Below are 182,201 nucleotides of genomic sequence, written 5' to 3' on the forward strand. Positions count from 1 at the left end.
CGATCCCCCGGCTCCAGGTTGACGATCGGCACATCATCCGGCACCACAATCTTCTGCTCGCCGCCTTTGTATTTTACGGTCAGGGTGCGCCCATGGCTGACCACCAAGTCACCGACGGTGCCGTTGGTCATGCTGCTGCCTTCTTTCAAGTCAAACGCGCGGTGCCCGTCGCCCGTGCCGGCCATGGCCGGTGGAAACACGTGAACTTCCAGCGCAGTGAGGGTCCCGTCGGCGTTGGGCATGGCAGCGGAACCGATGTAGCTGCCGGGCTTGATCTCATCGATCTTGGCCAGGGTGACGGCGCGTACCTGGGTGGCCTTGGTCAGGTGCACGGTGACGTCCTCACCGCTGCTGACCTTGACGTGCATCGCGTCGCCGTCCATCGCGGTGATGGCGCCGCGCACACCGACACGTGGGGCCTCAGCGGCATTGGCCAAGCCAATCGCCATGGCCGCGGCGAGGGTTGAAGCCATGAGCATCTTGTTCAACGTGATCTTCATGAACGTGGATTTCCTGTTTCGGCAGTTGTGACTGAATGTATCATTGGCGTTCGACCCGAAAGTTAACGTTTCAGTCATTAATTTCCGGCATGAGTGATATCACTGCCAGCGCTCTACTCCGGCCGCGGCGATGTCTTTACTCTCGCACGCCTTCTTCCTTCGCTTTAACGAGAACGCCATGAACGCTACCCCACCCGCTGCGAGCACCATGACCCGAGGCATGGTGATGTTGTTTGCGTTCTGTTGCGGCGCCATTGTGGCCAACATCTACTATGCCCAACCGATCATCGAATTGATTGCGCCGGACATCGGCCTGACCCCGGCGATGGCCAGCCTGATTGTGTCGCTGACGCAAATCGGCTACGCGCTTGGCCTGTTCTTCCTGGTGCCGCTGGGCGACCTGCTGGAAAACCGCAAGCTGATGATTGCCACCACCGTGCTGGCCATCGCCAGCCTGTTGGGCGCAGCGTTTACCGAGCAACCGAATCTGTTCCTGCTGGTGTCACTGCTGATCGGTTTCAGTTCCGTCTCGGTGCAAATTCTGATCCCGCTGGCCGCGCACCTGGCGCCTGCCGAGTCCCGTGGCCGTGTGGTCGGCAGCATCATGGGCGGGCTGCTGCTCGGTATCCTGCTGGCACGGCCGGTGTCCAGCGTCGTGGCCGACCATTTCGGCTGGCGTGCGATGTTCATGGCTGCAGCCGCGTTGATGGCGTTTATCAGCGTGGTCCTGTTGCTGACCATCCCCAAACGTCAACCCGACCACAGTGCCAGCTACGGCCAACTGCTGCGCTCACTCGGCACCCTGCTGCGCCAGCAACCGGTATTGCGCCAACGGGCGTTTTACCAGGGCTGCATGTTCGCCACGTTCAGCCTGTTCTGGACGGCTGCCCCGTTGGAACTGGCGCGTAATCACGGCCTGAGCCAAAGCGAGATCGCGCTGTTTGCCCTGGTCGGCGCCCTGGGCGCTATTGCCGCCCCCATCGCCGGGCGCCTCGCCGACGCCGGCCACACGCACCGCGCCTCGCTGCTGGCCATGCTGTTTGCTGCGTTGAGCTTCCTGCCAGCCTTGGTGCACCCGCTGTACAGCGTGATTGGCCTGGCGGTGACCGGTGTGGTCCTGGACTTCTGCGTGCAGATGAACATGGTCCTCGGCCAGCGCGCCATCTACGCCCTCGACGCCAACAGCCGCAGCCGCCTGAACGCGCTGTACATGACCAGCATCTTCATCGGCGGCGCGTTTGGCTCGGCGATTGCCAGCAGCGTGTATGAACACGGCGGCTGGTTGGGCGTGATGCTGGTGGGCAGTGCGTTCCCACTGGTGGCGTTGTTGCGGTTTTTGAGTACCTCGCGGCAGACCGCAGTCGCGACCGCCTGAGTATTCCTAAGAGCGCACCAACTTCTCCAACGCCGCGTCCGCCAGAAATGACGAGCGGCTTTTGACCTTGTGCTCGCGCACATAGCGGTCGATGCGCTGAATGACATAACCGGGCAAGGTCACATTGACCTTCTCGGTCTTGCCCAGATAGGGCGAGATGTCCAACTCCAGCATGCCCCAGCCCATCCCCGCGTAGTCTTCGTGGGCATGATGATGGGCCACTGAGGTTGGCATCGGAATCACGCCCCCCTCTGCCGCGATCTCTTGCAGCATGATGTGCGCGACTTCCACAGCGGCGTTGTACGCCTCTTCAAAACTGTCCCCGGCGGTGACAGCGCCTGGAATATCGGGGATCTGAATACCGGTGGCGGTGAAGTCATCGCCCCATTCGATACAGATTGGGTATTGCATGAGTGCTCTCCTTAAAACTGAAACAGCCCGGCGCGCTTCCTGATACTTCTGACCGTGCCCAACGGCAGGTCCTTCTTGGGGTGCGGCACCGGGATCGTGTACGGGCTATAGCGGTGAGTGAAAATGTGATGACTGCCCGTGACCCTATCCAGCACCCAGCCCGCCTCTTGCAGCGCCTTGATCAATAACCTGCTTTGCACCCCAGCCTCCTTGGCTTGGCCTGAATAAAAGTAACCCTAGAGTTATCTTTACTCAAGCACAGATTGCGTAAGTCTGACTGGCGGTTGTTTTACGGGATATTGAACCCATGTGGTTTTACCCCTGTGTAGAAGGGTTACTGGCTTAGCGCCGCCGCGTGAAACCTGGGGATACGGCCGTTAAGTGACGGCCAGTAGCTGAACCGGCCAGCGCCGGCCAGCAAGCCAGGCTGACGATGCAACAAGGCCGATACGGCCTGCGAGGCAATGCTCAGCGCGAGGCGTTGGCCAGGGCACTGATGGCGCCCCGAACCAAAACTGAAGAGGCGCCGGTGCGCGCGCTCGAGCAGGAAGCTGTCGGGATTCGGGTTTGCCTCAACGTCCCGATTGGCACACGCCAACAGCACCAAAATGCTATCCCCCGCTGCAAGGACACGGTTGCCAATCATGCAGCCCTCGGCGACGAATCGTCGCGTGTTTTGCACCGGCGAGTCGTAGCGGGCGACCTCCTCCACCAGTGACAGTGCGAGGGCTGGCGCGTGCTGAATCCTAGCCACCAGATCAGGCCGCCGAGCGAGCATGACCAGCGAATTACCGATCAAGCCGGCGGTGGCTTCGCAGGTCTGCGACAGCAGCCCGATCAGGTTGGCAGTCAGCACATCAGCGTCCTGCCAGTCGCCGCTACGCAGGTGGGCCAGCAGCGCTGTTTCTTCCAGCAGGTCACTCAACATCTGCCGCAGCCGAGACGCGCCGGCATCCGCTTTAAGCAATTGGGGTTCACTGCTCAGCGGTGAAAGGCAGGCGACGAAGTCCCGCGTAAGCCCGGCGACAGACGCCAACTGCTGCGCCTGAAACCCCAACAGCGCCGCAACCACCGAGACAGGCAAGCCGAACATCAGCGTGTCGAGGTTACCCATGCTGTCGATGAGCTGCCCGACCACGTCTGCGATGGGTTGCGCGCCCATAGCCGCCAGCGCAGGTTCAACCGCCGCTCTCGGGCATTGATGGGCCTGCCCCTCGTTCATACGCATTAATCGCGCAAAAACCTGGCCTGCCGCACCTTGTGCAAGGCTCTTGGGCACCGGCTCGTTAAGCGGACGCACGCGACAGTCGGGGTGCGCCAGCACCGCCTCGACCGTGCTGGCGCGGCTGGCGATCCATAGGCCAAGATCGGCATCGAACATCAATTCAGGGTTACGCCGAAGGCCTGCGTAATACGGATAGGGATCAACATGGGTGGCAGCTTGCAGCGGTGTCATCCGGGACGTCCTGTACTCAAAGAAGCGTTACTATCAGCCCTCCCACACGGCAATGATTCGCTCAGGAACGAACTATGCACGCCCATGACGATGACGCGGCGCTCTCACACGTCGCAGGTGCGATTGCGGAACCTGCGCGGACAAAAATGCTCTGCGCGCTGATGGATGGCCATGCGCGCACCAGCACCGAGATGGCGGCGATTGCCGGGGTCAGCACCTCCACCGCCAGCGCCCACCTGGCCAGGCTCAAGCACGATGGTTTGCTCACGCTGCACAGCCAGGGACGCCATCGCTATTACAGCCTGGCCGGCCCCCATGTAGCCCAGGCTATCGAGGGCTTGATGGTGATCAGCCGCACGACCACCACGGCGTTCGTCTCGACCACGCCCAGTCGTTTGCAGTTCGCACGTACCTGTTACGACCACATGGCGGGCACACTGGCCGTGCAACTGCATGACCACTTCATCGCGTCCCGTTGGTTGGTGGGCGACGGCACCTACCAGCTCACTGCGCTCGGCGAAACAGCGATGATAGAACTCGGGGTTGATACCGCCGCACTGCGCGTACAGCGCCGGCGCTTTGCCTGTGCCTGCCTGGACTGGAGCATGCGCCGCCCACACCTGGCCGGTGCGTTGGGCGCAGCATTTTTGCAGTGCGTTATCCGCCGTGAATGGGTGACCCAGGACCTGGACAGTCGGGCGCTGGGGTTGACGGCCAAGGGGCGCAAGGCCTTCACCGCCCGATTTGGAATAAAGACCTGCGAACAATAAAGCGCCCACAGGCTATGCGGTGTTCAAATAATTCGGCCATCCCCTGCCACCGTCACACGCCACGGCAACTGGCGCCGATGCGCCGCCCTTCGCCTTCCAGCAGATAACCCAAGGTCAGCGTTGAATGTTGCAACGGCAACGCGGTGACGCTCAGTTCACCAAACCGCTGCCGAGCAGGTCAGGCGCATGCCGAGTGGCCGTGGTCGAGACAGCACAGCAGACGCTCGACCGTGTGCTCCAGCGGGCCGGAGTTATCCAGCACGAACAACCCCGCGCCATGACCGGCAATCAGCTCGGCGGTGAACCGCGCATTGCGCGCCAAACGGTCTTCGATGTCCGCCAGGGACTCACGCCCGCGCGCGACCAGGCGCTGGCGCAGTACGGCTTGATCAACCGTCAACAGCAATACCAGCACCGTCGGGTAGCGCTCGCGGGTTTGCGCCAGATGCGCGCGCGAGCCATTGACCAGCACGTCGTCCCCTGCCGCCAGCCACTCGTCGATGCCTTTGGGAATGCCATAGGACAACCCATTGGCATGCCAACTGAGGGCAAAGGCGCCCTCGGCCTGCATCGCGGCAAACTGCTCCGGGCTGACGCCCTGGGCCGCCTCGCCCACAGCTTCCGCCGAGCGTGTAATCACCCGGCGCACAATCCGACAACCGCGCTCGCCCAGCCGTGGGCGTGCGGCATCCAGCAGGCTGTCCTTGCCCGAACCCGATGGCCCGATGAGATAGATCAACCTGCCTGCCATCAACATCCTCTCTTTGCTTGTCGCCAGACTTGTTGCATGCGGGACTGAGCTCTATTTCGTTGACGGGGAATTAAGAATACAGATAACAAACTCTGGGGAGTTTCGCGACTTTTCCTACGATCTCTGTGGCGTGCAGTTGGTGGATCAAGCGCTGAATCGGGAGTGTCCCGTGGCTTGATGGCAAGCCAGCTCCCACAGTGAGTGGGTGTACATCAGGGAATATCTCGCACGAGGGTGGAGCAGGCCTAAATGTCAGATCAGAAGAAGATCAACACTGTGGGAGCGGGCTTGCTCGCGAAGGCGGTGGGTCAGTGATTGATAGGCTGGCTGACACTGCGCTTTCGCGAGCAAGCCCGCTCCCACATTTGATCTCCGGTGTTTGGATAAATACATTTCAAGGCCATGAAAAAGGCGACCCGAAGGTCGCCTTTTGTCATTGCGCGTATTGCTTGCTCAACCCCGGCGGCACGCCGTGCACGTCGGTCTCCTCCCATGGCCCGTTCGGGCTGATGGAGCGGCTCCAGCCGTTGCTCCAGCGGTAGTAGGTGCGCTGGCGGTAGAAGGTGTCGGGCTGTTCGTCCAGCACATACACCTGCATCGTGCCGTCCCAGTGGCTGGCGGCGCCCGGTGGCGGGGCGAAGGTCGGCGATTTGCTCGGCAGCGGCTTCGGCGGTGGCGTTACCGGGCCGGAAGGTTTGGTGCTTGGTTGAGTCGACGGGCCCGACGGTGGGATGGTCGGGCCGGTGGGCGCGGGAGGTGGCCGGTGGACCGCACAAGCGCTCAAGCCGAGTACGAGGCTGAGCAGGGTGATGCGTGCAAGAGCGGTCATAGGCGTTTCCTCGATTTACTTGTCCGGACTGTCGATGGTCAGCGTCTGCAAGGCAGTGGTGCTGCTGGCCAAGGGTTGGCTGCGGCCGATCCATTCGCCAGTGGTCGGTTGACCGGCCCGGGATATGCGCGCAACCAGTTGGACTTCGGGGAAGTTCGACAGTTTCAACTGCGGCATCATCGCGTCAGCATCGCCCAGTTCGACAGTGACCGGCAGTTCGGCAACGGTGACGCGCTTGGCGGCCAATGGCGCCGGCGGACCGTTTACGGCACGGGCGAAGATGAACACGCTATCGGTTGGCAAGGCTTTGGCCTTCACCTCGGCAGACAGGTCCACACGCAAATTCATCACGGTTTTTTGCGCAACGGTACCGCCGCTTTCCTTGAGCTTCTCCGCCGCGCGGTCGATGCCGCCTTGCAGGGCGACACGTGAATTATCTGCCGGTGGCAATTGCGCCAACAGGCGGTTCCAGTAGTCGATTGCCTCTTGGTAGCGCTGACCTTCAAACGCGGCAATGCCAAGCAAACCAAGGCTGGTAACTTCCTTCGGGTCCAGCTTCAAGGCTTCATCAGTCAACGCCTGTACCTTGGGCGACCATTGCTTGTTGTCGGCAAAGTACTGCGCCTGGGCCCATTGGCCGAGCAGTTCCGGCTGACGACCGGCCAACGCCACGGTGCGTTCGAAGACTTTCGCCGCATCGGCCGAGCGGTCCTGAGCCATATAGGCACGGCCGAGGAAGTACAGGCCTTCCGGCGAGTCCGGCTGGGCAGCGGCAGCACGCTCCAGACGCTGAGTCATGTCTTGCATGGACACCGGCGGCCGGGAGAATTCGCGGGTCAGTTCGACCTTGTCGCTTGCCCCGTAATGCAGGTACAGCGCAACGCCCAGCACCGGCACCAGGAAAGCTGCCAGAAACGGCAGCGGTTTGCCCAGGCGCGATTCGCGGGGCTTTTCTACGCCTTCGGTGTCGGCCAGCAGCTCGCGGGCCGCTTCGGCGCGGCCGGTGTCGAGTTGCGCGGCATTCAGCACGCCTTCGTCCTGCTGCACTTGCAGCTCGGCGACGCGTTCCTGGTAGAGCGCCACGTTCAGCGCGGTGCGATCCTCTTCACGCTGGGCGCGGCGGCCGCGCAATACAGGGATTAACAGGAAACTCAGGGCAATCAGGAGCAGCAACCCTGCTGCGAGCCAAAAATCAATCATCAGTCTTGGTGTCCAGCAATTGGTCTAGGCGCTTGCGCTCTTCGGGGGATAGTGCGTCGGACCCATCGGTGGGTGCGGCGCGACGACGGCGGACAATCACGGCCATGACCACCACGCCGGCCAGCAACAGCCCGGCGGGGCCGAACCAGAGCAGCGCGGTCTTGCCGTTGAGGGCCGGTTTGTAGCGCACGAAATCACCGTAGCGGTCGACCATGAAGTCGATGATCTGCTGGTTGTCCTTGCCCTCCCCCAGCATGCGGAAGATCTCTTTGCGCAAGTCGGCGGCGATGGGCGCGTTGGAGTCGGCGATGTCCTGGTTCTGGCACTTGGGGCAGCGCAGTTCCTTGGTCAGTTCGCGAAACCGCTCGCGGTCACCGTCCTTGGCGAATTCGTAGGTGTCGATGGCGGCGTGGGCCACGCCGGCCAATCCCAGCGCCAGCACCGCAGCAGCTAACAGACGCTTCATGGCTTGGCCTCATCGACCAGCGCCTGGTACTTGGCGGCCAATTGCTCGCGCCAGACCACTTCGTCGATCACGCCGACGTACTTGTCGCGGATCACGCCCTTGGCATCGATAAAGAAGGTTTCCGGCGCGCCGTATACGCCAAGGTTCAAACCGAGGTTGCCGTCTTCATCGCGAATGTCCAATTGATACGGGTTGTGGAACTCCGCCAGCCACTTCAGGGCCGCCGCATTGTCGTCCTTGTAGTTGATGCCGTAGATCACCACGCCCTTCTCGGCCAATTTGTTCAGTACCGGGTGTTCGACGCGGCACGAGATGCACCAGGTCGCCCACACGTTAACCAGCGCCGGCTTGCCCAGCAGGTCAGCCTGGGTCAGGGTCTTGTCACCCTGCACGGTCTTCAGGCTGAACGCCGGGAAGGGCTTGCCGATCATCGCCGAGGGCAACTCGGCCGGGTCCAGGTACAACCCGCGATACAGGAACACTGCCACCACCAGAAAGGCCGCCAGCGGTAACACCATCAACCAACGCTTCATGCCGGCGCTCCTTGCAGGCCGAGGGCTTCGCGCACCCGGCTCTTGACCTTGACCCGATAACGCCGGTCCAGCGCGGCCAGCAAACCACCAAAACCGGTGAGCAAACCGCCGAACCAGATCCAGCGCACGAACGGTTTGACGTGCACACGCACCGCCCAGGCGCCGTCGCCCAGCGGTTCACCCAGCGCCACATAGAGGTCGCGGGTGAAACCGGCGTCGATCCCGGCTTCGGTCATCATTGAGCTCTGCACGGTGTACAGACGTTTTTCCGGATGCAACACGGCCACTTCCTTGCCGTTGCGCACTACACGGATGGTGCCTTTGTCGGAGGTAAAGTTAGGGCCTTCGAAGTGCTTGGCGCCTTCGAAGATGAAGTGGTAGCCGGCCAGGTCCATGGACTCGCCGGGTGCCAGGCGCAGGTCGCGCTCGGCGCTGTTCTGGCTGGAGAGCACCACGCCCAGAGCGCACACGGCAATGCCGATGTGAGCGATTTGCATGCCCCAATAGCTGCGGGTCAAGGTTGGCAAGCCTTTGATCAGGCCTTTGTGACGGGTCTTGTCGACAATATCGCGCACGCCGGCCAGTAACACCCAGGCGGCGAGCAGGAAGGTGGCGAGCACCGCCCAGTTGAAATCGCCGTAAGCGATCCCGGCGATCACCGCCAGGGCCACGCTGCCCAACAGCACCGGCATCAGCATGCCGGCCAGCCATTTCACCGGGGTGTCTTTCCAGCGCACCAGCATGCCGACCGCCATTACCACCATCAACAGGCCCATCAACGGAATAAACAGCGCGTTGAAATACGGCGGGCCAACGGACAGCTTGGCGCCGCTCAAGGCATCCAGCACCAGCGGGTAAAGGGTGCCGAGCAGGATCATCGACGCGGCCACCACCAGCACCAGGTTATTGCCCAGCAGCAGGGTCTCCCGCGACCACAGGTTGAAACCGACCTGGCTCTTGACCACCGGTGCGCGCAGGGCGAACAGGGTAAGTGAGCCGCCGACTACAAACAGCAGGAAGATCAGGATGAATACGCCGCGCTCAGGGTCGGACGCAAACGCATGCACCGACGTCAGCACGCCCGAACGCACGAGGAAGGTGCCGAGCAGGCTGAGGGAAAACGCCGCGATGGCCAGCAACACGGTCCAGCTCTTGAACACGCCGCGCTTTTCGGTGACGGCCAGCGAGTGGATCAGCGCCGTACCGACCAGCCATGGCATGAACGAGGCGTTTTCCACCGGGTCCCAGAACCACCAGCCGCCCCAGCCGAGTTCGTAATAGGCCCACCATGACCCCAAAGTGATACCAATACCGAGGAAGGCCCAGGCAACGATGGTCCACGGCCGCGACCAGCGCGCCCAAGCGGCATCGAGGCGCCCGCCGAGCAAGGCGGCGATGGCGAAGGCGAAGGCCACCGAGAAACCGACGTAACCCATGTAGAGCATCGGCGGGTGCACGATCAGGCCAATGTCCTGCAGCAGCGGGTTGAGATCATGCCCGTCTACCGGGATCTGCGGCAGGATGCGGCTGAACGGGTTGGAGGTCATGATCAGAAACAGCAGGAAGCCGATGCTGATCATGCCCATCACCGCCAGCACCCGCGCCAGCATGACTTGCGGCAATTGGCGCGAGAACACCGACACCGCGAAGGTCCAGCCACCGAGGATCAACGCCCACAGCAGCAACGAGCCTTCGTGGGCGCCCCACACGGCGCTGAACTTGTAGTACCAAGGCAGCGCGCTGTTGGAGTTATTGGCCACATAGGCGACGGAAAAGTCGTCGGTCATAAAGGCGTAGGTCAGGCAACCGAACGCGAACACCAGGAAGGCAAACTGGCCCCAGGCGGCCGGCTGGGCCAGGCTCATCCACAGGCGGTCGCCGCGCCAGGCACCGAGCAACGGCACCACGGCCTGGACGACGGCAAAGCACAGGGCGAGGATCATCGCCAACTGACCCAGCTCCGGAATAAACAGTGCAGATGTCATGGCTTAACCCTCCTTGGCAGGCTGTGAAGTTGCGCCTGGGGCGGATTGGCCGCTGTCTTTGAGCGCCTTGGTAACTTCCGGCGGCATGTATTTCTCATCGTGCTTGGCCAGCACTTCATCGGCGACCACGACACCCTCAGCGTTGAGCTTGCCCAGGGCGACGATGCCCTGGCCCTCGCGGAACAGGTCCGGGAGGATGCCGCGATAGGTAATGGTGACGGCCTTGTTGAAGTCGGTGACCACGAAGGTCACGTCCAGAGAATCGCCGGAACGCTTCAGCGAGCCCTTCTCCACCATGCCGCCGGCGCGAATGCGCGTGTCCAGCGGGGCTTCGCCGTTGGCGATCTGGGTTGGGGTGTAGAACAGGTTGATGTTCTCCCGCAGGGCGCTCATCGCCAGGCCCACGGCAATACTCACGCCGGCCAGGATGGCAAGGATGATCAACAGACGCTTTCTACGCAGCGGATTCACTTTTCGGTCTCCCGGCGCAGACGACGCGCCTCTTGTTGCAGGTAACGCTTGCGGGCCAGGATCGGCGCGGCGACGTTGAGGGCCAGCACCGCCAGGCAGATGCCATAGGCCGTCCAGACATACAGGCCATGATGGCCCATGGCGAGAAAATCACTGAAAGAAGCAAAACTCATCCACGCGCTCCCAGGCAGGTTTGCACTTCGGCCTTGACCCAACTGGCGCGGGCTTCACGCTTGAGCACCTCGAGGCGCATGCGCATCAGCAGCACGGCGCCGAAGAAGCAGTAGAACCCCAGCACCATCAACAGCAGCGGCGCCCACATTTCCACGGGCATTGCCGGTTTTTCGGTGAGGGTGAAGGTGGCGCCCTGGTGCAGGGTGTTCCACCACTCCACCGAGTATTTGATGATCGGGATGTTGATCACGCCGACGATGGCCAGTACCGCGCAAGCCTTGGCGGCGCTGTCACGGTTACTGATGGCGTTGCCCAGGGCAATCAGGCCGAAGTACAGGAACAGCAGGATCAGCATCGACGTGAGACGCGCATCCCACACCCACCATGAACCCCAGGTCGGTTTGCCCCAGATCGCGCCGGTGACCAGCGCCACGGCAGTCATCCATGCGCCGATGGGGGCGGCGCATTGCAGGGCCACGTCGGCCAGCTTCATCTTCCACACCAGGCCGACGACGCCGCACACGGCCAGCATCACGTAACAGGACTGGGCCAGCATCGCGGCCGGCACGTGGATATAGATGATGCGAAAGCTGTTGCCTTGCTGGTAATCCGGCGGCGCGAAGGCCAGCCCCCAGACCAGGCCGATGCCGATCAGCAACAGGGCTGCGATGCTCAACCACGGCAGCAGCTTGCCGCTGATGCCGTAAAACCATTTGGGCGAGCCGAGCTTGTGAAACCAGGTCCAGTTCATTGCTGTTTCCATCACGGTTGTTTCTCGTCTTTGCGAGAAACTCAGGGTCTTTACTGGTTAATAACGCTTAACCAGACCTCATTATTCGCCGACGCTGATCTTCAGGCCAGCCGCTATAGCAAAGGGTGTCAGGGTTACCGCCAGGGCGGTCAGGCTGCCAAGCCACAAGAGGTAACCCGTCGCCGGCATGCCCATGAGCGCGGCTTGCAAAGCGCCGCTGCCCAGGATCAACACCGGGATATACAAAGGCAGAATCAGCAGGGCCAGCAACAGGCCGCCCCGCTTCAAACCGACGGTCAACGCTGCGCCCACCGCCCCCAACAGGCTGAGCACCGGCGTACCGAGCAGCAAGGAAAACAGCAACACCGGCAGGCATTCGACGGGCAAGCCCAGCATCATCGCCAGCAGCGGCGAGAGCAAGACTAGCGCCAAGCCGGAAAAAGCCCAGTGTGCCAGTACCTTTGCCAGTACCAGAAGTGGCAAAGGGTGCGACGAAAGGACCCACTGTTCCAGGGAACCGTCTTCGAAATCACTGCGAAACAGCCCGTCCAGCGAGAGCAGGACGGACAAAAGCGCTGCCACCCACACCAGCCCCGGGGACAAGGTTTGCAACAGTTTAGTATCGGGGCCGACCGCCAACGGGAACAACGCGATGACAATAGCGAAGAACACCAGCGGATTGGCCAATTCAGCCGGGCGACGGCACAGCAATCGTGCTTCACGGGCGACCAACAGGGCAAACACACTCATAGCGACCACCGGCCCAAGTCCATGTCACGGTAACCGGCAGGCACGTGCGTCAGACTGTGGTGAGTCGTGAGGACCACCAACCCACCCTGCTCGCAGTGCCGGGCCAAGTGTGCTTCGAGTTGAGCCACGCCTTGTTTGTCGAGGGCGGTGAACGGTTCGTCGAGAATCCACAGCGGCGGGCCGGGCAGATACAAACGGGCCAGGGCCACGCGGCGTTGCTGCCCGGCGGACAACGTATGACAGGGCACGTCTTCGAAACCCTTGAGGCCGACAGCCGCCAGGGCTTGCCAGATGGCGTCGCGGGAAGCCGGATGATGCAGGGCACTGAGCCAACTGAGGTTTTCTTCGGGCGTGAGCACATCCTTGATCCCGGCGGCGTGGCCGATCCAGATAAGGTTGCGGGCGAGTTCGGTGCGTTGTTCGTTGAGGGGTTTGCCGTTGAGCCGCACCTCACCTGCCGTCGGCTGCATCAACCCGGCCAGCAAGCGCAGCAAACTGGTTTTGCCACTGCCGTTCGGGCCGCTGATTTGCACCATATCGCCGCCCGCCAGACGCAGTTCGAGGTGTTCGAACAGCATCCGCAGGTCGCGTTCACAGGCAAGCGCTACGGCTTCAAGAAGAGGGCTGGTCAAGAGATCGCGGGCCTTTACGGTTCAAGTCGGCGGTGCAGCGGCCGTTATAGAGAGATGCACAATAACGGCTTTGGCGACCGATTTTAGAGAGCTGGATCAAATAGTTGTGAGGTTTTTACCGCTCTCTTTGCAGACGGGCGGCATTATACATGTGATGCCCTACTCTAAAGAGGGCAATTTCCCCAGAGACGACGCGCACGATGACCGGTGAGATCAACCTTCCTACGCTGCCTCCTGCCCCGGCCACCGGGCCAGCCCCGCTGCCCCCGACCGGTGAGTTGCTCAAACTGCTGGAGCCGCAGACCGGCTTGATCGACCCTGGGAAAACCGTAAACGCCGAGGTGATTGCGCTTAAACAAGGCGGCGACGCGTTTCAACTGTTGCTCAAGTTGACCCTCGAAGGCGGCCGCCAGACCCTGGTGCAAGCCAGCAGCGCGCAACCATTGCCGCTGGGCAGCAACGTGGCGGTGAGCCAGACGCCGACAGGCAACCTGACCATTACCTTGCAGCAAGCCTTGAGTGCCAATGTGGCCGCCCTCACCCGTATCGACACCACGCAAATGCCGGAGGGCACGCTGCTGCAGGCCAAGGTGCTGACCACCCAGATGCTGCCGCAGGGCGCGACGCAACCGGCGATCTATCGCTCGCTGGTGACGGTGCTCAATAACGCCCTCGCCGGGACGACGCTGACCCTGGAAAGCCCGCAGCCACTGCGGGTCGGCAGTTTACTCAGCGCCGTGGTGCAGAATGCGCAAACCTTGAATTTCGTGCCGTTAAGCGGGCTTAAGGATCAATTGGCCGTCGCGCAACAACTCTCGACCCAGCAAAGTCGCCAGGGTTCGCTGGACGTGGTCTTTACTGCCTTGCAAAACTTGCCCGCTGATGACAGCACCTCCACCGACCTGCGCGCCGCCGCCGCGCGTTTGCTGGCGGCCCTGCCAGACCTGGAACAAGTCAGCAATCCCAAGGTCCTGGCGCAATTGGTCCAGAACAGCGGCGCGTTTCTTGAAGCCAAGTTGTTGGTCGGGCAAAACCCGCAAATTCCCCCGCTGGACATGAAAGGCGCACTGCTGCGCCTGGTCGCCGAGCTGGTGCCGGCCCTGCCCACCGGCACCAACCTCAATGCCATCCTCGCCGCCAATACCCTGGCCCAGGTGCTGCCGAACTTCGTGCGCAACCCGCTGAGTACGCTCGGCCAGATCAGCGCCCGGCAAGCACCCGCTGGGTTTCCGCTGCCGGATCGGTTGATGCAGCGCCTGGAAGGCGAAAGCGACCTGGAAAACCTGCTGCGCCTGGCAGCCGGGGCGATTTCACGCTTGCAGAGCCACCAGCTGTCGAGCCTGGAGCAGACCGGCACCACGGCCGACGGCCGGCTGCAGACCACCTGGCAGTTGGAAATCCCCATGCGCACCTTGCAGGACATCGTGCCATTGCAGGTCAAGTTCCAGCGCGAAGAACCCACGCCGGACAAGGACCAGCCCGAGCGCAAAGACAAAAAAGACCCCAAGCAGATGCTCTGGCGCGTCGAGCTGGCGTTCGATATGGAGCCGCTCGGGCCGCTGCAGGTTCAGGCGCAACTGACACAGGGCAAACTGTCCAGCCAGTTGTGGGCGACTCGGCCCTTTACCGCCAGTTTGATCGAAAGCCACTTGGGCAACTTACGCGAGCGCCTGGTGACCTCGGGTCTCAATGTCGGCGACCTGGATTGCCACCTCGGCACCCCGCCACGCGGGCCACGCACCGGACTGGAGCAACGCTGGGTGGATGAAACCGCATGAAAAACTCAACCCCACCGCGCCAGGCGATTGCCCTCAAGTATGACGGCCAGCAAGCACCGACCCTGACAGCCAAGGGCGACGATGCCCTGGCCGAAGCCATTTTGAAGTTGGCGCGGGAAAATGAAGTGCCGATCTATGAGAACGCCGAGCTGGTGAAGCTGCTGGCGCGCATGGAATTGGGGGACAGTATCCCGGAGGAGTTGTACCGCACGGTGGCGGAGATCATTGCGTTTGCCTGGACACTCAAAGGCAAGTTCCCGGTGGGGTATGACCCGAATGCCGAGCCGGTGGAGCGGGATGTGACGGAGCGTGGCGACGATTACTGATTGTTATCAAATACACACAAGATCAAATGTGGGAGCGGGCTTGCTCGCGAATGCAGTGTGTCAGCCAATACAAGTGTGACTGATCCACCGCATTCGCGAGCAAGCCCGCTCCCACCTTTTTATCTGTGTTTAGTTCAGGACTTCACTCAGGGGGATGAAGTTGACTCGGTCCCCCAATGCCAACGTCGTTCCTTCCAACACCTCCACAAACCCCTCGGCCCACGCCGCGCTGCGCAGCACGCCGGAACTCTGGTTGCGGTAGATGATTGCTTTGCCCTGCTCGATACGCCCGCGCAGATACTCGCGGCGATTGCCCGGCTTGGGCCAGGTGAAGCCCACCGGCACTTCGAAACGCAGCGGCGCCACGTCCTGCACACCTTGGCGGCGCAGCAGATAAGGGCGGGCCAGCAGCGCGAAGGTCACCAGAGTCGAGGCCGGGTTGCCCGGCAGGCCGATCACCGGCACGCCACGAAAATGGCCGAAGGTCAGCGGTTTTCCCGGTTTGATCGCCAGCTTCCACAAGGCCAGCTCACCCTCTTCGCGCAGGGCGAGGCCGAGGAAGTCCGCCTCGCCCACCGACACGCCACCGGTCGACAGAATCAAGTCGACACTGCCCAAATCGGCCAGGCGTGTGCGGGTTTTTTCCAGATCATCCGGCAGAATCCCGGCATCGATCACTTCACAGCCCATCCGCGCAAGCCAGCTGCACAGCACACGGCGATTGCTGTTGTAGATTTGCCCCGGGCCCAGCGGCAAGCCCGGCTCGATCAGCTCGTCACCGGTGGACAGCACGGCCACGCGCACGCGGCGCACCACACTCAGGCGGTCATGGCCGAGGGACGCAGCCAGGCCCAGCTCGATCGGGCCGAGCCGGGTGCCGGCGGTTAATACACACTCGCCGACGGTGGTTTCCTGGCCTTGGGGGCGGATGTTCTGGTTGACCTGCAAGGGTTCGGAGAAGCCCACGCGTTCGTCGGCGTGGACTACGGCGTTTTCCTGCATCTCTACACAGTCCGCACCTTCGGGCACCGGGGCGCCGGTAAAGATGCGCGCGCAAGTGCCTTGCGCCAATGGCTGCGGCGCCTGGCCGGCGAAGATGCGCTGGCTGACGGGCAAGGGCTCGCCATTCCAGTCCGACAGCCGCAGGGCGTAGCCGTCCATGGCGCTGTTGGGCCAGGGCGGCAGATCGAGGGTGGAGATGAGGTCTTGCGCCAGCACACGGCCATCGCACCCGCCCAGAGGCAGCACGTCCTGCTCACGGATCGGCGCGGCTTCGGCCATGTCCAGCAGTTGGCGCAACGCGTCTTCCACCGGCAGCAAAGCGCCGGTTTTACCGGGCTTATCCACGGGATTCGCAGGGTTCGGCCTGCTTCAAGTGGGGAACGAAGTTGCACGGGCGGTGGCGGTTATCCAGTTGCTCGGCAAGGATGCCATCCCAGCCTGTGCGCACCGCATTGGTCGAACCCGGCAGGCAACATACCAGCGTGCCATTGGCCAGGCCGGCCAGGGCGCGCGATTGCACGGTGGAGGTGCCGATATCGGCCACCGAGATCTGGCGGAACAGTTCGCCAAACCCATCGACTTGCTTGTCCAGCAGGCAGCTCACCGCTTCGGGCGTGCTGTCACGGCCGGTGAAGCCGGTGCCACCGGTGATCAGCACCACTTGCACCACGTCTTCGGCGATCCAGTGGGCGACTTGGGCGCGAATTTTGTAGAGGTCGTCCTTGAGCAGCACGCGCTCGGCCAGGTTGTGGCCGGCGGCGGTCAGGCGGTCGACGAAGACCTGGCCCGAGGTGTCGGTGTCCAGGGTGCGGGTGTCGCTGACGGTCAGTACAGCGATATTCAGGGGTACGAAGGGCGCATCAGCCTTGGCTTTCATGGCTCGGTCCGGTTGTCGAAGGAACAGCCCGATGTTATATCACAGGGCCCTATTTACCTGCCGCAGCGGAACCGCCATGTCTCTCGATTCTTCGCCCCTGCCCTGTTCGATTCTGCTGCTGGCCGGTGGCCGTGGCCAACGTATGGGCGGCCAGGACAAAGGCCTGTTGCAATGGCAGGGTCAGCCGCTGATCGCGCACTTGCAGCGCCTGACCCGGCCACTGACGGACGACCTGATTATCTCGTGCAACCGCAACCACGAGCGGTACGCGCCCTATGCCGACCAGTTGGTGAACGACGACAACCCAGACTTCCCCGGCCCGCTGGCAGGCATCCGTGCAGGCTTGGCTGCCGCACATCATGAGCATGTGTTGATACTGCCGTGTGACGTGCCGAATATAGACGTGGGACTACTCTCCGACCTGCGTGAGACTGCTCGCCGCAATCCGCTGCTGCCGGTGATGGTGCGTCATGGTGAATTCTGGGAACCCTTGATCTGCATCATCCCGACTTGCCTCCAAGCCGAGGTAGAACGGGCATGGGACGCCGGTGAACGCAGCCCGCGCAAGATCCTCTTGCAACTGGGTGGCGTGGGCCTGGAATGCCAGGCGCAAGACCCGCGGCTGGCCAACCTGAACACACCGGAGCTGTTGCACCCAGGGTTCGGCGTGTCAGAATGAACCTCGCACAAGGAACTTTGTCGACGCCACGCGCGTCACAAGGTCAGCTGTTTAAAAGAATTCTTTTGGAGACACACTCATGACTCAACGGACCATCGCCGCTCTCATGCTTGCACTGGGCCTCGCCACTCTCGCCGGTTGCGCCTCGCCTACAGTGATCACCCTGAATGACGGTCGCGAAATCCAGGCCGTCGACACCCCTAAATATGACAAGGCTTCGGGCTTCTATGAGTTCGAACAACTTGACGGCAAGCAGACCCGCATCAACAAAGATCAGGTTCGCACCGTTAAAGACCTGTAAGTCTTAGGGTTTGCCAACAAGGCCCGCCTCGCGCGGGCCTTGTCGTTTCCGGGGGTTACCAGTCGAGACTGATCCGGCTGCGGAACTCGCGTTGTTCACCCGTGACCGGGTCGATAAACCGCACGCCCTGGGCCAGCAGCTTGAGTGGCTTGGCGTAGTCGTCCTCGGCGTCCTTGATCACGTCTGGGTAGAACGGGTCATTGCAGATACTCGCTCCCAGCGCGGTCATGTGCACGCGCAGCTGATGCTTCTTGCCGGTCACGGGGAACAGGCCGTAGCGCCACAGGTCGCCATTTTTTTCGCGCACTTCCACCACGGTTTCGGTGTTGCTGGCGCCCGGACCTTCCTGCATGCGGAAGAACGGCTCGCCATCCACCAGGCGGCTTTTGTGCACGATGGGGAACGTCAGGTTCGGCAAGGCTGGGGCGATAGCTTCGTAGAATTTTTCGATGCGCCGCGTGGGAAACAGCTGTTGATACGCCGAACGGCTTTGCGGGTTGGCCGAGAACAGCACCAGCCCGGCCGTATGGCGGTCGATGCGATGCAAGGGAACAAGCGCGGGGTTATCCAGGCGACGAATCAGGCGGCGCAACAGGGTCTGCTCGACGTATTCGCCGGCAGGCGTTACCGGCAGAAAATGCGGCTTGTCGGCCACGACCAAATGTTCGTCGGCGTACAGGATGGTTTCCTTTACCGGGATCACCTTCTCATTCGGTACTTCACGGAAGTAATAAATGCACAGGCCTTCCTTGTAGGCCAGGCCGAGGCTGATCGGGTTGCCGTTGATGTCGAGCACACGGCCTCGGGCGATGCGGTCCAGCCAGTGTTCACGACTGATCGCCGGAAAATGCTCGCACAGGCAATCCAGCACGGTTGCCCAAGGGCCAGGTGGCAAATACAACGTGCTGGCTTGGTGCTGGGACGCGGAGAAACCGGATGTGGACATGACAATGCTCGAAGCCTGGAAAATCAGGCAGGCATTATCCCGCATGGAGCGGGATTGAGCCTAGGGCGGATCTCAGGCCTTTGCCAATTCGGCCCGCAGGATCGGCGAGGCACTGGCGGCGTCGGTAAACTCCTTGAGCCAACGCAGCACGTCCACCGCTTCCCAACGGCCGGGATCGTAAAGCGCGTACAACAAGCCCTGGTAACCCACGACATCCAACTGCTTGTGGTAACCGGCGCGCTGGAACAAGGCTTCGATTTCTGCGAAGCAGGTATTGAAATGCACTTTGTTAAACGGCGTCTTGCCTTCCGTGACCAGGCCATCCAGGCGCAGCTCGTTCACCGCGTCGCGCACGACATCGGCGGACATGCGATTGACGCTGCTTTTCAGTTGTTCAACATTCACCACGGGCGTTCCCCCTACTCAATCACTGTACAAGCATACAGTAACGTAATAATTGGAAACTCGCCATCGGTGACGGACATCTGTTTCACCGAGACTCAACCGTTGTGCGTCGGACGCATCCCCGACTTGAAAGGCTTTTTCAGAGATTTCCCAAGCGAGCGCTTATCTGCTGGCAATTGCTTCGTAGAACATCAACAAATTGCTCCACGGTAGACGATTCGGGGCGGTGCAACGGCCGTACGACGCTCACACAGTAAGAAATTGAGTGGGAAAAGCGACGGATCTGCAAACCCCGGCCAACATAGTCGAGGGCTGTGAGCGGGTTCACAATGGCAACGCCGACCCCCAGGTTGACGGTCGCACACACGGCGCTCGCGTTATGCGTCTCTACCACCAGGCGCCTTTCAATGCCTGACTGCTGAAAGATAGCGTCGGTTTTGATTCTGTAGGGATCATCCGCTGCAAGGTAAACAAAGTTTTGCCCCTCGAAGTCTTGTGGTGTAAGGACGGTTTTCGCATTCAACTCGTGATCAGACGGCAAGACACACACCACGTCGAGGTTTAAGAGTGTTTCGACGTAGGTTCCCGGAGGTGTTTCCAGGGTTTCAGTCAACCCCAGGTGATAACGCTGAGCAGTCAGCGACTCCTCGAGCGCGGGCGACTCCTGCGGCGTGATGTTAATGCTCACGCCCGGAAATTTACTGCAGAAATCCTGGCAGACCTGCGGTAACAGAGCATTTGAGAAAGCCGGAATACACGTCAACGAAATTTGCCCTTGCCGAAAATGCCTGATGGCCTCGACGGCATTTTTCACACGGGCCAGCCCGACATAGCTGCGTTGAACTTCATCGAACAGCATCAGACCATGCTCTGTCGGGATCAACTTTGCACCCGCGCGCTTGAACAACGTCAACTGGGTCAGCGTTTCGAACCGGCTGAGCTCTCGGCTGATGGTGGGCTGCGAGGTATGCAGAAGTGCAGCGGCAGCTGTCGCACTGCCTGTGGTCATTACCGCCCAGAATACTTCTACATGGCGAAAACTGAAATTCATGGGCCAACCTCGCGATGAATTGAACAAGCTCGATCATATCAGAAATGAATAGCCAGCCACTAAATTGATATTTTTACTTTGTTTTTTTGCTGCGCATACTTTCCCAGTACTCAACACTTTAGCGATCAAGGTGATCGCTACTTGAGTGCGCTTATCGCGTCCTGAATAAAATAACTCTATAGCGAGCGGGCGATGAAATACCGGCGATTTGGACGACTGGAATGGAACGTTTCTGAAGTTGGATATGGAATGTGGGGCGTCGCTGGTGGTGAAGGGGGTTGGACAGGCTCATCCGATATCAGCGGCATGGCGGCGTTGGAACATTCGATTAATCTAGGCTGTAACTTTTTCGATACGGCATGGATTTATGGTCGTGGCCACAGCGAAAAAATGCTTGGAGAAGCATTGCGCAACCACCCCGGCAAAACCTTATATGTTGCCACTAAAGTTCCGCCTAAGAACCGAGAGTGGCCCTCTCATCGGGGTGACCGCCTAGACCAAATATTTCCGCCTGATCATATTAACGAATATGTCGAGAAAAGTTTGCAGTCATTAGGCATGGCCTCCCTGGATTTATTGCAGTTTCATGTATGGGAAGATGCCTGGGCCAAAGATGAGTCCTGGATGCGCGTTGTTGACGAACTCAAACGGCAAGGCCTGATTCGCGGCATCGGCATCAGTGTCAATCGCTGGGAGCCAACCAACGTAGTTGAAACACTCAAAACGGGAATGATCGACGCGGTACAAGTGATTTATAACGTCTTTGATCAAGCGCCTGAAGATGAATTACTTCCGTTATGCCGTGAACTGGACATTGCCGTCATCGCCAGGGTGCCCTTCGACGAAGGCTCTCTGACGGGGAATTTAACGGTCGATTCCACTTGGCCCGCGGGTGATTGGAGAAGCAGCTATTTCGTGCCAGAAAACCTGGCAGCGACAGTTGCGCGGGTCGAGTCTTTGAAACGGGCTCTTCGCACCGACACTCACCTATCGGAAGTTGCGCTGAGGTTCATCCTGTCCAACGATAACATCACAACTACTATTCCTGGCATGCGTTCTATCCCACACGTGGAAGCAAACGTAGCGTGTTCTGAAAAGGGAAAGATAGGGCAGACGCTGATGACGTTGTTAAGACAGCACAGGTGGGACCGTGAGCCAACCGCATGGTCACAATAATAGGCGTGAAGCGGAAACGTTAATAACAACAACTCTATAAAGGACTACAGCGTGAAATTCTCGGACTTGAAAGGCAAGAAAGTTGGAATCTGTGCATCCGGTGGCCTGGTTAGCTTATTCATTGCACAGCGTTTGAAAGAGGAACAGGTCGACGTCGAACAGTTCATTGTCGATATCGGCCAACCGGGTGATGAAGCGCACAAGTTTTGTGCAGACAACATTGAATTGATGCAGGCCGTAAATGTCATTGATTTGAAGGAAGACATTGCGCTTAGCTTTCTCCAGGCTGTACGTGCCCAGGCTCAGTACGACGGTGGCTACTGGAACACGACTGGCATTGCCAGAGCGGTAACCGTCAAGGGGCTGGTGAATGCATTGCGCACGCGGCAGTGCAGTGTATTGGCACATGGCGCAGTTCACGGCGGCAACGATGAATTCCGCTTCAATTACTACTTGAAAATGTTTGCGCCAGAGATCACGCCCTTTTCGCCTTGGGAAGACTCAAGCACGTCCGATCGGTTTCGAACCCGCGTTGATATGGGCGATTTTGTTGCCGACGCTGACGAAACCATGATGCGCAATAAAGCCAATCACTCCGTTGATGCCAACGTCGGCGGCGTGTCACATGAGAATCGCGAAGTTGAGGTGCTCTCAAATTCACCCGACATGATTAGCCCCATTATGGGCGTAAGGGTCATGGATGCGCCGGACGTGCCAGAGACTTGCAGCATTACCTTTAAGCAAGGTATCCCCGTTGAGATTAATGGTCAGCCCGTGAGTCACTACCAGGCGATCGCCGAAGCTAACAGGATCGCGGGTCGCAATGGGGTGGTCTTGAAGAACGTATTGGAAAACCGAATGAACGGCACTAAGGGTCGCGGCCTATACGAATCTCCGGGGCTTGATATGCTCGGTATTGCAGCAAAACATCTACTGCAAGCAACGGTTGACAAGGACTCATGGGAGGTCCTGCGGTTCTTGTCGCCCTTTATCGCACGTCAATCGTATGCAGGTCGTTTGTATGACCCCGCCACGCAAGCCGCATTGGCCAACGTGGCAGCATTGACTGAACAGGCGAATGGCACCGTCGATGTGATCGCGTATAAAGGCAACTACATGGTTGACCGCGTACGCGAGTACTCCAAGTCGCGATTCACCGCACAACAATTCCGTTTCGCTCATGGCGGGCAAAAGTGGATCACTGAATCCGTTTAAGTCATGAGGGGCTGACGGTCCTCGCAGCCTGCACGTATTGTTGAAATAAAGGTTAACTATGCAGCACAGACTAATTGTTATGTGGGCCCCTCCACGCTCGCTGTCCACCGCGTTTGTACGTGTGATCGCGGCGCGTGGCGACTTCACTATATTGCATGAGCCTCTGTGCGACCTGTCGGCGCGCGGTGTATACAACCACCCGCAGACGGATCATTCAACTCAGACGTTGAACAACTCAACGGAGATGTTCAACTACGTACAGGCATTGCGTGCGCAGCGTGCTGTGTTCATCAAAGACACCTGTGAGTTTGACTATCGCCACCGACTGACGGGAACGCATTATATGCGTGAGGCGCAACATGTATTTATGTTGCGCAACCCGGAGAAGGTGATTAACTCACACTATCATATTAACCCAGACCTGACATGTAATGAGGTCGGCTACCAACACTTGGCTGAACTCTATGATGCCGTGAGGGCTGAGTCGATACATTCGCCCTTGTTCGTTGATGCGGATGACATGATCCTGAGTCCTGAGTGTGCAATCTCGAGTTTTTGCAGCGATGCAAACTTGCAACACATACCCGCTGCTCTCCAGTGGCAGAGCGGACACTTGGATGTGTGGGAGCGAACCCAGCATTGGCACCTGGATGCAGCAAACAGCACACGCATCGCGCCGATCAAAAAGCAATACAGCACGCGTGTAGACAACCATCCAGCACTGCATGAATTTTATTTAGAAAACATGCCGTATTATGAGTATTTAAAGCGCGAACGTGAGGCTGTACTAAACAAAAACCTTGGTGATCTAAGGTGACGAAAGAAATGCATACAACTGATGGGTCCTGCGACCTGACGTGGCAATTATTTCCCGTGGAACAATCTATGCGCAGCGCTAGATTGAAACAAAAACCGTGTGTGCTTTGGTTTACTGGCTTAAGTGGGGCCGGCAAGAGCACCGTGGCCGGTCTTGTAGAGTCGCTGTTATTCCAGAAAGGTTACCTGACTTACGTATTGGACGGGGACAACGTACGTCATGGGCTATGCCGTGATCTGGGCTTCACCCACCAAGGGCGAAGTGAAAACATTCGGCGGGTGGGTGAAGTCAGCAAGCTGCTGGCTGACGCGGGTTTAATCGTATTAACCGCGTTTATTTCTCCTTTTCGACATGACCGTGCCCTGGCAAGAGCTCTGATTGGCGACAGTGATTACGTGGAAATCTTTATCAATGCCTCTTTTGATGTGTGCGAGGCGCGCGATCCAAAAGGGCTCTATAAAAAGGCCAGGGAGAAACAGGTCGCCGAGTTCACCGGCATTGATTCTCCGTACGAACCACCGGTACACCCAGAGCTCATCATCAATACTGACACTCAAACCGCGATTGATTGCGCGGAGAAGATTGTCAACTATTTATACAGCACGGGTCGGCTGTTATTGGAGTCAGCGGATAACTGCTTGCCCCGCGAGCGTGTCAGTGCACGCAGTTAACGTCATCAATTCGAGGAAGCAAGATGGACCATTTTAATTTTATCGACGGGCATTTACATGTGGAAGACCTCGATGTTCGTCAGATAGTCGAACAGCATGGAAGCCCGGTTTATATCTATTCAGCGCAGACGCTGAAAAATCACTACACCGTGCTCAAAGATGCTTTTTCCGCCCTCTCGCCATTGATTTGTTTTTCAGTTAAAAGCTGCAGTAACCTCAGCATCCTTAAGCTCTTAGTCGATCAAGGATCAGGGCTTGATGTGGTGAGTGGCGGCGAGCTCTACCGGGCACTGATGGCGGGCGTGACTGCGGATAAGATTGTGTTTGCCGGTGTCGGCAAGTCACATGAAGAAATTCGCTACGCGGTTGAAACTGGCGTTTTCCTTTTTAATGTGGAGTCTGAGGCCGAGTTGCTGCGGCTGGATGAGATCGCTTCGACGGCCGGTAAGCGCATAAAGGTGGCCATTCGTGTTAATCCGGATGTCGCCGATGCTGGCACCCATGAAAAAACATCAACAGGCGGTCGTCAGACAAAATTTGGCATTCCGATTGAACGCGCCTATGAACTCTTCGAACCAAAGCGTTACCCAAGCGTAGATGTCGTTGGTATCCATATTCACCTTGGATCGCCGATTCCATCGGCTCAGACTTATTTGTCTGCCATCGATAAGATTGAGGACATGACTAATCGGCTTGAGGCGGTTGATTGCAAAATCGAATTTGTCAACATTGGCGGAGGCTTTCCAGCGCAGTACGGAACAGAAAGCAATCCCGTTTGTTCATTAACTGAAACGGGAGCACTCATTGGTGAGCGTCTACAAGGACTGAAACAGCGGGGCATTCGTTTCATCATTGAACCTGGTCGTTCGATCAGCGCAAATGCCGGTATTTTGCTGACCACTGTCGAATATATTAAACAGGGCTGGGATCGCAAGATTGCGATTGTGGATGCGGGCATGAACGCACTGCTGCGCCCCACCCTGTATGGCGCTAACCATATTATTTGGCCGACCCAATTTAACAATTTTTCTGGCCATTGGACTGCGTTAACGGAGAGCACCCAGCATTCCGACATCCCCCCCTTGGAAGAAACCGATATTGTTGGACCTATTTGTGAGACCGGCGACCACTTTGCTTTAGGTCGACCATTACCGGCGTTCGGCAATGGCAGTTTATTGGCTATTTTTTCATGTGGTGCATATGGCATGAGCATGGCCAGCCAATACAACTCCCGTGGGCGCCCACCCGAAGTATTAGTTGAGGGCAGCCATGCCAAGTTAATACGGGCTCGTGAGACTTACGAAGATTTAGTGGCTCACGAATTATGTGGTTTAAACAACGCTTAACGCTGACTCACTGCGGCGGCTCTCTCAATAGACTGGAATGTGACAATGACTAACAAAATGGCAGTAATCGTCGATGCTTATTCCACTGGCGCGAAACTGGCCTCTAAGTTTCATTCAGAGGGTGTAGCCGTTTTGCACGTCCAAAGTGCCTCGCCCATCATTGATTTTTATATCAACGATTTCAAACCCGGCGATTTTATCGCTAACGTGGTTTTTAACGGCTTGGCCGAATGCTTGGTTGAAATAGATCGGTGGTTGAACGGCATCAAACCCATTTGTGTTTTAGCCGGTGCAGAGACGGGCATTGAATTAGCGGATCTGCTCGCCTCCGAACTGGGCGTAGAAGGAAACACCAAGGAGACGTCGCGTGTTCGGCGAGATAAATACGCAATGGCCTGCGCGCTTAAAGAAGCGGGTTTAGCCACGCCTGATTTTCTGCGCACGGACAGTTTACATGCGTTAACTGAATGGGCCTCAGGCCACTGTTGGCCACTTGTACTGAAGCCCTTAGCCAGTGCTGGCAATGACAGTGTATTTTTCTGCAACAACCCCACCGAACTGAAGAATGCTTTTCACTCCATCTACAACAAAGCCAATCGCTTTGGCGGGCACAATAACCATGTGTTAGCGCAGACCCTTTTGAAGGGCACGCAATACGTCATTAATAGTGTTTCGATCGACGCGCAGCATTATATTTCTGATATGTGGATAGATCGCCGCAAAGTGATTGCCGGTGCATCAAATATTTATGATTGCGAAGAACTCCTGGCCTATGAGGGTGAGGTACAGGAGGCTTTAGTCAGCTATATGAAAAAAGCGCTGGATGCGCTGGGTGTGCGTAACGGGCCCGCTCACTCCGAAATCATGATGACCGCTGAAGGCCCGGTGTTGATTGAAACAGGCGCCCGCCTGCAGGGTGCAATGCTTGAAGAGGCCGTCATTGAGGCGCTTGGCGAGAGCCAGGTCACTCTGACGATCGAACGTTATTGTCACCCTCACCTGTTCAAACGGCGTTTGGGCCAGCAGTATGTTTTATCAAAACATGTCCTATGCGTAGCAATGATTTCCGACCAGGAAGGTGTCATTGTCGAGACGACAGGCTTCGAGAACATTCGCTCGCTTTCCTCCTATGCATGCCATTTTCATCTGCCTGAAAAGGGTGATGATATATCACGCACCATCGATTTATTCTCGATCCCTGGCGTTGTTTATCTCAGCCATGAAGAACTCGCTGTTCTACAGCAGGACTACGAAACGATCCGTCGGCTTGAGCGAGCACACCAAGTGTTTTCTGTGCATGAGAAAGTGTTTGCATAACACCGGGACCACTCGGAACCACCTTAGTTGAGCGAGTAGCACAGCCTTCGCTCGCTTGCCGATTGACCATTTACAACATTCTCTGACGAAAGCACATAGCGCTTAAATTGTTTATACATTTCTATTTACAGGAGTATTAGATGATTATTGGTCAACGCGAGCACTCGCCCCTGAATGGCGGTCAGCCAGACAGGTTAAGTGTACTGGCGATGGTGTATGCGGCTGCACACATGCAGGGAAGCAAAACAGCAGTCACCTGCGGTGATCACTCCCTTACTTATAATGAACTAATCGCCGCTGCACGCGCCAACGCCAAGCGTTTGCACGCGTGCAGTGTGAGCAATAAAGACATTGTGCTCTGTGCATTGCCGACCGGTGTTGAGCTACCCATCGCTTGGTTGTCCGTGATGATGACCAACGCCATCATTATTCCGATAGATGCCAAATGGCCGGAAAATAGAATACACGCCGTCGTTGAGGCCAGTCAGGCAACATGGGTTATAACGAATGGAGAACAGCCGGCTTTAAGGAATGCCGGCTTGAATCTATTTGAGATAAGATTCGACGGGGCGACGGACTTAAGTCCTGAAGCGCACGCTCAGTGCGTCTCAGACGACCTGCTCTATGGTTTCTTCACATCGGGATCAACCGGCCGCCCGAAATGCGCCTTGAATTATCACGCTGGACTTGTGAATCGCTTTGCCTACATGACTAAACGCTTTGGTGGCGGGCATACTGTCTATCAGAACAGCGCGCCCTTATTCGACTCGTCGATTTGGCAAATGCTATGGCCGCTCACCAACGGTGGCATGGCAGTATTGCCTAAACAGCGCGATCACTGGAATGTAGAGTCGCTGGTTGACGAGATAGAGCGTCATCAAATCACGATGACTGATTTCGTACCCACCCTCTTCAAATTATTAATTCGTGCTTTAGAGAATGGAACCCTTGCTGCAAAACGCTTAGACAGCTTGCGGCATGTCTTGATCGGCGGAGAAGAGATTGACGCTGAATCCGTGCACACGTTTAGGCGCTTGTTCCCACGTTGTACGGTCATCAATACCTATGGTCACACCGAGGCATCAATCGGGATGGTATTTCATGAGGTGTGCGATCACGACGATGACAAGATTCCACTCGGCCTGCCTATCGATAATACGTATGTCAAAATAGTTGACGACCAGTTGAGGCCCGTCACCGATGGTGCCTTTGGTGAAATTGTTGTTGCCGGTATTTGCGTCGGGGGGGGCTACCTCAATGCTCCGGAACTGAGCGCACGATCATTTATACGTAATCCATTTTCAGACCTGCCTGGGGAGAAGGTCTACCTGACTGGTGACATTGGCCGTATACGGTCTGATGGTTGCCTGGAATATGGCGGCAGAGCTGACGATCAAGTAAAGGTGCGTGGCGTTCGCATCGAACTCAATGAAATAGTGTCGGCAATCAAGACGGGGTTCGAGGCCGTAAACGACGCACTGGCGTTTGTCTTGCCAACTCAGCAGGGCGACGCAAGTCTGGCGCTGGTCTACGTGTCGTCACACGCATTGGATTTGCAGCACGTACGGCGCGAACTGGCGCGGCATCTGCCGGCGACACACATGCCCCAGTTGGTGCATCACTTGAAGACGCTGCCTATTTCACCGAATGGGAAAGTAGACCGTAAACGCATAATCAATGACTTGAAAAACCATCACTCAGATACGCTACAACCTTGCAGCAGCAGTACCCTTCTGGAAAAAGTGGTTGCTTGTTATCGCATCGTACTGCTGAACAATCAGATGGATGGTGAAGACGACTTTTTCGAGTGCGGTGGAGATTCGTTAGCGGCGGCTAATCTGTCACTGACATTGGGCGAGCATATTTCAACCGATGTTCCGATGACCGCTATTTATCAGTACTCAACGCCGTCACGGCTGGCCGACTTTATCAGCGGCCGTGAGCGAACGGTCGACGCCACGCAGAGCGACCGCTTAGCAAGGGTCGCATTCACTAATCACCAGCCGACGGCGACAACGAGTGCGACGCTCTTATTGACCGGATCGAGTGGTTTTGTTGGCATTCATATTCTTGCGCACCTATTAGCCACCACCCACCTGAACGTGACCGTTCTGCTACGCGGCAGCAGCAGAGAACGTGCTTTATGCCGTTTGGAAAACGTGTTCCTGAACGCGTTCCCTGCACAAGAATTACAACGCCAACGTATTAATGTCGTGCTGGGTGATTTGGCCTTGGCGCGTTGGGGGCTGAATCAAGATGAATGGCAACATCAATGTGCTTCTGTTGATGAGGTGATTCATTGTGGCGCAGCGGTCAATTTCCTGTTCCATGCCTCTCAATTGTTCTCTGCGAATGTGGGTGGAACCCAGGAACTCATCCGATTCTGTAACGAAGGTAAGGCAAAGAGGTTGCACCACGTTTCATCGTTGGCAGCCAAGCTGCCTTCAGGTGCCGGCCGCGTTTCGGGAGACATCGTCTCGGAAGTCGAGGCAGCCGCATTAGGTGTGACCGGGTATGGATATACCAAATACCTGGCAGACAACCTCATCGTTGCCGCACAGCAGCAAGGGCTGCATGCCAGGATCTATCGGGTTGATGATGTGTTGCCTTCAATGAACACCGGCTACTCGAATGGTCAGTCGCTCTTTCATTTACTGCTAAAGCAATGCGTTCAGATGGGCGTTGCGCCTGCTGGCTGCGGCAGCCTGGGACTACTGTCTGCGGACGCGTTGGCCGAGTGGCTGTGCACGTTTGTGGGTAGCCAGGAACGGTTCGAGAGCGGGGCATCATTGATTGATGTTGTTGGCCAACAATACGTTGGATTTGACGACATTGTGCGCTATACCGCGCAGAAAATCGGTCGTGATACAGCCTCCGCATCCTACACAGAATTTTTGTCAATGCTCACGCACATGGGTCAAAGTAAAGCAACGTTGATACATCAAATATTACCGCCAGTTGATGCTGACAAAGTGGCATTCACCAAAGAGTCCAGTTGTTTGCCAGGGAATATTCCTCACGCCCATCTAATCACAGCGGACCTGAATAGTTTTGATGCTTTCATTCGCTTGTTCAAAGCCGAATTAGACGAGATGCCAAATAGCAAACATAGCGTGCTGAGCTAAAGCGCGAAGTGCGTGGCTTGAACGTTGACAAGCACTTTAACTGTTTACCTTTATTTTCCAGGAGAGACCTGTGATGCGTCGCTTAATTATGATCGGTGGCTGGACTGAGATTTATGTAAAGGCCAAGGAGTGTGGCTTCCATCTGACCGTCGTACAGCAAAAAGAAGATATTACGTTCGAAGACTTTCTCATCGCGGATCAAATCATTTCCTCTCCCATGGGAGAAAAAGTAGTCGTCGACCTGGTCGAGACGCTGCATCGAGGGAAGCCATTTCACGCGGTCGTTTCCTTTCAAGAGTTTGGTCTCTTGAATGCAGCGCTGATCCAGGATCGGCTGGGCATCCTGGGAAATCCACTTGGCCCGGTTTTATTGACACGCGACAAAGGCCATATGCGCGCGCACATGAAAGCGACCGGCATACCATCGATTCCATTCGCAACCGTTAACAGCCCTGAAGAGGTCATCGTTTTTGCACGCGAGTGCGGATGGCCCATCATCATCAAACCGGTGAACGGTGCGGGGAGCCTGCAGGTGCACAAACTGTTTTCGGAAGATGAAGTGGTGCCAGCCTATCACGCTATCAAGCAGGATTTCTTGACCACGGATTTAATTAAATATGACTTTCCTGACATCGGGATTATTGCTGAAAAGTTTATCGAGGGCCCCGAAGTCAGTGTCGAGGCCATTTCTTGGGACGGTCAGCACACGGTATTGGGCGTCACCGACAAAATCACAACTGGCTACCCTGGATTTGTAGAGACCGGGCACAGTATGCCTTCGGCACTTGCGCCTGAAAAAATTGATGCCATCCAACGCCTAACCGAATCTTTCCTCACCTCTATTGGTCATCTGTATGGCCCCTCCCATACCGAAGTCATCTTTTCGGAAACCGGGCCCGTTATTGTTGAATCCCATACACGCACGGGTGGCGACCGCATTTTTGAAATGACCGAGTTGGCGTGTGGCGTCGACATGTTTACCGTTACGCTTCAAGGTTTGTTTGGGGCATTCCCGGACATTCAAATGACTAAAACCAACGGTGCCGCAATTCGGTATCTGTCGTTGCCGACAGGCCGGGTGGCAAGCATTTCAGGGTTGGATACCGCGAATCAATCGCCAGGGGTCGTCCGGTGCGATATCACGGTTAAGGCTGGCGACACCTGCAAACGCCCTCAGAACTCAGATGAAAGGGCTGGCTACATTCTTGCGAACGGGGACAGCGGACCGCAGGCAATTGACAACGTGATGCGAGCCTTAGCCAAGGTCACGGTTGAAGTGGAGCGCATTGATGCTTAGCTTGCTCTCACTCATTGCCGGCCGGGAATTCAGAAAATACATTGCCGCGTCGATATTAACCGCCATTGGAAGCGGCATGTATTTCGTTGCCATTTCTTGGTACATCTACACAACCTCAGGCTCCGCAATGGCAGTCGGTTGGGTGCTGATCGTTTCTTCATTGCCGGGTTTGCTGTTTTCACCGTGGATTGGAGTGTTGGTTGACCGGTGGAATGTTCGATCCATTTGTATAGTCGCCGATTTTGCGCGGGCACTCATTTTGATGTTCGTTGCGGTTTCAATGTACTACGAGGTCTTGGGGCTCGCATCAATTTACCTGGCGACCTTTCTGATCGCGCTGTGTGAGAACTTCTTTCAACCTGCCGTCGGTGCGTTGATACGCGATATTGTCCCGAAGGAGCGTCTTCTTGAAGCCAATGTGTCGAGCAGTATGAGCATGCAAATCGGCTTGTTGATTGGCGCCAGCATTGGCGGCTTTTTGGTTGCACTGTTCGGCACGCAATATGTGGTCGTCATTAATGTCATCTCATTTTCCATCTCTGGTTTCCTTACCCTATGGATAAAACACACGCCCGCGATCAAATACAGTGTCAATAAGTTAGTTAAGCCAAGTGTTATCAGGGAGTTTTATGACGCGATTCACTATGCGATTGGCACACGCTTTGTCATTGGGCTGGCCATCCAGCAAATGTTTATTTATGTAACGCTTTCTGTGTGCAATACACTTCTGCCGATTTTCGTTGATAGAGAGCTTTCAGCGGGCGCCCAAGGCTTTGGGTTAATTGATGCGGTGTGGGGAGTGGGCGCGATCTGTGGAGGCTTTTCACTGACCTATATTGTTAAAAAAATGAGCGCTGAGTGGTTTGGCGTCGTCGGCTTAACTGCGATTTCCTTTTTGCTGTTTATTTTCTTGACGGCAAATAGTGTGCCTCAAGCGGCGATTGCTTATTTCTTGTTAGGCGCTTTTGTCGTCATGATTCGGGTCAATTCAGACACCCTTATTGCGATAGGCGTAGAGCCCTCCCATTTTGGAAAAGTCAAAGCTGCCATTTCGATGTTCATCTCCTATGTGAGCCTTATTGCCTACGCGGGTGTGGGTTACTTGGGAGATATAATGTCTGTTCGCTGGATTTATTTGGCATTGAGCGTGGTTATTCTATGCTCGGCGCTGGGGATGTTATGGAAAAACCTATCGAAAGACGCACGCGTGGTATTAGGTAACGTCGACAGCGCTAATTAAGGGGTGTCGAAAAACCAACGGTTGACGCACGCCAGCCCACCGATTTTTTGAGTTCCCACTGGCTGGGGTAGCAAAAAATCGGTGGGTCGTTCGGCCTCTTCCTAAAGCAGAAACGAGACCACTTGTTCCGTGTCGAACGGCCAGCCCAATTCAGCCCCTGTATCCACCCGCCGAAGCACCGGAATACGCAGGCCGTAGGTCTCGAACAGGGCTTCGGAGTCGGCAATATCGACCAGCTCGACCATCAAACCGTGTTCGACCAGCGGCATGACTTCTTCTTCGGCGAGCTCACACAGATGGCAGCCCAGTGTGGTGAACAACTGACATTCAGGAGTCATGACAAAGTGACCTGATAGGAAGTAGGTCACTATTCTATGCTCACCCCGATACGGCCAACAGCCCACAATCCCTGATCCAGATCACCATGACGTATAACTGATTCAGCGATCCTCGCGGCTTTTTGCCCGCTCACCCCGCAATGGAGATGCACGTGTTCGCCAACCTGCTGATTATTCTGGCTTCATCCCTGGTGGTGATTGCGCTGTTTCGCCGGCTACGACTGCCGCCCGTGCTCGGCTATCTGTGCGTGGGCCTGGCCGTGGGGCCCACCGCGCTGGACTGGGTGAATGACAGTGAAGACCTGCCTGACCTCGCCGAGTTGGGGGTGGTATTCCTGCTGTTTTCCCTTGGGTTGGAATTTTCCCTCACCAAGATGTTCGCGTTGCGCAGCGTGGTATTCGGGCTGGGCAGCTTGCAGGTACTGGGCTGCGGTGTGCTGCTGGGAGGCCTGCTGATGGGGTTTGGTCTGGCGCCCGGCGTCGCCCTGTTGCTGGGCGCCGGGCTGGCGTTGTCCTCCACGGCCATCGTCAGCAAGGAGCTGACCAGCCTTGGGGAAATTTTCAGCAGCCATGGCCAGAATGCGATTGGCGTGCTGCTGTTCCAAGATGTGGTGGCAGTGCTGCTGCTCACCTTGGTGCCGGTGTTTGCCGGTAACAGCGACCAGGCCTGGTACTGGGCGTTGCCGCTGACGTTGGGTAAAACCGTGCTGTTGTTCGTCGGCCTGCTGTTCGCCAGTCGCTGGTTATTGCCACGCCTGTTTCACGAAGTCGCGGCGTCCCATTCAGCGGAGCTGTTTGTGTTGTTGGCCCTGGTGATCGTATTGCTGACTGCCTGGCTCACTCACTTACTGGGGCTCTCCCCGGCCCTCGGCGCTTTCCTGGCGGGCATGCTGTTGGGCGAAAGCCATTACCGGCATCAGATCGAAGCCGACATCCGGCCGTTTCGCGACATCCTGCTGGGGCTGTTTTTTGTCAGCATCGGCATGCTCATCGACCTGCAGCTGTTCGTCAGCCATAGTCTGCTGATCCTCGGCTTGACCCTCGCACTGATGCTGATCAAGGCCTCGGTGGTCGCGGCCTTGGTCAAACTGCGCGGCAGCGACCGTGAAACGGCTTGGCGCAGCGGCCTGGCCCTGGCTCAGGGCGGCGAGTTCTGTTTTGCGCTGATGGCGCAAATGCAACACAGCCGGTTGATACCCGAAGCGTTCAACGGCCTGCTGCTCGCTGCCACCTTCTGCTCGATGCTGCTGACCCCGCTGTTACTGCGCGCTGCGCCGACGATTGCCCTGCGCCTGCACCGCAAGCCCAACCAGCAGGTGCAACTGGAAGCAATCACCGCGCTCAACGCCCAATTGAGCGGCCACGTGGTGATTTGCGGGTATGGCCGCGTCGGACAATCCATCGGGCGCTTTCTGCACCGCGAGCAACAGGCGTTCATCGCACTGGATGATGATCCGGCGCAGGTGCAGCAAGCCGCCACGGACGACAGCAGCGTGCACTACGGTGACTGTCGCCGTGGTGCCCTGCTGAGTGCGGTCGGCCTGGAACGCGCACGGTTAGTGGTGATCGCGGTGGATAACAGCGATGTCGCCCTATTGGTATTGACGGAGGCACGCCGGATCAATCCGGACGTGCCGATTCTGGTGCGCACCCGTGACGACAGCCAGTTGGCTGAACTGAAAGCCGCAGGCGCCAGCGAAGTGGTGCCCGAACTGCTGGAGTCGAGCCTGATGCTCGCCTCCCACGCCTTGATCCTGCTCGGGCTTTCGGACGAACAGGTGCAGGCGCGGGTCGATGAGGTGCGGCGTAACCGCTATCGCCTATTGCACGGTTTCTACCCGCGAACCGACGAGCCGATCAATCCTGACTGACCGCGCCGATCTTGTGGATCGACAGGTCCGCGCCGTAGTACTCCTGTTCCTGGCTCAAGCGCAGCCCGTGCACGCGCTTGATCACGCCGTACACCAACAGGCCACCGACCAGCGCCACCGCCACCCCCAGCGCGGTGCCGATCAACTGGCTGATCAGGCTCACGCCGCCCAAGCCGCCAAGAGCGGTCTGGCCGAACAGGCCGCACGCGATACCGCCCCACACGCCGCACAAGCCATGCAATGGCCACACGCCCAGCACGTCATCGATTTTCCAGCGATCCTGGGCGGCGATGAAGAACCACACGAACAAACCACCGGCGACGACACCGGTGACCAGTGCGCCCACAGGGTGCATCAAGTCGGAGCCGGCGCAGATCGCCACCAGCCCGGCCAGCGGACCGTTATGCAGGAAGCCAGGGTCATTGCGGCCGATCACCAGGGCAGCAACAGTGCCGCCAACCATGGCCATCAGCGAGTTGACGGCGACGAGGCCGCTGACGCCATTCAAGGTCTGCGCGCTCATCACGTTAAAGCCGAACCAGCCAACGATCAGGATCCACGAACCCAACGCCAGGAAGGGAATGCTCGACGGCGCGAATGCCACCAGACGCCCTTCTCGATAGCGCCCGTTACGCGGGCCCAAGAGCAGCACCGCCGCCAGCGCCAGCCAACCGCCCATGGCGTGCACCACCACGGAACCGGCGAAGTCATGGAAGCTGGCACCAAAGGTGGCGAGCAACCAGGCTTGCAGGCCGAAATTGCCGTTCCACACCATGCCCTCGAAAAACGGGTAGATAAACGCCACGATCAGCGCGGTGGCACACAGCTGAGGCGCGAACTTTGCGCGCTCGGCAATGCCTCCGGAAATAATCGCCGGGATCGCCGCCGCAAAGGTCAGCAGGAAGAAAAACTTCACCAGGCCGTAGCCGTGATCGGCACTGATCACCGCCGCCGGCTGCATAAAGCTCACACCGTAGGAGATCCAGTAGCCTATAAAGAAATAAGCCAAGGTCGAGATGGCGAAGTCGCTGAGGATCTTCGACAGGGCGTTGACCTGGTTTTTCTGGCGCACGGTGCCGACTTCCAGGAACGCAAAACCGGCGTGCATGGCCAGGACCATGACCGCGCCAATCAAAATAAACAGGGTGTTGGAGCTGTGGACTAACGTGTCCACTGCACTTTGCAAATTTTCCATGGAGGTTGGCAGGCCTGCGTTAAGGGCAAAAAGCACCAAAGCGGTTCAAGCCAGGGTTTCGCGCACTAAATTGGCACCGCCGGCCCCGCACCTCGTCAGAGGGCGTGAACCGCTTTAGCGCAGCGAACACCACAACAAGCCATTACCGACAGGGTTTTTCCGCGAGTTTGAGTTATTTAGGGTAAGGTTTTTCAAGGCATTAGCCTCAGGCCGCCCAGATTCAGCGCACGCCCCGGGGCATGCGCACCAAGGCAAAGCAAAAGCTGTACCAGACAATTGAAGTGAACCTTCACAGAAGCCTGTGACTCGAAACCACACGTACAGATCAGCCAATCACGGAGATAACCATGGCCAGAAGAACTGCAAAGACTGCTCAAGAGATACTGATGGCGGATTTTCAAACCCTGGTCAGTGACACTGAAAAGTTGCTCGACGACACCGCCGTGCTGGCCGGTGATCAGGCCGATGAGCTGCGTACCAAGATCCACGACAGCTTGCTCAAGGCCCGCGAAACCCTGCAACTGACCGAAGACTCCCTGCGCGAACGCGGCGCGGCGGCGGTCACTGCAACGGAAGATTACGTGCAGGCCAACCCTTGGCAGTCGGTGGGCATTGCCGCCGGCGTTGGTTTTCTGATCGGTCTGCTGGCTACAAGGCGCTAACATTATGTCTATCGGCGAATCCGGCTCGTCCACGAGCTCAAGCTCCACTTCCCGACGCCTGGGCGCGGCCGTTCTGGGCTTGCTGCACAGCCACGTCGAGTTATTTGGCATCGAGTTGCAAGAGCAGAAATCGCGCACGGTGAGCCTGTTGCTGTTCGCAGGCCTGGCGCTGGTGTTTGCCCTGCTGCTGTTGGTGGGGCTGTCGGCGCTGGTGATGATTCTGGTGTGGGACACTTACCGTCTCACCGGGATCATTAGCCTGTGCGTGTTCTATTCCCTGGCCGCAGTGTTCTGCGGAGTGCGCTTGAAGGCGGCGATATTCGATGAGTCCACGCCGTTCCATGCCACCCTTGAAGAACTGGCCAACGACCGGGAGCGCCTGCTGCCATGAGCATGACTGAAATCCCGCAAACCGCTTCCCGCCGCGAAATGCGCAAGGCGTTGATTCGCCTGCGCATGGAAATGCACCGCCAGGAAATCCGCCACGAGTCCCAGCAACTGATGGCCCCCCTGAACAAAATGCGCAACATGCGCCATAACTGGCAGGACAGCCTGGGCATCAAGCACGCGCCACTGTGGGGCGTGGCCGCGGTGACACTGATGGGCTTTTTTACCGGCAAGGGCGCCAAGGGCGGCAGCATCAGCAGCCTGACACGCTTGGTGCGGCTGGGCGCCGGTTTGATCCCGCTGATTAAATTGGCCATGCAAGGGGCTTCGCGTAAAGGCTGAACCGCGCTGGCTGCATTCTTGCAAACAGAATCGGCCCGGCCCTCGAACACGAGGGCCGGGCCTTTTTTTGTCAGCTCTCTTAAGGAGGCCCCGTGATCGACGGGCAACCGCTCGCCTGCTTCCAGCCGTTCATCGACACCGCCACCGGGCGCATTGCCGGTGTAGAGGCCCTCGGCCGCCTGCGCCAGGCTGATGGCCGCTTGCTGTCCGTGGGCCCTCTGTTTGCTGACCCGCGCACGCCCGGCGTCACCTTGCGCCGCCTTGACCGACAAATCCGTGACAATGCTTTAAGTCGCCTCCATGAAGCGCCCGAAGACTGGTTTCTCAGCCTGAACATCTCGCCACGCTGGATCAATCGCCTGCGCCCTGGCCAAGCCTTGCCCAGTTTGAAACAGGTGCACGCCTACGGTATCGATCCGCGGCGCATCGTGTTTGAAATCACCGAGTTGGGAGGCGACATCCAGCGCCTGGCCGACGTGGTGGTGCGTTATCGCAACGCCGGTGCGCGGATCGCCATTGATGACTTCGGCGCCGGCTATTCCCAGCTCGACCGCGTTCTGGCGCTGCAACCGGATATTCTCAAGCTGGACATGCGCCTGTTCCAGGAAGCCGCTAAAGGCGGGCCGAGCAGTGACGTGGTAAGGGCGTTGGCGCAGATGGCGGAAAAAACCGGGTGCTGGATTATCGCCGAAGGCGTGGAAACCGAGGCGCAATTGAGTTTCGCCCTGGAATGCGGGGCGCGGTATGTGCAAGGTTACCTGTTTGCCCAGGCGCAGCTGGAATGGTTTGCAGCGGATGCCTTCGTAACGCGATTTGCCCAACTGCGTACGGTTTACGTCCAGCACAAACTCGCAGAGCGGGGCCGCTTGATGCAGTTGCGCCAGCAATTGGTCGAGCTGATGCGAATCCTGCAAACCTGGGCACAGTGCCGGGCGCCTCTGAATCAATTACCCCAATTGCCGGACTTCCCCTGGCTGCTGCGCTTTTACCAGTGCGACCGCCATGGCACCCAACTCACACCCAACTTCGAATGGCGCCAGGATGCCTGGCAGGCGGACAGCCGCTACCTGGGCCACAACTGGTCGTGGCGCCCCTACTTCTATCATCTGCTCGCCGAAGGCTGGGAGGAGCGCCGCCTGACGCTCTCGTCGACCTACCGCGACGCCACCACCAACCAGTATTGCCTGACCGCCGGACAATTCTTCGATAACGGCCAGCGCTTGCTGTTAATCGATATCGATGCGGCCGGCCTGTAGATTTTCGCTTGCCGAGGCCCCGCTGAACCGGGAAGCTGGGAGGGTCATTCACCGTACGGAGAGTACCCGCCTTGGATTGGCCCACCCTGCTGACACGCGAACGTCTTGGAAAGCCCCTGCACAGCCCCGAAGAACTCGGCCGCAGCCCGTTTCACAAAGACCACGACCGTATTATTTTCTCCGGCGCATTCCGCCGACTTGGCCGCAAGACCCAAGTGCACCCGGTATCGAGCAATGACCATATCCATACCCGCCTGACCCACTCCCTGGAAGTCAGCTGCGTCGGCCGCTCCCTCGGTATGCGCGTGGGCGAAACCCTGCGCAGCGCCCTGCCCGACTGGTGTGAGCCGAGCGACCTGGGCATGGTGGTGCAATCGGCCTGCCTGGCCCATGACATCGGCAATCCGCCGTTCGGGCATTCCGGTGAAGACGCCATTCGCCACTGGTTCCAACAGGCGGCCGGGCGCGGCTGGCTGGACGACATGAGCACTGCCGAGCGCAATGACTTCCTCAATTTCGAAGGCAATGCCCAGGGTTTTCGGGTACTGACCCAGCTGGAATACCACCAGTTCGACGGCGGCACACGGCTGACCTATGCCACCCTCGGCACTTATTTGAAATACCCCTGGACCGCCCGCCACGCGGACTCATTGGGCTACAAGAAACATAAGTTCGGCTGTTATCAGAGCGAGCTGCCAATCCTTGAGCAGATCGCCCACAAACTCGGCCTGCCGCAGTTGGAAGAACAACGCTGGGCCCGTCATCCGTTGGTCTACCTGATGGAGGCGGCAGACGATATCTGCTACGCCTTGATCGACCTCGAAGACGGCCTGGAAATGGAATTGCTGGAATATGCCGAGGTGGAGTCGTTGTTGCTCGACCTGGTGGGTGACGATTTGCCCCAGACTTACCGGCAACTGGGCCCGGAGGACTCTCGTCGGCGAAAGCTGGCGATCCTGCGCGGCAAGGCGATCGAGCATCTGACCAATGCAGCCGCTCGGGCCTTTGTCGAACAACAGGACGCCTTGCTCGCCGGTACGCTGCTGGGTGACCTGGTGGAGCACATGCACGGCCCTGCCAAGCGCTGCGTACTGGATGCCAAGGACATGGCGCGTAAAAAAATCTTCCAGGACAAGCGCAAGACCCTGCACGAAATCGGCGCCTACACGACCTTGGAAATCCTCTTGAACGCCTTTTGCGGTGCCGCACTGGAGCAGCATGGGGGGCGCACGCCGTCGTTCAAGAACCGGCGCATCCTCGACTTGCTGGGCAACAGCGCGCCAAATCCAGCCTGGTCGCTGCACACTTCGTTTTTGCGCATGATCGACTTTATCGCGGGCATGACAGACAGCTATGCCACCGAGATGGCACGGGAGATGACCGGGCGTTCCAGCCCGCAGTGAAGATGATGGTCGCGCCGCCTGCTTCCCGTACAGATTTTACCTACGACGGGAACAGAGCGGCCTGATCGAATTCGCACACCCACTCGAGGAATAATCGCGCACGCTTCTGGCGGACTTGCTACGCCCGCGCCCCCTCTGAATGAGCCATGTGCCTTCTATGCCCCTACCCCGTCTTCGAATCCTGTTGGTGGAGGATCATCCCTTTCAGCTCCTGGCCACTCAGTGCCTGCTCAAAAGCTTCGGCTTCGAGCACGTGACCCTTGCAGAAAATGCCGAACAGGCCATCCGCACGATGTCCAGCGCCACGACTCCGTTTGACCTCATGCTGTGCGACCAATGCCTGCCTGATCTACCAGGGCTGGAACTGGTGGAAATTGCCAGCCGCCGCCACTTCATAAGTGGCGCCATTCTACTGAGCGGGCTGCCGGCGACGGAACTGTCCACCCTGACAACACAAGCCCTGCAACGCGGCCTGCCACTCCTTGGCTATTTATTAAAGCCTCTGAATAAAGACGAACTTGCAGCGTTGATCGCGCCAATAAGCCCACTATAAATACCGGACTTTAAACGCTCTTCAGCGACGGATGAGCGTCTGAAAACCAGCGCTGAATCTGTAGCTCCGTCCATCAGCACACTGATTCAAACATTGCTTACATCCGACGGCGCAAAGCCTTAATGGAGGGTAGGCAACTACCTTTTTTTATGTAGGAATTCTCCTGTTTTATATCTACTCCCCCAAAGGCTCATCCTACTCCGTCATCTTCTGAGCTAATGTGCCCGCTTTATTTGCACTTGCATGGAATATGATTATGAACACAGTTTTTATCATTGATGACCACCCGGTTATCAGGTTGGCGATTCGTATGTTGTTGGAGCACGAAGGTTATAAAGTCGTTGGCGAAACGGACAACGGTTGTGACGCGATACAAATGGTTCGCGAATGCCTGCCGGACCTGATCATTCTGGATATCAGCATCCCGAAACTGGACGGCCTCGAAGTGCTGTGCCGATTCAACGCCATGAACACCTCCATGAAAACCCTGATTCTGACCGCCCAGAGCCCGACGTTGTTTGCCACGCGTTGCATGCGCTCGGGCGCAGATGGCTATGTGTGCAAGGAGGGTGACCTGAGCGAACTGCTGAGTGCCATTCGCGCGGTGCTGTCCGGTTACAACTACTTTCCCAGCCAGGCATTGAATAGCAATGGCGCCGACGGCAAGGACGGCCTGGAACTTGAACTGTTCAAGGCGGTAAACGACCGGGAACTGATGGTGTTGCAACTTTTCGCACAGGGCCGCACCAACAAAGAAATCGCCAAAGGTATGTTTCTAAGTAACAAAACAGTAAGTACTTACAAAAAAAGGCTGATGCAAAAACTTAAAGCCAAATCCTTGGTAGAACTTATCGAGATGGCAAAACGAAACGCGCTAGTGTGAGAAAGCGGATGCCCAGGCGTATAAAGGACTATCTGATTGTATTAATTGCCAGTATGTGCTTGAGCACTACTGTGCCCGCGACCCCTCAACCCGGTCCGGAACACTTCACCTTATTGAGCCGCGCGGGTACCGTTCAACTGGATACTCAACTGGACAAGGCTCAGCGCCAGTGGTTGCAGAACAAACGCGAGCTGGTGCTGGGCACCTCGGCACCTGACTACCCACCCTTCGACCTGACCTCCAGCGGCCACGACTATGAGGGCCTGACCGCCGATTACGCCGGGCTATTGGCCAAAGCCATGGCCCTCCCCTTCAAGGTAGTGCGCTACCCAACGCGGGAAGCATCGATCCGCGCTCTGGAAACAGGTGAAATTGACCTGCTGGGTTCTTCCAACGGCTTTGAGGCCGCCAACCCGAATCTCATCCTGTCACAGCCGTACGCGGTGGATCAGCCGGTGCTGGTGACACGCGAAAGGGAAACGCGCAGTTTGAGCGATGGCCTGGCCGGGCTGCGCTTGAGCCTCGTCTACCATTACCTGCCGCTGAGCGAAGTGGAAAAGTTGTACCCGCAGGCGGATATCCGCGCCTTTCCCTCGTATCAAAACGCCTTGAATGCAGTGGCCTTTGATCAGGCCGATGTGTTTCTGGGCGACACCATCTCCACCCATTACATGATCAACAAGGGCTACCTGAAGAACGTTCGCATGGCCAATTTCGGCAAGCATGAAGCCTATGGTTTCAGCTTTGCGCTGCGTCAGGATCAGCCCATTTTGCTAAGCATTGTCGATTCGGTACTGGCGGCCGTTCCCATCAATGAGCGGGACAGCATCGCCAAGCGCTGGAGCGCCGGCAGCGATATCTTGCTGACCGACAAGAAACTGCAACTGACCCAACGCGAAGCGCGCTGGTTGAAAGAGCACCCGGTAGTCAAAGTCGTGGTCAATGAGACCTTCGCGCCGCTGACGTTCTTTGATGCCGACGGCAACTTTCGCGGCATCACCGCCGACCTGCTGGAACTGATTCGCCTGCGTACCGGCTTGCGTTTCGAAATCCAGAGCAGTCGCGAGGTCAACGCGATGATAGAGCGGGTCATCTCGGGTAAGGCCGACGTCATCGGCGCGATCATCCCCAGCGCCGAGCGGGAGGCTCAGCTCAGTTTCAGTCGTCCCTACCTGGAAAACTCCTATGTCCTGCTGACTCGCAAGGAGCCCAACGCACCCTCGAGCCTGGAGCAGATGGCGGGCAAACGCCTGGCAATCACTGTAGGCAACCCGTTGGAAAAAATCCTGCAAAAGGAATTCCCCAAGATTCGCCTGGCGGAAGTCAGTGACACCTTCAAGGCATCAGAAATGCTCGCCCAAGGGAATGTAGACGGTGCGGTGAATTCATTGGTAATCGCCAACTACTTTCTGTCCTCCCAGGTTTTCCAGGACAAATTACAGATCAGCGCCAGCATCGGCACCCTTCCAGCCACTTTCGCCCTGGCGACACCACGCCGCGCCGTCGAGCTGAGTTCAATCCTGGACAAGGCACTGCTGAGTATTTCCCCGGATGAAATGGGGGTGATCAACAGCCGCTGGCGGGGTTACACACCCGCCTCTGACAGCTACTGGCGCAATTACCACGAGTTGATTGCGCAAATCATCATCGGTACTGGGTTGCTGCTGCTGATTTCCCTGACCTGGAACGCCTACATGCGCCGCCAGATCAAACACCGGAAGATGGCCGAACGGGCACTCAACGACCAATTCGAGTTCATGCGCGCACTGGTCAATGAAACGCCGCACCCGATTTACGTACGCGACCGTAAGGGCCTGCTGCAAACCTGCAATGACAGTTACCTGCAAGTGTTCGGAGTCAAACGCGAAGAGGTGATTGGCAAGAGTGTGGTCCAAATGGACATGGCTCTGGAGTCGGAGGCGGCGCAGTACCACGCCGACTACCAACGGGTGGTAGCGGAAGGTAACCCGCTGATCCTCGATCGCTCCCTGCATATTCACGGAAAAAAACTGACGATCTACCATTGGATTCTTCCCTATCGCGACTCGGACGGCGAAGTTCAGGGCATTATCGGCGGTTGGATCGACATCAGTGACCGGCGCCAACTGTTCGACGAACTGCGCGCCGCCAAGGAACGCGCCGACGAGGCCAACCGGGCCAAAAGCACCTTTCTCGCCACCATGAGCCATGAAATTCGCACGCCGATGAATGCGGTGATCGGAATGTTGGAACTGACCCTCAAGCGCGCCGACCAAGGCCATCTTGATCGCCCGGCTATCGAAGTGGCCTACAACTCCGCCAAGGATCTGCTGGAGCTGATTGGCGATATCCTCGACATTGCTCGCATCGAGTCAGGCCGCCTGAGCCTTGCACCTGAGCGCGTAAATCTGCGGGAAGTGATCGAGTCGGTGGTACGCGTTTTCGATGGCCTGGCCCGTCAGAAAACCCTCAGCCTGTTGCTTGAATTCGACACGGATCTGGACGACACCGCCGTGCTGATCGACCCGCTGCGCTTCAAGCAGGTGCTGTCCAATCTGGTCAGCAACGCGATCAAATTCACCGAGCACGGACAGGTGAAGATCAAGGTGCAGGTGCAAGCCACCACACTGCCGAACGAGATCCAGATGAAACTGGTGGTCGAGGACACGGGCATCGGCATCAGCCGGGACGACCAATTGCGCCTGTTCGAACCCTTTGCCCAGGCCGACAACTCCGGACACCTGGCCAGGAGTGGAGCCGGCCTGGGGCTGGTGATCTGTCGCAGCCTGTGCGAAATGATGGGGGGGCAACTGAGCCTGAGCAGCGTGCCCATGGTGGGCACTCAAGTACAGGTCAGCCTGAAGATGACGTGCCTGCAGCCAAGCGAGGTACAGGACGAACTCAAGTCACAGCCGCCCGCTGCTGCGCCGGTACTCAATGTACTGGTGGTGGACGACCACCCGGCCAATCGCTTGCTGATGTGCCAGCAATTGGGTTATCTGGGGCATCAGTTCACGGCTGCCCAGCAGGGTGCCGCCGGGTTTCTGGCCTGGCGTCAGGAGCGCTTCGACCTGGTGATAGCCGACTGCAACATGCCCGTCATGAATGGCTATGAGTTGAGTCGCTCAATCCGTGAATATGAGCAGCGAGAGCAACAGGCACCCTGTGTGATACTCGGTTTCACCGCCAATGCCCAGCCCGAGGAGAAACATCGCTGCGCGCAAGCGGGCATGAACGACTGCCTGTTCAAACCCATCAGTCTTACGGCGCTGGAGCAGCAACTGGCGCGGATCAGACCTCAATCGGCGGTCCTGCGCCTGGACCTCGACTGCCTGGATGCACTGACCGGGGGCGACCCGCAATTGAGCCGACGCTTGCTGGAGGAACTGTTGGACAGCAGTCGTCATGACCGCCAGGACCTGCTGACCTTGATGGCCAGACAGGCGCCGCCCCACGAAATCATTGAGCAAGCTCACAAGATCAAGGGCGCCGCGCGCATCGTCCAGGCATGCTCACTGGCCGCGCAATGCGAAGCACTGGAGCAGGCGTGCGCCCATAGCGATGATCGCCCCCTGATCGAGGCCGAGGTGAAGTTCCTGGAAAAACTCATGCTGGAACTGGAGAGGACACTGCAAGTGCAGCTCCATAAGCTGGACAGCCAATAACCGAGGCCAGCCCTCTACGCCCAGGTCAGCAGTCGGTCAAGCGTAGAAAAATCGCCGCCAATTGTTCAATACCCGCCTGGTCCTGCTCGTTAAAACGGGCCAGCGACGGGCTGTCCAGATCAAGAACGCCAATCAGCACGCCATCCTTGATCAATGGCACCACCAGTTCGCTGTTGGAGGCGCTGTCACAGGCGATATGGCCGGGGAACGCATGTACATCGTCCACCCGCTGGGTTTGCCGTGATGCTGCCGCTGCGCCGCATACGCCACGACCGAACGGAATGCGTACGCAAGCGATCTGGCCCTGGAACGGGCCAAGCACCAGCTCTTCATGGCGATTGAGGTAGAAACCTGCCCAGTTCAAGTCGTCCAACTGGTTGAACAGGAATGCAGAGAACTGGGCGCTGTTAGCGATAAAGTCACGCTCATCGGCCAACAGCGATTCCAGTTGTGCACACAACATGGCATAGCCATCCAGGCCGGTGCCGGCCTGTTGCAAATCGATCATGGTTGACGCTCCAGCAATTTGAGTCCTACCCAGTAACGGGCGAATTGATACGCGCAACGGCCGTTGCGATTGCCACGCCCGGTGGCCCAGCGTACGGCAAGGATGTCGAGGGCTTCATCGCGCTGCCACTGCAAGCCGGCCTTGCTGGCCAACTCGCCGATCCAGTGTTCGACCACCTCCAGAAAGTGTTCCTGGCTGAACGGGTAGAACGACAGCCACAGGCCAAAACGGTCGGACAGGGCGATCTTGTCTTCCACCGCCTCACTGGGGTGCAACTCACCGTCCACCCGCTTCCAGTTGTCATTGTCGCTCTGGTTTTCCGGCACCAGGTGACGACGGTTGGAGGTGGCATACAGCAACACGTTTTCCGGCGCCTGCTCCAGGGAGCCGTCCAACACGCTTTTGAGCACGCGGTAATCGCCCTCGCCCGCCTCGAAAGACAGGTCGTCGCAGAACAGGATAAAACGCTGCGGCAGCTTGAGCAGTTGCTCGACGACACGGGGCAGGTCAGCCAGGTGATCACGCTCGATTTCAATCAGGCGCAACCCCGCCTTGGCGTGCCGGGCCAGCAAGGCGCGCACCATCGACGATTTACCGGTGCCGCGGGAGCCCCACAGCAGCGCATGGTTGGCAGGCAGCCCATCCAGAAATTGCTGGGTGTTACGTGCCAGTTGTTCACGCTGTTTGTCTATGCCGATGAGGTCAGACAAGCGCATATCCAGGCTCACTTCCAGCGGCAGCAAAAAGCCACTGCGGCCTTCGCGCTGCCAACGGGCAGCAAGGCACTGGTTCCAGTCGATGGCTTGGCGCGGCGCAGGTAACAGCGGCTCCAGACGAGCAAGTACCGCATCGGCGCGCTCAAGAAAGGCATTCAATCGAGAATCCACGATTATTCCTCTGGCAAGTTCTTGCAAAAGATGGCGTATTGGCAACCCTGTGGCAGACCGCACAAGGCTGCGTATAAAACGATTCATGCCGGCCAAGCCAGAGCCAGTGGATGTTCAGCTATGCTTGCCGGGCGAAGGGAAACGTGAAGTGGTTCAACACTCGATGGATATCAAGTTCGCCCACCGCTTGTCTTATAAACAAGCCAGATTGACTGTGCTGGTAGGTTTCGTCTTGGGAACCTTGCTCAGCCTGATCCAAATCGGCATTGATTATGCCAGCGAAGACGCATCGATCAACCGTGAAATACGCTCACTGATCGAAATCAGCCATAACCCCGCCTCGCGTATTGCCTACAACATTGATGCTGAACTCGCCCAGGAACTGACCCAGGGCCTGCTGCATTCCCCGGCGATTACCCGCGCGCAACTGATCGACAACAATGGCGTGGTCCTGGCCGACGTGAATCGACCGCGCAAGGAAAGTGCTTACCGGCCCATCAGCGATTTTCTGTTTGGTGCCAACCGTGAGTTCGAAGACCGGCTGTTCCTGAGCCACATGCCCAATGATTCTCTCGGCGTGCTACGTCTGGACGTGGACACCTACACCTTTGGCAGCCGTTTCCTGCACCGTGCCGAGATTACCCTGCTCAACGGGTTCGCCCGCAGCCTGCTCCTGACAGGAATCCTGCTGGGCCTGTTCTACGTGATGCTGACCCAGCCGCTGGTGCGCATTATTCGCGCACTGAGTACCAGCAAGCAGGCCCGCCTGGATTGCCCACCAGGTCACGAAAACGATGAAATCGGCGTACTGGTCAACGTCGCCAACCAGCAATTCGAAAACATGGAAACCGAAATCGAGCAACGGCGCCACGCCGAGGACCGCCTCACCGAATACTTGGGCCAACTGGAAGATATCGTTTCCGCACGCACCTTGGAGCTCAAGGCCAGCAACCAACGTTTGAGCCAATCCAACGATGAGCTGGAGGCGGCAAAATTGACCGCTTTGGGCATGGCCCAGGCCCGCGCCGCATTCCTGGCCAATATGAGTCACGAGATCCGCACGCCGCTGAATGGTTTGCTGGGCATGATCGCGTTGTCACTGGACAGCCCGTTGAACGCCGAACAGCGCCAGCAGCTGTCCATCGCCCACGACTCGGGCAAAGTGTTGGTGGAATTGCTGAACGATATTCTCGACCTGTCTAAGTTTGACGCCGGCCAATTGGAGTTGGAGCGCATCCCGTTTGATCTCGGCTCCCTGGTGGAAGACACCGCCAACTTGCTGTCGCAGAACGCGGCGCCGAGTGTCGAGTTAACCTGCCTGATCGACCCACTCTTTCCCGCCCAGGTGATAGGCGACCCGACACGTGTGCGGCAAATCGTCAGCAATCTGCTCTCCAATGCCTTGAAGTTCACCCGCTTCGGCCGCGTCGATGTGCGCCTCAGCGCTCAGGATGGCCGGGTAAAAATCGAGGTCTGTGACACGGGCATCGGTATCGCTCAGGAAGCGCAGGTGAAGATATTCCAGCCCTTCACCCAGGCCGGTGCAGGGATCACACGCCAATTTGGCGGAACGGGACTTGGGTTGGCGTTGACGCACAACCTGTGTGAAGCGATGAAGGGCCGGTTGAGTATCAGCTCGGAGGTTGGTTTTGGCAGCCAGTTCTGTGCTGATCTGCCGCTGCCCATGCATTTGCCCGCCGCCCGTTACGCGCCCCTGGCGGGTGAGGTAATCGTCATCACCAGCGGCAGCAATGGCCTGACAGAGTTGCTGACCACGCTGTTGCCCCATTGGGGCCTGGCACCGCGCTGCTATTCACAGGACGATGACCTGAGCGGGCAAACCCCCGACCTGCTGATCACTGACTGCCCAGAGTGCCTGTTCCGCCTGCGCCCGGCGATTAGCGCGCCCATTCTGCTGGTCACCGCCTATGGCAACTTCATGCCCAGCGAGGAAGTCGCCGCCCTTGCGCCGCTGCAGCAACAGGCACGCCCGCTGAGCCGCAACGCGCTGTACCAGATTCTGCAGCGCAACCTGCGCAGCGACGCGCAACTGATCCTCGACCCTATCCAAATGGAAAGCGCGCCCCTCGCGCAGCGGGCGCGCATCCTGTTGGTGGAAGACAACCCGGTCAATCAGTTGGTGGCCAAAGGCATGCTCAGCAAGCTGGGATGCGAAGTCATTGTGGCCGCCCACGGCGGCGAAGCACTCAGGCTCCTTGAAGAACAGCGCTTCGACATGGTGTTGATGGACTGCAATATGCCAGTGATGGACGGCTACGAAGCCAGCCGGCAGATTCGCCGCAGCGGGCGCTGGCCGGACCTGCCTATCGTCGCCTTGACCGCCAACGCCCTCTCGGAAGAACGCGAGCGTTGTCGGGCGGCGGGGATGGATGACTACCTGGCCAAGCCGTTCCGCCGCGAAGAACTCAAGGCCCTGCTGGACCTTTGGGTGCCTGACACGACAAGCCTTTGATCTGCGCCAGCAACTGGTCCAGGCCGTCGCGCAAGGCGTCGGCCTGGTTCAGGTCCACGCCGCTGTCGCACAGCAGCCGGGCTTTCAAGGCATGCGCCTGGTCGCGCAACTGCAAACCCGCTGTACTTAGACTCAGGTGCATCTCACGCTCATCCAGCGTGCTGCGCTGACGCTTCACCAGCGCGAGCAACTCCAGACGCTTGAGCAATGGCGTCAGCGTCCCGGAGTCGAGCATCAGGCGCTCGCCCAGGGCTTTGACCGTGGGTTGCGGCGGCGTTGCGTCCTGCCACTCCCACAGCACCAGCATCACCACGTACTGCGGGTAGGTCAGGCCCAACTGATCGAGCATCGGCTTGTAAGCGCGCGTCACCGCGCGGGACGCGGCATAGAGCTTGAAACACAACTGGTCGTCCAGCGCCAGGGACACGGCGGGCACGTCGGTCATTTGAGCAGGGCTTCGATCTCTTGGGTCAAGTCCTCCGGCTTGGTGGTCGGAGCAAAACGCTTGACCACCTGACCGTCGCGATCGATCAGGAACTTGGTGAAGTTCCACTTGATGCCCTTCGAGCCCAACAAGCCGGGCGCCTGTTTTTTTAACTGCACAAACAGCGGGTGGGCATCGCTGCCGTTAACGTCGATCTTTTTGAACAGTGGGAAGCTGACGCCGAAATTCAGCTCACAGAACTCGGAAATCGCGCCTTCGTTGCCCGGTTCCTGCTTGCCAAACTGGTTGCAGGGAAAGCCCAGTACCACCAGGCCTTGATCCTTGTACTGCTGCCAAAGTTGCTCCAGCCCCTTGTACTGCGGGGTGAAGCCACATTTGCTGGCGGTATTGACCACCAGGACAGCCTTGCCGGCGAAATCGGCCAAGGTCTTTTGCTCACCCTTGATGGTGGTGCACGGGATGCTCAGCAGGTTGTCACTCATGGCAGCGCCTCGAAATGAACGGGGGTAAGAGCCAGGAAGATAGTAGGCAATTCAATTGCGTGCAATTTAATTGACCAGACTAATACCTCGTCATGGACCGCCCCGCCACCTTTGGCCGGGGCGGTACAAGGCTTAGCGCGGCACCAGGTCCAGGCACACCGAATTGATACAATAGCGCAGGCCGGTCGGCGGCGGACCGTCGGGGAACACGTGCCCCAGGTGCGCATCGCACTTGGCGCAGGTGACTTCGGTTCGGATCATGCCGTGGCTGACATCACGGATCTCGATCATAGCGCTGTCGGCAATCGGCGCGTAGAAGCTCGGCCAGCCGCAGCCGGAATCGAATTTGGTGTTGGAGTCGAACAGTGGCTCATTGCAGCAAATGCAGTGGTATACGCCATCTGTCTTGGTGCCATTGTACTTACCGCTGAAAGGTCGCTCGGTGCCCTTGAGACGGCACACGTTGTACTGCTCTGGATCGAGCATCGCCTTCCATTCATCAACGGTTTTCTGCAACTTTTCCATCGGTACACCTCGGCAACTGAAAAAGCCTGATCTGTGTCTTTTCCATGGATCAGGCGGCACGTATGATTGCGCCTCGTCAAAACGCCAGTCTGGCACCCGCGCTATCGGCATTCAAACGTATTTATGGGTGCAGGCCTCGCAGGATTCGCAGTACGGTAGTGTCCACACCGTCTGGATCGTTCATTTTCAGGATCACATCGCCATGCAGGTCAGCAAATCGAACAAGCTCGCCAACGTCTGCTACGACATTCGCGGCCCAGTGCTCAAGCACGCCAAACGCCTGGAAGAGGAAGGCCATCGCATCCTCAAGCTGAACATTGGCAACCCGGCGCCCTTTGGTTTCGAAGCGCCGGACGAAATCCTCCAGGACGTGATCCGCAACCTGCCGACCGCCCAGGGCTACAGCGACTCCAAAGGCCTGTTCAGCGCACGTAAAGCGGTGATGCAGTATTACCAGCAAAAGCAGGTGGAAGGTGTCGGCATCGAAGACATCTACCTGGGCAATGGCGTGTCCGAGTTGATCGTGATGTCCATGCAGGCCCTGCTCAACAATGGCGATGAAGTGCTGGTGCCGGCGCCCGACTACCCGCTGTGGACCGCCGCCGTGACGCTGGCGGGTGGCCACCCGGTGCATTACCTGTGCGATGAAGGCGCCGACTGGTTCCCGGACCTCGCCGACATCAAGGCCAAGATCACCCCGAACACCAAAGCCCTGGTGATCATCAACCCGAACAACCCCACTGGCGCCGTGTATTCCAAGGAAGTGTTGCTGGGCATGCTCGAACTGGCACGCCAGCACAACCTGGTGGTGTTCTCGGACGAGATCTACGACAAGATCCTCTACGACGATGCTGTGCACATTTGCACGGGTTCCCTGGCACCGGACCTGCTGTGCCTGACCTTCAACGGCCTGTCCAAGTCCTATCGCGTGGCAGGTTTCCGCTCCGGCTGGATCGCTATCTCCGGTCCTAAGCACAACGCCCAGAGCTACATCGAAGGCATCGACATGCTGGCCAATATGCGCCTGTGTGCCAACGTGCCGAGCCAGCATGCGATCCAGACCGCCCTCGGCGGCTACCAGAGCATCAACGACCTGGTATTGCCCCAGGGTCGCCTGCTGGAACAACGCAACCGCACCTGGGAATTGCTCAACGCAATTCCGGGTGTCAGTTGCGTAAAACCGATGGGCGCGCTGTACGCGTTCCCGCGAATCGACCCGAAAGTGTGCCCGATCTTCAACGACGAGAAGTTCGTGCTCGACCTGCTGTTGTCGGAAAAGCTGCTGGTGGTCCAGGGAACGGCGTTCAACTGGCCGTGGCCGGATCACTTCCGAGTGGTGACCTTGCCACGTGTAGATGACCTGGACATGGCCATTGGTCGCATCGGCAACTTCCTGAAGTCGTATCGCCAGTAATGCAAATATCGCTGTACGATCACTATCAGGTCGTACAGCGAGTATCTGGCAACACTTCTCTGCACTGCCCCCCTCCTCTGCTGTCGCTGCACACCACGGACCGGTCAGCCCCCTATAATTACAGGGCGCCAAGGCAGGGGTGCGGTTATCCCGACCTACTTTTCAGGTGGGAAATGCCTTTCAAGACTCTACATTCATGCTGTAGGACACAGTTTGAAATAGTCGCTCGGTTGAATCACCCCAGGCCGCACCTTATATACCCCGCAGTACGCGACATATTAAGCATGAGGAGAACTCTACAACCATGATGCGCATCCTGCTGTTCTTGGCCACTAACCTGGCGGTCGTGCTGATTGCCAGCATCACCCTGAGCCTTTTTGGCTTCAACGGGTTCATGGCGGCCAACGGGGTTGATCTGAACCTCAATCAGCTGCTGGTTTTCTGTGCGGTCTTTGGTTTTGCCGGCTCACTGTTCTCGCTGTTCATCTCCAAGTGGATGGCAAAGATGAGCACCAGCACCCAGGTCATCACCCAGCCACGCACCCGGCATGAGCAATGGTTGCTGCAAACCGTTGAGCAATTGTCCCGCGAGGCCGGAATCAAGATGCCTGAGGTCGGGATCTTCCCGGCCTATGAAGCCAACGCCTTTGCCACCGGCTGGAACAAGAACGACGCGCTCGTTGCGGTGAGCCAGGGCATGCTGGAACGCTTCTCATACGATGAAGTGAAGGCAGTACTGGCCCACGAGATCGGTCACGTGGCCAACGGCGACATGGTTACCCTGGCGCTGGTACAAGGCGTGGTGAACACCTTCGTGATGTTCTTCGCACGGATCATCGGCAACTTCGTCGACAAGGTGATCTTCAAGAACGAAGAGGGCCGTGGCATTGCCTACTTCGTGGCGACCATCTTCGCGGAAGTGGTGCTGGGCTTCCTGGCCAGTGCCATCACCATGTGGTTCTCGCGCAAACGCGAATTCCGCGCAGACGAAGCCGGTGCCCGCCTGGCCGGTACCGGGGCAATGATCGCAGCGCTGCAACACCTGCGCTCCGAACAGGGCCTGCCGGTGCACATGCCCGACAGCCTGACAGCCTTTGGTATCAACGGTGGCATCAAGCAAGGCTTTGCACGCATGTTCATGAGCCACCCACCGCTGGAAGAGCGTATCGACGCGCTGCGTCGCCGGGGCTGATAACCGGTAGCTACGCAAAAAGGGGCGATTTGATCGCCCCTTTTTTATGCCCGCGATTTACACCTTGTCCAACCGATAGGCACGCTCTTCAAGACGCGTGACACCGTCCTGCATAGCCTTCCAGCTCTCGCTCAGGATGTCTCGCTCTTCCAACACCTCCTGGCCCCAACGGGAGCCGAGCAACACCCGGACTTCTTCGTCGGTTACCGCAAACGGTGGGCCGACCTTCTGCGTCTGGTCATAATCCAGCGTGATCAACAATCCTTTGCAGCCAGGCCGCAGCAGACTATTGAGATGCTCGGTATATTGCGCCCGCATCAGTGGCGGCAACGCGATCAACGCCGCACGGTCGTATAGCGCTGTGCAATCGTTCACCGCACCGGCGTCGAGAGCAAAGAAGTCGCCACACCACACCTCGATCAGCCCGGACTGATACACCTTGAACACACCTTGCTGGCGAATATGCGGTGTCAGCGACTGCTCACTGAAGAAGGCTTCAACTGCCTGCTCCGACAACTCCACGCCCATCACCGGATATTCGAGACTCGCCAGCCAGATTAAATCCAGGCTTTTGCCACACAGCGGTACCAGCACCTTGGCTCCATCAGCCAAGCCCAGCGTTGGCCAATGCCGCAGCAGGTAGGGATTGACCTCGGGCAGATGAAAACCGATCTGGTTGCGCGCCCAACGCTCTTGCCAAAACTTAGGCTCCATAAATCACCCTGAAAATTCGATCAAAAGGGGCTAAAACTTATATTAGATTTAGATCAATGATCTGATTGAAGATGAGCCCATCTTAACGCTCAGGACCCCACTTATGCTCCCCAGCCTGTTTATCTCCCACGGCTCACCCATGCTTGCGCTGCAACCTGGCGCCAGCGGCCCGGCGCTGCGGCGTTTGGCGGCTGAACTGCCACGGCCCAAGGCGATTGTAGTAGTGTCCGCGCACTGGGAAAGCCAAGAATTACTCGTCACCGGCAGCGCCGCTCCGGAAACCTGGCACGATTTCGGGGGTTTCCCCCGCGAACTGTTTGCCGTGCAATACCCGGCGCCGGGCGACCCACAGTTGGCGAGTGAAATTGTCGACCTGCTCAATACTGACGGCCTGGATGCGCGAATCGATGGTCGCCGCCCCTTCGACCACGGCACGTGGGTGCCGCTGTCGCTGATGTACCCGGCGGCAGATATTCCAGTGGTGCAAGTCTCGCTGCCCAGCCGCATGGGCCCGGCCCTGCAGACCCGAGTCGGGCACGCGCTCGCCGGTTTGCGCGAGCATGGCGTGCTGTTGATCGGCTCCGGCAGCATCACCCACAACCTCGGCGAGCTGAACTGGCACGCCGGCCCCGAGAGCATCGAGCCCTGGGCACGCGACTTCCGCGACTGGGTGGTGGATAAACTCGCCGCCAACGACGACGTGGCCTTGCACGACTATCGCCGCCAGGCGCCCCATGCCGTGCGCAGCCATCCCAGCGATGAACACCTGTTGCCGCTGTACTTTGCGCGTGGCGCCGGTGGCGACTTCAGTGTGGCGCATCAGGGGTTCACGATGGGCGCGCTTGGGATGGACATCTACCGTTTCGGCTAACAAAGATCTAAAGGTGGGAGCTGTATTGCCCATCCTGCCCAGAAGCACTGGCGCGCCTGCTGGGCTGAGCCTGAAATTCTCTCTAATCGACAACAGAGATCAACTGTGGGAGCGGGCTTGCTCGCGAATGCGGTGGCTCAGTCAGCATCCATGTGTCTGAAAGACTGCATTCGCGAGCAAGCCCGCTCCCACATGGGGTTTTGGGTGTCTGGTAGAGCGGTGACTCAGGCGGCGGTGTGTCAGTTGCCCGAAATGTTGGCGGGCACACCGCTATCGCAGGCAAGCCAGCTCCCACAGTTGATCGCGTAGTCCTCCAGAAATGCCAGGCAAAAAAATCCCCGAACCAGTCGGGGATTTTTTATGTGCGATCAATCAGCCCAAGGGCGGATCAATCTTCGCGGTAGCGACGCAGCTTCAGCTGCTTACCGGCAACGCGAGTGTCTTTCAGCTTGGCCAGCAGTTTTTCCAGGCCGTCTTCCGGCAGCTCCACCAGGGAGAAGCTGTCACGGACCTGAATGCGACCGATCGCTTCACGTGCCAGGCCACCCTCGTTGAGGATAGCGCCCAGCAGGTTCTTGGCAGCGATGCCATCGCGCGCGCCCAGCGCGGTACGGCAGCGAGCACGGCCTTCAGCCAATGGAACCGGAGCGCGACGCTCACGATCACCACGGTCTGGACGGTCACCGGTACGCTCTGGACGATCACCGCGTGGCGCGTTGTTCGGAACCAGTGGGCGTTCTTTCTCGATGGCTGCCAGGGTCAGGGCCTGACCGTTGGTTGCTTTGCGCAGCAAAGCTGCAGCCAGGGCACGTGGGGTGCAACCGATATCGGCAGTCAGGCGGTCCAGCAGTTCGCCGTGAGTCGATTCAGCATCAGCCACCAGCGGCGACAAGCTGTTGGTCAGCTTCTTGATGCGTGCATCGAGAACAGCCTGGGCATCCGGCAGGCGGACTTCGGCAACTTTCTGACCGGTAACGCGCTCGATCACTTGCAGCATGCGGCGCTCACGCGGAGTCACCAGCAGCAGTGCACGACCTTCGCGACCGGCACGGCCGGTACGGCCGATACGGTGAACGTAGGACTCTGGGTCGTACGGCATGTCAACGTTGAACACGTGGGTGATACGTGGAACGTCGAGGCCACGGGCAGCAACGTCGGTCGCCACAACGATGTCCAGACGGCCATCCTTGAGGGAGTCGATTACGCGCTCACGTTGGTTCTGGGCAATGTCACCGTTCAGCGCAGCGGCTTTGTAGCCTTTGGCTTCCAGGGCACTGGCCAGGTCCAGGGTCGCTTGCTTGGTGCGCACGAACATGATCAGGGCGTCGAAGTCTTCAACTTCCAGCAGGCTCAATACAGCCGAGGTCTTCTGGTCAGCGTGAACCAACAGGTGAGCCTGTTCGATCGCGGTAACGGTCTGAGTCTTGGTCTGGATCTTCACGTGTTGCGGATCGCGCAGGTGGCGTTCGGCAATGGCACGGATCGACTGTGGCAGGGTCGCCGAGAACAGTACGGTCTGACGGGTCGGTGGCAGTGCCTTGAAGATGACTTCCAGGTCATCCATGAAGCCCAGCTTCAACATTTCGTCAGCTTCGTCCAGAACCAGGTGGTTCACGGTCGACAGGACTTTTTCGTCACGACGCAGGTGGTCGCACAGACGGCCCGGGGTGGCGACAACGATCTGTGCGCCGTTACGGATTGCTTTCAGTTGTGGGCCCATAGGCGCGCCGCCGTAAACGGCCACAACGGTTACGCCTGGCATTTGCTTGGCGTAGGTTTCGAAAGCGGTTGCTACTTGCAGCGCCAACTCACGGGTTGGCGCCAGGATCAGGGCTTGCGGCTCGCGCTTGGCAGGATCGATGCAATGCAGAATAGGCAGGGCGAACGCGGCGGTTTTACCGGTACCGGTTTGCGCCTGGCCAATCATGTCCTGGCCGGCCATGATGATCGGGATCGATTGCTGCTGAATAGCCGAAGGTTCTTCGTAGCCAGTCGCGATGACGGCAGCAAGAATGTTCGGGTTAAGATTAAAAGCGGCGAAGCCGCCGGTTTCCTGGGTCATGGGTCTGCCTCTAAGTGCATCCGCAAAGACCCATGCTCCAAAGCTGCGCATGCCGTGTTGAGACTCAAGAGTCGCCCTGGCTGCTTTGTCGGCGGGGATTTGCGAAAACGAATGAATGAAAAAGATTCGTCAAGGGAGAGTCCGCTGTGCGGACGTGCAGCCGAAGCTGACTTCGGGGAATTGCGCTACCTAAACGCGGCCCGGTTAAAGGCCGGCGCGCACTATACCGGAAATACCTGAAAAAGGGAGCTTTTTTTATCTGAAAGCGCCGATAAACCGCGCTGCGTCACAGTCTTTGCAGATACCCGCGCCAGGGTCTATTTTTCAAAGGCCCGGCCCTGTTGGTCATAACACTTAAACGGTTCACCTATCCATCAAGACCCTTTGGTCTGAAACCTTAACCAAGCCCTGAGGGCCCACCCGATGAATCAAGCCAACAGCCGTCGCGTCAGTCGTGAATTACAGGGCCATGTCCTGCTGTTGGGCCTGAACCGGGTGGAAAAGCGCAACGCCTTTGACCTGGAGTTGCTCAATGAGCTGAGCCTGGCCTACGGCGAATTTGATCGAAACGACGACGCGCGGGTCGCCGTGGTGTTTGCCCACGGCGACCACTTCACCGCCGGGCTGGACCTGGCCAATGTCAGCGGCGTGATGTCGGGCGGCTGGCAACCGCCCTTGGGTGGGTGCGATCCGTGGGGCGTGTTCGCCGGGCCCAGGGTCAGCAAACCGGTGATCGTCGCGGCTCAGGGTTACTGCCTGACTATCGGTATCGAGTTGATGCTGGCGGCGGATATCAATATTTGCGCGAGCAATACGCGCTTTGCGCAGATGGAAGTACAGCGTGGGATCTTTCCGTTTGGCGGCGCGACATTGCGCTTCCATCAAGTGGCCGGTTGGGGCAATGCGATGCGCTGGTTGCTCACCGGTGATGAATTCGACGCGCATGAAGCGCTGCGTCTCGGGCTCGTGCAGGAAGTGATGGCCAGTGAAGACCTGCTGCCCCGTGCCATCGAACTGGCCAGCCGCATTGCCCGCCAGGCGCCGCTGGGCGTGCAGGCGACGTTGATGTCGGCGCGTCAGGCGCGCATGGAGGGCGAGACCGTCGCGGCGGCAGGGTTGCAGCCATTGGTGGAGAAATTGTTGAACAGTGAGGATGCTAAAGAAGGTGTGCGGGCGATGATTGAGAAGCGCCCGGGGGTATTTAAAGGTATTTGAACATCTTGATTTAGCCGTCGACAGTGCTGGCCTCTTCGCGAGCAAGCCCGCTCCCACATTTGTACGCGTACATCCTTTGGAATGCGGCCGAATGTGGGAGCGGGCTTGCTCGCGAAGGCGTCGGAACAGTCGACTAGGTCGCCGGCCGAATAGCCTTGATCAACGCCTGCAACGAATACCCCAACCGCGGCGCCAGCGCTTCGGCACGGGCCGACAGCGCAGGCAGGTCCAATTCCTGATCAAGCTCCGAAGGCACCAGCAGAATCACATTGCCCTCCTTCACCGGCAGCTCCCAGTAGTGCCGGTGATACAACCCGCGCAGCAAGGCCGCGCCCAGTGGTTTGCCGTCGTCGGTCGCCCACTGGTTGATCACCAGCCAGCCACCCGGGTTGAGTTTCTTTTGGCAGTTTTCCAGAAAGGTCCAGGCCAGATGCCCGACGCCCGGGCCAACATCGGTGTACAGGTCGACGAAAATCAGGTCGGCCGTCTCCGCGCTGTCGAGCAATTGCAGCGCGTCACCAATGCGGATGTACAGGCGCGGATCGTCATCCAGCCCCAGGTACTCAATAGCCAGGCGTGGCACATCCGGGCGCAGCTCGATGGCTTCGACGTCTTCCAGCGGCAGGAACTTGAGGCACGCCTGGGTCAGCGTGCCGGCGCCAAGGCCCAGGAACAGCGCGCTTTCCGGCTGCTCATGGCACAACGCACCAATCAACATTGCACGGGTGTAGTCGTACTCCAGCCAGCTCGGGTCGGCGGTAAATACGCAACTTTGCTCGATGGCATCGCCAAACTCGAGAAACCGGTAATCGGCCACTTCGAGCACACGGATCATGCCGAAATCATCATGGACTTCGGCCAGCAGGCGCTCGACACGCTCCTCGGTCATCACTACTCCTAAAGGGTTTACCGCACGGCAAAGGCGCGATTGTCGGCCAACCGGCGGCAACAGGTCACGCACTAATTGCTGATAACATTGGCGCCCGACCGTCAATCAACCAATCGAGTTCACGATGAGCCAACCCTGGAGCCCCGATAGCTGGCGCGCCCTGCCGATCCAGCAACAACCCCAGTACCCGGACGCTGCACACTTGCTGCAAGTGGAGCAGAACCTGGCCAGCTACCCGCCACTGGTGTTTGCCGGGGAAGCCCGCGAGTTGCGCCGTCAGTTTGCCGAAGTGACCCAGGGCCGCGCGTTCCTGTTGCAGGGCGGCGACTGCGCCGAGAGCTTCGCCGAGTTCTCGGCTGCAAAAATCCGCGACACCTTCAAGGTGCTGCTGCAGATGGCGATTGTGATGACCTTCGCCGCCGGCTGCCCGGTGGTGAAAGTCGGGCGCATGGCCGGCCAGTTCGCCAAGCCGCGCTCGGCCAACGATGAAACCATCGACGGCATTACCCTGCCCGCCTACCGCGGCGACATCGTCAACGGCATCGGTTTCGACGAAAAAAGCCGCGTGCCGGACCCGGACCGCCTGCTGCAGTCCTATCACCAGTCCACCGCCACGCTTAACTTGCTGCGCGCGTTTGCCCAAGGCGGTTTTGCCGACCTGCATCAAGTGCACAAGTGGAACCTGGACTTCATCGCCAACTCCGCGCTGGCCGAGAAGTACAGCCAACTGGCGGACCGCATCGACGAAACCCTGGCCTTCATGCGCGCCTGCGGCATGGACAGCTCGCCGCAGCTGCGCGAAACCAGTTTCTTCACCGCCCACGAAGCGCTGCTGCTCAACTATGAACAAGCCTTCGTGCGCCGCGACAGCCTGACCAACGACTACTACGACTGCTCGGCCCACATGCTGTGGATCGGCGACCGCACCCGTCAGTTGGACGGTGCCCACGTCGAATTCCTGCGCGGGGTCAACAACCCGATCGGCGTCAAGGTCGGCCCGAGCATGAACCCGGAGGACCTGATCCGCCTGATCGACATCCTCAACCCGGACAACGACCCCGGCCGCCTCAACCTGATCGCGCGCATGGGCGCAGGCAAGGTCGGCGACCACCTGCCCAACCTGATCCGCGCCGTGCAGCGTGAAGGCAAGCAGGTGCTGTGGAGCTCGGACCCGATGCATGGCAACACCATCAAGGCCAGCAGCGGCTACAAGACCCGCGACTTTGCGCAGATTCTTGGCGAGGTGAAGGAGTTCTTCCAGGTGCATCAGGCCGAGGGCTCGTATGCCGGCGGGATTCATATCGAGATGACCGGGCAGAACGTTACCGAATGCATCGGCGGCGCACGGCCGATCACCGAAGACGGCTTGTCGGACCGCTACCACACCCATTGCGACCCACGGATGAATGCCGATCAGTCGCTGGAACTGGCGTTCCTGATTGCCGAGACCTTAAAACAGGTCAAACGCTGAGACGTTGACTTGACCGGCCGACGCCATCGCAAGCAAGCCCGGCTCCCACATTCCACCGCGTACTCCTGTGGGAGTCGGGCCTGCCCGCGTGGGGGCGCTAAAGGCCACTATCCAAGTCGAGCATTGCCGCTCTTAACCGAGCGGCACTCGGCCGCTGACAATTGAGCTGGACCTGTTCCAACCCCAACCAGTCAGCCATTTGCCGCAGGTTCAACGCCAGTGCCTGCATCCCCGCTTCGTCCAGCCCCGGTTCTTCTTCGTGCACCGCATGCACCGCCAGGCGCCCGTTGGCGCGTTCGGCGCGCAGGTCCACACGTGCAGCGATCCGTTCGTTGTGCAAAAACGGCAGCACGTAGTAGCCGTAAACCCGTTTTGCCTGCGGGGTGTAGATCTCCAGCCGATAGCGGAAACCGAACAGACGCTCGGTGCGGCTGCGCTCCCAGATCAGCGAATCGAACGGCGACAGCAATGCACTGGCCACCACCTTGCGGGGTACTTTCGGCTCGGGCAGGCAGTAAGCCGGTTGCGTCCAGCCCTGCACCCGGCACGCCAGCAGTTGCCCATCCTCGACCAACTCCGCCAGGCGGTTACGGCTGTCGGCGGGGTCCAGGCGGAAATAATCGCGCAGGTCCTTTTCGGTTGCCACACCCAATGCACTCGCACTGTGCAGCAGCAAGCCGCGCTGGGCCTCAGCTTCGCTCAAGGTAGCCTGGTGAAGGATGTCGCCGGGGATGACCCGCTCCGGCAAATCGTAGAGGCGCTCAAAACCACGCCGCCCGGCGACGGTGACCAGGCCGGCGGCGAACAGCCATTCGAGCGCATGTTTTTCATCACTCCAATCCCACCAGGGGCCGGCGCGCTCTTCACGGGTGGACAAACTGCCCGCGCCCAACGCGCCCTGCTCCTCGACGGCACGCAGGACGCGATGAACAGTGGCCTGCTGTTCACGCCCAAAACGCGCCATCTGCGCATAAATCCCCTGCCCCAGCTTTGCCCTTTCCATGCGCCAGCGCATCAACGGGTACAACGCCATCGGCAGCAAAGAGGCCTCATGGCCCCAATATTCAAATAGCGAGCGCCGCCGCCCCTGGCTCCAGGCGGCATCCTCAAGGAGCAAAGGGGCGTAATGACCCAGGCGGGAAAACAGCGGCAGGTAGTGGGAGCGCACCACCGCATTGACCGAATCGATCTGCAACACGCCCAAGCGATCAATCACGCGGTTGAGGTGCGCAGCCTTGATCACTGCAGGCGCCTGGCGCCCGGAAAAACCCTGGGCCGCCAGCGCCATGCGTCGAGCTTGCTTGAGTGAAAAACACAGGTCGACGGGCATGGAATTCTCCGTATGGGCTCGCCGACTACCCTACTGCATCCTGGGTCACTTGCGCAGCGGGTCTTGCCAGAAATGCAGGTGGCGGTCCTGCTCCACGTCGCCACGATTGAGCCCGATGTCCTTGAGCGCATCATCACTCAAGTTCGCCAGCACCTGACGCTCATGGTGCAGCGCCTGCCAACGGGCCACCACCTGAAACAGCCCGAAAAACGGGCGTTTCGTCATCAACACAAAACCTTTCTGACCTTTCATCTTCTCGCCCTCCAGTGGGGATGACGAGAGTGTGTGCCCGGCCTTATGATCAATCCAACGAATGTTTCTTATGCAATACATCTCGGAGATTGATCAATTGTCCGGCTACCCGAGCATCGACACAGAAGTGCTGCGCACCTTCGTCGCCATCGCCGATCAGGGCGGGTTTACCCGTGCTGGCGAGCTGGTCAATCGCACGCAATCGGCGGTGAGCATGCAGATGAAGCGCCTGGAAGAAGACGTGCTGCAACGCAAGCTATTCGAACGCGACGGCCGCCAGGTGCGACTGACACCTGAAGGCCAGGTCCTGCTGGGCTATGCGCGGCGCATTCTCAAGCTGCACAGCGAAGTGTTCAACACCCTGCGCGAGCCCCATATGGTCGGATTGGTGCGCATCGGTACGCCGGACGATTACGTGATGCGCTTCCTGCCGGGGATTCTCAAGCGGTTCTCCAAAGCGTACCCGCTGATCCAGATCGAAATGCACTGCGAATCGTCATTGGTGTTGATGCAGCGCCGCGATCTGGCCCTGACGGTGATCAGCCGGGAGCCAGGCAGTGAAATCGGCGAACTGTTGCGCAATGAGCGCATGGTCTGGGTGGCGGCGCCATGCTTCTGTGTGGACGAGCATGAGTCGCTGCCGCTGGCCATTTCCGGGGTGGACAGTTTCTGCACCCACTGGACCCGCTCCGCCCTCGAATCCATTGGGCGCGACTATCGCCTGGCCTACCACAGCTCCAACGGGGCGGCGATCCAGGCGGTAGTCAGCGCAGGCCTGGCAGTGACCGTCAGCATGGAAAGCCTGGTGACAGACGACCTGCGCGTACTCGGCAGTGACGAGGGATTTCCGCCGTTGCCGTCGGTTAATTTGCGGCTACTGCGCAACCCGGCCATGACTTCGCCGATCACCGAATGCCTGGCCGAGTACATCCTCGAAGGATTCAAACTTTAAAGGTCAGCATCACCGCGCACACCGCCAGAAAACCGCAGAACAAGCCGCGCAGCACCCGCTCCGGCAGCGCGTGGGCAACTTTCACGCCCCAACTGATACTCAACAGGCCACCCACCGCCAGTGGAACGCCGATCATCCAGTCCACTTCGTGGTGCCAGGCGTAGGTGACCAGGGTGACGCCGGTGCTGGGCAACGCCAAGGCCAGGGACAGGCCTTGGGCTACCACCTGGGAGGTGCCGAACAGGCTGGTCAACACCGGCGTGGCGACCACCGCCCCGCCCACTCCAAACAAACCGCCCATGGAGCCGGAGGCGGCACCCAGCACGCCAAGCCAGGGCCAGGAATACCGCATCTGCGCAGTCGGTGGCGCATTACGGGTGAACATGCGCAACAGGTTGTACGCCGACAGCGTCAGCAAGAACGCGATAAAACCGATGCGCATGGCGCCGGCATCCAGGCCGACTGCCCAGATCGAGCCGAGCCAGGCGAAGCAGAAGCCCATGACGCCCAACGGGAGCGCGTGGCGCAGTTCGATGCGGTTGCGCTGGTGGTAACGCCACAGGGCCAGCATTACGTTGGGCACCACCATCACCAGCGCCGTGCCTTGGGCAAGCTGTTGATCGAGGCCGAACAACACGCCGAGTACCGGGATCGCAATCAGCCCGCCACCAATGCCGAACAGGCCGCCTACGGTGCCGAGGGCCGCGCCCAATACCAGATACATCGCTAGATCCAACACCGCTCATTACTCCAAAAGCCCAGGCCTCGCATGCTACGCAGTCGTCTCTGGCGCGCAAAGGCACAGCAACGCACAATGGCTGTGCCAATCTCGCATAAGCGCTTGCCCATGAACCCGAATGCCCTGACCGATCAACTCGGCCTGTTTCTCGATGTACTGGAGACCGGCAGTTTTTCCGCCGCCGCCCGCCGCCATCCGCTGACCCCGTCGGCAGTGGCCCGGCGCATCGACAGCCTGGAAAACTCGGTGGGCAGCCGCTTGTTTCAGCGCAGCACCCACGCGGTGGTGCCGACCCCGGCCGGCCTGGCCTTTGCGGAGCGAGCGCGGCGAATCGTCAGCGAGTTGCAGCTGGCGCGTGCCGAGGCGGTGTCGTTGAGCCATGCGCCGGAAGGCTTGATTCGTGTGGACGCCCCGGCCGCGTTCGGGCGACGGCACTTGGCGCCGGTGATTGCGGACTTTTTGAACGTATACCCGGGGCTGGATGTGCACCTGCATTTGATCGACAGTTTCGTCGATATGCAGGGAGCGCACCTGGGCAAGGTCGACCTGGTGCTGCGCGCCGGGCATATCGTCGATACCCGCCTTATCGCCACACCCTTGGCCAGCATCGTGCGTATCGCCTGCGCCAGCCCGGCGTACCTGAAAAACCGTGGCACGCCGACCCATCCCCGGGACCTGAGCGAGCATGACGGGCTCGACTGGGACGGACTGGCGCCGATGTTCGCCTGGCGCTTTGAACTGGACGGGCGCCGCGCCACCTATCGCCCGCGGCGCATTCGCATGAGTGCCAATAACGCTGAAGCGCTGCTCTCGGGCGCTCTCGCCGGGCTGGGTATTGCGCATTTACCGACCTGGCTGGCCAGTGAATACCTGGTGCGTGGCGAACTGCTGCCACTGTTTTGCGAAAACGGCCTGCCCAGCCCGGAAACCACCGGCATCTATGCCCTGCGCCTGGAACAGCAGGCCAATGCCCGTAGCCGGTTGTTGCTGGAATACCTCAAGTCGCGCTTCAGCCCCGTGCCACCGTGGGATCTGGCACTGCAAAGCGGCCTGGTCTGACTACTCGGCCAGAATTATCTGGCGCATTAAAGATTTGCCCGCTAGATTCCAGCCCAGACACGCTTTTTCGAGGCACCGCCATGAGCAAAAATCCCGCCCCTTGCGAATCCCTGATGCTGGACAACCAGCTGTGTTTCGCCCTGCACTCCACTTCGCTGCTGATGACCAAGGTTTACAAGCCTTTGCTGCAAGCCCTCGGCCTGACCTATCCGCAGTACCTGGCCATGATGGTGCTGTGGGAAGAAGATGGTTTGACCGTCGGCGAAATCAGCAGCCGTCTGCTGACCGATCCGGGCTCCCTGACACCCTTGCTCAAGCGCCTGGAAGCCGAAGGCCTGCTCAGCCGCACCCGCAGCCGTGAAGATGAGCGCGTGGTAGTGGTGGAGCTCACCGCCGCCGGCCGCGGCTTGCAGGAAAAAGCCAAGGGGATTCCCCACTGCATCCTCGGCGCCAGCGGCCTGGAGCTGGAGCAGTTGCGCACGTTGCAAAGCGATTTGATTGCATTGCGGGGAAAGCTGCAGGCTAACGTCTGACGCGGTAGACCAAACGCCAACTACCAAATGTGGGAGTTGGCTTGCCTGCGATCGTGGTACTTCAGTCATGAATACATCGACTGACACACCGTAATCGCAGGCAAGCCAGCTCCCACATTTGTTTGTGTGGTGGGCCAGTAGATTACGCATTGCAAAATTTTTTGTAATTTATCTTGCGCACTAAACATTAGCGCTATACATTTGCCTCGCCAACTACTTAGCGCGCAAACATTTAGCGCTAACAACCCAAGAGGACGACACCATGCAAACTCTCTATACCGCAGTAGCCACCGCCACCGGCGGCCGTGATGGTCGTGCGGTTTCCAGCGACAACATCCTCGACGTCAAACTTTCTACCCCCAAAGAGCTGGGCGGTGCCGGCGGCCAAGCCACCAACCCTGAACAACTGTTTGCCGCCGGCTACTCGGCCTGCTTTATCGGTGCCCTGAAGTTCGTCGCCAGCCAGACCAAGCGCAAAATCCCGGATGACGCTTCGATCACCGCCCACGTCGGCATTGGTCAAATCCCCGGTGGTTTCGGCCTGGACATCGACCTGCACGTGAGCCTGCCGGGCCTGGCCCAAGATGATGCGCAAAGCCTGGTCGATGCCGCTCACCAAGTCTGCCCATACTCCAACGCCACCCGTGGCAACGTCGATGTGCGCCTGCACGTGACGGTCTGATTAATAAACGCCCATAAAAAAACCCGACGCCAGGTCGGGTTTTTTTCGTATCGGCAGGGCCAGAATTACTTCTTGGCGCGACCTTTGTACGAACCGCCTTCGCGGGTGTCGATCTCGATCATGTCGCCGATCTCGATGAAGTCTGCAACGGCCAGTTCGGTACCGTTTTTCAATTTGGCAGGCTTCATTACCTTGCCCGAAGTGTCGCCGCGAGCGGAACCTTCGGTGTAGTCAACCTGACGCACGATGGTGGTCGGCAGCTCTACGGAAACCAGGCGGTCTTCAAAGAAGATAGCTTCGCAGACGTCTTCCATACCTTCTTCCACGAACGGCAGAACGGCTTCGATATCTTCAGCGTTCAGTTCGTACATGGTGTAGTCGGAAGTGTCCATGAACGTGTAGGTGTCGCCGCTGATGAAGGACAGGGTCGCTTCTTTGCGGTCGAGGATCACGTCGTCCAGTTTGTCATCGGCGCTGTAGACGATCTCGGTCTTGTAACCGGTCAGCAGGTTCTTCAGCTTGGTCTTCATGATTGCGCTGTTACGACCAGACTTGGTGAACTCAGCTTTCTGAACCAGCCAAGGGTCGTTTTCGAGACGGATCACTGTACCGGGTTTCAGTTCTTTACCAGTTTTCATTGCGTATATCCGAAATTTGGATGGGATTTACAAAAATCAAGGTCGCGTATCATATCCAACTTTCATAAAACTGTACCAGCGCCGTCGCAAGATCGGCCTGCAAGCCTTGTTCCAGACACCACGTCTCGGCGTTCTGAGACACCTCAGCCCAGTGCTCCAGCAGCATTTTCCACGGTTGTGCCATATCGCCATCAGCGTTCCAGGCTTGCCAGAGCGCAACCAGCGCGGCTTTGGCTGCCGGCGATAAGGCCGCGGTGTAGAGCTCGAGAAAAGCATCAAGCTTGTCCAGGTGGATGTCTTCATCCTGGCGATAGATGTGCCACAACAACGGGCGCCCGGCCCACTGGGCGCGTACGAACGAGTCTTCGCCGCGCACGGCGTTGAAGTCGCAGCACCACAGCAGGCGGTCATATTGTTCCTGGCGTACGAACGGTAGTACCTGCACGGTCAGGGCATCACGCTGATGGATATCCCCCACCGCCAGCCCTTCTACGCCGAGCCAACGCTGTACATCGCCGAGGATCCGCCCTTCCGGCACCAATAGATGAGTGGCACGCCCGTCCGTCGCCAACACCTCCAGCCAACTGGCGAGCCCGGCGTTTTCGTAGGCAAACAGCGACATCAACCGTGCACCGATCGCAGGAAATACGCCCAGCGCTTGCAGGAATTGTTGCTGCGCGGCGCGATCCTGCTGAAAGGCATGACGCTGCTCCAGCAAGCCGGACTCTCGCAGCAACCCACCCGTACCCGAACGAAAGCCAGGGAAGAAAAAGTACTTCTGCACGCCCTTGAACTTCACCGACGGCAAGCGATGGCACCCCACCACCCAGTCTTCAGCGCTAAGGTAATCCAGGTTCATCCACAACGGCGTGCGTTCCCGCGCGGCCATGGCTTCCATATAATCGGGCGGCAACTGGCAAGCGAAAGCGGCAATCACGACATCGGCAGAGGGCGTGTCGTGCCACGGCGCCGGCCAGTGGCGAACCTCCACACCCTCTTGCCATTGCTGGTCCAGTCGCACATCAATTTCGGGGCACATGCGCTCGAAGGCGCGCAGGTCATCGACCCACAAGCGCACTTCGCACCCATGCTCCACCACCAATTGCCGGGCCAGGCGCCAGGTCACGCCAATGTCGCCGTAGTTGTCGACGACGCTGCAAAAAATATCCCAGCGGGCTTTCATTCCGGGCTCCAACGCTCAAAGGCTCGATTGTCCGCATAAATGCGCTGATGCAGAAGGCTTGATCGCGATTATTCTGCACAGTGGCTGTGCGACAATCGTCGTCACGCCGCAACTATCTGCCAGGAGACAATCATGTCTGATCGTCCGTTATCGCTGTTCAAGCTCAGTATGGCTGTGGCTTTTGGCCTGTGGCTTGGGTTTATCGCCATCGTGCTGACCGCGTGGCTGGCATCGCGCTACGTGTTTGTGCAAACCCTGGCGCCGGTTGCTCAGGCGGTTCAACAATTGGGCAAGCCCGCGGTTGTTGCGCCGGAGCCACCGAACCGCATGTTCGAGCAGTATCAGGAGAACCTGCGCAAGCAGGAACAACAGCAAACCCTGGACCAGGCGCGTAACAATGCGCGCAACCTGTCCAACCCCAAATGCCAGTTCTGGCTGCAGCAGGACCAGAACGCCCCCAATGAAAAGAGCAAGGCGAACGTCCTGCAATTTTGCGAATGATCAAGCACAGCCATGAATAAATACGCCGTTCACCAGTTGGTCCTGGAAAAGCTCACCGTCGACCTCGACATCGCCCAGCGCGCCGCGCAGACCGCCTACGAAACCGCGACCCACGAAGAAAACATTGCGGAAAACAAGTACGACACGCTGGGGCTGGAAGCTTCCTACCTGGCGGCCGGGCAGGCCAAACGCGTCGAGGAAATCAAACAGGCGCTGACGCTGTGCCACACCCTGCAACTGCGTGCTTATGATGATCAGCGCGGCATAGAAGTCGGTGCGCTACTGGGTCTGGAAGACGAGAACGGTCGCCAGCAGTGGCTGTTCCTGGCGCCGGATGCAGCAGGTCTGAAAGTGGATGTGGTGGGGCAACCGATAACCGTCATCACCCCGCGCTCGCCTCTGGGCAAAAGCCTGTTGGGCAAGTTCGAAGGTGATGAGGTGGAGATTCTGGTGGCAGGCGCTCGGCAACATTTTACGGTTACCGAGGCCAAATAAACCACTCAGTGGACGGGCAATTCTACGCCGTCGAACAGCTCTTCCAGTTCCTGCTTGTTGTGGCACTGGATCGCCTTGGCCATGACTTCGCGGGTCAAGTGCGGTGCGAACTTCTCGATGAAATCGCACATGAAGCCGCGCAGGAATGTGCCACGACGGAAGCCGATTTTGGTCACGCTGGACTCGAACAGCTCACTGGCGTCGAGTACCACCAGGTCTTTGTCGAGGTTGGTGTCGACCGCCATCTTGGCGACGATCCCCACGCCCAGGCCCAGGCGCACGTAAGTCTTGATCACGTCGGCGTCGGCGGCGGTGAACACCACTTTCGGGGTGAGGCCGCGATGGCTGAAGGCTTCGTCGAGCTTGGAGCGGCCGGTAAAACCGAACACGTAAGTCACGATCGGGTATTCAGCCAGGGCTTCCAGGGTCAACTTCGGCAGCTTGGCCAGCGGGTGACCCTGGGGCACGACGACGCAACGGTTCCAGCGGTAGCACGGCATCATCACCAGGTCGCCGAACAGCTCCAGGGCTTCGGTGGCAATGGCGAAGTCAACGGTGCCATCAGCGGCCATCTCGGCGATCTGCATCGGCGAACCCTGGTGCATGTGCAACGCCACGTCGGGGTACTGCTTGATGAAATCGCGGATCACCGGCGGCAAGGCATAACGCGCCTGGGTGTGGGTGGTGGCGATCGACAGGGTGCCTTTCTTCTCGTTGGAGAACTCCTGGGCAATCTGCTTGATGCTTTCGACTTTACGCAGGATCTCACCGGCGGTGGTGATGATGCGCTCGCCAGCCGGGGTGACGCGGGTCAGGTGCTTGCCGCTGCGCGCGAACACTTCGACGCCCAGCTCGTCTTCGAGCAGGCGGATCTGCTTGCTGATACCGGGTTGCGAGGTGTAGAGGCTTTGAGCGGTAGCGGAAACGTTGAGGTCGTGGTGCGCCACTTCCCAGATGTAGCGCAGTTGTTGAAGCTTCATAGATGTCCCTCAAAGCAAATAGACGCCACGGGTATCAGCGACGGTATATAACTATATTAAAGGTCAGACGGATAAATCTAGAACTTTTTATCGTTTTTACCGATCAACTGTCATCACTGCGCCGACGCTGCAGCGACGGCACCATGTAAACCGGCACTGTCGCCAGTTGCAGCACCCTCGCTGCCGTGCGCCCAAGCGGTGTGGCGGCGGCGGTTGCATGGCTGTGACTACCTACGATCAGCAGGTCGACGGAAAGTTTACGCAGCTGGTCGAGAATCACCTCGCACGGGTCCCCCTGAATCACACGCACCGAGCGAATCAACTTCAAGTCTTGCTCCCCGTCCCCCAACTCCTCGCGGAAACTGTCCAGTACCCGCTGCTCAATCGTCGCCATTACGGTGTTAAGCCCCTGGCTCTGCCATTCACTCAAGGCTTTCTCATCAAGATAGCTCTGCAACACCGATTCGGCGAACAGCCCAATCGGCTCGACCACATGGATCACATACAAATCCGCCTTGAACGTTCGGGCCAGCGCCAGCGCGTGTTGCATGACATAAGGCGCATACAGACCAAGGTCCGTGGCATACAGCATCGAACGAATCATAGAACCTCCTGGACTGCCAGGATGGCGGGGATTGAATGAGCTTAGCAGCGCCTTGACGACTTCGGCTGACTTAGCGCTCGGTCTGGATTTTCAACTCATTACTGATGCCATGGGGCACATGCCCGGTGGCCACCACCTCCCTGGCTTTCTCACAATGACCGGCCTGGTCATCGAAAAACACGTCAGCGGCAAACGCCTCCAGAAATGCAGATTTCTCCAGGCCGCCAAGGAACAGCGACTCGTCCAGGCGGATATCCCATTCGCGCAATGTGCGAATCACGCGCTCATGGGAGGGCGCAGAACGCGCCGTCACCAGCGCCGTGCGGATCGGGCACGCGTCATCCGCGAACTCACGTTGCAACAGGTTGAGCGCCGCAAGGAAGCCCTTGAACGGACCGCCGTGCAAAGGCTGGCGCGCCGACTCGCGCTCGCTGGCCTGAAACGCCTCCAGCCCGCCGGCCTGGTACACACGCTCCGACTCATCGGAAAACAGCACTGCATCACCGTCGAACGCAATCCGCAGTTCTTCACTCGATGCCCGACGCGCACCGCCCGACAGAATCGTCGCCGCCGCAAAACCGGCATCGAGTGCGCTGCGCACGTCTTCAGCATGGGTCGAAAGAAACAGATGGCAACCAAATGCAGCCAAATAAGGATAGGGACTACGCCCGCCGACGAAAGCAGCACGGGAAATATCCAGACCGTAATGCTGGATCGAATTGAACACCCGCAAGCCGGTATCGGCACTGTTGCGCGACACCAACACCACCTCGACGCGAGCACGCCCCAGGCTGGCGTTAAGACTGAGCAACTTCTTGACCAGTGGGAACGCGTCGCCGGGCTCGAGGGTTTCTTCCTCGTGTTCGATCTGGTATTTGCGGTAAGCCTCCACACCTTCGGCCAGGTAGACCTTGTGACTGTCGCTCAGGTCGAACAGTGCCCGCGACGAAATCGCCAGCACCAACTTGTCGCCCAATCCTTTCGCCATGGTGTGCCCCCCCCCGAATCAGCGGTTGTGCCGATCAATAAAACTCAATGCCTGATAAAGCGCTTCCATGCGTGGCAATTCGCAACCTGCGGCTTTGGCGGCGGCCAGTGGCCGTGCGTAAATCGCCGCCAACTCCAGCGGGCGTTTGTGCACATGGTCGTGGTACATGCTCGGCAGGTAGTCAACCATGGTTTCGGTCATGGCGAACATCTGCTCGGCATAACTGGCAGGGATTTCATGACCGCAGGCATGGGCGCCCTTCACCACTTCAGCCATCAATGCCTGGATCAGTTCGCGGCTCGATTCATCCGCCATCATTGCGGTAGTGCCGGTACCCAACAACACGGAGAGGCCGTTGTAAGGCACATTCCACACCAGCTTGTGCCAGCGGGCCAAGTGGACGCTGGCCATGGCCTGGGACTCGATACCGGCCTTGTGAAAGAGCGCGGCGCCCTCTTCGACAATCGCCTTCTGGCGCGCCTCATCATTGGCCGCCGTGCCACTGTGATAGCCCAGATTGACCCGGCCCAGGGCCTGATGCTCGACGACGCCAGGCGCAGCACGATGCACGCCGATATAACACAGGCCGCCCAGCAGGTGCAGCGACGGCGGCAGGTGTTCACGCAGGCTGTCTTCGACGTCGAGGCCGTTTTGCAACAGCACCACCCTGGCGTCCGGCGCTGCGACCTGAGCGATGGTCGGGGCCAGGTCCACATTGCCGGTGGACTTGGTCCCGACCAACAGCCAATCGCAGGCAGGCATATCGGCGGCGCGGGCATAAGCCTGCACCGGGTGCAGGTGCAACTGGCCATGCAGCGTGCTGTTGAGGCGCAGGCCATGTTCGCTGACCGCTGCATATTCGCTGCGCAACAGAAAGTGCACATCGAACCCGGCCCGCGCCAGCATCACCCCATAGAACCCACCGATCGCGCCGGTGCCAATAATGCCAATACGTGGAGACGACTCGGGTGCAACTGCGCTCATGGCAAATCCTCTGGTGTGCGGGTGAGTGCGTGATTCACCGCGTCGGTAAGGTCTTTATTCGTAAGGCGTGACTGTAATTGCCCAAGAAATTGACCCTCGCACACGAGGAACAACGCGGGCAAATGAAAGATCTGGTAGCGCTCGACCGCTCCGCCGTTGTGCCCGGCATCGACCCAGCACACGCGGTCCACCGGCAACGTCCAACTCGGTAACTGCTGGCGTGCCCAGCGGCAACTGGAGCAGCCTACGCTGGTAAACACCACCAGCGAAATACCTGGCAATCCCAGCAATTGCTGGTCAATATCCAGGTCGGTCAATTCCTGTTCCTTCACTATACTGCTGCCACTGCCGTCAACTGGACGGCGCTCGGAGTCCGTGTACATGGGTCGTTTTTTACCTCACCCTGATGATGTCGCTGTCGAGTTGATCCAACGTCCCTCCCCTGCCATTCCCCGGCAACGCCTGCACACTATCGGCCTGGGCGGCGTAGCCTGCAATTGCCCGCGTGCCTTGCGCCAGGGCACAGCCGTTGATTTGTACATCCCGTCCCTTGGCGCCACCGCCCGTTATCCGGGCTATGTAGCCTGGTGCCGCAAAGTCGACCAGGGCTATCGCGTCGGCATCTCTTTTACCGATGAGCACGCGTTGTTCGGTGCACGAATGGGCGAGCAAGTGTGCCAGATAGAACGCTACTGTCGCCTGCACGAAGACACGGAGCCGACCCCTGCCCAGCTCGAAGCCATGGCCCGCGAGTGGGTCTCGCGCCATGCCGTTGAGTTCTCCCACGAGGCTTTTGTGGCGCCAGCGCTGGATTAAAGCCGGTTTTGCCCATTGTCGCGGGCCCGTGTTACGCGCTAAGGTTCCTCCCCCCTGCATTCAAATCATGCTGTGCTCCGCCGCACGGGGATGGCTGGCGGCCGGCACCCGTGACCCTGACGAGTAACACGATGGCTGATTTACCGATCAATGACCTAAACGTCGAATCCAACGAGACCCTGATCACGCCCGATCAGCTCAAGCGCGAAATCCCTCTGAGCGACGCTGCCCTGCAGACCGTCACCAAGGGCCGCGAAGTCATCCGTGACATTCTCGACGGCACCGACCACCGCCTCTTCGTCGTCATCGGGCCGTGCTCGATCCACGACCTCAAGGCGGCCCACGAATACGCCGAGCGGCTCAAGGTACTGGCGGCGGAAGTGTCCGACACCCTGTACCTGGTGATGCGCGTCTATTTCGAAAAACCGCGGACCACCGTCGGCTGGAAAGGCTTGATCAACGACCCGTACCTGGACGACTCGTTCAAGATTCAGGACGGCTTGCACATTGGTCGTCAGTTGCTGCTGGACCTCGCCGAAATGGGCCTGCCCACCGCCACCGAAGCCCTCGACCCGATCTCCCCGCAATACCTGCAAGACCTGATCAGCTGGTCGGCCATCGGCGCGCGCACCACCGAATCCCAGACCCACCGCGAAATGGCGTCCGGCCTGTCTTCGGCCGTGGGCTTCAAGAACGGCACCGATGGCGGCCTGACGGTCGCGATCAACGCACTGCAATCGGTGTCCAGCCCGCACCGTTTCCTGGGTATCAACCAGGAAGGTGGCGTGTCCATCGTCACCACCAAGGGCAACGCCTATGGCCACGTGGTATTGCGCGGTGGCAACGGCAAGCCGAACTATGATTCGGTCAGCGTTGCACTGTGCGAACAGGCGCTGAACAAAGCCAAGATCAAGCCGAACATCATGGTCGACTGCAGCCACGCCAACTCCAACAAGGACCCGGCCCTGCAACCGCTGGTGATGGAAAACGTCGCCAACCAGATTCTTGAAGGCAACCAGTCGATTATCGGTTTGATGGTCGAGAGCCACTTGAACTGGGGCTGCCAGGCGATTCCAAAAGACCTGGCCGACTTGCAGTACGGCGTGTCGATCACCGATGCCTGCATCGACTGGGCCGCCACCGAAACCACCCTGCGCAGCATGCACGCCAAGCTCAAGGACGTGTTGCCCAAACGCAAACGCACCTGAACCACGCAATTGCGCACACAAAAACGCCGGGCTAAGCCCGGCGTTTTTGTGTGCGACTGATCAGTTACAGCTTCGCGGCATGGCGCTGGTGGCGCTCCATGTAGCGTTCGACGTAGGAGCACGAAGGGATGACTGTGTACCCGGCGTCTTCTGCGAACTTCAACGCTTCCTCGGTCAACGCAGCAGCAATGCCGCGGCCCCGCAGTGCGTTGGGCACGAAGGTACGATAGATGTCCAGGGTCTGCTTCCCGAGGTCCATATAGGTCAGATAGGCACGATGACCGTCCACATTGGTCTCGAACTGATGACCAGCCTGGTCATGGTGGATGGACAACGCCTCGCTCATCACTACTCCTCGCGGGTCTTGAATTTCGACCCCTACCTTACCGATGTTTTTCCGGCGAAGGAACATCTACGCCACCCCGTGCCGGTTTCGACAACGAGAAAACCTATAGCGCTCACAACCAGCACGTAGAGAATAGTAGGCACCAATCCTGCAATAGCTCAAGGCGCACTCGTCATCCCCTGCCGCTGGTGGTTACAGAAAGAGCCTCGATCAATCAGCAATCGATAGCCTGAACATTGCCGGCAGTTGAAGCTTGAGACGAACTGCCGCTCTTAAAGTCACCTCTACATGCGCAAAAGATACCGGGTGAGGCAAAGGCAACCTGAAAAAAAGTGTCAACGTCGATATATAAATCTTCACGTGTTTGGCAGGCCCAACACATGCGGGCCGGACCTTTCAGCTTGGATCCAGTTCCCACTGATATGAAAATTTCCGGAGGGTTTTTATACAAACCCCCAAAAGATTAGCCAAAATAGATTCGGCGCAAGAATTTTTTTTGCTTCTTGCGCTACGTCAGTTTACTTACTACAAGTAATGAGTAGTATGTACGCCGGCTATCAGCTCACTCTGAGAAAGTAGCCATTTAATAGAAAGTCCTTGAAGGGGAACACGATGAACAACGTTCTGAAATTCTCTGCTCTGGCTCTGGCCGCAGTTCTGGCTACCGGTTGCAGCAGCGTCTCCAAAGAAACCGAAGCTCGTCTGACTGCAACTGAAGACGCAGCAGCTCGCTCCCAGGCTCGTGCAGACGAAGCCTACCGTAAAGCTGATGAAGCTCTGGCTGCTGCTCAAAAAGCACAACAGACTGCTGACGAAGCTAACGAGCGCGCTCTGCGCATGCTTGAAAAAGCAAGCCGCAAGTAATAATCCTTCGGGGTTGTTATCAAGCCGATCCATTCTTGGATCGGCTTTTTATTGCCCGCAATTCAGCCCTGAATCGCGCGCAATAAGAAGCCCGCCGCAGCGCAAGGCCAGGGCGGGCGTTTGATCGAGCCCGCTTATTGCTGCAGGTCGACCGGCGTACTCGACACCACTGGCGCGTTGCCGCCCGGCACACCAATCTCCGTTGGCAAACCATCTTCCGCCGCCACCACGTCACGCACCTGATCCCAATTGACCCGCAGGTTATTGGCCAAATCTTCGCGCTTGAGCAAGGCGTTGATCACTGCGGTGTGCTTGTCGACGACCGACGGTGTGCCGTCATCATTGAGCGGCGTATGCGCTTCCAGGTAGACCTTGCCGCCACTGCTGCCGAACTTGTAGGCATCGCTGATGATGCGCACCGACGTGCCAACCGGCACCATGCTCGCCATTTCCAGCACGTTGTTGTTGAACATGCGGAAGCAGCCGTGGCTTGTACGCGTGCCGATACCAAATTTCATGTTGGAACCGTGGATCAGATACCCCGGCGTGCCCAACGTGAACTTGAACGGCCCCAGCGGGTTATCCGGACCGGCCGGCACCACGTTAGGCAGCGGGTCGCCGTTGGCGGCATGCTCGGCCTTGATCGAGGCGGGTGGCGTCCAGGTCGGGTTGGGGATCTTGCCCGTGATGGTGGTGTGCGCGACGGGTGAACCCCAGCCCTCGCGGCCAATCCCCAACGGGAACGTGTAAACCACGTTCTGGCCCTTGGGATAGTAATAAAGCCGGTATTCCGCCAGGTTGATCACAATGCCTTCGCGGGGGCCAGGCGGCAGGATGAAACGCGTGGGCAGCACAATTTCCGTACCCGCGCCGGGCAACCAGGCATCGACACCCGGGTTGGCCGCGACCATTTCCGAATAGCCCAGGTCATAGGTAGTACCCAGGTCGGCGAAGGTGTCTTCGTACTTGGCCTTGATCACCTGGACCTGACCAACGATGTCTTCACCCGGCGGTGGCAAGGGCAACTGCAAGGCTGACGCCGAACCGGCCGCACAAAGCGCAGCGAGAGACAGGCAGCAGGTAACGACGGAAAGGCGCGACAACATCCGGGAAATCCTTCGCAGAACGACGGGTAGGAAAAAACTGATTGTATACGTGAAGCGCGCTTCAAGCATCAGTCTGCCCTGCTGCTATTCGAAGCGCAGTTCCGGCCAGATCAGCGGCGTGCCGCGCTTTTGCGATTCGAGAATCGCCCGGCACAATGGGCACAACCGCTGGTCCTGAAAGATCGAGCGACCCACCGACGACCAGCGCGGTTGCGCCGGCAATAATGTGCCGCAGAGTGTGCGGTCGATCGAGCCGCCCAACTCCAGTTGACGCGCCACCAGATGCACCCGGACTTCCTGGCAGGCGAACAGATCCAGCTGCTCGTCAGGCTCGATCAGTTGGTAGTTGAACAGGGACCAGGCAGGGCGCGACATCGGGGGCTCCAGATCGGGGGGGCGCCACCTTAGCCGAAAGCCTGCCGCTAGAAAAGCGTCATAGCAGCGGTTTTAGCGTCGGCCAGACATTTTCCAGCAACTTGCCCTGGGCGCCGACCGCTGGGTGAAGCTGATCCGCCTGCATCAGTTCCGGGTGACCGCCGATTCCCTCGAGAAAAAACGGCACCAATGGGACACTTTTCTCCTTGGCCAAGGCCCCGTACACCTCGGCAAATGCCGTGGTGTATTTCGGCCCGTAATTAGGTGGCAACTGCATGCCCAACAGCAGCACCTTGGCACCACCGGCCTTGGACTGGTCAATCATCGACGCAAGATTTTGTTTCAATTGCGCGGGCGGCTGGCCGCGCAGACCGTCATTGCCGCCCAACTCGAGGATCACGACATCTGGCTTATGCTCTGCAAGCGCCGCCGGCAGCCGCGCCAGGCCTCCGGCACTGGTGTCGCCGCTGATGGAGGCATTAACCACTTTATCGTCGAAACCTTCGCTCTTGAGCCGTTGTCCCAACAACGCTACCCACCCTTTGCTGGTATCCAGTCCGAAACCGGCACTGATACTATCCCCAACGATCAGGACTGTACCCGCCGCTGCGTTCTGGGCCATGCACATCAAGGCCAGGCCAGCACTCAAAAACCACATTCGCATCGGATTCTCCATGGGCGCAAGCATTCTCACCGCGCGAAACCTTAGCAAAGTGGTTCCCAGCGCGGAAGGTGAACTGACTATCCTGCACGAACTGAGCCTGGAACTGAACAAGGGCGATAGCCTGGCGATCGTCGGCAGTTCCGGTTCCGGCAAATCCACCCTCCTCGGCCTGCTGGCCGGCCTCGACCTGCCCAGCAGCGGTGAAGTCACCCTCGCCGGCCAAGCCTTGAGCACCCTCGACGAAGACCAGCGCGCGCGCATTCGTGCCGAGCACGTGGGTTTCGTTTTTCAATCGTTTCAGCTGCTCGACAGCCTCAACGCCCTGGAAAACGTCATGCTGCCGCTGGAACTCGACGGTCGCAAAGACGCCCGGGAACGCGCCAGGTACCTGCTGGAGCGCGTCGGCCTGGGCCAACGGCTGACCCACTCGCCACGCCAGCTTTCCGGTGGCGAGCAACAGCGGGTCGCCATCGCCCGGGCCTTTGCCGCCGAGCCGGAGGTGCTGTTTGCCGATGAGCCTACCGGCAACCTCGACAGCCACACCGGCGAGCGCATCAGCGACCTGTTGTTCGAGCTCAATAAAGAGAGCGGCACGACCTTGGTGCTGGTCACCCACGACGAGCGCCTGGCCCACCGTTGCCGACGCCTGATCCGCCTTGAAGCCGGCCTGATGGTCGCGCCCCTGGAGCCTTGATGGCACGTATGCCGCTGTTGCGCCTGTTCAGCCTCGCCATGCGCCAATTACTGCGTGACGCCCGCGCCGGCGAATTGCGCGTGTTGTTTTTCGCCTTGCTGGTGGCGGTGACGGCCAGCACGGCCATCGGCTACTTCGGCGCACGCCTCAATGGCGCCATGCTGTTGCGTGCCACCGAGTTCCTCGGTGCCGACCTGGTGCTCGAAGGCAGCTCGCCGGCACGTCCCGAACAAATCAGATCCGGGACCGAACTGGGCCTGGATCACGCGCGCATCGTCGAATTCTCCAGTGTTATCGCCACGGATAACGGCATCCAGCTCTCCAGTATCAAGGCGGTCAACGAGCAGTACCCGTTGCGTGGCGAGCTGAAAAGCGCGACAGAGCCCTTCGGTGCCGAAACCCCGGGAGGCGGCCCAAAACCCGGCGAAGCCTGGGTGGAGGCACGGCTGTTGACGGCGCTGAACCTGAAGGTCGGCGACAGCATCGACGTGGGTATGAAAACCCTGCGACTGGCTCGCATCCTGACCTACGAACCCGACCGCGCCGGCAACTTCTACAGCCTCACGCCTCGGGTGATGATCAACCTTTCGGACCTGGACGCGACCGGTGTGGTGCAGCCCGGCAGCCGCGTAAGCTACCGCGAACTGTGGCGTGCCCCCCAAGGCAGCACGGCGCTGCAAACCTATCGCGACCTGGTCAAGCCAGGCCTTGCCGCCAACCAGCGCCTGCAGGATTCGCGAGACGGCAACCAGCAGATCGGCGGCGCCCTGGGCAAGGCCGAACGTTACTTGAACATGGCCAGCCTGGTGGCGGTACTGCTGGCCGGCGTGGCCGTGGCGCTGTCGGCCAACCGGTTTGCCAGCCGACGTTTCGACGCCAGTGCACTGCTGCGCTGCCTCGGGTTGTCACGCCGCGAAACGATGGTGTTGTTCAGCCTGCAACTGTGCGTACTGGGCCTATTGGCGAGCCTGACCGGTGCCGTGCTCGGTTGGCTGGCGCAATTTGGCCTGTTCTATTTCCTGCACGACCTGTTGCCGGCCGACGTGCCGCCCGGCGGTCTGCTGCCGGCAGTTGCAGGCATCGGCACCGGGCTGGTTGCCCTCGCCGGCTTCGCCCTGCCGCCGTTGGCGGCGCTGGGCCGCGTGCCACCGCTGCGGGTATTGCGCCGTGACATGCTGCCGATACCTTCCAGCACCTGGATGGTGTACGGCGCCGCACTGTTCGCCCTCGGCCTGATCATGTGGCGCCTGAGCCTCGATCTGGTGCTGACCTTTGCGTTGCTGGGCGGCGGCGTGATGGCGGCGCTGATCCTCGGCGGCCTGCTCTTGTTGTTGCTGCAAAGCTTGCGACGGCTATTGGCGCGCGCCTCCCTGCCCTGGCGCCTGGGCTTGGGCCAATTGCTGCGTCACCCACTGGCGGCGGCCGGTCAGTCCCTGGCGTTTGGGCTAATCCTGTTGTCCATGGGCTTGATCGCCCTGCTGCGCGGTGAACTGCTCGACACTTGGCAAAACCAGCTGCCCAAGGACGCCCCCAACTATTTCGCCCTGAATATCCTGCCGGCCGACAAGGACGCCTTTGGCGCGCGCCTGCTGGACCTGCAGGCGCAAGCGGCGCCGCTGTATCCGGTGGTGCCGGGCCGGTTGATCAGCATCAATGGCGAACCCGTGCAGCAAATCGTCAGCAAAGACTCCAGCGGTGACCGTGCCGTGCAGCGCGACTTGAGCTTGACCTGGGCGGCCGACCTGCCGCCGGGCAACGTCCTGACCGCAGGTTCCTGGTGGTCGCAGCAACCGGGCGATGAAATCCCTGGGGTGTCGGTAGAAGCCAAGGTCGCCGAAAGCCTGAAGCTCAAGCTGAACGATCACCTGGTGTTCACCATCGGTGGGGAGAATCGCGAAGCGCGGGTCACCAGCCTGCGGACCATCAACTGGGATAACTTCCAGCCCAACTTCTTCATGATCTTCCAGCCGGGCACGTTGAAGGACCTGCCCGCCACCTACCTGACCAGCTTCTACCTGGCGCCTGGGCACGACCAGCAGATCGTCGACCTGTCCCGAGCATTCCCGGCAGTCACGATATTGCAGGTCGAAGCCTTGCTGGAGCAGTTGCGCAGCATTCTCGCCCAAGTGACCCTGGCGGTGGAGTACGTATTGCTGTTTGTGTTGGCTGCCGGGATGGCCGTGTTGTTTTCGGGCCTGCAGGCCACGCTGGATGAGCGAATTCGCCAAGGTGCGCTGTTGCGTGCACTGGGCGCCGAGCGCAGGTTGCTGGTCAAGGCTCGGCGGATCGAGTTCGGCTTGCTGGGCGCGGTCAGTGGCCTGCTAGCGGCCCTGGGCACGGAACTGGTGACATGGGTGCTGTACCGCTACGCCTTCGACCTGGTATGGCATCCACATGCGTGGCTGCTGCTGCTGCCAGTGATAGGTGCCGTGCTGATCGGCGGTGCCGGTGTATTGGGTACGCGCCGCGCGCTGAATGCCAGCCCGTTGACCGTACTGCGCGAAGGCTGAAACGACCGATGGCCAGCACGCGAAATCGCGTGCCGGCCATCGTCTACTTCACATACTCGATACCGGTAATCCACCAGCACACCTCACCATTCGGTGTCTGCACGATAGCCTCATCGTCGACTTCCTTGCGCAACAGCGCCCGGGCCATGGGTGAGTCGATGGAGATGTAATCCATGCGCTCATAGATTTCGTCATAGCCGACGATTCGAAAACGCTTGGTCTCTCCCTGCTCATTTTCGATATCGACCCAAGCGCCGAAGAACACCTTGCCTTCCTGCTCAGGCATGTACTCCACCACCCGCATGTCTTCCAGACGCTTGCGCAAGTAGCGCACGCGCCGATCAATCTCACGCAGCAGTTTCTTGTTGTATTGGTAATCCGCGTTCTCGCTGCGATCTCCGAGGGAAGCCGCCCAGGTCACCTTGCGGGTGGTATCCGGACGTTTTTCACGCCACAGGTAATCCAGCTCTTTTTTCAGCGCTTCATGACCTTCTTTGGTAATCAGCTTGGTACTCAAACGCTTGCATCCCCAGACAATGTCCAATGGTGCCGATACGCCACGGCATCATGCCTTGGCGTCGGCTGGCTGGGGTTGATAATAAATGAACCCTGAAAAGTAGCCAGACCAGAGAACCCATCGGTTCAACCCTGGCCATCCAAGGCGTGATCCAGCTCAAGGAGCACACCCTGCAGACGCTCACGCATCCCCGACACCTGCGATAGCGCCAGCGCCAACTTCTCAGCCTTCAGGCCAAACTCCAATGTCTGGTTCTGCAACTGCGTGGCGTGCTGCTCCAACTCAACACCCTTTTTATCCAACGCGCTTTGCTCTTGCTCCAGTCGAGCCTGCCACTGCTCCAGTATTTCTTCGCGTTCGATAACGGCGAGTTTCTGTTGTGCCAGCTCTTGGGCGACCTTGGCGAGGCTGGTCAGCGTGCTGTCCACCTCAACCATTGATGCATGTTCCATCTTGGCAGGGAGTTTGTGCGGCGCCGGTTCTCGGGGCTCAAGCCGAGCCGGTGGCGCACTGGGCTCGGCCGGCTCCGGCGCCTGCGTTGTCGCAACGGGAGAGTCTGGGGGTTGTGGCACGACGGGCTCGGAAACAGGCTGCTCGGCGGCCTTGGGTGGAGTCGTGGTTCGGGGTGGCGAAACCATCTGCGACGAGAAGCGAATGGACGGCACGATCAATGAAGCACTTTCGATCACAGGCAATGTGGGCGCGGACATGCCCAAGGTAATGACCTTCATGACCAAGGCTTTCTTGATCATCATTGAATGATGATCCTCAGGCCTGGCAGGTGGCAACTTGCAGCCTTTCAAATCAATGAAATGAAACGGGATCGAAGACTCGATAACCGCGCCCGTCTTAGTGCCCGAAGCTGCCGCCATCATCAGGATTTGCTTAAAGACTTGCATGGCAACTTGCAGGTCTTCCTTGGACTCCACACCGCCCAGGAAATACCGATCGAGTTTCTTGCGTAACGCCGCGATATAGACCCTCGAATTACCGGGTTCGATCTCTTCATCCAGGCTATAGACAAGAAAGTTGGAGTCGGTCTGCGCTACGGCAAACCCGCAAAGCAATGCACCGTTGACCGGTGCGTCCTGGCCGCTGCGTTCAAGAACAAGGGTACGTAGAAGCATCATGCTATTCAGGCCTCATTGCGAAAGAGTAAACCTTATATAAACGCCAGATAAACATCCGGCCATTAATAAGCTCGAAACAACGCAATTGTTTCAGCAAGTTATCCAATCTGACGTAGGACTTATCTGATAAACATGTCCCCACGTTCCCAAGTCCAATGTTTAAACGTAACCTTCTTGGCGCTCAACCGTTCATGACGGGCACATGCTCATACGCCTCGCAAAACTTATTCGGTAAACAAATGCTCGAGATAAGCAGCCTGACAAAGCACCTGGGCAAAAGAAACGTCATTACCCAACTCTCGTTTTGCGCCGAACGCCAGGAATGCATAGGCCTGTTCGGGAAGCATGGCGCAGGCAAAACCACACTGCTGAACCTGATATCCGGCGTAATAAAACCCTCTGCCGGGCATATCACTGTCCAAGGGTTCGACACTCAATCGCACCCACTTCAAGCCCGAAAAGCCCTGGGCTATCAACTCCAGGGCGGCCTCAGCCATCAGTCGATGTCGGTCAAAGGCCTGCTCAATTTCATCGCTGACGTGCGAGGTTTCAGCGGCGCTGAAAAACGCAGCCGGGTAGATCGAGCAGCCATGCGCCTGGAATTGTCCCGCGTGCTCAACGCCCCACTCGCCACGCTTTCCATCGGTTTGAAGCGCAAAGTAGCCATCGCCCAAGCGATCCTGCATACACCCGACCTGCTCTTGCTGGATGAACCGATCGAGGGGCTGGCGCCGGATCAATTGCTCAAGTTCAAGACACTTATCCAGTCCCTGGCCGAAGAAATGACGGTCATCATCGCCTCCCGTCATTGCGATGACCTTTCCAATCTCTGCACGCGCGCGCTGGTTATCGCAGACGGCCATCTTGTGGCCGACACCCCGCTGCCCGATTTGCAGCGCAACTCCCGGCATTACCAAGCCGTCACGCTGGCCGCGCAAACGCCTCTGGATTTACTGGCCCTTGCCGTATTACCCGGCGTCGCTGGCATAGAGGAGGACCGGCACACGCCAGGCACCGTGACTGTTCTCGCCATGCCGGGGCACACCATCTACCCCCCTATAAACGCACTTATCGCCAGCCGCGGCTGGAATATCACGTCACTGAGCCTGGAACCAGGGCGCCTGAACGACGTTGTTCACCGCCTTAGCCACGAGGTATCCCTTTGAAGCTGCTGCCCGTTATTTTCAAGCGTCAACTTGCCAGTTACGCCTGCACGCCAAGCACCTACCTGAGTGTTGCTGCTTTCCTGGTGCTGTGCGCTACGCTGGGGTTGTATACGAGCCCGTGGATGGAACGGGACAGCGGCGACTTGCACGTATTTTTCCAGTTGCACCCCTGGCTCTATCTGCTGCTGATTCCAATGTTATCGACACACCTGTGGGCGGACGAACGCACCACGGGCCTGCGCGACATGATGAAAACACTGCCCATTACGTCAGCAGAACGCGTAATGGGAAAATTTCTGGCCGCGTGGGTCGTGTGTGGTATCGCGTTGATGCTCACGTTTCCTATAGTGATCCTCGCCAACTGTCTCGGCACTGCCGACAACCTTGTTATCAGCTCACAATTTCTGGCCAGTTGGTTACTGGCGGGAAGCTATCTGTCTGTCGGTAGTTTTATTTGCACATTCACGCGCCAACGCCTGGTTATTTTCTTGGTGACGTTGGGTTTATTGCTGACGGCCAGCGGACTTTCTTCTGTCCTGGATGCACTCGAACATCAGGCGCCCATCTGGGTGGTAGACAGTTTGATCGCGCTTGACCCCATCTCGCGTTTCGAGACGATCGACAATGGCAAACTGACACTTCGTGACAGTTTGTACTTCATCAGCATGATCCTTGCCTTTCTCTCGGCAACGACGGTCACACTCAACTGCAAAACCAGTTGAGAAGGGAAGCAACGTATGCGATCCGTTCTTAGTACGGGCATGACACTGTTGGTCATACTGTTACTGTTCCTCGCGTTTAATCTGGCCTGGGTAAATAACCTGCCTGAGGTGCGCTGGGACTTTTCACAGCAAAAAAAACACACTTTGTCGCCCTCGGCGCGACACTTGCTCGCGACACTGGAACATCCGCTGGATTTGTATTACTTCAACTCAAGCCATGATCCAAACAGAAGCCAGGCATTAAAGCGCTACGGTGAACGCGTCGAAGACTTGCTCAATGAGTTCGAAAAAGCGTCAAAGGGCATGATTAACCTGCACGTTATTGATCCGGCACCTTATTCAGAAGATGCCTACAAAGCCGGCTTATTCGGCCTGGATGACAAGCAGGGTTTCATGGGCCTTATCGGTACCCGTGCCGGCCAGACTGCACAACGTATCGATGTATTCAGCCGCGATGACGAGCCACTGCTTGAATATGAAATCAGCCACCTGATCTACAAGTTGATGCACCCCGAACCGCCCACCATTGGCGTGCTGACGGGGCTGGCGCTGAATGAGTCTGCCGGCCGAGTGATGGCGCAGATGCATCAATATTTCAACCTTGTTAGCCTGGCATCAAGCACCTCCAAGGTGCCTGAATCGATCGGAACGCTGATGGTCGTGCACCCGCGCGCACTGCCCGAACACACCTTGTATGCGATTGAACAGTTTGTATTGAGGGGCGGCAAACTGATGATCTTCATTGATCCCGTGAGCGCGTTGGATGGGAAAACGCCATCGGCGGACTCCCGGCTCGACGGGCTACTTGCCGCGTGGGGCATACAGATGCCGACGGACAAACTACTGGTCGATCATCTCTATACCCTATCGTCTTCACTCAGCCCTGAGGCGCCGGCATTACGCCTCGCAGCCAGGTTGAACCTGCCACGGCAAGCGATGACAGCCAACGATGTGAGCACCTGGAAACTGAATGCTGTCGTCGTCTCAAGCAGCGGCGCACTTTCGCGCGTCAGGAAAGGCCGTACGACGCTGACGCCTCTGCTGCAAAGCTCCAGGCAGTCCGCATTAATGGACACTGACCGGGTCGCAGCGGCGCCTGCATTCGACTCACTCATCGACTGGACGACTCCCGGACAACGCCAGGTGATAGCGGCCCGCATCGAGGGCCCTGCCTACTCCGCATTTCCAGAGGGTGTCAGTGGACAGCCCCCTGGTTTGCAAAAAGCCGCACACATCCAGGTGGTGGTGGTCGCCGACACGGATTTGCTGATGGATTCCGTCATCAGTTCGGCGCCCAACAACAACGTGCTGTTTGTCTTGAATACATTGGATAACCTGGCTGCCCCCGACATTCTCGCGAGCATTCAACCCCGTGCGATGGCGAGCGATGCCCCCCAGGCACTGGAACAAATGCGCGAAGCCGCCGCACAGGCCTATACGCAAAAGGCGGGAGAACTGCAAAAACGGCTTGAGCAAACCGAACAGGAGTGGCAACGATTGAACCCGCCGAGAATAGATTTCGGCACCCAAGCGGTGGATACCAATACCCAGTTGCAAGCGCTCAACAAGGAGCGCCTGCGACTGCCCATGGAGTTGCAAGCACTCAAGGCCCAGGCTTACGCCTCGGTGCATCGCATGGAACGAAACCTGAAACTGCTGATGATCGGCGCGGTACCGCTGCCGTTATGCTTGATCGCCTGGGCAGTTTTTGTGTACCACCGGCGGCGGCGAGCAGTCGTTGCTAAAGCCTTCCACTGACGCCTTAACGACGCGCAATCAAGCCTTGCCGGGCAATACGAGTCAGTTGGCGAATCACCTCGTCGGCATCGCCGGCATTTGGCGCCTGAATAACCGCAAGATCAAAGCTGTTGCTGGCAAAGCGGGCCAGTGAGTCGCCATCTTCCACAAACTGGATCAGGAAGGCCGAAGGCCGCCCCGTGCGACGCGGCCAACCGTCCAGATAACGCAACAGCGTTGGCTGGTGCTTGCCGCCCAGCAGAATTCTCGGATTACGTTGAGTCAGACCCGCAGTGATCGGGGCCAGGCGTATGAGGGGGCGTAGTGCATTCATCGTGTCGTGTCTCTGCCTCAAAAGTCTGCGGGCAGGTGAGAGGCAACACCGAACCAGCGCTTTAGCGGTATTTCGAAGCCTGGCGCGCAATAAGCGCAGGCTTCTGTCGGGCTGCAATGAGTCCCAGTGGCGCCCCGCAATTAGCTGTTTAAATCGGCGCATGAACAGCATCCTAGAGAAGCCGATGGGGCGGTGTCAAGAATCGCGAGCAACGAAAAAGCCCGCTCATGGCGGGCTTTTTCAAGGTGCGACGTGGGTATCAGTTGGCGATGGCACGGTCGACTGACAGTTTGCCAGCGCCTTCCAGCAAGACCGCCAGCGCGCCGCCGAGCAAGGCCAATGCAAACTCATAACCGTTATTGGCCATGAACAGCCCATTGTGGATGTGCACCGAGAAAATCGCCACCAGCGACAGGAAGGTCAGGCCCAATGCGGCCGGGCGCGCCAGCAAACCGATGATCAATGCCAGCCCGGCGAAGAACTCCGTACCGCCTGACAGCACCGCCATCAAGGTACCCGGTGTCAGGCCGAGGCTTTCCATATACTGCGCAGTACCCGCCAGGCCGTAGCCACCAAACCAGCCAAAAAGTTTTTGCGAGCCGTGTGCCGCGAAAATGATACCGACGAAAATTCGCAGGATGGTCAGGCCGTAACCGGCGCGGGTGGACAGGATGCGGTTGATCAGTGGGCTCATGCAGATAATCCTTTTCAAAGTAGGGGTTGGTTGGCCGCCATATTAATCGAATTAAACAATGATAAAAGCCGAAAAAATGCCTAATACTTATCGATAAAAACGATTATTTTCGCGAGGCGATCTTCGGCGTCGACGGTTCCAGGGATCCGCGCTCCCGATCAAACGCCAAGTAGTACTTGTTCACGCTATTAACATAGCTGACGCCACCCATTCCCACCTGCTCCATGGCAATACGTTCAACCTGGAAGAACCACTGATTGGGGTTCAGCCCCCGGCGGCGTGCCTCCGCACGCATGCCCTGCACACGCTCCGGCCCCATGTTGTAAGCCGCCAGCACAAAGGCCATGCGTTCACGCTCGTTCAGTTTTGGGCTGGCAAAGAATTTGCGGCGAATCATCGCCAGGTAGCGCGCGCCAGCCTGCACGTTGCTGTCGAGGCTCTCGATATTATTGACGCCCACCCGCTGCGCCGCGGAGGGCGTGATCTGCATCAGGCCGGTAGGTCCGCCGCTGCTGCGCGCGCCGGGGTCAAAGGCCGACTCCTTGAATGCCAGTGCTGCCAGGTTCAACCAGTCCATGCCCTGCTCACGGGCGTGTTTTTGCAGGACCGGACGCAGCTTTTCCAGACGCTGGCGATCGGCGCGTGCCAGGGGGTTACGCACTTGATAGAGGCGTCGGTAGATACGCTGGAACGCCACGTCCTGGTCGGAGGGCGTGCGATAGGACTTGAGGAACCGATCAATACTGGCCCGTAGCATCGAGGCATCCTGGCGCACGAACCAGTACTCATCGCCCGGCTCGCTGATTACCACCTGCCGATCAAAGCGCAACTTGGGCAGGATTTTCGACCAACGCTCGGCAATCGGTTTTTCGACAATGGTGAGGTGGAAGATGCCGGCCTGGACCATCTCCAATACATCTTCCACGGCCAATGTCGGGTCGACCCACTCCACCTTCACCGGCGGCTGCTTGTGCAGGGCCAGTTTCTGGTTGACCTGGTTAATCGCGTCCGCCGCCGCACTGCCGGTGGTCAGCGCCAGGGTACGCCCGGACAGTTGCTCCAGCTTGGTAAACCGCCGCTCGCCCTTGACGCCCACCAGCCACAACGGCACATCGCTGGCAATCGGGTCGCTGGTGCTGATTTTATGCGCGGCCTTCACATCGAGCAATTCACCCGGCGCCACCAGGTCACCTTCGCCACGCGCCAGCGCGCCGAGCAGTTGATCCTTGGCCTTGGGAATAATCTTGAGGTTGATTTCTTCGCCGTCACGGGCGTGGCCGTTCAGGTATTGCTCGAAGGCCCGCAGGCGATGGTATTCGACACCGATGGCCTGGCCCTGGACCTCACCGGAACTGTTGCGGCTCTGGTTGACCAACACACGCAGGGTGCGGCTGGAGCGAATTTGCGCCAGGTCACGTACCTTGCCGGGCTTGGTCACTTCCAGCGGCCCATCCAGACGTGCGACCGCCGCCATGGGCAGCAGTAACGTCAGGCACAACACAAGCAACGCCGAGGGTCGGATCATCCGCTCTCCGGAAAGAATACTGGCCAGCCTCTTCGCGAAAGGCGAAGGGCTGGAGGTCAGAAACAGAGCGCTATATGCGCTGGCAAGGCACGCAACGGCGGCATGGTAGAAGGTGTGTTACCCACCACAATGTCGCTTGCGACGTTCAAAGACAGCTATAACTCGTTGTAGTTCTTAGTTTTTCTTATAAATCTACAGCTCTGATATGCTTTCCGGCCGCAGGCGGAGATAGCACCATGCAACTCATTGATATCGGCGTCAACCTGACCAACCCCTGTTTCGACGAGAGGCACCAGGCCGTTCTCGACCGCGCCTATGCCGCCGGCGTGGAACAATTGGTGCTCACCGGCACCAGTGTCGACGGCAGCGAACAGGCCCTGGAACTGTGCGTAAAACTTGATCAAAGCGGCCAACGTCTGTTCAGCACCGCCGGCATCCACCCGCACTCGGCCAGTGACTGGAACGGCGACAGCGCTCAGCGCTTGCGCGCACTACTCAGCGAAAACCGCGTGCGTGCGGTGGGTGAATGCGGGCTGGATTTCAACCGGGATTTTTCCCCGCGGCCCCAGCAGGAAAAAGTCCTCGAAGAACACCTGGCGCTGGCCGTCGAGCTGAAGTTGCCAGTGTTTCTCCACGAGCGCGACGCCAACCAGCGCCTGCTGGAAATTCTCAAGGGCTACCGCGACCACCTGACGGCTGCCGTGGTGCATTGCTTTACCGGCGAACAACACGCGTTGTTCAGCTACCTCGACCTCGACTTGCACATCGGCATCACCGGTTGGATCTGCGACGAACGCCGTGGGGCTCACCTGCATCCGCTGGTCAGGGAAATTCCCCGGGGCCGTCTGATGCTCGAAAGCGATGCGCCCTACCTGCTGCCGCGCACCCTGCGCCCCAAGCCGAAAAATGGCCGCAATGAACCGGCCTACTTGCCTGAAGTGCTGCGTGAAGTCGCCCTGCACCGCAACGAAACCATCGAAGACCTGGCCGAGCACAGCAGCGCGTGCTCGCGCGCATTTTTTGGCTTGCCCCACATCGGTTGATGCGGCGCATTGACCCATGTCAAAACCGATCACCTGAGTAGCGGCACAATAATGGCACCTTGCCAATACTGTTTCCGCTATCAGAGAAAACCTTCCATGGGTGCCTGGCTTAGCAATATCTCGCTGAAATACAAATTCTGGGCGGTCAACGCGGTCGCTTTCATCACCACATTGCTGCTGGTGCTGTACGCCGTGCAGCTCGAACAACAGGCACGCAACGCGGCGTCCCAAGCCTCGGCCCAGGCGCAGGCGCGATTGCTCGGCACCTGGCCGGCCGACAAGGCGCTGCCTGAGGGCGAACATTGGTTGACGTTTGCCCGTGGCCAAATCCCGCAGTTGGCCGATCAGGACCTGTCAGCCCTGAGCACAGCCAGTGGCTGGGTCGAGCTGAATCACCTGCCCTTGCTGGGTGAAAACCCGCTGATCGGCGCTGAAGTCATTGCACGCGCCGATGGGCGACGGATCGCCGTGCTGGCCTATGGGCAGAGCCTGAGCCAGGTATTCGCCGAACGCTTCGCCAACTACGCCGTGGCCGTGCTGATCCTGATGCTGGCGATGCTCGGCGCCTCGCAGTTGCTGATCCGCTTCCTGCTCAGCCAACTCAATACCCTCAAGGACGTGATGCTGCACGTCGAGAAGACCGGCGATTTGTCGGCCCGCGTGCCCCTGGCCTGCACAGATGAAGTCGGCCAAATGGCCAGTGCGTTCAACGCCATGCAAGCCGGCTACCAGCGGGTGGTCAACACCGTGGCGCGCACCGCCCGGCAGCTCGATGAAGGCGCCGCACGCCTGGCCAGCAGCATGAACGAGGTGCAACACGGCATGCTCGGCCAGCAAAGCGAAACCGACCAGGCCGCCACCGCGATCAACGAGATGACCGCCACCGTCTACCATATCGCCCAACACGCCGGCGCCACGCGCGACCTGTCACAGACCGCCGACACCCTGGCGGGCAGCGGCCGGGAAGTGGTCGACCGCGTACAGCGTTCAATTGCCGGGCTGTCCACCGGCGTTCAACAGACCGCCGAAATGATCCAGAAACTCGCCGAAGACAGCCAGAAAATCAACGGCGTAGTCAGCGTGATCCATAGCATCGCCGAACAGACCAACCTGCTCGCCCTCAACGCCGCCATCGAAGCCGCCCGTGCCGGGGAAATGGGCCGTGGTTTTGCTGTGGTCGCCGATGAAGTGCGCAACCTGGCCAAACGCGTGCAAACCTCCACAGACGAAATCACGCGCATGGTGTCAGCCCTGCAATCCGGCACCCGCGACGCCGTGGACTTCATGCAGGAAAGCTCACTCAAGGCCGACGACTGCGTGCAACAGGCCCAGGAAGCCGGCGCGGCGCTCGCCGAAATCACCGGTGCCGTGGCGCAGATGCGCGAAAGTAACACCCAGATTGCCGTCGCCGCCGAACAGCAAAGCCATGTCGCCGAAGAGATGAACCGCGCAGTGGTGAGCATTCGTGATGTGACGGAGAACACGGTGCAGCAGACGGTGGGCTCGGCCACTACCAGCAATGAACTGGCGACGCTGGCCGGAGAGTTGAGCAAGGCGATCGGGCAGTTGAAGTTGTAGCTGAACAAAGCTGGCTATGGCCCCCATAGCGAGTCTTGATTCGCCGCCCCACCCGCCTGCGACCTAAACTTTGTCCATGTTGTTTCAACGGACAGAGGATTAACCATCATGGGCAAACGTCATCCTAACTTCCCCGCCTGGCAATGGCGCAATCAGCCACAAAGCCTTCAGCACCCGACCAACCTGGGGCTGCAGTTGATTGCCGTACCGCTGCTGATCATCGGTTTTCTGTCGATGGCCTCCGGTGTATTCAGCCTCAGCCTGGCCAGTTTTGCCGTCGGCGTTATCGGTGTGTTGGCCGGCGTTGCGCTGCAACGCCACGGGCGCAAGCTGGAAGCTCAGGGTAGCCAGCGGTTCTGAGGCTCAGGCGAAGACCACCACGGTCTGGCGGCTGATGGCGATCAAATCGCCGGTCGGGCTCCAGAGTGCAGCGGCGGCATGGCCGTAGCCGTCGCGGGCGTGCTCGATGTTGACGTAATACTGGCACCAGTCGAGGGTGGTCAGGTCTTGAAGCGGCTGGATAAATTCGATGGTCCAGGTCAGCGTGCTGCCGGGCGCCGGTGCGGACAGGTGTGGCAGCAAGGCCGGTGGCCAGGCATCGACCAGGGCGAGGATGTGCGACTCGGTAAGGGGCTCTTCCTTCACGTCGCCGCGCAAACGCACCCAGCCGCCCATGTCGCGGGATTTATTACCGGTAAACGGCAGGCCGCCGACACTCCAGCGCATTGCCAGGTGCCGCATGAATTCGGGGGTGACGCCCTTGATGTAGGGCAACTCCTGGCATTCATCCCAGTGCTTGAACGTCGGTGGGGGCTCACTCGCCACATCAATCTGCGACTCGCGTGCCGCGCCAAAGCTGGCCTGTACCAGCGTTGCAACCTCACCATTCTGCACCACACGGCCGAGCAGCTGACTCACGGCCTTGCCTTCGCGCAGGACTTCAACGTGATAACTGGCAGGCACCTGCGGCGCGACCGGACCGACAAAGGTCACGGCCAGTGAGCGTAAAGGGCGATCGGCCGGCACTTGAGCGCGCAAGGCTTCGTATTGCAAGGCGGCGACAAGGCCACCAAAGGTCGCGCGACCCTGGGCCCATTCGGCGGGGATAGTCACATCCAGCGGATTGTTACGGGCGGCGTCGAGCAAATCACTAAAGCGCATGGCGACCTCACATCAAGAAAACCGATGGGGGAATCTTAACCACCGGGCTGGCAAGGTACAGCGCCCATTCCGGCCAAAAACCGGACCCGCCTAGAAACAATCCGTACTGAGTTTGTCGAGCACCCGATCCGCCTGCCCTTCAGCCGTGGCCATGGTGCGATGCCACACTGCGACACACGGCTGCAAGTCGGGCTGATGTTCGGCCTGGGCCAACCACTGCCAGCAATCGTGCCAATCACCCAGGGCGCCTTGGGCTTGCTTGAGGCGCGACATCGCTTTGGCCGGGAGTTTGTCCAGCTCGGGGTAGGCCTCGGCTGCGTAGCGTACGCGCTTGATCAGCAACCGCAGGCGATGGCGATCATGGCTTGGGTCTTTCAGGGCTTTATCGAGTGCGTGCCATTGCTTGCCCAGCCGCTTTTCGATGCTCGGGCGCAGGCCTTTGAGCAGCTTCTGGTGCTGGGAGGCGCGGATAAAACGTGGGAAGGCATCAAGGATCAGCAGCAGGTGCGCCAGTTCCGGGCTTTGCGCCACGTGGCGGTAGGCATCGGGTTGCAGGCGCAGGCGTCGGTCGGCAGCCGCGTGATGACCGTGCTGGTGAAGATACGCCGCCAGGACCTCTCGGTCACGCAGCGGCGTGGTCATTTGGCCGACCGTGCCGGCGGCCAATTCAAGCTGTTCGACACCCGGCAGGCCACGCAAAGGCCGCAACAAACTGCGCAGGCGCCGCACGGTGGTGCGCAGGTCGTGCAAGGCTTCATCGTCGGTGACGGCGGCGAGGCGAGCCTGGCAGCTCAGTAACCCTACTTCCAGGCCAATGACCTGAGCGACTAACTGATCAACCAAAGCTGACATCCCTTCCTCCCTTGACCATTAAGACCCTGCTTGCCGCTTACGGGTTAACGCCCGGCGCGCGACTCACGGATATAGAACCGCGCTTTCTCGGCCTTGTTGGAGCACCCTTCAAACGCTTCGAATTGCTGTTGGGTCTTGGCGCCCGTCAACAATGACAAAGCCTTAGAGTAGCTCACAGTCCCGGCAAAACCTTCAGCCTTGGCCAAATCCAACTCATGCCACGCCGCGTCCAATTGCGTGCCACAACTGTCGCGGTACGCGGTTTTCCCGGCACAACCGGCCAGGGCCAACACGATCACAGGCACACACATCCAGGCTTTCATCAATGACACCTCAAATAAAGAAAAACAGTCGTACGGTGTAGACGTTGCCTACAAGGAAAAGTGCCTTGTACGGGCACCTGAAACCAAAAGTGACGATAGCCAGAGCATACCCGAGCGCCCCGACTATTCCGGAAAATTATTGCGTGTGTCGACGAGGATTGAAGCACTGACCTTGATGGGTGCATTGTGGGCAACTGTTTTACGAAGGATCAGGTCATGAAGAAACGTGTTGCCTTGGTACTGGGCTCCGGCGGCGCCCGGGGTTACGCCCATATCGGTGTGATCGAGGAAATCGAACGGCGCGGCTACGACATCGCCTGTATCGCCGGTTGCTCGATGGGGGCGGTGGTGGGCGGGATCTATGCCGCCGGCAAGCTCGATGAGTACCGAAACTGGATCGAGAGCCTCGACTACCTGGACGTGCTGCGCCTGGTGGACGTGAGTTTTCGGCTGGGCGCGATCCGCGGCGAGAAAGTCTTCGGGCAAATCCGCAAGATTGTCGGCGAGATCAATATCGAAGAGCTGCGCATTCCCTACACCGCCGTTGCCACGGACCTGACCAACCAACAGGAAATCTGGTTCCAGGAAGGCTGCCTGCACCAGGCCATGCGCGCTTCGGCGGCGATTCCCAGCCTGTTCACGCCGGTGATGCAAGGTAACCGCATGCTGGTGGACGGCGGCTTGCTCAACCCGCTGCCGATTGTGCCGGTGGTGTCGAGCCATTGCGACTTGATCATCGCCGTCAACCTCAACGCCACCAACCAAAAACACTACCAATTGCCGGTGATCCAGCGCCCGCCCGCGTTCAAGAGCCGCTTCAACAGCTTGGCCAAGTCATTGGGTTCACACCTGCCGTTTCGACGTAAACAAGCCGAACAATTAATGAAGCTGGAGCAGGAGGCATTGCAAGCCCAGACGGCAGAGATCAACCCATGGCTGGAATCGGCAGAGCCCGAATCCCAGCAACCCGCCGCCGCGCCGGAAAAAGCCGGGGCACCAAAATCGGCGACCGGCTCGTTCATCATCGACAACGTTGGCCCGGCGTCGCTGCTGGACCTGATCAACCAGAGCTTCGAGGTGATGCAAACGTCGCTGGCGCAGTACAAGATCGCCGGCTACCCGCCGGATGTGCTGATCAACGTGCCGAAGCGCGTGTGCCGGTTTTTCGAGTTCTACAAGGCGCCGGAGTTGATCGCTTTGGGGCGGGAAATCGCCAGGGATACGTTGGACAAGTATGAGAGTGAGCAGGGTTGAAAGAGAGGGTGTGGCTGATGGCCCCTTCGCGAGCAAGCCCGCTCCCACATTTGTCCGCATTCCACAGGTGGAGCTCGATCGAATGGGGGAGCGGGCTTGCTCGCGAAGGGGCCAGTTCAGGCGCCGCTCAACTCAGGCATTTAACAACCGATACCCCACACCCGCCTCGGTCACGATAAACCGCGGCTGAGTCGGGTCGTCCGCCAGCTTCTGGCGCAAGTGGCCGACGACGATGCGCAGATAGTGGCTGTCTTCGGTGTGGGTCGGCCCCCAGATATCCTTGAGCAGTTGCTGCTGGGTAATCACCCGCCCGGGATGCCGCGCCAATTGCGCCAGCACCGCATACTCCTTGCGGGTCAGCGCCACTTCGACGCCGTCCAGCAGCACGCGGCGATAAGCCAGGTCCACCGTCAACGGGCCGAAACTCAAGGCGGCTTCCTGGGCTTCTCCCGCCGGGGCCTGACGCAGCAATGCACGCACGCGGGCGAGAAACTCCTGGATCCCGAAGGGTTTGGTCACGTAGTCATTGGCGCCGCTATCGAGGGCTTCGACTTTCTGCACTTCACTGGCGCGCACCGACAGCACCAACACCGGCACTGTCGACCACTCACGAAACTCGCGCAACACTTGTTGGCCGTCCATGTCGGGCAAGCCAAGGTCGAGCACCAGCAAATCTGGTTTGCTCAATGCCGCTTGGGCCAGGCCTTCGTTGCCGGTGCCGGCCTCGATCACCTTGTAGCCCTGGGAGGCCAGGCTGATCCGCAAGAATTTGCGGATCTGCGGTTCGTCATCAATGACTAAAATCGTCGCGGTCTGGCTCATGGTGTCCAATCAAAATCCGTGGAGAAAAGAGGGTAGCTCAAGGCTCGCGTTCCAGGCCAGGCTGTGTCGGCAATGGCAGGAACAAAGTGATGCAGGTGCCCCGCCCTTCAATGCCCTCGGCGACGCTGATACGGCCGCCGTGGGCGCCGACCATGCCCTGACAGATCGCCAGGCCGAGGCCCGTGCCCTGCCCGCCACGATCACCGCGGGCGGCGGTGTAGAACATATCGAAAATCTTGGCGCGCTCGTCTTCGGGAATTCCGGGGCCCTCATCGGCCACCGCAAAAAACAGCTGGTTGTCCGACACACCAGCAGTCACGTCCAAACGTCCCTGGGGCGGAGAGAAACGCGCGGCGTTTTCCAGCACATTGACCAGCGCTTGCTCGATCAACGCGGCGTGCACATACAGCAACGGCAACTCCGCCGGCACGTCGGTTTTCACCTGCAAGGGCGCCAGCACCGCGCGCAAACGGCCAAGCGCACTGCCGACAATATCGCCGGGCGAAACCCAGTCACGCGCCAGCTTCAGGGCGCCGTGGCCCAGGCGCGTCATGTCCAACAGGTTCTGGATATAGCGGTCTAGGCGCTCGGCTTCATCGCGAGTGCCTTCGAGCAATTCGCGGCGATCTTCCAAAGGAATGGCCTCGCCGAGGGCCAACAGACTGTCGATGCTGCCGCGCATGGACGTCAACGGTGTGCGCAAATCGTGGGACACCGAGGCCAGCAAGGCGCTGCGCAGTTGCTCGGTTTCGCCGTGCAGGCGCGCGGACTCCAGCTCCTGCGCCAATTGCGCGCGTGCCAAGGCCTGAGCCAGCGGTTGGCTCAGTGCCGTCAGCAGACGACGACGTTGGCCGCTTAATTCCAGGCCCGGTTTGGGGCTCACACCGAGCAAGCCCAATGGCCCCTCCTCACCCGACAGCGGCCACCACCACCAACGCCCAAACGGCAACGTGCCGGTACCCATGCCAGCCGGCTGATCATGCTGCCAGGCCCAATCGGCGGCGGCGCGTTCAGATTCGGTGAGGTTCAACGCAGCGCCCGTCTCGACCTTCCAGCCGCCCTGACCGTCGCGGTTAACCAGGCATAGATCCAGATCGCTCCAACCTTCCAGATGATGCGCTGCCGCGCTGATCACCGCCTGACGATCGGTAGCGGCGGTGAGTTTGCGCGACAGGTCGAGCAACTCGCTGGTTTCTTCCTGGGTATCGCGCAGGGCTTGCAACTGCCGACGCTGGCGCGCGGCCAGGTTGCCGGTCAACGCGGCCATCAGCAGGAAGAACAGCAGGGTCAACACATCCTCTTCACGCTGAATGGCAAAGGAAAAATTCGGCGGGATAAACAGAAAGTCGTACGTCAGGAACGACAGCGCCGCACACACCAGGGACGGCCCGAGGCTGCTGCGCACGCCGACCAGCAATACCGCCGCGAGAAATACCAGAGAGATATTCGGCAGCGGCAGCACGCTGGCCACCGCCCAGGCCACCGCGGCCGCCACCACGGTCGCCACCACCGCCAGGCCGTAGTCGAACCACACCAACCCACGCACATCCGGCATGCGCGGGGGCGCGGGCATGTCGTCGCTGTCGAGGACGTTGATTTCCAAGCCACGCGCATTTCGCAGCAAACGCGCCGCCAGCCCGCCGCCAAACAAGCGACGCCGCCAGCGCATACGCGACTGCCCCACCAATAACAGGCTGGCGCGGCGTTCGGCGGCATGCTGGATCAGTGTCTTCGCCACCTCCCCCGCCCGCAGCAGTACCACTTCCCCGCCAAGCCGCTCGGCGAGTTGCTGCGCGTTTTGCAAGCGCAGGCGCGATTGTTCATCCCGCGCACGGCCGTTATCGATATGCACCAGGCTCCACGGCAAATGCCGACGCTGGGCGACACGGCTGGCGTGACGCACCAGGCGTTCGGCCTGCGCATCGCCATCAATCCCGACCAGCAAGCGGCCACGTACCGCCGGCGCGGCCTGGCCGAGTTGGCGATAACCCTGGGCCAAATCGTCATCGACGTGGGCGGCGGCGGTCTGCATGGCCAACTCACGCAACGCCATGAGATTGGTCTGGGTGAAAAACGCGTCGATGGCCGCGCGGGCCTGTTCCGGTACATACACCTTGCCGTCGCGCAGGCGCTCGAGCAGCTCGCGCGATGGCAGGTCGATCAGCAACAGTTCGTCTGCTTCTTGCAGCACCCAGTCCGGCAGGGTTTCGCGCACTTGTACGCCGGTGATGCCGCGCACCTGATCGTTGAGGCTTTCCAGGTGCTGGACGTTGACCGTGGTGAACACGTTGATGCCGGCGGCGAGCAGTTCCTGGATGTCTTGCCAACGCTTTTCATGGCGGCTGCCGGGGGCGTTGCTGTGGGCCAGTTCGTCGACCAGCACCAGTTTGGGCTTGGCGGCGAGCAGGCCGTCGAGGTCCATTTCTTCGAGCATCACGCCACGGTATTCACTGCGCAGCAACGCTTGTTGCGGCAGGCCGCTGAGCAACGCTTCGGTCTCGGCGCGGCCATGGGTTTCAACCACCCCGGCGACCAGGCGCACGCCCTGGCGCAGTTGGGTGTGGGCGGCCTGAAGCATGGCGTAGGTCTTGCCCACACCCGGCGCGGCGCCGAGGAAGACTTTGAGCCGGCCACGGCCGTCCCGTGGCAGGTCGGCTAACAGGGCATCGGCGCGGCCGGAGTCGCTCATGCGCAGGGATTCCTTCAGGTGTTCATGGGGAGTCTGTCAGGCCTTCATCGCGGGCAAGCCCGGCTCCCACAGGGGAATCTATTCCTACTGTGGGAGCGGGCTTGCCCGCGATGGCGGCACCACGGCTTACAATTTTTCCAGCGCCATGTTCAGCGCCAGTACGTTCACCACCGGCGGCCCTACCAGCGGGCTTTCGATGTGTTCATCAAGCAAGCGTTGCAGGGTCGACACCGGCACATTCCGGGCAGCCGCTACGCGTGCCAGTTGATAGGCAATTGCCTGTGGTGGCAAGTGTGGATCAAGACCGCTGCCGGAGGTAGTCAGTGATGCAAGAGGCACCGGCCCCTGCCCTGCCACCAACTGTTTATTCGCATCATCAAAGATGCGCGTTGCCAACGCCGGGTTGCTTGGGCCGAGGTTACTCGCGCTGCTGGAAACCGTCGCAAACGCGCCCGCCGATGGGCGCGGATGGAACCAGCCGTCACCGGTAAAATCTTGGGCAATCAGGCTTGAGCCGCGCACTTTGCCGTCGGCATCACGCACCAGGCTGCCGTTGGCCTGATCAGGAAAGGCAACTTGTGCGACACCGGTCACGACCAGTGGGTAAGCGACGCCGGTGATCAGGGTCATGAGTACCAGCAGGCTCAGGGCCGGGCGGATCATGGTGGACATTTCAAATTCCTCACGTGAGTCATTGCAACCTGTGGGCACCAGCCTGGCACCCACAGGAATCGGGTCAAACCAGGTGCAGCGCCGTCAGCAGCATGTCGATCGCCTTGATGCCCACGAACGGCACCAGGATCCCGCCCAGCCCGTAGATCAGCAGGTTGCGACGCAGCAACGCCGCCGCACTCGCCGCCTGTACGCGCACACCGCGCAACGCCAGGGGAATCAGCACCACGATGATCAGGGCGTTGAACACGATGGCCGAGAGAATCGCGCTCTGCGGGCTCTGCAAGTGCATCACGTTGAGCACGCCGAGTTGCGGGTAGATCGAGGCGAACAGCGCCGGCAGGATCGCGAAGTATTTGGCCACGTCGTTGGCGATGGAAAAGGTCGTCAACGCGCCGCGAGTCACCAGCAACTCCTTGCCGATCTGCACCACGTCCAGCAGCTTGGTCGGGTCGCTGTCGAGGTCGACCATGTTGGCGGCTTCACGAGCGGCCTGGGTACCATCATTCATTGCCATGCCGACGTCGGCCTGGGCCAGTGCCGGCGCATCGTTGGCACCGTCGCCGCACATCGCAACCAGGCGACCGTCGTTTTGCTCATGACGAATGCGCGCGAGTTTTTTCTCCGGGGTGGCTTCAGCCAGCACGTCATCCACACCGGCTTCAGCGGCAATCGCGGCAGCGGTCAGCGGGTTGTCGCCCGTCACCATCACGGTGCGAATCCCCAGTTTGCGCAGTTCGGCGAAACGTTCGCGGATGCCGGGTTTGACCACGTCCTTCAAATGGATCGCACCGAGCAATTTGCCATCGGCGCACACCAGCAACGGCGTGCCGCCGCTCTGGGCGATCTTGTCGATTTCCCGCGACAGTGCCGGTTGCAGGTCGCGGCGTTGTTGGCCGATAAACGCCAGCAGCGAATCGACGGCGCCTTTACGGAACACACGGCCTTGGTAGTCAACACCGGACAGGCGCGTTTCAGCACTGAACGGCACGGAGGTCAGTTGGTCCAGGGTAGGCTCGGCTTGCGGGTGCAAGGCACGCAGGTATTCGACGATGGATTTACCTTCCGCCGTGTCATCCGCCAGGGACGCCAACAGCGCGCCTTCGGCCAAGTCGCGGCCACTGACGCCGGGCGCCGCGATTACTGCGGCACAGCGACGGTTACCGAAGGTGATGGTGCCGGTCTTGTCGAGTAACAACACATGCACGTCACCCGCCGCTTCCACGGCACGCCCGGACTTGGCGATCACATTGAGGCGCACCAGCCGGTCCATACCGGCGATACCGATGGCTGATAACAGGCCGCCGATGGTGGTAGGAATCAGCGTCACCAGCAGTGCGACCAGGAACACCAGCGGCAAGCTGCCATTGGCGAAGTGAGCGAACGGCTGCAGCGTGACCACCACCAGCAGGAAGATCAGCGTCAGGCCGATCAGCAGGATATCCAGCGCGACTTCGTTGGGGGTTTTCTGACGTTTGGCGCCTTCCACCAGGGCGATCATGCGGTCCAGCGTGGACTCGCCCGGGTTGACGGTGATGCGCACCAGCAACCAGTCCGAGACCAGCCGTGTGTTGCCGGTGACGGCCGAACGGTCACCGCCGGACTCGCGGATCACCGGCGCGGACTCGCCGGTAATCGCCGCTTCGTTGACTGCGGCGATACCTTCGATGACCTCGCCGTCACCGGGGATCATTTCCCCGGCGGCGACGCGTACCACGTCGCCTTTACGTAGGCTGGTGGCCGGTACGACCTTGAAGCTGCCGTCGGCTTCCTTGCGGCGCGCGCTGAGGCCTTCGCTGCCGGCTTTAAGGCTGTCGGCGCGGGCCTTGCCACGACCTTCGGCCAAGGCTTCGGCGAAGTTGGCGAACAGCACGGTGAACCACAGCCACACGGCGATTTGCACGGCGACGAAGGTCGGCACACTGGTGTCAGGCACAAAGCACAGCACGGTGGTCAGCATGGCGGTCAATTCGACCACCAGCATCACTGGCGAACGTTGCAGTTGGCGCGGGTCCAGCTTGACGAAAGCCTGGACCAGCGCCGGGCGCCACAGGGCCGACATGGCGGTTTTTGGCGACTCCTGAGTGTTCACGGGAGTGGCATTTTTTGCAGGCATATTCATTTTCATATCCCCTTAGAAGCCCATGCTCAGATGTTCAGCAATTGGGCCCAGTGCCAGCGTCGGCAGGAAGGTCAGGCCGCCCACCAGCAAAATGGTCACGGTCAACAGGGTCACAAACAGCGGGCCATGGGTCGGGAAGCTGTTCTGGCCAATCGGTGCGGTCTTCTTCATTGCCAGGCTGCCGGCCAGGGCCAGTACCGGGAGGATGTAACCGAAGCGGCCCAGCAACATCGACAGACTCAACATCAGGTTGTGGAACGTGGTGTTGGCACTGAAGCCGCCGAACGCCGAACCGTTGTTGGCACTGGCCGAGGTGTAGGCATACAACAATTGGCTGAAACCGTGAGGGCCAGGGTTGCTGATGGCACCCGCCGGACCAGGCAGGCTGGCGGCGATGGCGCCCAGTACCAGCGTGCCGATCGGCATGACCAGCAACGTCACCACCAGCAACTGCACTTCCTTGGCCTGGAGCTTCTTGCCCAGGTATTCCGGGGTACGACCAATCATCAAGCCGGCGAGGAACACGGCGATCAACACGTTAAGCAACATGCCGTACATACCGGCACCGACGCCGCCGAAGATCACTTCGCCGACCATCATGTTGACCAGTGCCACCATCCCGCTCAGCGGGTTGAGGCTGTCGTGCATGCCGTTGACCGAACCATTGGACGCCGCTGTGGTGGTGACCGACCACAACACCGTGGCGGTGGTGCCGAAGCGCACTTCTTTACCTTCCAGCGGCGCGGTTTGTTCCACGGCTGGGTTGTTCAGGGTCGGGTTGGGCTGGTATTCGGCCCACAGCGAGGTCGCGCCGCCGATCAGGAACAGGGCCAGCATGCAACCGAGAATCGCGCGGCTCTGACGCAGGTCCTTCACGTAGTGGCCGAAGGTGAACACCAGCGCGACTGGAATCAGGATGATCGCACCCAGCTCGAACAGGTTGGCCCAGGCAGTCGGGTTTTCAAACGGGTGCGCCGAGTTGACACCGAAGAAGCCGCCGCCGTTGGTACCCAGCTGCTTGATCGCAATCTGACTCGCAGCCGGGCCCAATGGGATCACCTGGTCAACGCCTTGCAGGGTCACCGCGTTCACATAGTGAGCAAAGGTTTGCGGCACACCCTGCCAGACCAGGAACAACGCGAACACCAGGCACATCGGCAGCAGGCCGTAGAGGGTGGCGCGGGTCATGTCGACCCAGAAGTTGCCCAACGTCTTGGTGGATTTGCGACCGATACCACGGCACAGGGCGACAAGGACTGCCAGACCGGTGGCCGCGCTGACGAAGTTCTGCACGGTGAGGCCGACCATCTGACTGAGGTAGCTCAGAGAGGCTTCGCCGCTGTAGTTCTGCCAGTTGGTGTTGGTCATGAAACTGACCGCCGTGTTGAACGCCAGCGTCCATTCCTGACCCGGCAATTTCTGAGGGTTCAGTGGGAGATAGTCCTGGAACAACAAGATCGCGAATAACAGTACAAAACCAGCCAGGTTGAAGGCCAGCAACGCCAGCGTGTATTTCTGCCAGCTCTGTTCCTGATGCTCGTCCACGCCCGACAGGCGATAGCACACCCGCTCGACAGGGCCGAGGACCGGCGACAGCCAGGTGCGCTGGCCTTCCATCACCTTGTAGTAGAACCGCCCCAGGAACGGTGCCGGCACCAGCACCACGGCAAAGAAGGCGATGATCAGCCAATAGTCATAACTGTGCATAGCCTGCTCCTAGTTCCGATCCGCGCGTAACAGCGCAACCAGCAGATAAATGAACAGCGCCACGGCCAATAGCAGTGACACCCCGTCCAGAACGCTCATGGAAGTCTCTCCGTTTTGCGGCGATTGCCGCGTGTGGGTCAATTGTCGGCAGGAGTGGCGTAAAGGAACGAGAGCGAGGGTATGGTCAGGCCGTAAAGACGGCGTAAAGAGTGGGTTTATGCGGGGTTTACAGGGGCGTGTTTTGACTGTTGCGGCCTCATCGCAGGCAAGCCCGGCTCCGACAGTTGACCACAACCCCAGGTGGGAGCCGGGCTTGCCCGCGATGGCGGCAGTTCAACCACCACCGCCCTTAACTGGTGCAATGACAGAAATTTTCAAACGCCAAACGATCTCCTCGGCGACAGTTCGGCGTCTTTACGACACGGAATCGCACAGTGGCATGGCCGCTGCAACACCCTGAATCATTCCAAACCGTTCAGGGAGCGCTACACGATGAACACACAACTCAAACCCACCTTGGGCACCTTGCACTTGTGGGGTATTGCCGTCGGGCTGGTGATTTCCGGCGAATACTTTGGCTGGAGCTACGGCTGGGGCGTGGCCGGTACGCTGGGCTTTTTGGTGACTTCATTGATGGTCGCCGCTATGTACACCTGCTTTATATTCAGCTTCACCGAGCTGACTACCGCGATTCCTCATGCGGGTGGCCCGTTTGCCTACAGCCGTCGCGCTTTTGGTGAGAAAGGCGGCTTGATCGCAGGGCTCGCGACATTGATCGAATTTGTCTTCGCTCCGCCCGCCATTGCCTTGGCTATCGGCGCCTACCTGAATGTGCAGTTTCCGGCACTCGACCCAAAACACGCGGCCGTCGGTGCCTACATCGTCTTCATGGGCCTGAACATTCTCGGGGTGAAACTCGCGGCGACTTTCGAACTGGTGGTATGCGTGCTCGCCGTCGCGGAGTTGTTGGTATTTATGGGGGTGGTCGCGCCAGCGTTCAGCTTCAGCAACTTCGCCCTCAATGGCTGGGCCGGTTCTGACACCTTTGGTGCTCCAGCGATTGGCGGAATGTTTGCCGCCATTCCTTTCGCCATCTGGTTCTTCCTCGCCATCGAAGGCGCGGCCATGGCCGCCGAAGAAGCGAAAGATCCCAAGCGCACCATTCCAAAGGCCTACATCAGCGGCATTCTGACTCTGGTAGTCCTGGCCATGGGTGTGATGTTCTTCGCCGGCGGCGTGGGCGACTGGCGCACTCTGTCGAACATCAACGACCCGTTGCCGCAAGCCATGAAAGCCGTGGTGGGTGACAGCTCCGGCTGGCTGCATATGCTGGTGTGGATCGGCCTGTTCGGCCTGGTCGCCAGCTTCCACGGCATCATCCTGGGTTATTCGCGCCAGTTCTTTGCCCTGGCCCGTGCCGGTTACCTGCCCTCTTTCCTGGCCAAATTGTCGCGCTTTCAAACACCGCACCGCGCAATCATTGCCGGCGGCGTAGTCGGTATCGCCGCCATCTACAGTGACGGCCTCATCAACCTGGGCGGTATGACGCTGACGGCAGCGATGATTACCATGGCCGTGTTCGGTGCCATTGTGATGTACATCATGAGCATGCTCAGCCTGTTCAAACTGCGTAAGACTGAACCGTTGCTGGAACGCACGTTTCGCGCACCGGGTTATCCGATCGTGCCGGGCATCGCGCTGGTGCTGGCGGTGGTGTGCCTGGTGGCCATGGCTTGGTTCAACGCGCTGATCGGGCTGATCTTTTTAGGCTTTATGGTCGTAGGGTTCATCTACTTCCAGCTGACCGCACAAGACCGTGCCGATGCACCGGCGGATGCGATGCTGACCGGGCTCTAAGGTTAACGGGGCGGAACAGGCCTACAATGAACTACTAAGAAAGCCTGTTACTCAAAGCAGTTATTACCGTGGGAAAATTCTCCCACGGTAGTCCGTCTCAAGGAGAGCCTTATGCCGTGGTATGCGTGGTTGATTTTAGTGGTAGCGATCGGGTCGATCGTCGGTGGGCTGCTGATGCTGCGTGACAGCGCCAACAAGGTGGAACTCACCGACGAACAACGCAAACGCGTAGCCGATCGCAACGCGCAGGCGGATGCCAAGGATGCGCAAGATCGCTGAGTCTTGAATTACTCCCAATCCGCCTTGGCAATATGCAACCCGTGCTGGCCTTTATAGGCCGCACGTTCGGGCTGGCTCCAGCCCTTGAGTAACTCATCCTCCAATCGATAAATCTCAACACCCAATGGGCGACACACCGTCAGTGGGTCCTGCGCGTCCGGCCCCCACATTGGCAGCGACAGATCCCCGCCAGGGCACGTCGACAGCGCACACAGCAAATCGATCTCGGCAAAAAACTCCAGGTAATCGCCCTTCTGTGCCGGGCAGGCTTTCATGAAGTACATATCGTCTTGATTGAGACCGGTGCACTGGAAAATATTCAGCACGTCGTGCACGTCGAACTCTGTCAGACCGTGGGGCAATACAGCTCGAGTCAAGTTGGAGTGGCAATGGTGATGGAAGTCTTCGCCGGTCAGCATGCGGTTCACATACGGATCACAGCGCGTACCGAGCAAGTCATGCAGGCGCCCGCCATGTTCATCAATGCCATAGCTCGCCAGGCTGTCATCGGTGATGGTTACCAAGGGCCGCAGAAAGGGCAGGTTCGACCACAACCGGTCATGGGTACTGACATGGGCACCTTGCAACTGCCGCGTGCGCGCCGCCCATAACCGTTCGCGAGGGTCATTGGCGTTCCACACGTTGAAGTCACCTACCTGCGGGCCCACCGGAGTGGTGACACGGAACACGTGCCCAGCCGGCACTTTCCACGCCCTCCCCGTGCGAATCGGCACCTCAAACTGCTCAACCAAAGTACGTTTATCCGCCTGGTCGCGAATACGTTCGTAGAACGCTGTGTCCACTTGCAGCGCCGAGCCTTTGCTGACCTGATAAGCGGCCGGATAGTCTTTGTACATGATGCGGTTCCTCAATCAGGGTTGGGTAAACAGGGCCAATGACAGACGTTCCGAATCCTCCAGGTACACGCTCATCGCTGTGCCTGCCGCCGGTTTATCCCCTTGGGCCAATAACGCGTAAATCTCGCGGTCTCGCTCCAGCCAGGGTGACTGGAAGCGTTGCTCATCGGGAGCAGCGCAAAACACCAGGCGCAGTTGGGCAATGACCTGGGCGAAAAACTCATCGAACAATGGGCTGCGCATCAGCGCGACAATCTGCTGGTGGAACACCAGGCTGTGAGTCGCCACAGCGCGCCAGTCTTCACGCTCCCGTGCCAGCGTGGTGGCCTCGATGGCGCTTTGCATACGCTCGACCTGGTCGTGCGTCAGCGCCCGGCTTTGGGCAATGGCCTGCAATTCAAGGGTGCGGCGCACGACGAACAGGTCACGCACTTCGTCGCGCTCCAGCCGCCGAACCATCACCCCTTTGTTGCGCACATAGCGGGTGAGGCCCTCCTGCCCCAAACGGTGCAACGCTTCGCGGATCGTATTCCTCGATGCGTTATAGGCCTTGACCAGATCTACCTCGACCAGCGCCATCCCAGGTAACAGGCGTCCACCCATAATGTCGGCACGCAACTCGAGCGCAATCTGATCGGCTAAAGACAAACTAAGCGCCATGACCACCTCAAGATTGTTGAACAATCACTGAACCAAATGTAATCACTTTTCATGCCAACGCAGATGCACGTTGTCCGGATGGGTAAATAGGTTCAACTTCGTTAAAATACGCACTCGCTCCCGAGGCAGTCCTATGCGTTATTCAGCAGACCATAAAGCCCAGACTCACCAACGCATCATCAAGGAAGCCTCCGTACGCTTTCGCCGCGACGGCATTGGGGCCACCGGGCTGCAACCCTTGATGAAGGCTTTGAACCTGACGCACGGCGGGTTCTATGCGCATTTCAAATCCAAGGATGATCTGGTGGAAAAAGCCCTGCAGGCTACTGCTGCAGAACTGGATGCGCATTGCGAAATGCTGTTCAGCCAAGAACGGCCGCTGGATGCATTCATAGACAGTTACCTGTCTGAGTGGCACCAGACCTCGCCGGATAAAGGCTGCCCGCTACCGACCATGTCTTCGGAATTGGGCCTGAGAGGCCAGCCTAGCCCGACCACGGATGCAGTGCTTGGGGCTCGGTTGAAGCAGGTCGAAGCGGCCTTGGGAAACGCGGACGCCAATGAGCAGAGCCTGATGATGATGTCGACACTGGTAGGCGCACTGGTACTGGCCAGGAGTGTCGAAAGTGCAGAGTTAGCAACGCAGATCTTGAATGTGGTGCGCGCCAAATTGAAAGCGCAGGTTTCAGCGCAAGAAAAGGCCGGTCACTGACCGGCCTCTTCAACTATGTCCCTTAGTTGATCACCAACCTGTCGCGGTTCTTCTCCAGCAACGCCTTACCGATACCCTTTACCTCCAACAACTCATCCACCGCCGTGAAGGGGCCATTACTTTCACGATAGGCGATGATCGCCTTCGCCTTGGCAGCGCCAATACCGAACAGGTCCCGACGCAGGGTTTCTGCATCGGCAGCGTTCAGGTTGACCTTGGCAGACTGCTCAACCTTGGTCATCTGTGCAGCGATTGGGGTGGGGGCTTCGGTTTTTACGGAAGGGGCAGCCGTGGTCGCTACGGAGATGCTCGCGAGGAAGGCAAAGATCAGGGAAGAGATATAGGTTTTTTGCATTGGTGACGCTCCATGACATCAATAGAAGAAAAGCAGCTTTCCGAAGCTGCCTTTCTAACTTAGGTGATGTGAGCGAAGAGTCAAAAATGGGTGAGTAACAGGGTGTTAAATCACGGTTCCAAACGGCGCTGCTGGTGAATCCAATCGACGATTTCACCGTCTGGCGTATACCCGCTCACGGTTTCGCGCAGGATCTGACGAACGCGGGTGTAGTCATCCTCACTTACCGCGGTAAGCAATTCACTCAGTTTGCCTTTGAGTACGTCCCATGCCAGATGATCCTCGTTAGCACTCATGATCATCGGGTGCTGGGTAGCAACAACGTTATCGCCTATCAGCAACTCTTCGTAGAGCTTCTCGCCTGGACGCAACCCGGTGAACTCGATCGCTATGTCGCCATGGGGGTTTTTATCAGTGCGCACACTCAGCCCGGACAAGTGAATCATCTTTTCCGCAAGTTCTACAATTTTTACCGGCTCACCCATGTCCAGTACGAATACGTCCCCTCCCTGCCCCATGGAACCGGCCTGGATCACCAGTTGGGCAGCTTCGGGAATGGTCATGAAATAACGCGTAATTTTTGGGTGCGTGACGGTCAACGGACCGCCCGCCTTGATCTGCCGGTGAAAAAGCGGAATCACGGAGCCGGAAGAACCCAATACGTTGCCAAACCTGACCATGGTGAAGCGCGTCTTGTTGACACGTGCCACACCAGACTTATCGCCAAACATTACCGGCGCTTTCTCAAGGCTCAGGGCCTGCAAGGCTAATTCTGCAAGGCGCTTGGTACTCCCCATAACATTGGTCGGTCGAACAGCCTTGTCGGTGGAAATCAGTACAAAATTCACCACACCGGCTTTCAATGCTGCCTGGGCGGTATTCAAAGTGCCAATAATGTTATTCAAAACGCCTTCGGCAATATTGTGTTCAACAATCGGCACGTGCTTATACGCAGCCGCATGATAAACCGTGTCGACGTGCCAACTCTTCATGACGTCAAGTAATTTACGCTCGTCGCGCACAGACCCCAAGATCGGCAATAGCTTAATGGGCAGTGACTCATGCGCAGCGCGATGCTCAAGTTCAGACAGGATACTGTAGAGATTGAATTCACTGTGTTCGAACAAGAGTAATGTCTTGGGCTTGAGCGCCAGGATCTGCCGACACAGTTCCGACCCAATAGATCCCCCGGCACCGGTGACCATGACACACTGGCCAACAATGCAACGTTCGAGCAGGTCTTCCTGGGCCGACACTGCGTCACGCCCCAACAAGTCTGCAATATCGACTTCTTGAATATCGTGTACCTTGACGCGGCCACTGGCCAAGTCCATGAAGTCCGGAACGCTGCGCACGTGCAGCGGAAATCGCTCCAGATTGGAGAGGATCTCACGTCTTCGCCCGCGGCTCGCCGAAGGCACCGCCAGTAATATTTGTTGGGCGCCCGTTGAATCGATCATCTGCTGGATATGCTTGGGCTTGAACACCTGCAGACCGGATATCACACGGCCTGCGATACTGCCGTCGTCGTCGATAAAGGCGACCGGTCGCATGATCCGACCCATGCGCAACGCGGCGACCAGTTGATTACCCGCAGATCCTGCCCCGTAAATGGCTACTTTCGTTAACCCATCATCACGATTGGTAAAAGGAACATGTTGCGTTGCTACGAACCAATCACCCAGGAAATATTGGCGCATCGCTAGCCGCAGCCCGCCAATGGTGATCAGGCATAACCACCAATAATTGAAAATCACCGAGCGAGGAACAACATACTGATGGTTGCTGTAAAGATATACAACCAACCCCAGTATGAGTGACGAAAGGCTCACCGCCTTGATGATGGTAATAAGTGCGTCGTTACCAAAGTAACGCATTACCGCGCGGTACATGCCAAAGCGAACATACAGGGGAATGGCGATAACCGGCGCACTCAAAAACAACCACAAATATCGATGGATCGGTTCTTCCATTTCGGCGATGCCGAGTCGGACCACGAAGGCCAACCACAATGAAATCCACACCAATAAAATATCGGCAAGCACTTGAAGAATACGCTTGTGGCGGCGCGGGAGACTCAACAAAAAAACTCTCATCTTATCCAGGCCCTTATCAAACACTTTTTCAAACTCCTGAAATCAAAACCCTGCCGGCAAGTCGACAAAAATGGTGATCTACGATGAATGACCTGTACTGAATAAAGACTGTACAGACACGACAACGGCACCAAAAAATCCCCTTTCAGAAAAACCTCATTTCCCGATGACCTGTCCTCGGGATAGATAAGCCGTACCCGTACTGAAAGTGCCAAGGCGGTGCTCGTCATCTCCAGTAGGCACCACGAATAGGATGATACCCGTGTTGTGTCAGAAATCCTTTGAAATCCCCTGTCTGGGCAAAAAAAAGCGCGCCTGGTGTGAGCTTCTCCCCGCAAAATCTGGATGCTCATAAGCAAAAATGGCGGACGCCAGACAAACTGTCTAAGCTCAGGCTGGTACTCTGCAGCCGCAACTGTATCATTAGCAAGCATAGCAACATTCCAGCCAAGGAAAGTGTAACAGAAAATGGTCGCCTCTCAGGTAAGCATGACAATCGGACATCACCCTCGAGATCCACTAGCGGTTTATCCAGGTTAGTCTAATTCCCATGATCTGATAGTCCAGTGCTAAGGCGCTTGGGGAGCCAGGCGGAACATCTATTCCATTGCAGCCTTGGAAAAAAAGCCTCCATCAAGGGTATACTCCGCAACGCTTTACCTCTCGTCGCTACAGCAAGGAACGGCGTAGGAAAAGTCTGAAGGCGTTCACCCCAACAAAAATAGTCGAATTAAATGAACTGGACGGTTGATTTTAATGATAAAAATGCCACTTCGCGATCTTTCTTCGAGTATAAGTAAGTAAATCAAATGCGAGCTTTTTTCGCCCTGGATCAGGATGATGAGGATACTTTAGAGTATACGCACTACTTACTGAACAGCCTTTGCTCGCGCACATGCATAATGCCTGGCGGCTCTACGCCGGGGCGGGCCGTGTGCAAAAGCGTATCAAAACAAACGGCACCCTAATCCGCGGATTATGATGTAAGCGTGCGTAGAACCTTATTTTTTAGCAGCGGTATAACGATGACTTTAAAAACCTTGTGTGTGTTCGGCACGCGACCTGAAGCAATCAAAATGGCTCCCTTGGCGCTGAACCTTGCAGCAGATGAGCGCTTCGATGCCAAGGTTTGTGTGACTGGCCAGCATCGAGAAATGCTCGACCAAGTGCTCAAGCTCTTCGAAGTCACGCCTGATTTTGATTTGAACATCATGAAGTCCGGCCAGGATTTGACGGACGTCACAAGTGCCATCCTGCAAGGGATGAAAACAGTCTTCTCTGCATTCAAGCCGGATATCGTCCTCGTCCATGGCGATACAGCAACGACGTTCGCCACCACATTAGCCGCCTACTACCACCAGATTCCCGTGGCTCACGTTGAGGCCGGCCTGCGCACAGGCAATCTCTATTCGCCATGGCCCGAGGAAGCAAACCGCAAGCTGACTGGCGCGATCGCTGCCGTGCACTTCGCGCCCACTGAAACATCCCGGCAGAACCTGCTGAGGGAAGGGGTCGCCCCCCAAAGCATCCATGTCACCGGCAACACCGTCATTGATGCTTTGCTGGACGTCGTGGAACGGATCAAGACCTGTCAGACCCTGAAACAGCAGTTTCAACGACAGTTCTCATTTTTGGGTGAAGGCAGGCGAGTGATCCTGGTCACCGGTCATCGCCGCGAGAGTTTCGGGGGCGGCTTTGAAAAAATCTGCCAAGCGTTGATCAATACCGCCAGGGACTTCCCCGATGTCGAAATTGTTTACCCCGTTCACCTGAATCCGAACGTGCGCGAACCGGTCAATCGACTATTGGCCGACATCGAAAATGTCCATCTGATTGAACCCCTGGATTATCTGCCCTTTGTGTACCTGATGGATCGATCCTATTTGATCCTGAGCGATTCAGGCGGCATTCAGGAAGAAGCCCCGTCTTTAGGTAAACCTGTGTTGGTGATGCGTGACACCACCGAGCGCCCAGAGGCAGTCGAGGCGGGGACGGTAAAACTGGTCGGTACCGAAACTGAGGTCATTACCACTAATTTGAGGGTTCTGCTGACCGACAGTGACGCCTATAGCCAAATGAGCTTCGCCCACAACCCCTATGGTGACGGAAAGGCATGCGTAAGGATTCTCGATGCACTTTCACGAATTAAAAAGGCTAATTCATGAGTTTTGAAACTGTTTCTGTAGTCGGCCTCGGCTATATAGGACTTCCCACGGCGGCAGTTTTCGCTGCACGCAAGAAAAAAGTCATTGGCGTCGACGTCAACGCGAACGCCGTGGCAACCATCAACCGGGGCGAAATCCATATTATCGAACCGGATCTGGACATCGTCGTACGCGCTGCCGTCACCGAAGGCTATTTGCGGGCAACGACAACAGCAGAACCGGCCGATGCCTTTCTGATTGCCGTTCCAACCCCTTTCAAGGGTGATCACGAACCCGATCTTTCCTATATCGAATCGGCCAGCAAAGCCATTGCTCCGGTCCTGAAAAAAGGCGACCTGGTCATTCTGGAGTCGACCTCCCCCGTCGGTGCGACGGAGCAAATGTCTGCATGGCTGGCCGAAGCCCGGCCTGACCTGACATTCCCGCAAACCCACGGCACAGAATCAGACATTCGTATTGCGCATTGTCCCGAGCGCGTGCTGCCGGGTCACGTACTGCGCGAGCTGATTGAAAACGATCGCATTATCGGCGGGTTGACCACCAAATGTTCAGAAGCTGCGCAGCGCCTGTATAAAACCTTCGTCGAGGGTGAATGCATCATCACTGATGCACGCACCGCCGAGATGTGCAAACTTACGGAAAACAGCTTTCGCGATGTGAACATTGCATTTGCCAACGAGCTGTCGATGATCTGCGACAAACTCGACATCAACGTCTGGGAACTGATACGCCTGGCGAATCACCACCCCCGCGTCAATATCCTGCAGCCCGGCCCTGGCGTGGGCGGCCATTGCATAGCTGTCGACCCCTGGTTCATCGTCAGTAAAACACCGGCCGAGGCGCGGCTGATCCGCACTGCACGGGAAGTGAATGACAGCAAGCCAAAGTGGGTGCTGGCCCAGATTCAACTGGCCATCGGCCAATTCCTGCAGGAGAACCCATCGAAAACGGCCAGGGATGTTACGGTCGCCTGCCTGGGTCTCGCCTTCAAGCCGGACATCGATGATCTGCGCGAGAGCCCATCCGTCGATATCACCGCTCACATCGCCAACGCCCATCCCGGCACTGTTCTGGCTGTTGAACCGAACATCGAGCGCTTGCCCGCTCGCCTGGAAGGTATTGCAACCCTGAACGGAATTGACCAGGCACTGTCATCTGCGCACGTGATTGTTCTGCTGGTCGATCACAGCGCGTTCAGGAGCATCCCTGGCAGCCGCCTGTCATCGCTCAAAGTCATCGATACGCGCGGCGTATGGGCTTGAATAACGCTTGAGAAAGCCTGTTTGGAAACCGACGCAGGCCGTTGGTATGACGTCGGTTTCCGTGCATTGAACGTCGCACGGTTGTTAGATGATCATGCAATTGCATATGTCATGATGAGGATGAAGAGGTTCTGGCATGGTCAATCTGCTGATCCAGGTGCTGACACTGATAAGTGGCCTGGTTGTTAACTTTGTGATTCCTGGACTTTACGGTTTGGAAGCGTATGGCGCATTTATCAAGGCCAACGTATTGGTATTTTTATTTCAGAAGCTCTTGGACATTGTCAACGAACAGCTGATTGCCAGTGTGGAAGCCGAGTACATTCTGATGACCTCGCTATTTATAGCGGTGCTGATTTTTTTACTGTTCAGCGCCGTGAATCTGATTGATCACATTGGCAACCCGATTCTGCTTGGGGTGATGCTGCTGAGTTCGGCCTGCCTGCTCTCGCTGTTCGGGTTGCGCTTGCAGCGCTGGATCGTCGGCTATCTGGTTATATTCCTCTTTGTTTTCTTCACACTCCTCTTTATCAGCTACCAACAGATAGTGCCGCTGACCATCGTCGACATATTGATCCTGACCAATTTGATTCCGTGCCTGTTTGCAGTGGCGGTGCTGTTTTCCAATGGTGCGAAACTGCCCGTCGGCAAACAGCTCTTGCAGGCCTGCCAGCGGGTCCTGTTGCTGTTACCCAAAATGATATCCATCACCTTGGTGTTCAACCTGTTCACAAACATCCTGCCTTTCATTCTGTCGAAGAGCCTGCCCGTGCGCGACCTTGGATTGTTCCGGGTGATTGTCTCGATTATTCAATCAGCGACCAGCCTGTTCCCCATCAATGTCAGGGCAATCTTTGTCGCATTCGTCTCGGGCGGGCAACGCCAGACGCAATATAGAATCATCAGCTCAGTCGCTATTTTCTACTTCGCACTGGTAGGGCTTTCCGGTTACGCGGCTGTTTGGCTGTTCCCTCAGTATTCGGCCTACCTGGTGATGCTGCCCTGCCTGCCGGTCTTGTACTGGGCGGTCGTTACGGAGCGATACCTGGTCGCCTCCGGCCTGCACCGTAAAGTCATTGTGGCCAACCTGATCATTGCCCCGCTGGCAATCGCGGGCATGCTCCTGTTTGTTCAAGACCTGAAACAGGCCGAGCTGTTTTACGCCATAGGGTTCTCGGCCTACTTGTTATTCCTGCATGTAACCTGCCGCCCAGGTATTTGGTTGCCGGTGGTTTTCTGGGTCGCCTTGATTTCGCCATTGGCGATCTTTTTGACGGACTTCAGCTTGATCTGGGCCGCACTGTATATGTGCTCGATCATGATCATTGCAGTAGTAGCCCTACGGCTTCGGCCCGCAGACCTTCGCACGTTGAGGTTTTAACCGTGAACGCAGTAAAACTATATCGAGTTGGCAACTGGCTGCACCGGCATCGAGTACCGGTGTTACCGGGCCTCGTTCGAAATGTGATTTTCCTCCTGTTCAACTCATACATTCCGATCTCCGCAACGATCGGTAAGGGCACGATCTTCGCGTATGGCGCCATTGGCGTGGTACTTCATGCGAATGCAAAAGTGGGCGAAGGCTGTGTCCTGGGCCAAGGCATCACCATCGGTGCCGCTGAGGGCTATGTCACCAGCGCGATCAATCGCTGCCCAGTCATCGGCGACAACTGCTACCTGGGAGCTGGGGCAAAAATCATTGGTGACATCACCATTGGAAACAACTGCCAAATTGGAGCTTCGGCGGTCGTATTGAAAGACGTGCCTGATAACTCAATCGTTGTGGGGATACCGGCCAAGGTGGTCGGGCAAACGGCCAGTGACTATAAAGCCATACGCCCCTGATATGAATAATGGAGCACCGCAATGAGTCACAATGACGGCGTCAAAAATAGTATGGCGATCGCGGCCGCAGCGCTCATTGCCATTTTATTTATGCAGGAGCCTGGCGTTCTTTTCTACATTGCAATTATCGGCAGCGCTTTATTGGTATTAACGGCCATCACCTCGCCTTGGCTGGGTTTATTGGCGCTATTCCCCTTGGCGTTCGCACTACGACCAGCGCCACCGTCTGTGGGCGCTCAGGAAATGGTGTTTGCCGCCCTGCTGATGGTGGTATTCCTCAGCGCATTGATAGAACTGCTTCGCGCACAAGGGCTCAGGTCGGTCTTGCGATTATTCGCCGCGCCACTGCTGATAGGGTTGGGCTTTCTGGCTCTCAACCTTGCCATAGCGATGTATAACCATGTTGCCCTGGCTGATTGGATCAGGGGGGTTGTGCCCTTTCTGTTTATCTATGCGCTGATCCCGGTCTGCGCACTGGTCGGCCGCAAAGAAAGCAACATTCGCTGGCTCGGCGCGTCGGTGGGAACCCTGATTTTATTGACCGCAGGCTATATCGTTTTTTATTACTTCTATCACGGTTTGTGGCAATCGTACTGGACCATTCTGGTCAATGGGGAAATGGTCAGGATTCCTCACGACGAAGCGCTACTCAACGCCCACGCATTGGGACCGATGCATGATCGCATCACCATGGTAGTAGCCCAGGCAACAGACGCGATACTGCCTCTGGGCATGGTGGTCGGCTATGTAGTCAGCTCGTCGATACCTGACAGACGGATCGTTTTGGTCAGCAGCTTCATGTCGCTGCTGTGCATGGCCGCCGTGCTGATCACGTTCACACGAAGCATGTTGATCAGTGGGCTTTTATGCATTGGTTTGTTCTCGCTCTATACCTTTTTCGCGCACAAACGCCTACGGCTGAAAGTGGCATTAAGTATCGTCACTCAAGCCCTGTTTGGCCTTGCGTTTATTTTCGCCACCGGCATGGAAGATATATGGCTTGGACGCATGAATTCACTGGCGCAGACCGCACTGCCCATAGCGACTTCATCCATTGAGTCTATCGGCACGCACAACCCGCAAGCTGACGTGCTGCCATCGGTGCCCTCCAACGTAGCCATCAATGAAGATGCGCCGCAGCCGCAGCCTGAGCCTGAGCCTGTAGCCAAAGAGAAGCAGGACTTCAACGTGTCCTCCCGGGTTCAGGAATATAAGATCGCCTGGAAGATGTTCCAGGATCACCCTGTGCTGGGAAATGGCATCGGCGCCAAGCACGAGATGCGCTGGGAGAGACCAAACGGTAGTTCATTCACGGAGTCGGTTGGCTATATCCATAACTGGCCACTGTACATGTTAATGGTCGGTGGCGTTGTAGGGCTGCTCCTGTACACCCTCATTCTGTGTGCCCCGGTTGTTTTCCGATTGAGCGCTATAAAATCCGACCCCACGCACCTGGCCGTGATTCGGACGGCGGTCATGACGATGGCAATCTATGGCTTGTTTTTCGCAGTATTTCGCCTGATTTCTTTCAACTTGCTGCTCGCAGTAGCTTGGGGTGTGATGCTGGCGCACAAGCATTCAACACACGTGATGGATATCGCGCAGTCCGACAGTCATACAGCGCCATCTTCCAATGCCAAAGTCACTGCGGGAACGGTCGTCAAAGACACTAAGGAGACGTGGGTATAATGTGCGGCCTCAGCTTTTTTGCAGTTAAACTCGGCGTACCCGAGACCCAGGCTCAAATGGAAAAAAGCCTGGAAGTTACCCGGCATCGGGGCCCGGACGCGTCTGGCACATATTTCGCCAGCGTCGCAGACTATCAAGTAGGCCTCGGGCATAACAGGCTCAGCATTCTGGACTTGTCACCGACTGGCAGCCAGCCGATGTTTGCAGGTAATGGTGTCAGCATCGTGTTCAATGGTGAGGTATTTAACCATCACGCATTGCGCCAGCAACTGGTCGAAAAAGGCTACACCTTCAAAGGCACCTCCGATACCGAAGTCATCCTGCAACTGTATGTGGAATACAAAGAGCAGGCCTTTGCACGGCTTCAAGGCATGTTCACGTTCGTCATATTGGATGAACCGCGCAAGAAAACCTTTCTGGTCAGGGACGTCGCGGGGATCAAGCCCGTGTATTGCTACTCCGGCGCCGATGGTTTCTACGCCTGCTCAGAAATTCGCGGACTGAAATGCTTTTCGCAAGTGACCACCGACATCGATCAACATGATGTCTTTGAGTTCTTTAATAACGGTTTCCTTTACGAACCAAACACCGGCTACAAAGCCATCAAAAAGTTGATGCCTGGCAGCTATCTCGAGTTCGACCTGGCAACGGGTAACACGACGTCCCAGCGTTACCAGAACGTGATGAACTTCAGCACCGGGCATAGCCTTGCAGACGATGTGCGCTCTGCAGTGACGCGCCAATTAGAGGCGGACGTTCCGGTCGGCGTTTTTTTCAGCGGTGGCGCGGACTCCAGCATCCTGGCAAGTTACACCGGGGATACTGATTTATTCTTTGCAAAGTATGACGCGACGGACGACTCCGTTATCGACATGAAGTTTTCCGCCAACATCGCCGAGCACCTTGGCAAAAAGCTAGTCATTACAGAGATTCTCGACTCAAAAACCAATCCGTTCGAGTCAATCGACTTTGTCGCTGCCAATACCGAAGAACTCGTATCGGACTACACGTTCTGGGCGACCTACCGCTTGTCCTCTGAAGCCAGAAAAAGTGGGTACACCGTCATGCTCAGTGGCATGGGCGGCGATGAAGCGTTTGCAGGGTATCCACGTTACACCGTATTGAAACATCACAGGTTGATTCGGTTGCTATATCCCTTATTAAGCGCACTGTTGAAACTCAAACTATTTCCAAAGCGCCTCGACAAGAAATTTGAGCGGCTGGTGTCTTATGCTCAGGAAAACTACTGGCCCCTGGCGTATTCACGCATGCTGGGGTATTTCTCTCGCCAGGAGTTGAAAGGTTTTTTCCGCGATTACAACGAGTTGGAGCAACACTACAAACAACGCTTGGCCGGTGTACTGGCTCAGTATACGGGTGCCCCTGAAGACAAAGTGAAATGCGCACAGCACTTTGACCAAACAGGCTTCTTGAGCCATAACTTGAGCGTCTCGGACAAGGCGAGCATGTTGGCCAGTATCGAACTGCGCGTCCCCCTGCTGGACGAGCGCGTCGTTGCAAACGGCCTGAATACCTCGAGTGCTGACTTGCTCAGGGGCGGTGCGACCAAGGCACCGCTCAAGCGCCTCTTGAAAAGCCTGCTACCCGCATCTTTAGTCGAACGCCCGAAGACGGGCTTCAACCCACCGCTCGATGGAATTATTCAGGGGATAGGCCCAGAACGCCTGCTCGCAGAGTTTGAACGCATCTACAGGTACATAGCCCACGATGAAGTGAAAAAACTAGTGAGTCATCATTTTTCAGGCAGTGTTAACAACACCTACAAACTGTGGCAGATGTTGTACTTCGAGCGCTGGCTGAAAATAAATTTTCCATAAAACACCGTCAGACGACACTCACTACCCTACTTCCAAGTGGCTTTCATGAGCAGGACGTTGATGCACCGGATCACTAAGCTCTACCACACTGTCAAAATGCTTCGATTGAAGCAGATTGTTTACCGTCTTTACTATCGCTTCGCTAAGGTTCGGCCATTTTTGGCGCACGGTTTTACCCTTCGCCCCGCGGTTAAACTGGCGAAGCCTCCTGCCTGGAGTGCTTCGCGCTTCAACGCGGATGAGCAATTTGAGTTCATGGGGCTGACGGCATCGATTGACTGGCACGATGAAACGCGGCCGAAAATCTGGCAATACAACCTGCATTACCTGGATCATTTAGCATCATCAGGCCCGGCCCGCATAGGTTTCGACAAGCGCTTGGTGAATAGCTGGATTGCGAGCAACCCACCCTTCAATGGGTGTGGCTGGGAACCTTATACGCTCTCTTTGCGCATCGTGAACCTGCTCAAGTGGCTGCAGCAACAGCCAACTCTGGAACCTCACTGGCTTGATAGCCTGGCTACGCAGGCCCATGCTCTGTCCCAACAGGTCGAATATCACATCCTCGCGAACCATTTGTTCGTGAATGGCAAAGCACTGGTGTTTGCCGGGAGCTTTCTGGGCGGCGTACAGGCTGACAGCTGGTTATCCAAAGGTCTGAAGATCCTCGATGAGGAAACCAAGGAGCAGTTCCTCAAGGACGGTGCGCACTTCGAACTTTCCCCCATGTACCACGCGTCCCTTCTTTGGGATATGTGCGACTTGCTGAACCTGGCCATTCACTCGGAACTGCCGGAACTGAATAAGCGCCAGAACGGCTGGAAGCGCCTGATTGAGGAAGGCCTGGTCTGGTTACGCAGCCTCCAGCACCCGGATGGAGGCATTCCGTTTTTCAATGACTCGGCATTCGGAATTGCGCCGACGCTGCTCGATATAGAGGCCTACGCGTTTGAATTGGGGTGCCGTGCGCAGGCTGTCACGCCCAACACTGCGGGGGTTACAGCCGAACACAAGACTGAAAGTGGCTACGTGGCGATCAATTTTGGCGACCAGTGCAAGGCGCTGTTGAACCTCGCTCAAGTTGCGCCTGACTACCAACCTGGCCACACCCACGCAGACACCCTCAGCTTCGAACTCAGCCTGTTTGGACAGCGCGTTTTCGTCAACTCCGGGACATCACAATACGGCGAAGGCGCAGAACGTCATCGTCAGCGCAGTACGGCAGCGCACAACACAGTCGAAGTGAATGGTGAAAGCTCATCTGAAGTATGGGCCGGTTTCCGGGTCGCCCGACGCGCACGCACTACCTTGGGCAAGTTCGAAAAAACAGGCGATACCGTAATCATCAGCGCCAGTCATGACGGCTACCTGCGCTTGCCTGGAGAAAACCTGCATGTGCGCGAGTGGGTCGCGATGGCCGGTGAGTTGCAGGTAATAGATTGCGTTTCGGGTCAATTCGATAGAGCGGTGTCGAGGCTATTTTTACACCCCGATATCAGCGCTGTTCAAAAGGGCAACACCGTCACGATCACCCTGCCCGGCGGTCAGGTCGCTGTCGCGACACTAGAGGGCGCGAGCCGTATCAATGTGGTGTCTTCCACATGGCACCCGGAATTCGGCAAGTCTGTCCCCAACCAGTGCATCGTCGCTGAAATGTCGACAGACAGACTGACCACCTGCATAACTTGGTGAGGTGTATTTGAAACTTTTAATCCTGAGCTTTTACTATCAGCCTGATCTTTCAGCCGGCTCATTTCGCACGACTGCATTGGTGAGTGCACTCCTGGAGCAACTCCCCTGCGACGCCCATATCGAATTGATTACAACCCTGCCAAACCGCTACAGCTCCTTCAGCAGTGAGGCCCCCGAGTTGGAGGAGCACCCACGGCTGACCATTCGCCGAATCGCTTTACCCGCCCACAAGAGCGGGATGGTCGATCAGGCCAAAGCTTTTCTGGTCTACGCCAACGCCGCACGCAAGGTTGTGCGAAACCAACAATACGATCTCATTTACGCGACGTCTTCGCGCCTGATGACCGCGACACTTGGGGCGCTGATCGCACGCACAAAACGGGCGCCGCTCTACTTGGATATACGCGATATTTTCGTTGATACAATCAACGATGTATTGTCCAGGAAAAAGGTCTGGTTACTTAAGCCAGCACTGTCAATGGTTGAACGCTTTACTATTCATTCGGCAAAAAAGGTCAATCTCGTCTCCGCAGGCTTTCTACCTTACTTCACATCACGCTACCCCAACCAATGCTACTCGACCTTTACAAACGGCATTGATGACGAGTTTCTTGATGCGCAACCGGCCGCAGAAAAAATCGAGCCCAACCCGGTGCTGGTCGTTGTATATGCCGGGAATATCGGTGAAGGCCAGGGGCTGCACAACATTATTCCCCAGCTCGCCAAACAGCTTGAAGGGCGGCTGCGATTCAAGGTGATCGGCGATGGCGGCCGAATCGGACTGCTGAAAGAAGCCATTGCCACTCACGGCTGTACCAACGTTGAACTTTTGAAACCGGTCAAGCGCGATCAATTGATCGAGACTTATCAGTCGGCGGATGTGCTTTTCCTGCATCTGAATGACCACGATGCCTTCCGCAAGGTCTTGCCATCGAAAATGTTTGAATATGCAGCACTGGGCAAGCCGATCTGGGCGGGTATCTCCGGTTACGCCGCCAGTTTTGTATCCGAGCATATTGAAAACGCTGCAGTCTTTGCACCGTGCCATGTAGCCGCTGCTGTCCAGTCTTTCGAAACACTGAACATTATGACGCGCCCACGCCATGCCTTTGTCGAGCGCTTTGCTCGTGAACGTATCATGCGCGAAATGTCGAAAGACGTTCTTTCACTCACAGGAACTCCTTGATTATGCAAATCCTCCTGACGGGAGCGAGCGGCTTTGTTGGTAGCGGGTTAATCGTGCCACTGCTTGAACAACACCACTCAATTACTGCCGCTGTACGCGTGTTCAAGACCGATCTCGATCCGCGCGTCAAACAGAGCATTGTTAGTGGGCTCTCCGCTGAGCAGGATTGGCAGATGTTGCTCAAGGACCAGAACTCGGTGATTCATCTGGCGGCCCGGGTCCACGTCATGAGTGACCCCTCCACCGACCCACTGGCCGAATACCGGCGAGTCAACGTCGAAGGCACCCTTAACCTGGCCCGCCAAGCCGCCGCCGCTGGCGTCAAGCGCTTCATCTTTATCAGCTCGATCAAGGTCAATGGGGAGAGCACAACGACGGGCATGCCGTACACAGCAGATGGTCCGACAACACCTACCGACCCCTACGGAATTTCCAAAAAGGAAGCTGAACAAGGCCTGCGAGCGTTAGCATCCGAAACCGGCATGGAGGTGGTGATCATTCGCCCCGTACTGGTTTACGGGCCAGGGGTTCGCGCGAACTTTCTCAGCATGATGCGCTGGCTGTATAAAGGCCTGCCTTTGCCCTTTGGTGCCATAAACAACCGAAGAAGCCTGGTTGCGCTGGACAACCTGGTTGATTTGATTGTGACGTGCACCGAGCACCCTGCCGCGGCCAATCAAACCTTCCTGGTCAGTGACGGGGAGGATCTTTCGACCACAATGCTCTTGCGTCGCATGGCAACAGCCTTGGGCAAGCCTGCACGCCTGCTTCCTGTGCCGAGCGTGTTGCTGGAGACCGGTGCCACTGCGCTGGGACGCAGGGCGCTCGCTCAACGGTTATGTAGTTCCCTGCAGGTCGATATCAGCAAGACGCGCGAGCTGCTGGGCTGGACACCGCCGAGTAGCGTTGACCAGGCACTGCGTAAAACAGGTAAGTACTTTTTGGAACTGCAAACTCAATGAATATCTGGTGGTTATTACCGGCGGTTACGATTGTCGCACTGCTTTTGACTGGGGCTTTACGCCATTACGCGCTGTCTCGAAGCCTGATCGACATCCCGAATGCGCGCAGCTCGCACGTCGTACCCACACCCAGGGGCGGTGGCGTCTCGATCGTCGTCAGCTTTTTGTTAGCGTTGCTCCTGAGCGCCAGCATGGGACTGATAGCCTGGCCGCTCACATGGGCACTATTGGGCGCTGGAACTGGCATTGCGATATTGGGGTTCCTCGACGATCATGGCCACATCAGCGCACGCTGGCGCCTGCTTGGGCACTTTGTAGCCGCCGCCTGGGCACTCTTCTGGATCGGAGGTCTGCCGCCGCTGATGATCGCAGGGTTCACCATCAACTTGGGTTGGATCGGCCATTTGCTTGCAGCGGTCTACCTGGTATGGCTGCTGAACCTCTACAACTTCATGGATGGCATTGATGGAATAGCCAGCGTCGAGGCTATTTGCGTGTGCCTGGGCAGCGCACTGCTGTACTGGATTACAGGCCATGAACTTATCACGCTGACGCCTTTGTTGCTGTCGTTTGCAGTGGCCGGCTTTCTGTATTGGAACTTCCCTAAAGCGCGCATCTTCATGGGCGATGCAGGCAGTGGGTTCCTGGGCGTCACGCTGGGGGTGTTATCGCTGCAGGCGGCCTGGATCGAACCGCAGCAACTGTGGAGCTGGTTGATCCTGCTGGGCGTGTTTATCACTGACGCAACATGGACTCTGCTGCGCCGCCTGCTGAGAGGCGACAAGGTCTATGAAGCCCATCGCAGCCACGCTTACCAGTTCGCTTCCCGGCAGTTCGGCAAACACCAGCCAGTAACCCTGGCGGTGGTGGCAATCAATATTTGCTGGCTTTTACCTATTGCGCTTCTGACGGGCAATGGCACAGTCGACGGCTTGTTGGGCCTGCTGGTGGCCTATCTACCGCTGATAGCGTTGGCCGTGAAGTTCAAGGCTGGAGAGAAAGAACCGAACTAACCAGGTTCGAGGGGGCGGCGATCGCCTCCCCTTCACTCAACTGATGAGCAAGATCAAACCAAAGTCTTGCGTCGAGCTCTGGCCACCCAGGCCATCAGTGGGCCCACCACCATTCCGACCAACAATGCGACTATGACGAAAATGGAAACTGGTAACTGCGGCGCTGCCCAGCCAAGGAACTGCAGAGAAACCGATTGTTGATTTTCAAGTACAAATGCCACGACACCCAGCAAGAGCACTAGCAATACCAGCATTGCAATAACGCGCTTAACACTACTCATGACCTGCTCCCTTAACGAGTATCAAACCTCATCTTCGTCTTCGTTCACTCGATCGCGCAACTCCTTGCCCGGCTTGAAGTGAGGCACAAACTTACCGTCGAGGCTGACGGATTGCCCGGTCTTCGGGTTACGACCTACACGCGGTGCGCGATAGTGCAAGGAGAAGCTACCAAACCCACGGATCTCAATTCGGTCTCCGGTAGCCAGACACTGGGACATCTGTTCGAGCATAGTCTTGATAGCCAGCTCTACATCCTTGGATGAAAGCAGCCCTTGATGGGTGACAATTCGTTCGATCAACTCCGACTTCGTCATATTTTTCCCTTCTTTTTCAAGCAGCTAGGAAAAGCGCTTCGAAGGTTTTAGCATGACTCGATGAATTTGAACAGCCCACCCAGCAACTTATCTGCAGCATGGGCAGACACCCGCAACACGTGCCTCGCAGCCTCAATTGCAGATCACCAGCATGGTGCGAGTAACAGCACCAGCGGGGTTCCAGCCGAACAGGTAGTCGCCCTCTTCGTCCTTGGCATCACTGGATCGCGTGACGACCTTGTAGCCCTGCATCTTGCATTCCCGAGCAGCGCGCTTCTCGCACTTATCCCAGTTGCTGCCAAGGCCCGAGCAGTCGATCTCAATGCCACTAACGCCGCGCTTGGCGTGGGTTTTGGCGCTGGTGGCAGAGCAACCAGCAAGCATTACCACTGCAAAAAAAATGATAAACCTGTTCATTTAAATCCTTATTGAAACAACAACGCTGTAGCGCTTTTATGAAGAACTATAGTCAGTTCTGACACCCGGCTACGCACCTTGGTTCTCAATTGTTGATTCAACGAATTTCAGGCACAAAAAAGGGCGACCGAAGTCGCCCTTTTTAATGGTCGGACAGAACTTAGTTCTGTTTTTCCATCTGTGCACGCAGCAGGTCGCCCAGAGTGGTAGGACCAGCAGAAGGCTCAGACGAGGCTGGCTTGTCGCGCAGGCTCTGAATGGCTTCTTTCTCTTCGATCTCGTCTTTCGACTTGATGGAGAGCTGGATTACGCGGCTCTTGCGGTCAACGCTGATGATCTTGGCTTCTACTTCCTGGCCTTCTTTCAGAACGTTACGCGCGTCTTCAACGCGGTCACGGCTGATTTCGGAGGCTTTCAGAGTCGCTTCGATATCGTCGGCCAGAGTGATGATGGCGCCTTTAGCGTCAACTTCTTTCACTGTGCCCTTAACGATTGCGCCTTTGTCGTTCTCTTGAACGTACTCGGAGAACGGATCGCTTTCCAGTTGCTTGATACCCAGGGAGATGCGCTCGCGCTCTGGGTCAACCGACAGGATAACGGTGTCCAGCTCGTCGCCCTTCTTGAAACGACGAACAGCTTCTTCGCCAACTTCGTTCCAGGAGATGTCGGACAGGTGAACCAGGCCGTCGATGCCGCCGTCCAGACCAATGAAGATACCGAAATCGGTGATCGACTTGATGGTGCCGGAGATTTTATCGCCCTTGTTGAACTGGCCAGAGAAATCTTCCCATGGGTTAGATTTGCACTGCTTGATGCCCAGGGAGATACGACGACGCTCTTCGTCGATGTCCAGAACCATAACTTCCACTTCGTCGCCGACTTGTACGACTTTCGAAGGGTGGATGTTTTTGTTGGTCCAGTCCATTTCGGAAACGTGTACCAGGCCTTCCACGCCTTCTTCCAGCTCAGCGAAGCAGCCGTAGTCGGTCAGGTTGGTAACACGCGCGGTTACGCGAGTGCTTTCTGGGTAACGCGCTTTGATAGCAACCCATGGATCTTCGCCCAGCTGCTTCAAGCCCAGGGAAACGCGGTTACGCTCACGATCGTACTTCAGAACCTTGACATCGATCTCGTCGCCAACGTTGACGATTTCGGAAGGATGCTTGATACGCTTCCAAGCCATGTCGGTAATGTGCAGCAGGCCATCGACGCCACCCAGATCGACGAATGCGCCGTAATCGGTGAGGTTCTTGACGATACCTTTGACTTGTTGGCCTTCCTGCAGGGATTCCAGCAGAGCTTCACGCTCGGCGGAGTTCTCTGCTTCCAGGACGCTGCGACGGGAAACGACAACGTTGTTGCGCTTCTGGTCGAGCTTGATGACCTTGAATTCGAGTTCTTTGCCTTCCAGGTGCGTGGTGTCGCGCACTGGACGAACGTCGACCAAAGAACCTGGCAGGAACGCACGGATGCCGTTAACGTCGACAGTGAAGCCGCCTTTAACCTTACCGTTGATAACGCCCTTGACCACTTCTTCAGCTGCGAAGGCTGCTTCGAGAACAATCCAGCATTCAGCGCGCTTGGCTTTTTCACGGGACAGCTTGGTTTCACCGAAACCGTCTTCAACCGAGTCCAGAGCAACGTGAACTTCGTCACCGACATTGATAGTCAGGTCGCCAGCATCGTTGTAGAACTGTTCCAGCGGGATCAGAGCTTCAGACTTCAGACCAGCGTGAACGGTTACCCAGCGAGCTTGGTAATCGATATCAACGATAACACCGGTGATGATGGAGCCTGCCTGAAGGTTCAGGGTTTTTAGGCTTTCTTCAAAGAGTTCCGCAAAGCTTTCGCTCATTTTAATTCCTGTTGATAAGGGCGAAGAATACGCCCATCTCCACACCCCAGACGGTGTGGGTTAGTTTCAATTAGAAGAAGCACCGCAGGACTATGACTGGTCCCCTGCAGCCTTCTTGGTCACCCGGCGATATCGCGAATGGCGATTTCACTCAAGATGCGTTCCAGCACCTGCTCGATGGACAACTCCGTGGAATCCAGCTGTATGGCGTCAGCCGCCGGCTTGAGCGGGGCTACCGCACGCTGGGTATCACGCTCATCGCGTGCACGGATCTCATCTAGCAGACTCGACAGACTAACACCATCGACTTTGCCCTTCAACTGCAAGTAACGGCGGCGAGCCCGCTCCTCGGCGCTGGCGGTCAGGAAAATCTTCAACGGCGCATCCGGAAACACGACGGTGCCCATATCGCGGCCATCGGCCACCAGGCCCGGCGGCTCCTGAAAAGCCCGCTGGCGTTGCAGCAACGCGTCACGCACGGCCGGCAGCGCGGCAACCTGGGAAGCCCAGGAGCCGACTTGTTCGTTACGCAGGTCATCCGTCACATCATCCCCTTCCAGGATAATGCGCTGGGGGTGACCTTCCGTCGCGCCGACGAACTGCACATCAAGGTGCGCCGCCAGTAACTTCAAGGATTCTTCGTTGGTCAGGTCGACGCCATGGTTGCGTGCGGCAAATGCCAGCAGGCGGTACAGCGCGCCGGAATCCAGCAGGCACCAGCCCAAGCGCTTGGCCAGGATGCCGGCGATCGTGCCTTTGCCCGAGCCGCTCGGCCCGTCGATGGTAATCACCGGTGCTTTGATATTCACAATTGAGCCTCTTGGGCAACACGGATGCCGACGTGGGCACACAGTGTAAGAAAATTCGGAAAAGATGTAGCTACGTTGGCGCAGTCACGGATACGAATCGGCGCGGTCGCCCGCAGGGAAGCCACGCTGAATGCCATGGCAATCCGGTGATCACCATGGGCAAGCACTTCACCGCCGCCCAGCAGGCCACCATCAATGATAATCCCATCAGGCGTCGGTTCACACTTCGCGCCCAATGCCAGCAGACCGTCGGCCATGACCTGAATACGGTCAGACTCTTTGACCCGCAGCTCCTGGGCACCGCGCAATACCGTGCGCCCCTCAGCACAGGCGGCGGCAACAAACAGCACCGGGAACTCATCAATAGCCAACGGCACCAACGCTTCGGGAATCTCGATCCCCTTTAGCGCAGCGGCACGCACCCGCAGGTCAGCCACCGGCTCACCGCCAACTTCCCGCAGGTTTTCCAGGGCGATGTCCGCCCCCATCAACCGCAGAATATCGATCACCCCGGTACGCGTCGGGTTGATACCGACATGTTCCAGCAGCAACTCGGAGCCTTCGGCAATCGACGCGGCCACCAGGAAGAATGCCGAAGAGGAAATATCCCCTGGCACCTCTATATGCGTAGCCGTCAGCGCATGGCCAGATTCCACCGACGCCATCGCACCCTCCACCACCACCGGGTAGCCGAAACCCCGCAGCATTCGCTCGGTGTGGTCACGGGTCGGCGCAGGCTCGATCACCGACGTTTTACCCTCGGCATACAACCCGGCAAGCAACAGACAGGATTTAACCTGAGCACTGGCCATCGGCAGCGCATAAGTAAACCCTTTCAAGGCCTGACCACCGCGAATAGTCAACGGCGGACGCCCCTGAGGTCCGGTTTCGATCACCGCCCCCATTTCTCGCAACGGGTCGGCCACGCGACTCATCGGGCGCTTGGACAGCGAAGCGTCACCCGTCAGGACACTGTCGAAGTTTTGCGCCGCCAGCAAGCCGGACAACAGGCGCATCGACGTCCCGGAGTTACCCAGGTAGATCGGCCCCGGCGCAGGCTTCAAGCCATGCAGGCCTACGCCATGAATGGTCACGCGCCCGTGGTGGGGCCCTTCAATCACGACACCCATGTCCCTAAATGCCTGCAACGTCGCGAGCGCATCCTCACCTTCGAGGAAACCTTCGATCTCGGTCACGCCATCGGCCAACGAACCCAGCATGATCGAGCGATGCGAGATCGACTTGTCGCCTGGCACCCGGATTTTCCCGCTCAAGCGGCCGCCCGGGTTGGCGAGAAAGTTCAGCTCATCGGCGTTCACTGCAGTTTCCATATAAGCCCGGCGAGCCAGGATCTTGCTGAAATGCTTACGCGCCACCCGCGCCCGAGTGAATACGCCCAATAATTGATGGCCATCCCCGGCATCGACCGCATCGCGCAAGGCATCGAGGTCACTGCGGAAGGTGTCCAGGGTGCGCAACACCGCTTCGCGATTGGCGAGGAAGATGTCGTGCCACATCACCGGGTCGCTGCCGGCAATCCGTGTGAAATCACGGAAGCCACCGGCGGCGTAGCGGAAAATGTCGAGGTTCTCGTTACGTTTGGCCAGGGAATCCACCAAACCAAACGCCAGTAAATGCGGCAAATGGCTGGTCGCCGCCAGCACTTCGTCGTGGCGCTCGACCTGCATATGCTCGACATCCGCACCCAGCTCGCGCCAAAGACGATCCACCACAGCCAACGCGGCCGGATCGGTTTGCTCAAGCGGCGTCAGGATCACCTTATGGCGACGGAACAGTTGCGCATTGGAGGCTTCCACCCCGCTCTGCTCGGAGCCGGCAATCGGATGGCCCGGTACAAAGCGCGCAGGCATGCCGCCAAAGGCCAGGTGCGCAGCGCGCACCACATTGCCCTTGGCACTGCCGACGTCCGTCAGGATCGCCTGCCCCAAGTCCATATCGGCCAGCAAGGCCAGCAACTTTTCCATCGCCAGAATTGGCACGGCGAGCTGGATCACATCAGCCCCCTGGCAAGCGACAGCCAGGTCAGCTTCACAGCGATCCACCACGCCCAACTCAACCGCCAGCTTGCGCGATTGCGGGTCCAGGTCAACACCGACCACTTCGCCACACAACCCGCTTTCACGCAGGCCTTTGGCGAAGGAGCCACCGATCAACCCCAGACCGACCACCACCAGGCGACCGATCATAGGCACAGCAGGTTGCAATGCAGTGACATCAACCACGAGCCAGAACCTTGGCCAACGCCTCCAGGAAGCGGGCGTTTTCTGCCGGCAAGCCAATGGTGATACGCAGGTGGTTCGGCATGCCGTAGTTGGCCACCGGGCGCACGATCACGCCTTCGCGCAGCAGGCCCTGGAACACAGGCGCGGCCACCTGGCCAAGGTCGACGCAAATGAAGTTGCCCTTGGAAGGGATCCAGCCCAGCCCCAGCTCACGGAAACCTTCCTGCAGTTGCAGCATGCCGGTTTCATTGATGCGACGACTTTCTTCCAGGTACTCGGCATCCTTCACCGCAGCACAGGCCGCCGCCAGGGCAAGGCTGTTGACGTTGAACGGTTGGCGCACACGGTTCAGCACGTCGGCCACCACCGCGGTGGACAAGCCGTAACCGACCCGCAACGATGCCAGGCCATAGGCCTTGGAGAAAGTGCGCGACACCAGCAGGTTGGGGTAAGCCGCGAGGAAATCCAGGCCATCCGGCAGGTCGCTGCCTTCGGCGTACTCGATGTAGGCCTCGTCCAGCACCACCAGCACATGCTCCGGCACGTCTTGCAGGAAGTCGTTCAGCGCCTGAGCGTCGAACCAGGTACCGGTCGGGTTGTTCGGGTTGGCGATAAACACCACGCGGGTTTGCGCGTCGATGGCTGCCAGCATGGCCGGCAGGTCATGCCCCCAGTCCTTGGCGGGAATAACACGCGCGTCGGCACCGACCGCCTGCGTCACGATCGGATAGACGGCGAACGCGTGCTCGCTGAACACCGCGTTCAGGCCAGGCGCCAGATAGGCGCGGCCGACCAGCTCAAGAATGTCGTTGGAGCCGTTACCCAGGGTCACCTGGTTCAGCTCAACCCGGCAGTTTTCGGCCAGCAGGGACTTGAGGGCAAAACCATTGCCGTCCGGGTAGCGGGTCAGCTCGGCCAACGCCTCATGAATCGCCGCCAACACCTTTGGGCTCGGGCCCAGCGGGTTTTCGTTACTGGCCAGCTTTACGATCCTGGACGGGTCCAGATTCAACTCACGCGCCAGCTCGTCCACAGGCTTGCCCGGCACGTAAGGCGACAGTTGTTGCACGCCCGGCTGAGCCAGGGCGAGGAAGTTGCCACTCATGTTAAAGCCTCACAAAACCGCTTTCGGGTAAGAGCCCAGCACCTTGAGTGCCACGGCTTCCTGACTGATTTTCTCCAGCACACCTTTAACCAGTGGATCGCGGTGGTGGCCAACGAAGTCGATAAAGAACACATACGTCCATTTACCGCTGCGCGAAGGGCGTGTCTCGATTCGCGTCAGGTCAATCCCGTTATCGTGGAACGGCACCAGCAGCTCATGCAGCGCACCGGGCTTGTTGCTCATGGAGACGATGATCGAAGTCTTGTCGTCGCCGGTCGGCGGCACTTCCTGGCTGCCGATCATCAGGAAACGCGTGGAGTTGTCCGGGCGATCCTCGATTTTCTCGGCCAGGCGCGTCAGGCCATACAGGCCAGCGGCCATATCGCCGGCAATCGCCGCCGAATTCCACTCACCCTTGACCCGCTTGGCCGCTTCGGCGTTGCTGGACACCGCCACGCGCTCGACATTCGGGTAATGCGCGTCCAGCCACTTACGGCATTGAGCCAGCGATTGAGCGTGGGAATAGATCCGGCTGATGCTGTCGGTCTTGGTGTTCTCGCCCACCAGCAAGTGGTGGTGGATGCGCAACTCGACTTCGCCGCAGATCACCATGTCGTGCTCAAGGAAGCTGTCCAGCGTGTGGTTGACTGCGCCTTCGGTGGAGTTTTCCACCGGCACCACGCCAAAATTCACCGCACCGGCCGCCACTTCACGGAACACTTCGTCGATCGCCGCCATTGGCTTGCTGATCACGGCGTGGCCGAAGTGCTTCATGGCCGCCGCTTGGGTGAAGGTGCCTTCAGGGCCGAGATACGCCACTTTCAGCGGCTGCTCCAGCGCCAGGCACGACGACATGATTTCACGGAACAACCGCGCCATCTCCTCGTTGCCCAGCGGGCCCTGGTTGCGCTCCATTACGCGCTTCAGCACCTGGGCTTCGCGCTCAGGCCGGTAGAACACCGGCACTTCGCCTTCAGCCAGTGAAGCCATTTTTACCCGTGCTACTTCCTGGGCGCACCGCGCCCGCTCACTGATCAGCTCCAGGACTTTCTCGTCCAGGCTGTCAATGCGTACGCGCAGGGCCTTGAGTTCTTGCTCAGACATTAGCCGTGTTCCTTTTCGAACTCTGCCATGTAGGAAATCAGCGCCTTGATGGCGTTGATATCGACAGCGTTGTAGATGGAGGCGCGCATGCCACCTACCGAACGGTGGCCCTTGAGGTTCAGCAAGCCGCGCTCATCAGCACCGGCCAGGAATGGCTTGTCCAGGCGGTCGTCAGCCAGGCGGAACGGTACGTTCATCCACGAGCGGTCGGTCAGGTTGATCGGGTTGCTGTACAGGCCGCTGGCGTCGATGAAGTCGTACAGCGTGCGCTTCTTCTCTTCGTTAAGCTTGCCCATGGCAGCCACGCCGCCCTGCTCTTTCAGCCACTCGAACACCAGGCCCGAGAGATACCATGCAAACGCCGGCGGGGTGTTGTACATCGAACCGTTATCGGCCGCGACCTTGTAGTTGAGCATGGTCGGACACAGCGAACGCGCACGACCCAGCAGGTCTTCACGGATGATGTTGACCAGGATACCGCTCGGGCCGATGTTCTTCTGCGCACCGGCGTAGATCATGCCGTATTGGGACACATCGATCGGGCGCGAGAGAATGTCCGAGGACATGTCGCACACCAACGGAACGTCACCCACTTCAGGCACCCAGTCGAATTCCAGGCCGCCGATGGTTTCGTTCGCTACGTAGTGAACGTAGGCCGCATCCTTCGACAACTTCCACTCGTTCTGACCCGGAATGGCGAAGTAGTCGTAAGGCTTGGCGGTGCCCGCCACATTGACATGACCGTAACGGGAGGCCTCTTCAATGGCCTTCTGGCCCCAGATACCGGTGTCGATATAGTCGGCAGTGCCGCCTTCCGGCAGCAGGTTCAGCGGCAGTTGGGCGAACTGCTGGCTCGCCCCACCTTGCAGGAACAACACTTTGTAGTTGGAGGGGATGTCCAGCAAGTCGCGCAGATCCTGCTCGGCCTTGGTGGCAATGGACACGAACTCATCGCTGCGATGGCTCATTTCCATCACGGAGAGGCCTTTTCCATGCCAGTCGAGGAGTTCACCCTGCGCGCGCTGCAGGACTGCTTCAGGAAGCGCCGCGGGACCGGCACAGAAGTTATAGGCTCTCTTGCTCACATCCAATCTCACTCTGATCTGGTGGTAGTCACACAAACATATCAGCCGACACCCGATCCAATGTGGGAGCGGGCTTGCTCGCGAAAGCGATCTAACAGGCGACATCTCTGGTGAATGTCAGTCCGCTTTCGCGAGCAAGCCCGCTCCCACACTAGATCTCCATGGCTGTCGATATTTCCGGCCGAACAAACAACAAGGGGGCGAATCTTCATCCGCCCCCTGTGTGTCCGCTTATTCCTGCGGTTCTTCTTCGTCTGCGGCAGCGTCGAGGGTTGGCTCGTCGACGCCGTCATCGGCATCGCCGATCACTTGCCCCTCGAGTGCAATCCCTTCCTCGCCTTCCAGCTCCTCGCCCTCGACTTCCGATGGTTCCTGGACACGTTCCAGGCCTACCAGGGTTTCGTCGCTGGCCAGCTTGATCAGCGTCACGCCCTGGGTGTTACGCCCCAGGCTCGACACTTCAGCCACACGCGTACGCACCAGAGTGCCCTGGTCGGAAATCAGCATGATCTCCTCGCCATCGAGCACCTGGACCGCACCGACCAGACGGCCGTTGCGATCGTTGCTGACCATGGCGATAACGCCTTGGCCGCCACGCTTGTACTCCGGGAACTCGCTGATGGCGGTGCGCTTGCCATAACCACGCGCCGAAGCGGTGAGGATCTGGCTGCCTTCTTCCGGGATCAGCATCGAAATCAGCTTCTGCCCTTCCGGCAGACGCATGCCGCGTACACCGCGGGCAGTACGACCCATGGCGCGAACGTCGGATTCCTTGAAGCGCGTCACTTTGCCGCCGTCGGAGAACAGCATGACTTCACGCTCGCCATCGGTGATAGCGGCAGAAATCAACACGTCGCCTTCGTCCAGCTCCAGGGCGATCAGGCCCACGCTGCGTTGACGGCTGAAGGATTCCAGCGGGGTCTTCTTCACGGTGCCTTTGGCGGTGGCCATGAAGATGAAGTGACCTTCGGTGTACTCATCGACCGGCAGCATGGTGGTGATGTATTCATCACTGTCCAGCGGCAGCAGGTTGACCAATGGACGACCACGGGCGGCACGCGAGGCCTCCGGGATTTCGTAGGTTTTCAGCCAGTACACTTTGCCTTTGCTGGAGAACAGCAGCAGCGTGGTGTGGCTGTTGGCGACCAGCAGGTGAGCGATGTAGTCCTCATCCTTAACGCCAGTAGCCGATTTGCCTTTACCACCACGACGCTGGGCCTGGTACGCAGCCAAAGGCTGGGTCTTGGCGTAGCCACCGTGGGAGATGGTCACGACGCGCTCTTCTTCCGGGATCATGTCACCCAGGGTCAGGTCGAGACGGGCATCCAGGATTTCAGTGCGGCGCACGTCGCCGTATTCGGCGCGGATCACTTCCAGTTCTTCGCGGATCACTTCCATCAGGCGCACGGCGCTGTTAAGGATGCGGATCAGCTCGCCGATCTGGTTGAGGATCTCCTGGTACTCGGCCAGCAGCTTCTCGTGTTCCAGGCCGGTCAGGCGGTGCAAACGCAGTTCCAGAATGGCCTGGGCCTGTTCCGGCGACAGGAAGTACTTGCCTTCGCGCAGACCGTATTGCGGGTCGAGGGTCTCCGGACGGCACGAGTCGGCACCGGCACGTTCAACCATCGCAACCACGGCGCTGGATTCCCACGGCATCTTGATCAGTGCTTCTTTCGCTTCCGACGGGGTCGGCGAAGCCTTGATCAGTGCGATAACCGGGTCGATGTTCGACAGTGCAACCGCCTGGCCTTCCAGGATGTGGCCGCGCTCGCGGGCCTTGCGCAGTTCGAACACGGTACGGCGGGTCACGACTTCGCGGCGGTGACGCACGAAGGCTTCCAGCAGATCCTTGAGGTTCAGGATGCGCGGGCGGCCGTCGATCAGTGCAACCACGTTGATACCAAACACGCTTTGCAGCTGGGTCTGGGCGTAGAGGTTGTTGAGGATCACCTCAGGCACTTCGCCACGACGCAGCTCGATCACCACGCGCATACCGTCTTTGTCGGACTCGTCACGCAGTTCGGTGATGCCTTCCAGCTTCTTCTCTTTAACCAGCTCGGCGATCTTCTCGATCAGACGCGCCTTGTTCAGCTGGTAAGGAAGTTCGGTGATGACGATCTGCTGACGGCCACCGACCTTGTCGATGTCTTCGATCATCGAGCGGGCGCGCATGTAAATACGGCCGCGACCGGTACGGTAGGCTTCGATGATACCGGCGCGACCGTTAATGATCGCGGCGGTCGGGAAGTCCGGGCCGGGGATGTATTGCATCAGCTCATCGACGGTCAACTCAGGGTTGTCGATGAGGGCCAGGCAACCGTCGATGACTTCACCGAGGTTGTGCGGCGGAATGTTGGTGGCCATGCCCACGGCGATACCGCTGGAGCCGTTGACCAGCAGGTTCGGAATACGGGTTGGCATGACCGCCGGGATCATTTCGGTGCCGTCGTAGTTCGGCACCCAGTCCACGGTTTCTTTATGCAGGTCGGCCAGCAGCTCGTGCGCCAGCTTGGTCATGCGCACTTCGGTGTATCGCATGGCCGCAGCGTTGTCGCCGTCGACCGAACCGAAGTTGCCCTGGCCGTCTACCAGCAGGTAGCGCAGGGAAAACGGCTGGGCCATCCGAACGATGGTGTCGTACACCGCAGTGTCGCCGTGAGGGTGATACTTACCGATCACGTCACCGACAACACGGGCAGATTTCTTGTACGGCTTGTTCCAGTCGTTACCCAGCTCGCTCATCGCGAACAGCACACGCCGGTGCACGGGCTTCAAGCCATCGCGCGCATCAGGCAGTGCCCGACCGACAATTACGCTCATCGCGTAGTCGAGGTAGGACTGTTTCAGCTCGTCTTCGATATTGACCGGGAGGATTTCTTTGGCCAGTTCGCCCATGAGAAGCCTGATTCCTTTTTCGGGTGAAACCTCGTCACATCCTATGGGACGAACGAAGCTCGCCGCTGCCGGCAGAGTGCCTGACAACGACTTACGACAAATCAACGAGTTATGACACGGATCTGCACGTTATAGGCCACCCCTCGGGGCAGCCCTGGAAACCGCCGGATGTTATCACAATCGCCGCCACGCACCTATCCCCCAGACGCGCATGGAGCATAGTAAGTTGACGGATGACAGGCTTGAGGGCGACGAGAGGGGCTCAGAGATAGGGTGGTGCTATTTTTCCGGTGCAGATCCGAGGGGTTTATTGACTTTCAAGGCCAATCGCGGGCAAGCCCGCTCCCACATTTTGGATGTGCCCACCTATCAAAGGCGGAAACTGGCTTGCCGGTGATAGCGACGCCACAGACAGCAAAGCCTTTAATGCAGCCGCTTACGGCACATCAACTTGGCCAACTTCGCCGTATCCGGCCGCTCGACAATGCCTTTTTCGGTCACGATCACATCAATCAGATCGGCCGGGGTGACGTCGAACACGGGATTAAGGGCAGCCACATCCAACCGCTGCCCCATAACATCCAGCAACTCGCCGGGATCACGCTCTTCCAGGGCGACGTCATCGCCAGTGGCCATCATCAAATCGAGTGTCGAGCTTGGCGCCACCACCATGAAGCGTACGCCATGGTGCATGGCGCAGACGGCCAGCTGATAAGTGCCGATCTTGCTGACCACATCACCGTTGGCCGCAATGCAGTCGGCGCCGACAACCACCCAGGTCACGCCTTTGGTCTTGAGGATATGCGCGCCGGCCGAGTCAGCATTCACCGTGACCGCAATACCGTCTGCCGCTAACTCCCACGCCGTCAGCCGCGAACCTTGCAGCCAGGGGCGGGTTTCATTGACGTAGACATGCTCGACCAAACCCTCCAGGAAAGCGGCGCGAATCACCCCGAGAGCAGTGCCGACACCGCCGGTGGCCAAGGCGCCCGCATTGCCATGGGTCAGGATCGCCTGAGCATTGCCCTGATGCTTGCGAATCCGCTCGAGACCCAATTGGGCCATGACGAGGTTGGCTTCCCGGTCGCTTTCATGGATCGCGATGGCTTCGGCTTCCAGCACGGCCAGCGCGTCGGCGGGTTTCTTCACGCGGTCCAGCCGATCACGCATGCGCTTCAAGGCCCAGAACAGGTTCGACGCCGTCGGACGGGTATCAGCCAGTAATGCGTAGTCTTCTTCCCACGCTGCCTGCCAGTCGCCACCTTCGGCGATCCGCTCACGCGCGGCGAGCACCAGACCATAGGCGGCGCTAATACCGATCGCAGGCGCTCCACGCACCACCATGGTACGAATGGCGTCGGCCACTTCAGCTGCAGTGGCGCAGACAACCCAGGTTTCCCGGGACGGCAAGGCACGCTGATCGAGCAGGTGCAGTGCGCCATCACGCCAATCGATGGCCTTCACTTTCTCCGCAGCTAACAGTCGGTCGCGCATCCCTTACCCCGCACTCATGAACAAAAGCCGCGGATTATAGCGATCCGCCAGCCAGGACGCTCGGGTATACTTCGCCCTTCTTTTATAGCTGCCCGGGAAGAAGCCTGCGATGACCTCCACTGCCGCCCCGCTCGACCTGTTGCTGCTGCCCACCTGGCTGGTACCTGTCGAACCTGCCGGCGTGGTGCTCAAGGAACATGGCCTGGGCATCCGCGACGGGCGCATTGCCTTTATCGGGCCGCGGGCTGCGGCCTTGAAGCTGGCGGCTAGCGAGGTGCGCGAGCTGCCGGGCATGTTGCTCAGCCCCGGTTTGATCAATGCCCACGGCCACGCGGCGATGAGCCTGTTTCGCGGCCTGGCTGACGACCTGCCGCTGATGACCTGGCTGGAACAGCACATCTGGCCCGCCGAGGCCAAATGGGTCGACGAAGCCTTCGTGCGCGACGGCACCGACCTGGCCATCGCCGAGCAGCTTAAAGGCGGCATCACCTGTTTTTCCGACATGTATTTCTACCCCAAGGTCGCCAGCGACTGCGTGCACAACAGCGGTATGCGTGCACAAATCGCGATTCCGATCCTCGACTTCCCGATTCCCGGCGCCAGCAGCGCCGACGAGGCCATTCGCCAGGGCGTAGAACTGTTCGGCGACCTCAAGCACCACCCGCGCATCAAGATCACCTTCGGGCCCCACGCGCCTTACACCGTATGCGATGAGAACCTGGAAAAAATCCGGGTGATCGCCGAAGAACTCGACGCGTCCATCCACATGCACGTGCACGAAACCGCCTTCGAAGTGCAGCAGGCCGTCGAGCAGACCGGTGAACGCCCACTGGCGCGCCTGGGTCGCCTCGGCCTGCTCGGCCCGCGCTTCCAGGCCGTACACATGACCCAAATCAGCGAGGATGACCTGGCTTTGCTGGTAGAAAGCAACACCAGCGTCATCCATTGCCCGGAATCGAACCTGAAACTGGCCAGCGGCTTTTGCCCGGTGGAGCGTCTGTGGCAGGCTGGGGTGAATGTGGCGATCGGCACCGACGGCGCCGCCAGCAACAATGACCTGGATTTGCTGGGCGAAACCCGTACCGCTGCGATGCTGGCCAAGGCGGTCGCCGGCTCGGCCACCGCGCTGGATGCCCACCGCGCCCTGCGTATGGCCACACTCAACGGTGCTCGGGCCATGGGCCTGGAGGGCGAGATTGGCTCGCTGGAGGTCGGCAAGGCTGCCGATATCGTGGCCTTTGATCTTTCGGGGCTGGCGCAACAACCGATCTACGATCCGGTCTCACAGCTTATATATGCCACCGGACGCGATTGTGTGAAACACCTTTGGGTCGCCGGCAAGCAGTTGCTCGACGACCGGCAATTGACCCGCATGGATGAACCACAGTTGACCGCCACGGCCATTGCCTGGGGCCAACGGATCAGCGGGCACAGCGAATAACGCAGGGTTTGAACCTAAGCTTCAACACCTGCAAACCGATTTATCAGATTTAGAGGATTTACCATGAGCAACGTCGACCACGCCGAAATCGCTAAATTCGAAGCCCTGGCCCACCGCTGGTGGGACCGCGAAAGCGAGTTCAAACCCCTGCACGACATAAACCCGCTGCGGGTCAACTGGATTGACGAACGCGTCAACCTGGCCGGCAAGAAAGTGCTCGACGTCGGTTGCGGCGGCGGCATCCTCAGCGAAGCGATGGCCCAGCGCGGCGCCACCGTCATGGGCATCGACATGGGCGAAGCCCCGCTGGCCGTGGCCCAACTGCACCAACTGGAATCCGGCGTGAGCGTGGAATACCGCCAGATCACCGCCGAAGCCCTCGCCGAGGAAATGCCCGAGCAGTTCGACGTGATCACCTGCCTTGAGATGCTCGAGCACGTACCGGACCCGTCCTCGGTCATTCGCGCGTGTTTTCGCATGGTCAAGCCGGGCGGCCAGGTGTTCTTCTCCACCATCAACCGCAACCCCAAGGCCTACCTGTTCGCGATCATCGGCGCCGAATACATCATGAAGTTGCTGCCACGTGGCACCCACGACTTCAAGAAATTCATCCGTCCGTCCGAGCTGGGTGCCTGGAGCCGTCAGGCCGGGCTGACCGTCAAAGACATCATCGGCCTGACCTACAACCCGCTGACCAAGCACTACAAGCTGGCCAGTGACGTGGACGTCAACTACATGATCCAGACCCTGCGCGAGGAGTAAGCCTGTGAAGTTGCGAGCGGTTCTCTTCGATATGGACGGTACCTTGCTGGACACCGCGCCGGACTTCATCGCGATCTGCCAGGCCATGCGCGCCGACCGCGGCCTGGCGCCGATCAACGACCAGCACATCCGCGATGAAATTTCCGGCGGTGCGCGGGCGATGGTCGCCGTGACCTTCTCGATGGACCCCGAATCCCCTGGCTTTGAAGAACTGCGCCTGGAGTTCCTGGAGCGCTATCTCAAGGGCTGCGCAATCCACAGCAAACTGTTCGACGGCATGGCCGAGTTGCTGCAAGACATCGAAAAATCCAAGCTGGTCTGGGGCGTGGTCACCAACAAACCGCTGCGCTTTGCCGAGCCGATCATGCAGCAGTTGGGCCTGGCCGAGCGCTCGGCGCTGCTGATCTGCCCGGACCACGTGAAGAATAGCAAGCCGGACCCGGAGCCGCTGATCCTGGCGTGCAAGATGCTCAACCTGGACCCGGCCAGCGTGTTGTTTGTGGGCGATGACCTGCGCGATATCGAGTCCGGCCGTGACGCCGGCACCCGCACCGCAGCGGTCACGTTCGGCTACATCCACCCCGATGACAACCCACGCAACTGGGGCGCCGATGTGGTGGTGGATCACCCGCTGGAACTGCGCAAGGTGCTGGATAATGCACTGTGCAGTTGCTGATTGCTCACCGGTCCTGCTGACCTATGAAGACCCGATGTGGGAGGGGGCTTGCTCCCGATAGCGGTAGGTCAGTGATTGATACAGTGCCTGACACTCTGCAATCGGGAGCAAGCCCCCTCCCACATTAGGATTTGTGTACTGTTCTTGGTTCAGTGTTTGTAAACCTACTGAACTCTGTCGAGGCTATTTATGTTTGATTACTGCGCACGTCCAGAACTGCTCAAAGGCCGGGTGATCCTGGTGACCGGCGCCGGTCGCGGGATTGGCGCGGCGGCGGCAAAAACCTACGCCGCCCATGGCGCCACCGTGCTGTTGCTGGGCAAGACCGAAGCCAACCTGGCCGAGGTGTACGACGCGATCGAAGCCGCCGGCCAACCGCAACCGGTGGTGATTCCGTTCAACCTGGAGACCGCCCTGCCCCATCAGTACGATGAGCTGGCGGCGATGATCGAAAAAGAATTCGGCCGCCTCGACGGCCTGCTGCACAACGCTTCGATCATCGGCCCACGCACACCGATCGAGCAGTTGTCCGGTGAGAACTTCATGCGAGTGATGCACGTCAACGTCAACGCGATGTTCATGTTGACCAGCACGTTGCTGCCGCTGCTCAAGCTGTCCCAGGATGCGTCGGTGGTGTTCACCTCCAGCAGCGTCGGGCGCAAGGGCCGGGCGTACTGGGGCGCTTATGGCGTGTCGAAGTTTGCCACCGAAGGCCTGATGCAAACCCTGGCCGACGAACTGGAGGACGTGGCGGCGGTGCGCTCCAACAGCATCAACCCGGGCGGTACACGCACCAGCATGCGCGCCCAGGCGTACCCCGGTGAAAACCCGATGGAAAGGCCGGCGCCGGAAGAGATCATGCCGGTGTACCTGTACCTGATGGGGCCGGACAGTACGGGCATCAATGGGCAGGCGTTTGATGCGCAGTAAGCCTTAAGCTGACTCAACTGACAGAACAGAGCACCCAATGTGGGAGCGGGCTTGCTCGCGAAGACGGTGCATCAGTCAATATTTCAGTTGACTGACACGGTGCCTTCGCGAGCAAGCCCGCTCCCACAGTTGTTCAGCGGTGTTGTTTAGTTTTTCACCACGTCCTCAAGGGTGAAACGCCCCAGCGGGTTTTGCAGGAAGTTACTCACATTCTTGCGTGAGATGTTGATGTACGGGCTGTAGTACAGATCAATCCAGTTCACATCCTGTTTCGCCAGCTTCTGCAACTCCACATACATCTGCTCGCGCTTGACCGGGTCGGCCTCGATCCGCGCAGCCGCCACCAGTTCCTTGACCTTGTCATTCTTGTAGCGGGTCATGTAGTTCTGGTTAGTGTCATGGCCCAGTACGAAAGTGGTCTTCTGGTCCGGGTCGAGAATGTCGTTGGTCCAGTACATCACTGATATGTCGTACTCACCGTCCACCAGCATCTGCCAGCTTTGCGTCGGGTCGACTTTCTGCAGGTTGGCAGTCACGCCGACCTTGGCCAACTGGTCCTTGATGATCACTGCTATCTGCTCGTCCGCTTCGTTGCCGGCGTTGACCACGTAATTGAGCTTCAAATCCTTGGCGCCAGCCTCTTCCAGCAGTTTCTTGGCGGCCGTCGGGTCATACGGGCGCTGCAGGTTGTTGGCATAGTGGAACAGCGAGCCTTTCGGGATGTAGGAATAGGCCACGGTGCCTTGACCGTAAGTCGCAGTCTTCACCAGCGACTGTTTGTCGATGGCCATGTCCAGCGCCTCGCGCACTGGCTGCTTGGCCAGCAGACCGTGAGCGTGGTTGATCAGCAGGTGATCTTCACGGGTGGACGGGTCGGAGTGGATCACCACGTTTTTGTCTTTCTTCAGTTCTTCCACGCGGGAGAACGGTACGAAGATCGCCGTGTCGAGTTCGTTGTTCTGCACCATGCGCATGCGCGTGTTGTCATCGGTGACCGACACCCACTCCACGCCATCCAGGCTGACGTTCTTGGCCTGCCAGAAGTTCGGGTTCTTTTTCAGGATAACGCGATCGCCTTTGCGCCACTCCTCTACGGTGAACGCGCCGGACGTCACCGGGTTTTCCGAGTAGGCGTCTTCGCCCATTTTGGTCATGGCTTTTTCCGACAGGATCGATACCGTCGGCGAGGCCAATTGCGAGAGGAAGGCCACGGCCGGGGTTTTCAGGGTGACCACAAGGGTCTTGGGATCGCTGGCCTTGGCTGTGTTGATCAGGCTGAACGGGTCACTCCACAGCGACGCCTTGTTGTCGCGGATGCGCAACAGGCTGAACGCCGCGTCGTCGGCGGTGATCGGCGAGCCATCGGAGAACTTCGCGTCACGCAGCTTGAAGGTGTAGGTCAGGCCATCCTTGGAAATCTCCCAGCTTTCTGCCAGGCCCGGCTCCATCTTCGTGCCCAGGTTATCCACGCGCACCAGGGTGTCGTAGACGTTGGCGAATACCCAGGTGTCGCGGTTTTGCGCGCTTTTGATCGGATCGAAAGTGGTGCTGTCTTCACGGCAGCCAATGGTCAGCACGCCTGCGGCGTGTGCCAACCCGGCAGTGAGGGACCAAGCGGTCAATGTAGCCGCGGCGAGCAACTTCAAGTGGCGGGATTGCATGTCATAACTCCTTGTTCATGAATGGCAGAAAGGGTCAAAGGTGCTTCAAGCACGCAACTGTATCGATGCTCGTGCAGGAAATGAGTAGGCGGCAACACCACGGAACACATTGTCCGGGCGTAGCGGCAACGCGGGTGAAAGGCGCAACCTGCGGGCAAATTCAACGGGCTCGGCGGCTCACCCGGCAACGGCTCTGCTGGCAAGGGCCGACGCGGATCAATCTCGGGAATCGCCTCGATCAGCGCCGCCGTGTAAGGATGGCGCGGTGCGGTAAACACCGCCTCCACCGGCCCTTCCTCAACGATCTTGCCCAGGTACATCACCGCCACGCGGTCGCACAGGCGACGCACGATGGCCAGGTCATGGGCGATAAACAGGATCGCCAGGTTCATGCGCTGTTGCAGTTCCAGCAACAGGTTGATGATCTGGCCCTGAATCGACACATCCAATGCCGCCACGCACTCATCGGCGATGATCAAGCGCGGCTCTACCGCCAGCGCCCGAGCGATACCGACACGCTGGCATTGGCCACCACTGAGTGAACCTGGCTTGCGGTTGGCCAATTCGGGGCGCAGGCCGACCAGTTCGAGCAATTCATTGACCCGCTGGGGAATTTGCTCTGGCGCAGCTTTGCGTTGCACCCGCAGCACTTCGGCAAGGGTTTCGCCAATGGTGTGGCGTGGGTTCAGGGCGGCGTAAGGGTCCTGGAAAATCATCGCGGTTTCATGGCGCAGGCGAGCGATGTCGATAGCGCTGCCATGGGCCATGTCCACGCCATCGAACAAGACCTGCCCGGCGCTGATCGGGTTGAGGTGCAAAATTGCCCGGCCCAGTGTGCTCTTGCCGCTGCCGGACTCGCCCACCAGACCCAGGGTTTCACCGGCGGCGAGGTTCAGCGACACACCGTTCACCGCCCTCACCCACTGTTTATTCAGGCCAAACAAACCGGTGCCGGACGCCGCAAAACGTACCTCCAGGTCCTTGATCTGCAACAGGCTCATGGGCGGCCTCCCAAGGGATAGTGACAGGCCACCCGCGCGCCTTCCGGCAGCAACTCGGTGCACAAGGCGCCCACCTGCGGGCAGCGCGGGCTGAACCGGCAACCGGCGGGCAAGGCATCCAGCAACGGCGGCTGGCCAGCAATGGTGCGCAGCAAGGCGTGGCCGCTGCTGTGGGCGGGCTGGCAATCGATCAGGCCGGCGGTGTACGGGTGTTGTGGATGGGCCAGCAAGTCGTACTTGCTGCCGTGTTCGCACAGCCGGCCGGCGTACATCACCGCGATCGAGTCACAGGTTTGCGCCACTACGCCGAGGTCGTGGGTGATCATGATCATCGACAGGCCATGCTGGTCACGCAGGTCCAACAACAGGCGCAGGATTTGCGCCTGCACGGTCACATCCAGCGCGGTGGTCGGCTCGTCGGCAATCAGCACTTTCGGGTTGCAGCCCAGGGCCACCGCGATCATTGCCCGCTGACGCATGCCGCCGGAAAACTCGTGAGGGTAGTTATCGACTCGCGCCTTGGGATCGGGAATCCCGACCTGGCGCAGCACCTCGATGGCGTGCAAGCGTGCGTCTTTTTTCGACGCGCCTTGATGCAGCCGAATACCTTCGGCGATCTGCTCGCCGATGCGCATCAGCGGGTCAAGATGGCTGCTGGGGTTTTGGAAAATCATACCCAGCTGCCCGCCCCGCACGGCGCGCATGCCGGGGTCATCCAGTTGCAATAGATCGCGACCGGCCAGGCGCACGGCACCGCCTTGTACGCGCAGATTGGCCGACGGCAACAGGCGCATCAGGCCGCGACAGGCCATGGTCTTGCCCGAGCCACTCTCGCCCACCAGGCCGAGGATTTCGCCTTCGGCCAGGTCGAAGGACACCCGGTCAACCAGGGTGACATCACGCCCGGCGTGATGGGCGATCACGCTGAGGTCCTGCACTTGAAGCAGGCTCATGAACGGTCTCCCAACACTTGCGCCACGCCATCGGCCAACAGGCTGAAACCCATGGCCAGGGTCACGATGGCCAGGCCCGGGAAGGTGCAAATCCACCAGGCGGTGGTGATGAACGCCTGCCCTTCGGCCACCATCGTGCCCCACTCGGCCGTCGGCGGTTGCACACCCAGGCCCAGGTAGCTCACGGCGGCGCCGTTGAGCAGCACCAGCACCGCGTCGGACATGGAAAACACAATCGAGCCAAACATCGCGTTGGGCAGCAAATGCCGGAACAGAATGCGCCCGTGGCCAAAGCCCAGGCTCTTGGCGGCCAGGGCGAAGTCGCTTTCCTTGAGCACCAGGATCTGTGAGCGGATCAGCCGCGCATACGACACCCAGCCCACCAGCGCCATGGCGATATAGAAGCTCTTCAAGCCCGGGCCGAGAATGGCCATGATCGCCAGCATCAGCACCAGGAACGGGAACGCGAGGATCACGTCGATCACGCGCATGCAGACGCTGTCGAAACGACCGCCGATGTAGCCGGAGACGGCGCCGACGAAGGTGCCGATCATGAACGGGAAAATCACCCCGATGATGGCCAGTTGCAAGTCGATGCGCGCGCCCCAGACCACCCGCGAAAGAATGTCCCTTCCGTAGTTATCCGTGCCGAACGGGTGGGCCATGCTGGGGCCCAACAAGCTGATATCGGTGTTTTGCGCAATCGGATCAAAAGGCGCAACCCACGGTGCAAACAGAGCCAGGGCAAACCAGGCCAACAAAATCAACAACCCCCACGCAGCGGTCAGTCGACCATTACGAAAACCAAAACGCAGGCGCAAACGCCACGGGGCAATCAGTGGGCGGCTGCTCATTGCATCTTCACTCGTGGGTCGAGGGCCACCGTCACCACGTCAGCGACGAAGTTGACCACCACCGTCGCACACGCCAGCACCATGGCCACGCCCTGCACCACCATGTAGTCACGGGTGAAGATGCCGCGCACCAGCAACTGGCCGATGCCGGGAATGGCGAAAAGACTCTCGATCACCACGGTGCCGCTGATCAACCACCCGATATTCACCGCCAGCAAGTTGACCGCCGGCACCAGGGAATTGGGCAACACATGCCGACGGAACACGGCGGCCTCCGACAGCCCGCGCGCCCGGGCAGCGGTGACATGGTCGGCCTGTAACTCCATCAGCATGCTCGCGCGCAGGTTACGCACCAGCACCGCCGACAGCGCCAGGGCGATGGTCAAACAGGGCAGCAGCATATGGTGAGCCTTATCCAGCCAGGTGCGCCCGTAGCCGGACACCGGAAACAGGCCCCACTTCACGCTCAGCAACAAAATCAACATCAAACCCAGCCAGAACGCCGGCATGCCCAGGCCAACCGTGGTGAACACGCGGATCAGGTTATCTGCCCAACCGCCTTTATTGCGCGCCGCCACCGTAGCCAGCGGCACCGCAATCAATAGCGCCAGCAGCACACTGCCGAGCACCAGTACCAAGGTCGGTTCGATCCGCGTGACGATCAGCTTCAAGGCGTCAACCTTGTACAGCAGCGACTGGCCGAGATCGCCCTTGAGCAAGTTCTTGAGGAAGTAGAAATACTGCAGCCACAACGGTTGATCGAGGCCGTACTGGGCGCGGATTTTCAGCAACGCATCCGGCGTACTGCGTGAGCCCAGCAAGGCCCGCGCCGGGTCGCCGGGGATCGAGCGCACCAGCACAAAGGTGATCAGGCTGATGCCAAACAACACCGGCAGCAATTGCAGCGGCCGGGACAGTACAAAACGGTAACGCGCCAGGTTCATCCGTCAGCCTCGATGGCGAGCGAGGAAGTCCAGCAGCACCGGGAAGTACGCGTGGGGTTCCTCATAAAAGGGCATGTGGCTGCTGTTGGGAAACACGTGCAATTCGGCATGCCTGGCGGCCAGCTTCATGCGATGGGCGCAGGCCGGCGTGAGTTCATCGTGCTGGCCGGTGGTGATCAGGATTGGCATCTTGAACTCGGCCATCTCGGGGATGCGGTTCCAGTCCTTGAGGTTACCGATGTACAGGAATTCGTTGGGGCCCTGCATGGCTTCGTAGGGTCCCATGTTCCAGTCGCCAAGGGAGCGCTTGACCGGCTCCGGCCATTCGTCCAGACGGCAGACGTGGCGGTAATTGAGCAAAGTAATCGCGGCCTGGTACTGCGGATGGTCCAGGGTGCCCATGGCTTCATGGCGCTGCATCATGGCCACGGTTTCGCTGCCGAGGGCACCGCGCAGGCGTTCGAGCTCCTGGGACAGGTGCGGAATGTCGCCGACGGTGTTTTCGAGGATCAGGCTTTTCAGTGCGTCGGGGTAATGGATGGCGTATTCGATGCCCAGCCAGCCGCCCCAGGAATGCCCCAGCAAATGCACGCGGCCGAGATCCAGGGCACGGCGCACGGTTTCAACTTCTTCGACATAACGGCTGATTTCCCACAAGGAAACGTCGGCCGGTCTGGCTGATGCGCCGGTGCCAAGCTGGTCGAATGCAACAACTCGCAGGTTATGCTCTTTGAGCCAGCCATGGGCGTCGCGCAAGTAGTCACACGGCAAGCCCGGGCCGCCATTGAGACACAAGAGCACCTCATCGCCGTCGCCAAAGCTGTAGACCACGACGTTATGGCCGTCGACTTGCACGTTGTACTGCTGGTCGGGGGCAATTTCACGCCACATGCATACGTTCCTTGTGTTGTATCGGCCTGGCAGTCAGCGGCCGTTTATCTGGCCAACACTACCGAGGATGCCGTGCGTCCATAACCTAGTATTTCTTATAGGTTTGGCCTGGCAGTCCTTCGCCGGGGCGTGGCATTCTACTTGCCGCAAGTCGAGATTCAAATGAATTCGGGAGCAGAACGGATGCTGGCCAAGCTAACCGCCTTCAATAACCGTCTGATGCCGGGCAGGAGCCTGGATGAACAGATGGACAACACATTTATCCTCGCCCAACAATTGGGCTTCGATGCGCTGGTGTACGACTACACGCCAGTGCCCATCGACCAGGACGGCTCACTGATCACGCCGTCGGTGCTGGAGCTGCGCAATACCCCGCCGGACTGGCACGCGTTGTGGTGCAGCGAAGGGTTTTACCAGATCGACCCGGTGCAACACCTGGCCCTGAGCACGGTGTCGCCGTTCGTCTGGTCCTATGAGGCAAAAGCCCAGACCGCGCTGCAAAAAATCATCGACCCCTGCCATGCGCCGGTGTCCACTTACCTGCATGAACGCCAACTGACCTGCGGCGTCAGTGTGCCCATTCATCTGCCGCGCGGCGGTTTCGCGTCGCTGACCGGCCTGCGCACCGGTAACGCCAGCACGGTGTTACAAGATGCGCAGCAGACCCTGACGGATTTCAGCCTGATTACCCATGCCTTGCAGGAAGCGGCCTACCCGTTGTTCAGCAAAGAGCTACGTACCTACCCGCATATTCATCTGACCAAACGCGAGCGCGAATGCCTGAAATGGGCCGCCGAAGGTTTCACCGCCGCCGAAATCGCCACGCAATTGAGCCGTTCACTGGCGGTGGTCACCCTGCACCTGGCCTCGGCGATGCACAAACTGGGGGCCAAAAACCGCGTCCAGGCGGTAGTCCGCGCCACCCATTACCGCTTGCTGGAAGATTGATCCGTCGGCAAAACCTAGCTGTTTTGCTAGTTACTTAAACTTCGCGTGCCGTCTATCGTACCCCTGATCCTTTTTTTCAGAGCAGGGTACGAAATGGAATTCATCGAGAAGATGCGCGAAGGCTATGCGGCCTTCGGCGCCTACCAGACCTGGTACCGCGTCACCGGCGACCTGACCACCGGCCGTACACCTTTGGTGATCATCCACGGCGGTCCCGGCTGCACCCATGACTATGTCGACGCGTTCAAGGACGTTGCCGCCAGCGGCCATGCGGTTATTCACTACGACCAACTCGGCAATGGCCGCTCCACACACTTACCGGAAAAAGAGGCGTCTTTCTGGACCATCGACCTGTTCCTCGCAGAGCTGAACAACCTGCTGGACCACCTGCACATCAGCGACAATTACGCGATCCTCGGGCAATCGTGGGGCGGCATGCTCGGCAGCGAGCACGCGATTCTGCAGCCCAAAGGCCTGCGCGCATTCATCCCGGCCAACTCGCCGACGTGCATGCGCACCTGGGTCAGCGAAGCCAACCGACTGCGCAAACTGTTGCCCGAAGGCGTGCATGAAACCCTACTCAAGCACGAACAGGCCGGCACCTACCAAGACCCGGAATACCTAACCGCCTCGCGGGTTTTCTATGACCAGCACGTGTGCCGCGTCAACCCGTGGCCGGAAGAAGTGGCGCGCACCTTCGCGGCAGTGGATTCGGACCCGACGGTGTACCACGCCATGAGCGGCCCGACGGAGTTCCATGTGATCGGCAGCTTGAAGGACTGGAACGTGATTGGCCGGTTGTCGGCGATCAATGTGCCAACCCTGGTGATCTCCGGTCGGCACGACGAGGCCACGCCATTGGTGGTCAAACCGTTCCTGGATGAGATCGCGGACGTGCGCTGGGCGCTGTTTGAAGATTCCAGCCACATGCCCCACGTGGAAGAACGCCAGGCATGCATGGGGACCGTGGTGAAGTTTCTGGATGAGGCCTGCTCGGTGCCGCACCAGGCACTCAAAGCGAGTTGAGAGCCTCATGTTGGAGCTGGCTTGCCTGCGATAGCCATAGGTATCTACCTATCTTTTTTTACGGGTTGAGTGCTGTGGTTGTCAGGGGGCGCTGAGTACATATCCGTTGTTTGGGTCACGGCTGACATGGGTTCCGCCCTTACGGCGGGTCACTTTGGAAAAGCCCCAAAGTAACCAAAGGGCTCTTGCCCCACCACTCGGCACCTCGCCTAGGCTCGGTGTGCCCTCACGCAGGCTTTGGACCGTGGGCCGCCGCCATGGGCCATCCTTGGCCCATCGCGGCTAACCCGGCGTCCTGCCGGGTTACCCACGCTCCAAAGCCTGCGTTCGGCCAGCGTGGTTAACGGGGCGCCTAAGATCAAAATCAAAAACAGATCAAGATCAAAAGCAGAGCACGGCGGCCTAGTAGCCGACCTGAGTGGTTAGATCAAAAGCAAAACCGAGGCGGCCTGACAGCCGACCTGATCTTGGAAGCTGAACCTAATCAAATGTGGGAGCGGGCTTGCTCGCGAAAGCGGTGTGTCAGTTACAAATAAGTTGACTGACACACCGCATTCGCGAGCAAGCCCGCTCCCACAGTTGGATCTCATTTCATCCGGTAAAAGTGGTGTTGCTGTGCTGTTGCCCTGCTTTTGCTTCAACCACTCAGGTCGGCTACCAGGCCGCCGTGCTCTGCTTTTGATCTTGATCTGACAGGCCCCGTTAACCACGATGGCCGAACGCAGGCTTGAATCCGTGGGTAACCCGGCAGGACGCCGGGTTAGCCGCACTGGGCCAAGGATGGCCCATTGCGGCGGCCCACGGATTCAAGCCGGAGTGCGGGCATACCGAGCCTGGGCGAGGTACCGAGTGGTGGGGCAAAGCGTTTTTTGGTTACTTTTTTAGGCGCTGTAAAAAAGTGACCCGCCGTAAGGGCGGAACCCCAAGCAGCCGTTACCGCAGCAACGGATATGTACTCAATCTACCTAACCCCCCTCACAGACTTAAAGCAACACAAAGAGTTGCGTAGATACCTATGCTGCGATAGCAGTGTGTCAGTCAGTGCAGATATCAACTGAACCGCCGCCATCGCAGCCAAGCCGGCCCCCACAGTTGATCTTCAAATGTCTTGGACATATCAGTGAGTGCCGGGGTTGGCGCGCAGGTGCGCGACCGTCTGTTCCAGCCCTTCCCAGCGCGGTGCATTCGGCGCAAATTGCCCGCGCAGGTACGCAACCAAATCCGCCACTTGGGCAGTGGACAAACTGTCCTTGAAGCCCGGCATATACCCCAGGTCCCTAGTCGCCGGGTTGCTGATACCCTGCAAAATCACCTTGATCAGGTTATCCGGCTGGTCGCTGTGCACATTGGTGTTGGTCGCCAATGACGGGCTGACGCCGAACAACTTCGGCCCCAGGCCATCGGCATGACAAGCCTTGCACGACCCTTCAAACACGCGGCGGCCATTCGGATTCGGTACAGTCGCCGCCGCCACAACCTGCGCTTGCGCCGTCGCTTCGCCATTGAGCGAAGCCAAATACACCGCCATCGCGCGGATATCCGCCTTGGGTAACTTCGACAGCTCACTCACCACCGGGCCCATCGGCCCCGCCGCCACGCCATGGGCGTCGGAATAACCGGTGCTGAGGTAGCTGAACAACTGGTCTTCAGTCCACGGCGTCGGGGCCTTGGACAAGCCGGTCAATGCCGGCGCTTCCCACCCATCGACACGGCCACCGGCGAGGAACGCCTTGCCGCCCTTCTCCGCGCCCATCAGGTTACGCGGCGAATGGCACGCCGCGCAGTGCCCCAGGCCATTGACCAGATAATTGCCGCGGTTCCACTGCTCACCGCGTTCAGGCTGCAGGGTAATTTCTGCGCGCCTTAAATTCAGCGCATTCCAACCGGCCATCAACGGCCGGATATTGAACGGGAAATTCATCGCATTCGGCGTCGGCGCCTGGCTCACCGGCGCCTGCGACATGAGGTAGGCATACAGCGCCTGCATGTCGGCATCGTTGATATTGCGAAACGCCGTATAGGGAAACGCCGGATACAAATTGCGCCCATCGCGGCCAATGCCGTCGCGCATCGCGCGCTCGAATGCCGGGTACGACCAGGCGCCGATCCCGGTCTTCACATCGGGGGTGATATTGCTGCTGTACAACGTGCCGAATGGCGTCTGCATCGCCAGCCCGCCTGCGTTGGTAGCCCCGCCCGGTGCCGTATGGCAGACCGCACAATCGCCCACCGCCGCCAGCAAACGCCCGCGCTCCAGGGTGGCCTTGGACCAGGTGCCGGCACTTGGCGGTGCAATCGGTGCAATTTCAGGCTGAAGCGGCCAGGCCGTGGCCAGCACCGCGCCCAAGGTTGCAAACAGCGCACCGAACCACCATTTTTTGCGTTTTTCCGGCGACTTGGCAGGCTCGCCCAGCGTACCGGCGTTCAGCGCGGCCAAGACCCGCTCGGGCGTGATGGGCAACTCGCGAAAACGAATGCCGGTGGCATCATAAATCGCATTGGCAATCGCCGCCGCGCTCGGCACCGACGCCGATTCACCGGCGCCCATTGGCGGCTGGTCCTGACGCGGCATCATCAGTACATCGATCTGCGGCACTTCGGGGAACGTCAGGATCGGGTAGCCGCCCCACTCCTTGCTCGCCACGGTCGACTCTTCAAAGGTCACACGCTCCTTCAACACGCGGCTGGTGGACTGGATCACATTGCCGTGAATCTGATGCTGCACACCCGCCGGGTTGATCATCATCCCCGCGTCATGGCCGATTACCACGCGCGTCACCGATACGTCGCCGGTCTGTTTGTCGATGGCCACATCCGCCACCCAGGCCGCCCACGCTGCGCCGAAGCCGGGGAACTTGCTGTGGATGTAACGCGCGTAGGCAAAGCCCCGGCCGCGCAGCAGGTGGTCTTCGTTGGCGGTTTGCATCGGCGCGGTGCGCGGTGACCAATTGGCGCGTTCAGCCGTGGACTTCACCAGGTCGATGGCACGCTGATCCTTGAGGTAGCGCAGGCGGTATTCCACCGGGTCGACACCGGCCGCAAACGCCAGTTCGTCGATATAGGATTCATGGGCAAAGGTGTTGGGCAAGGCCGACACGCCGCGCATCCACGAGGCGCGTACGATGGGCGCCATGTCGTTGATGGTCACGCGCATGTGGTCGATGTCATACGGCGGGATCGAGGTGCGGTCGCCCATCTCGAACATCGCCGCCACCGGCTCGACGCGACCGGTGAGCAACAGTGCCAGGGTCGGTGCGCCGTTGGAGGGGTAACTGGTTTCAAAATCATAGCCGGCAATGCTGCCGTCGGCGTTGAGGCCGCCGTCCACATCCATCAACTGCGCCGTGCCCTTGGGCTCCCACAGGTGTTCCTGCTCACGGGTCAGTTGCACCCGCACCGGCTTGCCCACGGCGCGGGATAACAGTAAGGCATCGGCGCACACATCATCGGCACAATTACGCCCGTAGCAGCCGGCGGCTTCCATACGGATGACATCAATCAGGTTTTCATCGCACTCAACCAACCACGCCAGATCCGCCCGTAACAGGTGGGGGTTCTGGCTGCCGGACCACACCCGACTCCCGGCTGCCTGGTAATCGGCCACGCCACACGAGGGACCAATCGAGCCATGCATCTGGTACGGCCACAGGTAACTGCGCGGCATGCGCTGGCTGGCACCGGCCAGGGCTGCATCGACATTGCCCTGGTCAAGCACCGTGCGGCGCACCCGCGGGTTGTCGCGGATGGCCTGCTCGACATCACTCATGTCCGGCAAGGCGTTATTCCAGGGTTTCCAGTGCACCCGTAACGCTTGGGCGGCCTTGATCGCCTGCTCTTCACGCAACGCGACCACGCCGACAAAATCCCGAATCACCACTACGGCGACGATTCCGGGGATAGCTGCGATAGACGTCTCGTCCACACTTAACAGGCTGTTACCGACAAAATCCCCGCAATCCAACCCGGCATACGGCGGGCGAATGACGCGACCATGGAGCATGTCCGGCACGCGCATGTCGTGCACGTAAGTCAGTTCACCGGTGGCCTTGCCGGGGATATCCACGCGCGCAGCGCCCTGGCCCACCAGACGGTAATCCTCTACAGCCTTCAACGGCGCATCACCACTGATGCGCAACTGGTCGTGCTGGCCGCTGACCAGTTCACCGTAGGTCGTGCTGCGCCCGTCCTGTGCGCGGATAACCCCGGCTTCAACCTTGAGGCTGCCCGCACTCACACCCCAACGGCCCGCCGCCCGCGCCAGCAAAAAACGTCGCGCCTCGGCCGCAGCGTTACGCAAGGGGATCGCTGAAATCTGCAAGGCCGCACTGGCAATGGTCGCGCCCTGGTTCGGCACGCGCTCGGTATCCCCCAGCACCATCTTGACCTGGTCCAGGGTCAGGTCCAGCTCTTCGGCGACGATCTGCGCGAGTGAGGTGCGAATGCCGGTGCCCAGATCCACATGGCCGTTGAACGCATAGACCACACCGTCATCGTTGACGGCGATAAACAGCCCCAGCTCCTTGGGTTTCACGGTGGGCGTGCCGCCCTTGGCCACCGGGCCCGAAGGCGGCAACACGTCATCGACGACGAGTAAGACGCCGGCCTTGGCCAGCCACTGGTCACGGGAAAGTGGGGTGTCGGTCATGGTCGGCCATCCACGGTCAAGAGGTGAGCGGCACGCAGCACGGCGCGCAGGATTTCGATATGAGTGCCACAGCGGCAGAGGTTGCCCGAGAGTTCATTGCGGACCTCGGTTTCGCTGGGGCTGGGGTTGCGGTCGAGCAAGGCCTTGGCGGTCATGATCATGCCGTTGAGGCAGTAGCCGCATTGCGCGGCCTGCTCATCGATAAACGCTTGTTGCACCGGATGCGGCGCCTGGCGTGTCCCCAGGCCTTCGAGAGTGACGATCTCTCGCCCTGCCGCACCGGACAATGGGAACACACAAGAACGCGCCGCCACGCCATCGATGATCACAGTGCAGGCGCCGCACTCGCCCAAACCGCAGCCGTATTTGGCGCCGTTGAGCGCCAGGTCATTGCGCAACACCAGCAACAGCGGCGTATCCGCCATGGCGCTGACTTCTCGAGTGTGGCCGTTGACCTCAAGCGCTACCGTGATGAGGGGGCTGATCATTCGCTTCGCCTGTATCAGTTGGTGAAGTGCCTACTACACGAAACAGTCAAAAAAAAGCGTCGCCGGCCTGGGGCCTCGCGACACACTTGATGCGTGAAGTGACTACTACATGAACCGAGAGCAAAAACGATGCCAACGGATGGTGGCACACCCTGTGGCGAGCGGGCTTGCCCGCGCTGGGGCGCGAAGCGGCCCCATCAAGGCCGCCGCGCTTTTTCAGTGAGAACCCAGCGGCTGGGTCAGTTTAGGGCTGCTGCGCTGCCCAACGCGGGGCAAGCCCGCTTGCCACACTTATTCCTGCGGGTCGTCGATCATCTTGCGCAACAGAAACAGCACCGCCACCCGTTCGGCGGGGTTGAGGTTACTCATGGTCAGCTCGCTGATCTGCGCGGCGCAGGGCACGGTTTGATCTACCAGCACGGCACCGGCAGCGGAAAGGTCGACCACCACCTTGCGTTTATCTTGCGGGTCCGGCTCCAGGGTAATCAGCTCCTTGGCCTTTAACCGCTCGACAATACCGCGAATGGTCGCCTGGTCCACGGCAGTGGCCTTGACCAGTTCGGTGAGGGAACTTGCACCGTGATCGCGCAGCGCGCACAGGGTGACAAACTGCACGGCAGTGAGCTGGGAGTCGCCGACATTCTGCTGAAAGATCGCCAGGTGGCGCTGGTAGGCCTTGCGCAGCAGGTGGCCAACTTGTTCAGAGAAAACGTAGGAATCAGGCACGGCGGGCTCGGTGGGTGATTAGCGATGGGCAGGCATGATGGCGGGGATAATGCATGGACTCAAGCTTCTCACTGAAGAAACCCGGACAACCCTGTGGGAGCGGGCTTACTCGCGAATGCGGTGGTTCAGCCACTGAATCTGTTAACTGACACACCGCTTTCGCGAGCAAGCCCGCTCCCACCTTTAAATCTTCAGCGGGCCAGTGAGGCGGCTGGCGCGACGACGTCACCGGCGATAACAACCGCCTCATCATCCAGATACACATCACAATGCCGCAGCGGAATGTCCATATGGCACGGCGTCTTGCGCGTCCCACCCACCTCGGTATTGGGCCCGGTGGAGAACAGGAAATTGCCATAGAACGCCCGCGCGTCCATGCACATACCGTCGTTCTTGTCATGCAGCCCCATGGCAGTCCACTGCGCCCGTGGCTGCAAACCCCAGCCGATATGAGAGATACCATACACCTCGGGGTCGTTGAAATACTTCATGTAATCACGCAGGTATTCAGCCTCGAAGCCGCCGTGGATCTTGGTGATAAAGCCCTTCTCGACCTCCAGCGTGATCTTCTCGCGCGCGTAGGTCTTGAACGGCAGCAGGATGTCACCGATGTCCAGCACCAGCACGCCCTCGGCGGTTTCTTCATTGGGCCAGGAGAACAGGAAGCCGCTGGGCCAGTGGTCCCAACGCCCCGGCTCATCGGCAAAACCGTACTCGGTCACTGACGGGTACTGCCCCAATGCCGCACGAAAGTCGCTGCCGGCGCGGGATTTGACGTGAATCGAGCGCGCCTTTTTCAGCAACTGCTCGGCCGCCAGCACACGCACCTTGTCTTCTTCTGTGGGCAGCATGCGCGCCAGCACTTCCGGAGGCTCCACGGCCAGCAGGATGCGGGTGCCGGTCTTGAGGATCTGCTCCTGTTCCGGCGAGTGCAGCAACATCATGGTGTCGACGATCAGGTCAGCCGCTTCCAGCGCACGCTGGGCGGCAATATTGCCGGTGAGCGCGGTGTCGCCGCAGTAGGCGGTCATGTCATTGCCCATCGCCTTGGGATGGTTGAACGACGGCAGCTCCACCGCATACACCTTGGCCCCCAGGCGCTGCGCAGCATCCATCGCGGCGCGCACGGTGCGTGGGTCGGAGTAATGGCTCTTGAGCACGGCAACGCTCTGGGTCGGATCGACCTTCGACAGCGTCAGCACGTGTTCAAACATCTGGGTCAGTTCGCAATCGCTTACCGGCATTTTCCTGTCTCCTGTTGGGCTGCACCACGTTCAAGCACCGCGCTTCACTTTAGTGCATTTATATAGCGTATACGCCAATTAATAACGATGAGACCTGAATTACAGACGGACTGCAAGTAGCGCACCACAACGTTACCTTACGAAACAAACCCAACAGATAAAGGGATAAAAGCGTTACAGATGACCATCATGCTCAAAAAATTATTTTGCGAGCACAGGCTTCCCATTTCAAAAAATGAGCGTATACACTTTAAAAACCTTGCGGACAGACGCCGCCGAAAATCAAAAAGAGAGAGGATCACGCCCCATGGGAAGCACACAAAAAATCGCTATCGTCGGTGCCGGCCTGGGCGGTGCCGCAGCGGCCACCCTGTTGCAGCAAGCCGGTTTTGACGTAGACATCTACGAGCAGGCGCCAGCGTTTTCCCGACTGGGTGCCGGGATCCACATGGGCCCCAACATCATGAAAATCTTTCGCCGCATGGGCATCGAACAACAGCTCGACTTGATGGGTTCACACCCCGAGCACTGGTTCAGCCGTTGCGGCGAAACCGGCGATTACCTCTCGCGCATTCCCCTCACCGGCTACGGCGCCTCCTACGTCACCGTGCACCGTGGCGACCTGCACGCCTTGCAAATGTCCACGCTCAAACCCGGCACGCTGCATTTCAACAAACGCCTGGAAACCCTCGAGGAAACCGACACCCAGGTACGCCTGACCTTTGCCGACGGTGAAGTAACCTACGCCGACATCGTGATCGGCGCCGACGGCATCAATTCGAAGATTCGCGAAGAACTGCTCGGCGTGGAAAAACCGCTGTACAGCGGCTGGGTGGCGCACCGCGCGCTGATCCGTGGCGACCAATTGGCCAAGTACGACCTCAGGTTCGAAGACTGCATCAAGTGGTGGACCGAAGACCGGCACATGATGGTGTATTACACCACCGGCAAACGCGACGAGTACTACTACGTCACCGGCGTGCCCCATGCCGAATGGGACTTCCAGGGCGCGTTCGTCGACAGCAGCCGCGAGGAGATGTTTGATGCCTTCAAGGGCTATCACCCCACCGTGCAGGCACTGATCGAGTCCACCGAAAGCGTGACTAAATGGCCGCTGCGCAACCGCAACCCACTCCCACTGTGGAGCCGTGGCCGCCTGGTATTGCTGGGGGACGCGTGCCACCCGATGAAACCGCACATGGCCCAGGGCGCCGGCATGGCCATTGAAGATGCCGCCATGCTCACGCGCTGCCTGCAGGAAACCGGAATCAGCGACTACCGCACGGCGTTCGAGCTGTATGAAGCCAACCGCAAGGAACGCGCTTCCCGCGTGCAGGCGGTGTCCAACGCCAATACCTGGTTGCGCACCCAGGAAGACCCGGCCTGGGTCTACGGCTATGACCTGTACGCCCAGGAGCTGAAATCGGGGGTGGCCGCGTGAGCACCTTTTTGTATGGCGGTAACGTCCAGGCCAATGGCATTCGCCAGCACTACTTGCGTTACGGCGGCAAAGGCCCGGCGCTGATCCTGATCCCGGGCATCACCAGCCCGGCGATTACCTGGGGGTTTGTCGCGCAGCGCCTGGGCGCGCAGTTCGACACCTATGTACTGGATGTACGTGGACGCGGCCTGTCGTCCACCGGCCCCGAGCTGGATTACAGCGCGGACACCTGCGCCGAGGACATTGGCGCGTTTGCCGATGCGCTGAACCTGGACAGCTACCACTTGGTCGGCCATTCCATGGGCGCGCGCTTTGCCGTGCGCAGTGCCGTCAAACATCCCCAGGGCGTAAACCGCGTGGTGCTGATCGACCCGCCGGTGTCTGGCCCCGGTCGGCGTGAATACCCGAGCAAACTGCCGTGGTACGTCGATTCGATCCGCCAGTCCCTGCTTGGGATGGATGCCGAGGCGATGCGCGCCTTCTGCGCCACCTGGACGCAAGAGCAGCTGCAACTGCGTGCCGAATGGCTGCACACCTGCTATGAACCCGCCATCGTGCGCGCCTTCAATGACTTTCACGCGGTGGACTTCCACCAGGACCTGCCCCACCTCAAGGCCCCTGCCCTGTTGATGGTGGCAGGGCGCGGCGGGGTGATCCTCGACGAGGACATCGCTGAAATCCAGGACCTGCAACCGGCCATCCAGGTCGCCCGCGTACCCAACGCCGGGCACATGATTCCGTGGGATGACCTCGAGGGTTTCTTCCACGCCCTCGGCGACTTCCTCACACAATAAGAATGGAGACCACCATGCAGAAGCCTTACCGCATCGGCCAGATCGTGCCGAGTTCCAACACCACCATGGAAACCGAGATCCCGGCGATGCTCACTGCGCGCCAGGCGATTCGCCCCGAGCGCTTTACCTTTCACTCCAGCCGCATGCGCATGAAGCAAGTGCGCAAAGAAGAACTGGCGGCGATGGACGGCGAATCCGACCGTTGCGCCGTTGAACTGTCCGATGCCAAGGTCGACGTGCTGGGTTACGCCTGCCTGGTGGCAATCATGGCGATGGGGTTGGGTTATCACCGCAACTCCGAACAGCGCCTGCGCAAGGCCACGGCGGATAACGACGCCAACGCCCCGGTCATCACCAGCGCCGGAGCGCTGATCGAAGGCCTGAAAGTCATGGGCGCCAAGCGCATCGCAATTGTCGCGCCGTATATGAAGCCACTGACCGAACTGGTGGTGAACTACATACGCGAAGAAGGCTTTGACGTGGTCGACTGGCGCGCCCTGGAGATCCCCGACAACCTCGAAGTGGCGCGCCACGACCCGGCCAACCTGCCGGCCATCGTCGCCGGTATGAACCTGGAAGGCGTCGACGTGATCGTGCTCTCGGCCTGCGTGCAGATGCAGTCGCTGCCGGTGGTGGCCAAGGTCGAGGCACAAACCGGCAAACCGGTGCTCACCGCCGCCATCGCTACCACCTACGCCATGCTCAAGGCGCTGGACCTGGAGCCTATCGTTCCTGGGGCCGGCGCCCTGCTCTCCGGCGCGTATTGAGGAGTTTTGCGATGAGCGAACAATCCGCCGACGCCAACTACCAGGGCGTATGGGGCAACCGCATTGGCTTCGGCAAAAAAGCCGCACTGCTGATGATCGACTTCATGCAGGGCTATACCACCGAAGGCGCGCCGTTATATGCCCCCGAGGTTGCAATTGCCGTGACTGAAAGCGTCGAACTGTTGGCCACTGCACGCAAGCACGGGATTGCGGTGGTGCACACCAATATCCGCTACCATCCCGGCCATTTCGCCGACGGTGGCATCTGGGTCAAGAAAGCCCCGGTGATGAAGGACATGGTCGAAGGCAACCCACTCGCGGCGTTCTGCCCCGAGGTCTTGCCCCGGGCCGATGAAGTGGTGATCACCAAGCAATATGCCAGTGCATTTTTCGGCAGCAGCCTGGCCCCGATGCTGCACGCCCAAGGCATCGACACCGTGGTGCTGGCCGGCTGTTCCACCAGCGGCTGCATTCGTGCCACCGCAGTGGATGCGGTGCAACACGGGTTTCGCACCATCGTCGTGCGCGAATGCGTCGGCGACCGACACCCCGCGCCCCACGAAGCCAACTTGTTCGATATCGACAGCAAGTATGGCGACGTGGTGAGCAAGCAGGAGGCGATGAGCAAGTTCAGGGAGCAATAAGACGTTATTAAGAACTGCGCCATAGAGCGTGGTCTTGAAAAAACTGAGGTCCGGCCTGGAAATGCATTCACCTATGGGAGCCGATCCCTGTGGGAGCCGGGCTTGCCCGCGATGCGCACGCTGCGGTGTAACTGTTACACCGCGCCGATGCCATCGCAGGCAAGCCAGCGCCCACAGATGCTCGCTCGCCACAGGTCAATGCCAAACCAGAAATATCTCAGTCTTCTGACACTGCCTTTGGAAGTCGCTTTTACAGCACTCCGAAGTGCTCGAACAAAAGCGGCTGTATAAAAACCATAAGTCACCGCCGGGAGACACCCCAATGCCCATTGCGAATGCAGCGCCCGCGACCACGGTCGCCGACCCCGTTACCACGCTTTACCACAAGATCACCTGGAAGCTGATTCCGTTCCTGTGTTTCTGCTACCTGGCCGCCTACCTCGACCGCATCAACATCGGCTTTGCCAAGTTGCAGATGCTCGACCAACTGCACTTCAGTGAAACCGCGTTTGGCCTGGGCGCCGGCTTGTTCTTCGTCGGCTACATCATCTTTGAAGTGCCGAGCAACCTGGTCCTGGAAAGGGTCGGCGCGAAGATCTGGATCGCACGCATCATGATCACCTGGGGCCTGCTCTCGGCCTGCACCATGTTGGTCACCTCCACCACCCAGTTCTACATCCTGCGCTTTCTGCTCGGCGCCGCCGAAGCGGGTTTTTTGCCAGGCGTGCTGTATTACCTCACCACCTGGTTCCCCACCCATCGACGGGGGCGCATCATCGCGCTGTTCATGATCGGCCTGCCGCTGTCCAGCGTGATCGGCGGCCCGCTGTCCGGCTGGATCATGGGCCACTTCGACAACATGGGCGGCCTGCGTGGTTGGCAGTGGTTGTTCCTGATTGAAGCGGTGCCCAGTGTATTGCTCGGCGTGCTGACATTCTGGGCGCTGCCCAATACCTTTCAACAGGCCAAATGGCTGTCGGACGAAGAAAAGAGCCTGCTCGAAAGCGAACTGCGCAAGGACGACGCGGACGCCACCGGCAGCAAGCACAGCTTCCGCGACGGCTTCTTCAATCTCAAAGTGTGGATGCTTGGCGGTATCGATTTTTCGATCCTGCTCAGCGCCTACGCCATGGGTTTCTGGATGCCGACATTCATCCGCAATGCGGGCATCACCGACACCTTCCATATCGGCATGCTCACTGCGTTGCCGAGCGTGGCGGCCTTGCTCGGCATGCTGCTGATCGGCGCCAGCTCCGACAAACACCGCGAACGCCGCTGGCACATCATCGTGCCGTTTCTGATCGGCGCGGCGGCGATGGCCACCAGCACATTCTTCACCCATAACGTGGTTGCCACGGTGCTGTTGTTCGCCATCGCCTCGGCCGCGATCATCGGCGCCGTGCCGGTGTTTTTCAGCCTGCCGGCGACCTTCCTCAAAGGCACGGCGGCGGCCACCGGTTTTGCCCTGGCGTGCTCGCTGGCGAATATCGCAGGCCTGGTGAGTAACTCGTTGATGGGCGTGGCGATCGACGTCACAGGCAGCAGCGCGGGCGCCTTGTGGTTCTTCGCCGGGTGCCTGATCCTCAGCAGCTTCCTGGTCATCGCCTTACCGGCGAAACTGGTGAACCGTTAACAACAACAATTTTTTCGGATGAATCACCATGCAAGCTTTCCTTAAAAGCTGTGCCCTGATTGTCGCCGTCGGCCTGTGTGCCGGCACCGCGCAGGCGGCTGAAAAAGTCATCTTCGACACCGACTTCAACGTGCTCAACGATGACGGCCAGGCCTTTATCATGCTCGCTCAGTTGCATGCGCAAAAACGCATCGACCTGCTGGGCATGACGCTCGTCAGCGGCAACGCCTGGGTCGACCAGGAACAAGTCGATGCCCTCAAGGCCGTGGAACGCATGGGGGTGGAGAACGAGGTGGGCGTCTACTCGGGCGCCGCCTACCCGCTGCTGCATGACTACGCCACTTACGAGGCAGAGAAAGCGCTGTTTGGCTCCGGCTGGCCGGGGGCGTTCAAACACCCGCGCCCTACCTCGGCCTCACAACTGATCGCGCCACCGGATGGCCTGGCGACCCACACCCAGTTGCGCAGTGAAACGGCCGCACAGTTCATCGTTGAAAGCGTGCGGGCCAACCCGCACCAGGTGACCATTCTCGCCGTCGGCCCGTTGACCAACGTCGCCCTGGCGATTCGCTCGGCGCCGGACATCGTGCCGCTGATCAAGCGCATCGTGTACATGGGCGGCGCCCTGGAGATCCCGGGCAACACCACGCCGGCGGCGGAATTCAACTGGTGGTTCGACCCGGAGGCCGCGAAGATCGTGTTGCGCTCACCGATCGAACACGTGATTTTCCCGAATGATGTGTGCGAGAAAGTCACCTTCGACAAATCGGTTTACCAGCGCGTGATTGCCCAGAAAGGCGCGATTGCCGACCTCTACAAGCACGAGTTCGGGCCGCTGTTCGACAAAGACCCGAGCTACCACAGCTTTACCTGGGACAGTTTGCCCGCACTGTTCCTGGTCAACCCGCAAATCGTCACCCAATCCCGCGAGTTGTGGGTGGACGTAGACGCGACCTTCGGCGCCGACTACGGCCGTGCACTGGGCTACACAAAAGGCGCACCGGTCGGTACGCAGAAAGCCAACGTGGTGTTTGGCGTCGATCAGCAGAAGTTCTGGGACGGCTACGTCAACCTCGTGACATTGCCAACCCCGGTCAAACACTGACCGGCGGATCGCTCCCACCTGGCGTGGGAGCGATCATCACTCAGCCTGCAAGTGCAAACCCGCGCTGCAAATCCTCAATCAATGCCGCCACATCTTCCAGGCCGATATGCAGGCGCACCACCGGGTTAAGCCCGCGATCCGCCGCACTGTCCCGGTCCTGGGTATTGGCCACGGTGACCAGGCTTTCATAACCGCCCCACGACGCGCCCAAGCCGAACAGTTGCAAGCCGTCGATAAAACGCTCGATACAAGCCGGGTCTGGGTTCGCCAATTCAAACGACAACAAACCATTGCTGCCGCTGAAATCCCGACGCCACAACGCATGGCCCGGGTGCTCCGGCAATGCAGGATGGAACACCCGCTTGACCTGCGGTTGCGCCTGCAACCAATGAGCAATGTCCACAGCCTGGCGCTCATGCACATCCAGGCGCGAAGCCAACGTGCGTGCGCCGCGCAGAATCAGGTAGGCATCGTCGGCGCTCACCGCGTTGCCGAAGGTGTCGCTCATTTTGCCCAGCGCCGGCCAGGCTGCCTCGGTGGTGCACACACTGCCCATCATCACGTCGCTGTGGCCGCCCAGGTATTTGGTCAGGGCCATGATCGAAATGTCCGCGCCCAATGCCAGCGGCCGATACAGGTAGCCCGAGCCCCAGGTGTTATCGACCGCCAACAGGATGCCACGCGGTTTGCACAGCGCCGCAATCGTCGGCAGGTCACACAGTTCATACAGCAATGAGCCCGGCACTTCGGCGTAAACCAGTTTGGTATTGGCTTGCAACTGCGCCGCCAAACCCTCGCCATCCGGCAAGAAGTAGCTGACGTCAATACCGAAGGGCTGCAGGAACTCACGGGCCAGTTTGCGCACCGGGGAATACACCGCGTCAGTGATCAACACATGATCGCCAGGACGCAGATAAGCCAGAAACACCTGCGCCGCGGCCGCCAGGCCGGTGCCGTAAAGCCGTGTGCGATGGCCGCCCTCAAGCTCAGTCACCAGGTCTTCCAGCGCATGCGACGTCGGGTTGCCGCGCGCGCCGTAGCTCAGCACGCGCTCACTGTCACGGCGAGCGCGGGCGTCGCGCATCTGTGCGAGGTTATCAAACAGCACAGTGCTCAAACGGGAGACCGGCACATTCACCGCACGAGCGCCATGGCCCTTTTCGGTACGCGCGGCGTGGATCAGCCGCGTACGCACGCGCGACGGCGGCGCCAGGGGCTTGAGGCTGGCGATTTCCGCTTCGCTCATCTGCGCCAACAGGCCGATTTCCCAGGCCAGGTATTGGCGGGCGGCATCCTTGTTGCCGCTGTGGCGGTCGTGGGTGAAAAACAGGAAGTCGATGCACTGTGCATCGCGCGGGGTTTGCGGGTCTGCGTTAACCGGCAGGCCGGCAGCGGCCCAGGCACTGAAGCCGCCGTCGAGCAGCCTTGCAGGCAGGCCGTCGGCTGCGAATGCCGCCAAGGCGGGATCATCCGCGACCAGCACCAAAGGTCGATGATCAGTCTTCAACAGTGAACGAATCGACCATTGCGAACCCGCAATATGCCCTTTGCGGTACACCATGCTCGGCCGCAGATCGATCAGGTTCACATCGTTCAACGCCAACGCCAGCGCCTGGGCGCTGATCAACGGCAACGGCTGGTACGCCACCGGCTGCACAAGCGGTAGCACCAGGCCACTGTCGATACCCCCGCTCAGCACGTAAGCCTCATGCCCCAACTGGCGCAGCCAACTGGCAACAATCGGCGCGCGCACGCCGTCGCTGTCTACCAGCACAATGCGCGCGTGGCGCACGCCGATGTACAAGTCGGTGGACTGGATCAATTGCCCGCCCGGCGTGTGTTGCGCGCCCGGCAAGCTGCCGAGGGCAAATTCTTCGGCAGTGCGTACGTCACACAAGAACAGGCTGCGCTGCGCGTCATCCGCCCATTGCCGGACCTGATCCGCCGACACACTGACCACCCCTGCCCGCTCAGCCAGCTGCCGAGCGGCCTGGCGTTGTTGGGCCAGGTCGGTGCTGACCTGATCGGCGTAACGCCGGGTGCTGCCGTGTTCCAGGGCAAAGTCCTCCAGGTACCAACCCTGGGTACCGTTTTCCAAGGCGTAGATCGGGTTCTTCAGCCCCAGGTTGATCAACGTCTGCGCGCCGATAATGCTGCGGGTACGCCCGGCGCAGTTGATCACGATTGGCATGCGCTCATCGGGCACCAGGTCATGCACACGGTAGCCCAATTCCCCGTTCGGGCAGCAAATGGAGCCGGGAATAGTCATCTTGCGGTATTCATCAAACGGCCGACCGTCCAGCACCACGAGAGGCTCGCCACGCGCCTGCCACTCGGCCAATTGCCGCGCGGTGACGTGGGGGGTGTGGCTGGCCTCTTCAACCAATTCGCCAAAGGCCTTGGACGGCACGTGCACCCCCGCAAACAGCTGCAAACCCGCCGCCTGCCAGCCATCGGCGCCGCCTTCGAGCACCTGCACACCGCTGTAGCCCAGGGCGTGTAAACGCTCTGCCGTGCGCGCCGCTACCTCACCGCCGTCCTGGTCGTAAACCACCAGACGCACCTGGGGGTTCGGCGCCAGCCGGCGCACGTCCAGCTCCAGGCGGCTATAGGGCAGGTTCACCCCGTGGAACAGGTGGGCTTCGCCGTATTGCCCGTGTTCGCGCACGTCGAATACGGCGATTTCCTGCCCGTCGAACAGCCATTGCTGCAGTTGACGTGGGGTGATGGTCTGGCTCATGGAAGTCCCAACAAGTTAAGAAAAGAGTTACTGCAACGCCAACGAGCGCTCGCCGGGTGCCACTTCGAGCCCCTTGGCATAGGCCCGCTGCACCGCCGGCCGCGCTTTGATGCGCAGGCGCCAGGCCTGGATATGTGGGTAGTCCGCCAATGCCTGGCCCTGGCGCAGCGGCTGAATCCACGGAAAGATCGCCATATCCGCCACCGAGTATTCACCGGCCACATACGGCACCTCGGCCAGGCGCTGTTCGAGCACGCCATAGAGGCGCGTGGCCTCGGCATTCAGCAGGTCGAGGGCGAACGGAATCGGCTCCGGCGCCTTCTCCTTGAAGAGCTGCAACTGGCTCAGGTACGGGGTGATATGCCCGACCTGCCAGAACAGCCATTCCTGCACCTTTTGCCGCGCGGCACTCCCGGCCGGCGGCAGGAATTTCCCGGCGCTGTCAGCCAGGTAATTGAGGATCGCCCCGGACTCAAACAGGCTCAGCGGCGTTTCGGTGCGATGGTCGACAATGGCCGGAATCCGCCCATTCGCGCTGATGCGCTGGAAGCTCGCCTGCTTTTGCTCGCCTTCGCGGATATTCACCGGCAGCAGGCGGTATTCAAGCCCCAACTCTTCCAACAGGATGCCGACTTTGAGGCCGTTGCCCGTTGGCCAGTAATACAGATCAATCATAAAAACCCCTGGGATGAACGCTGCACCCAATGTGGGAGCGGGCTTGCTCGCGAATGCGGTGTATCAGGCAATGCTGATGTGTCTGACCCGATGCTTTCGGGAGCAAGCCCCCGCCCACATTTGATCGTTGGCGTGCTTACAAATAGGCCTTGATCGACGGCGCCATCTGCGAGGCGTTGTAATTGAGGATGCGACCGTCAGCTTCCACGCCGTACCGGCCGTTCAGCGATTCCAGCGGCAAGCCGTAGAGGTGGAAATGCAAGGTCGCCTGCTCGCCTTCGACACGAATACCGTGCAGGTCTGCACCGAGAAACGAGATGGACGTGCCCGGCTGCACAATCACCTCTTTCTCAAGGGTCAGGGTGGTGAACCCCGGCTCACGGCCCTCGTCATTGCGCGCGTAGACGTAATTGATTTCCTGCCCTTCGATCGCACTGATGATTGCCCAGGTCTCGTGGTTATGCGCGATCGTGCTTTTGCCTGGCAACAGCGAGTTGAGGTACAGCGTCGGGGTGTCACCGTCGTCATTCAAACGATAGCGAAACGCTGTGCTGCCCTGCCCTGGCACCGGCGCGGGAAATTCGTCGAAGTTGAACAGGTCGCGACGCTCAGCCAGGTTTTCCAGCAGGCTGACGATTTCCACCAGGGCCGCACGGTCTACGCCGCGCTGGTTGATGACGCGAATCTGCTGCAAAAACGCCTCGATAACGGCGGCACGGTTTACGCTACTCATGACGGTATTCCTCTTATCAGACTGACAGGCTGTAACGGCTCAAATTGGTCAACAGGTACGGGTCGTGGGCGATCGGGCCACGGCGCCCCGAATCGCCCAGGGCATGACGCAGGAACGTCTGGGTGCGTTCGCTGCTCGGGTTCTGGAAAATATGGGCTGCGCTGCCGTGCTCGACAATCACGCCGTTTTCAGTGAAGTACACCAAGTCACTGATCTCTTCGGCGAAGCGCATTTCATGGGTGACCAGCACGCAGGTCATGCCCTCTTCGGTCAGCTCGCGGATCACCGTCAGCACTTCACCGACGGTTTCCGGGTCCAGCGCCGAGGTCACTTCATCGAACAGGATCAGCTCCGGGCGCATTGCCAGGGCACGGGCAATCGCCACGCGCTGCTGCTGGCCGCCGGACAACTGGCCCGGATAGGCGTCGGCCTTGTGCTCCATGCGCACTTTGGCCAACAGCGCTCGTGCGTCTTTCTCGGCGTCTGCACGGTTGCGGCCCAACACTTTGCGCGGCGCAATCACCAGGTTTTCCAAAACGGATAAATGCGGGAACAGGTTGTATTGCTGGAACACAAAGCCGACGCGCTTGCGCAACTCGATACGCTGGGTTTCCTGAGTCAGGGTGTCCACACGGGTGTCACCCACACGAATGGTGCCGCGTTGCGGCTGCAACAACCCCGTAATGCAACGCAGAATGGTGGACTTACCCGAACCCGACGGGCCGATAATCGAGACCGCTTGACCCCGGTGCACCTCCAGGTCGATGCCCTTGAGCACCGGGTTGCTGCCGAATGACAGATGGATATCCCGCAGGCTCACCAGGGGTTCAATAGAAGGCATAACGGCGCTCCAGGTGTTGGGTGAGACGGGAAATCGGGTAGCAATAGGCGAAGAACAACACCAGCAGGCTCAGATAGATCACCACGGTAAAACCGGTCAGGTTCACGGTATTGCTGGCGATCTGCGCGGTGTCGATCACGTCATGCACACCCACCAGTGACGCCAGCGCCGTGCCCATGGTGACCACCGCATACAGGTTCATCCACGGCGGCAACATGCGCTTGAAGCACTGCGGCAGGATGATCGAACGGAACAGCTGCCCGCGGGTAAACGCCAGCGAGCGTGCGGCTTCCCACTGGGTGCTGGGAATCGAACCGATGGCACCCCGGAAGATCTCCGCGACGTTGGCACTCGCCGGCAAGGCCAGGCCGATGGTCACCTTGACCCAGTCGGGAAACGACACGTAACTGCTGCCAATATGAATTTCGAACGGGAACACGTAGGTGGTGAAATAGATCAGCACCAGCCACGGCGCATTGCGAAACACCTGCACCCACAGTCGCGCAACAATCCCCACCGGCGATAACGCCAGCGCACCGATCAACAGGCCGAGCAACGAGCCGATGGCAATCGCCAACAGGCTGATCAGGATGTTCTGGCCGAAGCCCGCCACCAGCGCCGGTGACCACTGCCACAACGCCGACAGCACCGGAAATGAATCAATGGCCATAGCCGGGCATCCTCAGGCGCGCTTCCAGCCAGCGCCCCACACAATTGACGATAAAACTCAGCAGGCCGAAGAAACTCAGGATCAGGATCATCAGTTCCAGCACGTTGTCGCTCTGGGTCCAGATCATGATCGCGGCGTAGGTGATGTCGCCCACCGCGATCGCGGAGGCCACGGCGGTCATCTTCACCAGGTCGATCAGGTTGTTGATCAGCGACGGCAAGGCAAAGCGCACCGCCAGGGGCAACTGCACATTCCAAAGCAACTGACGGCTGCTGAACGCCAGGGAACTGGCTGCTTCAAGTGTGACGGCGGGCACCGCTTCGATCCCGGCGCGCAAGGCCTCGGCATGGAACGCGCCTTTGTGCAGGGAGATCACAATCACCACCCAGGCAAACGGCGTCAGCGGGTTGGCCGCGCCGACCGCCTGGGTCAGCAACATGTTCAGCACCAGGAACGCGCAATACAGCTGCACCAGCGTCGGCGTATTGCGCGTGACCTCGACAAACACCCGCGCCGGCTTGGCCAGCCACGGGTTGCCGCATGTGAGCATCGCGGCCAGGCTGATACCCGCCAGCAGGCTGCCTATGATCGTGAACAGGCACAACAGGCCGGTGGTCAGCGCGCCTTGTACCAGGCTGCCACGCTGGTAGGCGTCCAGCAGGAAGGTGTAGTTCAGGCCAAAGCCTGCGGCCCAATGGACGAAAAGCTCCATCATCGCAATTTTCCGCAGGCTGCCGCGATACGCCGCCCGGCCTCGGCCACGCTGTCGGTCGCCGTGGCGATGGACAAGCGAAACCACGGCGACAGGCCATAGGCACTGCCCGCCACACCGGCTACGCCCTCCTCCAGCAGCCAGGCGACCACATCGCCGTCGTTGTCCACGCGCTGGCCGTCCGGGCGGCGGCGCCCCAGCAGCCCGGCGCAACGCACGAATACAAAGAAGCCGCCCTGAGGCTCAAGGACTTCCAGGCCCTCGACACCGTTAAGGGCCGTGACCAAAATGTCTCGCCGCAACTGGTAAGCCGCGACCTGCTCAGCGAGGAAGTCCAGCCCGCCGTTATAAGCGGCCAACGCGGCCGCCTGCCCCACCGATGATGCGCCAGAGGTGGACTGGGATTGCACCACAGCCATCGCATCGGTCAGGGTTTTCGGCCCGGCACCGAAGCCGATGCGCCAGCCGGTCATGGCGTAGGTCTTGGACACACCGCCGACCAGCAGGCAACGGTCCTGCAGGTCCGGCGCGACGTTCAGCAGACTCTGGGCCGGGCGACCATCGAAGCGGATGTGCTCGTACAGTTCATCCAGCAGGATCAGCACCTGGGGATGGCGACGTAGCACCTCGGCCAACGCCTGCAATTCGGTGTCGCTGTAGACCGCACCGCTGGGGTTGCCCGGGCCATTCAGAATCAACCAGCGCGTGCGCTCAGTGATGTGTTGTTGCAACTCGGCCGGGAGCAACTTGCAGCCCTGCTCCAGCCCACATTCGATGAACACCGGTTCGCCGCCGTTGAAGCGCACGCTGTCCGGAAATGACGGCCAGTAAGGCGTCGGCACCAACACTTGATCGCCTTCATCCAAGGTGGCGGCGAAAGCATTGAAGATGATTTGCTTGGCGCCGTTGGCAATCACGATGGACGCCAGTGGGTAGTCCAGGTGATTTTCCCCGGCCAGTTTGCGTTGCACAGCCAGGCGCAGCGCCTTTACGCCCGGCGTCGGCGTGTACTTGGTGGCGCCCGCCGCGATGGCGGTGTAGGCGGCTTGCTTGATGTGTTCCGGGGTGTCGAAATCCGGCTCGCCGGTGGTGAGATCGAGGATATCGCGGCCAGTGTCACGCAATTCGGTGGCGCGGGATTTGGCCGCGGCGTTGGCCGACAGCGACACGCGCTGCACGCGTTTGGACAAACGTACGGTCATGGCTGCACCTCAAGGACTTTGCCCGGGTTGAGCAGGTTGAGCGGGTCAAGCGCCTGCTTGATGCGGCGCATCAGGTCCAGCTCCACCGGGCTCTTGTAGCGGCTGAGCAGGCCGACCTTGCGCTGACCGATGCCATGCTCGGCACTGATCGAGCCGCCGTGGGCATGGGCGCTGTCATGCACCAACGCGCTTAACTCGGCGTAGTGAGCCATGTGTGCGTCCACCGTCGAATCCAATGGGTGTGCCACGTTGTAATGCAGGTTGCCGTCGCCCAGGTGGCCGAAGGTGAAGTTGCGCACGCCGGGGAAATGCTGTTGCAGCAGCGCGTCGGTGTTGGCAACGAAGGCCACAACCTGGGAAATCGGCACCGAGATATCGTGCTTCATGTTGCGCCCGGCGCGCTTCTGCGCCTCGCTCATGTTCTCGCGCAGCAGCCACAGCGCCTCGCTTTGCGCCAGGCTCTCGGCGATCAAGGCGTCACTGAGCAGTTGCTGCTCGAAGGCATCGCCGAGCACCCGTTCGAAGGCCTCGCGAGCGTGGCTTTCGCCGTGGTTATCCGAGAGTTCAATCAACGCAAACCAGGGCTGGCTCGCCGTTTTAAAAGGCTGCGGACCGTCCGGAAATTGTTCGCGCAACAACGCAAGGCAATCAGCTGTCAGCAGTTCAAAGGCCGTCAGGTTGGCGCCAAAGCCGGCGCGGGCATGGGACAAAAACGCCACCGCCTGGGCCAGTTCATCAAAGGCTAATAGCGCCGTAGCCTGGGCTTTTGGCAACGGGAACAGCTTTAAGGTGGCTGCGGTGATAATCCCCAGCGTACCTTCGCTGCCGATGTATAAATCGCGCAAGTCGTAGCCGGTGTTGTCCTTGCGCAAACCGCGCAGGCCATGCCAGATCTCGCCTTCGGCAGTCACCACCTCCAGGCCCAGGGTCAGCTCGCGGGTATTGCCGTAACGCAATACCGCTGTGCCGCCGGCATTGGTGCCGAGGTTGCCGCCGATGGTGCAACTGCCTTCGGCGCCGAGGCTCAACGGGAACAAGCGATCGGCATCGCGCGCCACGTCCTGGATGTTCTGCAGGATGCAGCCGGCTTCCACCGTGAGGGTGTCGTTGTCGGTATCGACAGTGCGTACGCGGTCCATGCGGTCGAGCAACAGCAACACCGAGCGCCCGCTGGCGTCCGGCGTGGCGCCGGCCATCAGACCGGTGTTGCCGCCCTGCACCACGATGGGCGCGCTCAAGGCCACGCAGGCACGCACCACCGCCGCCACTTCATCGGTATTGGCCGGGTGCACTGCCGCGATTACCTGGCCGGTGTAGCGCCCTTGCTTGTCAATGAGGTACGGCGCCGCTTCTTCGCTGGTTTGCACATGGGGCGCGCCGAGCAGTTGTTGCAAGGTGGCAAAAAGCGCTTCACTCATGGCTGTACTGCTCGTGCAAATCCCGCAGGGCCTGGGACGGCGCCATACCGGTGCGCTCGCCGAGGGCAATCAGAAATCCGGTTTTATGCCAGTCACGCACGATGGCATCGAGCTTGGCCTGGGTGTCGTGTTCGCCCTTGCGAATCCAGATCACCGACTTCGACGGGATCAAATCACCCGGCAAGGGGATTTCGTAACCGTCCCATTCGGCTTCATTGAGCAGCGCATGCATGGTCGGACTGACGTGTACGGCGGCCACGCAACCGTTGCCGCGCAGCGACAACAACGATTCGGACTGGCTGCGGAACGCCTTGATCTGCGCGCCGTAGGTTTCCTGCAGCGGCTTGATGAAGTTGCTGCCCTGGGACACGCACACCGGCTTGTCCTTGAGGTCGGCCCATTGCGTGATGCCGGCGCCCTTGCGAATCAACGCCGCACCGCCGACTTCCTCGTACGGTGTGGGCACGTAGTCGAGGATGTCAGCACGCTCTTCGGTGAATTGCATATTGGCGATCAAGATGTCGACCTTGCCCTGTTGCAGGAACTGCACGCGGTTGGGCGCCAGTACCGAGACCGTCCTGGTCTCCACGCCCAGCGCCTGGCCAATGCCCTTGGCCAGTTCGACGTTGTAGCCCAGGTGCTCGCCGGTCTTGGGGTCGATAGTGCCGAACGGCGGGCCGCTGAGGATCACGCCGACGCTGATGGCGTGGCGTTGCTGGATTTTGTCGAGGGTGGCATCGGCGTGGGCGAAGCCGGCGCACAGGGCCAGGCCGAGTGCGGTCAGGGTTTTCAGATTCATCTCAAGCGCCCTTGAACTGTTGTTGCAACTCCACCAGCGCTGGCGACGCCGGGCTGATGCGGTTGCGCGTCTGGGCTTCGATCAGCCAGCCGCTGCGGTGCAGTTCCTTGACGATCGGGTCGAGCCTGGCCTGGGTATCGCCTTCGCCGCGACGGGTCCAGATCACCGACGGCGCCGGGTTGAGCTCCGGGCTGAGGGCGCGGTAGTCCTTCCATTCGGCGCCGTCGTTGATCAGTGGGTTGATCAGGGTGGAGTCATGCACCGCCGCGACGCAGTTGTTGCCGCGCAGGGCCAGCAGCGATTCGGACGAGCTCTTGAACGCCTTGATCTGGGCGCCGAACTCGGTCAGCGGCTTGACGTAGCTGCTGCCTTGAGAGGTGCACACGGGTTGGCCGCTGAGGTCTTCCCAACGGGTGATCTTGCTGTCTTTGAGCACCGCCGCAGTGCCGCCGACGCGATAGAACGGCGTTGGCACAAAGCCAAGGATTTCGCCGCGCTCGGCGGTCCATTCCATATTGGCAATCAGCAGGTCAACCTTGCCTTGCTGCAGAAACTGCACGCGGTTGGCGGGCAACACCGGCACCAATTGCACATCGGCCTTGAGCTGACGCCCCAGTTCGTTAGCCAGGTCCACGTTCAAGCCCTTGGGCTTCTGCGTGGCGGGATCAATGCTGCCGAACGGCCCGCCGGACAACAACACGCCGACCACCAGCACATGGCGCTGCTCGATTTTGTCCAGTGTCGCATCGGCCTGGGCCGCCGCACTGGCGCCCAAGGCGATCATCGATCCCAGGGCCACCGGCAACCATTTCTTGAACATCATTGGACTTCCCCCTGGCGAATGGTCGGCGTACCCCGACCTGATGGAGGGGCATGCTAGGGAGAGTGCGGTGGCAACGGAAATGCAAATATCTCATATCGTTATAACTTGCAGTGTAAGCACCGCCTTTCATTCAGGCATAACCCATTATTTATTGGTCTTTTTAAAAAACATGCCCGACAACACATTAAAATATGTAATGTTTAACTTCGCACCCTTGATATAAAGCCGCCCTTGGAAATGGCCATGTCGACCCTTGATTTAGAGCTCCTGCGCACATTTATCGCCGTGGTCGATCACCACAGCTTTGCCGAAGCCGGCACGCACCTGGCGCGTACCCAATCGTCCGTGACCCAGCACATGCAGCGCCTGGAGCAGCAAGTGGGCGTGAGCCTGTTCGAAAAGCGCGGCCGCCAAAAACAACTGACCGAGCCGGGTTTGCAACTGTTGCACCATGCGCGGCAGATGCTCTCGCTGAATGATGACGCGTTGAACTCCCTGCGCGAAAGCAGCTTGAGCGGGGTGCTGCGTATCGGTTCGCCCCACGACATCGCCGACACCATTCTGCCGCCCATCCTGAGCCACATCGCCCGCTCGGCCCCGCGACTGCGCCTGGAGATCGACGTGGGGCGCAGCCCGTTTTTGATGGATGACCTGCACCGGGGCAAGGTCGACATGGTGATTTCCACCCGCTCCGACCCGAATCTTGAGGGGTTTGCGTTGCGCACCTCGCCGGTGTGGTGGATTTGTTCGGCGCAGTACATTCACCAGCCCGGTGAACCGCTGCCGTTGATTCTGGTGGATGAGCCAAGCATCTACCGGCGCTACGCGCTGGAGGCGTTGGAACGGGCAAATATTCCCTGGCGGCAGGCGTACCTGGCGTCGAACCTGATCGGCATCAAGGCCGCAACCCGCGCAGGCCTGGGCGTAACGCCGCGCAGCATGGAGATGTTGGGGCCGGATATGCGCGTGCTCGGGGAAACGGATGGGTTGCCGCGACTGCCGGAGGTGACCTATTACTTGTGGATTCGGCCGAATACAGCGAATCCGATTGCGCGCAAGGCGTATGACTTGATTCGCGCCAGCCAGGGTTTATAAGCCGAACACCGACAAATGTGGCCGCGGGCTTGCTCGCGATGCGATCTTTCAATCACGGGCGGCCCGACGGGTTCCCTGCTTTGTCGAGCAAGCCCGCCCCCCTCTTTGGATTGAGGCAGGCCTGTAGAATGCCGGACAATTTCAGGGCCACATCCGTCGCCTGCTGCGCTGTTACGACATTGGTGAAGCCCATCAACAAGCCTTGCTCGCGCGCCGGTTCAAGCATCCACTGCGACAACGCTTGAAGTGCAAGGCCTTCGCGATTCGCCGCCTCGGCGACAACGTGATCCGGCACCGCCACCACCAACCGCGCCAACAGATTTATCCCCCCGGCTTGCTCATCCACGCGCAAAAACGCAGCGCAATGCACGCGCAACGCCTCCACTAAAAACCCTCGGCGCTGCGCATACAACAGGCGCATCTTTTTCAGGTGTCGGGTGAAATGGCCCTGTTCCAGAAAATCCGCCGCCGTCAGCTGCAATAACTGCGCACTGCGCTGTTGCAACGCGTGGGCGCTGTGCTCGAAGGCCTCCACCAGCTGCGCGGGCACCACCAGATAGCCCAGGCGCAACCCCGGAAACAGCATTTTGCTGAAGCTCCCGACATGGATCACCCGGTCGTGCATATCCTGACTCTTGAGCGCCGCCAACGGCTGCCCCTGGTAGCGAAACTCACTGTCGTAATCATCCTCTACCACCCAACTGCCCTGCTCCTGCGCCCAGGCCAGCAAAGCCTGCCGCCGCGCCCAGCTCAACGCCACGCCCAGGGGGCTCTGATGGGCCGGGGTCACGACCGCCAGTCGCGCCTGCCGATCACGCTGGATGCCCTGCCCGACATCCAGTCCATCCCGATCCACCGGCACCGGCACCAGCTCAACACCTTGATGGATCAACAACTGCCGTGCGTGCAGATAACCCGGGTCTTCATACCAGCAACGCTGCCCCGCCATCTGCAGCGCATCGCACACCAGCGTCAGGCACCCCGCATAGCCTGAGCACACAAATACCTGCTGTGGCGTACATTCCACGCCCCGGTACAACGCCAGATAGCTGGCAATCGCCACACGCAACGCCTGAGCGCCACGCACGTCGCCCATACCCAGGCTGTCGGCATCGGTGCGGCGCACCTGCCGGGTGACCAGTCGTGCCCACAGTTTGCGCGGGAACGCATCCAGCGCCGGCTGCCCCATTTGCAACGCCGGGGTTGCCGAGGCCTGCGGCAGTGCGGCCGGCTGCGGTTTCATCGCAACCTGCGGCAATGCCCTGGAAATGACGGTGCCCGCCTGCCCCCGCGCCTCAAAGAAACCCTCACTGACCAACAGTTGATAAGCCGCTTCCACCGTTCCCCGCGCCACCTTGAGTTCCAGCGCAAGGCTGCGCACCGACGGCACGCGATCACCCGGGCCAAGCTGACCCTGATCAATGGCCAGACGAAAGCGGCGGTAGATTTCCTGGTATTTGGGCAGTGACGACATCGCAAACAGGCTCGGCAGAATGACAAAGCGGAGTCTGATCATGTCCCAACCCACTTGTCCAATCATGCCCCTGTTGAGCGGCCGTGCCGCCACCGAAAATGGCGCATCCCTTACGCAAACAAGGATCGCCCATGAAACACCGTCTCGATTACGCCAAAGCCGCCCCTGCAGGTTACAAAGCCCTGGGATCAGTCCACAGCTATATCCATGGCTGCGGCCTGGAGAAAGAATTGATTGAACTGGTGTACCTGCGGGTCTCGCAACTCAACGGCTGCGCTTATTGCCTGGACTCCCATTCCCGCGACCTGCTCAAGCAAGGCGTGAGCCTGGAAAAAATCATGCTGCTGGCGGCCTGGCACGAAGCATTGCCGCTGTTCACCGCGCGTGAACGTGCCGCCCTGGCCTGGGCCGAGGTGGTCACCCAGGTCGCGCAAACCCAGGTGCCGCAAGCGGATTACGTCAGCGTGGCGGCAATGTTCAGCGAGAAGGAAGTCGCTGACCTGACCCTGGCCATTTCCCTGATGAACGCCTTGAACCGCGTCGCCATCAGCTTTCGCAAAGTGCCGACGGCGGTCAAGGCCCATCAGGAGAACCTCAACGATGAATGAGCACGTCGAATTCGTGCCGATGGAAACCGAGGCCGACTGCATCGCCAGCTTTGCGCTGATGCAGCAACTGCGGCCGCACCTGACCGACGCCATCAGCTTCGCGGAACAAGTCCAGCGCCAGCGCCAAAATGGCTACCACTTGCTGGCCGCGCGCGAGCACGGCCGGGTCATCGGCCTGGCCGGCTACCGGCTGACCGAAAACACCCTCTATGGGCGGTTTATCTATGTCGATGACCTGGTGGTCGATGCGGCTTTGCAACGTCGACGCCTGGGCGAGCAACTGCTCGAGCGGGTGCGCGAAGAAACCCGCGCCCGGGGTTATCGCTACCTGGTGTTGGACACCGGCATGCATATGGTCCTGGCCCAACGTTTCTACTTCCGTCAAGGCTTGTTGCCGCGCGGCATGCATTTTTCCCAGGACCTGAGCCAATGACCCGCGCCCTGTTACTCAGCTTCAGCCCCCACGGCAAGGCCACGCAGACCTTCAAGCTGGCCCGCGCGCTGCTGGATGACGTGGTGCCGGGCGCCGACATCATCGAGCGCGATTACGGTGGCCAGGCATTGCCGCCGCTGACCCGTGAGTATGCGAATGCACTCACCACGCCTGGCGGCTTAAGCGGCAACGCGACGGCGTTGTCGGAACAGTTGATCGTCGAGCTGGAAGCCTGTGACCTGCTGATCCTCTGCACCCCGGTGCACAATTTCACCGTGCCGGCGGCGCTCAAGGGCTGGATCGACCATGTGGTGCGTATTCATCGCAGTTTCACGGTGAATGCACAGTTCGAAAAAGTCGGGTTGCTCAAGGATCGGCGTACGTTTGTGCTGGTCAGTTGCGGCAATTCACGCAAGGGGCATGAGCCGGATTTCCTGACACCGTATCTGACCGCGATCCTGTCGACGGTGGGCATCCACAGCGTGGATTTCGTCTACCTGGGCGCCATGGTGCGCGGAGAACAAGCGGTCGCCCGGGCGGTGGAACAGGCACACCGACAATTGTCGCAGGCAATCAGCACTGGCCTATAAAATTAATGGCGCTAGAATCAGCGCCATTCTTGCACCTGCCTCTCTGATACGAGCCGCCCATGAGCTTTGATTTCGACACGATCCACCCCCGCCTCGGCACCGGCAGCACCAAGTGGAGCCGCTACCCGCAAGACATCTTGCCGATGTGGATCGCCGACATGGATATCGCCGCGCCACCCGCGATATTGCACGCGCTGCATGCTCGCCTTGATCAGCAAATCCTTGGCTACAGCGTCGCCGGCCCGGACGTGCGCGAAGCCATCGTCGCTGACCTGTGGGCCAAATACGCCTGGCGCGTGCAGCCTGAAGAGCTGTTGTTCCTGCCCGGCGTCGAGCCCGGCTTCAATATGGCCCTGCATGCGTTTGTGCAACCGGGCCAACCGGTGGTGCTGCAAACCCCCAATTACCGGCCGATCCGCTTGGCGCCTGGTCACTGGAACCTGCCGCGTATCGAAGTGCCGTTCGAACTGATCAACGGCGAATACATCACACCAATGCCCGCGATGCGCCAGGCACTGACCGGCGCCGGTGCACTGTTGCTGAGCAACCCGCACAACCCCATGGGCAAAGTCTTCCCCCGCGAAGAACTGCTCGCCGTGGCCAACGCCTGCCTGGAAAACGGCGCGCTGATCATCAGCGACGAAATCCATGCCGAACTGTGCTTCGATGGCCGCCGCCACATCCCTACCGCCAGCCTCAGCCCCGAGATCGCCCAGCGCACCATCACCCTGATGTCGGCGAGCAAGGCCTACAACGTGGCCGGCTTGAAGACCTGCTTTGCCGTGGTGCAGAACGCCGAGGTGCGCGAGCGCTTCAATAATGCCCGCTGCGGCATGGTCGACAGTGTCAGCCCGCTGGGCCTGGAAGCCACCCGCGCCGCCTACAGCCAGTGCAGCGACTGGCTGGACGCGCTGGTGCAGTACCTGCAAGCCAACCGTGACTATCTGCTCGATGCCGTGCAAACCCGTTTGCCGGGTGTGGTGATGCATGCCCCTCAGGGCACCTTTCTGGCTTGGCTGGATTGCAGCGCCCTGGGCCTGGATGACCCACAGCAATTCTTCCTGGAACAGGCCAAGGTCGGCTTGAGCGCAGGCATCGAATTCGGCGATGACAGCCAGCAGTTTGTACGCCTGAACTTCGGCTGCCCACGGGCGATGCTCGAAGAAGGCCTGCAACGCATGGCGCACGCACTGCGTCACCGTTAGGGCGCAATTCACAACGTTTCGCAGCGAGTGCCGAACCCCTGCTGTTACTGTTTTTGCCTTTCAGTCCCACCGGCAACAGCAGGAGTTCCATGGCATGGCGACCCAGCCCCTTGATCGTTCGTCCGACCCCAAATCCCTTCCCGGTACGCCGCTTAAGTCAGCCGCAGCGTTCCATGTGCTACTCAAGAACAGTGCAAGCAAAAAAGTCGAGTCCCAGGACAAGACGCCATCGGGGCTCGATGCCAGCAAGCAACAAGGCTACGCACTGGCGGCCAAGGACGCCACGCCGCCGCCTGCGCTGTCTGACTACAAGGCCATCGGCCCGCCGGATGAAGTGGGCCCGGGGCTGATTCGTTACGAGACCCAGGACGGCAAGAAGGTTATCGTCAGCGAGCACGACAGCCCGGACCTGTTCAAGCAAGTCAGCGCAGACTTCAAGTCCCTCTCCGGCGTGGTTGCCAGCCAGAACGCCGGTTACCAGAGCCTGGGCGCGGACGGCAAGGCACCGGAAAAACTCGCCGATTACAAATCCCTCGGCCCGCCCGATGAAACCGGCCCCGGCGTGATCCGCTATGAAACCCAGGACGGCACCAAGGTCGTTATCAGCCAGCGTGACAACCCCGAAGCCTTCCAGAAAGCCAAGGACGACTATGCGAGTTTCACCGGCCTCACCAGCAGCGAAGACGCCGGCTACAAGCGCGCCAGCGATAACGAAGTGTGGCCGCCGTATGGTGGCACCACCGTCGGCCCGGTCGATGAAGTCGGCCCGGGGCTGATCCGCTTCGAAAGCAACGGCCAGAAAATGGTCGTGGCCCGTGATGACAACCCCAAGCTGTTCGACTATCTGGCCGGCCTGCACGAGGTCTATACCGACCCGGGCAAGAAGGCCGTGGTGGAAGGCGAACTGAATAACGGCGCGACACTGGCCGACGCCAACACGCCAGTGCCGGGCCTGAATGACTACAAGACGTTCAGTTGGAACAACGACCAGAAAGACAGCATCCTCACCTACGAACTCCATGACGGCACCAAGGTGGTGGTGTCCTCGAATGTCAGCCCCGAGCTGTTCAAGAGCGTCGCCACCGCGCATGACACCTGGGACAAAATCCACACCAGCGAAAGCGAAGGCTACAAGCTGGCGGGGCCGAATGACTTCCTGAAAAATACCGACATCACCTTTGGTTCCCCCGATGAACTGGGCGATGGCCTGATCCGCTACGAGACCAGCGAAGGCAAAGTCATCGTGTCGAAGGAACTGAGCCCGCAGCTCTACGATGACGTCAAGGCCAAGTGGGACGCCTTCAGTGCCGGCGCAGTCGACGACACCCGCACGAAGCACAACCTGCCCAAGTCGGCTGACCTGGATGTACTGAACATGGACACCGGCGTGCACGCCGATGAAAAAGACGACAAGTCGCCAACCCTGAGCGTCAGCGAACTGGCCACCACCCAACTGATCGACACCTACCGCGCCGGCGTCAAAGACGGCTCGATTCCCAAGGATGACCCGCGGGCCAAGCTGGTCCGCGCCCTGGAAGCCCAGGCCGCCTACCAGAATGGCCACGGCATCACCGGCTACGAAGAATCCAAGCGCCCGTTCAACACCACCTGGCGCGAGTTCGATGACAAGCAGACCGAGCTGACCTCGGCCGACATGCACGACATCATCGACGGCAAGGCCGTGCAACAGCAGATCGGCGAACTGTTCAAAGACCCGACCGTGCAGGCCGACTACAAGTCGAAGATGGACGACGCGATCAACAAGCTGCCGAACAAGGACGAGATCAAGCAGAAGCTGCTGGACCTCACATCCAACCCGGATTACGTGCTGTACCTCAAGGACCTGCAAAACCAGGGCAAGACCTCCGAGGCGCAAAAAGACCTGAGCGACACCCTGACCTCGCTGTCACTGTTCGATCCCGAAGCGGCCAGCAAAGCGGCGCAGAATATCCAGGCCGATGGTTTGACCACCGACCTCAATGCGATTCTTTCGGACCCGAGCAAGATCTCCGACGAGAACAAGGAACTGGCCACCAAGGACCTGTTCGGCCTGCTCAAGGGTGTATTGAAAGGCACCCTGCTCGACCTGCCGCGCCGTACCCAGGAAACCCTCGAGAAGTTCCTCAACGAAGGCTTGCAGGGCAAGGAAAAGTCGGCCGGGGTGACCAAGGCCCTGGAAGAGTTGGGTGAGGTCTACAAGAACAACGGCTCCATCAGCGAAGCCGACCTGAAAAGCGCACTGAACAAACCCTATATCGCAGTGGCCGATCGCGGCATGCTCGGCGAGGTCTTCAACACCCTTAACAGCAAGGGCATTCTTGGCTCCCTCGGCGCCGGCGTGACGCTGTTTTCAGCGATTTACCAACTGGTGGGCAAAGGCGGCAAGCTCGGTGAAACCCCGGCGCAGCGGATGTCCATCGCCAAGGATTTCCTCAGCTTTGCCGGCGGTTCCAGCCACTTTGTGCGCCTGGGCGACAAGATCGGCGAGACCTTGGGCAAAGGCGGCCTGGTGGACTTCCTCGGCCTGGACAAGACCTTGCCGGAGATTTGGGGCAAGAACGGGCTGCAGGAGCCTAACTTCGAGTTTCGCGTCAACGAGCTGCCAAGCGACGTCAAAGCCAAGATTACCAGTGCCCTCGATGCCGTGCCCGACAGCCAGTACGACGGCATCTCGAAAATGTTTGGCGAGGGCGACAAAGCCGTCACCGAGGCCACCGAAGGCCTGGCCACTCACCTGGATGACGGCCTGGCGGCAGCAGGCGCAGCCAAGTTGGGTGCGTCCAAGTCGGCGAAGATTGCCGGTTCGGTGATCAAGGTCTTGGGCCCGGCCACGGATATCGTCGGGGGTTTTGCCGATATCGTGTTGGGCGCCCTGGCGATCAAGAGTGGGGTCGACAGCAAAGACCCGCTGGCCCAGGCGGCGGGTGGCCTGCAAGTGGCGGGCGGTGCGTTCGGCGCATCGGCCGGGGTGCTCGGCGCCGCCGCACTGTTTGGCGCGGGCACGGCGGCGGCATTGACCGGGCCGCTGTTCCTGGTGGGTGTGGTGCTGGCGGTAGTCGGCGGGATCATCGGCTACTTTGTCGACCACAACAAAAAACAGAAAGCCACCGAGAAAGAAAACGACTGGTACCGCGACCTGGCCGGCGACGGTTTATTGCAGGACAACTGGGCCGACAAGGTCGAATACGCCCACTACGAAATCCACCACTACAAAGGCCGCGACACGCCGACCGACGACAGTATCTTTCGCTTCCAGCAATCGGAGTGGGAACACTTTGACGAGACCCCGCAAAAAGGTGGCTCCTCGAGTAACCGACTGGACGGGGACTTGCACAAGCACTACGAAGACCCGAACACACCGCCGAAAAGCTTGCCGAGTGATGCGCCGCCGGAGAGACCACAACCCCATGCACCCGGCGGCGGTGGTCCGCGCATTAACTAACGGCCAGGCAGGCGGGCCTCTCTCCATGTGGGAGCTGGCTTGCCTGCGATGACGGCTTCGCATTTACCATCCATGTGATGTGACTGATAGACCGCTATCGCGGCATAGGTATCTACACCTCTTTTTTTACGGGTTGAGTGCTGTGGTTGTCGGGGGGGCGCTGAGTACATATCCGTTGTTTGGGTCACGGCTGACATGGGTTCCGCCCTTACGGCGGGTCACTTTGGAAAAGCCCCAAAG

The 182,201-nt window shown here is 59.3% G+C and carries 172 protein-coding genes and 2 pseudogenes (1 of these 174 only partly in view); 79 read left to right on the forward strand and 95 right to left on the reverse strand.

What is annotated here, in order from left to right; all coding sequences use genetic code 11:
* Positions 1-500: the 5' portion of a DUF5666 domain-containing protein gene (locus tag ACLBW8_RS23455; protein WP_064454889.1), read on the reverse strand. 115 nt of this gene lie to the left of the window's left edge; 500 of the gene's 615 nt are visible here — the first part of the coding sequence; it begins with the start codon at positions 498-500; its stop codon lies beyond the left edge, outside the window.
* Positions 501-678: 178 nt separating this feature from the next.
* Here ACLBW8_RS23455 and ACLBW8_RS23460 point away from each other — a divergent pair, with 178 nt between their 5' ends.
* On the forward strand, positions 679-1,875 hold the full coding sequence (locus ACLBW8_RS23460; protein WP_082895853.1) for an MFS transporter: 1,197 nt from the start codon (positions 679-681) through the stop codon (positions 1,873-1,875).
* 6 nt (positions 1,876-1,881) lie between these two features.
* Here the strand turns inward: ACLBW8_RS23460 and ACLBW8_RS23465 are convergent, their stop codons facing one another.
* The 3 genes from ACLBW8_RS23465 to ACLBW8_RS23475 all read right to left on the reverse strand — a co-directional run bounded on the left by ACLBW8_RS23465 (position 1,882) and on the right by ACLBW8_RS23475 (position 3,742).
* Entirely contained in the window at positions 1,882-2,286 is a 405-nt protein-coding gene (locus tag ACLBW8_RS23465; protein ID WP_064451580.1) for a type II toxin-antitoxin system HicB family antitoxin, read from the reverse strand.
* Positions 2,287-2,297: 11 nt separating this feature from the next.
* Entirely contained in the window at positions 2,298-2,486 is a 189-nt protein-coding gene (locus tag ACLBW8_RS23470) for a type II toxin-antitoxin system HicA family toxin (RefSeq protein WP_064451579.1), read from the reverse strand.
* 134 nt (positions 2,487-2,620) lie between these two features.
* The gene (locus ACLBW8_RS23475; RefSeq protein WP_262667423.1) at positions 2,621-3,742 is read right to left on the reverse strand and encodes a cytochrome P450; all 1,122 of its coding nucleotides are present in this window, start codon (positions 3,740-3,742) and stop codon (positions 2,621-2,623) included.
* A gap of 74 nt (positions 3,743-3,816) precedes the next feature.
* On the opposite strand from ACLBW8_RS23475, the gene ACLBW8_RS23480 reads away from it, so the two are divergent.
* The gene (locus ACLBW8_RS23480; protein ID WP_262667422.1) at positions 3,817-4,512 is read left to right on the forward strand and encodes an ArsR/SmtB family transcription factor; all 696 of its coding nucleotides are present in this window, start codon (positions 3,817-3,819) and stop codon (positions 4,510-4,512) included.
* Between the two features lie 76 nt (positions 4,513-4,588).
* Here the strand turns inward: ACLBW8_RS23480 and ACLBW8_RS23485 are convergent.
* From ACLBW8_RS23485 to ccmA, 12 genes and pseudogenes are all read right to left on the reverse strand, one after another.
* Positions 4,589-4,681 (reverse strand): annotated as a pseudogene (locus ACLBW8_RS23485) (phosphonate metabolism protein PhnP); the annotation flags it as partial.
* Between the two features lie 9 nt (positions 4,682-4,690).
* Positions 4,691-5,263 carry a phosphonate metabolism protein/1,5-bisphosphokinase (PRPP-forming) PhnN gene (gene phnN, locus ACLBW8_RS23490; protein WP_447806430.1) on the reverse strand — a complete coding sequence of 191 codons (573 nt, stop codon included), beginning with the start codon at positions 5,261-5,263 and terminating at the stop codon, positions 4,691-4,693.
* A 433-nt stretch (positions 5,264-5,696) separates the two neighbouring features.
* Complete coding sequence (locus ACLBW8_RS23495; protein ID WP_262667420.1) at positions 5,697-6,092, reverse strand: hypothetical protein; 396 nt, start codon at positions 6,090-6,092, stop codon at positions 5,697-5,699.
* 15 nt (positions 6,093-6,107) lie between these two features.
* Complete coding sequence (ccmI, locus tag ACLBW8_RS23500) at positions 6,108-7,292, reverse strand: c-type cytochrome biogenesis protein CcmI (RefSeq protein ID WP_447806431.1); 1,185 nt, start codon at positions 7,290-7,292, stop codon at positions 6,108-6,110.
* Positions 7,285-7,758 (reverse strand): cytochrome c-type biogenesis protein, encoded by a 474-nt coding sequence (locus ACLBW8_RS23505; RefSeq protein ID WP_064451574.1) that lies wholly within the window; start codon positions 7,756-7,758, stop codon positions 7,285-7,287. The genes ccmI and ACLBW8_RS23505 overlap by 8 nt, the downstream gene beginning before the upstream one ends.
* Positions 7,755-8,291, reverse strand: coding sequence for a DsbE family thiol:disulfide interchange protein (locus ACLBW8_RS23510; RefSeq protein WP_128590345.1), 537 nt, complete (start codon positions 8,289-8,291; stop codon positions 7,755-7,757). Before ACLBW8_RS23510 ends, ACLBW8_RS23505 begins: the two co-directional genes overlap by 4 nt.
* Positions 8,288-10,276: a heme lyase CcmF/NrfE family subunit gene (locus tag ACLBW8_RS23515; RefSeq protein ID WP_221294299.1), complete on the reverse strand. Its 1,989-nt coding sequence runs from the start codon at positions 10,274-10,276 to the stop codon at positions 8,288-8,290. The genes ACLBW8_RS23510 and ACLBW8_RS23515 overlap by 4 nt, the downstream gene beginning before the upstream one ends.
* 3 nt (positions 10,277-10,279) lie before the next feature.
* Positions 10,280-10,747: a cytochrome c maturation protein CcmE gene (gene ccmE / locus ACLBW8_RS23520; protein ID WP_221294298.1), complete on the reverse strand. Its 468-nt coding sequence runs from the start codon at positions 10,745-10,747 to the stop codon at positions 10,280-10,282.
* Positions 10,744-10,920: a heme exporter protein CcmD gene (gene ccmD / locus ACLBW8_RS23525; protein WP_003172771.1), complete on the reverse strand. Its 177-nt coding sequence runs from the start codon at positions 10,918-10,920 to the stop codon at positions 10,744-10,746. Before ccmD ends, ccmE begins: the two co-directional genes overlap by 4 nt.
* Positions 10,917-11,672 (reverse strand): heme ABC transporter permease, encoded by a 756-nt coding sequence (locus tag ACLBW8_RS23530; RefSeq protein ID WP_064451570.1) that lies wholly within the window; start codon positions 11,670-11,672, stop codon positions 10,917-10,919. Before ACLBW8_RS23530 ends, ccmD begins: the two co-directional genes overlap by 4 nt.
* Positions 11,673-11,753: 81 nt before the next feature.
* Positions 11,754-12,422, reverse strand: coding sequence for a heme exporter protein CcmB (gene ccmB / locus ACLBW8_RS23535; protein ID WP_447806432.1), 669 nt, complete (start codon positions 12,420-12,422; stop codon positions 11,754-11,756).
* The gene (gene ccmA / locus ACLBW8_RS23540) at positions 12,419-13,054 is read right to left on the reverse strand and encodes a cytochrome c biogenesis heme-transporting ATPase CcmA (protein ID WP_447806433.1); all 636 of its coding nucleotides are present in this window, start codon (positions 13,052-13,054) and stop codon (positions 12,419-12,421) included. The genes ccmB and ccmA overlap by 4 nt, the downstream gene beginning before the upstream one ends.
* A 200-nt stretch (positions 13,055-13,254) precedes the next feature.
* Between ccmA and fliK the strand changes: the two genes are divergently transcribed.
* Both fliK and ACLBW8_RS23550 read left to right on the forward strand, forming a co-directional pair.
* On the forward strand, positions 13,255-14,832 hold the full coding sequence (gene fliK / locus ACLBW8_RS23545; RefSeq protein WP_447806434.1) for a flagellar hook-length control protein FliK: 1,578 nt from the start codon (positions 13,255-13,257) through the stop codon (positions 14,830-14,832).
* Positions 14,829-15,158: an EscU/YscU/HrcU family type III secretion system export apparatus switch protein gene (locus ACLBW8_RS23550; RefSeq protein ID WP_064451566.1), complete on the forward strand. Its 330-nt coding sequence runs from the start codon at positions 14,829-14,831 to the stop codon at positions 15,156-15,158. The genes fliK and ACLBW8_RS23550 overlap by 4 nt, the downstream gene beginning before the upstream one ends.
* 129 nt (positions 15,159-15,287) lie before the next feature.
* Here the strand turns inward: ACLBW8_RS23550 and ACLBW8_RS23555 are convergent, their stop codons facing one another.
* Together ACLBW8_RS23555 and moaB are read right to left on the reverse strand one after the other, a co-directional pair.
* Positions 15,288-16,505, reverse strand: a complete 1,218-nt coding sequence (locus tag ACLBW8_RS23555) for a molybdopterin molybdotransferase MoeA (protein WP_447806435.1) — start codon at positions 16,503-16,505, stop codon at positions 15,288-15,290.
* On the reverse strand, positions 16,498-17,037 hold the full coding sequence (gene moaB, locus ACLBW8_RS23560) for a molybdenum cofactor biosynthesis protein B (protein WP_056857153.1): 540 nt from the start codon (positions 17,035-17,037) through the stop codon (positions 16,498-16,500). Before moaB ends, ACLBW8_RS23555 begins: the two co-directional genes overlap by 8 nt.
* Positions 17,038-17,113: 76 nt before the next feature.
* Between moaB and mobA the strand changes: the two genes are divergently transcribed.
* Entirely contained in the window at positions 17,114-17,716 is a 603-nt protein-coding gene (gene mobA / locus ACLBW8_RS23565) for a molybdenum cofactor guanylyltransferase MobA (protein ID WP_447806436.1), read from the forward strand.
* Positions 17,717-17,795: 79 nt separating this feature from the next.
* Positions 17,796-18,017 carry a YgdI/YgdR family lipoprotein gene (locus tag ACLBW8_RS23570; protein WP_017136187.1) on the forward strand — a complete coding sequence of 74 codons (222 nt, stop codon included), beginning with the start codon at positions 17,796-17,798 and terminating at the stop codon, positions 18,015-18,017.
* Between the two features lie 55 nt (positions 18,018-18,072).
* Here ACLBW8_RS23570 and ACLBW8_RS23575 read toward each other — a convergent pair whose 3' ends face one another.
* The 3 genes from ACLBW8_RS23575 to ACLBW8_RS23585 form a co-directional block, all read right to left on the reverse strand.
* Positions 18,073-18,963, reverse strand: coding sequence for a pseudouridine synthase (locus ACLBW8_RS23575; protein ID WP_447806437.1), 891 nt, complete (start codon positions 18,961-18,963; stop codon positions 18,073-18,075).
* 72 nt (positions 18,964-19,035) lie between these two features.
* Positions 19,036-19,371, reverse strand: coding sequence for a hypothetical protein (locus ACLBW8_RS23580; protein ID WP_016978478.1), 336 nt, complete (start codon positions 19,369-19,371; stop codon positions 19,036-19,038).
* A 136-nt stretch (positions 19,372-19,507) separates the two neighbouring features.
* A complete protein-coding gene (locus ACLBW8_RS23585) occupies positions 19,508-20,419 on the reverse strand; it encodes a LysR family transcriptional regulator (RefSeq protein WP_407017163.1) in 912 nt (303 codons plus the stop codon).
* A 192-nt stretch (positions 20,420-20,611) separates the two neighbouring features.
* Between ACLBW8_RS23585 and ACLBW8_RS23590 the strand changes: the two genes are divergently transcribed.
* The 9 genes from ACLBW8_RS23590 (at position 20,612) to ACLBW8_RS23630 (ending at position 32,623) form a co-directional block, all read left to right on the forward strand.
* Entirely contained in the window at positions 20,612-21,595 is a 984-nt protein-coding gene (locus ACLBW8_RS23590) for an aldo/keto reductase (protein WP_407017162.1), read from the forward strand.
* Between the two features lie 51 nt (positions 21,596-21,646).
* Positions 21,647-22,810, forward strand: a complete 1,164-nt coding sequence (locus ACLBW8_RS23595) for an argininosuccinate synthase domain-containing protein (protein WP_407017161.1) — start codon at positions 21,647-21,649, stop codon at positions 22,808-22,810.
* A gap of 79 nt (positions 22,811-22,889) precedes the next feature.
* Complete coding sequence (locus tag ACLBW8_RS23600) at positions 22,890-23,627, forward strand: sulfotransferase-like domain-containing protein (protein WP_407017160.1); 738 nt, start codon at positions 22,890-22,892, stop codon at positions 23,625-23,627.
* Positions 23,628-23,635: 8 nt separating this feature from the next.
* The gene (gene cysC, locus ACLBW8_RS23605) at positions 23,636-24,298 is read left to right on the forward strand and encodes an adenylyl-sulfate kinase (protein ID WP_447806438.1); all 663 of its coding nucleotides are present in this window, start codon (positions 23,636-23,638) and stop codon (positions 24,296-24,298) included.
* A 23-nt stretch (positions 24,299-24,321) separates the two neighbouring features.
* Positions 24,322-25,644 (forward strand): diaminopimelate decarboxylase, encoded by a 1,323-nt coding sequence (lysA, locus tag ACLBW8_RS23610; RefSeq protein ID WP_447806439.1) that lies wholly within the window; start codon positions 24,322-24,324, stop codon positions 25,642-25,644.
* A 45-nt stretch (positions 25,645-25,689) separates the two neighbouring features.
* Entirely contained in the window at positions 25,690-26,961 is a 1,272-nt protein-coding gene (locus tag ACLBW8_RS23615; RefSeq protein WP_407017157.1) for an ATP-grasp domain-containing protein, read from the forward strand.
* A 140-nt stretch (positions 26,962-27,101) separates the two neighbouring features.
* Positions 27,102-30,086 (forward strand): amino acid adenylation domain-containing protein, encoded by a 2,985-nt coding sequence (locus ACLBW8_RS23620; protein ID WP_447806440.1) that lies wholly within the window; start codon positions 27,102-27,104, stop codon positions 30,084-30,086.
* Between the two features lie 73 nt (positions 30,087-30,159).
* Positions 30,160-31,383: an ATP-grasp domain-containing protein gene (locus tag ACLBW8_RS23625; RefSeq protein ID WP_447806491.1), complete on the forward strand. Its 1,224-nt coding sequence runs from the start codon at positions 30,160-30,162 to the stop codon at positions 31,381-31,383.
* A complete protein-coding gene (locus ACLBW8_RS23630) occupies positions 31,376-32,623 on the forward strand; it encodes an MFS transporter (RefSeq protein ID WP_447806441.1) in 1,248 nt (415 codons plus the stop codon). The genes ACLBW8_RS23625 and ACLBW8_RS23630 overlap by 8 nt, the downstream gene beginning before the upstream one ends.
* Before the next feature lie 101 nt (positions 32,624-32,724).
* On the opposite strand, the gene ACLBW8_RS23635 is transcribed toward ACLBW8_RS23630, so the two are convergent.
* Positions 32,725-32,961, reverse strand: coding sequence for a glutaredoxin family protein (locus ACLBW8_RS23635; RefSeq protein WP_407017153.1), 237 nt, complete (start codon positions 32,959-32,961; stop codon positions 32,725-32,727).
* Positions 32,962-33,107: 146 nt separating this feature from the next.
* Between ACLBW8_RS23635 and ACLBW8_RS23640 the strand changes: the two genes are divergently transcribed.
* The gene (locus ACLBW8_RS23640) at positions 33,108-34,832 is read left to right on the forward strand and encodes a cation:proton antiporter (RefSeq protein ID WP_447806492.1); all 1,725 of its coding nucleotides are present in this window, start codon (positions 33,108-33,110) and stop codon (positions 34,830-34,832) included.
* On the opposite strand, the gene ACLBW8_RS23645 is transcribed toward ACLBW8_RS23640, so the two are convergent.
* Positions 34,819-36,027 (reverse strand): ammonium transporter, encoded by a 1,209-nt coding sequence (locus ACLBW8_RS23645; RefSeq protein ID WP_221294292.1) that lies wholly within the window; start codon positions 36,025-36,027, stop codon positions 34,819-34,821. The genes ACLBW8_RS23640 and ACLBW8_RS23645 overlap by 14 nt on opposite strands.
* Before the next feature lie 347 nt (positions 36,028-36,374).
* Between ACLBW8_RS23645 and ACLBW8_RS23650 the strand changes: the two genes are divergently transcribed.
* From ACLBW8_RS23650 to ACLBW8_RS23685, 8 genes are all read left to right on the forward strand, one after another.
* Positions 36,375-36,689, forward strand: a complete 315-nt coding sequence (locus tag ACLBW8_RS23650) for a DUF883 family protein (protein ID WP_053255177.1) — start codon at positions 36,375-36,377, stop codon at positions 36,687-36,689.
* Between the two features lie 4 nt (positions 36,690-36,693).
* Positions 36,694-37,080: a phage holin family protein gene (locus ACLBW8_RS23655; protein WP_407017150.1), complete on the forward strand. Its 387-nt coding sequence runs from the start codon at positions 36,694-36,696 to the stop codon at positions 37,078-37,080.
* Positions 37,077-37,418 carry a hypothetical protein gene (locus tag ACLBW8_RS23660; protein WP_447806442.1) on the forward strand — a complete coding sequence of 114 codons (342 nt, stop codon included), beginning with the start codon at positions 37,077-37,079 and terminating at the stop codon, positions 37,416-37,418. The genes ACLBW8_RS23655 and ACLBW8_RS23660 overlap by 4 nt, the downstream gene beginning before the upstream one ends.
* A 92-nt stretch (positions 37,419-37,510) precedes the next feature.
* On the forward strand, positions 37,511-38,674 hold the full coding sequence (locus tag ACLBW8_RS23665; protein WP_447806443.1) for an EAL domain-containing protein: 1,164 nt from the start codon (positions 37,511-37,513) through the stop codon (positions 38,672-38,674).
* Between the two features lie 71 nt (positions 38,675-38,745).
* Entirely contained in the window at positions 38,746-40,077 is a 1,332-nt protein-coding gene (locus ACLBW8_RS23670; RefSeq protein WP_447806444.1) for a deoxyguanosinetriphosphate triphosphohydrolase, read from the forward strand.
* Positions 40,078-40,234: 157 nt separating this feature from the next.
* Positions 40,235-40,630 carry a response regulator gene (locus tag ACLBW8_RS23675; protein ID WP_064451556.1) on the forward strand — a complete coding sequence of 132 codons (396 nt, stop codon included), beginning with the start codon at positions 40,235-40,237 and terminating at the stop codon, positions 40,628-40,630.
* 256 nt (positions 40,631-40,886) lie between these two features.
* Positions 40,887-41,513, forward strand: coding sequence for a response regulator transcription factor (locus ACLBW8_RS23680; protein ID WP_064451555.1), 627 nt, complete (start codon positions 40,887-40,889; stop codon positions 41,511-41,513).
* 8 nt (positions 41,514-41,521) lie between these two features.
* Positions 41,522-45,157 (forward strand): transporter substrate-binding domain-containing protein, encoded by a 3,636-nt coding sequence (locus ACLBW8_RS23685; protein ID WP_447806445.1) that lies wholly within the window; start codon positions 41,522-41,524, stop codon positions 45,155-45,157.
* 25 nt (positions 45,158-45,182) lie between these two features.
* Here ACLBW8_RS23685 and ACLBW8_RS23690 read toward each other — a convergent pair whose 3' ends face one another.
* Positions 45,183-45,665: a GAF domain-containing protein gene (locus ACLBW8_RS23690; protein ID WP_064451553.1), complete on the reverse strand. Its 483-nt coding sequence runs from the start codon at positions 45,663-45,665 to the stop codon at positions 45,183-45,185.
* The gene (locus ACLBW8_RS23695; RefSeq protein WP_064451552.1) at positions 45,662-46,552 is read right to left on the reverse strand and encodes an ATP-binding protein; all 891 of its coding nucleotides are present in this window, start codon (positions 46,550-46,552) and stop codon (positions 45,662-45,664) included. Before ACLBW8_RS23695 ends, ACLBW8_RS23690 begins: the two co-directional genes overlap by 4 nt.
* 163 nt (positions 46,553-46,715) lie before the next feature.
* Between ACLBW8_RS23695 and ACLBW8_RS23700 the strand changes: the two genes are divergently transcribed.
* Positions 46,716-49,025 carry a hybrid sensor histidine kinase/response regulator gene (locus ACLBW8_RS23700; protein ID WP_064454884.1) on the forward strand — a complete coding sequence of 770 codons (2,310 nt, stop codon included), beginning with the start codon at positions 46,716-46,718 and terminating at the stop codon, positions 49,023-49,025.
* Here the strand turns inward: ACLBW8_RS23700 and ACLBW8_RS23705 are convergent.
* The 3 genes from ACLBW8_RS23705 to msrB form a co-directional block, all read right to left on the reverse strand.
* Positions 48,979-49,470, reverse strand: a complete 492-nt coding sequence (locus tag ACLBW8_RS23705) for a MarR family winged helix-turn-helix transcriptional regulator (protein ID WP_064451551.1) — start codon at positions 49,468-49,470, stop codon at positions 48,979-48,981. The genes ACLBW8_RS23700 and ACLBW8_RS23705 overlap by 47 nt on opposite strands.
* On the reverse strand, positions 49,467-49,952 hold the full coding sequence (locus tag ACLBW8_RS23710) for a glutathione peroxidase (protein WP_447806446.1): 486 nt from the start codon (positions 49,950-49,952) through the stop codon (positions 49,467-49,469). The genes ACLBW8_RS23705 and ACLBW8_RS23710 overlap by 4 nt, the downstream gene beginning before the upstream one ends.
* Positions 49,953-50,084: 132 nt before the next feature.
* Positions 50,085-50,477, reverse strand: a complete 393-nt coding sequence (msrB, locus tag ACLBW8_RS23715) for a peptide-methionine (R)-S-oxide reductase MsrB (protein WP_064451550.1) — start codon at positions 50,475-50,477, stop codon at positions 50,085-50,087.
* 202 nt (positions 50,478-50,679) lie between these two features.
* Here msrB and ACLBW8_RS23720 point away from each other — a divergent pair, with 202 nt between their 5' ends.
* Together ACLBW8_RS23720 and htpX are read left to right on the forward strand one after the other, a co-directional pair.
* Positions 50,680-51,891 carry a pyridoxal phosphate-dependent aminotransferase gene (locus tag ACLBW8_RS23720; protein WP_058411776.1) on the forward strand — a complete coding sequence of 404 codons (1,212 nt, stop codon included), beginning with the start codon at positions 50,680-50,682 and terminating at the stop codon, positions 51,889-51,891.
* A gap of 304 nt (positions 51,892-52,195) precedes the next feature.
* Positions 52,196-53,083, forward strand: coding sequence for a protease HtpX (gene htpX, locus ACLBW8_RS23725; protein ID WP_064451549.1), 888 nt, complete (start codon positions 52,196-52,198; stop codon positions 53,081-53,083).
* Positions 53,084-53,140: 57 nt separating this feature from the next.
* On the opposite strand, the gene ACLBW8_RS23730 is transcribed toward htpX, so the two are convergent.
* Entirely contained in the window at positions 53,141-53,797 is a 657-nt protein-coding gene (locus ACLBW8_RS23730) for a thiopurine S-methyltransferase (RefSeq protein WP_447806447.1), read from the reverse strand.
* A 103-nt stretch (positions 53,798-53,900) separates the two neighbouring features.
* Between ACLBW8_RS23730 and ACLBW8_RS23735 the strand changes: the two genes are divergently transcribed.
* Positions 53,901-54,668, forward strand: coding sequence for a DODA-type extradiol aromatic ring-opening family dioxygenase (locus tag ACLBW8_RS23735; RefSeq protein ID WP_447806448.1), 768 nt, complete (start codon positions 53,901-53,903; stop codon positions 54,666-54,668).
* Positions 54,669-55,056: 388 nt separating this feature from the next.
* Here the strand turns inward: ACLBW8_RS23735 and ACLBW8_RS23740 are convergent, their stop codons facing one another.
* Positions 55,057-56,730 carry a DEAD/DEAH box helicase gene (locus ACLBW8_RS23740; protein WP_053255160.1) on the reverse strand — a complete coding sequence of 558 codons (1,674 nt, stop codon included), beginning with the start codon at positions 56,728-56,730 and terminating at the stop codon, positions 55,057-55,059.
* A gap of 423 nt (positions 56,731-57,153) precedes the next feature.
* On the opposite strand from ACLBW8_RS23740, the gene ACLBW8_RS23745 reads away from it, so the two are divergent.
* Positions 57,154-57,945, forward strand: coding sequence for a crotonase/enoyl-CoA hydratase family protein (locus ACLBW8_RS23745; RefSeq protein WP_064451546.1), 792 nt, complete (start codon positions 57,154-57,156; stop codon positions 57,943-57,945).
* 133 nt (positions 57,946-58,078) lie between these two features.
* Here ACLBW8_RS23745 and ACLBW8_RS23750 read toward each other — a convergent pair whose 3' ends face one another.
* Positions 58,079-58,834, reverse strand: a complete 756-nt coding sequence (locus ACLBW8_RS23750; protein WP_447806449.1) for a spermidine synthase — start codon at positions 58,832-58,834, stop codon at positions 58,079-58,081.
* A gap of 124 nt (positions 58,835-58,958) precedes the next feature.
* On the opposite strand from ACLBW8_RS23750, the gene ACLBW8_RS23755 reads away from it, so the two are divergent.
* Positions 58,959-60,305 carry a class II 3-deoxy-7-phosphoheptulonate synthase gene (locus ACLBW8_RS23755; RefSeq protein ID WP_064451544.1) on the forward strand — a complete coding sequence of 449 codons (1,347 nt, stop codon included), beginning with the start codon at positions 58,959-58,961 and terminating at the stop codon, positions 60,303-60,305.
* A gap of 97 nt (positions 60,306-60,402) precedes the next feature.
* Here the strand turns inward: ACLBW8_RS23755 and ACLBW8_RS23760 are convergent, their stop codons facing one another.
* Both ACLBW8_RS23760 and ACLBW8_RS23765 read right to left on the reverse strand, forming a co-directional pair.
* Positions 60,403-61,635, reverse strand: coding sequence for a winged helix-turn-helix domain-containing protein (locus ACLBW8_RS23760; RefSeq protein ID WP_221294286.1), 1,233 nt, complete (start codon positions 61,633-61,635; stop codon positions 60,403-60,405).
* A gap of 45 nt (positions 61,636-61,680) precedes the next feature.
* The gene (locus ACLBW8_RS23765) at positions 61,681-61,887 is read right to left on the reverse strand and encodes a DUF1127 domain-containing protein (RefSeq protein WP_064451542.1); all 207 of its coding nucleotides are present in this window, start codon (positions 61,885-61,887) and stop codon (positions 61,681-61,683) included.
* A 70-nt stretch (positions 61,888-61,957) separates the two neighbouring features.
* Here ACLBW8_RS23765 and ACLBW8_RS23770 point away from each other — a divergent pair, with 70 nt between their 5' ends.
* Complete coding sequence (locus ACLBW8_RS23770; protein ID WP_064451541.1) at positions 61,958-62,839, forward strand: LysR family transcriptional regulator; 882 nt, start codon at positions 61,958-61,960, stop codon at positions 62,837-62,839.
* Here the strand turns inward: ACLBW8_RS23770 and ACLBW8_RS23775 are convergent.
* Complete coding sequence (locus ACLBW8_RS23775) at positions 62,829-63,578, reverse strand: sulfite exporter TauE/SafE family protein (protein ID WP_064451540.1); 750 nt, start codon at positions 63,576-63,578, stop codon at positions 62,829-62,831. The two genes, ACLBW8_RS23770 and ACLBW8_RS23775, sit on opposite strands and share 11 nt — an antisense overlap.
* Positions 63,579-63,686: 108 nt before the next feature.
* Here ACLBW8_RS23775 and ACLBW8_RS23780 point away from each other — a divergent pair, with 108 nt between their 5' ends.
* The 3 genes from ACLBW8_RS23780 to ACLBW8_RS23790 all read left to right on the forward strand — a co-directional run bounded on the left by ACLBW8_RS23780 (position 63,687) and on the right by ACLBW8_RS23790 (position 65,852).
* On the forward strand, positions 63,687-64,637 hold the full coding sequence (locus tag ACLBW8_RS23780; protein WP_447806450.1) for a LysR family transcriptional regulator: 951 nt from the start codon (positions 63,687-63,689) through the stop codon (positions 64,635-64,637).
* A gap of 80 nt (positions 64,638-64,717) precedes the next feature.
* Positions 64,718-65,170: a MarR family winged helix-turn-helix transcriptional regulator gene (locus tag ACLBW8_RS23785; protein WP_064451539.1), complete on the forward strand. Its 453-nt coding sequence runs from the start codon at positions 64,718-64,720 to the stop codon at positions 65,168-65,170.
* 262 nt (positions 65,171-65,432) lie between these two features.
* A complete protein-coding gene (locus ACLBW8_RS23790) occupies positions 65,433-65,852 on the forward strand; it encodes an organic hydroperoxide resistance protein (RefSeq protein ID WP_034126737.1) in 420 nt (139 codons plus the stop codon).
* A 65-nt stretch (positions 65,853-65,917) separates the two neighbouring features.
* Here the strand turns inward: ACLBW8_RS23790 and ACLBW8_RS23795 are convergent, their stop codons facing one another.
* The gene (locus ACLBW8_RS23795; RefSeq protein ID WP_064451538.1) at positions 65,918-66,490 is read right to left on the reverse strand and encodes an elongation factor P; all 573 of its coding nucleotides are present in this window, start codon (positions 66,488-66,490) and stop codon (positions 65,918-65,920) included.
* Between the two features lie 49 nt (positions 66,491-66,539).
* The gene (earP, locus tag ACLBW8_RS23800) at positions 66,540-67,673 is read right to left on the reverse strand and encodes an elongation factor P maturation arginine rhamnosyltransferase EarP (protein ID WP_447806451.1); all 1,134 of its coding nucleotides are present in this window, start codon (positions 67,671-67,673) and stop codon (positions 66,540-66,542) included.
* A 132-nt stretch (positions 67,674-67,805) separates the two neighbouring features.
* On the opposite strand from earP, the gene ACLBW8_RS23805 reads away from it, so the two are divergent.
* Together ACLBW8_RS23805 and ACLBW8_RS23810 are read left to right on the forward strand one after the other, a co-directional pair.
* The gene (locus ACLBW8_RS23805) at positions 67,806-68,174 is read left to right on the forward strand and encodes a hypothetical protein (RefSeq protein ID WP_064451536.1); all 369 of its coding nucleotides are present in this window, start codon (positions 67,806-67,808) and stop codon (positions 68,172-68,174) included.
* Between the two features lie 12 nt (positions 68,175-68,186).
* Complete coding sequence (locus tag ACLBW8_RS23810) at positions 68,187-68,669, forward strand: GreA/GreB family elongation factor (RefSeq protein ID WP_447806452.1); 483 nt, start codon at positions 68,187-68,189, stop codon at positions 68,667-68,669.
* 5 nt (positions 68,670-68,674) lie between these two features.
* Here the strand turns inward: ACLBW8_RS23810 and cysB are convergent, their stop codons facing one another.
* From cysB to ACLBW8_RS23835, 5 genes are all read right to left on the reverse strand, one after another.
* Positions 68,675-69,649 carry an HTH-type transcriptional regulator CysB gene (gene cysB, locus ACLBW8_RS23815; protein WP_003189876.1) on the reverse strand — a complete coding sequence of 325 codons (975 nt, stop codon included), beginning with the start codon at positions 69,647-69,649 and terminating at the stop codon, positions 68,675-68,677.
* Positions 69,650-69,752: 103 nt separating this feature from the next.
* Entirely contained in the window at positions 69,753-70,253 is a 501-nt protein-coding gene (locus ACLBW8_RS23820) for a universal stress protein (protein WP_064451534.1), read from the reverse strand.
* Positions 70,254-70,323: 70 nt separating this feature from the next.
* A complete protein-coding gene (locus tag ACLBW8_RS23825; RefSeq protein ID WP_064451533.1) occupies positions 70,324-71,241 on the reverse strand; it encodes a 5'-nucleotidase in 918 nt (305 codons plus the stop codon).
* An 18-nt stretch (positions 71,242-71,259) separates the two neighbouring features.
* Positions 71,260-72,225 (reverse strand): putative 2-dehydropantoate 2-reductase, encoded by a 966-nt coding sequence (locus tag ACLBW8_RS23830; RefSeq protein ID WP_064451532.1) that lies wholly within the window; start codon positions 72,223-72,225, stop codon positions 71,260-71,262.
* A complete protein-coding gene (locus ACLBW8_RS23835) occupies positions 72,222-72,608 on the reverse strand; it encodes a thioredoxin (RefSeq protein WP_053255144.1) in 387 nt (128 codons plus the stop codon). Before ACLBW8_RS23835 ends, ACLBW8_RS23830 begins: the two co-directional genes overlap by 4 nt.
* Here ACLBW8_RS23835 and ACLBW8_RS23840 point away from each other — a divergent pair.
* Entirely contained in the window at positions 72,607-73,041 is a 435-nt protein-coding gene (locus ACLBW8_RS23840; protein ID WP_064451530.1) for a PilZ domain-containing protein, read from the forward strand. The genes ACLBW8_RS23835 and ACLBW8_RS23840 overlap by 2 nt on opposite strands.
* Before the next feature lie 131 nt (positions 73,042-73,172).
* Positions 73,173-74,249, forward strand: coding sequence for a 3-deoxy-7-phosphoheptulonate synthase (locus tag ACLBW8_RS23845; RefSeq protein ID WP_053255142.1), 1,077 nt, complete (start codon positions 73,173-73,175; stop codon positions 74,247-74,249).
* Between the two features lie 64 nt (positions 74,250-74,313).
* On the opposite strand, the gene ACLBW8_RS23850 is transcribed toward ACLBW8_RS23845, so the two are convergent.
* Positions 74,314-74,595, reverse strand: coding sequence for a GNAT family N-acetyltransferase (locus tag ACLBW8_RS23850; RefSeq protein ID WP_064451529.1), 282 nt, complete (start codon positions 74,593-74,595; stop codon positions 74,314-74,316).
* A 612-nt stretch (positions 74,596-75,207) separates the two neighbouring features.
* Here ACLBW8_RS23850 and oprI point away from each other — a divergent pair.
* Positions 75,208-75,459, forward strand: a complete 252-nt coding sequence (gene oprI, locus ACLBW8_RS23855; protein ID WP_003172710.1) for an outer membrane lipoprotei OprI — start codon at positions 75,208-75,210, stop codon at positions 75,457-75,459.
* A 134-nt stretch (positions 75,460-75,593) separates the two neighbouring features.
* Here oprI and ACLBW8_RS23860 read toward each other — a convergent pair whose 3' ends face one another.
* From ACLBW8_RS23860 to ACLBW8_RS23870, 3 genes are all read right to left on the reverse strand, one after another.
* Positions 75,594-76,565, reverse strand: coding sequence for a L,D-transpeptidase family protein (locus ACLBW8_RS23860; protein ID WP_064451528.1), 972 nt, complete (start codon positions 76,563-76,565; stop codon positions 75,594-75,596).
* Positions 76,566-76,649: 84 nt separating this feature from the next.
* Complete coding sequence (locus tag ACLBW8_RS23865) at positions 76,650-76,940, reverse strand: hypothetical protein (RefSeq protein ID WP_064451527.1); 291 nt, start codon at positions 76,938-76,940, stop codon at positions 76,650-76,652.
* 58 nt (positions 76,941-76,998) lie between these two features.
* Complete coding sequence (locus ACLBW8_RS23870; protein WP_064451526.1) at positions 76,999-77,604, reverse strand: arylesterase; 606 nt, start codon at positions 77,602-77,604, stop codon at positions 76,999-77,001.
* Positions 77,605-77,614: 10 nt separating this feature from the next.
* On the opposite strand from ACLBW8_RS23870, the gene ACLBW8_RS23875 reads away from it, so the two are divergent.
* Both ACLBW8_RS23875 and ACLBW8_RS23880 read left to right on the forward strand, forming a co-directional pair.
* Positions 77,615-78,298: an ABC transporter ATP-binding protein gene (locus tag ACLBW8_RS23875; protein ID WP_064451525.1), complete on the forward strand. Its 684-nt coding sequence runs from the start codon at positions 77,615-77,617 to the stop codon at positions 78,296-78,298.
* Positions 78,298-80,808, forward strand: coding sequence for an ABC transporter permease (locus ACLBW8_RS23880; protein ID WP_447806453.1), 2,511 nt, complete (start codon positions 78,298-78,300; stop codon positions 80,806-80,808). Before ACLBW8_RS23875 ends, ACLBW8_RS23880 begins: the two co-directional genes overlap by 1 nt.
* 43 nt (positions 80,809-80,851) lie before the next feature.
* On the opposite strand, the gene greB is transcribed toward ACLBW8_RS23880, so the two are convergent.
* Both greB and ACLBW8_RS23890 read right to left on the reverse strand, forming a co-directional pair.
* Entirely contained in the window at positions 80,852-81,325 is a 474-nt protein-coding gene (greB, locus tag ACLBW8_RS23885; protein WP_064451523.1) for a transcription elongation factor GreB, read from the reverse strand.
* A gap of 125 nt (positions 81,326-81,450) precedes the next feature.
* Positions 81,451-82,455 carry a hypothetical protein gene (locus tag ACLBW8_RS23890; RefSeq protein WP_447806454.1) on the reverse strand — a complete coding sequence of 335 codons (1,005 nt, stop codon included), beginning with the start codon at positions 82,453-82,455 and terminating at the stop codon, positions 81,451-81,453.
* 239 nt (positions 82,456-82,694) lie between these two features.
* On the opposite strand from ACLBW8_RS23890, the gene ACLBW8_RS23895 reads away from it, so the two are divergent.
* Genes ACLBW8_RS23895 through ACLBW8_RS23905 form a run of 3 tightly spaced genes read left to right on the forward strand, consistent with a single transcriptional unit; the run spans position 82,695 to position 86,101 of the window.
* Positions 82,695-83,621 (forward strand): ABC transporter ATP-binding protein, encoded by a 927-nt coding sequence (locus ACLBW8_RS23895; RefSeq protein WP_447806455.1) that lies wholly within the window; start codon positions 82,695-82,697, stop codon positions 83,619-83,621.
* Positions 83,618-84,343, forward strand: coding sequence for an ABC transporter permease (locus ACLBW8_RS23900; protein ID WP_447806456.1), 726 nt, complete (start codon positions 83,618-83,620; stop codon positions 84,341-84,343). Before ACLBW8_RS23895 ends, ACLBW8_RS23900 begins: the two co-directional genes overlap by 4 nt.
* 15 nt (positions 84,344-84,358) lie before the next feature.
* Positions 84,359-86,101 (forward strand): Gldg family protein, encoded by a 1,743-nt coding sequence (locus ACLBW8_RS23905; RefSeq protein WP_447806457.1) that lies wholly within the window; start codon positions 84,359-84,361, stop codon positions 86,099-86,101.
* A gap of 4 nt (positions 86,102-86,105) precedes the next feature.
* On the opposite strand, the gene ACLBW8_RS23910 is transcribed toward ACLBW8_RS23905, so the two are convergent.
* The 3 genes from ACLBW8_RS23910 to ACLBW8_RS23920 form a co-directional block, all read right to left on the reverse strand.
* Positions 86,106-86,414 (reverse strand): class I SAM-dependent methyltransferase, encoded by a 309-nt coding sequence (locus ACLBW8_RS23910; protein WP_447806458.1) that lies wholly within the window; start codon positions 86,412-86,414, stop codon positions 86,106-86,108.
* A 259-nt stretch (positions 86,415-86,673) separates the two neighbouring features.
* Complete coding sequence (locus ACLBW8_RS23915; protein ID WP_064451517.1) at positions 86,674-87,108, reverse strand: DoxX family protein; 435 nt, start codon at positions 87,106-87,108, stop codon at positions 86,674-86,676.
* A 103-nt stretch (positions 87,109-87,211) separates the two neighbouring features.
* Complete coding sequence (locus ACLBW8_RS23920; protein WP_259762869.1) at positions 87,212-88,633, reverse strand: MltF family protein; 1,422 nt, start codon at positions 88,631-88,633, stop codon at positions 87,212-87,214.
* Between the two features lie 236 nt (positions 88,634-88,869).
* Here ACLBW8_RS23920 and ACLBW8_RS23925 point away from each other — a divergent pair, with 236 nt between their 5' ends.
* The 3 genes and pseudogenes from ACLBW8_RS23925 to ACLBW8_RS23935 form a co-directional block, all read left to right on the forward strand.
* A complete protein-coding gene (locus tag ACLBW8_RS23925) occupies positions 88,870-89,676 on the forward strand; it encodes a TatD family hydrolase (protein ID WP_447806459.1) in 807 nt (268 codons plus the stop codon).
* A gap of 96 nt (positions 89,677-89,772) precedes the next feature.
* The gene (locus tag ACLBW8_RS23930; protein ID WP_447806460.1) at positions 89,773-91,254 is read left to right on the forward strand and encodes a methyl-accepting chemotaxis protein; all 1,482 of its coding nucleotides are present in this window, start codon (positions 89,773-89,775) and stop codon (positions 91,252-91,254) included.
* A 108-nt stretch (positions 91,255-91,362) separates the two neighbouring features.
* Positions 91,363-91,611 (forward strand): annotated as a pseudogene (locus tag ACLBW8_RS23935) (terminase); the annotation flags it as partial.
* A gap of 6 nt (positions 91,612-91,617) precedes the next feature.
* On the opposite strand, the gene ACLBW8_RS23940 reads toward ACLBW8_RS23935, so the two are convergent.
* From ACLBW8_RS23940 to ACLBW8_RS23950, 3 genes are all read right to left on the reverse strand, one after another.
* Positions 91,618-92,415, reverse strand: a complete 798-nt coding sequence (locus ACLBW8_RS23940; protein ID WP_064451513.1) for an acyl-CoA thioesterase — start codon at positions 92,413-92,415, stop codon at positions 91,618-91,620.
* Positions 92,416-92,505: 90 nt separating this feature from the next.
* Complete coding sequence (locus ACLBW8_RS23945; protein WP_447806461.1) at positions 92,506-93,267, reverse strand: CHAD domain-containing protein; 762 nt, start codon at positions 93,265-93,267, stop codon at positions 92,506-92,508.
* Between the two features lie 44 nt (positions 93,268-93,311).
* A complete protein-coding gene (locus ACLBW8_RS23950; protein ID WP_010176194.1) occupies positions 93,312-93,590 on the reverse strand; it encodes a hypothetical protein in 279 nt (92 codons plus the stop codon).
* A gap of 216 nt (positions 93,591-93,806) precedes the next feature.
* Between ACLBW8_RS23950 and ACLBW8_RS23955 the strand changes: the two genes are divergently transcribed.
* Positions 93,807-94,844 carry a patatin-like phospholipase family protein gene (locus ACLBW8_RS23955; protein ID WP_053255125.1) on the forward strand — a complete coding sequence of 346 codons (1,038 nt, stop codon included), beginning with the start codon at positions 93,807-93,809 and terminating at the stop codon, positions 94,842-94,844.
* A 132-nt stretch (positions 94,845-94,976) separates the two neighbouring features.
* Here ACLBW8_RS23955 and ACLBW8_RS23960 read toward each other — a convergent pair whose 3' ends face one another.
* From ACLBW8_RS23960 to kdpF, 6 genes are all read right to left on the reverse strand, one after another.
* A complete protein-coding gene (locus ACLBW8_RS23960; protein ID WP_053255124.1) occupies positions 94,977-95,666 on the reverse strand; it encodes a response regulator in 690 nt (229 codons plus the stop codon).
* A 37-nt stretch (positions 95,667-95,703) separates the two neighbouring features.
* The gene (locus ACLBW8_RS23965; RefSeq protein ID WP_064451511.1) at positions 95,704-98,355 is read right to left on the reverse strand and encodes a sensor histidine kinase; all 2,652 of its coding nucleotides are present in this window, start codon (positions 98,353-98,355) and stop codon (positions 95,704-95,706) included.
* Positions 98,356-98,481: 126 nt separating this feature from the next.
* Complete coding sequence (gene kdpC / locus ACLBW8_RS23970) at positions 98,482-99,027, reverse strand: potassium-transporting ATPase subunit KdpC (RefSeq protein ID WP_064451510.1); 546 nt, start codon at positions 99,025-99,027, stop codon at positions 98,482-98,484.
* A gap of 64 nt (positions 99,028-99,091) precedes the next feature.
* Complete coding sequence (gene kdpB / locus ACLBW8_RS23975; RefSeq protein ID WP_407017172.1) at positions 99,092-101,143, reverse strand: potassium-transporting ATPase subunit KdpB; 2,052 nt, start codon at positions 101,141-101,143, stop codon at positions 99,092-99,094.
* 18 nt (positions 101,144-101,161) lie between these two features.
* Entirely contained in the window at positions 101,162-102,856 is a 1,695-nt protein-coding gene (kdpA, locus tag ACLBW8_RS23980; RefSeq protein ID WP_447806462.1) for a potassium-transporting ATPase subunit KdpA, read from the reverse strand.
* Positions 102,857-102,865: 9 nt separating this feature from the next.
* Complete coding sequence (gene kdpF, locus ACLBW8_RS23985) at positions 102,866-102,955, reverse strand: K(+)-transporting ATPase subunit F (RefSeq protein WP_003218754.1); 90 nt, start codon at positions 102,953-102,955, stop codon at positions 102,866-102,868.
* A gap of 393 nt (positions 102,956-103,348) precedes the next feature.
* Here kdpF and eat point away from each other — a divergent pair, with 393 nt between their 5' ends.
* Together eat and ACLBW8_RS23995 are read left to right on the forward strand one after the other, a co-directional pair.
* A complete protein-coding gene (eat, locus tag ACLBW8_RS23990) occupies positions 103,349-104,713 on the forward strand; it encodes an ethanolamine permease (protein ID WP_064451507.1) in 1,365 nt (454 codons plus the stop codon).
* A 111-nt stretch (positions 104,714-104,824) separates the two neighbouring features.
* Entirely contained in the window at positions 104,825-104,992 is a 168-nt protein-coding gene (locus tag ACLBW8_RS23995) for a DUF2897 family protein (protein WP_064502997.1), read from the forward strand.
* Positions 104,993-105,000: 8 nt separating this feature from the next.
* On the opposite strand, the gene ACLBW8_RS24000 is transcribed toward ACLBW8_RS23995, so the two are convergent.
* Together ACLBW8_RS24000 and ACLBW8_RS24005 are read right to left on the reverse strand one after the other, a co-directional pair.
* A complete protein-coding gene (locus ACLBW8_RS24000; RefSeq protein WP_447806463.1) occupies positions 105,001-105,849 on the reverse strand; it encodes an urea carboxylase-associated family protein in 849 nt (282 codons plus the stop codon).
* Between the two features lie 15 nt (positions 105,850-105,864).
* On the reverse strand, positions 105,865-106,509 hold the full coding sequence (locus tag ACLBW8_RS24005) for a GntR family transcriptional regulator (RefSeq protein ID WP_064451505.1): 645 nt from the start codon (positions 106,507-106,509) through the stop codon (positions 105,865-105,867).
* Between the two features lie 133 nt (positions 106,510-106,642).
* Here ACLBW8_RS24005 and ACLBW8_RS24010 point away from each other — a divergent pair, with 133 nt between their 5' ends.
* Positions 106,643-107,221 carry a TetR/AcrR family transcriptional regulator gene (locus ACLBW8_RS24010; RefSeq protein ID WP_447806464.1) on the forward strand — a complete coding sequence of 193 codons (579 nt, stop codon included), beginning with the start codon at positions 106,643-106,645 and terminating at the stop codon, positions 107,219-107,221.
* A gap of 22 nt (positions 107,222-107,243) precedes the next feature.
* On the opposite strand, the gene ACLBW8_RS24015 is transcribed toward ACLBW8_RS24010, so the two are convergent.
* Positions 107,244-107,576 (reverse strand): ComEA family DNA-binding protein, encoded by a 333-nt coding sequence (locus ACLBW8_RS24015; protein WP_064451503.1) that lies wholly within the window; start codon positions 107,574-107,576, stop codon positions 107,244-107,246.
* A gap of 110 nt (positions 107,577-107,686) precedes the next feature.
* Positions 107,687-109,672, reverse strand: coding sequence for a polysaccharide biosynthesis protein (locus tag ACLBW8_RS24020; protein ID WP_447806493.1), 1,986 nt, complete (start codon positions 109,670-109,672; stop codon positions 107,687-107,689).
* A gap of 1,025 nt (positions 109,673-110,697) precedes the next feature.
* Between ACLBW8_RS24020 and wecB the strand changes: the two genes are divergently transcribed.
* The 10 genes from wecB (at position 110,698) to ACLBW8_RS24070 (ending at position 123,324) form a co-directional block, all read left to right on the forward strand.
* Positions 110,698-111,837: a non-hydrolyzing UDP-N-acetylglucosamine 2-epimerase gene (gene wecB / locus ACLBW8_RS24025; RefSeq protein WP_447806465.1), complete on the forward strand. Its 1,140-nt coding sequence runs from the start codon at positions 110,698-110,700 to the stop codon at positions 111,835-111,837.
* On the forward strand, positions 111,834-113,099 hold the full coding sequence (gene wecC / locus ACLBW8_RS24030) for a UDP-N-acetyl-D-mannosamine dehydrogenase (RefSeq protein WP_407017131.1): 1,266 nt from the start codon (positions 111,834-111,836) through the stop codon (positions 113,097-113,099). The genes wecB and wecC overlap by 4 nt, the downstream gene beginning before the upstream one ends.
* Positions 113,100-113,235: 136 nt before the next feature.
* Positions 113,236-114,480 carry a hypothetical protein gene (locus tag ACLBW8_RS24035; protein WP_447806466.1) on the forward strand — a complete coding sequence of 415 codons (1,245 nt, stop codon included), beginning with the start codon at positions 113,236-113,238 and terminating at the stop codon, positions 114,478-114,480.
* Between the two features lie 2 nt (positions 114,481-114,482).
* Complete coding sequence (locus ACLBW8_RS24040; RefSeq protein ID WP_407017129.1) at positions 114,483-114,944, forward strand: serine O-acetyltransferase; 462 nt, start codon at positions 114,483-114,485, stop codon at positions 114,942-114,944.
* 21 nt (positions 114,945-114,965) lie between these two features.
* Positions 114,966-116,633, forward strand: a complete 1,668-nt coding sequence (locus tag ACLBW8_RS24045; RefSeq protein WP_447806467.1) for an O-antigen ligase family protein — start codon at positions 114,966-114,968, stop codon at positions 116,631-116,633.
* A complete protein-coding gene (gene asnB, locus ACLBW8_RS24050; RefSeq protein ID WP_407017127.1) occupies positions 116,633-118,471 on the forward strand; it encodes an asparagine synthase (glutamine-hydrolyzing) in 1,839 nt (612 codons plus the stop codon). The genes ACLBW8_RS24045 and asnB overlap by 1 nt, the downstream gene beginning before the upstream one ends.
* Before the next feature lie 45 nt (positions 118,472-118,516).
* On the forward strand, positions 118,517-120,163 hold the full coding sequence (locus tag ACLBW8_RS24055; protein ID WP_447806468.1) for a heparinase II/III family protein: 1,647 nt from the start codon (positions 118,517-118,519) through the stop codon (positions 120,161-120,163).
* Positions 120,164-120,170: 7 nt separating this feature from the next.
* The gene (locus ACLBW8_RS24060; protein WP_447806469.1) at positions 120,171-121,349 is read left to right on the forward strand and encodes a glycosyltransferase family 4 protein; all 1,179 of its coding nucleotides are present in this window, start codon (positions 120,171-120,173) and stop codon (positions 121,347-121,349) included.
* 2 nt (positions 121,350-121,351) lie between these two features.
* Positions 121,352-122,311 (forward strand): UDP-glucose 4-epimerase family protein, encoded by a 960-nt coding sequence (locus ACLBW8_RS24065; protein WP_447806470.1) that lies wholly within the window; start codon positions 121,352-121,354, stop codon positions 122,309-122,311.
* A complete protein-coding gene (locus tag ACLBW8_RS24070; protein ID WP_447806471.1) occupies positions 122,308-123,324 on the forward strand; it encodes an MraY family glycosyltransferase in 1,017 nt (338 codons plus the stop codon). Before ACLBW8_RS24065 ends, ACLBW8_RS24070 begins: the two co-directional genes overlap by 4 nt.
* Before the next feature lie 53 nt (positions 123,325-123,377).
* On the opposite strand, the gene ACLBW8_RS24075 is transcribed toward ACLBW8_RS24070, so the two are convergent.
* The 11 genes from ACLBW8_RS24075 to mtnA form a co-directional block, all read right to left on the reverse strand.
* Positions 123,378-123,605, reverse strand: a complete 228-nt coding sequence (locus ACLBW8_RS24075) for a LapA family protein (RefSeq protein WP_407017122.1) — start codon at positions 123,603-123,605, stop codon at positions 123,378-123,380.
* Positions 123,606-123,626: 21 nt separating this feature from the next.
* Positions 123,627-123,920, reverse strand: coding sequence for an integration host factor subunit beta (gene ihfB / locus ACLBW8_RS24080; RefSeq protein ID WP_003172657.1), 294 nt, complete (start codon positions 123,918-123,920; stop codon positions 123,627-123,629).
* A gap of 132 nt (positions 123,921-124,052) precedes the next feature.
* Positions 124,053-124,337: a hypothetical protein gene (locus tag ACLBW8_RS24085; protein WP_128591401.1), complete on the reverse strand. Its 285-nt coding sequence runs from the start codon at positions 124,335-124,337 to the stop codon at positions 124,053-124,055.
* Between the two features lie 160 nt (positions 124,338-124,497).
* A complete protein-coding gene (rpsA, locus tag ACLBW8_RS24090; protein ID WP_064451489.1) occupies positions 124,498-126,192 on the reverse strand; it encodes a 30S ribosomal protein S1 in 1,695 nt (564 codons plus the stop codon).
* 119 nt (positions 126,193-126,311) lie between these two features.
* On the reverse strand, positions 126,312-127,001 hold the full coding sequence (cmk, locus tag ACLBW8_RS24095) for a (d)CMP kinase (protein ID WP_016971485.1): 690 nt from the start codon (positions 126,999-127,001) through the stop codon (positions 126,312-126,314).
* Positions 126,998-129,208, reverse strand: coding sequence for a bifunctional prephenate dehydrogenase/3-phosphoshikimate 1-carboxyvinyltransferase (locus ACLBW8_RS24100; protein WP_447806472.1), 2,211 nt, complete (start codon positions 129,206-129,208; stop codon positions 126,998-127,000). The genes cmk and ACLBW8_RS24100 overlap by 4 nt, the downstream gene beginning before the upstream one ends.
* Before the next feature lie 28 nt (positions 129,209-129,236).
* The gene (gene hisC / locus ACLBW8_RS24105; RefSeq protein ID WP_064451488.1) at positions 129,237-130,349 is read right to left on the reverse strand and encodes a histidinol-phosphate transaminase; all 1,113 of its coding nucleotides are present in this window, start codon (positions 130,347-130,349) and stop codon (positions 129,237-129,239) included.
* Between the two features lie 9 nt (positions 130,350-130,358).
* Positions 130,359-131,453, reverse strand: coding sequence for a prephenate dehydratase (gene pheA / locus ACLBW8_RS24110; RefSeq protein WP_064451487.1), 1,095 nt, complete (start codon positions 131,451-131,453; stop codon positions 130,359-130,361).
* Positions 131,453-132,538, reverse strand: a complete 1,086-nt coding sequence (gene serC, locus ACLBW8_RS24115; RefSeq protein WP_262667384.1) for a 3-phosphoserine/phosphohydroxythreonine transaminase — start codon at positions 132,536-132,538, stop codon at positions 131,453-131,455. Before serC ends, pheA begins: the two co-directional genes overlap by 1 nt.
* A 231-nt stretch (positions 132,539-132,769) precedes the next feature.
* Positions 132,770-135,433, reverse strand: coding sequence for a DNA gyrase subunit A (gene gyrA, locus ACLBW8_RS24120; protein WP_064451485.1), 2,664 nt, complete (start codon positions 135,431-135,433; stop codon positions 132,770-132,772).
* A gap of 423 nt (positions 135,434-135,856) precedes the next feature.
* Entirely contained in the window at positions 135,857-136,927 is a 1,071-nt protein-coding gene (gene mtnA, locus ACLBW8_RS24125) for an S-methyl-5-thioribose-1-phosphate isomerase (protein ID WP_447806473.1), read from the reverse strand.
* A 109-nt stretch (positions 136,928-137,036) separates the two neighbouring features.
* On the opposite strand from mtnA, the gene ACLBW8_RS24130 reads away from it, so the two are divergent.
* The 4 genes from ACLBW8_RS24130 (at position 137,037) to ACLBW8_RS24145 (ending at position 140,736) form a co-directional block, all read left to right on the forward strand.
* On the forward strand, positions 137,037-138,368 hold the full coding sequence (locus ACLBW8_RS24130) for a TRZ/ATZ family hydrolase (protein ID WP_432750448.1): 1,332 nt from the start codon (positions 137,037-137,039) through the stop codon (positions 138,366-138,368).
* 63 nt (positions 138,369-138,431) lie between these two features.
* The gene (gene ubiG, locus ACLBW8_RS24135) at positions 138,432-139,130 is read left to right on the forward strand and encodes a bifunctional 2-polyprenyl-6-hydroxyphenol methylase/3-demethylubiquinol 3-O-methyltransferase UbiG (RefSeq protein WP_064451482.1); all 699 of its coding nucleotides are present in this window, start codon (positions 138,432-138,434) and stop codon (positions 139,128-139,130) included.
* A 4-nt stretch (positions 139,131-139,134) separates the two neighbouring features.
* Positions 139,135-139,806 carry an N-acetylmuramic acid 6-phosphate phosphatase MupP gene (gene mupP / locus ACLBW8_RS24140; RefSeq protein WP_064451481.1) on the forward strand — a complete coding sequence of 224 codons (672 nt, stop codon included), beginning with the start codon at positions 139,135-139,137 and terminating at the stop codon, positions 139,804-139,806.
* A gap of 189 nt (positions 139,807-139,995) precedes the next feature.
* Positions 139,996-140,736 carry a YciK family oxidoreductase gene (locus ACLBW8_RS24145; RefSeq protein ID WP_259762881.1) on the forward strand — a complete coding sequence of 247 codons (741 nt, stop codon included), beginning with the start codon at positions 139,996-139,998 and terminating at the stop codon, positions 140,734-140,736.
* 146 nt (positions 140,737-140,882) lie between these two features.
* On the opposite strand, the gene ACLBW8_RS24150 is transcribed toward ACLBW8_RS24145, so the two are convergent.
* The 6 genes from ACLBW8_RS24150 to ACLBW8_RS24175 are packed head-to-tail and all read right to left on the reverse strand — an operon-like array spanning position 140,883 to position 147,040.
* Complete coding sequence (locus ACLBW8_RS24150) at positions 140,883-142,397, reverse strand: ABC transporter substrate-binding protein (RefSeq protein WP_447806474.1); 1,515 nt, start codon at positions 142,395-142,397, stop codon at positions 140,883-140,885.
* Positions 142,379-143,398 carry an ABC transporter ATP-binding protein gene (locus ACLBW8_RS24155; protein ID WP_447806475.1) on the reverse strand — a complete coding sequence of 340 codons (1,020 nt, stop codon included), beginning with the start codon at positions 143,396-143,398 and terminating at the stop codon, positions 142,379-142,381. The genes ACLBW8_RS24150 and ACLBW8_RS24155 overlap by 19 nt, the downstream gene beginning before the upstream one ends.
* A complete protein-coding gene (locus ACLBW8_RS24160; protein ID WP_447806476.1) occupies positions 143,395-144,351 on the reverse strand; it encodes an ABC transporter ATP-binding protein in 957 nt (318 codons plus the stop codon). The genes ACLBW8_RS24155 and ACLBW8_RS24160 overlap by 4 nt, the downstream gene beginning before the upstream one ends.
* A complete protein-coding gene (locus ACLBW8_RS24165; protein WP_432750451.1) occupies positions 144,348-145,205 on the reverse strand; it encodes an ABC transporter permease in 858 nt (285 codons plus the stop codon). Before ACLBW8_RS24165 ends, ACLBW8_RS24160 begins: the two co-directional genes overlap by 4 nt.
* Entirely contained in the window at positions 145,202-146,149 is a 948-nt protein-coding gene (locus tag ACLBW8_RS24170) for an ABC transporter permease (RefSeq protein ID WP_064451475.1), read from the reverse strand. The genes ACLBW8_RS24165 and ACLBW8_RS24170 overlap by 4 nt, the downstream gene beginning before the upstream one ends.
* Before the next feature lie 3 nt (positions 146,150-146,152).
* Positions 146,153-147,040 (reverse strand): proline iminopeptidase-family hydrolase, encoded by an 888-nt coding sequence (locus ACLBW8_RS24175; RefSeq protein ID WP_128592171.1) that lies wholly within the window; start codon positions 147,038-147,040, stop codon positions 146,153-146,155.
* A gap of 183 nt (positions 147,041-147,223) precedes the next feature.
* On the opposite strand from ACLBW8_RS24175, the gene ACLBW8_RS24180 reads away from it, so the two are divergent.
* A complete protein-coding gene (locus ACLBW8_RS24180; RefSeq protein ID WP_064451473.1) occupies positions 147,224-147,988 on the forward strand; it encodes a LuxR family transcriptional regulator in 765 nt (254 codons plus the stop codon).
* Between the two features lie 93 nt (positions 147,989-148,081).
* Positions 148,082-149,014: a proline iminopeptidase-family hydrolase gene (locus ACLBW8_RS24185; RefSeq protein ID WP_447806477.1), complete on the forward strand. Its 933-nt coding sequence runs from the start codon at positions 148,082-148,084 to the stop codon at positions 149,012-149,014.
* Between the two features lie 1,117 nt (positions 149,015-150,131).
* Here ACLBW8_RS24185 and ACLBW8_RS24190 read toward each other — a convergent pair.
* From ACLBW8_RS24190 to ACLBW8_RS24205, 4 genes are all read right to left on the reverse strand, one after another.
* Complete coding sequence (locus ACLBW8_RS24190; protein WP_447806478.1) at positions 150,132-153,659, reverse strand: molybdopterin cofactor-binding domain-containing protein; 3,528 nt, start codon at positions 153,657-153,659, stop codon at positions 150,132-150,134.
* Positions 153,656-154,147, reverse strand: a complete 492-nt coding sequence (locus tag ACLBW8_RS24195; RefSeq protein ID WP_447806479.1) for a (2Fe-2S)-binding protein — start codon at positions 154,145-154,147, stop codon at positions 153,656-153,658. Before ACLBW8_RS24195 ends, ACLBW8_RS24190 begins: the two co-directional genes overlap by 4 nt.
* 291 nt (positions 154,148-154,438) lie before the next feature.
* The gene (locus ACLBW8_RS24200) at positions 154,439-154,873 is read right to left on the reverse strand and encodes a MarR family winged helix-turn-helix transcriptional regulator (protein WP_053256240.1); all 435 of its coding nucleotides are present in this window, start codon (positions 154,871-154,873) and stop codon (positions 154,439-154,441) included.
* Positions 154,874-155,064: 191 nt separating this feature from the next.
* A complete protein-coding gene (locus tag ACLBW8_RS24205; protein ID WP_447806480.1) occupies positions 155,065-156,117 on the reverse strand; it encodes a 2,5-dihydroxypyridine 5,6-dioxygenase in 1,053 nt (350 codons plus the stop codon).
* Positions 156,118-156,424: 307 nt separating this feature from the next.
* Between ACLBW8_RS24205 and ACLBW8_RS24210 the strand changes: the two genes are divergently transcribed.
* The 6 genes from ACLBW8_RS24210 to ACLBW8_RS24235 all read left to right on the forward strand — a co-directional run bounded on the left by ACLBW8_RS24210 (position 156,425) and on the right by ACLBW8_RS24235 (position 162,501).
* On the forward strand, positions 156,425-157,558 hold the full coding sequence (locus ACLBW8_RS24210) for an FAD-dependent monooxygenase (protein WP_259762585.1): 1,134 nt from the start codon (positions 156,425-156,427) through the stop codon (positions 157,556-157,558).
* A complete protein-coding gene (locus tag ACLBW8_RS24215) occupies positions 157,555-158,352 on the forward strand; it encodes an alpha/beta fold hydrolase (RefSeq protein WP_064452258.1) in 798 nt (265 codons plus the stop codon). The genes ACLBW8_RS24210 and ACLBW8_RS24215 overlap by 4 nt, the downstream gene beginning before the upstream one ends.
* 14 nt (positions 158,353-158,366) lie before the next feature.
* Positions 158,367-159,119 (forward strand): maleate cis-trans isomerase family protein, encoded by a 753-nt coding sequence (locus ACLBW8_RS24220; RefSeq protein ID WP_016977977.1) that lies wholly within the window; start codon positions 158,367-158,369, stop codon positions 159,117-159,119.
* Between the two features lie 11 nt (positions 159,120-159,130).
* Complete coding sequence (locus ACLBW8_RS24225) at positions 159,131-159,763, forward strand: N-carbamoylsarcosine amidohydrolase (RefSeq protein ID WP_064452257.1); 633 nt, start codon at positions 159,131-159,133, stop codon at positions 159,761-159,763.
* 322 nt (positions 159,764-160,085) lie between these two features.
* Positions 160,086-161,396, forward strand: coding sequence for an MFS transporter (locus ACLBW8_RS24230; protein ID WP_064452256.1), 1,311 nt, complete (start codon positions 160,086-160,088; stop codon positions 161,394-161,396).
* 28 nt (positions 161,397-161,424) lie between these two features.
* Positions 161,425-162,501, forward strand: coding sequence for a nucleoside hydrolase (locus tag ACLBW8_RS24235; RefSeq protein ID WP_447806481.1), 1,077 nt, complete (start codon positions 161,425-161,427; stop codon positions 162,499-162,501).
* A gap of 40 nt (positions 162,502-162,541) precedes the next feature.
* Here the strand turns inward: ACLBW8_RS24235 and metC are convergent, their stop codons facing one another.
* The 10 genes from metC to ACLBW8_RS24285 all read right to left on the reverse strand — a co-directional run bounded on the left by metC (position 162,542) and on the right by ACLBW8_RS24285 (position 173,114).
* Entirely contained in the window at positions 162,542-165,241 is a 2,700-nt protein-coding gene (gene metC / locus ACLBW8_RS24240; protein WP_447806482.1) for a cystathionine beta-lyase, read from the reverse strand.
* A 27-nt stretch (positions 165,242-165,268) separates the two neighbouring features.
* Positions 165,269-165,916, reverse strand: a complete 648-nt coding sequence (locus ACLBW8_RS24245) for a glutathione S-transferase family protein (protein ID WP_447806483.1) — start codon at positions 165,914-165,916, stop codon at positions 165,269-165,271.
* A gap of 136 nt (positions 165,917-166,052) precedes the next feature.
* Complete coding sequence (locus ACLBW8_RS24250) at positions 166,053-166,649, reverse strand: cysteine dioxygenase family protein (RefSeq protein ID WP_069553396.1); 597 nt, start codon at positions 166,647-166,649, stop codon at positions 166,053-166,055.
* Between the two features lie 16 nt (positions 166,650-166,665).
* Positions 166,666-167,490 (reverse strand): amino acid ABC transporter ATP-binding protein, encoded by an 825-nt coding sequence (locus tag ACLBW8_RS24255; protein WP_069553395.1) that lies wholly within the window; start codon positions 167,488-167,490, stop codon positions 166,666-166,668.
* Positions 167,477-168,160 carry an amino acid ABC transporter permease gene (locus tag ACLBW8_RS24260; protein WP_064452250.1) on the reverse strand — a complete coding sequence of 228 codons (684 nt, stop codon included), beginning with the start codon at positions 168,158-168,160 and terminating at the stop codon, positions 167,477-167,479. Before ACLBW8_RS24260 ends, ACLBW8_RS24255 begins: the two co-directional genes overlap by 14 nt.
* Positions 168,150-168,875: an amino acid ABC transporter permease gene (locus ACLBW8_RS24265; protein WP_064452249.1), complete on the reverse strand. Its 726-nt coding sequence runs from the start codon at positions 168,873-168,875 to the stop codon at positions 168,150-168,152. Before ACLBW8_RS24265 ends, ACLBW8_RS24260 begins: the two co-directional genes overlap by 11 nt.
* On the reverse strand, positions 168,872-170,074 hold the full coding sequence (locus ACLBW8_RS24270) for an aminotransferase class I/II-fold pyridoxal phosphate-dependent enzyme (RefSeq protein WP_447806484.1): 1,203 nt from the start codon (positions 170,072-170,074) through the stop codon (positions 168,872-168,874). The genes ACLBW8_RS24265 and ACLBW8_RS24270 overlap by 4 nt, the downstream gene beginning before the upstream one ends.
* Positions 170,071-171,492, reverse strand: coding sequence for an FAD-binding oxidoreductase (locus ACLBW8_RS24275; RefSeq protein ID WP_447806485.1), 1,422 nt, complete (start codon positions 171,490-171,492; stop codon positions 170,071-170,073). The genes ACLBW8_RS24270 and ACLBW8_RS24275 overlap by 4 nt, the downstream gene beginning before the upstream one ends.
* The gene (locus ACLBW8_RS24280) at positions 171,485-172,291 is read right to left on the reverse strand and encodes a transporter substrate-binding domain-containing protein (protein WP_262667834.1); all 807 of its coding nucleotides are present in this window, start codon (positions 172,289-172,291) and stop codon (positions 171,485-171,487) included. Before ACLBW8_RS24280 ends, ACLBW8_RS24275 begins: the two co-directional genes overlap by 8 nt.
* 1 nt (position 172,292) lies before the next feature.
* Positions 172,293-173,114: a transporter substrate-binding domain-containing protein gene (locus ACLBW8_RS24285; protein WP_447806486.1), complete on the reverse strand. Its 822-nt coding sequence runs from the start codon at positions 173,112-173,114 to the stop codon at positions 172,293-172,295.
* Between the two features lie 243 nt (positions 173,115-173,357).
* Here ACLBW8_RS24285 and ACLBW8_RS24290 point away from each other — a divergent pair, with 243 nt between their 5' ends.
* Positions 173,358-174,209: a LysR substrate-binding domain-containing protein gene (locus ACLBW8_RS24290; protein WP_447806487.1), complete on the forward strand. Its 852-nt coding sequence runs from the start codon at positions 173,358-173,360 to the stop codon at positions 174,207-174,209.
* Between the two features lie 52 nt (positions 174,210-174,261).
* On the opposite strand, the gene pdxR is transcribed toward ACLBW8_RS24290, so the two are convergent.
* Entirely contained in the window at positions 174,262-175,683 is a 1,422-nt protein-coding gene (gene pdxR / locus ACLBW8_RS24295; RefSeq protein WP_447806494.1) for a MocR-like pyridoxine biosynthesis transcription factor PdxR, read from the reverse strand.
* Positions 175,684-175,814: 131 nt separating this feature from the next.
* Between pdxR and ACLBW8_RS24300 the strand changes: the two genes are divergently transcribed.
* The 5 genes from ACLBW8_RS24300 (at position 175,815) to ACLBW8_RS24320 (ending at position 181,961) form a co-directional block, all read left to right on the forward strand.
* A complete protein-coding gene (locus tag ACLBW8_RS24300; RefSeq protein WP_064452243.1) occupies positions 175,815-176,291 on the forward strand; it encodes a carboxymuconolactone decarboxylase family protein in 477 nt (158 codons plus the stop codon).
* Positions 176,284-176,724: an N-acetyltransferase family protein gene (locus ACLBW8_RS24305; RefSeq protein WP_447806488.1), complete on the forward strand. Its 441-nt coding sequence runs from the start codon at positions 176,284-176,286 to the stop codon at positions 176,722-176,724. The genes ACLBW8_RS24300 and ACLBW8_RS24305 overlap by 8 nt, the downstream gene beginning before the upstream one ends.
* Positions 176,721-177,314: an FMN-dependent NADH-azoreductase gene (locus ACLBW8_RS24310; RefSeq protein WP_447806489.1), complete on the forward strand. Its 594-nt coding sequence runs from the start codon at positions 176,721-176,723 to the stop codon at positions 177,312-177,314. The genes ACLBW8_RS24305 and ACLBW8_RS24310 overlap by 4 nt, the downstream gene beginning before the upstream one ends.
* Before the next feature lie 59 nt (positions 177,315-177,373).
* Positions 177,374-178,519: a MalY/PatB family protein gene (locus ACLBW8_RS24315; RefSeq protein ID WP_128591270.1), complete on the forward strand. Its 1,146-nt coding sequence runs from the start codon at positions 177,374-177,376 to the stop codon at positions 178,517-178,519.
* A 94-nt stretch (positions 178,520-178,613) separates the two neighbouring features.
* Positions 178,614-181,961: a hypothetical protein gene (locus tag ACLBW8_RS24320; RefSeq protein ID WP_447806490.1), complete on the forward strand. Its 3,348-nt coding sequence runs from the start codon at positions 178,614-178,616 to the stop codon at positions 181,959-181,961.
* The last annotated feature ends 240 nt before the right edge of the window (positions 181,962-182,201 follow it).

Source organism: Pseudomonas sp. M5A4_2d (genome assembly GCF_053345295.1).

What these genes read in the sequence shown, in the direction of transcription:
- mtnA (WP_447806473.1), bottom strand. Translation starts at nt 136,927, where the DNA reads ATGCGCGACCGACTGTTAGCTGCGGAGAAAGTGAAGGCCATCGATTGG.
- ACLBW8_RS23820 (WP_064451534.1), bottom strand. Translation starts at nt 70,253, where the DNA reads ATGATTCGTTCGATGCTGTATGCCACGGACCTTGGTCTGTATGCGCCT.
- mobA (WP_447806436.1), top strand. Translation starts at nt 17,114, where the DNA reads ATGTCTCTCGATTCTTCGCCCCTGCCCTGTTCGATTCTGCTGCTGGCC.
- ACLBW8_RS24230 (WP_064452256.1), top strand. Translation starts at nt 160,086, where the DNA reads ATGCCCATTGCGAATGCAGCGCCCGCGACCACGGTCGCCGACCCCGTT.
- ACLBW8_RS24085 (WP_128591401.1), bottom strand. Translation starts at nt 124,337, where the DNA reads ATGAACAGGTTTATCATTTTTTTTGCAGTGGTAATGCTTGCTGGTTGC.
- asnB (WP_407017127.1), top strand. Translation starts at nt 116,633, where the DNA reads ATGTGCGGCCTCAGCTTTTTTGCAGTTAAACTCGGCGTACCCGAGACC.
- ihfB (WP_003172657.1), bottom strand. Translation starts at nt 123,920, where the DNA reads ATGACGAAGTCGGAGTTGATCGAACGAATTGTCACCCATCAAGGGCTG.
- eat (WP_064451507.1), top strand. Translation starts at nt 103,349, where the DNA reads ATGAACACACAACTCAAACCCACCTTGGGCACCTTGCACTTGTGGGGT.
- ACLBW8_RS23930 (WP_447806460.1), top strand. Translation starts at nt 89,773, where the DNA reads ATGGGTGCCTGGCTTAGCAATATCTCGCTGAAATACAAATTCTGGGCG.
- ACLBW8_RS24280 (WP_262667834.1), bottom strand. Translation starts at nt 172,291, where the DNA reads ATGAATCTGAAAACCCTGACCGCACTCGGCCTGGCCCTGTGCGCCGGC.
- ACLBW8_RS23690 (WP_064451553.1), bottom strand. Translation starts at nt 45,665, where the DNA reads ATGATCGATTTGCAACAGGCCGGCACCGGCCTGGATGGCTATGCCATG.
- ACLBW8_RS23810 (WP_447806452.1), top strand. Translation starts at nt 68,187, where the DNA reads ATGAATAAATACGCCGTTCACCAGTTGGTCCTGGAAAAGCTCACCGTC.
- ACLBW8_RS24155 (WP_447806475.1), bottom strand. Translation starts at nt 143,398, where the DNA reads ATGAGCCTGTTGCAGATCAAGGACCTGGAGGTACGTTTTGCGGCGTCC.
- ACLBW8_RS23465 (WP_064451580.1), bottom strand. Translation starts at nt 2,286, where the DNA reads ATGCAATACCCAATCTGTATCGAATGGGGCGATGACTTCACCGCCACC.
- kdpF (WP_003218754.1), bottom strand. Translation starts at nt 102,955, where the DNA reads ATGAGCGTTCTGGACGGGGTGTCACTGCTATTGGCCGTGGCGCTGTTC.
- ACLBW8_RS24000 (WP_447806463.1), bottom strand. Translation starts at nt 105,849, where the DNA reads ATGTACAAAGACTATCCGGCCGCTTATCAGGTCAGCAAAGGCTCGGCG.
- ACLBW8_RS23910 (WP_447806458.1), bottom strand. Translation starts at nt 86,414, where the DNA reads ATGAATGCACTACGCCCCCTCATACGCCTGGCCCCGATCACTGCGGGT.
- phnN (WP_447806430.1), bottom strand. Translation starts at nt 5,263, where the DNA reads ATGGCAGGCAGGTTGATCTATCTCATCGGGCCATCGGGTTCGGGCAAG.
- ACLBW8_RS23600 (WP_407017160.1), top strand. Translation starts at nt 22,890, where the DNA reads ATGTGGGCCCCTCCACGCTCGCTGTCCACCGCGTTTGTACGTGTGATC.
- cysB (WP_003189876.1), bottom strand. Translation starts at nt 69,649, where the DNA reads ATGAAGCTTCAACAACTGCGCTACATCTGGGAAGTGGCGCACCACGAC.
- ACLBW8_RS23650 (WP_053255177.1), top strand. Translation starts at nt 36,375, where the DNA reads ATGGCCAGAAGAACTGCAAAGACTGCTCAAGAGATACTGATGGCGGAT.
- ACLBW8_RS23655 (WP_407017150.1), top strand. Translation starts at nt 36,694, where the DNA reads ATGTCTATCGGCGAATCCGGCTCGTCCACGAGCTCAAGCTCCACTTCC.
- ACLBW8_RS23755 (WP_064451544.1), top strand. Translation starts at nt 58,959, where the DNA reads ATGAGCCAACCCTGGAGCCCCGATAGCTGGCGCGCCCTGCCGATCCAG.
- ACLBW8_RS24320 (WP_447806490.1), top strand. Translation starts at nt 178,614, where the DNA reads ATGGCGACCCAGCCCCTTGATCGTTCGTCCGACCCCAAATCCCTTCCC.
- ACLBW8_RS23825 (WP_064451533.1), bottom strand. Translation starts at nt 71,241, where the DNA reads ATGGCGAAAGGATTGGGCGACAAGTTGGTGCTGGCGATTTCGTCGCGG.
- ACLBW8_RS23505 (WP_064451574.1), bottom strand. Translation starts at nt 7,758, where the DNA reads ATGAAGCGTCTGTTAGCTGCTGCGGTGCTGGCGCTGGGATTGGCCGGC.
- ACLBW8_RS23880 (WP_447806453.1), top strand. Translation starts at nt 78,298, where the DNA reads ATGGCACGTATGCCGCTGTTGCGCCTGTTCAGCCTCGCCATGCGCCAA.
- ACLBW8_RS24160 (WP_447806476.1), bottom strand. Translation starts at nt 144,351, where the DNA reads ATGAGCCTGCTTCAAGTGCAGGACCTCAGCGTGATCGCCCATCACGCC.
- kdpC (WP_064451510.1), bottom strand. Translation starts at nt 99,027, where the DNA reads ATGTCCACCATGATCCGCCCGGCCCTGAGCCTGCTGGTACTCATGACC.
- ACLBW8_RS23785 (WP_064451539.1), top strand. Translation starts at nt 64,718, where the DNA reads ATGAGCAAAAATCCCGCCCCTTGCGAATCCCTGATGCTGGACAACCAG.
- ACLBW8_RS23705 (WP_064451551.1), bottom strand. Translation starts at nt 49,470, where the DNA reads ATGACCGACGTGCCCGCCGTGTCCCTGGCGCTGGACGACCAGTTGTGT.
- cysC (WP_447806438.1), top strand. Translation starts at nt 23,636, where the DNA reads ATGCATACAACTGATGGGTCCTGCGACCTGACGTGGCAATTATTTCCC.
- ACLBW8_RS24045 (WP_447806467.1), top strand. Translation starts at nt 114,966, where the DNA reads ATGAGTCACAATGACGGCGTCAAAAATAGTATGGCGATCGCGGCCGCA.
- pdxR (WP_447806494.1), bottom strand. Translation starts at nt 175,683, where the DNA reads ATGTCGTCACTGCCCAAATACCAGGAAATCTACCGCCGCTTTCGTCTG.
- ACLBW8_RS24020 (WP_447806493.1), bottom strand. Translation starts at nt 109,672, where the DNA reads ATGAGAGTTTTTTTGTTGAGTCTCCCGCGCCGCCACAAGCGTATTCTT.
- ACLBW8_RS23685 (WP_447806445.1), top strand. Translation starts at nt 41,522, where the DNA reads ATGCCCAGGCGTATAAAGGACTATCTGATTGTATTAATTGCCAGTATG.
- ACLBW8_RS23770 (WP_064451541.1), top strand. Translation starts at nt 61,958, where the DNA reads ATGCAATACATCTCGGAGATTGATCAATTGTCCGGCTACCCGAGCATC.
- ACLBW8_RS23675 (WP_064451556.1), top strand. Translation starts at nt 40,235, where the DNA reads ATGCCCCTACCCCGTCTTCGAATCCTGTTGGTGGAGGATCATCCCTTT.
- ACLBW8_RS24145 (WP_259762881.1), top strand. Translation starts at nt 139,996, where the DNA reads ATGTTTGATTACTGCGCACGTCCAGAACTGCTCAAAGGCCGGGTGATC.
- msrB (WP_064451550.1), bottom strand. Translation starts at nt 50,477, where the DNA reads ATGGAAAAGTTGCAGAAAACCGTTGATGAATGGAAGGCGATGCTCGAT.
- ACLBW8_RS23795 (WP_064451538.1), bottom strand. Translation starts at nt 66,490, where the DNA reads ATGAAAACTGGTAAAGAACTGAAACCCGGTACAGTGATCCGTCTCGAA.
- ACLBW8_RS24290 (WP_447806487.1), top strand. Translation starts at nt 173,358, where the DNA reads ATGTCGACCCTTGATTTAGAGCTCCTGCGCACATTTATCGCCGTGGTC.
- ACLBW8_RS24035 (WP_447806466.1), top strand. Translation starts at nt 113,236, where the DNA reads ATGGTCAATCTGCTGATCCAGGTGCTGACACTGATAAGTGGCCTGGTT.
- ACLBW8_RS24190 (WP_447806478.1), bottom strand. Translation starts at nt 153,659, where the DNA reads ATGACCGACACCCCACTTTCCCGTGACCAGTGGCTGGCCAAGGCCGGC.
- ACLBW8_RS24250 (WP_069553396.1), bottom strand. Translation starts at nt 166,649, where the DNA reads ATGAGTAGCGTAAACCGTGCCGCCGTTATCGAGGCGTTTTTGCAGCAG.
- ACLBW8_RS24260 (WP_064452250.1), bottom strand. Translation starts at nt 168,160, where the DNA reads ATGGCCATTGATTCATTTCCGGTGCTGTCGGCGTTGTGGCAGTGGTCA.
- ACLBW8_RS23515 (WP_221294299.1), bottom strand. Translation starts at nt 10,276, where the DNA reads ATGACATCTGCACTGTTTATTCCGGAGCTGGGTCAGTTGGCGATGATC.
- ACLBW8_RS23915 (WP_064451517.1), bottom strand. Translation starts at nt 87,108, where the DNA reads ATGAGCCCACTGATCAACCGCATCCTGTCCACCCGCGCCGGTTACGGC.
- ACLBW8_RS23660 (WP_447806442.1), top strand. Translation starts at nt 37,077, where the DNA reads ATGAGCATGACTGAAATCCCGCAAACCGCTTCCCGCCGCGAAATGCGC.
- pheA (WP_064451487.1), bottom strand. Translation starts at nt 131,453, where the DNA reads ATGTCTGAGCAAGAACTCAAGGCCCTGCGCGTACGCATTGACAGCCTG.
- ACLBW8_RS24315 (WP_128591270.1), top strand. Translation starts at nt 177,374, where the DNA reads ATGAGCTTTGATTTCGACACGATCCACCCCCGCCTCGGCACCGGCAGC.
- ACLBW8_RS23955 (WP_053255125.1), top strand. Translation starts at nt 93,807, where the DNA reads ATGAAGAAACGTGTTGCCTTGGTACTGGGCTCCGGCGGCGCCCGGGGT.
- ACLBW8_RS23920 (WP_259762869.1), bottom strand. Translation starts at nt 88,633, where the DNA reads ATGATCCGACCCTCGGCGTTGCTTGTGTTGTGCCTGACGTTACTGCTG.
- wecC (WP_407017131.1), top strand. Translation starts at nt 111,834, where the DNA reads ATGAGTTTTGAAACTGTTTCTGTAGTCGGCCTCGGCTATATAGGACTT.
- ACLBW8_RS23960 (WP_053255124.1), bottom strand. Translation starts at nt 95,666, where the DNA reads ATGAGCCAGACCGCGACGATTTTAGTCATTGATGACGAACCGCAGATC.
- ACLBW8_RS23850 (WP_064451529.1), bottom strand. Translation starts at nt 74,595, where the DNA reads ATGAGCGAGGCGTTGTCCATCCACCATGACCAGGCTGGTCATCAGTTC.
- ACLBW8_RS23805 (WP_064451536.1), top strand. Translation starts at nt 67,806, where the DNA reads ATGTCTGATCGTCCGTTATCGCTGTTCAAGCTCAGTATGGCTGTGGCT.
- ACLBW8_RS23625 (WP_447806491.1), top strand. Translation starts at nt 30,160, where the DNA reads ATGCGTCGCTTAATTATGATCGGTGGCTGGACTGAGATTTATGTAAAG.
- ACLBW8_RS23615 (WP_407017157.1), top strand. Translation starts at nt 25,690, where the DNA reads ATGACTAACAAAATGGCAGTAATCGTCGATGCTTATTCCACTGGCGCG.
- ACLBW8_RS23780 (WP_447806450.1), top strand. Translation starts at nt 63,687, where the DNA reads ATGAACCCGAATGCCCTGACCGATCAACTCGGCCTGTTTCTCGATGTA.
- ACLBW8_RS24185 (WP_447806477.1), top strand. Translation starts at nt 148,082, where the DNA reads ATGGAATTCATCGAGAAGATGCGCGAAGGCTATGCGGCCTTCGGCGCC.
- hisC (WP_064451488.1), bottom strand. Translation starts at nt 130,349, where the DNA reads ATGAGTGGCAACTTCCTCGCCCTGGCTCAGCCGGGCGTGCAACAACTG.
- ACLBW8_RS24195 (WP_447806479.1), bottom strand. Translation starts at nt 154,147, where the DNA reads ATGATCAGCCCCCTCATCACGGTAGCGCTTGAGGTCAACGGCCACACT.
- ACLBW8_RS23495 (WP_262667420.1), bottom strand. Translation starts at nt 6,092, where the DNA reads ATGACCGCTCTTGCACGCATCACCCTGCTCAGCCTCGTACTCGGCTTG.
- ACLBW8_RS23590 (WP_407017162.1), top strand. Translation starts at nt 20,612, where the DNA reads ATGAAATACCGGCGATTTGGACGACTGGAATGGAACGTTTCTGAAGTT.
- ACLBW8_RS23995 (WP_064502997.1), top strand. Translation starts at nt 104,825, where the DNA reads ATGCCGTGGTATGCGTGGTTGATTTTAGTGGTAGCGATCGGGTCGATC.
- ACLBW8_RS24180 (WP_064451473.1), top strand. Translation starts at nt 147,224, where the DNA reads ATGCTGGCCAAGCTAACCGCCTTCAATAACCGTCTGATGCCGGGCAGG.
- ACLBW8_RS23870 (WP_064451526.1), bottom strand. Translation starts at nt 77,604, where the DNA reads ATGCGAATGTGGTTTTTGAGTGCTGGCCTGGCCTTGATGTGCATGGCC.
- ACLBW8_RS23700 (WP_064454884.1), top strand. Translation starts at nt 46,716, where the DNA reads ATGGATATCAAGTTCGCCCACCGCTTGTCTTATAAACAAGCCAGATTG.
- ACLBW8_RS23760 (WP_221294286.1), bottom strand. Translation starts at nt 61,635, where the DNA reads ATGCCCGTCGACCTGTGTTTTTCACTCAAGCAAGCTCGACGCATGGCG.
- ACLBW8_RS23575 (WP_447806437.1), bottom strand. Translation starts at nt 18,963, where the DNA reads ATGTCCACATCCGGTTTCTCCGCGTCCCAGCACCAAGCCAGCACGTTG.
- ACLBW8_RS23865 (WP_064451527.1), bottom strand. Translation starts at nt 76,940, where the DNA reads ATGTCGCGCCCTGCCTGGTCCCTGTTCAACTACCAACTGATCGAGCCT.
- ACLBW8_RS24270 (WP_447806484.1), bottom strand. Translation starts at nt 170,074, where the DNA reads ATGACCGTACGTTTGTCCAAACGCGTGCAGCGCGTGTCGCTGTCGGCC.
- kdpB (WP_407017172.1), bottom strand. Translation starts at nt 101,143, where the DNA reads ATGCCTGCAAAAAATGCCACTCCCGTGAACACTCAGGAGTCGCCAAAA.
- ACLBW8_RS23720 (WP_058411776.1), top strand. Translation starts at nt 50,680, where the DNA reads ATGCAGGTCAGCAAATCGAACAAGCTCGCCAACGTCTGCTACGACATT.
- ACLBW8_RS23710 (WP_447806446.1), bottom strand. Translation starts at nt 49,952, where the DNA reads ATGAGTGACAACCTGCTGAGCATCCCGTGCACCACCATCAAGGGTGAG.
- ACLBW8_RS23765 (WP_064451542.1), bottom strand. Translation starts at nt 61,887, where the DNA reads ATGAAAGGTCAGAAAGGTTTTGTGTTGATGACGAAACGCCCGTTTTTC.
- ACLBW8_RS23895 (WP_447806455.1), top strand. Translation starts at nt 82,695, where the DNA reads ATGCTCGAGATAAGCAGCCTGACAAAGCACCTGGGCAAAAGAAACGTC.
- ACLBW8_RS24235 (WP_447806481.1), top strand. Translation starts at nt 161,425, where the DNA reads ATGCAAGCTTTCCTTAAAAGCTGTGCCCTGATTGTCGCCGTCGGCCTG.
- ACLBW8_RS23925 (WP_447806459.1), top strand. Translation starts at nt 88,870, where the DNA reads ATGCAACTCATTGATATCGGCGTCAACCTGACCAACCCCTGTTTCGAC.
- ACLBW8_RS24170 (WP_064451475.1), bottom strand. Translation starts at nt 146,149, where the DNA reads ATGAACCTGGCGCGTTACCGTTTTGTACTGTCCCGGCCGCTGCAATTG.
- ACLBW8_RS23835 (WP_053255144.1), bottom strand. Translation starts at nt 72,608, where the DNA reads ATGTACACGGACTCCGAGCGCCGTCCAGTTGACGGCAGTGGCAGCAGT.
- kdpA (WP_447806462.1), bottom strand. Translation starts at nt 102,856, where the DNA reads ATGCACAGTTATGACTATTGGCTGATCATCGCCTTCTTTGCCGTGGTG.
- ACLBW8_RS24225 (WP_064452257.1), top strand. Translation starts at nt 159,131, where the DNA reads ATGAGCGAACAATCCGCCGACGCCAACTACCAGGGCGTATGGGGCAAC.
- ACLBW8_RS24150 (WP_447806474.1), bottom strand. Translation starts at nt 142,397, where the DNA reads ATGCAATCCCGCCACTTGAAGTTGCTCGCCGCGGCTACATTGACCGCT.
- gyrA (WP_064451485.1), bottom strand. Translation starts at nt 135,433, where the DNA reads ATGGGCGAACTGGCCAAAGAAATCCTCCCGGTCAATATCGAAGACGAG.
- ACLBW8_RS23680 (WP_064451555.1), top strand. Translation starts at nt 40,887, where the DNA reads ATGAACACAGTTTTTATCATTGATGACCACCCGGTTATCAGGTTGGCG.
- ACLBW8_RS23860 (WP_064451528.1), bottom strand. Translation starts at nt 76,565, where the DNA reads ATGTTGTCGCGCCTTTCCGTCGTTACCTGCTGCCTGTCTCTCGCTGCG.
- ACLBW8_RS24265 (WP_064452249.1), bottom strand. Translation starts at nt 168,875, where the DNA reads ATGATGGAGCTTTTCGTCCATTGGGCCGCAGGCTTTGGCCTGAACTAC.
- ACLBW8_RS23965 (WP_064451511.1), bottom strand. Translation starts at nt 98,355, where the DNA reads ATGAGCGACTCCGGCCGCGCCGATGCCCTGTTAGCCGACCTGCCACGG.
- fliK (WP_447806434.1), top strand. Translation starts at nt 13,255, where the DNA reads ATGACCGGTGAGATCAACCTTCCTACGCTGCCTCCTGCCCCGGCCACC.
- ACLBW8_RS23475 (WP_262667423.1), bottom strand. Translation starts at nt 3,742, where the DNA reads ATGACACCGCTGCAAGCTGCCACCCATGTTGATCCCTATCCGTATTAC.
- ACLBW8_RS24165 (WP_432750451.1), bottom strand. Translation starts at nt 145,205, where the DNA reads ATGAGCAGCCGCCCACTGATTGCCCCGTGGCGTTTGCGCCTGCGTTTT.
- ACLBW8_RS23635 (WP_407017153.1), bottom strand. Translation starts at nt 32,961, where the DNA reads ATGACTCCTGAATGTCAGTTGTTCACCACACTGGGCTGCCATCTGTGT.
- ACLBW8_RS23645 (WP_221294292.1), bottom strand. Translation starts at nt 36,027, where the DNA reads ATGGAAAATTTGCAAAGTGCAGTGGACACGTTAGTCCACAGCTCCAAC.
- ACLBW8_RS24130 (WP_432750448.1), top strand. Translation starts at nt 137,037, where the DNA reads ATGACCTCCACTGCCGCCCCGCTCGACCTGTTGCTGCTGCCCACCTGG.
- ACLBW8_RS24210 (WP_259762585.1), top strand. Translation starts at nt 156,425, where the DNA reads ATGGGAAGCACACAAAAAATCGCTATCGTCGGTGCCGGCCTGGGCGGT.
- ACLBW8_RS24220 (WP_016977977.1), top strand. Translation starts at nt 158,367, where the DNA reads ATGCAGAAGCCTTACCGCATCGGCCAGATCGTGCCGAGTTCCAACACC.
- ACLBW8_RS23730 (WP_447806447.1), bottom strand. Translation starts at nt 53,797, where the DNA reads ATGGAGCCTAAGTTTTGGCAAGAGCGTTGGGCGCGCAACCAGATCGGT.
- ACLBW8_RS23740 (WP_053255160.1), bottom strand. Translation starts at nt 56,730, where the DNA reads ATGACCCAGGAAACCGGCGGCTTCGCCGCTTTTAATCTTAACCCGAAC.
- ACLBW8_RS23905 (WP_447806457.1), top strand. Translation starts at nt 84,359, where the DNA reads ATGCGATCCGTTCTTAGTACGGGCATGACACTGTTGGTCATACTGTTA.
- ACLBW8_RS24255 (WP_069553395.1), bottom strand. Translation starts at nt 167,490, where the DNA reads ATGCCTTCTATTGAACCCCTGGTGAGCCTGCGGGATATCCATCTGTCA.
- ACLBW8_RS23875 (WP_064451525.1), top strand. Translation starts at nt 77,615, where the DNA reads ATGGGCGCAAGCATTCTCACCGCGCGAAACCTTAGCAAAGTGGTTCCC.
- ccmD (WP_003172771.1), bottom strand. Translation starts at nt 10,920, where the DNA reads ATGAGTTTTGCTTCTTTCAGTGATTTTCTCGCCATGGGCCATCATGGC.
- ACLBW8_RS23890 (WP_447806454.1), bottom strand. Translation starts at nt 82,455, where the DNA reads ATGATGCTTCTACGTACCCTTGTTCTTGAACGCAGCGGCCAGGACGCA.
- wecB (WP_447806465.1), top strand. Translation starts at nt 110,698, where the DNA reads ATGACTTTAAAAACCTTGTGTGTGTTCGGCACGCGACCTGAAGCAATC.
- ccmB (WP_447806432.1), bottom strand. Translation starts at nt 12,422, where the DNA reads ATGAGTGTGTTTGCCCTGTTGGTCGCCCGTGAAGCACGATTGCTGTGC.
- ACLBW8_RS24010 (WP_447806464.1), top strand. Translation starts at nt 106,643, where the DNA reads ATGCGTTATTCAGCAGACCATAAAGCCCAGACTCACCAACGCATCATC.
- ACLBW8_RS23940 (WP_064451513.1), bottom strand. Translation starts at nt 92,415, where the DNA reads ATGCGCTTTAGTGATTTGCTCGACGCCGCCCGTAACAATCCGCTGGAT.
- ACLBW8_RS23750 (WP_447806449.1), bottom strand. Translation starts at nt 58,834, where the DNA reads ATGACCGAGGAGCGTGTCGAGCGCCTGCTGGCCGAAGTCCATGATGAT.
- ACLBW8_RS24245 (WP_447806483.1), bottom strand. Translation starts at nt 165,916, where the DNA reads ATGATTGATCTGTATTACTGGCCAACGGGCAACGGCCTCAAAGTCGGC.
- ubiG (WP_064451482.1), top strand. Translation starts at nt 138,432, where the DNA reads ATGAGCAACGTCGACCACGCCGAAATCGCTAAATTCGAAGCCCTGGCC.
- oprI (WP_003172710.1), top strand. Translation starts at nt 75,208, where the DNA reads ATGAACAACGTTCTGAAATTCTCTGCTCTGGCTCTGGCCGCAGTTCTG.
- ACLBW8_RS24310 (WP_447806489.1), top strand. Translation starts at nt 176,721, where the DNA reads ATGACCCGCGCCCTGTTACTCAGCTTCAGCCCCCACGGCAAGGCCACG.
- ACLBW8_RS23510 (WP_128590345.1), bottom strand. Translation starts at nt 8,291, where the DNA reads ATGAAGCGTTGGTTGATGGTGTTACCGCTGGCGGCCTTTCTGGTGGTG.
- ACLBW8_RS24075 (WP_407017122.1), bottom strand. Translation starts at nt 123,605, where the DNA reads ATGAGTAGTGTTAAGCGCGTTATTGCAATGCTGGTATTGCTAGTGCTC.
- ACLBW8_RS24175 (WP_128592171.1), bottom strand. Translation starts at nt 147,040, where the DNA reads ATGTGGCGTGAAATTGCCCCCGACCAGCAGTACAACGTGCAAGTCGAC.
- ACLBW8_RS23840 (WP_064451530.1), top strand. Translation starts at nt 72,607, where the DNA reads ATGGGTCGTTTTTTACCTCACCCTGATGATGTCGCTGTCGAGTTGATC.
- ACLBW8_RS23550 (WP_064451566.1), top strand. Translation starts at nt 14,829, where the DNA reads ATGAAAAACTCAACCCCACCGCGCCAGGCGATTGCCCTCAAGTATGAC.
- ACLBW8_RS24070 (WP_447806471.1), top strand. Translation starts at nt 122,308, where the DNA reads ATGAATATCTGGTGGTTATTACCGGCGGTTACGATTGTCGCACTGCTT.
- ACLBW8_RS23480 (WP_262667422.1), top strand. Translation starts at nt 3,817, where the DNA reads ATGCACGCCCATGACGATGACGCGGCGCTCTCACACGTCGCAGGTGCG.
- ACLBW8_RS24065 (WP_447806470.1), top strand. Translation starts at nt 121,352, where the DNA reads ATGCAAATCCTCCTGACGGGAGCGAGCGGCTTTGTTGGTAGCGGGTTA.
- ACLBW8_RS23530 (WP_064451570.1), bottom strand. Translation starts at nt 11,672, where the DNA reads ATGAACTGGACCTGGTTTCACAAGCTCGGCTCGCCCAAATGGTTTTAC.
- ACLBW8_RS23460 (WP_082895853.1), top strand. Translation starts at nt 679, where the DNA reads ATGAACGCTACCCCACCCGCTGCGAGCACCATGACCCGAGGCATGGTG.
- ACLBW8_RS24005 (WP_064451505.1), bottom strand. Translation starts at nt 106,509, where the DNA reads ATGGCGCTTAGTTTGTCTTTAGCCGATCAGATTGCGCTCGAGTTGCGT.
- ACLBW8_RS23735 (WP_447806448.1), top strand. Translation starts at nt 53,901, where the DNA reads ATGCTCCCCAGCCTGTTTATCTCCCACGGCTCACCCATGCTTGCGCTG.
- ACLBW8_RS24015 (WP_064451503.1), bottom strand. Translation starts at nt 107,576, where the DNA reads ATGCAAAAAACCTATATCTCTTCCCTGATCTTTGCCTTCCTCGCGAGC.
- earP (WP_447806451.1), bottom strand. Translation starts at nt 67,673, where the DNA reads ATGAAAGCCCGCTGGGATATTTTTTGCAGCGTCGTCGACAACTACGGC.
- moaB (WP_056857153.1), bottom strand. Translation starts at nt 17,037, where the DNA reads ATGAAAGCCAAGGCTGATGCGCCCTTCGTACCCCTGAATATCGCTGTA.
- ccmI (WP_447806431.1), bottom strand. Translation starts at nt 7,292, where the DNA reads ATGATTGATTTTTGGCTCGCAGCAGGGTTGCTGCTCCTGATTGCCCTG.
- ACLBW8_RS23830 (WP_064451532.1), bottom strand. Translation starts at nt 72,225, where the DNA reads ATGAGCGCAGTTGCACCCGAGTCGTCTCCACGTATTGGCATTATTGGC.
- lysA (WP_447806439.1), top strand. Translation starts at nt 24,322, where the DNA reads ATGGACCATTTTAATTTTATCGACGGGCATTTACATGTGGAAGACCTC.
- ACLBW8_RS23745 (WP_064451546.1), top strand. Translation starts at nt 57,154, where the DNA reads ATGAATCAAGCCAACAGCCGTCGCGTCAGTCGTGAATTACAGGGCCAT.
- ACLBW8_RS24285 (WP_447806486.1), bottom strand. Translation starts at nt 173,114, where the DNA reads ATGATGTTCAAGAAATGGTTGCCGGTGGCCCTGGGATCGATGATCGCC.
- ACLBW8_RS24055 (WP_447806468.1), top strand. Translation starts at nt 118,517, where the DNA reads ATGAGCAGGACGTTGATGCACCGGATCACTAAGCTCTACCACACTGTC.
- metC (WP_447806482.1), bottom strand. Translation starts at nt 165,241, where the DNA reads ATGAGCCAGACCATCACCCCACGTCAACTGCAGCAATGGCTGTTCGAC.
- ACLBW8_RS24100 (WP_447806472.1), bottom strand. Translation starts at nt 129,208, where the DNA reads ATGATCGGTCGCCTGGTGGTGGTCGGTCTGGGGTTGATCGGTGGCTCC.
- ACLBW8_RS23945 (WP_447806461.1), bottom strand. Translation starts at nt 93,267, where the DNA reads ATGTCAGCTTTGGTTGATCAGTTAGTCGCTCAGGTCATTGGCCTGGAA.
- ACLBW8_RS23845 (WP_053255142.1), top strand. Translation starts at nt 73,173, where the DNA reads ATGGCTGATTTACCGATCAATGACCTAAACGTCGAATCCAACGAGACC.
- ACLBW8_RS23620 (WP_447806440.1), top strand. Translation starts at nt 27,102, where the DNA reads ATGATTATTGGTCAACGCGAGCACTCGCCCCTGAATGGCGGTCAGCCA.
- ACLBW8_RS23640 (WP_447806492.1), top strand. Translation starts at nt 33,108, where the DNA reads ATGCACGTGTTCGCCAACCTGCTGATTATTCTGGCTTCATCCCTGGTG.
- htpX (WP_064451549.1), top strand. Translation starts at nt 52,196, where the DNA reads ATGATGCGCATCCTGCTGTTCTTGGCCACTAACCTGGCGGTCGTGCTG.
- ACLBW8_RS23585 (WP_407017163.1), bottom strand. Translation starts at nt 20,419, where the DNA reads ATGAATTTCAGTTTTCGCCATGTAGAAGTATTCTGGGCGGTAATGACC.
- ACLBW8_RS23570 (WP_017136187.1), top strand. Translation starts at nt 17,796, where the DNA reads ATGACTCAACGGACCATCGCCGCTCTCATGCTTGCACTGGGCCTCGCC.
- rpsA (WP_064451489.1), bottom strand. Translation starts at nt 126,192, where the DNA reads ATGAGCGAAAGCTTTGCGGAACTCTTTGAAGAAAGCCTAAAAACCCTG.
- ACLBW8_RS23790 (WP_034126737.1), top strand. Translation starts at nt 65,433, where the DNA reads ATGCAAACTCTCTATACCGCAGTAGCCACCGCCACCGGCGGCCGTGAT.
- ACLBW8_RS23950 (WP_010176194.1), bottom strand. Translation starts at nt 93,590, where the DNA reads ATGAAAGCCTGGATGTGTGTGCCTGTGATCGTGTTGGCCCTGGCCGGT.
- ACLBW8_RS23630 (WP_447806441.1), top strand. Translation starts at nt 31,376, where the DNA reads ATGCTTAGCTTGCTCTCACTCATTGCCGGCCGGGAATTCAGAAAATAC.
- ACLBW8_RS24300 (WP_064452243.1), top strand. Translation starts at nt 175,815, where the DNA reads ATGAAACACCGTCTCGATTACGCCAAAGCCGCCCCTGCAGGTTACAAA.
- ACLBW8_RS24305 (WP_447806488.1), top strand. Translation starts at nt 176,284, where the DNA reads ATGAATGAGCACGTCGAATTCGTGCCGATGGAAACCGAGGCCGACTGC.
- ACLBW8_RS24275 (WP_447806485.1), bottom strand. Translation starts at nt 171,492, where the DNA reads ATGAGTGAAGCGCTTTTTGCCACCTTGCAACAACTGCTCGGCGCGCCC.
- ACLBW8_RS24205 (WP_447806480.1), bottom strand. Translation starts at nt 156,117, where the DNA reads ATGCCGGTAAGCGATTGCGAACTGACCCAGATGTTTGAACACGTGCTG.